The following is a 230,686-nucleotide window of genomic DNA, read 5'->3' as shown; positions in this document are numbered from 1 at the left end:
AGTGGGTGGCCAGGTGCTGCTGGCCCCTGGCGCGCACAAACTGTCGGCGGGAACCGAATTGGTACTGGAGGCCGGAGCCGCAGTGCCGGTGGTAGCCGGTGCGCCCGCGAACGGCGCCGAATGGCTGGAGCCGGGCGGCGGCTTCGGCGGCACTCATCCGACGTACCAGGTCTATTCGTTGATCATCGCGACCTTCCTGGGCACCATGGGCTTGCCGCACGTGCTGGTGCGCTTCTATACCAATCCGGACGGACGGGCCGCGCGAGCGACCGCGCTGGCGGTGATCGGGCTCGTCGGCCTGTTCTATCTATTCCCCGTGCTGCTAGGGGTTTTCGCGCGGCTGTACGTGCCACAGCTGCTGATCACCGGCACCTCCGACGCCGCCGTCGTGCTGCTGCCCGGCTCGGTGGTCGCCGGGCTACCAGGACAATTGCTGGCCGCACTGGTCGCGGCGGGTGCGATCGCGGCGTTCCTGTCCACCTCGTCGGGCTTGCTGGTGAGCATCGCGGGCGTGCTGAGCACCGACATGCTGCGCGGGCGAATCCGCGACTTCCGGGCCGCCGCGGTGGTCGCAGGCGCTGTGCCGCTTGCCCTTTCGCTCACGGTGGCCTCGCTGGACCTGTCGCGCACGGTCGGTCTCGCGTTCGCGGTGGCCGCCTCGACGCTGTGCCCGCTGCTGGTGCTCGGCATCTGGTGGCGCGGCCTCACCGCGGCGGGTGCGGCGGCCGGGCTGATCGCCGGCGGACTGGCCGCCGGTGGGGCGACGGTGGTTTCGGTGACCGGCGGGCTGTCCGACGAGGTAGCGGGCGGCTGGCCTGCCGCACTGCTCGGCTATCCCGCGGCGATCAGTGTCCCGCTGGCGTTTGCGGCGATGATGCTGGTCAGCAAGGTGACTCGGGGGCCGGGCCCGCGCCGGGTCGGCCACATCTTCGTGCGCATGCACGCCCCCGAGCGGCTCGGCATGGGCGCCGACCGCGAGCGCAGCCTGCGCTCGAACTGAGCCGGCGCGCCTGCCCGACCGTTCGTCGCATCGGAGCAACCGTTCACCGCACAATCGGCCGCCTTCCCGGAGTGACCCAGGCCACATCATTCTTTCCTCATGAAGGCCTGGCTACGGTGCTGAACAAGTAAGCCATGTCACAAGCTAGGACGACCATGACAAGTACAGAACTCGACGGCAGCGCCCCCCGGCGCACGCCGAGTGCAGACGAATTCGTCGAAGTACAAGCCAGCCCGGACTTTCAAGAGTTACGAAACCGACTGCGCCGCTTCGTATTTCCGATGACCGCCCTGTTCCTGGTGTGGTACCTCAGCTACGTGCTGCTCGGCGCGTATGCGCACGACTTCATGGCGACGAAGGTCTTCGGCAACATCAACGTCGGATTGCTGCTCGGCCTCGGGCAATTCGTCTCCACCTTCGCCATCACCGCGCTCTACGTCCGGTTCGCCAACCGGGAACTGGATCCGCGCGCGGCGGCCATCCGCAACCAGCTCGAGGGGGGCCACGCGTGAGTCACGTCAGCACCTACGCCGCCGCTGCCACCATCGGCAACCCGGTCGCCAACATCGCGATCTTCGGCGTCTTCGTCGCGATCACCATGGTCGTCGTCATCCGGGCCAGCCGCAGCAATGCCACCGCCGCCGACTTCTTCACCGGCGGCCGCGGCTTCTCCGGACCGCAGAACGGTATTGCCATCGCGGGCGACTACCTTTCCGCCGCAAGCTTTCTCGGTATCGCGGGCGCCATCGCGGTGTACGGCTACGACGGATTCCTGTACTCGATCGGGTTCCTCGTCGCCTGGCTCGTCGCCCTGCTGCTGGTCGCCGAGATGCTCAGGAACACCGGCAAATTCACCATGGCCGACGTGCTGAGCTTCCGGCTCAAGCAGGGCCCGGTGCGTACCGCCGCGGCGTTGACCACCCTGGCGGTGTCGCTGTTCTATCTGCTCGCGCAGATGGCCGGCGCCGGTGGCCTGGTGGCGCTGCTGCTCGACATCTCCGACAAGACCGGCCAGGCCGTCGTCATCGCCGTGGTCGGCGTGCTGATGATCGTGTACGTGCTGGTCGGTGGCATGAAGGGCACCACCTGGGTGCAGATCATCAAGGCCGTACTGCTGATCGCCGGCGCCGGGCTGATGACGGTCATGGTGTTCGCCAAGTTCGGCTTCAACCTGTCCGACATTCTCGGTTCGGCGCAGCAGCACGTGTCCGAGTCGACGAACAAGGGTGTGGCCGCCCGTGACGTGCTCGCGCCCGGCGCGCAGTACGGCGGCAGCGCCACCTCGAAGATCAACTTCCTGTCTCTCGGTCTGGCGCTGGTGCTCGGCACCGCGGGTCTCCCGCACGTGCTGATGCGCTTCTACACCGTGCCGACCGCGAAGGAGGCGCGCCGGTCAGTTGTGTGGGCAATCGGTCTGATCGGCGCGTTCTACCTGTTCACCCTGGTGCTCGGCTACGGCGCCGCCGCGATCGTCGGCCCGGACCGGATCCTGGCCGCGGCGGGCGGGCAGAACTCCGCGGCGCCGCTGCTGGCGTTCGAACTCGGCGGCGTGATCCTGCTCGGCATCATCTCCGCGGTCGCGTTCGCCACCATCCTCGCGGTGGTCGCGGGCCTCACCATCACCGCGGCGACCTCGTTCGCGCACGACATCTACGCCGGAGTCATCAAGCACGGCAAGATCGATGACGACAAGCAGGTGCGGGTCTCCCGGATCACGGCCGTGGTCATCGGCGTGCTCGCGATCGGCCTCGGCATCCTCGCCAACGGCCAGAACATCGCGTTCCTGGTGGCGCTGGCGTTCGCGGTGGCCGCGGCGGCGAACCTGCCGACCATCCTGTACTCGCTGTTCTGGAAGCGGTTCAACACCACCGGCGCACTGTTCAGCATGTACGGCGGCTTGATCTCCACCATCGTGCTGATCGTGTTCTCCCCCGCGGTGTCGGGCACGAAGACCTCGATGCTGTCCAACTTCGATTTCGACTACTTCCCGCTGTCCAATCCCGGAATCGTCTCCATCCCCTTGGCTTTCGTGCTCGGCGTCATCGGGACCTTCCTCGGCAAGGCCGACGAGAACCCCGCCAAGGCGGCCGAGATGGAGGTCCGCTCGCTCACCGGCGTCGGCGCCGAAAGGGCGGTGGTGCACTGACCCCTGTCGAATAGTCGTTGTCCCCCTTGTGCTCTCGTTAGGAGATATCGCGTGACCAGCGCAACCACCGATGCCCGCGACACCACACCGGTGTCCTACCCGCCCAGCGAAACTTTCGTTGCGACGGCCAACGCCGATGCGGGCCGCTACGACCGCGCGGCAGCGGATCGGCTGGAATTCTGGGCCGAGCAGGCGCACAGGCTGTACTGGGAACAGCCGTGGACGCAGGTTCTGGACTGGAGTGGCGCGCCGGTCGCGCAGTGGTTTGTCGGCGGCAAGCTCAACGTCGCTTACAACTGCGTCGACCGGCACGTGCTGGACGGGCACGGTGACCAGGTCGCCATTCACTGGGAAGGCGAGCCCGGCGACTCACGCGATATCACCTACGGCGAACTCCGCGACGAGGTGTCCAGGGCGGCAAACTATTTGACAGAGTTGGGGCTGCGCGCGGGCGATCGGGTCGCCATCTACATGCCTATGGTCCCCGAGGCCATCGTGTCGATGCTGGCCTGCGCCCGGCTCGGTCTCACCCATTCGGTGGTGTTCGCCGGCTTCTCCCCCACCGCGCTACGCCAGCGGGTGGACGACGCCGGGGCACGGCTGGTGATCACCACCGATGGGCAATGGCGGCGCGGCACGGCGGCGCCACTCAAGGCGGCCGTCGACGAGGCGCTCGGCGGTGCGCCGTCGACCGTCGAGCACGTTCTCGTGGTGCGCCGCACCAACATCGAGGTGCCGTGGACCGAAGGTCGCGACCTGTGGTGGCACGACACCGTCACCGATGCCTCGCCCGAGCACGAGGCGCAGGCCTTCGATGCCGAGCACCCGCTGTTCATCCTCTACACCTCCGGCACCACCGGAAAGCCGAAGGGCATCCTGCACACCTCCGGCGGCTATCTGACCCAGGCGTCCTACACCCACCACAACGTCTTCGATCACAAAGCGGGACAAGACGTCTACTGGTGCACCGCCGACATCGGCTGGGTCACCGGACACAGCTACATCGTCTACGGACCACTGTCCAACCGCGCCACCCAGGTGATCTACGAGGGCACGCCCAACTCGCCCGACGAGCACCGGCACTTCCAGATCATCGAAAAGTACGGCGTCAGCATCTATTACACGGCGCCCACCCTGGTGCGCACCTTCATGAAGTGGGGTCGTCAGATCCCCGACGCGCACGATCTGTCCTCGCTGCGCCTGCTCGGCAGTGTCGGTGAGCCGATCAACCCCGAAGCCTGGCGCTGGTACCGAGAAGTCATCGGCGGCAACCGGACTCCGATCGTGGACACCTGGTGGCAGACCGAGACCGGCGCCATCATGATCTCGCCGCTGCCCGGCGTCACCGCGACCAAGCCCGGCGCGGCGATGGCGCCGCTGCCCGGCATCTCGGCGAAGGTGGTCGACGACGACGGCACCGAACTCGGCCGAGGCGCCGCCGGACTGCTGGTGCTCGATCAGCCGTGGCCGTCGATGCTGCGCGGCATCTGGGGCGACATGGAGCGCTTCCGGACGACCTACTGGGACCGATTCGCCGGTGACGGTTGGTATTTCGCCGGCGACGGGGCCAAGCTCGACGCCGACGGCGACCTGTGGGTGCTCGGGCGGGTGGACGACGTGATGAACGTGTCCGGCCACCGGATCTCCACCGCCGAAATCGAATCCGCGCTCGTGGGACACCCTGCCGTCGCCGAGGCCGCGGTCGTCGGGGCCACCGACGAGACCACCGGTCAGGCCATCGTCGCCTTTGTCATCCTGACCGCCGAGGGCAAAGACACCGGCGACGCGCTCGTCACCGAGCTGAAACGCGCGGTGTCGCAGGAGATCAGCCCCATTGCCCGGCCGCGTGAGATCCATCTCGTCCCTGAGCTGCCCAAAACGCGCAGCGGCAAGATCATGCGCAGGCTGCTGCGCGACATCGCCGAGGGGCGTGAGCTGGGCGATACCTCGACCTTGGTCGATCCCAAGGTTTTCGAGGCCATCGCCCGCGGGTAGCACCCGCTCCCGCGACGGACCCGGCCACCCGAAATGGCGATGAGGGGACGGGTCCGTCGCCAAGGGAATCAGGGTCATGCCTGATCAGGCGGCCAGCGGTTAGGCTTCCGGTGTGCGAGTCACCGAGCTTCGCCTCTCCGCCGTCCTCCTGTTGATCGCCGCCTGTCTGCTGGTCGGCGCGCCAGGGGCGCAAGCGCAGATCGATCGGCGCTGCTTCACCAACGACGCGGGAACCCGCTGCTACTACCTGCACGTGCCGCCCGGTGCGACCGCGGGCAAGCCGCTGATGGTGTATCTGCACGGGTGCGACGATCCGCTCGCCCACCCCAGGCCGTCCGGCTTCTCGCTCACCCGGGTGGCCGACGAGATGGGTTTCGTGCTCGCGTACCCGTTGCAGGATCAGGCAGCGAACCGGCAGCAGTGCTGGAACTGGGACAAGGCCGAGAACCAGCAGCGCGGTCAGGGCGAGCCGTCCATCATCGCCGGTATCACCACCGCGTTGATCCAGGAGTTCCAGCTCGATCGCGCCCGCGTCTACCTCGGCGGCTACTCCGCGGGCGGCGCAACGGTCACCAACCTCGGCGCCACCTACCCCGACCTGTACGCGGCCATCGCCCCCATGGCGGGCGCGCCGTACCGAGCCAGGCTCGAGGGACAGGCGATCATCGACGCGATGGGCCCCCGCGCCCGCCCGATGCCCGCCTTCTTCCTGCAGACCCTCTTCGACCAGATCAGCAATATCGTCATCGGGCGCACGAACCTCGCCCAGTGGCTCGCGGCCGACAACCTCGCCGATCCCGGTTCCGCACCCGCACTGCCGACCAGCACCCAAGTTCTCGTCATCGGCCCCGGCCTGCCGATCCCCCTCACCGTCGAGCACTACGCCAGCCCCCGCGGCTGCGAACTGGCCCAATTCACCACACCCCTGCTCGCCGAGCACGCCCTCGGCGCAGGCCTGCTCCAGCAGGACCACGGCATCGAAATCCAACGCAACCTGATGCGTTTCCTCCTGGCCCACCGCATGCCCCCACCAGCCCAAACCTGCTAGCAAGGTCGAAACCCCCAGCGCCCCACAAGATCCCCCGATCGATCCGAGGTTTCCGATGCGTTCGGCATGGGGTAACCCACCTAACGGCGGACCCGACCACCACTGCGTTGAGGGGGGCCGGGTCCGCCGCCGACCCCGCTACGTCAGATCGTCCGTAGCCCAACGCTTCTTGTGACTCCCGCCGAGGCCGGTCGGGTCAGGACCGAGACGAACCAATTCCTGAACTATCTCCGACGCGGGAATCCACTGTCGTCGCCGAGGCAAGGGAATGATCTTCGCTACCGGACGGTGGTCCCTCCAGATTTCGAACTCTTCACCCGCTTCAACGCGGCGCAGGACCTCTGCGGTGTGATCGCGGAGGTCCTGGGCTGACAGTGCTGTCACGCTACGACTGTAGCGCTCGCGACGGCCGTAGCGGTGGCGCATATCTGCGGACGCCACCACAGAGTTGTTCCGGCTGTTCGGCTGTTCCCTAGCGCACGAAAGGGGTTGTGGTGCGGGCGGTGCGGAGGGCGGTGGCCCACCAGAGGAGCTGGTCTAGGAGGGTGTTGACGGCGGCGTCCAGTTCGGGGTCGCGGCGGGGCCAGGTGCCGTCGGCGGCGAAGCGTTGCCAGGTTTTGGTGATGGTGATGGTGCGGCGGATGGGGACGGCGTTGAGTTCGCCGAAGATCTGGCGGAGCTGGGTGGCGGCGTGGCCGCCGTCGGTGTCGCTGCCGTAGCCGACGACGGTGACGGGTTTGGCGGCCCATTCGGTGTCGAACCAGTCGATGGCGTTCTTCACCGCCGCCGGGAAGCTGCGGTTGTATTCGGGGGTGACCACGATGAAGGCGTCGGCGGCGGCGAGCCGGTCGCCGAGTTCGCGCACGGCGGCGGGGGCCGGTTCGTCGTGGCCGGTCAGTTGGTCGGGCAGGCCGGCGTCGGCCAGATCGATGCGGTCCAGGTCGAGGTCGCGGCGGCGGAGCCGACCGGCGAACCAGTCGGCCACCGTCGGCCCGAACCGCCCGGCGCGGGTGCTGCCGACGATCAGCGCCACCCGCAGCCGGCCGGTCATCGGGTCGCCTTGACGGGGGCGTCGAGGAAGGCCGGGATCATCGGCAGCAGCAGTTCCGGCCGGTGCACCAGGGTGATGTGCGAGGTGCCGGGCAGGATGGCCAGCTGCGAGTCGGGCAGTCCGGCCGGGCTGTCGCCCATGACGCCGCCGCCGAACAAACGGAACATCTCGACCGCGTGCTCGGGCCGGATGATGTCGGAGTCACCGATCACCGTCAGCGTGGGGGCTTTGCTCTGGCGCACCGCCTCTGCCGCGAATACCGGGCTGGCGTTCTGATCGTGTTCGGTCACCCTGGCAACCAGGCGCGGAAAGTCTTCGGGGCGCGGCGCGTTCTTCACATAGTCGTCGTGGAACGGCGAGCCGTGCAGCTGTTCAGGCTTCAGCTCGGCGAGCCCCTCCAGCAGTCCCGGGTGCATCGCACCGGCGTCGAGACCGCCGGCTGCCAGGATCTGCTTACGCACCAATTCCGGGTGGATGAGCGAAATCTGCAGGGCGACACCGGCACCCATGCTGTAGCCGAGGATATCGGCGCGCTGGACGCCGAGTGTGCGCAACAGTGCCACGGTGTCCTCGGCCATCTGCGGCGTGCGTAGCGGGCGGTCGATGTCGGCGGTGCGGCCGTGCGCCTGCTGTTCGACAGCGATCACCTGGCGGGTCTTGGACAGCTCCGGGATAAGCTGGCCGAAGTCGGTGCCGATGCCGGACAGCGCGCCGTGCAGCAGCACCAGCGGCGGCTGCTCGGTCGGCGTGCCGTGCACCTCGTAGTACATGTGCAGACCGTTCACGTCGGCGTAGGCGCCGGGCTTGGCGGCCTCGGCCGGGGCGTCGGCGGTGCCGCAGCCGGTCAGCAGGGCGGTCGCGGCGATGGCGGCGGCGAAGACGGTGGAGAGTTTCATGTCGGGCTCTTTTCGGTGTGTTGTTTCCGTGTTGTCAGCAACTCTGCCGGGGCCACCTTCCGGTTTGTTTACGGTGTGATTCCGCTGGACAACACCGTCGCTAAGCTGCCTCGTATGCGTTTCGGTGTGCTCGGTCCGTTGGCGGTCTGGACGGATTCCGGCACACCCGTGCCCATCCCCGGCACCAAGGTGCGCGCCCTGCTGGCGGACCTCCTGGTCAATGCCGGACAACCGGTGTCCGGTGATCGGCTCATCGACGACATCTGGGCCGACGAACCGCCTGGCAATCCGGCGGGCACCCTGGCCGCCAAGGCCTCCCAGCTGCGCCGGGCACTGGAGGACGCCGAGCCGGGCGCCCGCCACCTGGTGGTCTCGCCGCCGCCGGGCTACCGGCTCGCCTGCACCGAGCTCGACGCATTGCGCTTCCGCACGCTGGTGGCGACCGCCCGCGAGACGTCCGAACCGAGTGCCAGAGCCGAGGCACTGAGCGAGGCGCTCGGGCTGTGGCGCGGACCGGCGTTCGCGGACTTCCGCGACGCCGCCTTCGCGCAACCCGCCATCGCGCAACTGGAGGAGCAGCGGCTCGTCGCGGTGGAAGAACTGGCCGAGACGCGCCTGTCACTCGGCGAATACCGCGACGTCGCTAGCGAACTCGCCACCATAGTCACCGAACATCCACTGCGCGAACGACTTCGCGGCGCTCAGCTCCGGGCGCTGTACGGTGCGGGACGACAGGCCGAGGCACTCGACAGCTACGAGGACCTGCGCAGGCAACTGGCCGACGAACTCGGTCTCGACCCGAGCCCGGAATTGGTTGCGCTGCAACGCTCGATCCTCGGCCAGGACCTCGAGCTCGCCGCGCCACGGCCGGAAACGGTGCTGCGGCGGCGCAGTTCCAACATCCCCGCCCAGCGCACGGAGCTCATCGGCCGTGCAACAGACCTCGCCGAGCTGCGGCGCGTCGTCGCCGATACCCGGCTCGTCACGCTGACCGGTCCCGGCGGGGTCGGCAAAACCCGGCTCGCGCTGGCCGCGGCGACCGCGCTCACCGACCGATTCCCGCACGGCACTTGGCTGGTCGAGTTGGCGCCGCTACAGCCGGCCGCGGCCGACGGCGCCACCTTCCTCGTCGACGCGGTATCCCAGGTGCTCGGCATCCGCGCAAGCGACGGCGCCGACCCGGTCGAGCTGCTGTGCGAGGTGCTCGCCGAGCAGGAACTACTGCTGGTGCTGGACAACTGCGAACACGTGGTGGAGCACGCCGCCGATCTCGCCGAACTGCTGCTCGGCGCGGCGCCGAACCTGCACATCCTGGCCACCAGCCAAGAGCAACTGCGCCTGCCCGGCGAGGACGTCGTCGCGGTCGAGCCACTCGCGGTACCCGCATCGCACGCCGACGTCGCCGACCTCGAACAAACCAGCGCGGTACAGCTTTTCGTCGCCCGGGCCCGGGCGAGCGCCCGTGATTTCGTTCTCGACGCCGACACCGCCGAACCGATCGCGACGCTGTGCCGCAGGCTCGACGGCATCCCGCTGGCCCTGGAACTTGCGGCGACCCGGGTGCGTGCGCTCGGTGTCCACGAGATGGTCGCCCGCCTCGATGACAGGTTCCGCCTGCTCGCTACCGGGCACCGTGGTGCGCCGCCGCGACAGCAGACGCTCACGGCGATGATCGACTGGAGTTGGGAGCTGCTCGACGCGACCGAGCAGGCGGTGTTGCGGCGGTTGGCGGTGCATGCGGGTGGGTGCACGCTCGATGCTGCCGAAATTGTTTGCGCCACAGGTTGGTTCGAGGAGGCCAACCAGGCAGTCCTGCCCGCCGGGCAGCGCTCCGGCACGAGTCCGCACGCTCAGCCCACGCCCGACCATGCGCCGCTCGATGAATCCACCATCGCCGATGTCGTTGCCCGGCTGGTGGACCGGTCACTCGTGCAGGCCACGGGCCGGCGTTATCGACTGCTGGAGTCGGTCGCGGCGTTCAGCCTCGATCGGCTGGCCGAGGCCGGCGAGTTCGATGCGGTGCATCGGGCGCACCATCGGTACTACCTGACACTGGCCGAGCAGGCGGCACCCGAGCTGCACGGCGCAGATCAGCAACGATGGTTACGTCGATTGGACGCCGAGGCCGCGAATCTGCGTGCGGCATTAGCCGGATTCGTTCGGGCAGGCGCCGCCGACGAGGCCTTGCGGCTGGTCAGCGCACTCGCCTGGCATTGGCTGCTACGCGGGCGGTTGACCGAAGCCCGGCGCTGGTTCGACAGCGCGCTGGCGCTGGGCGGTTCGGCACGACAACGCGCGTCCGCACTCGCCTGGCGGGTCGGGTTCACCTTCCAGCAGGGTGAATTCGCCGACGGCGCGGCCAGGCGGCGCGAAATCGCGGCCATGTACGACACCGTCGATGATCCGGCGGGCCGGACGCGCGCCGACCTGTTCCTCGCCTTCTCCGCTCTCGAATCCGGCGACATCCCCGAGCTGGAAGCCCTGGTGCACCAGGCACTTCCGGTCTGCGAGCAGCTCGGTGACCGCTGGGCCGTCGCGTTCGGCCAGGTCTGCCTGGCGAAAGCCGCACACAGCCGCGCCGACCTGACCGCGCTCGAACAGCACGCCCGCGCCGCCGCCCGGCTGTTCGCCGAGATCGATGACCGCTGGGGCAGGCTGCAAGCCGCCGAGTGGCTCGGCGGCCTCGCCGAACTGACCGGTGACCTGCCCGGCGCAACAGACATCCACACCGAGGCCCTGGGTTTGGCACAGGAGCTGGAGCTGTGGGGTCAGGTCTGCACCCATCTCTGCTGGCTCGGCTGGATCGCCATGCAGCACACCGAGTTCGATCGCGCTGAAGTCCTCGCCGAGCAGGCCGTGCGGATCGCCACCGAACACGGTTACGCGCCCGGTCGTCTCTTCGCCTCCGTCGTCCTCGCTTATACCGCCCGCCGCAACGGCAAACCCGATGTCGCCGAACACATTCTGCGCGAAATCCTCGCCACCGCCCCGGCCGACGGCGAGGAGACACCGCTGTTCGTGCCCATGCTCCAGGTCGAGCTGGGCTACCTCCTCGAACACCACGGTGACCCATCCGCCGCCCTCGCCATGCACCTGATGGCCCTCGACGGCGCCCAGCGCATCGAGGCCCCGCGCGACACCACGTTCGCACTGGCCGCACTCGGATCAGCCGCGGCGGCCCTCGGTGAATTCGACACCGCCGCCCAGCTTCTCGGTGCCGCCCACACCGTGCGTGCGGACAACGGCATCCCCGTTCTCCCCGCTGAACGCCCGGACATCGACCGCCCCACCGCGATCACTCGTGCCGCCCTAGGCGAAACCGCCTTCGAGGCAGCCTTCACCGCGGGCTCGGCCCTGACCGTCCAGGCTGCCCGCAACCTGGCCGCGAAAGCCAACGTGGCACCGGCCCGTGGCTAGCTGGAGCGACTGAACGTCGCGGTCCACCGCGAGCAGAGTGGATCACCGGCGCGAGGGCCGCTGGCCGCCGCGCGATGTCCGACTTCGCCGCGATCCCCCGTTGTGGCCGACCCGACGCGTTCATCCCGAACGCCACAGGCCAGCCGCGCATGCCCGGTTGAACCGTTGGGTCCCCCATCCCGTGGATAAGGCGAGGAGCGGCACAGCCCACAGTTGCGGAATCGCTCCCCGGCCGTCCGACGACGGCAGCACATCGAGGAGATCGACCATGTCCACCGACGAATCGGCTTTCACCCGACGCGGCGTAGTCACCGCAGGCGCGGTGGTCGCAGCGGCGGCGCTGACCGCATGCACCACCTCCGGCAGGGAAAACGCCACTCCCGCACCGAAAGAAACACCGGCGGGCCCGGGTCAATCCGCCGGCAACACGCTCGCCAAGACCGCCGACATCCCCGTTGGCGGGGGCGTGATCGTCGGCGACACCGTGGTGACCCAGCCGAGCGCAGGCAGCTTCGTCGGCCTGTCCTCGGTCTGCACACATGCCGGCTGCAAGGTCGCCTCGGTGTCCGGCGGCACCATCAACTGCACCTGCCACGGCAGCAAGTACCGTTTGGACGGCTCGGTCTCCAACGGACCCGCTGTCAAGCCGCTGGCCGCGAAACCTGTTCGGGTAGTCGGTGATTCAGTAATTTCGGGCTAGCCGAACAACTCCCGCATCCGCCGATCCATCTCCTCGGGTGCGACGTCTTCGATGTGCGTGGCCACGGTCCAGCGGTGGCCCCACGGATCCTCGAAGGCGCCGCTGCGGTCGCCGTAGAACTGGTCGGCCATCGGGCTGAGTTCCCTGGCGCCCGCGGCGATCGCGGCGCCGAAGGCGGCATCGGCGTCCTCGACGTAGACATGCAGATTGACGGGCGTGCCGCCGACCTGCTTCGGGTCCCGGAAATCCATCTCCTCGGACGGGTCGCCGATCATGACGAGCGAATTACCGAACATCAGCTCGCAATGCGCGACCTTGCCGTCCGGCCCCGGCATGCGCATCCGCTCCGATGCGCCGAAAACGTGCTTGTAGAAATCGATCGCGGCCGCGGCGCCGTCGATCGCGAGGCCCGGCGACAACACTGGGTAGCCGTCGGGCACTGGCTTGACATCAGACATGAGAAACCTCCGTCGAGGCGGTGTGTCGGACCTGTCGAGCCTAGCTCCGCGACACCCTGCCTCACGGCGAATCCGCCCTGATCAAGGCCCCGAAACACCCTGTAGCCTGCGCACCTGCGCGGCGGTGAGATCGCTGAGCACCCCCGGCTCGACAGGTTCCGGCGCGGTCACCGCAACCTGTGCCAAGGTGCTGCCGACCTGCACGATCGCGACCGCCGAATGCAGCGTCAACCCATCGCTGCTGGTACGCACCTGAAAGGCAGTGACCGCGTCACCGCCCTGCGGTGGCGGAAAACCACCGATCCGGTAATCCACCGCTATATCCGTGGCATCCGCACCGGAATAGTGGGCGCACCGGCGCAACAACGCCTGCACGTCCGAAAACGCGGGCGCTAGAGCTGCATTCGGAAAACTCGCCGCGTCGATATCGATGCTGGAGAAATTCGGGCCTGCATATTGAATAGACGCCTGAGCGAGCGCGCCCGGCCGCTGCGCACCCAGTGGTGTGAGCACCTTCGCGCATTCCGCCGGATCGGTCGGCGAGCCCTGCACCCCGGCGGGCGCCTCGGCCCTGGTGGGCAGCGCGGTGAAGTTCGGCGGCAGATTCTTGCTGGTCAGCAGCTGATCACGCAGCCGATCGGCATCCGCGATCGGCGCACCGGTCACCGGCGCGGCGGCCGTGACCGGACCCAGCGGCGGCAAGTCCGGCGTCTGCGGCGCGGCCGACTTCGACGATCCGCACGCCGCGACGAGCGCGGCGGTCGCGGCGACGAGCAGCAGGCCGCAGCCGCGGGTCACTCGGTCCACGACACCTGCGTATCGATCGTCTGCTGCAACACACTCTCGGTGCGCGGGTCGCGATAGCCCTGATGACCGCCGACGGTGATCGTGCCCGCGACCGGCAGTGGCAGTCCGAGATCGACGGTGATCGTGCCGGTGCCCTGCATGACGTAGTCCTGGATATCGAGCTTGCCCGCGTTGTTGGGCAGGTTCCACACCGCCGACTTCGGCTGCTGGATGACATCGAGCTCGATGGTCAGCCGGTCACCGTCGCGCTTGGTCAGCGTCGCCGTGGTGACCTGGTCGAGGGTGACCCCGCCGCTGATCTCCTGCCGCACCGTCCAGACCGCGCCCTCGCCGACCGGCTGATCGGGAAACGCGATCGAGCGGTAGACCGCCTGATAGAAGGCTTGTTCCAGCGCGGCTCGCGCCGGGTTGGAGGTGTCGGGCGACGGTTCGAGCCGCAGCGCGGTGATGGCGCCGAGGTCGCTGAGGTCGAATCCGGCGTGCGAACCGCCGGTCTTGGTGAGCGCCTTGGCCAGCGCCGGATCGGGCGTGGTGACGGTGCCCAGGGTGAGATCGATGCCCTCGGCGTCGGTCTGCGCCGTCATCGGGATCGACAGGGCGGGCGCGGAGAAGTCGCGCGCGGGTTGATCGTTGATCTGCTGCGCGATCCGGTGCGAGGTATGCAGCGTCACCCGCTGCACGGTGCCCGCCGGGTAGTCACGGCGCAGCAACGAGCGCGGCTCGGCCCCCGGTGCCACGACATTGGTGATCGCGGCCGGGATCGGCACGGACACTTCTTTGCCGATGCCGAGGGGCTCGGTGCTCTCCGGCTCCGAGCGCGACTCAGCGCCACCGCTGCAACCGGTTCCGAACGCGGTCAGGCCGACCGCCAGCACTATCAGCAACACACCCGACCGCGCGAAGCGCGGGATATGGGGGGAAGACAACACCGTCACGAGCATCAGGGTACGACCGGTTCCTGAGTGTCAGCTGGGTCTTGCGGGTGACCACTGCACAAGGTGTCGGATAGCTCGAGCGATGATGGTGCGTGTGAGTGACGACCCGCCGCCCGAGGAGAACCCAGCGAACACCGCCGAGGAGGCGAATCCAGCGACTCCGCCCCAGCGGCTGCGGACCTTACTCGTCATCGCGGTCATCCTGCTCGGCCTGGATCTGCTGACCAAATGCCTCGTGGTGGCGAACCTGAAGCCGGGCGAGCCGGTCTCGCTCATCGGTGACTGGGCAAGGCTGAGCCTGGTGCGCAACCCCGGAGCAGCCTTCTCGATGGCGACCGGCATGACCTGGCTGCTGACCTTGGTCGCCACGGCCGTGGTGATCGGCGTCGTGCGCATCGGGCGCACGCTGCGGTCGCTGTGGTGGGCGATCGGCCTCGGCATGGTGCTCGGCGGCGCGCTCGGCAATCTGGTCGATCGGCTGTTCCGGGCGCCGGGGCCGTTGCAGGGGCATGTGGTCGATTTTCTCGCGATCGGCTGGTGGCCGGTGTTCAACGTGGCGGACTCGTCGATCGTCTGCGGCGCGATCCTGCTGGTGGTGTTGACCGTGTTCGGTTTCGAGCCGAACGGGACGCGCACCGGGCGCGACGAGCCCGACACCGCCACCGCCACCGCCGACACCACCGCGAACAAGACCAGCGAAGGAAACACGGCATGAGGGAAACACGGACCATGCCCGTTCCCGACGGGCTCGACGGCATGCGGGTCGACGCGGGCCTGTCCCGGCTGCTCGGCCTGTCCCGTACCGCCGTCGCGGCGCTGGCCGAGGAAGGCTCCGTGCAGCTCGACGGCGTCGCCGCGGGCAAATCCGACCGGCTCGCCGCGGGCGCCTGGCTCGAGGTGATCTTCCCGGAACCCAAGCGGGAGCTCTCGATCGAGGTCGCGCCGGTGGAGGGGATGCGGATCCTCTACGCCGACGACGACATCGTCGCGGTGGACAAGCCGGTCGGCGTCGCGGCGCACACCGGCGTCGGCTGGAGCGGGCCGACCGTGATCGGCGGGCTGGCCGCGGCCGGCTACCGCATCTCCACCTCCGGCGCGCACGAACGGCAGGGCATCGTGCACCGGCTCGACGTCGGCACCTCCGGCGTGATGGTGGTCGCGCAGTCCGAGCACGCGTACACGGTGCTCAAGCGCGCGTTCAAGCAGCGCACCGTGGCCAAGCGGTATCACGCTCTGGTGCAGGGACATCCGGACCCGAGCAGTGGCACCATCGACGCCCCGATCGGGCGGGCCCGCGGCAACGACTGGAAGTTCGCGGTCACCGCGGACGGGCGCCCGAGCATCACGCACTACGACACCGTCGAGGCCTTCCAGGCGGCGAGCCTGCTCGACATCCACCTGGAAACCGGCCGCACCCACCAGATCCGGGTGCATTTCTCCGCGATCCGGCACCCATGCTGCGGTGACCTCACCTACGGCGCGGACCCGCGCCTCGCCGAGCGCCTCGGCCTGGAAAGGCAATGGCTGCATGCCCGTTCGCTCGGCTTCAATCATCCGGCCGACGGGCGCTGGCTGGAGATCACCAGCGAGTACCCGGACGATCTGAAGCACGCCTTGGACGTCCTGCGCAATGCCTGACCGGCGGACGCTGCCGCTGGGCCGACTCGCCCTCGCGGCGGCGGCCGTCGCGCTCGTCTTGTTCATCGTGCTGCTCGGTGTGCTGAACCCGCCCCGCAAGGATGGCGTATCCACCGATCGGCTCGGCCCCGAGCAAGGCGAGCAGGTCACGGATTACCTTGCCCGCGCACAGGCTTCGCTGGAGGGCACGGACATCGCCGACCACTGGGCCTTGGTCTCGTTCACCGAACCACTGGTGCCGGAACAGATTCCGCGGCACAGCGGCGGCATGCGGATATCGCAAGTGCTGTACCAGGTTTCGATCCCTCGCGTGCAAACCCCGCTGGTCGCCGTCCCAGTCCCGCAGGGGGACGAGGCGGCTGTCAGCTCCGCCGAGTCGGCGGCCTGGCTGCTCCCCCGCACCGTCGCCGACCAGCGCGCCGCCAGCATCAACGCCCTCGCCGCCGCTCGCCTGCGCTCCGGTTGCGCCTGCACCGTCGGCCTTGTGCTGCGCGGACCACTCGATGGTCTCCGAAACCTCGCCGCGCAAAACGGAATCCGCGCGGTACAAGCCCTGCCGTCCGACGCGGTAGCCGACCGATTCGGCGTAGTGCCGCTGCTGCCCGATCAAGTGGATGTCGTCCAGCCCGGCCCTGACGACGGCCCGGTGCCCGACCAGTAACCACGCGCGGACCGTCGACAACGTGGACCGCACCGAGCGGCCATTGACCTCACGCATCAGTTCGGCCCGCCGCGCGTGCGATTTGCTGCATGATTCGTGCGCGAGTCGGGTAATGATGCGCGGCGCCGAGCCTGGGCTGTCGTTTCGTCAGTGCTGCGCGAGCCAATCGGCGATGTCGGTGATGACGTGCGGGTCTACGTGTTGCGGCGGCGCGTAGTCGGCGGGAGTCGATGGACCGGTACCGGGGAAGAACATGTGGTTGTCCGCGGGATATACGCGGAACATTGTGTCGGCGCGGGATTCGAGGCCCGCTTGCCAGCGGGCAAGATCGTCGGCCACGGTTACCTGATAGTCGCGCTCGCCCTGCAGGACGAGCATGGGCTGCGGCAGCGCCGCGGCGGCAGCGACCTGGTCGTAGCCGCGCATGTCCAGCCAGTAGGCACCACCCATGCCGAAAGGCAGGTCGGCGGAGGGGGTTTCGCGAGACAGGTCCGGGCTGTCCACCACAGCTGCCGCTCGGGTGAAGGTAGCTACCAAAGCATCGGTCTCCGCGCTCGGCGCCACCGATGCCATATAGGTCAGCACACGAACGGACGCGCGGTGCATCGGTTCGGCGTCGGCCGCCAGCAGCACCAGCCCAGCGACGGACGGTTCGGCAGCCGCGACGCGCGGTGCCACCTTGCCGCCCATGCTGTGGCCGACGACGAAAACCCTTGCCGGATCGACATTCCGCGTCCGTTGCAGCAGCCCGATCGCGGCGACGGCGTGCGGCACATATTCGTCGGTCATGGTGAAGTCGGGCTCCTTCGTCACCTCGGGACGAACGTAGGTGATCTTGTCGAAACGCAGCACCGCGACACCGCGACTTGCCAGGCCCCACGCGAGATCACGCAGCGGCTTGTTCGGCCCGAACGTGCAGTCCCGATCGAACGGCCCACCACCGCTGAGCAACACAACGCCGACTCGGGCTCCGTCGCCGTGCGGCATGGTCACCGTGCCTGGCACCGCACGGTCGCCTGCACCAAGGGTGATGTCGTACTCGTCGAACCTGCTGGAGTCGGCGTAGTCCGGGGCGGACCAGGTGGGTTCGGCATGATCCATCTCTTCCGTTCTCATGTTTGAGAACGTTATCAGATATGAGAACATAAGCCCATGGACTCCGTGGAACTGCTCGCCCATCCGGTGCGCTTGCGACTGGTGCACGCACTGCGCGGTGACCGGACACTGACCACCGCGCAGCTGTGCGAACGGCTGCCCGATGTCTCCAAGGCCACCGTGTACCGGCACGTCGAACTACTCGCCGCCGGCGGCATCATGGAAGTAGCTGAGGAACAACGGATTCGGGGCGTGCACGAGCGGCACTACCGGTTGCGCGGCGACCGCGCGGTGATCGACACCGACACCGCCGAATCGCTCACGCTGGAGGATCACCGCCGGGTCTTCGCCATCGCGATGGCCACCCTGCTCGCCGAGTTCAACGCCTACCTGGAACGTCCCGAGGCCGACCCGACCCGCCACGCCGTCGGCTACCGTCAGCACGCGATCTGGCTCAGCGACGACGAGGTGCTCGACCTGATCGCGGGCATGCGCGCGGCGATCCTCCCGAAAATCGCCAACGAGCAGACCCCCGATCGCGCCCAGTACCTACTGAGCCCCATCCTCTTCCCCCTCGAAGGATCTTGAGGCGCGTGTTCGTGGAACGGAACCGACCTCCGCCGGGATGACTCATCCCCGCTCCATCCCGGCGGAGGCCGGACATCACCGCGCCGCGCAGTGTTTCGTGTGCGCCGCGGTGACGAAGCGCGACTCGGCCACGGCGCGACCACATTTCGGTGGCGCCGGGTCGGGATATGAGACCCGGTGGCAGACCGGGCGAGTCGCGGGGTTCGGGTCAGTCCGGTAGCTGCACAACGCCGTCCAGGTAGCGGCGGCACCGGCCGACGAGCAGTACCCGGTCGCCGACGAGCTCGCAGCGCAGGCTGCCGCCGCGCCGGGAGAGCTGGCGGGCGGTGAGTTCGGTGCGGCCGAGTTCCCGGGCCCACAGCGGAACCAGTTGGGCGTGCGCCGATCCGGTGACCGGATCCTCCGGCACGCCGACGCCGGGGGCGAAGAAGCGTGAGACGAAGTCGGCGGTCTCGCCGCGCGCGGTGACGATCGCGCCGCGCGGCAACGGCGGGAAGGCGGTGAAAATCGGTGCGGCGTCGCGGACTTCCTGTTCGCTGGCCACCATGATGACCACGTCGGTGCCGGTGTAGGCGCGTACCGCCTGGACGCCGAGCGCGGCGACCAGCACCACATCGGGGGTCACCTCGGTGGCGGGCACCGCGGGCAGGTCGAGCACGAATTCGTCGTCGTCGGTGCGGTCCACGTGCAGCCAGCCGCTGCGGGTGAAGAAGCTCACCCGGTCCGCGCCGGGGTGCATGTCCTCCAAAATCTGTGCGGCACTGGCCACGGTGGCGTGCCCGCACATGTCGACCTCCACCGCCGGGGTGAACCAGCGCAGGTGGAACGCGGGCCAATCCCCGGGCGGCGCACCGGCCTCCGGCGGTAATTCCGCGGTGTAGAAGGCGGTTTCGGCGAGGTTGTTCTCCTCGGCCAGGTGTTGCAGCAACGAATCCGGGAGCCACGATGAGAGCGGCATCACCGCGGCTGGGTTGCCCGAGAACGGTGCGTCCGCGAACGCGTCGATCTGGTGCAGCAGTACCTCCATATTCGGAGAAGGTACTCCAACACTGAATGATCGCCCCGCACAAGGGTTCTCGCGGCGCGCCGGGTCAGATGTCCAGTTTGCCGGGAACCGCCGTATTCGGGGTCGGGAAGAGTTCGGCCTTCTCCCCCAGCAGGGTCGCGCTCACCCACCACGCGACCTCGACGAGCACGATACCCACAGCGCCACAAATGAATGCGGCGGTGGTGAGCCCGACATTGGACGGATCCAGTTTGAAGAACTCCCGGGTGAACGGGACGCTGAACAGGAAAATGTACGCGCCGACCGACACCGAGATCAGCACCACCTTCCACCACACGTACGGCCGGGCGACGATGGCGAGCACCCATACCGCGATCATGATCAGCGTGATCAGCGCGGTGGTGCCCGCCTGCTCCTTCTGCTGCGCGGACGCCTCCGGACCGGCGTAGGCGATCAGGTAGGCGACGAAGGTGGCCACGCCGATCACCACGCCGGACGGAATCGCCAATCGCATGACGCGACGGACGAATCCGCTGCGGGCGCGCTCGTTGTTGGGCGCGAGCGAGAGGACGAACGCCGGGATGCCGATGGTGAACCAGGCGGCGATCGTGACGTGCCGCGGCAGGAACGGATAACCGATCGGGTCGTAGCCGAAGATCTGCGAGCCGACGCCGGCGATGCCGATCAGGAAGGCGAGCAGCACCGAGTAGACGGTCTTGGTGAGGAACAGATTCGAGACCCGCTCGATATTGCCGATCACCCGGCGACCCTCCCCCACCACGTACGGCAGGGTCGCGAACTTGTTGTCCAGCAAGACGATCTGCGCCACCGCGCGGGTGGCCGGGCTGCCCGCGCCCATCGCGACGCCGATGTCGGCGTCCTTGAGCGCCAGCACGTCGTTCACGCCGTCGCCGGTCATCGCGACGGTGTGGCCGCGCGACTGGAGTGCGGCCACCATGGCGCGCTTCTGGTCCGGGCGGACCCGGCCGAAGGTGGTCTCGTGGTCGAGCACGTCGGCGAGTTGCTCGCGGCCCTCGGGCAATTGGCGCGCGTCGACCGCGTGGTCGCCGCCGGTGAGGTCGAGCGAGGCGGCCACCGCGCCCACCGAGACGGCATTGTCGCCGGAGATCACCTTGATCGAAACATTCTGGCTGGCAAAGTATTCGAGCGTTTCCTTGGCGTCGGGCCGGACCCGCTGCTCCAGCACCACCAGCGCCGCGGGCCGCACGGTACCCGGCGCGTCCGCGGCGTCGACCGGGCGGTCGCTGCGGGCCAGCAGCAGGATGCGCAGCCCCGAGGAGCCGAGTTCCTCTGCCACCCTGGCATCTTCGGACTTCGCGTCGAGCAGCACGTCGGGCGCGCCGAGCAGCCAGTCGCCGTGCTCGCCGTAGGAGCAGCCGCTCCACTTCTTGGCCGAGGAGAACGGTGCGACCGCGGTCCGCGTCCAGCCCGGTCCGTCCGGCAGCGCCTCGGCGATCGCCTGCACGCTCGCGTTCGGGCGCGGATCGTCGGCCGCCAACGCGGCCAGAGCTTGTCGAATGTCGTTGTCGTCGAAGGAATCCAGCGTCTTGATCTCGGACAGGCGCATGCCGTTCTCGGTGAGCGTGCCGGTCTTGTCCGCGCACACCACGTCGACTCGGGCCAGGCCCTCGATGGCGGGCAGCTCCTGCACCAGGCACTGGCGCCTGCCGAGCCGGACCACGCCGACCGCGAAGGCCACCGAGGTCATCAGCACCAGGCCTTCCGGAACCATCGGCACCAGCGCCGCGACCATGCCGGTCACCGCGGGCCGCCACGACTCCTTGCTGGAGACCAGCTGGTTGTAGATGCTCAGCGCACCCGCCGGGATCAGCAGGTAGGTGATCACCTTCAGGATGGTGTCGATACCGCTGCGCAGCTCCGACTTGACCAGGGTGAACTTACTCGCCTCCTCGGCCAGCTTCGCCGCGTACGCGTCCTTGCCGACCTTGGTGGCGCGATAGCAGCCGCTACCGGACACCACGTAGCTGCCCGACATCACCTCAGCGCCGATCTGCTTGTCGATCGGGTCGGCCTCACCGGTGAGCAACGATTCGTCGATCTCCAGCAGCGAGGCCTCCGCGACCTCGCCGTCCACCACGATCTGGTCGCCGGGTCCGAGCTCGATCAGGTCGTCGAGCACCACCTCGCGCGGCGCCAGCTCGACGGACTTGCCGTCGCGGCGCACTGTCGGCTTGGCCTGGCTGACGATGGCCAGCTTGTCCAGGGTGCGCTTGGCGCGGACCTCCTGGATGATGCCGACCGCGCTGTTGGCGACGATCAGCAGTCCGAACATGCCATCGATGATCGATCCGGTGGCCAGCACCAGGATGAACAGCACGCCGAGGATGGCGTTGATCCGGGTGAAGACGTTGGCCCTGACGATGTCGCGGACCGAACGGCTGGCCCGGTCCGGCACATCGTTGGTGAGCCCGTCGCGGCGCCGTTGCTCGACCTCCGCCGCGGTCAATCCGGTGGCAGGCGCGGCCTGCACGCTAGTCGACATGACCGCAAGGCTACGTGAGAAGTAGCGTCGGAAGCGTGCAGCGAAGCAGGACTATCCCGGGTGTTGCGTTCGGTACGAGCGCGTTCTTCCTCTGGGGTTTGTTCCCCGCTTTCTTCGGGTTGCTGGCGTTCGCCGGTGCGGCCGAGGTGGTTGCGCAGCGGATTCTGTGGACGTTGGTGTTGGTGCTCGCGATGCTGCTGGTGAGCGGACGCTTGCGCGAGCTACGCGGCATCGGCGCGCGGATCTGGCGGTTGGCCGCGGTGGCGTCGGCCGCGATCGCGATCAACTGGGGTGTGTATGTGTTCGGCGTCACGTCAGGGCACGTCGTGGAGTGTGCACTCGGGTACTTCATCAACCCGTTGGTGACGGTCGCGTTCGGGGTGCTGATCTTTCGCGAGCGGCTGGCGAAGGCGCAGTGGGCCGCGCTCGGGCTCGGTGCCGCGGCGGTGGCGGTGCTCACCGTCGACTACGGCAGGCCGCCGGTCATCGCGCTGGTGCTGGCCTGCTCCTTCGCGACGTATGGCCTGGTGAAAAAGGTGATCCCGCTGGACGCTGTGCGTGGCATCGCCGCCGAGGGTGTGGTGGCCGCGCCGTTCGCCCTCGCCTTCGTGGTCGTGCTCGCCCTGACGGGGCGCAGCGAATTCGGTTCCAGCACAGGGCATGCCGCGCTGATGGTGGCCACCGGTCCGGTCACGCTCATCCCGCTGCTGCTGTTCGCCGTTGCCGCCCAACGTGTTCCGCTGTCCACCATGGGGCTGCTGCAATACCTCACCCCGGCCCTCCAGATGGCCTGGGGCGTCGCCGTCGCGCACGAACCGATGCCCGCCTCCCGCTGGGCCGGCTTCGCCCTCATCTGGACGGCCCTGGCCCTCTTCACCGCCCACGCCCTGCTGCGCGCCCGCCGCACCCACCGCGAGGCCCGCACCAGCACCATTGCTGCCGAATCGCAGCCCAAATCGGCGGATGCATAAATCTGCACGGCGGAGTACAGTGATCTGCATGCGGACGACTTTGGATCTGGACGATGCGCTGCTGCGCGCCGCCAAACAACAGGCCGCTCGCGACGGACGAACCCTGACCAGCCTGATCGAGGAGGCGTTACGCATGCTGCTCGAAGACCTCAGCGCACGAGACACCGCACGGATGGACATCGTCCTACCGACGGGCGGCGGCGACGGGGTCCAGGTCGGCATCAACCTCGCTCAGTGGAACACGGTCCGCGACGCCGGTTACGAGGACGACGACGCACGCCTGCGATCGACGTTGTCCGATGCTGCTTCCTGACGTCAACGTCCTGGTCTACGCGTTCCGGGTCGAATCACCCGACCATGCCGCCGCGCACGACTGGCTGACCACGCTGGTGAACGGACCCGCCACCTTCGCATTGAGCGAGTTGGTGCTCAGCGGGTTCGTTCGCGTCGTCACCAATCCGCGCATCTTCCGGACGCCGACCCCACCGGACCAAGCCCTCCAATTCACCGAGATCCTGATCGGCGCACCGAACTCCCGTCCCGTGCGCCCCGGACTTCGCCACTACGAGATCTTCGCGCACCTGTGCCGCACCATCGACGCCCGAGGCAACGACGTCGCCGACGCCTACCACGCCGCCCTGGCCATCGAGTCCGGCAGCGAACTGATCACCTGCGACCGCGGGTTCGCCCGCTTCCCCGGCCTACGCTGGCAGCACCCGTTCGCGGTGCAGTCGAAAGGCTGACGCACCAAAGGGTTTGATGGCCCTTCGCAGGTAGCGCCGGGAGCCAGCACCGGCCGCAGACCTTTTCGGCGCGCACACACCCGCTATACGGGATGTGCGCCTCGCACAAAGGGTGCACGGCCCGCAGTCCGGCCTACCAGGCGGTGTTGATGTGGCCGGGGGTCCAGGTGCCCCAGCGCTGGGTTTCGTCGATGGTCACCTTGGCGGGCTGGGCGTTGGGGTCGAGGGGTAGGTACTGCTCGATCGAGCCCCAGTCGCGGTCCCAGTCCTGGTCCAGATAGGTGGGCAGCGCGCGAGCGGTGAAGAGCAGCTGGGTCCAGCCGAGTGGACCGCCACCGTTGTGGTCCTGCCACAGGTTGGTGATGGTCGCGCCGTTGCGGTCCGGCAGGATTCGGTAGGTCGGCAAGTCTGCGACGCCCGCGTGAGTGGGCACCAGGTTCTGGCAGGGGAAGTTCAGCACGACCTCCCAGTCCAGCAGCACCGGTGTCCGCGAACCCACCACGGCCGTCAGGGTTTTCGTCTGCGGCACCCGCGGCGGCGTCGCCGCGAGCCACTGGTCCTTGCCGAGATCCTTGTCGCTCGCGACGATCCGGACGACGTCCGCGTCACCGGGCAGCTGGTCCAGCGGGACACGCATGTTGCGCCACGACGGGGACGGCCCGATGTCGATCGGGTCCACACTGCCGAGCGCGAGCGCCGTGCCGTCGGATCCGGCGCGGCCGTACTCTAGGCGCAGGTCCTGGCCGGGGTGGACGATGCCGTCGCTGTCGACGTGCCGGATCCGCCCGGCGACCGCGATCGAGATGATGTCGCCGCGACTTCCGTTGGTGGCGTTGGGAAGCCGGTACCACCCGGTGGTCAGCTCCGCCGGCACCTGGGCGCCGTCGCGGTAGCTACCGAGCACCGGCGTGGTCGCCGGGTCGAGTCCGAAGGGCAGCGGGACGCTGCTGCCGTTGATACCCGCACCCGACGTACCGGTCTCGGACCCCGGCGATTTCGATCCGGCCTTCGGATCGGCCGCATCGTCGGAGCCGGCGCTAGCGACGGAATTCGCCTTGCCCGTGGTGGATTCGATCTCATCGGAGGTGAGATCGGCGGCTACCCCGTTCGGTGTGAAGCCGGTCGACTCGGCACCGGCGAGCGCGGTCGCGGCATCACCGGCCAGCGGTGGCAGCACCGACGCGTTCGGATCGGTCTCGATCAACACCTTGTCGGCGAGGCCGCAGCCACCGGAAAACGCGGCGGACAGGTTCGATTGCGCCATCGAATACGACGGATACTGCGCCACAGCCGCTTTCGCGAACGACAGCACCTCGAACGCCACCATGGCGGCCGCGACGACGGCAAGCACTGGAACGCGGGCGATTCGCCCCGGCACCGAGCCTGCGCGGGGCTGTGTCTCCGGCCGAATGTGGAACCAGGCCGCGACCGCGAGCGCCAGCACCGACAGCCCGGCGGCGAAGGTCGACAGCCCGAAGCCTGCGAAGGTCGGCGGCTTGTCCCACCACGGAATTCCCCACGCCGAGACGTACCAGTAGCCGTTGGCGCCGACAAAGGTCAGCGCGAGCGCGAAGAAGACAGCGGTGGCGAACAGCGCCCGGTTACGCAGCGGCCGCATGACGGCGGGGCTGATCGAGACGGCGGTGAGCGCCGCGACACAGGCGGCCAACCCGGCGAACACGCCGAACTGGTGGGTCCACTTCGTCGGGGAGAACATCATCAGCACCATTGCGGCGACGGTGATGCCGACCAGTCTGCGTCCCGGTCCGAGGGCGGTCCCCGGAATGCGGCCGCCCCGGCGCAGCATGGTGGCCACGCAGACTGCGAGGCCGAGCAGCAGCATGAACATACCGAACCGCCGGGTGAGCCAGCCGTCGGCGTTGATCTGCAGCAGGTACTGATAACGCAGGAACTCGAAGAACCAGGACTCCCCGGGGCCGATTCGCCCGTGCACATAGAACATTTCGAGCGCGCCGGCCAGGGTCCGATCCGCGAAGACCACGGTCAGCACGGCCAGTCCGGCGGCGAGCAACGGCAGCAGCAAGGAGAGGTACCCGGCGCTCTTCGCCCGCTGCACGATCACGGCGGTGACTGTGCGTGCTCCGGCCGCGAGCGCGCCGACGCAGATCAGGCCCGACGGTGCGACGGTCAGGGTCAGCGCCGCGACGATGATCGCGAACGCGTAAGGCAGCAGACGGCGGGTGGCGATGGCGCGTTCGACCGAGGCCCAGGTGAGGATTACACCAAGCGCCACAAAGGGTTCCGCGCGCAGGCCGTTGTTGTACGGCATCCAGAACGCGAGGAAGACCAGTGCGCTGGTCCACACCACGATCTTGTCGAAGCGCAGGGCGATACCGAGCCGGGGCAGGATCTCGCGACTGATCACCCACCAGGTGAAGACACCGACGAGCAAGGTGGGCAACCGAACCCACGGACTCACCGACGACACATGGGTCAGCAGCGAGATCATGTCGGTGTACGGGGTGTAGAACGGTCCCTCGTCGACGCTGAACCAGCGGTAGTAATTCGACATGAACCCGGAGCTCTGCGAGGCGCGAGCCATGCCCAGGATATAGCCGTCATCGGAGGTATTGGCCCCGATGAAGTGCCACACCAGCAGCGTCGCGAACACCACGTAGTCGGCAGGCTGCAACCGCCACCAACGGGTGGGCAGGAACCGCCGCGACTTTCGGCCGTCAGCACTGTCCAGGTGGTACAGCGCGACCAACGCGACCAGCGTCGCCAACACGGCCAGCACGATCGCGGCCAGCTTCCACGGCGTCGGTGAGGCCGAAAAACGGGAATCCACTTGCACATTCACCTGCAAGCCCGCCGGCGCCGCACCGGTCAGGTCACTGAAGACACCGACAACCTGCGGACGGATGTCGGTGGTGAACTCCTTGCCCGAATCCGCGACACCCGTTGCGGTGACCGTGCTCCGCTGCGTATCCATCTCGACGTGGACCGCGCAGGATCCATTGCGGACCGCGCTCAGCGGCGCCGACCACAGCAGCGTGTTGCGCGACACCACGTCGACCCGGCCCGCGCGATCCGCGGCATCGGGCACGACTTTGACGACGAACCCGTAGCGCTCCAGGTCGGGCGACTGCCGCGGAATGGTCGACACCACAACGCCACCCGAGTCGGCGAGCGCGTCGAAGGCGGCGCACGGAATCTCGGCGGAGAGATCCATCGGCGCGTAGGTCAGCAGCGGCGCCGTCACCGAGGTGACCGCCGCCGTTTGCGGCCACGCCACACTGGATTGATCCTGCTCGACCGGCAGGAACGGAATCGACGCGGCGGCGAGGATCGCCAGCAGCCCGCTGACGATTGCCAGCAACCTGATTCGGCGAGCGACGCCGCGGTGCGCTCCGGAATCCTGCGGCTCCTGGTGTGCCGGCGGTTGGGCGGATTCACGCACAGCGTCACTGACAGTCACGACGCTGGATGCTAGCGCGTAATCATCGGATGACACAGAGTCCCAGCTATCGGCGCCCGAATCACGTACTCAGCCTGCATATTCGGTCACCGTCTCGAACGAAGACCGTTGTCGCGGCCGGCTCGCTGGGAGCCGGCCGCGACGGCACGAACTAGCTGCAGGCCGTGGAGGTCTGGCCCAGGTTGGTCAGCATGGCGCAGGCCCAGGACTTCTGGATCTTCCACTTGCCGTTGTCGGCGACGAAGGGCACGTCGACGAGGTTCTCCTGGCCGTTGACCACGAACTTGGCCTTGGCGTTGACGCTGTCGCCGAACTCGGTCACATCGGTGACCTCGATCTTCACGTCGGCGCCCTTGGCGGCCTGCGAGAGGCGATCCGGCAGGGTCGGGTCGGCCTCGGCACCCTGGACACCGTCCAGCTTCTCCGACGCCGGAACCGCCGGGTCCAGCGCGCGGGCCAGTGCGGCGTTCAGCTCCGCGACTGTCGGGACCGGCGGCAGGTTCGCAGCGGCCGACGCCGACGCCTTGGCGCTGGTCGACGTCTTGGCGGCCGGCTTGCTGTCCTTGTCGTCGCCGCACGCGGTCATACCCAGCGCGGCAACGATGGCCAGGCCGGCGATCGCGATGCGTCCAGTCTTACGAAGCTTCAACTGCTCGTCCTTTGCGTTCGAGTAGGTCCGTGTCATGTCCACCAATGGCAGCCTCCACCCGACCGGCGGCGCTGCACGAGCTCCCAGGCTACCGGCACAGAGGACCACCGCGTGGACCCACACGGGACTGACTGATGTCGTCGGCAGCGAACGTACGCGGTGGGCTCGGCGATGTCGAGCGCTGCGCCGACCCGGTCACCGCAGACTGTGCAGCGGATCGGCTCTGCTCAGGCCCGGGTCGTCGGCGGCGAAGGTGCGGGCCGGGCCAGGACCGGTCGAGCGAGTCTCGAATCGCACGGTGACGACGCCGTATCCACCCCCTTGGACCCAGCCGTGGCCGTACTCGGAGTGTTCGACGTCCATGCCGGGATGCCAGAGCGGGACCGACAACGCGGTCGCGAGCGGTAAGGTCGCCGGTGCCTCCGCCGCCGGTTCGGCCGGCGCGGCGGCCTGTTCCCAGACACCGTCCTCGGCGACCGGCGCCTGATCCAATTCCGGAAACAACGACTCCTGCCGCACCGTGGACAATCCGCCGTAGCCGACCCCGACCAGCCGGATCGGGCCGAGCTCGGTCGGGTCGATCGCGGAACGCTGCGCGGCGGTGGACAGCGTGGTGAGATCCTCGGTCGCGTACGGCAGCGTGAACGAGCGCGTCACGATGCTCATATCCGACTTCTTCAGCTTGAGCACCACGGTGCGGGCGGCGCGCCCGTCGGCGATCAGGCGACGATGCGCCGACGCGGCCATCGCCTCGATCGCCGGGCGCAGCTGCGCGAGCGTCACGATGTCGGTCTCGAAGGTGGTCTCGGCGCTGATCTGCTTGGCCTCGGCCCGCTCGGCGACCGGTCGATCATCGATACCGCGTGCGAGGCGATGCAGCGCGGCGCCGACCGCACCGCCCAAGATCGATATCGCCTCCGATTCCGGTAGCGCGGCGAACGCACCGACCGTCTCGATGCCGAGCGAGCGCAGTTTGTGCTCGGCCACCGGGCCGATCCCCCACAGCTTCCGGACCGGCAGCGCGGCCAGCATCTGTGCTTGTTCGACCGCCGAAACCACCCGGATACCATCGGGTTTGGCGAGTCCCGAGGCGATCTTGGCGAGCTGCTTACCGGTGCCCGCGCCGACGGACGCGGTCAGGCCGGTGCGTTCGCGCACCGCGGCGCGCAGGTCGGCACAGAACTCCTGTACCTCGGCCACCGTGGCCCCGGCCAGTTCGGCGGGTTCGCCGAACGCCTCGTCGAACGAGAGCGTCTCCAGCACCGGGATTCGGCTGCGCAGTGTGTCGAACACCTGCCCGCTCAGCACGCCGTACACCGCACCGCGCGGCGGCACCACCACCGCGGTGACGCCGACCAGCCTGCGCGCCTGATGCATCGGCATCGCCGAACGCGCGCCGTACACCCGCGCCTCGTAACTGGCGCCCGCGACGACACCGCGCCCGCCGATGCCGCCGACGAGAACCGGGCGCCCGCGCAACGTGGGACGCGTCAACTGTTCTACGGACGCGAAAAACGCATCCATATCGATGTGCAGCACCCAGCGCCGGGCAGTGCTCTGTGCGTCGGCGCGCGTCAGTGGATGCTGTGCACTCACCGTGGTTTCGCCGAAGATTTCCTGGACGTTGGTACGCGCACCGGCAGCACGTCGGCGGTGCGCCACACGAACTCCCCCAGCCAGGACGAATTCGCCAGACGCTCCGCGGGCACCCGGTCGGCGACAACCGCCTTGTCCGTACTCACATTCGGAAATCTACGCCCGCCCACCGACAGCATCGGGCAGGCACCGACGCTGTGTGGTGACTGCGCACTAGCTGTCGGTTTCCTGTAGCGATCCGAAGCGACGCAATTTCTATCTTGAACGGACAACCAGCCCACGACCTGGGCAGATATCACCCGCCCGGCCGCACTACACGGTTTCGGTAAACAGTTGACGAAGCGCGGGGACCGCCCTTGCCGCACAGCTTCATGTGTGATGATCGGACCTATGAAGATCCGCAAGGCCGTGATCCCGGCCGCCGGTATCGGTTCCCGGCTCCTCCCGCTGACCAAGGCCATCCCGAAGGAGATGCTGCCGGTCGGCGACAAGCCGGTCATCGAACATACGGTCCGCGAGCTGGTCGCGTCGGGCATCACCGACATCACCATCGTGGTCAGCAGCGGAAAATCGTTGATCCAGGACCATTTCCGCCCCAACCCCGCGCTGGTGGCCCAGCTACGCGCGGACGGCAAGACCGCCTACGCCGACGCGGTCCAAGAGGTGGGTGAACTGTCCAGGCTCGGCCACATCACCTACCTCGACCAGCACGGCCCCTACGGTAACGGCACCCCGGTCCTGAACGCGGCCCGCAATCTGGGCGACGAGCCGATGCTGGTGTTGTGGCCCGACGACGTGTTCGTCGCCGAGGTGCCGCGCGCCCAGCAGCTGATCGACGCCTACGAGGCCACCGGCGCCCCGGTGCTCGCGCTGATGCCGATGGACCCGGCCGAGTCGCAGCGCTACGGCGTCCCGGTCGTCGCCGACGACCAGGGGCACGGCCTGTTGCGCATCACCGGCCTGCGGGAGAAGCCCAAGCCGGAGGACGCGCCGTCGGACTTCGCCGCGATCGGCGGCTATGTCGTCACTCCCGGCATCATCGACGAACTGCGCGCGCAGACCAAGGCCTGGTACGAGCACCGCTCCGGCGAGGTCTACCTGACCGACGCGATCAACGTGCACGCCGCCGAGAACCCCGTCTACGGCCAGGTGATCCGGGGCCGCTGGTACGACACCGGCAACCCCGCCGACTACCTGGTCGCCCAGTTCGCCTCGGCGCTGGCCAACCCGCAGTACGCCCCACTGCTGCGCAGCCTGGTCGACGAGAAAGACTGAGCCGCACACATCCTGATGTCCCGCGGATCGAATCGCCTGCGATTTCCACTGCGGGACATCAGCGGATGTGCGGCTAGAAACGGCGAATGGCGTAGATGTCGAACTGCTTGAGCGGGCTGAGGCCGACGGGTACGCCCCAGTCGTAGGCGTTGAAGATCTGGCCGAAGCCGGCGTAGATGCCGACGTGCGAGCCGTCGGTGTTCAGCACCACCACGTCACCGGGCGAGAGCGCGTAGTACGGGACGGGTGCGCCCGCTCTGGCCTGCTCCCAGGTCGTGCGCGGAATGCGGACGCCGACCTGCCGGAACGCCCATTGGACCAGGCCGGAGCAGTCCCAGGTGAACGGGCCGGTGCCGCCCCACTCGTAGGGCTTTCCGGTCTGGGAGACGGCCGCCGCCAGCGCACCCACCCCGTTCGAGCTCGGCAGCGGGATCGCGGCCGAGCCGGAGGCGGACAGGGATTGGGCGCTGCCGGTAGCGCTACCGGTGTCCGACCAGCCCGGACCCGCCAGGATCAGTGTCGCGGCTGTCGCTAGGAGGAATCCGAAAGCGATGCGACGCAAGGGTTTTCTGTTCACGTGCTCGTCCCTTCCGGCGGCCCGGCGCGCGGGCCACCATCCGGCGGTCCCGGCTGACGCCTGGGTCGAGCAGCGCCACAGGGGCCGCAGCCGCCGTGTCCGGCGAACAAACACCTGGCACAGCGCGTTCAGGTAGGACAACTCACGAACTCACTACTGCCCCAGAAGTCGATCTCCGCAACAGCAGCACCATCTTCGATTCTGCCGTGCCGCTTGAACGAGCAACCCCGGTTCAGCAAATTTCTGGCATGTGATCTACATCACATATGATTCGAGCGCAGGTAAGCCACAAGTTAGTCGGCGCCCGCTTCGGCAATGGCGGCGCGCACCAAAGAGCGGGCCGCCCAGCTCATCGTCTCGGTGGCCGCGGCGACGTCGAGCCCACAGGTGTCGCGGGTGGATACCAGGGCTTCGACCCCGAAGACCAGCGTCACCGCGTTCACCAAGCGCTCCATCCGCTCGGCCGACAACGTGTCCCGCAACGGCGCCAAGGCGACCCGCGCCATCTCCAGCCGGGTCACACCGCGCACCGGAACCCGTTCCGCCTCAGCGACATCGATCTGACCGAACCAGCGATCGAGGGTTGCCCGCAGTACGCCACGCCACACCACTTCGTCCGCGAACTGGAAGGCGCAAACCTCGCGCACCACTCGGTCGATGCGCTGCTCCGGATCATCGGGCAGGTCGTCGAGGAAGTCGGGAAAGCCGCCGGTGGTCCCCGCCTGCCGGGTGGCCATGTCCGACCACAGCGACTGCGGGTTCGGGAAGTACCGGTATGCGGTGGCGGTGGAGACCTTCGCGGCCTCGGCGACCTCGGCGATCGAGGGCGAGTGACCGTGGCGAGCGAGTTCCAACGCGGCCGCGAGCAGGGCTTCCCTGGTGCGCATCTTTTGATTCGCCGCTCGGCCGCTATTGAGAATCTCATCTCGCCGTGAGAAAGTCATCTCACCACGATAGCAGATTCTCACTTTCAGGAGGGCGTGGCCGATGACACGTGAAGAGATGGACGAGCTGTTCGAACGGCACTGCGCGGCGGAGGCTGCCAACGATGTCGACGCGATCATGGACACCCTGGCCGAGGACGTCGAGCACGATGCCGTCGGCGATCCCCAGGGCACCCTGCGCGACCCGGCCGCGATCGCCCAGCGCTACCGCGACCTGTTCGACGCGATCAGCGAGGACAAGATGGAAACCGTCCACCGGTACTACGGCGAGGACTTCTTCGTCGACGAATCCCATTGGTACGGCCGGGCTACCGGCACGTTCCTGGGCATCCCCGGCGGCAACCGCCCCATCGATTTCCGGATACTGCACGTCTGCGAGATCCGCGACGACAAGATCAGCCGGGAGAATGTCTGGCTGGACACCGCCGCGATCATGCAGCAGTTGACGGCGCCGGCCTGATGGGCGCCTACAAGGCCGCCGAACGCGGGATCGCGGTGCAGCAGTCGGACCAGCCAGGGCGGGACCATCTGGTCCCGCCCTGGCTACTCGACGTGTCAGGCCTTGGTGACCTGCGCCCGCACTCCCCCGACCAGATCGGCAGCGTCAGCCCCCGCATCGCCGAAGGTGAGGGTGGTGGCGAGGATCTCGCCCGCGATCAGCGCGCGGTGCGTCTCGGCCCACCCGGCCCGGTCGGCCGGTACCTCGAGCAGCACCGAGATGCGATCGGAAACGTCGAGGCCCAAGGACTTTCGGGTCTCCTGCAGATCACGGATGAGGTCGCGGGCCCAGCCCTCGGCCTCCAGTTCCTCGGTGACCACCGAGTTCAGCACCACCAGGCCGGCATTGCCGGGCAGGGCGGCGGTGGACTCGGGTTCGGCGGCCACCAGGCGCTGGGTGTATTCCTCGGGGAGTAGGGCGATTCCGGCGGCGGTGACGACACCGTCGGCATCGGCGGACCATTCGCCTGCCTTGACCGCTTTGATCACCGTCTGCACGTCCTTGCCGAGGCGCGGGCCTGCGGCACGGGCGTTGACGACCAGTTCGAACCGGCCGTGCACGGCGACGTCGGTGGTCAGGTCGACCTTCTTGACGTTCACCTCGTCGGCGATGATGTCGGCGTAGGGCGCGAGCCGCTCGGCGTCGGCCGCGGCGATGGTGACCTCGGCCAGCGGCAGCCGCACCCGCAGGTTCTGCGCCTTGCGCAGGCTCAGCACCGTCGAGCAGACCACCCTGGCCTCGTCCATCGCGGCCACCAGCTCCGGATCGGCGGGCAGCTCACCGTCTTTGGGCCAATCGGTCAGGTGCACCGACTCGCCACCGGTGAGCCCACGCCAGATCACCTCGGTGATCAGCGGCAGCAGCGGCGCGGCCAGCCGGGTGACCACCTCGAGCACCGTGTGCAGCGTGTCCACCGCATCCGGCTCCTCGCTCCAGAAGCGCGAACGCGACCGGCGCACATACCAATTGGTGAGCGCGTCGGCGAATCCGCGCAGCTGCTCGCAGGCCCCGGCGATGTCGTAGGCCTCCAGCGCCTCGGTCATCGCGTCGCGGGTTTGCGCGAGCTTGGCCAAGATGTAGCGGTCCAGCACGTTCGGCGAATCCGTGCGCCAGGTACCCGGTTTCGAGGCGTACAGGTTCAGGAACGTCCACGCGTTCCACAGCGGCCGCAGCGCATGGCTGACGCCCTCGCGGATGCCGCGCTCGGTGACGATGAGGTTGCCGCCGCGCAGGATCGGCGAGCTCATCAGGAACCAGCGCATCGCGTCGGAGCCGTCCCGGTCGAACACCTCGTTGACGTTCGGGTAGTTGCCCTTGGACTTGCTCATCTTCAGGCCGTCGTCGCCGAGCACGATGCCGTGTGCGGCAACGGTTTTGAAGGCGTGGCTGTCGAAGAGCGCGGTCGAGAGCACGTGCAGCGTGTAGAACCAGCCGCGGGTCTGCCCGTTGTACTCGACGATGAAGTCACCGGGGAAGTGGCTGTCGAACCACTCCTTGTTCTCGAACGGGTAGTGCACCTGGGCGAACGGCATCGAGCCCGACTCGAACCAGCAGTCGAGTACCTCGGGCACCCGGCGCATGGTCGACTGCCCCGTCGGGTCGTCCGGGTTCGGCCGGGTCAGCTCGTCGATCATCGGGCGGTGCAGGTCGTCCGGGCGCACGCCGAAGTCGCGTTCCAGCTCGTCGAGCGAGCCGTACACGTCCATCCGCGGGTAGGCCGGGTCGTCGGAGACCCACACCGGGATCGGGCTGCCCCAGTAGCGGTTCCGGCTGATGTTCCAGTCCCGCGCGCCCTCGAGCCACTTGCCGAACTGGCCGTCGCGGATGTGCTCGGGCACCCAGCTGATCCGCTGGTTCAGCTCGACCATCCGGTCGCGGAACTTGGTCACCGCGACGAACCAGGACGGCACCGCCATGTAGATCAGCGGCTGGCCGGAGCGCCAGCTGTGCGGGTAGGAGTGCTCGATCGTCTCGTGCCGCAACAGCTTTCCGGCGGCCTTGAGGTCCTTGATGATGACCGGGTTGGCGTCGAACACCATCAGGCCCTCGTACGGCGGCACCATCGAGGTGAACTTGCCGCCCGGGTCCAGCGGCTGCACGATCTCGATGCCGTTGGCCGTGGCGACGTCCATGTCCTCCTCACCGAATGCCGGTGCGAGGTGCACGATTCCGGTACCGGAGTCGGTGGTCACGTAGTCGGCGTTCAGCACGCGGTGCGCGCGCGGGTGGCCGGCGAAGAAGTCGAACGGGGGCTCGTAGGACAGGTCGGTGAGCGCGGCGCCGTCGTACTCACCGAGAGTCTCGGGCTCGTCACCGAATTCGCGGGCGTAGTGCGACACGCGTTCGGCCGCCAGCAGATAGCGCTTGCCGTCGGCGGCGCGCAGGTGCACGTAGCGGATGTCGGGGTGCACGGCGATCGCGAGGTTCGACGGCAACGTCCACGGGGTGGTGGTCCAGATCAGCGCGTTGGCGCCGTCCAAGGCGTGCAGCGGATGCTCGGCGGGGACACGCAGCACCATGTCGACGGTGACCGCCGGGTCCTGGCGCATCTTGTACGCATCGTCGAGGCGGGTTTCCTGATTCGACAGCGGCGTCTGCTCATACCAGCTGTAGGGCAGCACCCGGAAGCCTTGATAGATCAACCCCTTCTCGTGCAACGACTTGAACGCCCACATCACCGACTCCATGAAGTCGAGATCGAGTGTCTTGTAGTCGTTGTCGAAGTCGACCCAGCGCGCCTGACGTGTCACATAATCGCGCCATTCACCGGTGTAACGGAGCACGGAAGATTTACAGGCCGCGTTGAATTCGGCGAGGCCCATCTCGTCGATCTGTGATTTGTCCGTGATACCGAGCTGTTTCTCCGCTTCGATTTCCGCGGGCAATCCGTGACAGTCCCAGCCGAATCGCCGGTCGACCCGCTTGCCGCGCATCGTCTGGAAACGCGGTACCAGGTCTTTGACGTATCCGGTGAGCAAATGCCCGTAATGTGGCAGACCGTTGGCAAACGGCGGTCCGTCGTAGAAGACGAACTCCGCTGCCCCGGAACGGTTTTCGATGCTCGCGCGGAAGGTGTCGGCGGCCGCCCAGGCGTCTAGCACGCGGCGCTCCATCGCGGGGAACGCCGAGCCCGTGCCGACACCGAGGTCCACGCGCGGGTATCCGCTGTTGCTGGAAGTTTGGTCCGCCATCGCGGGTGCGTCTCCTCGTGCCGTTTACGTTGGCACGGGGACGATGCCGACGCCGGTGCGTCGATACCGCGGTACCACCCCGCTTGTCCGGCCAGAGCGGCCGAACCTCTCGTTGTGAGCTGTGACGGGCTCACCCGTTCGGTTCTACTGGGCACCGCCGCCGAGCAGGCCGCGGGTGCTGTTCTTCCGAAGGCTCCCCGGTGATGGCCGGATCAACACCATGTTCATGTTTGATTCTAGCCAGTGCGGTCAAACCTGATTACGGTGCCGCCTACCTAGCGCTTGGCGTGACGCCCCGGCGGTGGCGCGGCGTCCTCGTCCGGCCGACGCATAGACAGCGCACTGACCAGTAACAGCACGGCGCCGAGCACGCAGACCAGGATGCAACCCCACGCCCAGATCACCGATCCGGTGGTGAGCGCGGCTACCAGCAGGGCGAAGCCGACGGCGGCAAGTACGAGCGTCAAGACGAGCATGGTGACCCCAGGCGGCTCGACAGTTTCTTCAATTGTACGAACTGTGGTGCGCTCGAGGCGAGCGGGTTACTTGCCACCCTTGGCGAACGAGGCGGGCTGCAGGTTGTTGGCCGTGTTGGCGTCCGCGAAGGCCTCGCCACCGTCGACCGGGACCGCAGAGCCGCGGTTCTCCAGCTCTTCGAGCTGCGATTCCAAGTAGGACTTCAGCCGCACCCGGTACTCGCGCTCGAAGGTCTTGAGCTGCTCGATCCGGCTCTCCAGCACGCTGCGCTGCTGGGTGATGGTCGCCATGATCTCGGTGTGCTTGCGCTCGGCATCGGCCTGCAGGGCGTCGGCTTTTTCCTTCGCCTGGCGCAGCTGGTTGTCCGAACGGGACTGCGCGTCCGACAGCATCGCGTCGGCCTTCTGGCGCGCGTCGGCGATCATCGCCTCGGAGCGGGTCCTGGCATCGCCGACGAGACGCTCGGAGTTTGCCCGCGCGTTCGACAGCAGGTTTTCCGCTTCCACCTTCGCGTCGCTGGTGAGCCGATCCGCCATCTCCTGGGCGAGGCTGAGCACCTTCGCGGCCTGCAGGTTGGCGTCCGCGCTCGGGGCTTCCTTCGGCGGAGCCGGGGCGGGCATCGGCGCGGGCGGGGCCTGCTGGACCGGGGGCTTGATCGGCTCCGGCTGCGGCGGCGGGGCCTGCTGGACAGGCGCTTTCACGTTGTTCGGGCCGACCGGGCCGCGATTCTTCTTGGCATCAGCAAGTTCTGCGTCGAGTTCGGCGACCCGCTGACGCAGGTCGGCGTTTTCCTCGATCAGACGCGAGAGTTCCTGCTCGACGAGATCCAGGAAGGCGTCGACTTCATCCTCGTTGTAGCCGCGCTTCCCGATCGGCGGTTTGCTGAACGCGACGTTGTGCACATCGGCTGGAGTCAGCGGCATGGAAGGATCCCTTCACGCGTCTTTTGGAGATCTAGCAGATCTAGCAAGCTACTTCATGGCCCATTCTGTCACACCGGGGTTGCCGACTGCCCAAGGCTGCCCACGATCGACATCAAGATGAAGACGATGAAAAGCAGGACCATAATCGACAGATCCAGGCGAATTCCTCCCAGGGACACCGGTGGTATCAAGCGCCTCAGGAGTTTCACCGGCGGATCGGTGATCGTGAAGATCACCTCGAGGATGACGACAACGACACCGGTCGGGCGCCAGTCGCGCGCGAAGCTTCGGATGAACTCGACGATCACCCGGCTGATCAGCAACAGCCAGAAGATGAACAGTACGAAGTACAGCACCGCGAACAAGGCCACGAGTTCACTCTGCCGCAAAATCCGCTTTGCGCAAAATGACCGCGCCGCCCCACCTGCGACCGGTCTGCAACGCCCCCCAGATCACGACCTTATTTCTGGTTGTAGAAGCCGGTTTCGGCGATGCGTCGGCGTTCTTCGGCTGATACGTCGACATCGGCCGGTGAGAGGAGGAACACCTTGGTGGCCACCTTGTCGAACGAGCCACGCAGCGCGAACGCGAGCCCGGCGGCGAAGTCGACCAGGCGCTTGGCGTCGGCGTTGCTCAGCTCGACCAGGTCCATGATGACCGGGTTGCCCTCGCGGAACCGCTCGCCGATGATCCTGGCCTCGCTGTAGTCGCGCGGGCGCAGTGTCGTGATCTTGGACAAGGGGCCTCCGTCCTCGAAGATCCCCGGCCTGCGCGCGGGTGCCGGCTCGGGGCGCACGCGCTCCTCCAGCCGTCGCTCCTCGGCGTCGGGATCGACCGCGAGCGCACCACGGGTGGTGCCCCGCAGCGGCGGCGGCGCGGTGCCGCCCGCGCGGAACCGGCCGGACGAGGGCGCGGCGTCGATGCGGGTGGGCCTGCGGGCCGGCTCGTAGCGGTCCTCGCCGTAGGGCTCGTCGGCGTACTCGTCACGCCGGGATACCGGGTAACCGCCCTTGTAGGGCGACTTGTAGGCGGGTTCCGGGTAGTCGGCGTCCTCGCGGTCGAAGCCGTCGGCGCCGTAAGGGTCCGCGCCGTAACGATCTTCGACATAGCGGTCGGAGTAGTCACGGGGCCGAGGGCGACGGACACCACGCTCGTCGCTACCCCGCGGGGCACGATCGTCGACGTAGTCGTCCTCGTAGTCCTCGAGCGGAACCATGCCAAAGTACGCCTTGAACTTGTGCAGCGTGCTCATTACTGCACCTCGCTGACGCTCGGCGCAGTCATGACCACGATCGTGGCTGCGTCGAGAACTCGCTCGCTCCGCTCGCTCATGTTGGTCGACCTTCCTTCGGCCCCGGTGGCGGCCGGGTGTTGAAGTCTTGCTCAGCCCTCGTCTGTCTCAAGCATATGTGTCGAATGTGACTGATGAGGTTTCTTTGCTACGCCGAGGTTATCGGTCGAGCGCCCATCAAGGCGGTACCGACACGCACACACGTGGCGCCGTGTTGGATGGCAGATTCCAGATCGCCCGACATTCCTGCGGAAAGTTCTGTCGCACCGGGATGCTCGGCGAGCAGCAGGGTGTGCAAAGTCGCAAGTCGTGCAAATGCGGCATCAGACTCAACCCCCAATGGCGGAATAGCCATCAGACCGGACAGTCGTAATCCCGCGGACGCCGCAATATGTTCCGCGAGCCGGGCCAGCTCGTCGGGTGCGACACCGCCGCGAGAAGGGTCTTCATCCAGGCTCACCTGCAGCAGGACGCGTACCGGCTCGCTGCGCTGGCCCGCGTCCAACGCGGTGCGCGCACCGGCGTCAAGTGCCGTTGCCAGGCGTTCGCTGTCGACCGAATGCACGGTGTGTGCCCAGCGCGCGACCACACGTGCCTTGTTGCGCTGCAGGCGTCCGATCATGTGCCACTGGACATCCGGGAGTCCTTCGTCACTGTCGGCCGCCTGACGGACCAAAGATGGCAGTGCTGCCACCTTTGCGGTGGCCTCCTGCTCGCGCGATTCGCCGAACTCGCGGCGGCCCAAGCGATACAGGATCGCCACATCCTCGGCCGGGAAAAACTTCGTCACGGGGAGTAGACGCACCGAGTCCGGCGCGCGCCCCGCCGCGAGGCATGCCGCGTCCACCCGCTGCAGCAGCGCCGAGAGATTGGTGGCCAGCTCCGCGGTGCGCGCGTCGACTTGCGCCGCAACCTCATTCACTACCGCGCCTCCGACCAGATGACACTGCCGAGCCGGCCGGTCGGCGCGCCGCGGCGATGACTGAACAGCGTGTGGTCCTCGATCGTGCAGCGCGGGTCGATCGCAACCCCGTTGACCCCTGCCTCGAGCAGCTGCCTGCTGATACCGGCCCGCAGGTCCAGCGACGGAGTCTTGCGCACCGTGGTGGCGGCGCTGCCCGGCAGATGCTTCTCCACATCGGCGCGCATCGCGGCGGGCACCTCGTACTGCCGCCCGGACGCGGCGGGTCCGAGGAACGCGCCGATCCGATCCAGCCGAGCGCCGACCGACACCATCGCCTCGAGCACCCGAGGCACGATCCCGATCCGCGCCCCGATCCGACCGGCATGCACGGCGGCGATGACCCCCGCCTCGTCGTCGGACAACAGCACCGGCACACAGTCGGCGGTCAACACCACCAGCGCCAGCCCCGGCACCCTGGTCACGATCGCATCGGTGGCGGGCACCGGCTCATCGCGCGGCCCGTCGATGATCTCGACATTGCGCCCATGAATCTGTTCCATCCACACCAGCCGGTCGGGCGTCAACCCGATCCCCTCGGCCAGCCGATCCCGATTGCGGCGCACCGCCGCCGGATCGTCGCCCACATGATCACCGAGATTGAACGACTCGTACGGCGGGGCCGAGAACCCACCCGCCCTGGTCGTCGTCACCCGTCGAACGGTCAGCGTAGGAGCAGAAGTCATGCCCCCGAGCGTAGTCAACCGTCCCGGCCGGCCGATCGCACAGAGCTCCCGTTCCCCGCACCGGGCCCGCCGGTTCTATGACCTGACGGAACGCGCTGTGAGATCAACAACTTTCGCTCGCCGCGACCACGACGGACCGCGTCGGGTACGACGAAGGCCCTGCACCCGTCGGGGTCAGGGCCTTCAACAGTGCAAGCTGCCCGGTGTCAGCGCCGCATGAACGACGGCACGTCGACATCGTCGTCATCGTCGTCGGGCGGTTCGATGTGGGTGCGCGCGTTGCTCGCCACGGTCGGCTCCGCTAAACGGGCGCGCTCGGTGTCGCGGTAGCTCGGTACCGCGCCGCGGGTCGAGCTGGTCGAGCTCGCGGTGGCGGACGCGACGTCGGTGCTGCGTGCCGCGACCTCGGCGGTACGGCTCTGGCCGACCTCGCCTGCGCGGGCCGATCCGATGGTGCCCCGGCTGGCGGTGTCGAAGGTACGCCGGGCGGGTCCTCCACCGTCAAAACCCGCTGCGATCACGGTGACTCGTACTTCGTCGCCGAGCGAGTCGTCGATCACCGTGCCGAAGATGATGTTGGCCTCGATGTGCGCGGCCTCCTGAACCAACGAGGCAGCCTCGTTGATCTCGAATAGGCCGAGGTCGGAGCCGCCCGCGATGGACAGCAGCACGCCGTGCGCGCCGTCCATGGACGCTTCGAGCAGTGGTGAGTTGATCGCCGACTCGGCCGCCTTCACCGAGCGGCCCTCGCCGCGCGCGGAGCCGATGCCCATCAGCGCGCTGCCCGCGCCGGACATCACGCTCTTGACGTCGGCGAAGTCGACGTTGATCAGACCCGGGGTGGTGATCAGGTCGGTGATGCCCTGGACACCGTTGAGCAGCACCTCGTCCGCCGAGCGGAACGCGTCCATCAGGCTGACCGCCGCGTCGCCGAGCTGGAGCAGCCGGTCGTTGGGGATCACGATGAGCGTGTCGCAGGACTCGCGCAGCTGGGTGATGCCGGTTTCGGCCTGGCCGCCGCGCCGCTTGCCCTCGAAGGAGAACGGCCGGGTGACGACGCCGATGGTCAACGCGCCGAGCTTGCGCGCGATCTGCGCGACGACCGGGGCGCCACCGGTGCCGGTGCCACCACCCTCGCCCGCGGTCACGAAGACCATGTCGGCGCCCTTGAGCACCTCTTCGATCTCGTCCTTGTGGTCCTCGGCGGCGCGGCGGCCGACCTCCGGATCAGCGCCTGCGCCGAGACCACGGGTGAGTTCGCGGCCGACGTCGAGCTTGACGTCGGCATCGCTCATCAGCAGGGCCTGCGCGTCGGTGTTGACCGCGATGAACTCGACACCTTTGAGGCCCTGTTCGATCATCCGGTTGACGGCATTCACACCGCCGCCGCCGATACCGACGACCTTGATCACGGCAAGGTAGTTGTGCGGGGGCGTCATGGGCTCTCGCCTTCCTTCGATCTAAAGCCTGTCGTTTTCGGATTCGAGACACTTCGCCCGTTCTGCCGGGCCGAAGTTCGCCTGAGCGGCTTCACTCAGCGAACCGCCGCCCGGGCAAACCCTAAACCTCAACCATAGGGTTAGCGTTATGTCAAGTATCCGACTGCTGCGGAACGCTATTCGCCGCCGCCGCAATACACGCGCAGGCGCGCCGAAACGAGAGACAGAATCTTGTGTGATCCCTCTCGTCTCGCAGCCCCGCACGACGTATGGTGAACGGTTGCCCCCCGGCGCTTGCCGCGCGGCGCGAGGGCCGGCGGCGTGAGCGTCAGGCCCGGAGGCGACGGTCCGCGCGACTCCGGAGAGTCGGCGAACGCCGCCCATCGAATTCTGCAATTCGATGCGGGCGCAATGGGTATCGCTCACTTTACCGTGACCAGATTAGGACTCGAAACATCGAACACCGTTCCAGGGCGGGTCAGCAGCGGAAGCACGACCGCCGACTTGCGTTCGGCATCGTTCATCCCGCCCCAGAGTACCGTGCGCCCATCCTTCAGATTCAGCGAAACATCCGAAATGGACCGCGCCACAACCTCGTCCACCTGGATGCCCAGCGCGGGCGGCAGCGCGGCGAGCACCGCGACCGCGGCCCTGGTCGCGGGGGCATCGCTCGCCGGGTGATCGGTGACCAACTTGGGCACCCCGATCGGCACGTCCTCGATCGCGAACTCCACGCTTTCCACGTCGAGCAGATGTGCGCCCTGCGGACTCTCGAAGTACAGCACCGGAACCCGCTCGACCACCGTCACCTGCACCGTCGACGGAAAAACCCGCTGCACCCGAGCCGAGCGCACCTTCGGAATACTCGCCACTCGCCGGGCGACGGCGTCGGTGTCGATGCGCAGCATCGAGCGCCCCGAAGGGATTTCGAGCAGCTCGCGCACCTGCTGTTCGGGTACCGCGACCGCGCCGTCGATCTCGACGGTACGCACCGAGAGCACCGGCGTGAACAGCGCGACGCCGCCGACTATTGCAAGGACGCACACGCCCAGCAATCCCCACAGCCGGACCCGGCGCCAGCCGTCCGGGCCGAGCCACGCGCCGGCCGAGCGCACCGAACCGAGACCCGCCCTGCGCACCGAACCGTCGCCACGCTCCCTGCGAGTCACGGCCTCACCGCCCGTACTGGGGGCGCGCCCGTAAGCTGTCGAGGATCTGGCTGCCGAGCATGGTCACATCGCCCGCGCCCATCGTGATCACCACGTCGCCGGGCAGCGCGAGCCGGGCGACCTGACGGCCGACCCGCGACATATCCGGTTGGTAATGCACGGGTTTGGTGACCGATTGGGCCACCAGCGCGCCGTTCACGCCGGGCAGCGGCTTCTCCCGGGCGCCGTACACGTCGAGCACGACCACCTCGTCGGCCAGGCTGAGCGCGGCGCCGAAGTCTTTCGCGAAAGTCGCGGTGCGGCTGTACAGATGCGGCTGGAACACCACGATCACCCGGCCTTGCCGCGACCGCGCCCCGTCCCTGGCCTCCTGCTGCACCAGTTCCGCCGCGGCGCCGAGCACGGCACGCACCTCGGTCGGATGGTGGGCGTAATCGTCGAAGACGCGCACCCCGTTCTCCCGGCCGGCGAACTGGAACCGCCGGTGCACGCCACCGAAACCCTCCAGACCCTGGATGATTTCGTCCACGTCTGCCCCGGCCGCACGGGCGGCGAGCAACGCGGCCAGCGCGTTCAACGCCATGTGCCTGCCGGGCACCGACAACCGCAGGGTGCGCGGCGCGGCCTCGTCGTCGAGCTGGAACTGGGCGATACCGCCGACATCGCGCGGCTCCCAGCTGTGCAGCCGCACACCGACCGGCACCGGCGCGTCGGCGAGTTCGCCGGAGCCGTAGCCGAGGACGCGAATGTTCTTCTCGGCCAGCCTGGCGCCGACCCGTTCGGCCAGCGCCCGGGAACCGGGATCGTCCAGGCAGACCACCAGCAGGCCACCCTCGGCGAGCCGGTCGGCGAAATCGTCGAAGACCTGGACATAGGCCTCGTCGGTGCCGAAGTAGTCCAGGTGGTCGGACTCGATGTTGGTGACCACCGCGACGTCCGGGTCGTACTGCAGCAGCGACCCGTCGCTCTCGTCGGCCTCGGCCACGAAGATCTTGCCGGTGCCGTGGTGGGCGTTGGTGCCCGCCTCGTTCAGCTCGCCGCCGACCGCGAAGGACGGGTCGAATCCGCAGTGCTGCAACGACACGATGAGCATCGAGGTGGTGGAGGTCTTGCCGTGCGTGCCCGACACGAGCAGGGTGCGGTGCCCCTGCATGAGCGATGCGAGCACGGCCGGGCGCAGCAGCACCGGGATGTCGCGCCGATTCGCCTCCATCAGTTCGGGATTGGTCTTCGGGATGGCCGCGTAGGTGGTGACCACCACGGTCGGGCCGCCGGGCAGCAGGTCGAGCGCACTGGCGTCGTGGCCGATGCGCACCTGCGCGCCGCGTGCCCGCAACGCGAGCACACCGCGGCTCTCCTTGGCGTCGGAGCCGGACACGGCGCCGCCCCGGGAGAGCAGAATCCGAGCGATGCCCGACATTCCGGCACCACCGATACCGACCATGTGCACCCGCGCCAACGACGGCGGCAGGGCGGAAAGGTCCTCGTTCACGACTGCGCCTCGCTAGCGCTCGGCTCCGTCGCGCCCGAGAGTCGGCTGTGTCTGTGGTTCGATCGCTGACGCTCTCGCACGGCGGCCACCTCCAACACGATCCGCGCCACCGTATCGGCGGCGTCGCGATGCCCGGCACCGGCGGCGGCACGGCCCATCTCGGTCAGCCGTGCGGGGTCCATGAGCAGCGGAATCACCTCATCGATCACGTATTTCGGGGTCAACTCCGAATCGGGCACGATTCTGCCACCGCCCTGCCGGACCACCGGTCTGGCGTTGAGTTCCTGCTCACCGTTGCCGTGCGGAAGCGGCACATAGAAGGCGGGCAGTCCGACTGCAGACACCTCGGCGACGGTCATCGCGCCGGACCGGCAGACCACCGCGTCGGCGGCGGCGTAGGCGAGATCCATCCGCGAAAGATACGGCACCGCCACATACGGTGCGCGCGCGCCACTCTCGACCTCTGCTGCGGCAACCTGGAGGGTGTTCTTCGGGCCGTGCGCGTGCAGCACCGAGATGCCCGCCGCGGCGAGTTGCGGCGCGGCACCCGAGACCGCCTCGTTCAGGCTCCGCGCGCCTTGCGATCCGCCGAACACCAGCAGCACCGGTCCCTCGGCGGGGAGTCCGAAGTGCGCCCGCGCCTCGGCGCGCAGCGCGGCCCGATCCAGCGTGGTGATCGCGGCGCGCACCGGAATGCCGACGACCTGCGCACCGGCCAGCCCCGAATCCGGTACCGCGGCAAGCACCCGGGTGGCGCGGCGCGCCCCGACCTTGTTCGCGATCCCGGCCTTGGCGTTCGCCTCGTGCACCACCACCGGCACCCTGCGCCGGCGCCGCAGCAACCCCGGCCCGGCGGCCAGATAGGCAGGCAGCGCCACGTAACCGCCGAAGCCGACGATCACATCGGCCTCGACCGCGTCGATCACCGCCCTGGTCCGGGCCACCGAGGCCCGCACCCGGCCGGGCAGCCGCAGCAGATCGGCGGTCGGCTTGCGCGGCAACGGAACCGGCGGGATCAGCTCGAGCGGATAGCCACGCTCGGGGACCAGTCTGGTCTCCAGGCCGCGCTCGGTGCCGAGCGCCGTCACTCTGATCGAATCGTCGAGCCGCCGCAGCGCGTCCGCCACCGCCAGCGCGGGCTCGATATGGCCCGCCGTGCCGCCGCCTGCGACGATTACCGAGATCACCTAGATTTTCCTCGTTCTCTTGTGTGGTTGACCGGATAGCTGGGTTCCCACGCTCTGGTGGCGCGCAGCGAGCTGGTGCCGCGGCTCTCCGGCGAGCGGCGCCGCGGCTCGGGCTGCGGGCGCCGCGCCGGTGGCAGCGCCGACTGTCTGCCCGGCCGTGGTGCTTTGGCCCGCTGCGCGGACCTGGCCCGTGCGGCGCTCGCCCTGGCCGGCGAGTACACCTCCGGCTTGGGCAGCCGCAGCAACTTGCTGAACCTACCGTCTTGCCCGGCGTGCAGCGCGGAGACCGCCTCGGGTTCGTGCCTGGCCGCATTGGCGATGATGCCGAACATGAACAGGGTGATCGCCAGCGACGAGCCGCCCGCGGAGACCAGCGGCAGCTGCAGGCCGGTGACCGGCAGCAGCCCGACCACGTAGCCGATGTTGATCAGCGCCTGGCCGGTGATCCAGGTGGTCGCGGTGGCGGTGAGCAGCCGCAGGAACGGATCGACCGAGCGGCTGGCGATGCGCAGCCCGGTGTAGACGAACAGCGCGAACAGTCCGAGCACCAGCGCACAGCCCAGGAAGCCGAGCTCCTCGCCGATGATGGCGAAGATGAAGTCGTTGTGCGAGTTGGGCAGGTAGCTCCACTTGGCCCGGCTCTGCCCGAGGCCGCGACCCCAGATGCCGCCGTCGGCGAGCGAATAGAGCGCTTGGCGTGCTTGGTAACCGATGCCCTGCGGGTCGTCGCCGGGGTTGAAGAACGCGCGCATGCGATCGGAACGATAACCCGCCGACAAGGCGAGTATGAAGGCGGCGATCAGACCGGACACCGAGATCGTCACGAACAACCGCAGCGGCAGGCCGCCGAACCAGAGCAGCGCGGCGAGGACGATGCCGAGCGCGATCGTCGTCGACAGGTTCGGTTCCATGACGACGAGCAGGCACACCAGCAGGCCCGCCGGGACCAGCGGCATCAGAATGTCTTTCAGCCCGGCATGTTCCGAGCGGCGCGACGCGAGCAGATGCGCACCCCACACCACCAGGGTGACCTTGACGATCTCCGACGGCTGCACGCTGAACAGCCCCAGGTCGATCCACCGCCGCGCGCCCTGCACCTTGGAGCCGATGCCGGGGATCAGCACCAGCACCAGACCGATCACCGAGAGCACGAACAACGGAAACGACCACTGCCGCAACCGGCGCAACGGGATACGCAGGGCGAGATAGAACAGGACGGCACCGATCGCGGCGAACAGCGCCTGCTGGATGAACAGCGAATACGCCGATCCCCCATCGGCATACGCCTCGACGCTCGACGCGGAGAGCACCATCACCAGGCCGAGCACGGTGAGCAGCGTGGCGATGGTGACGACCAGGTGAAACGACGCGAGCGGCCGCGCCAGCCAGGCGACGAACCTGGCTCCGGCTCCGGCTTGTTCCTTACGCCGCGTCGTTTCGCTCATAGCTGCCGCCCGACGTCACCGTCTTCCAGTGCGTGCACCGCCGCCGCGAAACTGCGGCCCCGGTGCGTGTAGTCGGCGAACATGTCCAACGAGGCCGCCGCGGGCGCGAGCAGCACGGTGTCGCCGCGGGTGGCGAATCCGGCCGCGGCCTGTACGGCGCGCGCCATCACGGCGTCGGCCTTATCTCTCGACGCGTCACCCATCCCTGCATCGTCTCCCGCGATCAGCTCGATGACCGGGACCTCGGGTGCGTGTCGCGCCAACGCGACCGCGAACACCGGCGCGTCGGCCCCGATCAGCACCACGGCGACCAGCCGGTCGGCGACCTCCTCGACCAGGTCCTCGATCTGCGCGCCCTTGAGCTGACCACCGGCCACCCAGACCACCTGCGGGTGCGCCAGGATCGCGGTGCGCGCGGCGTGCGGATTGGTGGCCTTGGAGTCGTCGATGAAGTCGACCCCGGCGACCTCGCGCACGAACGCCGACCGGTGCGGGCCGACCTTGTGCTCGATCAGCCCCTCCCTGATGAACTGCGGCGCCACATCGATGGCCCTGGTCAGCGCGGACGCGGCGAGCGCGTCGGCGACACCGGCCGGGCCGGGCGGGCTGATATCGCCGACCTCGGCAAGGATCGCGGCCTTGGTGAACGCGCGGTCGAGCAGTTTGCCGTCGACCACGCCGAGCTCACCGTCGGCGGGCACGCCGATCCGGAAGCCGACGGTGCGCCGGGCTTTCGAGCGACGGGCCAGCGAGGCCGCCACCGGATCGTCGAGACCGACCACGCCGACCCGGCCGACCAGCGCGCGTGCCTTCGCGGCGGCGTAGGCGTCGAGCCCGCCGTGCCAATCCAGATGATCCTCGGCCACATTGAGCACCACGCCCGCCTCCGGACGCACCGACGGCGCCCAGTGCAGCTGGAACGAGGACAGCTCGACGGCGAGCACCTGCGGTCCGGGGTTGCGCCGCAACGCATCCAGGATGGGCAGGCCGATATTGCCGCACGCGACACTCGGGATGCCCGCGGCGCGCAGGATGGCGTGCGTCATCTGCGTGGTGGTGGTCTTGCCGTTGGTTCCGGTCACCACCAGCCACTTGCGGACCGGGCCGTAGATCCTGGCTTGATCGACCCACCAGGCGAATTCGACGTCGCCCCACACCGGGATGCCCTCGGCGACCGCCGCGGCGAGCACCGGCGAGTCCGGCCGCCAGCCCGGGCTGGTGATCACCAGCGCGAACCGGCTCCAGTCCGTGGTTTCCAGTTCCACGCAGGTGGCGATGTCCAGGCCGAGGCCGGCCGCCTCGGCGAGCGCCGCGGCGCCGCCGTCGGTGACCACCGGGCGCGCGCCGATATCGCGCAACGGCTCGACCAGCGAGCGCCCCGATATGCCCCAGCCCGCGACGAGAACGTCACGGCCACGCAGGAATTCGAGCATGGGCCCCGGTGTTCGCAGGGCCCGAGGAGAATGTTCGACCATCGCTAGTTCACCCGACCGCAGAGAGATATTCGCTGTAGAACAAGCCGAGGCCGATGGCCGAAGCCATCGCGGCCAATAGCCAGAACCTGATGATCACCGTAGTCTCGGCCCACTTGCTGAGTTCGAAGTGATGATGGAACGGCGCCATCTTGAACAGCCGGTTGCGCGTGGTGCGGTACACCGCCACCTGCAGCACCACCGACAGAGTTTCGGCCACGAACAGCGCGCCGATGACGATCATCAGCAGCTCGGTCCGTGTGGTGATGGACAGTCCGGCCAGCATGCCGCCCAGCGCCAGCGAGCCGGTGTCGCCCATGAAGATCTTGGCGGGCGCGGCATTCCACCACAGGAACCCGACGCACGCGGCGGCGCCCGCGGCACAGACCAACGCAAGGTCGAGCGGGTCGCGCACGTTGTAGCAGCCGACCTCGGCCTTGATCTCGCAGGCGTGGTAGTACTGCCAGAACGTGATGACCACGTAGCCGCCGAGCACCAGGCTCATCGATCCGGCGGCGAGCCCGTCCAGTCCGTCGGTCAAATTCACCGCGTTGGACCAGGCGACGACGACGAGGCAGACGAAGACCAGGAACACGACGACACCCATCGTCACCGTGCTGATGTCGCGGACATAGGACAGCTGCCTGCTGGCCGGTGTCAGCCCGCTCGCGCCGCGGAACTGCAGTGCGAGCACACCGAAGACGACGGCGGCGGTCAGCTGGCCGAGATACTTGCCCGCGGCGGTGAGGCCGAGGTTGCGCTGCTTGCGGATCTTGATGAAGTCGTCCACGAAGCCGACACCGCCCAGCGCGGTGGCCAGGCCGAGCACCAGCAGGCCGGACGCCGACGGGCCGTCCGCGCGGTAGCCGATGCCGATCAGATGCGAGCCGAGGTAGCCGGCCCACATGCCGATGATGATGGCCACGCCGCCCATGGTCGGGGTGCCGCGCTTGGCTTGGTGACTGGCCGGGCCGTCGACCCGGATCTCCTGACCGAAGCCCTGCTTGGCGAACATTTTGATCAGCAGCGGGGTCAGCAGAATCGATACGGCGAGCGCTATCGCAGCCGCGAATAGGATTTGTCTCACGACCAAGCCTCGCTAGCGCTCAGCTTCGCCGTTCGACAAGCGGTCGCTGTACTACTGGTTCGCTCGCTTCGCTCACTCACGACCAAGCCTCGCTAGCGCTCGGCTCAACCGTTCGACAAGCGGTCGCTGTATTGATGACTCGCTCGCTCAATCCCTTGCCTCCGTGCTTCCCGTACGTCCGCTGGATGGCTCCGCATTGATCAAGTGTTCGGCGACCTCCCAGAGGCCCACCGACTTCGACGCCTTGACCAGCACCACATCACCCGCCTCGACTTCGTCGTCGAGCAACGCGATGGCCGCGCCGATGTCGGGCACGAGGATCGCCTCCTCGCCCCATGAGCCTTCCATCACCGCTCCCTGATGCATCGCCCGGGACGGCCTTCCGGTGCCGACCACGATCAGCCGGTGCACGTCCAGCCGCACCGCGAGCCGGCCGATCAGATCGTGTTCGATGACGGATTCTTCGCCCAGCTCGCCCATCTCGCCGAGCACGGCCCAGCTGCGGCGCGGGGTCTCGCCCGCGCGCGCCATTGTGACCAGCGCTTTCAGGGCGGCGCGGACGGAATCGGGGTTGGCGTTGTAGGAGTCGTTGACGACGGTCACGCCGCCCGCGGTGGTCCGCACATCCATCCGGCGGGCCGAGGCGGCGTGCGCACCGGACAGCGACCGGGCGATGGTCTCGAGGTCCGCACCGCATTCCAGCGCGACCGCCGCCGCGGACAGCGCGTTGCCGACCTGATGTTCGCCGTGCACGGCCAACTGGATCGGGATGCTGCCCGCCGGGGTGTGCAGGGTGAAACCGGCGCGTGCCTCGTGGTCCAGGCGGATGTCGGTGGCCCGCACGTCGGCGCTGTCGGACTGGCCAACCATCACCACGCGGGCGGTCGTCCGCGACGTCATCGCGGCGACCTGTGGGTCGTCGGCGTTGAGCACGGCCAGACCGGTCGGCGGAAGCGCCTGCACCAGTTCGCCTTTGGTCTTGGCGATGGCCTCGCGGCTGCCGAACTCACCGAGGTGCGCGGTGCCGACGTTGAGCACGACGCCGATGCTCGGCGGCGCGACCTCGGCGAGCGCGGCGATATGCCCCGGCCCGCGCGCGGACATCTCCAGCACCAGGAAGCGGGTATCGGCGTTGGCGCGCAACGCGGTCCACGGATGGCCGAGCTCGTTGTTGAACGAACCCGGCGGCGCGACCACGGTGCCCAGCGGCGCGAGCACGGCGGCGAGCAGGTCCTTGGTGGAGGTCTTGCCCGAGGATCCGGTCACCCCGACGACGGTGAGAGTGCCTGCCGCGGTGAGGCGTTGCACGCTGGCGCGGGCCAGGTCGCCGAGCGCGGCGAGCACCGCGGCCCCGGACCCGTCCGAATCGGCCGCCAGCGCAACCGAACTCGACGGCACCGAGCCGGGACTCGGCGTGACGACGATGGCGGGCACGCCCACCGGGCGGGCCGCGAGCACCGCGACCGCACCGGCCGCGACCGCCGCGGCGGCGTAGTCGTGGCCGTCGGACCGCTCCCCCGGCAGGGCCAGGAACAGATCGCCGGAACCGATTCGGCGCGAATCGAACTCCACCGAACCGGTGACCCGCGCCGCCGGGTCGGGGACGTCGTGCAGCGTGCCGCCGACGACGTCCGCGATCTCCCGCAGTGTCATCTCGATCATGAAACCGTCAAGTCCTCCGCGTCCGCGTTGTGCGGACTTCGCTTGTCCAGTGCCGCCGCGAGCACGTCGCGGTCGTCGAAGGGGTGCTTCACGCCCCGGATCTCCTGTCCGGCCTCGTGCCCCTTACCCGCAACCAGTACCACGTCGCCGGGCTGAGCCCAATTCACCGCCGCCGCAATGGCTTCGGCGCGATCGCCGATCTCGCGCACGACACCGCGCGCGTCCTCGGCCACCGCCAGCGCACCGGACCGCAGCGCGGCCCTGATCCGCGCCGGATCCTCGCTGCGCGGATTGTCGTCGGTGATGATCAGCAGATCGGCGCCGCGGGCCGCCACCTCGCCCATCAGCGGACGCTTACCCGCGTCGCGGTCACCGCCGGCACCGACCACCACGGCGAGGCGTCCCGGCGACTCCGGCGCGTCGGCCGCGAGATGGCCACGCAGCGTGGCGATCACCGATTCCAGCGCGGCGGGCTTGTGCGCGTAGTCGACGATCGCGAGGAAGTCCTGGCCGCGCTCCACCCGCTGCATCCGGCCCGGCACATCGACGGTGGCCAGGGCGGGCGCGGCGACCGAGGCGTCGACCCCGGCGGCGGCGCACACGGCGACCGCGAGTAGGCCATTGGCGACGTTGTAGCGCCCCGGAAGACGTAGTCGCACAGCGACATTGCCGGTGGGCCCGGCCGCGCTGAATTCCTGTTCGCCACCGTGCGCCGCGATCGCGCCGTCCAGCCGCCAATCACCGGTTCCGGTGGTGGACACCGTGATCGGACCGTCGAGCCCCTCGGCGAGGCGCACGCCCCACTCGTCGTCGACACAGATCACCGCGGTCCGGGCGGCCACCGGCGAGGTGGGCTCGAACAGCCTGCGCTTGGCGGCGAAGTAGTCCTCGAAGTCGGCGTGGAAGTCCAGGTGATCCTGCGACAGGTTGGTGAACGCGCCGACCGCGAAGCGGACCCCGTCCACCCGGCCCAGCGCCAGCGCGTGGCTGGACACCTCCATCACCACCGCGTCCACGCCCTGCTCGACCATCAGCGCGAACATCGCGTGCAGCTGCGGCGCCTCGGGGGTGGTCAGCGCGCTCGGCACTCGACGGCCGCCGATCCTGGTCTCGATGGTGCCGATCAGCGCGGTCGACAGGCCCGCGGCCGCCAGCCCGGCCTCCACCAGATAAGAGGTGGTCGTCTTGCCGGAGGTGCCGGTGATGCCGACGATGCGCAGCTGTTCAGAGGGATTGCCGTAGATCGCCGCGGACAGCTCGCCGAGCACCGCGCGCGGATCCTCGCGCGCCAGCACCGGCACCGGCAGTTCCCCCGCGAGCTCCGCACCCGCCGCATCGGTGAATACCGCGACCGCGCCACGCTCGACCGCGTCGGCGGCGAAACGGGCACCGTGCGCCTGCGCGCCGGGCAGGGCGGTGAAGAGGTCACCGGGCCGCACCGCCTGTGACCGCTGCTCGACTCCGGTGACCTGGATCTCGTCGAACGCGGGTCCGGTCGCCGCGGCGCCGGTCAGCGCCTGCACGGCGGTCAGCGCGGTCGACGGTGGGCGAGCGGGCCGGAGCGCGTGCTGGCTGGACTGCGCAGGCACATTGCTCCTCTCTGATACGGGCGGGGACTGGGACGACGAGTCAGGTTACCGACGGCCGGTCACGGGTCAGCAACGCGCCCAGGTGTTGCCGTGCCGCCGACGGACAATGCCGTCGCCCGCGCGGCGCGCCGCACCCGCGGCCGGGCAGACGGGTGCCGCGAACGCGGCACACCGTCTGCTCGGCTGGTCGGGCACCGCACCGATTCAGTCGGCCTGCAGCACGAATCGCTTGGACGGCTCCGGCGACGGCGGGATGCGGTCGCGCTGCATCGCCCAGGAGGCGATGTTGTGGAACAGCGGTGCCGCGGACTGGCCGCCGCTGCCGTCGGAGCTGCGCACCGGATTGTCGAGCATGAGGCCGATCACGTAGCGCGGGTTGTCGGCCGGGGCGATGCCCGCGAAGGTGATGTAGAACGACGAGGTCGAGTAGCAGCCACAGCTGGGGTCGACCTTCTGCGCGGTGCCGGTCTTGCCCGCGATCTGGTAGCCCTCGATCGCGGCGGGCCCGCCGGTGCCGTTCTCGTTGGCGTCCATCGGATCACGCTGGACCACCGACTGGAACATGGTGCGCAGCGTCGCGGCCGTCTGCGGGCTCACCACGCGCACGCCGTCGGGCTGCGTCTCGTCGGTGCGGGTGCCGTCCGGGGCGACCTTGGCTTTGATGATGCGCGGCGGGATGCGGACACCGTCGTTGGCGATGGCCTGGTACATGGCCGTCATTTGCAGCGTCGTCATCGAAAGGCCCTGGCCGATGGGGAGGTTGGCGAAGGTGCCGCCCGACCACTGATCCCTGGCCGGGACCACGCCCGCGCTCTCGCCGGGTAGGCCGACCCCGGTGCGCTGGCCGAGCCCGAACCGGTGCAGCATGTCGGCGAAGCGGTCCTCGCCGACCCGCTGGGCGAGCATCAGCGTGCCCACGTTGGAGGACTTACCGAAGATGCCGGTGGTGGTGTACGGCGCGACGTCGTGCTGCCAGGCGTCGTTGACGGTCACCCCCGCCATCCGGATGTTGCCCGGAACCTGGTGTACCTCATCCGGATTGGTCAGCCCGTACTCGATGGCCGCGGCCGCCGTGACGATCTTGTTCACCGATCCCGGCTCGAAGACCTCGGTCACCGAGGGGTTGTCCATGTCGGCGGAGGCCCAATTCTGCGGCGACAGTTTGGGATTGAAGGTGTTGTCGTTGGCCATCGAGAGCACCTGCCCGGTCTTGGCGTCCAGCACGACCGCCGACGCCGAGTTCGCGCCGGACAGGTCGCGGGCCTGCTGCACCTGCTGTTGGACGTAGTACTGCAGATCCGAGTCCAGGGTCAGCTCGACACCGTTGCCGTTCACGGCGTCCTGCTTGTCGCGCCAGCTGCCGGGAATGACGGTGCCGTCGGAGCCGCGGTCGTAGGTGCGCGAACCGTCGGTGCCCGCGAGCACCGAGTCGAGCGAGGACTCCAGACCGATCTGGCCGTGACTGTCCCAGCCGGTGGCGCCGATGACGTTGGCCGCCAGCGAACCGCCCGGGTACTCCCTCGGATACTGCGCATCCGCGCCGACCTCGGGGAACTGCGTGCGGATATCCGCGGCGATCCGCGGGTCGACGCCGCGCGCCAGGTACACGAACGTCTCGTCGCTGCGCAGCTTCGCGAGCAGCTCCGCTTCGGTGGGCCCCGCCTTACCGAGCTTGTCGTGCACGGTCTTGGCGATGGCCTTGAGCCGCTCGTCCGGGTCGGGCGCCTTGGGGTTCTTGGCTTTCGCGTCGGCCAGCTGCTTGCGGACCGGAACCGGCTGGAAATGCAGCTGTTTCGCGGCGATGGTGTAGGCGAGCGATTTGCCGTTGCGGTCGGTGATCGGGCCGCGGATGGCGTAATCGGGCTCGTGCGTGGTGCGCTGGTCCGCGGCCTGCGCGGAAAGACTCGGCGCGTTGATGGTTTGGATCCACAGCAGTTGCAGCGCGACGACACCCAGGGCGATCAGCATGATGATCCGGCCCGCGCCAAGCCGCCTGCGCAGCGGCTGATTCTTCTTGGGTGCGGCGGTGCGTGGTCTGGCGGCCTTGCTCGGACCAGGCTCGCGGCGCCTGCGCGGCGCGGGCCTGGTCTGGGTCACCGCTGCCCTCCGTCTGGAAGTACCTGTGGCTGAGTGGATTCCGCCTGTCCCAGCGCGGCATCGGCAGCGGGCGGCGCAGCTTCGGCCTGTTGCGGTGCGGCCTCGGCGGGCGCCTGCGGGACCGGACTGACCGGAACCGGACTCGCCGGAGCCGCGTTCACCTGCGCGTTGTTCGCCGCAGCACTACCGGGAGCTGGCGGCAGCGCCGGTGGCGGTGGCGTGGTGGTCACCGGAACCACGCGCTCACCGCGGGCCTGCACATTGCCCGCCTGCGGGCCGATCGGGGCGGTGGGCGAGACGTTCAGCGGCGGCACCGGCGGACCCTGGGCGGGCGTCGGCTTGCCGATCACCGTCACGGTGCCGTCCGGTCCGAGTACCAGCCGGGCCGGGTCCTTGGCCGGGATCATGCCGAGTTCCCTTGCGCGGGCGGCGAGTTCGGGGGCGGAATCGGCCGCCTCGACCTCACGCTGCAGCGCGGCCCGCTCGTCGGCCAGCCGCTTGTTGGTCGCCTTGATGTCACCGAGCTGGTAACTGTCCTCCGCGGCGCGGGTGGTCAGCAGCAGGGTGAGCGCGAGACCACAACCGAGCAACGCGATGATCGCCGCGACGAACGGAATGCGCGCGGCCATCACCGAACCCTGGCGCTTCGGCAGCACCGGTGTGTCCGAACGGGTTTCGGCGCGGGTCCGGCGGCGGGCGTAAGCCCGTTGCGCGGCACCCGATTTCACCCGCTCGGAGTCATGGACCCGGCGGGCGATCCGCCCGGGTGCGTCGACGGTCCGCGTCCGAATACTCATACTGTCCCCTCGTGAGTCTGTGCGGGACTACCGGCCTCCCTTGTCCAGGCCCCACACCCGGCCGGCCGGACAAGCACATGTCTCATCCGACCTCCTGAATTCGCTCCGCGGCGCGCATCCTGACGGGTGCGGCACGCGGATTTTCCGCTATCTCCTCCTCGGTCGCCTTCTCCGCGCCACGGGTCAACATCCGGAATTCCGGTCCCATGCCGGGCAATTCGACCGGTAGGTCGACGGGGGTCCTGGAGGCCGCGCGCGGCGCGAACTCCTGCTTGACCACCTTGTCCTCGAGTGACTGATACGACATGACAACTATGCGACCGCCGATCCGCAAGGCGTCCAGGGCCGCAGGCAACGCGGCGCGCAACGAATCGAGCTCGCGGTTGACCTCCACCCGCAACGCCTGGAAGGTGCGCTTGGCCGGATGCCCGCCGGTCCGGCGGGTCGCCGCCGGGATCGCCGCGTAGAGCAGCTCGACCAGTTCGGCGCTGGTGGTGAACGGCTTCTGCTGGCGGCGGCGCAGCACCTCCGAAGCGATGCGGCCCGCGAAGCGTTCCTCCCCATAGGTTTTCAGCACCCGGGCCAGATCGCCGTGACTGTAGGTATTGAGCACGTCGGCGGCGGTGGGCCCGGTGGTGGGGTCCATCCGCATGTCCAGCGGCGCGTCGACGGAGTAGGCGAAGCCACGGTCGGCCTCGTCGAGCTGCATCGAGGACACACCGAGGTCCATCAAGATGCCGGAGACCGATCCGGTGGCGCGCAGACCCGCTTGGTCGAGCGCCTCGGCGATCCCGTCGTATCGGGTGTGCACCAGCGTGATTCGGTCCGCGTACGGCGCGAGCCGCTCGGCGGCCAGTTTCAGCGCGGCGGTATCCCGGTCGAGACCGACCAGACGGAGACCGGGGTAGGTGCGCAGGAAGTGTTCGGCGTGTCCGCCGAGACCGAGGGTCGCGTCGAGGTAGACCGCACCGGGTTCGGTGAGCGCGGGCCCGAGCAGCGCGTCGGCCCGACCGAGCAGAACAGGAACATGGCGGGGGCCGTCCTGCTCACGGTTCACCTCGACCTCCCGGGATCTGCCTCGCTTCGTCGCGCACCGCGCACGGGTCGCCTTGTCTAAAGAAACCGTTGCCGGAGACGAATGCCTCGTGGTCTCTGACCGAACCTCGGCACCTGGCGTCGGGGAAGTACGTCAGGGTCCGCGTCCGGGCAGAGGCCGCGCGGCACTCGTTCGCTCGGGGCTAGAAGATTCCGCCCAGCGACTCGTCTCTCGCTTGCGAGAAATCCTCCTCGTGCTCGGCGAGGTAGGTGTCCCACGCCTGCTTGTCCCATATTTCGAGGAAATCGACCGAGCCGGTTACCACGCAATCCCGTTGCAGGTTTGCGTAGCGCCGATGTTCGGCCGACAACACGATCCGACCCTGGGCGTCGGGACGTTGTTCATCCGTTCCGGCCGCTAGTGCCCGGACGAATGCGCGCGCCTGCGGATTACTTCGAGATGCCGCCGCGGCCCGGCGAGCGAGCGCGGTGAACTCTTCCTTGGGGTACACGGCAAGGCTGTGGTCCTGACCCTTCGTGACCATCAACCCTCCCGCCAGATCGTCTCGAAATTTCGCAGGCAACGTGAGTCGCCCCTTGTCGTCCAGCCGAGGTGTGTAGGTACCGAGAAACAACTCGATACCTCCCTAGTCGATCACCTCGATGGTCGGCCTTTCCTGTAGTGCGCGCTCCACATTACCCCACTTTCCCCCACTTTCAATCGAAACTGCCGGTGATCTGGCTCCCGACCCAGACGATTTCGCAGGTCATCCCAGCTATCACTGTGGTGGAGAACTTTTTGCGTGTTCTGCCGACACGCACAGTCCGCATGGACAAAGGCCCGGAAACACCCAGCAAACGCCCAGGCGCCCCCTGACTCAGCCGAGCGAGGGGGCGAAGTGGGGGAACTTGTGGGGAGATGTGGAGCAAGCGCGGCAAACCCGCGCGGCTCGCCTCGGCGGCGCGCACGAAGGCGCACGCGAGACGGCGACGCCGCACCGAATCGGTGCGGCGTCGCCGTGGTCTGGAGTTGTCAGGCTACGGGCGAGCTAATCCTGCTCGAACCGTCGCCGGAATCGGTCCTCCATGCGCTCGGAGAAACCGCCGGACTTGCGTTGGCGGCCACGCTGTCCGGTCGTTCCACCGCCTGGACTACCGGGCGCGGCGTCTCCGCCGGCCCGATCACCCTTCGCGATGCCCTTGGAACTGCCGACCAGCAGCAGCACGCCTGCGGCGAACATGACGATGAATCCGACCAAACTGATGATCGGGAAGCCGCCGGGCTTCACTGGAGCAGCGATGCCGGCGACGAGTAGAAACAGACCAAGGACGAACAAGGCCGCGGCCTGGAGTCTGCGACGACTCGAGGTCGAGCGAAGGCGCCCGCCGCGGACGGACGACGCGAACTTCGGATCCTCAGCATAGAGCGCGCTCTCGATCTGTTCGAGCATGCGCTGCTCGTGCTCGGAGAGTGGCACGGTACCTCCCCCGGCACTAGGCGTGGCTGTCGCCTCCGGGTAGGCGACTGATAGCCGACCTTGGCGGCTATCTGTCACCAATGATACGAGTTCGATCAGGGCCGTACCACCTAGTCGCTCATAACTATGTGGGCGTGCCGCCTGTCACTATCCGGTCATGCCGTTTGTCCACCCCGGCGCGGGGCGCAATCGAGCCGATGCGGTAAGGAGATCTTCGACGTCGTGCAGGAATGCTCCTACCCGCGAATAGAACTCGTCGGCCTCGTCGTCGTCGATGTCGCGATCGAGCCCCGCCTCCAGCGCGGCCCTGGTCTCCGACCGCGCGCTGAAGTAATCGGCCCACATCACGAACTCGGGCGCGGCGGATTGCATCAGCACCCACGCGTTGCGCGATCGAGCCCGCGGCGCGTTGTCGGCGCCGGTGAGCGCGATCACCGCGCCCGCCCCGCGTAATGCCGCGAGATAGGCCGTGCGGAACCGCTCACGCGGGTCCCGCTCCCCCGCCGCCTGCATGAGCAGGCCGTCGGCGCGTTGCAGCAGCTTGCCCGCTCGACCGGGCTGTCCCGGATGTTCGACCCGATTAGACATCTCGGAGTCCCTCCGCCCTCGCGTACCCGTGCCCAACACCGCCTTGGTGTGACCGAACAGGTATTCGAACGTTTGAATTGAGATTGAATATAGAGACGCCCACCGACAAACTTCCGCGCCCGCTGTGGACCCGACGAGAGCCATGACCGCCGTCAAGCCCAATCACACCCCCGCACCTGTCGTCGTCGACCTGTCCGTCACGGCACTGCGCTCCCGGCTGCACGATGCGCTGGCGGTGTATGTCGCGGCGATGGACTATCCGCGCGGCACCGAACACCATCGCGCGCCGATGTGGACCGAGCACACCACCCGCCCCGGCTGGCAGGCGGTGGCCGCGGTGGTCCCCGATGATTCCGGGCATGTCGACCTACGGTCCGCACCGATCGTGGCGATCGCCTACGGCTACCACGGCGCCCCGCACCAGTGGTGGCACCAGCAGGTGCACAGCGGGATGCGGCGCTCCGGCTGGCCGGAACACTCGACGCGCGAACTGCTTTCGGACTATTTCGAGCTGACCGAGCTGCACGTGCACCCGGCGGCGCAGGGGCTCGGCATCGGTTCCACCCTGCTGCAACGGTTGCTGCGGGATCGGCCCGAGCAGGCGGTGCTGCTGTCCACCCCGGAGGTGGACCAGGAGGACAACCGGGCCTGGCGGCTGTACCGGCGGCAGGAATTCACCGACGTAGTACGGAATTTCGTGTTCGCGGGCGACAATCGGCCGTTCGCCATTCTGGGACGGCGGCTGCCGCTGTGACGCTCCGGTGCCATCGGAATCCGAGTGGCCCGCGAGGTACCGCAGTGAGGGTCACGTGACGGTCGCGGTGGTCGGTTCGGGCCACAACGCGCTGGTCGCCGCGTGCTATCTGGCGCGCGCCGGGCACGCGGTGGAGGTGCTCGAACGCGACGAGGTACTCGGCGGCGCGGTGTCGACCGTGGCGCGGTTTCCCGGACACCTGGTCGATCGCGGCTCGTCCGCGCACATCATGGTGCGGCACACCGGGATCATCGAGGAGCTGGATCTCGCCCGCTTCGGCCTGCGGTACATCGACTGCGACCCTTGGGGTTTCACGCCTGCCAGCGGCGATCACCCGCCGCTGGTGTTCCATCGCGACCTGGATGCCACCTGCGCGTCGATCGCCGCCGCCTGTGGCGAGCGGGACGCGGCGGCGTATCGGCGGTTCGTCGAAGTATGGGGTCCGCGCAGTACCAGGGTGATGCGCGCGTTCGGCGGTGGGCCCACGCCGGGCCGGTTGCTGCGCTCGTTCTGGGGTTTGGACGCCAAGGACGGCGGGAGCGCGCTGTCGCGAGAGTTCCTGCAGTCCGGGGACGCGTTGCTGGACAGCACCTTTCAGGACGAGCGGCTCAAGGCGTCGCTGGCCTGGTTCGGCGCGCAGTCCGGCCCGCCGATGTCGGAGCCGGGCACCGCGCCGATGGTCGGCTTCGCCGCGCTCATGCACACCCTGCCGCCGGGGCGCGCGGTCGGCGGCAGTGGCGCGCTGTCCGCGGCGCTGGTTGCCCGGCTGCGGTCCGACGGTGGTGTGGTGACCGCGGGCGACGCGGTGACCGCGCTGGGGCGCGACGGCGCGGGCTGGCGGGTCCGCACGGCCGCGGGACGAAACCTGCACGCGGACACCGTGATCGCGGGCTCGCACGTGCTGACCACGCTGGATCTGTTGCGCGAGGGCGGATTCGACGCCGGTGTGCTCGACGACTGGCGGCGGCGCATCCGGGTCGGCCCCGGGATCGGGATGGTGGTGCGGGCCGCCACCAGCTCGCTGCCGCACTATCCCGGCAGCTCGGTCGACGAATCCGCCCGTGGACTCCAGTTTCTCGTGTCCGACCGACGCCAGCTCCGGCTGGCCCACGGGGCCGCGTCGGCCGGGGACCTGCCGCCGCGTCCGGTGGTGCTGGCGATGAGTTTCAGCGCGCTGGATCCGAGCATCGCCCCGCCCGGTGAGCATCAGCTCTCGCTGTGGGCACAGTGGCACCCGTACCGGCTGGCCGACGGTAGCGAGTGGGCGGCGCACGCCGAGCGGGAGGGCGACCGGATCATTGCCGAAGTCGACTCCTACGCACCGGGTTTCGCCGATTCCGTGCTGCGCAGGTTGGTGCAGACGCCGGTCGATCTGGAGCGGGAGATGGGGCTGCTCGGCGGCAATGTGATGCATGTGGAGATGTCGCTGGATCAGATGATGATGTGGCGGCCGCTGCCGGAACTGTCGGGGCAGCGCGTACCCGGGGCGCCGGGGCTGTATCTGACCGGCGCGTCTACCCACCCGGGCGGCGGGGTGTCCGGCGCCAGCGGGCGCAACGCCGCTCACCTCGCGCTGCGCGATCTGCGCCGCAACCGATTCCCCTTGCTGCGCACACGATGACGAACCACACCCAGCCCAGAGCAGAACCACCGGTTGTCGGCACACCTGTGACGGTGCGCGGGCTCGTGCCCGCGGTGCTCGCGGGGGTGCTGATCCTGGTGCAGATCGCCTATCCGCTGACGTCCGGCGACGGACGGGATCGGGTGACGGTCGTGGTCGTGCTGCTGTCGGCGGGCACGGCATTGGCGCACGCGACGGCGACGCGCGGAATTCGGTATGCGGCAGGGTTTCTGGTGATCGTCTCCGGGCTCGGGCTGGCCGCCGAGATCATCGGTACCGCAACAGGTTTGCCGTTCGGGTGTTACGAGTACGCGGTGGATCGACTTGGGCCCGCGCTCGGTGGCGTGCCGCTGGTGGTGCCGCTGGCCTGGACCGGTGGGCTGTACCCGATCTGGGTGGTCGCCGGGCTGCTCTCGCGCGGCGCGGTGGCCCGGGTCGGCCTGCTGGCGGTGGGGGCGGTCGGCTGGGATCTGTTCCTCGACCCGCAGATGGTCGCCGACGGGCAGTGGACGTGGTGTGACCAGAGCTCCGGACTGCCCGGTATCGCCGAAATTCCGTATACCAACTACCTGGGCTGGTTCACGGTGGCGCTCCTCATGGGTGGGTTGCTGACCGTGTGGGAGCGCGCGGCGCCGGGGCCGGTAGGTATGTCGGAGCCGGCGGCGGGGCTGGACACCGTTGCCCGGTTCGCGGTGCCGGTGGCCGTATTCCTGTGGACGTGGCTCGGGTCCGTCCTCGCGCACGCGGTGTTCCTCGGGCTGCCGTTCTCGGCCGGTTACGGCGGGATCGGACTGGCCGCTCTCGGCCTGCCACTGCTGCGTCACCTCGGCTTTTTCTGCCCGCGGCCCGATCCGCCGGACTAGCCGAAGCACATCGCGGCGCCCGTTCCGCCCGTCGCGTGGGCATCTGGACGGATGGCCTGGCACGATGTCTGCGTGCAGCCGAGTCCCGTCACCACGATCCCCGATGCCCCGGTACTACCGTCGCCGCGGACGCCCCGCCCTGGAGCGCGTGTCGCCGCGGCCGTTCTGCTCGCGGCGTTGCTGGTCCCCGTGCTCGCGGGTTGCCTGCGGGTGCAGGTGTCGATGGGTGTTTCGTCCAACGACCGGGTGTCCGGGCGGATCGTCGCCGCGGTCGTGCCCGTCGAACCCAATGACAAGGGCCCGCAGCTGAAGGCGCCCGACTCGCTCGCCGCGAAGGTGCGGGTCGAGCCCTACACCCAGGACGGGTACGTCGGCAGCCAGGTGTTCTTCGAAGACATGTCGTTCGGCGAGGTCGGCCAGCTCGGTCAGCTGTCCGAGCAGACCCAGGGCATGTTCCAACTGCAGTTCCAGCGCAACGGCGACCTGGTCAGCCTCACCGGCCGGGTCGACCTGAAATCCGTGCCGCCGCACGGCTCCGACGTCCAGTTCACCGTCGCGTTCCCGGCCCGTGTCGCCAAGACCAACGGCAACCGCGAGGGCGACAACATCGTCTCCTGGAAACTGCCCGCCGGCGACGTCTCCCCGTTGCGCGCCGAGGTCAGCTACGCCGACCCCAACACCCGCTCGTTCGCGGGCTGGGCTGGCATCGTCGGCGGCATCACCCTGGCCGTCGCCGCCGTCATCGCCGCCATGGCCTACATGGATCGCAACCCGCCCGCGCCGGGCGCCCCCACTGGCCTCTCCTGGAGTCGCTGGTGGAAAACGGTCAAGCAGGGCCGCTGAGCGAGGGCCGACTCGCGTTGCGCAGGAGCCCGATCAGCGGATGGTCCGGGCTGACCTGGGCCGGCGCCGGGATTTCGGTGGTCGGCGCTGGAATCGCGCTGTACAACCGGATTACGGTGCGGCAATTGGTCGCGAGCCCGATCGAGGTGGTCGAGCCGGTGACCGTGTGCGTGCCCGCTCGGAACGAGGCGGCGCGACTGCCGGGATTGATCGCCGATCTGCGGGCGCAGCGCGGGGTGACCCGCATGAGTGTGGTGATTCTCGATGACGCGTCGGATGACGACACCTTTGCGGTGGCGGTCGACGCGGCGGCCGGAGATCCGCGAATCACGGTGCTGCGAAACGAGACCGCGCCCGCGCCCGGCTGGACCGGTAAGGCTGCCGCGTGTGTGCGACTGGCCGATTCGGTGGTGACTCCGGTGCTGGTTTTCGTGGACGCGGATGTGCGGATGGCACCCGGCGCGATCGCGGCGGCGGTCGGCGAGTTGCGCAGGCGGCGGGTCGCATTGGTTTCACCGTGGCCGAGGCAACGGGCGCAATCGCCGGTCGAGGCACTGGTGCAGCCGCTGCTGTGCTGGTCGTGGGCCGCGACACTGCCGATCGCGGTGGCCGATCGGAGCCTGCGACCGTCCACTTCGGTTGCCTGCGGGCAGTTCCTGGCGTTCGATACCGCCGCCTACCGCGCCATCGGCGGGCATGCCTCGGTCGCCGCCAGCGCGACCGAGGATCTCGACATCGCCCGAACACTGCGCCGCGCAGGGCAACCCACTGTGCTCGTCGCCGCAGGACGCCTGGCGAGCACCCGGATGTACGAGGGCGCAGCCGAACTCGACGCGGGCTACACCCGCTGGCTGTGGTCGGCATACGGCGGCACCGTCGCGGGTGGCGCGACCGTGGGGACCCTTGCCGCCCTGGCCTATTGGCTGCCGCCGTTGGCCGCACTCGGTGGCCATGGCGCTCTCCGCCGGGTCGGTCTCTTCGGCTATGTGGCCGCGGTCACCGGTAGGCTGCTGGCTCGCTCCACCGAGACCGGCGGTCCACTCGCCCGCACCGATGTCCTTGCGGCCCTTGCTCACCCGTTCTCGGTGGGCGCATACCTCGTGCTGTGGGCACGCTCCCATCGCGCTCGACGACGGGGCACGTTGCGCTGGAAAGGTCGCGCGGTCTAGGGGACCTCGGTGATCCCCACCGTCGGCAGGAAGAAGCACGATTTGCCGCCGTTTTCGACCGTGCCGAAGACCGCAGCCAGCACGGTGCCTTGACCGGTGTCGACCGGTACCGCGCGGACTCCGCCCATCGGCAAGGCGGCGAAGAAGAAGTCCTGGATGGCGCGTTCGGCCATCGGACGCAGGGCGGCCGGGACTTCGGCGGGGATCATCGCGCGGAACACCGTGGACAACGGGCCCATCGATGCCATGCCGCCGCGACCGCTGGTCAGGTTCAGCCAGGCGACCTGCATGCCGGTGGTGTCCGGCCCGTCCTGGCCGAGGCCGTAGGGCACGAAGGTGAACATCGTCTGGCCCGCCTTGACGGCGGCCAGGTCCAGGCCGGGGATGGCGATCGTGGTCTTGGGCCACGGGCCGGGCACGGCGGCGGCCACCGCCGGGGCGAGGCCGAGGGAGGTGCCGTTGAGGCAGTACGCGGACGCGGTCGGGTAGAGGAACGGCTGCATGCCTGCGGCGCGCAAGCCGTCGACCGCGGTGTTGTAGACGCCGAACAGCTCGCTGAGCGTGCTGGTGCCGGTCTGGGCGGGACGGTCGGCCGCGGCAGGCGGCGCCGGAGCGGCACCTGCCGTCGGTGCGGCGAGCGCCAGCGCGACCGAGCAGCTCGCGACGGCGGACAGTATGGTCGAACGGCGCGGTACAGCCACGGAGACCTCCCTCATCATCGACGCAATCGAAGGCTGACGGTACTCCGCAAACGCTGTGAACAGGCGATATAGGCGACGGCAAGCCATCGGCGTGTCCCTGCGCCCACACCGCGGCGGCACCCCCGATATCCGGCCCGCGGCGAGGTTTACGCTCACGGTGATTAGTTCCCTTGTCCCAGGGTTCGCCTGCTGGGCATGATAATTCGGCCCGACCCTGACATCAGCCGGTGTCCGGATCGGCGACAACCATCCAGAGCGACCGAGAGACCTGGCTCGTCGACGTCGCAGCAACCCCCCGGTTCACCGGGTGCGGGTGCTTCCGCCGGGACCGATGGAGGAACCGAAGTGACCATTTCCGCTGCCCCGGGCACCCGCTGGGGCCGTCGCCACATCGATCAGTGCAAGGTGACCTCCGCGAGCTGTCGGGGCTGACCCGCAGCCAGTCTGTGCACCCGTCGCTGGCCGGGTGATGTGACCGCGGCCCGATGTGGTGCGGTCTCGTTCGTTCTTCCGAAGGACCTCGACATGAGTGCGTCCGCCACCGCCGTGCCCGGCGACACCGACGCCGGCGACGATCCGGTTGCCACTACGACTCACCTGCCCGATACCGAGGATGCCGCACCCACCGTGGCCAAGACACGGCACCCGTGGCGGTGGGTGGTCAGTGCGATCGCGCTCATCCTGCTCGCACAGTTCATCCACGGCTTGGTCACCAATCCCGGCTGGGATTGGCCGACCTTCGCGCAGTACATCACGGCGAAGTCGGTGCTCGCCGCACTGAAGGTGACCTTGGAACTCACCGCGTGGGGTACCGCTCTCGGCTTCCTGCTCGGCACCGCGCTGGCCATCGCGCGACTGTCCAGCAACCCGGTGCTGCGGGTGATCTCCTGGTGCTACATCTGGGCGTTCCGCTCGATTCCACTCATCGTGCAACTGCTGTTCTGGTTCAACATCGCCTACCTGTACAACACGTTGTCGGTCGGCATCCCGTTCGGACCCGCGTTCTTCACCTTCGAGGTGAACGGCGTGATCAGCGGATTCACCGCGGCGGTGATCGGACTCGCGCTGCATCAGGCGGCGTATTCGGCCGAGATCATCCGGGCGGGCATCATCTCCGTCGATGCCGGACAGCTGGAAGCCGCTGCCGCGCTGGGCATTCCACGGGTGCGCCAGTTCCGCACCATCGTGGTTCCGCAGGCCATGCGGTCGATCCTGCCCAATGCCACCAATGAGGTGATCAGCCTGTTCAAAGGCACCTCGATCGTGTCGGTGATGGCGATCGCGGAGCTGTTCTACCAGGTCCAGGTCATCTACGGACGCAACGGGCGGGTGGTGCCGCTGCTGCTGGTGGCTACCGCCTGGTACATCGTCCTCACCACCATTCTCTCGGTGGCGCAGTACTACATCGAACGGCACTACGCCAAGGGCACTCAGCGCACGCCACCGCCGTCACCGGTCCACCGGGCCTGGCAGAAGCTGCGCGAGGTCGCCGAATCCGGCGCCACCGCACCGCGCGGAGCGACCCGATGACCGCCGCGCCCGCCGTCGAGGTCCGCGGCGTCCGCAAATCCTATGGCGCGCAGGAGGTCCTGCGCGGGGTCGATCTGACGGTGCGCTCCGGCGAAGTGGTGACGGTGATCGGCCCGTCCGGCTCCGGCAAGTCCACCTTGCTGCGCGTGCTCAACCACCTGGAGGCCCTGGACGCGGGCACCGTGCGCATCGACGGTGAGCTGATCGGATATCGGCTGCGCCGCAACACCTTGCGCGCGCTGCCCGACCGCGAGGTGCGCAAGCAGCGCTCCCGCATCGGGTTCGTGTTCCAGAACTTCAATCTCTTCCCGCATCTGACGGTGCTCGACAATGTCACGCTCGCACCGCTTTCCGCGCAACGCCGCGACCGCAAGGAGGTCGAGGCCGAGGCGCGGGTGTTGCTGGAACGAGTGGGCATCGGCGAGCTGGCCGACGCCTACCCGCGCAGGCTGTCCGGTGGGCAGCAGCAGCGGGTGGCGATCGCGCGGGCACTTGCCTTGCGCCCCAGGGTGATCCTGTTCGACGAACCGACCTCCGCGCTGGACCCCGAACTGGTGGGCGAGGTACTCGACGTGATCCGCGATCTCGCGCACGGCGGCACCGCACTGGTGATCGTCACCCACGAGATCGGCTTCGCCCGGGAGATCGCCGACACCGTCGTGTTTCTCGACGCAGGCGCGATCGTCGAGCAGGGGACGCCCGATGCGGTCCTCGACAATCCGCGCCACCCGCGCACCCGCGCCTTCCTTTCCCGAGTCCGCTGATGAACAGGTTTCCGATGAAGCTCTCCGCCCTGGCCACCGCCGCCGCGACCGCGGTCGTACTGCTGGCCACCGGCTGCACCGATCCCGACGCGGAATCCGCGCCCACTGGTGCAATCACTTTCGACCTCTCCGCCGCGCAGGCCGGCCGTGTCCGCGCCGCGAAGGTGGACAGCATCGCCGCCGAAGTGCCGCAAGCCATTCGCGACCGCGGCACCCTGGTGGTGACCGGCTCGTCCGGTACCGCGCCGCCGCTGCGTTTCTACGCCGACGACGACAAGACCGTAGTCGGCTCGGAGGTCGACTTCGCGTCGCTGGTGGCCGACATTCTCGGCCTGAAACTGGATGTGCGGGTGGCGGATTGGGCGCAGAACTTCGTGCGCATCGACTCCGGTGAGGTCGACGCCTTCATCTCCAACGTGACGGTGACCGAGGAGCGCAAGGAGAAGTACGACTTCGCCACCTACCGCAACGACACCGTCGCGCTGGAGGTGCCGAAACAGAGCACCCTCGAGTTCAAGGACCGTACGAGCCTGGCGGGCAAGCGAATCGGCGTCGGCAGCGGCACCAATCAGGAACAGCTGCTGGTGAAGTGGAACGAGCAGAACCGCGCGCAGGGTCTGGCGCCCATCGACATCGCCTACTTCCAGCAGACCAGCGACTACTACCTGGCGCTCGCCTCGCAGCGGCTGGACGGCTTCATCGGCCCCAACCCGACCGCGATCTACCACACGGCCACCGCGAAGCAGACCAAGATCCTCGGCACCTTCTCCGGCGCGGGCGACGCGCTGCAGGGCGAGATCGCGGTGCTCACCAAGAAGAACAGCGGGCTGGTCACCGCCGTCCAGAAAGCACTGAACCACGCCATCGAGCACGGCACCTACCAGCAGGTGATCGATCGGTGGGGTCTGCAGAGCGAGCAGGTCACCGAGTCGCGGATCAACCCGCCCGGCCTACCGAAGCAGCGGTGACCCGGTGACGCAACAGCTTTCGGCACAGGACCTGCGGGTGCACCGGGTCGCCCAGGACGACCCGCTGGCCGCGCCGCTGCTCGCCGAGCTCGCCGTCGAGTACAGCAGCCGCTACGGCCGCAGCCCCGGTGAGATGCACGCGTCGCTGCGCGACTATCCGGCCACCGAGTTCGCGCCGCCGCACGGCGCGTTGCTGGTCGTCACCCGCGACAGCGAGCCGGTGGCGGGCGGGGCCTTCCAGCGCTACGACGCGGAAACCGCTGAGCTCAAACGGATCTGGACGGCTCGCGAACACCGCAGGCAGGGGCTCGGGTTGTTCGTGCTCGCTCAGCTCGAGGCCGAGATCGAGCGGCGCGGCTACCGGCGTATCTATCTGACCACCGGTCCGCGGCAACCGGAGGCCGTCGGCCTCTATCTGGCCGCCGGATACACCGCGCTCTACGACCCGGCCGTGCCCGCCGAGGAGCTCGGCAAGCACCCGTTCGAGAAGCGACTGCCCGCGGTCACCGACGCACTGGGAGCATCCGCATGAAGTTTCTCCTGTTCACCTTGGTCACCCGGGTGCCCGACCCCACGACCGGTCGGCTGCCTGGCACCAGGGAGCGCCTGCGCGACGTCGTCGCACAGGCCAGGCTGGCCGAGGATCTCGGCTACGACGGCTTCGCCGTCGGCGAGCGGCACGAGGATCCGTTCCTGTCCTCGGCTCCCCCGGTGATCCTCAGCCACATCGCCGCGGTCACCTCCCGCATCACGCTGTTCACCGCCGTCACCACGCTCAGCCTGCTGGATCCGGTGCGGGCCTTCGAGGACTACTCGACGCTGGACAATCTGTCCGGCGGCCGCCTCGAGTTGATCATCGGCAAGGGCAACGGGACCGCGCAGGCCGAGCTGTTCCACGTCACCACCGACGATCAGTGGGACCGTAATCACGAAGGCTACGACCTGTTTCGGGCGCTGTGGCGCAGCGAGAGCGTCACCTGGTCCGGCCGGTTCCGGCCTGCGCTGACGAACGCCAAGGCGCTGCCGCGGCCGTGGCAGCCCGAGATCCGGATCTGGCACGGCAGCGCGACCAGCCGCGACTCGGTGGAACTGGCCGCGCGCCACGGTGATCCGCTGTTCTCGGCGAACGTCACCAACCCGATCGAGCCGTATGCCGAACTGGTCCGCCACTATCGGGAGCGCTGGGAGTTCCACGGGCACCACCCGGCCGACGCGTTGGTCGGCGCGGGTACGGCGGGATTCCATGTCGCCCGCACGTCCCAGCAGGCCCTCGACACCTATCGGCCGATCTTCGAGGCGCGCCTGGCGTTGGCGCGCACCCTCGGGCTGCCGGTCGTGTTCGAGACGCTCGACGACTTCGTCACCCGCAGCTCGGCTTTGGTCGGCAGCCCGGAGCAGGTGATCGACAAGGTCGGCAGGCAGCACGAGCACTTCGGGCACGAGGTGATCCACCTGTCCGCCGAGCGGGACGGTCGCCCGGAGATCGACTACCTGGACAGTCTCGCGCTGTTCCAAACAGAGGTGGCGCCGGAGCTGCGCCGCCGAATCCCGAGCCGCCCGTTGGCCGCCGGCGCCGAGCTGGTCCACACCGAAACTTCTGGAGTCGCCTCGTGATCCGTTCCCGTCACCGAATTGCCGCGCTGGCAGGCGCATTGGCCGCGGCCACCACGGTTGCTGCCTGCGGCACCGATTCGGCCGCGCCAGGCGGTGACGCGGGACCGCCGAAGCCGGGCGGCACCCTGCGCTATGGCTTGTCGCAGGCCCCCACCTGCTCGGATCCCGCGCAGTCTGGCACCAACCAAACCCTGTACGTGACACGTCAGATCGTCGACTCGCTGACCGATCAGGATCCGAAGACCGGTGAGCTGAAGCCGTGGCTGGCGCAGCGCTGGGAGGTCACGCCCGATGCGAAGGTGTTCACCTTCTACCTCACCGACGGCGTCACCTTCAGCGATGGCACACCGCTCACAGCGGAGTCGGTGGGTAAGACCTTCGACTCGATCATCAAACTCGGGTCGGCCAAATCCCCGCTGGCATCGAGCTACCTCACCAACTATGTCGGCACCACCGCGGTGGATCGGCTGACCGCGCGGGTGGAGTTCAGCAAGCCCAACGCGCAGTTCCTGCAGGCGTCCTCGACCACCCAGCTCGGCATTCTGGCCGAGGCCACCACCGCCAAGCCCGCCGAGCAGCGCTGCCTCGGCGACAATATCGCCAGCGGGCCGTTCACCTACGCGGGCTACCGCCAGGACGCCTCGGTCACGTTGGCCAAACGCGCCGGGTATCAGTGGGGTTCGGCGGTGTTCGCGCACCGCGGCGAGGCCTACCTGGACAAGATCGAGTTCACCGTGGTGCCCGAATCCGGCGTGCGCACCGGCAGTCTCGCCTCGGCGCAACTCGACGCGATCAGCGATGCGCTGCCGCAGGACGCAGCACAGATCGAGGCGGCAGGCGGGCGGGTGCTCAGCACCGCGAATCCCGGGGTGCCGTTCGGCTTCCAGACCAATGTGACCCGCGGCCCGCTGCGCGATCCCGCCGTGCGCCAGGCGCTGCTGCCCGCGATCGACCGTAAACAGTTGGTGGATACCGTGCTCGGGCCGCAGTTCAAGCCCGCGACCAGCCCACTGGCCAGCAGCACACCCGGCTACCAGGACCTTTCGGACCGGCTGGCCTACGACCCAGGCAAGGCCCGCGGCATTCTCGACCAGGCGGGCTGGGTGCCCGGCGGTGACGGCATCCGGGTGAAAAACGGCGAGCGGCTGTCGTTCTCGGTGCTGTTCAGTCAGGTGTTCGCGGGCAACCAGGCGATCATCGAGCTGGTACAGCAACAGCTGCGGCAGGTCGGGGTCGAGCTGAAGCTGGATCTGGTGTCGGGCGCCGAGGCGACGGCACGGCAGAACGCCAAGGACTTCGACAGCAGCTACGGCAACACCACCCGCGCCGACGGGGACATCCTGCGCACCTCGTTCGGTCTGGACGGCCGCAATCTCAATGTGCGAGGGCCGATTCCGGCGCTCGACGACGCACTCAACGGCCAGTTGAGCACAGTCGACACCACCGTCCGTAACGGCCTCATCCACACGGCCCAGCAACAGGTGCTCGACGCCGGGCTGTTGATCCCGACGGTGGAGCTGTCCCAGGCGATCGGCGCGGGCAGCACCGCCCAGGATCTGAAGTTCGAGGCCTCGGCGCGACTACAGTTCTTCGACGCCTGGCTGAGCGGGCGGTAACGATGGCGCGCTATCTGGCTCTGCGGGTCCTGCAGGCGGTCTGGGTGCTGTGGGCGGCGTTCACCATCTCCTTCGTGGTGCTCTATCTGCTGCCCGCCGACCCGATCTCGATCGCGGCCGACGGCGGCGGCGCGGGGACGCCGGTGGACAAGGCCGCCATCGCCGAGTTGCAGGCGCGCTACGGGCTGGATCGGCCGCTGTGGGAACAGTATTGGACCGCGCTGGGGCACGCGGTGCGCGGTGATCTCGGGCATTCGATCGGCACCGGCCAGCCGGTGACCGGCGCCATCGGTGACGCGCTGCCCGCGACGCTCGGATTGGCCGGGCTGGCACTGCTTTTCGCGACCGTCGGTGGAGTAGCGCTGGCGTTCGCCGCGACGTACACACGGCGGCCGTGGCTGCGCACCGTGCTCCAAGCCCTGCCTTCGCTGGGGGTCTCGGTGCCGACCTTCTGGACCGGTTTGCTGCTGCTGCAACTGTTCTCGTTCCAGTGGCGCCTCGCTCCGGCCTTCGGCGGGCACGGCTTCGCGGGCACCGTCCTGCCCGCCCTGACCCTGGCCCTGCCGATCGGCGCGGTGATCGCCCAGGTGCTGGCCGCGGGTCTCGAATCGACCTGGCGGCAGCCGTTCGTCGACGTCGCGTTGGCGAAGGGCGGCTCGCGCTGGTGGGTGCAGCGCAAGCATGTGCTGCGCCCCGCCAGCGTGCCCACCTTCACCATCGCCGGCGTGCTGATCGGCAACATGCTCGCCGGATCGGTCGTGGTGGAGACGGTCTTCGCCAGGCAGGGCGTCGGCCGCCTCACCCAGACCGCGGTACTGGCCCAGGACATTCCCGTGGTGCAGGGCATCGTGCTGCTCACCTCGGCCGTGTTCGTCACGGTGAATCTCGCGGTGGACCTGCTCTATCCGTTGCTCGACCCGCGCATCGCCGCGCGTGCCCGGCGCGCGGTCGCGCCCGAGAAGACAGACGACAAGGTCGGCGGCACCGCCGAAGGGGTGGCAATTCATGGTTGACGTCATCGATGAGCGGCGGCGTGTCGCCTTCCCGCGGGTGCGCAAGCCCGTGCTGCGCTGGAAGTGGTTGCGCGGCAACGTTGCCCTGCTCCTGTCCGGTCTTGTCGCGGCGCTCGCCGTCGGCTGGGCGCTGTTCCCTTCGCTGTTCGCCAGTGGCGATCCGCTGACCGGCGTGCCCGCGCACAAGTTTCGCGGGCCGAGCGCGGAGCACTGGTTCGGGACCGACAATCTCGGGCGCGACCTGTACACGCGCATGGTGCACGGCGCGGGGCTCTCGCTCACCGCGACGCTCGCGGCGGTGGGTATCGCGCTGATCGCCGGGTCCGTCCTCGGACTGCTGTCGGGTGCGGCGGGCGGCATCGTCGATACCGTTGTCATGCGCGTCGTGGATGTGCTGCTGTCGATTCCGGCGCTGCTGTTGTCGCTGGCGCTGGTCACCGCCCTTGGCTTCGGCACCCGCAATGTGGCGATCGCGGTGGGGGTTTCGCTGGTCGCCAACTTCGCCAGGGTGATGCGGTCGGAAGTGCTGCGGGTGCGGCACGCGGCGTATGTCGAGGCCGCGCACGCGTCGGGGGTCCGCTGGTACACGGTGCTACTGCGGCACGTACTGCCCAACTCGTATCAGCCGGTGCTGGCGCTGGCCGCCGTCGAGTTCGGCATGGCCGTGCTGTCGGTGTCGGCCCTGAGTTTCCTCGGCTACGGCGCGAAACCGCCTACGCCCGAATGGGGTTCGCTCATCTCCGAGGGCCGCAACTACCTCGCCACCGCGTGGTGGATGACCACTCTGCCCGGCCTGGTCATCATCGCGGTGGTCGTGGCCGCCCAGCGTCTCGGGCGCGCCGTTGGAAGGAACGAACAGCTATGACCAGCACTACTTCGCCGCAAGCGGCACCGACCGAAGACCAGCTGCCCGCGCCTGCCGCGGGACAGTACGCCGGTCCGCTGTTGCGGATCGACAATCTGCGCGTCCGCTACCGGTCCGACTCCGGTGACGTGACCGCGTTGGCCGGAGTCTCGCTCAGTGTGTCCCGTGGCGAAGTGGTGGCCCTGGTCGGCGAATCCGGTTCCGGCAAGTCCACTCTCGCACAGTCGGTGATCGGCTTGCTCGGGGCCAATGCCGAGATCACCGGTGGGACTATCGCGTTCGACGGCAAGGTCGTCGACACCGGCTCCGAGCGCGCTCTGCAACGGCTACGCGGCGCGCGCATCGGGTTCGTGCCGCAGGATCCCGGGTTGTCGCTGAACCCGGTACGGCGCGTGGGCGAACAGGTGGCCGAGGCGCTGCTGGTGCACCGGCTGGCCGACCGGCATTCGGCGCGTGAGCGCGCGGTCCAACTGCTCGCCGACGCGGGCCTGGACCGTCCCGAACTGCGGGAAGTGCAGTACCCGCACGAACTCTCGGGCGGGCAACGGCAGCGGGTGCTCATCGCATCCGCGCTGGCCTGCCTGCCGGAGCTGGTGATCGCGGACGAGCCGACCAGCGCGCTGGACGCCACGGTGGCGCGGCGGGTGCTCGATCAGCTCGCCGCGCAGATCGCGGCCAAGGGCACCGCGGTGCTGCTGATCACCCACGATCTCGCGGTGGCGGCCGAGCGCGCCGATCGGATCGTGGTGCTCAACGGCGGCGAAATTGTGGAGAGCGGACCCACCGCTACGGTGCTCGCGGCACCGCGCCATCCGTACACGAAGCGGCTGCTCGCCGCCTCGCCAAGCCTGGCGCCCGCCGTCGCCTATCGGACACCCAAGCCGCGCGAGGGTGCACCGCTGCTGGCGTTGCGCGAGGTGCGCAAGCGTTTTCGCGCACAGGCGGGTGGCTCGGTGACGGCGGTCGCCGGGGTCGGCTTCGAGCTCGGCCGCGGCGAAACGCTCTCACTGGTAGGCGAATCCGGCTCGGGCAAGTCGACCACCGCCCGAATCGCGCTGCGGCTCACCGAACCCGACAGCGGCCGGGTCACCTTCGACGGGCACGAGTTGACCAAGGTCCGCGGCGCCCGGTTGCGGGCGCTGCGCCGGCGGTTCCAGGTGGTGTACCAGAACCCGTACTCGTCGCTGGATCCGCGCTGGCGGGTCGGCACGATCATCGAGGAACCGTTGCGCGCGTACGGGGTCGGCGACCGCGCGGCCAGGCAGGCCCGGGTCGCCGAACTGCTCAGGCAGGTGGCGTTGCCGGAACACTTCGCGCAGCGCCGTCCCGCGGAACTGTCCGGTGGGCAGCGTCAGCGCGTCGCCATCGCCCGCGCCCTCGCCCTGCACCCGGACCTGCTGGTGCTGGACGAACCCGTCTCCGCGCTCGACGCCTCCGTCCAAGCGCAGATCCTCGAGCTGCTCGACCGGCTACAGGCCGAGCTGGCGCTGAGCTATCTGTTCATCTCGCACGACCTCGCGGTGGTCCGCCGGATCAGTGACCACGTCGCGGTCATGCGGCACGGCCGCATCGTCGAATCCGGGCCGACCGCAGCGATTTTCGACAACCCACAGCACGAGTACACCCGCGAGCTGTTGTCCGCCATACCCACGCCCGCCGCCGCGAAAGGACCATCCTGATGCCGGAATCGACCTACCGTCACAGCCGGATACTCGTCCGCACCGACCGGCCCGCGTGCTGCCGGAGCAGGCCGCAACGCCCGGGATCGCTGCCCACGCGGGCGAAGCGCTGGTGGCGCACGCATGTGCCCGAGCGCACCGCGGCCACCGACCTGTGGCAGCACGCGTTCTTCTTCGCTCCCGACGCGGCGGGTGTGCATCCCGCGGCACGGCAGTGCTTGAACTGGAAGGAAACCTACTGATGGCCGATTCCGACTTATTCCTAGCGGTCGAGCTGGCGGGGACGGGGATTCACCCGGCGTCGTGGCGCCGGGACGACTCGCGAGCCGAGGATCTGTTCACCGGCGCGTACTGGGTCGACGCCGTCACCGCGGCCGAAAAGGCCGGGGTGGACGCGGTATTCGTGCCCGACTCGTTCGGCTTGCAGCCGGGTGGGCCCGGCGCGACGCGGGGCAGGCTCGACGCGGTGGCGATCGCCGCCAGGGTCGCGGCGGCCACTCGGCACATCGGCCTGCTTCCGCAGGGCGCTGTGACGCACACCGAGCCGTTCCATCTGGCCAAGGCCATCCAGAGTCTCGATTTCGCCTCGTTCGGGCGCGCCGGGTGGGAGGTGACCGTATCCGAAGGTGTGGAGCAGGCACGGGCATTCGGCCGTAAGGACGCGCAGGACGCGGCGTCGCTGTGGCACGAGGCCGACGAAGCGATCGAGGTGGTCACCCGGCTGTGGGACAGCTGGGAGGACGACGCGGAGATCCGCGATGTGCCCACCGGGCGCTTCATCGACCGCGACAAGCTGCACTACATCGACTTCGCCGGGGACAACTTCTCGGTGAAGGGGCCGTCGATCACCCCGCGCTCGCCGCAGGGTCAGTCGATCGTGGCGGTGCGCGCGCAGAACGACGTGAGCACGGGTGTCGCGGTCCAGCGGGCCGACCTGATCCGCATCGCCGCAGACGATCTCGACGCCGCGCGGGTCTTGCGGACCGCACTGCGGACGGCGGTGCGTGCCGCGGACCGCGATCCCGATGCCGTGCGAGTGCTGCTGGATGTCGAACTCCACCTGGCTGATTCACCGGATTCCGCGCATGCGGAGGTGGCCCAGCTGGATAGGTGGGCCGACCCCGGCATCTCGACCAGCCTGCGCCACCTCGGCACTCCAGCGACACTGCACGAATTGCTGGGGACCATCAGCGCTTCCGGTGCCGCCGATGGTGTCGTACTCCGCCCGCTCGCCGTACCGGCGACAGTCGACCGGCTCACCGCGTCGGCCCGGACACCTCGCTCCGCCACCACACTGCGCGAGCGCCTCGGTCTCCCCCGCCCGGCCAGCCGGTATGCCGACAGCACCACGATCCAGGAAGGTACGCCGTCGTGACCGGCAAACCACGCAAGCAGATCCACCTCGCCGCCCATTTCCCCGGCGTCAACAACACCACCGTCTGGGCCGACCCCGCCTCGGCGAGTCAGGTGGAGTTCGAGTCGTTCGTGCACCTGGCGCAGACCGCCGAACGCGGCCTGTTCGACTTCTTCTTCCTGGCCGAGGGGCTCCGGCTGCGCGAACACCGCGGGCGCATCCACGATCTCGACGTGGTGGGCAGGCCGGATACCTTCACGGTGCTCAACGCGCTGGCCGGGGTGACCGACAAGCTGGGCCTCGCGGGCACCATCAACAGCACCTACAACGAACCGTTCGAGCTGGCCAAGCAGTTCGCCTCGCTGGACCATCTGTCCGGCGGCCGCGCCGCCTGGAACGTCGTCACCTCCTCCGACGCGTTCACCGGCGAAAACTTCCGCCGCGGCGGCTATCTCGAACACAGCCAGCGCTACCAGCGCGCCGCCGAGGTGGTCGAGGTGACCCGCAAGTTGTGGGACAGCTGGGCCGCCGACACCCTGGTGATCGATCGGGCCGCAGGGGTGTTCGCCCGCGAGGTCCCCGAAACCCGGCACCGCGGTGCACAATTCGACATCGCCGGACGGTTCGTGCTGCCGCCGAGCCCGCAGGGGCACCCGGTGTTGTTGCAGGCGGGCGATTCCGACGACGGCCGTGAGTTCGGCGCGTCCGCCGCCGATGCGATCTTCACCGGGCACGGCACGCTCGAAGCGGGACAACGCTTCTACGCCGACGTCAAAGGCCGACTGGCGAAATACGGCCGGACCCCGGACGAACTGAAGATCCTGCCCGCGGCCACCTTCGTGCTCGGCGACAGCGCGCAGGACGCCGAGGAGCGGGCCCACCATATCCGCCGCCAACAGGTCGGCCCGCAGACCGCCATCGCCTTCCTCGAACAGGTCTGGGGCCGTGAGCTTTCCGGCTACGACCCGGATGGACCGCTGCCGGACGTCGAGCCGACCGACAACGTCGACATCACCCGCGGCCGGGTGCGCCACGCCAAGGACCCACGCGCGGTCGCCGCAGACTGGCGCGCCAAGGCCGAGGCCGAGAACCTCAGCATCCGTGAGCTGATCATCGAGGTCACCGCGCGCCAGCAGTTCGTCGGCACGCCCGCCGCGGTCGCCGAGCAGATCGACACCTACGTCCAGGCCGACGCCAGCGACGGATTCATCCTCGTCCCGCACCTCACGCCGGGCGGGCTCGACGAATTCGTCGACCGGGTCGTCCCGGAACTACAGGAGCGCGGCAGTTTCCGCACCGAATACACCGGCACGACCCTGCGCGAGCATCTCGGGCTGCGCCATCCGCACCGCCACAGCACCGTCCACGAAGGAGCACGAGCGTCATGACGACCAGCATCAGCACCGATTTCGCCACCGAGTGGGCCGACTGGCAGCACACCAGGGTGGCGCAGCTGCGCGACCCGCTCGGCTTCCTCAGTCTGACCGCATTGCATTGGCTCACCGACCAACCCGAGCGGCTGCCGGACGTGCCGGGCACCTGGTGGGTCACCGACAACAAGGTGTTCATCACCGCGCAGCCCGCCGACCGCCTGGAGGTCGACGGTGTCGGCATCGCGGGCGTGCGGATCATCAAGCCAGAAGAGGGCGCGCCGGGTCTCCGTGTGCGGCACGAGCGCCGGGTGCTCGAGGTGATCCGCCGCAGCGGTCTGTATGCCGTCCGGGTGCACGACCCGGCGGCGCCGACCTTGGCGAGTTTCGACGGAATCCCCAGTTACGCACCGGATCCGCGCTGGGTGGTGACCGGGCGGTTCACGCCGTTCGGCGAGCAGCGCACGGTGACCACCGGCGCCGTGGTCGACGGCCTGGAGCACCACCATGCCGCCGTGGGCACCATCGAGTTCACCATCGGCGAGGCCACCGAGCGGGTCGTCGCGTTCGGCGACCCGACCGACCTCCGGCTGCTGTTCACCGACGCGACCAGCGGCATCACCACCTATCCCGCGGCCCGCTCGCTCGCGATCGGCGCACCGGAGGCGGACGGCACAGTGCGCCTCGATTTCAACCGGGCGGCAAACTTGCCCTGCGCCTTCACCGATTTCGCGACCTGCCCGGTCGCGCCCGCCGAGAACCGGCTGCGCGTCGCGATCGAGGCGGGCGAGCAGGATCCACGGTTGGGGCGGAATTCATGAGTGTCCCGCTATCGATCCTCGACCTGTCCCCGATCAGCGCCGGATCGACCGCGCAGCAGGCGCTGCGCAACACCGTCGATCTCGCACAGCACGCGGAACAGTGGGGCTACCACCGGTATTGGCTGGCCGAACACCACTTCGTGTCGGTGGCCAGTTCCGCTTCGATCACCCTGATCGGACTCGTCGCCGCGGCCACCTCGCGAATTCGGGTGGGGTCGGCGGCCGTTCAGGTCGGTCACCACACCTCGGCATCGATCGTGGAAGCGTTCGGCACCATCGACGCGCTGTACCCCGGCCGACTCGACCTCGGGCTCGGGCGGTCCGGTCACCGGCGCAGCCAGTACGGCGCGGAACCGGCGCACCCGAAGGGCGGACATCCCAAGGTGGACACCGCGACCGGACGGACCCAGATCCGAGACGGCGTGGTGGTTCCGCCGCCCTTCGATCCCGGCCGGGTCGCCGACCGGACGAAATTCCTCGCCTCGGCCGCCGCGTTGCAGCAGGAAGGTGCGCAGGCACTCGACTTCGCCGAACAGGTCGACGAGGTGCGGGCACTGCTCGGCGGCCACTTCGTCAGCAAGAACGGCGTTGCGCTGCATGCCGTTCCGGGTGAGGGCGCGCAGGTCGAGCTGTGGTTGTTCGGCAGTTCGGGCGGCGAGAGCGCGGAGCTCGCCGGACAGCTCGGGTTGCCGTTCGCGGCGGCGTACCACGTGTCGCCGGGCACCGCCCTGGACGGGGTCGACGTCTACCGGGCCGCCTTCCGGCCGTCCGCACTGCTGGCCGAGCCGTACGTGGTGGTCTCGGCGGATGTCGTCGTCGCCGAGGACGACGCCACCGCGCGACACCACGCCGCCACCTACGGCCACTGGGTCCACAGCATCCGCAGCGGCGCAGGCGCGGCCGACTACCTCGACCCGGCCACCGCCACCCCGCTGACCCCCGAGCAGCACCGCTTGGTCGCCGACCGCCTCGCTACCCAATTCGTCGGCGCGCCCGGCACTGTCGTGGAACGGCTGGACGCACTCCAGCGCGTCACCGGGGCCGACGAACTCCTCGTCACCAGCATCACCCACCGCCACGAAGATCGATTGGCGTCGCACCGGCTGCTCGCCGACGCCTGGGGAATCCGCGCGGCCCGCGCCGCCTGATCCCGTCCCGCGAACCTCTTCGCCCCGTGTTCACGAATCTTCGTGTGCACGGGGCGAAGAGACGAATTGGTAGCGCCGACAGCCGATCCGCTATGCCGACTTGAGATCAATCGGGAGCCAGGGCTTCAGGGCGGTGCCGAACCTACCCAGCTTTTCGGCCCAGAAGTCGAGCCTGTTGTCCTTCGCCTCCTCGCTGTTCCCCACGTACTCGGGTCGGATCCGAACGGTCGTGCCATAGCTCGAGACGATCTTTTCGGCGGTGGCGATGTAGTCCGCGTACTTCTTGTCGTCGGCGACAACCTCGCAGAGGCCACGGCGCACCTTGTCGGTGTATGTGCTGTCCCCGAACACGGCTTTCCAAATCCTGCCCACGACATCGTCCGGCTTCGCCGGGTCGCCGAACTCGACGTAGAAGGTCTTGAGCGCACGGTTCAGATCGTCGAGAACCCCCGCCCCCACATCGTCGTTGGTACACGAGGCCTCACCGACGTAATACATCTGGTTCGGGCTGATCAAGCTCTTGGCCTCTGGAAATTTCACTCCAGGAATCTGGACAAGGATGGACTGGTACCTGAGGCCCTTGTCCTTCGTCGACCCGGTGGCCTCCGCCCCCGCCACCGGTAGGAACACTGTCGGCAACACGATCGCCGAGATCATCATTACGACACGAAAAGCGGTTCTCCGCACTACGGGATCACCCTCTCTGGCCTTCCGGACAGTCGGACTTCGACCGATATTCGTTGCCGCCTGCCCGACTGGATGGGTCTGGCAGGCGCTAGGCGGCGCCTTCGGCAGATTGCCCAGGTTGCGGCGGGGTTCTTCGTCATCTCGACATACTTCCCCCAATCCGGAAGAAACATACAGGCGTGCATGTATTCTTCTGCCGGATCAGGAGAGGGAGATATCAATGAGGATTGCTCCAGCCCGCCGATGGACCAGGGTGTGCGTCGGCCTGCTTGCGCTGCTTGCGGTTTCGCAGGTACTGGTGGCGCCCGGCGCTCCCGCCGCGCCCGAGGGTGCTGCGGCGTGGGCGGCGGTGCACGACGGTCCGCAGCAATATCCTGCGATGCATATCGACTGGGATGTGCCGATCACCATGAGCGACGGCACCGTACTGAAGGGGAATGTGTATCGCCCGGCGGATGCGAACGGTCCGATCACGACGCCGCTGCCGACGATCGTCAATCTGACGCCCTACACCAAGTTGTTGTCGATGATCGCGCAGACGGCGCTGTCCGTGCCGATGCTCTCCGACGCCGTGGTCGGGTTCCTGCGGGACTTCGAGCTGCCGGGGACACCGTTGGAGGCGCTGACGGATGCGACGCGGGTGGCCGGCGGCGGGTTCGGGCGGGCGTTCGCGGTGGACCCCAACCTGATTCGCAGTGGCTACACCCAGGTCGTCGTGGATGTCCGCGGAACCGGCTTCTCCCAGGGGATCTGGGAGCCGTGGGGGCCGAAGGACCAGCAGGACACCCCGGAGGTGATCGCGTGGGCCGCGGCGCAGTCCTGGTCGGATGGCAACATCGGGATGACCGGTGCCTCGTACTCCGGGATCAACCAGGTGCAGGCCGCCGAAAAGCAGCCGCCCGCACTGAAAGCCATCGTCCCGGTGGTGCCGGGCAATGATCTGGTGCGCGACATGATCGCGCCGGGCGGCGCGGCCATCGGCATCCTGCTGCCCTACCTGCTCGCGGTGAACGTGGCCAAGTTCCTGCCCGACCTGATGTCGCTGCTGCAGGGCAAGTTCGACATGCAATGGCTGACCGACCGGCTGGCCAGCCCGACGTCGTTCATGGACGTCGGAATCCAGACGATGAGCACCGATTCGTTCGACGCGGTACCGCCACAGCTGCAGCGAGTCCTCGACCCGGACAGCCCGATCCGTCAGGCGTGGCTCGGACATCCCGAACGCATCAGCGTGCCGACGATGGTGATCGGCGGCTGGCACGACAACTTCGCCAACGGGGAACCCCGGATCTACCAGGATATTCCGCTGCCGCCGGGGCAGAAGCAGCTGATCATGGGCAACAGCTACCACGTGAACACCGGCTTCGATATGCGCGGCCGCCACGGCGAACCGCCACGGATCGATGTGTTGCAGCGCGCCTGGTTCGACAAGTGGCTCAAGGGAATCGACAACGGCATCGACGGATACGGCCCGGTGACGCTGTGGCAACAGGGCGCGGGCTGGACCAGCACCGAGCAGTTCCCGCGCGCCGAGGCCGAGCACCGGCGGCTGTATCTGTCCGCGGCACCGAGCGGCACCTCGGCCATCAGCGCGCACGACGGAACGCTGACGGCGGCGCCGACTTCGGAGACCACTCGCCTCACCGTCGCGCCCGGTCTGGCCAGTCTGTGCTCGACCGACGCGGTGCAGGGCACCGCGGGCATCCTCGTCTTCTCCGGCTGCGGCAAAGACGCCAGGGTGCAGGAGATCAGCGGGCTCACCTTCACCAGCCCGCCGGTGGCCGAGCCGACCACGATCTCCGGGCCGATCGCGGTACACCTCAACACGGTGCACGACGCCACCGACGGCTACTGGACCGCGACGCTGAACGATGTTGCCCCCGACGGCCGTTCGGTCACGCTGACGACCGGGCAGCTGCTGTCCTCGATGCGCGCCATCGACGACGGCAAGAGCCGCCGCTCCCCCGACGGGGCCTACACCGACCCGTTCCCGGTGCTGTCGCTGGCCGCCCGGCAGCCCATGGTCCCGGGCCAGCCCACCCAACTCGACCTCGGGCTCGCCCCCACCGACGCGATCCTGCAACCGGGACACCGGCTTCGGATCGACATCTTCGCGGGCAACTACCCGAAGGGCCTGCCCATCCGCCCCATGCTGGACGCCACCGAGCTCAAACCCCAACACCTGCAACTGGATCCGTCGGCGCCCAGCTACGTCAACGTCCCCCTCGCTGGCAACCCCGGCTGGTAAACCACACCTGCCGATTTCCCGCATACCGGATCGCATGCGATTTCCGGTGCGGGTAATCAGAAGATGTGCGGCGGTCAGGCGCTGATAGGGGCGGCGGTGACGCCGTAACCGAGGTTGGTGAGCACCTCGGTGGTCGCCTTGGCGAAGTTCAGGGTGATGAAGTGCAGGCAGGGCGCACCCTCGTCGATGAGCCGCTGCGCCATCTCGGTGGCGATCTCGATGCCGACCTCGCGCACCGCGGCCTGGTTGTCGTCGGGTGCGTCGCCCGCGGCCTTGTTCAGCCGGTCGAGGACCGCGGCGGGCAGTGCACGGCCGCAGAGTTCTTCGGCCCGCGCCACCGTGCGCAGCGAGGTGATCGGCATCAGCTCGGGGATGATCGGCTTGGCGCCCTCGATCGGGTCGAACTTCGCGATCCGGTCGCGCAGTCGCAGATAGTGCTCGACGTCGAAGAACATCTGGGTGATCGAATACTCCGCGCCCGCACGCAGTTTCGCGGCCAGGAAAGCAGTATCGGAGTCCAGGTCCGGCGAACGATGGTGGCCCTGCGGGAACGAGGCGACACCGACGTGGAAGTCGCCGAGATCACGCACGATGCGCACCAGCTCCTCGGCGTAGGCGACACCCTCGGGGTGCTGCTGCCATTCGCCGAGCGGGTCGCCGGGCGGGTCGCCGCGCAGCACCAGGATGTTGCGGATGCCCGAATCGGCGTAGGAGCCGACCAGCGAGCGCAGCTCGCCGAGGCTGTGCTCGACGGCGGTCAGGTGCGCCACCGGCAGCAGCGTGGTCTCCTGGGCCAGCTCACCGGTGACCCGCACGGTGCGGTCGCGGGTGGACCCGCCCGCGCCGTAGGTCATCGAGACGAACGCGGGATGCATCCGCTCGAACTGGCGTACCGCACGCCACAGCCGAGCCTCCGCAGCGGCATCGCGAGGCGGATTGAACTCGACCGAGAACGGCACCGCCGCACCGGCGTGGGCCCGCAGACTCTGTACAACCGACGGTGTTCCAGAGACGTTCGGGTGCGTCCGGGGCGGACGGCCTGGGGTCGAGCGTCCCCGCGCATTGTCGAAAGTCACTGATTCAGTGTAGTGGTGACCGCCGGTGGCCCTCACGGGTCGTACCGACGAGTACGCGTATTCTTCGGACCAGACCGCACCGGGACGCGACAGGCAGTGCCCGGGCACCACGCGTCCACGACCGCACGACCTTGGAGGCTCCCCTGTCCGCCGGATCCGGTACTCAGACGCCTCACCGCACCTCCGCGGCGGAGCTCGTCGCGCCCCAGCCGGGTACGCCGGCCTTCGTCGCCGCCGTGGAAGACGCGCTGACCAGGTTCTTCGCCACCCGGCGCGACCTGGTCGAGCAGCTGGGCCCGGTCTTCGTGGAGGCTGCGGACGCCCTGGAGCTGTTCGTGCTGCGCGGCGGCAAGCGCACCAGGCCCGCGTTTGCCTGGACCGGCTGGCTCGGCGCGGGCGGCGACGCAGGCGGACCGGACGCGGACGCAGTGCTGACCGCGTGCTCGGCACTGGAACTCGTCCAGGCCTGCGCGCTGATCCACGACGACATCATCGACTCCTCGCGGACCCGCCGCCGCTTCCCGACGGTGCACGTCGACTTCGAGCAGCGCCACCGCGACCGCGCCTGGGCAGGCGACTCCGCGCACTTCGGCGCCAGCGTCGCGATCCTGGTCGGTGACCTGGCGCTGGCCTGGGCCGACGACATGGTGCACGCCTCCGGGCTCGACCCTGCGGCGATCGCCCGGTTCGCGCCGGTGTGGGCGGGCATGCGCACCGAGGTGCTCGGTGGCCAGCTCCTCGACATCCACGGTGAGGCGGGCGCCGACGAATCGGTCGAGGCCGCGCTGCGGATCAACCGGTACAAGACCGCCGCCTACACCGTCGAACGCCCGCTGCACCTCGGCGCGGCCATCGCCGACGCGGACCAGGGCCTGGTCGAGGCCTACCGCACCTTCGGCACCGACATCGGCATCGCCTTCCAGCTGCGCGACGACCTGCTCGGGGTGTTCGGCGATCCCGCCGTCACCGGCAAACCGTCCGGCGACGACCTGCGCGAGGGCAAACGCACCGTGCTGCTCGCCGAGGCGCTGGCCAGGGCCGACGAGGCCGACCCGGCCGCGGCGAAGCTGCTGCGCACCAGCATCGGCACCGATCTGGCACCCGAGGAGGTGGCGCGGCTGCGCGCCGTCATCACCGACCTCGGTGCCGTGGACGAGGTGGAGCGCCGGATCACCGAGCTCACCGACGCCGGACTGGCCGCCATCGAAACCAGCACGGCGACACCGGCCGCGAAGGAGCGGCTGCGCGCCATGGCTTTGGCGGCGACCAAACGCACCGCCTGAAAGTGGTTGCGCGACCGGCCGACTGGGTAACCCGGCTCGGTGCCGGCGTCGACCCGCTGCGTGCGTGAAGAGGAGAACTTTATGAAAGACGGTGGCGCTCATGGTTCTCGCGAGCCGGGAAGGCCCGAGACCGCACAAAGAGCTCGCGCGACCCGACGACGCGAGGCCGATCTTCCCCTGCTCGTCCGGGGCATGCCGATCGTCACACCCGATCGTGACCGGCAGCGCACCACCCATTCGGTGAAAACCGTTGCTGGGCCCACGGATCGCGTTGTCGTGGTCGGCGCCGGGCTGGCCGGACTCTCCGCCGCGCTGTATCTCACCGGCGCGGGACGCACGGTCACGCTGCTGGAGCGGGCCGACCATCCGGGCGGACGGGTCGGGCGCTACCGGGGTCCGGACTACGAGATCGATTCCGGCGCAACCGTGTTGACGCTGCCCGAGCTGATCACCGACGCGCTGGCCGCGGTCGGGCGGACGCCGCAGACCTGCAAGCCAGCGCTGCGCATCCATCAGCTGGCGCCGAGCTATCACGCCAAGTTCGCCGACGGCGCGACGCTGCGGGTGTTCGCCGACCCCGACGCCATGGCCGAGGAGGTCGCGCTGGCGTGCGGCCCTGCGGAGGCGCGGCGCTACCGGCGACTACGCGACTGGTTGGCGCGGATCTACGCGGCCGAGTTCGCCGCGTTCATGGACACCAACTTCGATTCACCGCTGGACATGCTGCGGGTGCCCGAAAAGCGCAGGGCGCTGGCGGCTTTGGTGCGCCTCGGCGGGTTCGGCAGGCTCGGGCCCAAGGTGAGCCGGTTCCTGGTCGACCCGCGTCTGGCGCGACTGTTCACCTTCCAGGCGCTCTACGCCGGACTGCCGCCCGCGCAGGCGCTCGCGGTGTACGGCGCGATCCCGCACATGGACACCTCGCTCGGTGTCTACTACCCCGAGGGCGGGATGCGGGCCATCGCGGTGGCAATGGCCGAGGCGTTCACCGCGGCGGGCGGCACGCTGGAACTGGGCACCGAGGTGACCACGGTGGACTACGCCGGTCGGCGGGCCGAGCGGGTGCGCACCGCGGACGGCCGCGCCTTCGACTGCGATGCCCTGGTGCTGACCGTCGACCTCGGCTCCATCGACCGCTACGGCGTGCGCCGCCGCCGCGGGTTACGCGCGGCACCCTCCGCGGTCGTCGCGCACGGCACGGTACCCGCCGAGATCGCACGCACCTGGCCGGTCCAGGCCCACCACACCATCGAGTTCGGGGCGGCGTGGGACCAGACCTTCGCCGAGATCGCGGGGCGGCGGGGCCGGCTGATGAGCGACCCGTCGTTGCTGCTGACCCGCCCCGCGCTCACCGACCCCGGCCTCTACATCAGCCGGGCCGACGGACAACACGAACCGTTCTCGTTGCTGGCGCCCTGCCCGAACCTGGATGCCGCGCCCTTGGACTGGCCTCGAATCGGCCCGGCGTACCTGCGTGAGCTGCTCGACGAACTGGAAAGACGGGGTTACGACGGTATTGCCACACAATTCACCGTCGACCATCTCGACACCCCACAGACCTGGCGTGACCAGGGCATGTTGGCCGGTACTCCGTTCTCCGCGGCGCACCTGTTCCGGCAGACCGGGCCATTTCGCTCGCGCAATTTTCCGCGCACCAGCGACAACGTAGTTATCGCTGGTTGCGGCACCACGCCGGGCGTCGGGGTGCCGACTGCGGTGCTGTCCGGAAAACTGGCGGCAACCCGTATTACCGGCGATACGCGTCCTGCTCGAGATGAAACCGCGCGTACCAGCGAGATAGTGTTCCCGGCGACGCCGTAAACTAGGCGCCGACCTATTCACTCGCGGTTGCGACCGCTGACCATTCGGGGGACCGACACCAGATGGCATCCCCCGAAACGCGCGCCGCAGAGGCCACATTGACACAAATCACCGGCCGAGCACCCAGCACCGCAGCGAAGCGCGAATCGGCCACCGCCGAGCCACCAGGTGTGCGGTCGTGGATGCGCACGGTCGCCGTCTTCCTGCGCAGCCCCGAGGGGCACGCCGCGATGCTCGGCTTCTACGGCGCGATCATGATCACCTTCGGTGGCTTCGGCGCGGGCAGCACGCGCAAGCGCGACCCGATTCTCGAGGCGCTGCACCTGTCCTGGCTACGGTTCGGCCACGGGTACGCGCTGTCGACCATCGTGATCTGGATCGGTGTGCTGCTGATGATCACCGCGTGGGTGCGGCTCGGCCGCACCACGATCGGCAAAGGCGACCGGCTTGATGCGGGTGTGACGCTCAACGAGTTACGCGCGATCGTGGGCATCTGGATCACCCCGCTGCTGTTCGCGGTGCCCATGTTCAGCCAGGACGTCTACTCGTATCTGGCGCAGGGCGCGCTGCTGCGCGACGGTTACGACCCCTACGTCGACGCACCGGTGAAGAACCCCGGCGTGCTGCTCGACAACGTCAGCCCGGTGTGGAAACTCACCACCGCGCCGTACGGCCCGATCTTCCTGCTGCTCGGCCGCGGCATCACCACGATCACCGGTGACAACGTGGTCGCGGGCACCATCGCGATGCGGCTGGTGATGCTGCCCGGCCTCGCGCTGATGATGTGGGCGGTGCCCTATCTGACCAAGCACCTCGGCGGCAAGCCGACGGTCGCACTGTGGCTCGCCGTGCTCAACCCGCTGGTGCTGATCCACCTGTTCGGCGGTGTGCACAACGAGATGCTGATGGTCGGGCTGATGTGCGCGGGCATCGCGCTGGTGCTCGAACGCCACCATGTGGCGGGCATCGTGGTGGTCGCCATCGGGGTGGCGATCAAGGCGACGGCAGGCATCGCGCTGCCGTTCCTGGTGTGGATCTGGATGCTGCACGAACGCGAGAAGCGGGCCGCGCAGCGCGCCGGGCGCGACCCGGAGCACCTGCCGGAGAGCGAGAAACCGCACGACGCGGCGAAACCCACCGAGGACATGCCCCACCCCGCGCTGATGTTCGCCAAGATCGCCGGGCTCGGGCTCACCGTGTTCGCCCTGGTCTTCGCGGCCGCCTCGGCCATCGCGGGCGTCGGCATCGGCTGGCTCACCGCGCTGTCCGGGTCGAAGAAGATCATCAACTGGCTGTCGCTGCCGACGATCATGATGCACGCGGTCGGCTGGGTGACCTCGTTCGACTCGGGGAAGGTCCTCGTGGTGACCAGGGGCATCTGCGCGGTCGCCCTGGTCGCCGTGCTCGTCTGGGCCTGGTGGCGGTTCCGGCACAGCGAGCGCGAGGCCGTGTTCGGCATCCTGATCGCGTTCGTCGGAATCGTCATCCTCTCCCCCGCCGCGCTGCCCTGGTACTACTCGTGGCCGCTGGCGCTCGCCGCCGGATTCGCGCTCTCCACCACGACATTGATGGTGCTGGTCGGCTTGTGTACCTGGCTGATGCTGGTGTTCCAACCGGACGGCTCGATCGGGTTGTACAGCTTCATGCACGTCGCCCTGGCGACCTTCGCCGCCGTGGTGGCCGCGATGTCGCTGCGCAAGGTCGACCCGCTGCGGTTGCGGGCCACACCGCCGAGCATCGACCCGGCCACGCACGCACGGTCATGATTCGCGGCGGGCCGCACGCAGCGGGCCGACACACCACCGAGCTCGCGCACGCGTATCGGGAGTGCAAGCGGATCGCGGCTGAGCACGGGCGGACCTACTTTCTGGCAACACGGTTACTGTCGGCCGAACGTCGGCCGGCGGTGCATGCGCTGTATGCGTTCGCCAGGATGGTGGACGACATCGTCGACCATGCGGAAACCGATGTCGCACAGCGTTATCCGGGGGATGTTCGGGAGCCCGAACTACCCGAGCACGGTCCGGCCGGTGAGCTCGATCTGATCGAGAAGCAGCTGCGGATCGCGTTGGAAGCCGGTGTGCCCGATCACGGAGCTGCTGGGCCGCTAGATCTGCCGCGAAGCACGGCGCAAAACGATACCGCTGGGCCGCAAGAGATTTGGCAGAGTTCGGCACCGACAACCAAGGATCGACGCCCGCGCTCCACGATCCTGCTCGCCGTCGCCGACACCATCCACCGCTACGACATAGGCGCACAGCACTTCTGGACGTTCCTGGACTCCATGCGGATGGACGTCCCCGGCACCGCACACTTCCGCGACCGCTACGCCACCATGACCGACCTGCACGAATACATGACCGGCTCAGCAGCCGCCATCGGCCTCCAGGTGCTACCCGTCCTCGGTACCGTGTGCCCGATCGCCGAAGCCGAACCGCCCGCCGCCGCCCTCGGCGAAGCGTTCCAGCTCACCAACTTCCTGCGCGACGTAGCCGAAGACCTCGACCGCGGCCGGGTCTACCTCCCCGCCGACGAGCTCGCCGCCTTCGGCGTGGACCACGAGCTACTCGTGCACTGCCGCCACACCCGACGCACCGACCCCCGAGTCCGCCGGGCCCTGGCCCACCTCATCGCGGTCAACCGCGACATCTACCGCAACGCCGAACCCGGCATAGATCTACTCGAACCCCGCGTCCGCCCGGCCATCCGCACCGCCGCCGTCCTCTACGCAAACATCCTCGACCGCATCGAAGCCGCCGACTACGCCATCTTCAGCCACCGCGCCGTAGTCCCCCGCCACCACCGCCTCCGCGTGGCCGCACGGCACTTCGCGGCTGCTACCCGGAGGGGGCGCGTAAACCACCAGAGTCATATGGTCGCTGGTCTGGATCGTTCAGCGACCATATGACTCTGTTTTCTGTGCGCGGCTTACTCAGAACGGGTCGGCGGCGGCGCGGCGGATGACCTCACGCGCCAGCGGCCCGTGCAACGCGTCGACCGGCGTACCGGGAAGACTGTCGTCCTCGGTGAAGATCCATTCCAGAATCTCCTCGTCGGTGTATTTGGCGTCCTTCATCACGGTGATCAGGCCGGGCAGGAACCTGACCACCCCTTCGTCGTCGAAGAATCGTTCGGGGACGCTGACGACGCCGTCGCGGCGGACGGCGAGTAGTTGGTGGTCGCGCAGCATCTGATGGACGCGGGTCACCACGAGCCCGAGTCTGTCGGCCACCTCGGGCAGCGGCAGCAGTGCCACGGACTCCGGAAGGACATCATCACTGCAGGGAAATGCACTCACGCGGATAACGGTAGACGGTCGCTCGCAGCAAGTCGTGAGACACCCGGGTGCGTTTGGTCGATACCATCGTGAGGGCCGCACGGGGCGGTCGATCGCTTGTGGGACGAACCGCGAGGGGTGAGAACTTTGTGAAAGCCGGAGGACATCAATTGATCGGCCAGATGCTGGAAGGGCGCTATCGGATCGATGCGCCGATCGCCCGCGGCGGCATGTCGATGGTCTTCCGGGGCGTCGACACCCGCCTGGACCGGCCGGTGGCCATCAAGGTGATGGACCCGAAGTTCGCCGGTGACCCGCAGTTCCTGTCGCGTTTCGAGTTCGAGGCCCGCGCGGTCGCCAAGCTGAAGCATTCGTCGCTGGTCGCGGTATACGACCAGGGTGTCGACGGCGAGTATCCGTTCCTGATCATGGAGTTGGTCGAGGGCGGCACGCTGCGCGAGTTGCTGCGCGAGCGCGGCCCGATGCCGCCGCATGCGGTGCGCGCGGTGGCGGAGCCGGTGCTCGCCGCGATCGGTGTTGCGCATTCGGCGGGGCTGGTGCACCGGGACGTGAAGCCGGAGAACGTGCTGATCTCCGATGCGGGTGAGGTGAAGATCGCCGATTTCGGCCTGGTTCGCGCGGTCGCGGCGGCCAATACGACATCGGCCAGCGTGATTCTCGGCACTGCGGCGTACCTGTCCCCCGAACAGGTGACCACCGGCACGGCCGACGCGCGCAGTGACGTGTACTCGTTCGGCGTGCTGATCTTCGAGCTGCTCACCGGGAAGGTGCCGTTCACCGGCGATACCTCGCTGTCGGTGGCGTATCAGCGGATCGAGAACGACGTGCCCAGCCCGAGCCGGTTCATCTCGGGTGTGCCACCGGAGTTCGACGAGCTGGTCGCGAAGGCCACCGCGCGCGAGCCCGCGCACCGGTTCGCCGACGCGAACGAGATGGCGGCCGCGCTGCGGCACATCGGCGCGAAGCTGAACCTGCCGCCGTATCGGGTGCCCGCGCCGCAGGAGTCGGCCGAGCATTTGAGCGCGAGCTACAAGGTGGCCACGCCGCCCCCGCAGCAGGCCGCGGCGATGCCCGCGCCGGAGCCCTACACGCCGCCGACGGTGCAGCACACGAAGGTGGTCACCGCGCCGCGGCCGCGAGTGGATTACGGTCCGCCCGACGGCTACGACGAGCAGCCGGTGCGTCAGCAGCACGCAGCCTCGCCGTATCAGGCCTATGCGCCCGATCGCAGCAGGTCGCGCCGCACGACGTACGCATGGGTGGCCATTGTGGCGATTCTCACGCTGGTCGTCGGTGTCGGCGGCTGGTGGCTCGGCGTCGGCCGATACTCCCCTGTTCCGGCGATCGCCGGAATGGATTCCGACCGGGCGATCGCGGCGCTGCGGGATGCCGGGTTCGAGACCGAGCTTCGGCAGAAGGCGTCCGATGTGGTGCCGGTCGGCGGCGTGGTCGGCAGCGACCCGTCGGCGGGATCACGGGTCACCAAGGGTTCGACCGTCGCGGTCCTGATCTCCAACGGCAAGCCGAAAGTGCCCGACGTACAGCCGGGTGATCCGATCACGAAGGTGAATCAGCTGATTCGCGATGCGGGGTTGCAGCCGGTCGACTCCGGTGAGGTCGGCAATACCGCGCCGAAGGGAACGCTCGCCAAGACCGATCCCGGTCCCGGCGTTGTCCTGCCGATGGGCGCGCAGGTAAAGGTGTACCGCAGCAAGGGCTCCCAGCCGGTGAAGGTGCCCGACGTGCGCGGCAAGTCGGCCGACGAGGCCACGAAGATCCTCACCGCTGCCGGTATCGCGGTGCGCGAGACCAGGTCTCAGTTCGATCGGAGCATCGAGGCGGACAAGGCCATCGGCACCGACCCGGTCGCGGGCACGACCATCCAATCCGGTGACGGCGTCGCCCTGCTGGTCTCCAACGCGCTGAAGATGCCCGATGTGCGCGGCTGGACCGTCGCCAACGCCCGAGCCAAGCTGCAATCCCTCGGTGTCCAGGTAGAGGTGAAACAGCTTGTGGCGAGCGACAGTTCACTCATCGTCTCGCAAACCCCGGGCGTCGGCGCGAACATCGAGTCGGGCAACACCGTCTCGCTGGTTGCCCTGCCTTGAGCGGGGCACACTGACTGACGCGATGTGATCCCGGAATCACTTCCGGGACAACCGTTGAACGGCTCAGCCGATCCGAAACCCCTTGCTCAGCGCAGCATTTCGGCGACGAGGAAGGCGAGTTCCAGCGACTGCTGGGTGTTCAAGCGAGGGTCGCAGGCGGTTTCGTAGCGACCGGACAGATCCAGGTCGGAGATGTCCTGCGCGCCACCGAGACACTCGGTGACGTCCTCACCGGTGAGCTCGATGTGCAGCCCACCGGGGTGGGTGCCGAGCGCGTGGTGCACCTCGAAGAACCCCTGCACCTCGTCGACGATGCGGTCGAAGTGACGGGTCTTGAAGCCGGTGGACGCCTCGTGGGTGTTGCCGTGCATGGGGTCGCACTGCCAGATCACCTGGTGGCCGGTGGCCTGCACCTTCTCGATGATGGGCGGCAGCACGTCGCGGACCTTGCCGTTGCCCATGCGCGAGACGATGGTGAGCCGGCCGGGCTCGTTGTTCGGGTCCAGCCGCTCGACGTACTCCACCGCCATCTCGGGCGTGGTCGTCGGGCCGATCTTCAGGCCGATCGGGTTGGCGATCAGTTCGGCGAGCGCGATGTGCGCGCCGTCGAGCTGCCTGGTCCGTTCACCGATCCACAGGAAGTGTGCGGACAGGTCGTAGAGCACCGGCTCGCCCGCGGCGTTCTCGCTCAGGCGCAGCATGGCGCGCTCGTAGTCGAGCACGAGGGCCTCGTGGCTGGCGTAGATGCGGGCCTGCTTCAGGCTCGGGTCGTTCACCCGGCAGGCGGTCATGAACGCGAGACCGCGGTCGATCTCCTCGGCCAGCGCCTCGTACCGGGCACCGGCGGGCGACTTGGCGACGAAGTCACGGTTCCAGTCGTGCACCTTGTGCAGGTCGGCCATGCCTGCGCCGGTCAGCGCGCGCACCAGGTTCATCGCGGCGCTGGCGTTGGCGTAGGCGCGCACCAGCCGGGACGGGTCGTGCTCGCGCAGCGCGGCGTCGGCGACCAGCGCGTTGACCATGTCACCGCGGTAGGACTTGAGGCCGAGCGAATCGGTGTCGGAGGAACGCGGTTTCGCGTACTGGCCGGCGATGCGGGCCACCTTGACCACCGGCAGGCTCGCGCCGTAGGTGAGCACGACCGCCATCTGCAACAGGGTGCGGATGTTGCCGCGGATGTGCGGCTCGGTGTTGTCGGCGAACGTCTCGGCGCAGTCGCCGCCCTGCATCAGGAACGCCTCGCCGCGGGCCACCTCGGCCAGCTGCTCGCGCAGCTCCTCGACCTCGGCGGGCACGCAGATCGGCGGCACGCTCTCCAGCACGGTGCGCATCTGCGCCGCCTGCCCCGGATCCCACGACGGCTGCTGGAGCGCGGGGCGTTCCAGCGCCTCGTCCAACCGCCTGCGTAACTCGGTGGGCAGCGGCGGCAGTTCCGGCAGGCGATCGATCGGTACGTCGACGGTCCAGTTCACCCGTTCAGAATACGGACCACTCGGACGCCGCCGGTACCCACCATAGGGGTGGTACTGACCACCACCCCCGGTGATCGATCCGCGGATCCGAGCCCGGCTGCCGATCCGGCCCCTATTCCACATAGGGTGATTGTTCGGAAGTACGCCCGACAGATCCGGCGCCATACCGAATTGCTGAGGAGTAGACCGATCTCGCTTCGATATTTTTACGACTGCGAATTCATCGAGGACGGGGTCGTCATCGACCTGGTCTCCATCGGTGTGGTGTGCGAGGACGGGCGCGAATACTACGCGGTGTCCACCGAATTCGACCCCGAGCGGGCCGGCCCGTGGGTGCGCAGGCATGTGCTGCCGCAGCTGCCTTCACCGTCCTCTCCGCTGTGGCGCAGCAGGAAGCAGATCCGCGACGACCTGTACAAGTTCCTGGTGCCACGGTCCTCCGTGGTGCCCGAGCTGTGGGCCTGGGTCGGCGCATACGACCACGTGGCGCTGTGCCAACTCTGGGGCTCCATGGTCGACCTCCCCACTGCCTTCCCCCGCTACACCAACGAACTGCGCCAGCACTGGGAGGCACACGGCCGCCCCGAACTTCCTCCCGTCCCCCCGGACGCACACGACGCCCTGGCCGACGCCCGCCACAACCTGGCCAAGTTCGAGGCCATCGAAGCGTCCCGCCGCAGCACACCCCGGTTGTAGAGCCAAAGCAAAGACCCCGAGCCGTAACCGACTCGGGGCCTTCGTTGTTCAGCTGTCAGTGGCTGTGCTTGCCACCGAGTTCCTTCTCCTGACGCGCCTGCAGCACCTTGAGCTGCTTGTGCTCTTCGGCGTGCTCGGTCTCGAAGTGCTGCTCGCTTTCCTGCCACGGGTCGGGGCGCAGGAAGCTGCCGGTGCCGGGCTTGCCCGCGGAACCGAGCTTGTTCATCTTCTTCGGGACGGTCGCGCCCTGGTACTCCAGCGGGATCGGGTGGCCGTGGTCGTCGACCGGGCCGAGCGGCTGGTGCACCTCGATGTACTCACCGTGCGGCAGTCGCTTGACCACACCGGTCTCGATGCCGTGCTCGAGCACCTGACGGTCGGCGCGCTGCAGGCCGATGCAGAACCGGTACGCCACGAAGTACGCGAGCGGCGGCACGACCAGGATGCCGATGCGGCCCATCCAGGTGGTCGCGTTCAGCGAGATGTCGAACTTCAGCGCCACGATGTCGTTGACACACGACAGGGTCAGCACCACGTAGAAGCCGATCGACATGGCGCCGATCGCGGTACGGACCGGCACGTCGCGCGGACGCTGCAGCAGGTTGTGCCCGGCGGTGTCGCCGGTCAGCCGCTTCTCGATCCACGGGTACATGATCAGCACCGTGAACACCAGGCCCATGATCAACGCCACCCAGAACACCGCGGGCACCGTGTAGCGACCCAGGTACAGCTCCCACGGCGGCATGAGCCGGGCCAGGCCGTCGGTCCACATCATGTAGAAGTCGGGCTGCGAACCCGCCGAGACCTGAGATGGGTTGTACGGGCCGAGGTTCCAGATCGGGTTGATCTGGAACAGACCGCCCATGATGCCGACGATACCGAGGGTGAAGGCGAAGAACGCGCCCTGGTCGGCGGCGAACACCGGGATGATGCGGGCGCCGACCACGTTGTTCTCGGTGCGGCCGGGTCCGGGGAACTGGGTGTGCTTCTGGTACCAGACCAGCGCCACGTGCGCGGCGATCAACGCGAGGATGATGCCGGGCAGCAGCAGCACGTGCGCGATGTAGAGGCGCGGGATGATGATCGTGCCGGGGAAGTCCCCGCCGAAGATCAGCCAGTGCATCCAGGTGCCCGCGATCGGGATACTCATCGTGATACCGCCGAACGCGGCCCGCAGGCCGGTGCCGGACAGCAGGTCGTCGGGCAGCGAGTAACCGAAGAAGCCCTCGAACATGGCCAGGATCAGCAGCAGCGAGCCGATCACCCAGTTCGCCTCACGCGGCTTGCGGAACGCGCCGGTGAAGAAGATGCGGAACAGGTGCACGATGATCGACGCCGCGAACAGCAGCGCGGCCCAGTGGTGCACCTGGCGGACGAACAGACCGCCACGCACCTCGAAGGTGATGTCGAGCGAGGTCTCGTAGGCCCGCGACATGGTGACGCCGCGCAACGGCTGGTAGGAGCCGTTGTAGACGACCTCGGTCATCGACGGATCGAAGAACAGCGTCAGGTAGACACCCGACAGCAGCAGGATGATGAACGCGTACAGCGCGATCTCACCGAGCAGGAACGACCAGTGGGTCGGGAAGACCTTGTTGATCGACCGCTTCATGAACGCGGCGGCTTGATACCGCTCGTCCATCTCGTTGGCTTGGGTTGCGATACTCATGAACGACGCTCCCAGTAGGCCGGGCCGAGCGGCTCGATGAAGTCGCCGTTGGCGACCAGGTAGCCCTCGGAGTTGACGGTGATCGGCAGCTGCGGCAGTGCGCGAGCGGCGGGACCGAAGACCGGCTTACCCCATTCGGTCGCCAGGAACTGCGACTGATGGCAGGGGCAGAGGATCTTGTTGGTCTGCGACTCGAACAGCGACGTCGGGCAACCGAGGTGGGTGCAGATCTTCGAGTAGGCGAAGTAGTCGCCGTAGTTGAAGCTCTCCTGGCCCTTACGCTTGATCGCCTTCTGCGCGTCTTCGGTGCGCAGGCGGATCAGCATGACCGAGTTGCGGATACCGCGCAGGGACTGCAAGGTGGCGTGCTCGTCGCCGCGCCACTTCTCCTTCCACGGGAACACCGTCTCCATGCCGCCCGCGTCCATGTCCTCGGGGCGGACCAGCACGATGTCCTCCGGGCGACCGGTGTCGCGGCGGATGTAGATGGTCTCGCCCGGGAAGTCCGGGGTCCAGCCCGAGACCCACAGCGGCGACTTGTCGCCCTTGGCCCACGGGTTCTTCACCATGCCGCCGACGAACACCAGCAGCGCGCCGATACCGAGCACGCCGACGCCTGCGCCCGCGGTGCGGGTGATCATCTTGCGGCGGGCCAGCGTGGAGGTTTCCAGCGCGTCCTGCAGCTCGGCGACCAGCGTGCGGCGCTCGACCTCGGGCGACGGGCCGTCGTGGCGGTCCTGGATGGACAGCTCGGCGGGGATGAACAGTTTGCGGATCAGCACCACCGCGACACCGATGACCAGCACCGAGACGCCGAAGGTGACACCGACCAGCGGGGTGAACAGCGAGTAGGCGGTGTGCCCCTCGTCGTCGGACGGCTTGAACTGCCATGGCCAGAACAGGTACACCCCGACCAGCGCCGCCGCGGCGATGCCGGAGACGGCGAACCAGAACGCGACCGCGCGCTCGGCACGCTTCTCGGCGCGGGTGCCCGGAACGGGGAACCGCTCGCGCCGGTAGGCGACGTCGACGCCGTCGCGCTCGGTGCCGAGCTTGACCAGCTCGTCGCGCGACATCGCGTCGAGCTCGGCCTCGGTGTAGTCCTTCTTCAGCGCGTGGCTGTCGGACTCCGCCACGGCGTGGCCGTCGGAGCCGGCGACCACCTCGTGGGAACCGTGGCCCGTGGATACGTTCGACGGCTCGCCGCCGTCGTGGCCCTCATCCGGCCGACCCATGTCGTTTGGCTCCTTCTTATCCGTCATGACTGCGTCCTTTGGGTCATGAGCCCGAGCCCTGCGTGGTTACGCTGCGCTGCCGCCTCCGGGCTTGACGTGCTCACGACCGCGAACCGATCCAAATCGCGGCACCGACGACCGTCGTGATACCGATCACCCACATGACCAGACCTTCGGTCGCGGGTCCGAAGCCGCCGAGGTCCCAGCCGCCGGGGGCGTTCTCCTCTTTGGCGTTCATGACGTAGGCGATGATGTCGCGCTTCTCTTCCGGCGACAGCTGCCGGTCGGAGAACTTCGGCATGTTCTGCGGGCCGGTGAGCATCGCGTCGTAGACCTGCTGCTCGTTCGCGGGCTCCAGCGGAGGCGCGAACTTACCGGAGGACAGCGCGCCGCCGCGACCGGTGAAGTTGTGGCAGGAGGCGCAGTTCATCCGGAACAGCTCCGAACCGCGGGCGATGTCCGGTCCGCGCAGCGACTCCTGGGCGATCTCGCCGTTCGCGTCGCGCACCACGCTCGGGCCGCCACCGTTGGCCGCCACGTACGCCATCAGCGCGTCGGTCTGGTGCTCGTCGAACTTCGGCGGCTTGCGCATCGCCTGGGCCTCGTTGCGGGCCATCGGCATGCGGCCGGAGGACACCTGGAAGTAGACGGCGGCCTCACCGACACCGATGAGGCTGGGGCCGCGGTCCTGGACACCCTGCAGGTTCGCGCCGTGGCAGGTGATGCAGGAGGTGTCGTAGAGCTGCTGGCCCTCGCGGATCAGCGCCGAGGAATCCTGGTTCGCGGTCGCGACCTGCGGGTCCGGCGTCAGAGCCGCTGCCAGGAAGCCTGCTCCGACGAGGCCCACCAACAGCGCGAGCCCGCCCGCGATGCGACGGCGAACGCGGCGCTGCCTGCGTGTCTTGCTGGCCTCGCCGTTCCCGTTGCTTGCGGGCTCTGGCGCTGACGGGGGAGATGAACTCATCTGTGTCCCTTTGGAGTAGACGGAACCGACGTGTGCAAAAGACTGAGGTATGCCCGACTCAGCGGACGAAGTAGATCGTGGCGAACAACCCGATCCACACGATGTCGACGAAGTGCCAGTAGTACGAGACGACGATCGCGGCGGTCGCCTGCGCGGGGGTGAACTTACTGACCTTGGTGCGGATCAGCAGGAACACGAACGCGATCAGACCGCCGATGACGTGCAAACCGTGGAAACCGGTGGTGATGTAGAACACCGAGCCGTAGGCGCTGCTCGAGACCGAGGTGCCCTCGTGAACCAGGTTCATGTACTCGTAGCCCTGACCGAGCACGAAGATCGCGCCCATGATCAGGGTGACCACGTACCAGCGGCGCAGGCCGAACACGTCGCCCCGCTCCGCGGCGAACACGCCCATCTGGCAGGTGAACGACGACGCGACCAGCACGGTAGTGACCGGCACGGCGAGCTTGAGATTCAACTCGGTCGGTTCCGGCGGCCAGACACCATGCGCCTGGGCGCGCGCGACGAAATACATCGCGAAGAGGCCGGCGAAGAACATCAACTCGCTGGACAGCCAGATGATGGTACCGACGCTGACCATGTTGGGCCGATTCAGCGAGTGCACACGCTGGGTAATGGCCGATCCGGGGGTCCCTACTGCGGTCGTCACGGGGGTAAGTATGACTCGTCGTAGTACGACACAAGTACCCGGGTGCGAAACTTGTGCCTCCGTGTCGGAAAACCCACGGACAGACAGCCTCTCGACCAGGGCTCGGCGTGTTGAAGCGGGCCCGCTCGTGGTGTGGCGGCGTCGGTCGGGACGTGTTTACCGGTCGGGGTCCGCGTGCCGACAGGTAGCCGGAGCACAGCATGACAGGTGTGCGTAAGTAAAAGCTGAGATGGAGGCGATGTGGCAGCGCGTGGATGGCGTCGATGGTTCGGGCGCGGCGGTGCGGCGCCGCTGGATCCGAGCCGGGCGGATCTGGTGGTGGTCGCGGCGAGTTTCGATGACGCCGAGGCTTGTTCGGCGGCCCTGGCGCGGGCGAGCGAGCTGACGCCGGATGCGGAGGCGGTGCTGCGCCATCATCTGCGGATACCGCCCGCGCAGGTCGAGGCGGTGTGCGCGATCGCGGCGCAGGACGGGTACGCGCCGGCGCCGCGGGTCGGCGGGCCGGGGACCGATGCGCTGGAGACGGTGATTCTGCAGCGGGTGCAGGTGCTCGACGCGTTGCACTGTTCGCAGGAGCGGTCACGAATGGCGGGGTTGGCGCAACGGCACGACGGGACGGCCGACGGGTGGGACGCGCTGCAACCGCGGGCGACGAGCGAACAACTTTAAGGACGGGCTCCGCCCCGACGGCGCGCAGTAAGCTGCTTCGCGACAAACTGGTGTGAAACCAGTGTGACGGGAGAAGCAAGACATGAACGTGCGCAGCTGGGCCCAGGTGCTCGGAACCCTCGCCGACGGTGGCGACCTGGCCGCGGACGACACGGCTTGGGCGATGGACGAGATCATGTCGGACAACGCCACCTCCGCTCAGATCGCGGCGTTCGGGGTCGCCATGAAGATCAAGGGCCCGACACCGGCCGAACTGACCGGCCTCGCCACCGGCATGCTCGACCACGCCAGGCTGGTGCGGATCGACGGCGACGCGGTGGACATCGTCGGCACCGGCGGTGACCGATCCGGTTCGGTGAACATCTCCACCATGTCCTCGATCGTGGTGGCCGCGGCCGGGGTGCCGGTGGTCAAGCACGGCAACCGGGCCGCCTCGTCCAAGAGCGGCGGCGCCGACGTGCTGGAGGCGCTCGGGGTGCGATTGGCGCTTGGACCGGAGGCGGTGGCGCGCTGTGTGCGCGAGGTCGGCATCGGCTTCTGTTTCGCACCGGTGTTCCATCCCGCGCTGCGGTTCGCGGGTGCGGCGCGCAAGGAGATCGGCATTCCCACCGTCTTCAATGTGCTCGGGCCGCTGACGAATCCGGCGCAGCCGCGCGCCGGGCTGGTCGGGTGCGCATTCGCAGATCTGCTTCCGGTGATCGCGGGTGTGTTCGCTGGACGCGGCGCGAGTGCGCTGGTGGTGCGGGGCAACGACGGGCTCGATGAGATCACCACCTCCGACACCACCGCGGTGTGGGTGGTGTCCGGCGGGCAGATGCGAGAAGCCACCATCGATCCGACGCGCCTCGGCATCGCCCGCGTCGGGCTGGAGGCGCTGCGCGGCGGTGACTCCGCGGTCAACGCCGGGGTGGCGCGCAGCGTGTTCGCCGGAACCGCCGGTGCGGTGCGGGACGCGGTCCTGGTGAACTCGGCGGCGGCCATCGTGGCCTACGACCTGTCCCAAGGGACCGTCGACTACACGGCCGACGTGCACGACGCGCTGGCCGGGGGCATCGAGCGGGCCGCCGAGGCCATCGACTCGGGTAAGGCGGCTGCACTGCTCGACAATTGGGCGAAGTTGACCGTCACGCTCGGCAATCGCTGACCGCACGTCGGCTGCGTTCACGTTTCACAGCCGATCGGATCGGGACGCAAATGCTCGGAGCTCAGCGATAGCCAGAGGGCATAAGATGAGGGTGAAGCGTTAACTGAAGCGGCATTCCCACGGCCGACTCGGCGCGAGCCCCGCGTCGACCGGCTTCGACCGACGAGGAGCGCAGCATGAAACACAGAGTGCGTGTCGCACTCGGGGTGCTTTCGGTGGTGGCGGTGTGCGTTGCCGCCCCTACCGCAGGTGCGGCGGAGGGTGAGTTGCTCGTCGACGGCACCGACTACGGCGGGCAGTCCGGCTGCATCGACCTCGGCCCCAATGCCCCACGCAAATTCACGAACAACAGCGACCGTGTGGTCACCATTTATATGAACGCCCAGTGCATGGGCGCCGCCTCCGGGATCCTCGCGGGCCGATCGACCGGCACCTTCACCGGCAAGTCGATGATCCGCTGATCCCGGCGACGTCGTCGGTTCACTCCCCCAGCGAGAACCCGGCTTCCACGTCGGCGCTGGAGTAGGACTTGAACGCGATGTGGGTGATGGTCCTGGCGACACCGTCGACCTTGTCGATCCGGCCCGTCACCACGTCGGCGATCTGTTCGTGGTCGCGCACCCGCACGATCGCGATCAGATCCACATCGCCTGCGCAGGAATACACCTCGGCGACACCTTCGGTGTCCGCCACGGCCTGCGCGGTCTCGGGAATGCGGCCGTTGTCGGCGTCAATGAGCACGATCGCGGTAATCATGCGCTCAGCCTAAGCGGTCCACGTACTCCTCCTCAGCGGGTTGGGTCCGCGCCGCCGCATCCGCCACCTCCGCCCACCCCAACCACCGCCCCGCCCCGAATCTCGGCTCCCGATACCCCTCACTCGTCCGCACGATCCGCACGCCCGCCCGCGCGAGCCACCGCGCCACCAGCGCCGCCTCCTCCGGCGAGGCCCCCCGCAACGGCGGCACATTCACCGGCACCCAATCCCCTGGCACGATGGGCGGCGAGGCGTCGAGCCCCGGCTCGGCAGGCGGCATTGCGACACGCTCCGATTCGGCAGGCGGCAGGACGGCACGCTCCGGCTCGTCGGGCGGCATTGCGACACGCTCCGATTCGGCAGGCGGCATTGCGACACGCTCCGATTCGGCACGCGGCACGACCGCACGCTCCGATTCGGCAAGCGGCAGGGCGGCACGCTCCGATTCGGCACGCGGCACGACCGCACGCTCCAACGCGGCGGACGGCGGGACGGCAGGCTCCGATTCGACAGGCGACGATGTGGCGGTGTGGGGTGCGGACGCTCCGACGCTGGCGGCGGAGCTCACCTCCGTCGGGAGATCGGCGATCCGCTCCTGAATGCCGACCCCCACGCCGCCTTCTGGGATGACGGTTTCGGCGGAGGCGACGATCTGTTCCACGACGACCATCGGCGGCACTCCGCGGGGTGCGGTCCCCGCGCCCGCGAGGCGGCCGTAGCGGATGACCGCGAACTCCCATCCGCCCGCGCCGTCCGGGTGGGCGGCGATCAGCTCCGCGATGCGGGCGACGGCGGCGAGGCGCTGGGTGCGGTGCAGGGCGCGGATGACGGCAACGACGCGATCGCGCAGACGGGCGGCGGCCTCGAAATGCTCGGCGCGGGAGTAGCTTTCGATGCGGTCGAGCATCGAGCGAATGGGGGCGTCGGAGTAACCCGCGAACAGCGCGCGGACGCGGGCCGGGATGGGTGCGTATTCCTCTGTATTAATAGGAGTTCCGGCGACGGCAGCCGGGCAGCCACCGACGACCGCCGGCGGGCAGGCGTGCACGCCACTTCGGGGCAGCCGCATGGCGCAGGTGCGCAAGCCGGTGTACTCGGCGATGATCAGCGCCAGCTCGGCCGCGTCGGCGCGAGAGTTGAACGGCCCCAGCGCATCCCGGTTCGGCGTGCGGACGACCGAGAATCGCGGGAAGGGCTCGTCGGTGAGCGTGATCCACCAGGCTCGCTTGGGAAACTTGGAGCGGCGGTTGTAGGGCGGTGTGTGCGCGACGAGCAGTCGCAGCTCGCGCACACCGGCTTCCAGCGCGTGCGCGCAGACCACATGGTCGACCCGGGTGGCCAGGGCGACCATCTCTTTCATCCGGCCGCGCGTCTCCGAACCGGTGAAGTAGTTGCGCACGCGGCGCCGCAGATTCACCGCGGTACCTATATAGAGGACTTCGTCGGTCGGTCCGCGGAACAGGTACACGCCGGGGCTCGCGGGCAGGTCGGCGGCGAGGAACCGTTTCGCGCGCTGGCGCGGGGTGACATCGGGCAGGTAGTCGACCAACTCGGTGAGACTGTGCACGCCCTGATTGCCGACCCGGGCGATCAACGCGTGCAACACATCGACGGTCGCCCGCGCGTCGTCCAGCGCCCGGTGCGTCGGCTGGGTGCTCGCGCCGAGCAGCCGGGCCAGCGCACTCAACCGGACCGACGGCGCCTCGTCCCGGCCGAGCACCCGCCGGGCCAGCTTCACGGTGCACAACACCGTCGCGGTGGGCCACGCGGTGTCGCAGGCGGCCGCGGCGGCGCGCAGGAACGCCATGTCGAACCGCGCGTTGTGCGCGACGAGCACCGCACCGGAGGCGAATTCGAGGAAACCGGGCAGCACCGACGCGATGGTGGGTGCCGCGTACACCATGGCAGTCGTGATCCCGGTGACCTGCACGATCGCCGGCGGCACCGCCCGTCCGGGGTTGACCAGGGTGGCGAACTCGCCGAGCACCTCGCCGCCGCGCACCTTGACCGCGCCGATCTCGGTGATCGCGTCGGCGCCCGGACTGGTCCCCGTGGTCTCCAGGTCGACGACGACGAAGGTGGTGTCGAACAGCGGCGTGTCGAGGTCGTCGAAGACCAACTGCTGAGCGGCGGCTTTGCGTGGCGCGGGGTCGGACACGGGCTGGAGCGTAGGCGGAGGGTCCGACAAGGATGGGGCTCGCGCGGACAGGCTTCGGCATACACGAAAACCTCAGCAAATGTCCGAATTACACCGTGCGTATTTACGTCGAGGTACCCACGAAATGATCTAGAACGCCGAAAAGTGACGTAGCTCACATCGTCGCATAAACCGTATCAATCGCTCGGGCGTGTCGAGCAGTCCGGACGGGCCGCTTCCCGCTCGCTGCGACCGATCACAGCGGGTTGGCCGACCGGCCGGTCCCCGACCCGCACATGTCGCGGAGATGAACGCGGCGACCTGGGTAAATGTCCAATCGGTTCCCATCGGACCACCGATCAGCCATGGCATCGCTGACCGAGATAGCGACCGGGACGCTCGTCCATAAAAGCGCTTCGTTATCTTTTCGTGATTGCTGGGACATATCTCACACTGATTAAGCATGAATTCACGGGCGCCCACGCATTTCGCCGGAGCCGGGCTTTACAAACCCCCGTGATGTGTTCGTAACCTTTTCGAGACCTCACGGAGTCCGACGCACCAACTCGGTGCGAACGACACGAAGTCCGCGGCACCAGTCAGGGTGCGGCGTCGTGGGGCAGATTGGGAGTACCGCATCATGACGACCAAATCCGTCAAGCGTTCGGCGCAGCGTGCCGTCGCCGCCGGGGCCGTCGGCGCTGCCACCATCGGCGCGTTCCTGCTTCCGGCCGCCCCCGCATCGGCGCAGCCGGTGACCATCCCCGGTATCGGCACCTTCGAGGTGCCGAACGAGATCCAGATCCCGCAGGGCATCCCCGGTGTCGAGCTGCCCGGCCAGGCGCCGCTGCCGTTCGTCGCCCCGAAGCGCACGGTCGGCGAGGAAGCCCTCGACGCCGCCATGAGCAAGCTCGGCGCACCGTACGTGTACGGCGCCGCGGGCCCGAACGCCTTCGACTGCTCCGGCCTGGTGAAGTGGTCCTACGAGCAGGCCGGCCTGGAGCTGCCGCGCACCAGCGGCGCCCAGCTGTCCGCGGGTAGCCCCGTGTCGATCGACGACCTGCAGCCGGGCGACCTGGTGTCGTTCTACGGCGGCGGCCACTCCGGCCTGTACGCCGGCGACGGCAACGTGGTGCACGCGGCCACCTCCGGCACGCCGGTGCAGGTGGCACCCATCTCCTCGATGCCGGTCACCGGAGCCCGTCGCTTCTGACGAACCGCTGGTCGGGCCGTACGTTGCGGCCCGACCACCGGACGGCCGCTGTGACCATTTCGTTCTCTACTGGACACAGACCCAGACCGTTCCGTAACCTAATCGAGACCTTCTCGAATTACCCGAGGCACGCAGTTCGCAAACCTCGTTTCGCGAGGAAGGCGCTCGTCGGTCAGATCGTCGGTTCCAGAGAGATCGTTTCACCAGAGAGCGGGGCACAGCAGGCTGTGGCAGCACACCGGAGACATGGCACACGACGTCTCATGGGCGGCGTCCTGGCGGCCGGAGTGCTGGCCACCACCGCCCTCTACGGTGGCGGTCCGGCCGGCGCCGATCCGGTCGCGCTGCCGAACACAGCCAGCGAGGCCGTGCAGCGGATGATCGACCTCTCGCGCCAGTCCGAGCAGCTCAACGAGCAGGCCCTCGTCGCGCAGACCGACCTCGACGCCAAGCTCGCGATCCAGCAGGACGCCGACACCAAGCTGGCCGCCAGCACCGAGCTGGTGAACCGGGCCCGCGACGAGGTGCGCAAGTACCAGCCGATCATCGACCGGACCGCGATCGCCGCCTACCAGGGCGCGCGCACCAACCGGCTGTTCGCCGTGCTGGTCAGCGATTCCCCGCAGCAACTGCTCGACCAGATGTCCACCCTGGACGTGCTCGCCGCGCAGACCTCCGCGCAGCTGGACCAGTACAAGGTCGCCACCGACGCCGCCGACGCGGCCGAGACCGTCGCGCGCCGAGCCGCCGACGAGGCCCACGCGGCCGCGCAGAAGGCCGACACGGTGCGCGCCGACTTGGAACGCAAACGCAGCGACCTCGGCGGCGCCATCGCGCAGGTGGTGCAGGCATGGGGCTCGTTGTCCACCAAGGACAAGTCCGCGCTCGCCGGTTCACCCTTCCCACCCGGCTTCGACCGCGACACCCTGCTGCAAGGTCTGGTCCCCGGCAGCGGCACCAGCGCCCTGGCCGCAGGCCTCACCCGCATCGGCGACCCGTACGTCTGGGGCGCGACCGGCCCGAACCAGTTCGACTGCTCCGGGCTCGTGCAGTGGGCGTTCAAACAGGTCGGCAAGAACGTGCCGCGGACCAGTTCGGCGCAGGCGTCCTACGGCACGCCCGTCGCCAAGGACGATCTGCAACCCGGCGACGTCGTGTTCTTCTACCCCGACATCTCCCATGTCGGCATTTACGCGGGCAACGGACTCATGTTGCACGCCTCCACCTTCGGGGTCCCGGTCGCCGTGGCACCCATGAGCAGCACGCCGTACAACTCCGCTCGGCGATACTGAACACCTATGCATGGACATGACCTGTCCAATCCTTCCCCCGCCGAGGTGATCTCGGCTGCGGGCTCACGTCACGAGGTGGAGTCATGAGTGGGGTGCGGCGCCTACGCGAGTGGTGGTCGGCGCGGCGGCGATTCGAGTTCTGCCTCACCGTCGCGATGGTGGTCACGCTCACCGGTCTCTGTGGCGCTCTGGTCATGCTGCCGAACTCGGCACTTCCGAAACCGCATGCGGCAGAGGCGACCGACGCGGTCGGCCAAGCTCCGGCCACCGACCCGCGACTCGCCGAGGTGCGCCGCAGCATCGAACCGTTCGGCCCGATCGTCGCCCGCCAGGTGATCACCGGCGACGGGCAACAATCCTTGGTCGTCGGCCATCCCGCACAGCGCATCGAGATCGACGTCCTGGAGCGTGAACTCGCCGCCGCCACCACGGCGGTCACCGAGGTGTGGGGCACGGACTGGGCGCAGGCCAGCACGGTCGTCGTCGCCTCCTCCCCGTCGGAGTTCGCCGGCCTGGTGCACGCGGGTGCCGCCATGTCCACCGAGGTCGCCGCGGCATCCGTCGCCGACCCCTTCGCGCCGGGCACCCGCCCGACCGGGCAGCGCATCGTGTTCAGCCCCGACGCGGGCCGCCGCCTGGACCCCGACGGTCTGCGCACGCTGCTGCGCCACGAACTCACCCACATCGCCACCCGCGCCGACACCCGCGACGGCGCACCCCTGTGGATGCTCGAGGGTTTCGCCGACTACACCGCCCACCGCGGCCAGGGCCGCCCCTTCGCCGACATCGCCCCGAGCCTCACCGCGCGGGCCCGGCTGCACGCCCTCCCCGGCGACCTGCCCGCCGACGCCGACTTCACCGGCCCCGACGCCGCCGCCATCTACGAACAAGCCTGGTCCGTCTGCGCCTACATCGCCGACACATACGACGAACCCCGCTTGGTCGAGCTCTATCGCCGGATCGCCGCCGCCCGCCAGACCCCGGCCGCCGAAGATCAGATCCTGCACACCGTGCTCGGCCGCAGCCGCACCGACTTCATCGCCGACTGGCGTAATTGGCTGTCCGCGCAGACGATCTGAGCCGCACCGCGAGTCACCCGGCGGCCACGAACACGCCGCGGCGGCGCGGCAAATCGCACACAGTAGGTTGTCACCATGGCCCGAACTCTGCTGGTGACCAATGATTTCCCGCCGCGGCCGGGTGGTATTCAGTCCTATCTGCAGGCCTTGGCCGGGCAGCTGCCGCCGGATGATCTCGTCGTCTACGCCCCCCGCTGGCGCGGCGACAGCCATCTGAAGTTCGATGCCAAGCAGAAATTCCAGGTGGTCCGCCATCCCACCACGCTGATGCTGCCGACCCCGCTGGTCATGCGCCGCGCCGCGCGCCTGCTGCGCAGCGAGAAGTGCGACACCGTGTGGTTCGGCGCCGCCGCGCCGCTCGCCCTCATGTCGCCGGTGCTGCGGCGCGCGGGTGCCGAGCGCATCCTGGCCAGCACGCACGGCCACGAGGTCGGCTGGTCCATGCTGCCCGGCGGCAGGCAGGCGCTGCGTCAGATCGGTGAGCACACCGACGTGGTCACCTACGTCAGCAAGTACACCCGGGGCCGGTTCGCGTCGGCGTTCGGGCGCAATGCGGCGCTGGAGTATCTGCCGCCCGGTGTGGACACCGACGAGTTCCGGCCCGACCCGGCCGCGCGCGCGGAACTGCGCGACCGCTACGGACTCGATGACCGGCCGACCATCCTGTGCCTGTCCCGCCTGGTCCCCCGCAAAGGCCAGGACGCGCTGATCGTCGCCATGCTCGAGATTCGCAACCGCGTTCCGGGTGCCGTACTGGTGATCGCCGGCGGCGGACCTTACGAGGAGAAGCTGCGCCAACTCGCCGTCGCCCTCGGGGTCGAGGACGACGTCATCTTCACCGGGCGGGTACCCTCCGGTGAGCTGGCCGCCCACCACACGCTGGCCGATGTGTTCGCCATGCCGTGCCGGACCCGTGGTGCGGGCTTGGACGTCGAAGGGCTCGGCATCGTCTATCTCGAAGCGTCTGCCTCCGGCGTGCCCGTGGTCGCGGGCCGTTCCGGTGGCGCCCCGGAAACCGTCATCGAAGGGGAAACCGGGCGGGTCGTCGACGGCCGCTCCGCACAGCAGATCACCGACGCGCTGGTCGAAATACTCTCCGATCGCGATGCGGCCGCCCGGATGGGTGCCGCTGGGCGGGCCTTCGTGGAGGAACACTGGCGCTGGGATTCCCACGGTGCCCGGCTCCGCCACCTGCTGCGGTGAACCGGCGAGGGCATCGCCGGGACAGGTCATCCATTAGGCTCACCGCTGTGAGGCAGCGAAGCATGGACGCAGCGCCGCTGGACGCGGTTGCGTCGAGCGCCAGCGAGGTGGAGTCGTGAGTACTATCCAGGTCGCCGACCAGACGTTCGTCGCCGCGCCGGGAACCGCCGTCGCCGATATCCTCGCGGCCCAGAACAATTGGCGCCGCTGGTGGCCGGACCTGACCTTGGTCGTCCGGGAAGACCGCGGCGACAAGGGAATCCGCTGGACCGTGTCCGGCGCGCTGGACGGCACCATGGAGGTCTGGCTGCAGCCCGCACTCGACGGCGTCATCGTGCACTACTTCCTGCACGCCGAACCGCAGCCCGCGCTGCCGGTCAGCCGCGCGGCCGCCGCCAACCGCGCGCGCCGGGTCGCGGGCCGCGCCATGTCGTTCGAACTGAAAGCCCGGCTGGAGGCAGGTCGCCCGGCCGGTGTCGCACCTGCCCACGCCTCCTGACGCTCACCCCGCCGGCTCCGCCGGCTGCCGTCCCCAAGACCGACGCCGAAAGGAACAGCTGTCCGCTATGGCCGACAGGACCCAGAGGTCGATCATCATCGAGGCCCCGTCGCAGCAGGTGATGTCCGTCATCGCCGACCTGGAGTCCTACCCGGAGTGGGTCGCGGCGGCGAAATCGGTAGAAGTACAGGACAAAGACCCCGACGGCCGGGCGCGCACCGCGCGCTTCGTGCTGGACGCGGGCGTGGTGAAGGACAGCTATGTCCTCTCCTATACCTGGCGCCCGGACAACAAGGCGGTCAGCTGGACGCTGGTCAGCGGTGAGCTGCAGAAAGCGCAGAACGGCACCTACGAACTCATCGACCAGCCCAACGGTCACACCGAGGTCGTCTACACGCTGACCGTCGACTTGAACATCCCGATGATCGGCATGTTCAAACGCAAAGCCGAGAAGGTGATCACCGATACCGCGCTGAAAGAACTGAAGAAACGGGTCGAAGGCTGACGACGCACACGACCCGTGTCGAACTGTTCATCGGCAAAGGCGGGGTAGGCAAGACGACGCTGGCGTGTGCCACCGCCATGTCCTATGCCAGAGCGGGCAGCCGCGTGCTGGTGGCCTCGCTCGACCAGGCGCATTCGCTCGGCGACGCGCTCGGCTTCCGGTTCCCGCACGATCCGGGCACCGTCACCGGAATCGCCACCGTGCTGCCCGGTCTCGACGTGATCGAGGTGGATTCCCTTGCGCTGCTGGAGGATCGGTTCCGTGACGTGGTCCGCGTGCTGTCGCCGGGCACCGGTCACGACCACGGCATCGACCTCGCCGCACTGGACCCGGCCGAACTGACCGGCCTGCCCGGCGTGCAGGAACTGCTGATGCTCGTCGAGATCACCCAGTTCGCCAACGAGGACGACTGGGACGTGATCGTCATCGACTGCCCGCCCTCGGCCGACATGCTGCGCATCATCACCGCGCCGGACACCCTGCTCGGTTATCTCGAGCGGATCTGGCCGCCGCACGCCAGGGCGATGAGCACGGTCGGCACCGACCTGCGCCGCGCGGTGCTGGCCGCGACCGTCGAACGGATCGTCAAGGCGGTCACCGAGGTCCGCGATCTGCTCGCCGACCATCGGCGCACCGGCGCGCGCCTGATCACCGTCGCCGAGCGGGTGACGCTCGCCGAATCCGAACGGGTCCGCTCCGCCGCAACGCTGCTCGGGTTGCGGCTGGACGCGGTGGTGGTCAACAAGGTGCTGCCACCGACCACGCCCCTCGATCCCGCCGCCCCGCTCGACAGCGCGCACCCCGCGGTGCACTGGTATCTGAACCGGCGCGGCGAACAGCTGGCCGCGATCGCCGAATTAGAACGCGCGATGCCGGGTATCCCCGTCCTGATCGCACAGCACACCGGACCGGAACCGATCGGACTGACCTCGCTCGCGGCCCTGTCGTACGCGGTGGACGCGGACAGGAACACCGGCGACCCAGCCTTTATGCTGAGCGACAGTCCGACGGAGGTTGACGCGAGTTCCGGCGAACCGATGGTTCGATGGGAATCAGGCAGCGGTCTGCACGCGATATACACACTGCGGATGCCCCTGCCCGTTGTCGATGCGGCGACACTGCGACTTGGCCGAGTGGAGGACGATTTGATCGTGGGAGCGGACGGTGTCCGGCGGCGAGTTCGTCTTGCGCCGGTATTGCGGCGGTGCACGGTCGACGGCGCCGAACTCGACGGTGGTCAGCTCGTGGTGCGATTCCGGCCCGACCCGGACTTATGGCCGGAAGGTAGCGGCGATGAGTGATCGCAGCGGTGGCTTCTTCCGGCGGGGTGGCCGGGACGGGAGTGGTGAGTCTGCCGAGAGTCAGGGCACGCGGGGTTCCGACGCCGGAGGCCGGGATGTCAGCGGTGATTCGACTGCCTCTGGTTCCGATCAGGACGTCGACGGACTGAGCGCTGCCGAGGATCGGGCCGCCGGCGATTCAGGTCATGGCGCCGAGGACGCAGCCCATGCCGGGCCGCAGTCGAAACCCGGTGGCCGGTCGAAAGGCGCTGCCGCAGAAGACGATCCGATAGACGGCCTCGCCGAATTCGCCGCAGAGCTGAAGCTGCTCGCCGAATCCGTGCTCGAGCGCGTGGAACCGGTGTTGCGCCAAGCGGCCGACGGGCAGGTGGAGTGGTCGAGCTGCAACTGGTGTCCCGTCTGCGCGGCGGCCGCGTTGCTGCGCGGGCAACACCATGAGGTGCTCCAGTCCGTGGCCGATCACGGCACCGCGATCGTGACGGTGCTGCGTGAGGCGTTGGCCGGGGTGCCGGTCGAGCCGGTCATGCCCGAGTCCGATCCGACCCGCCACCAGCACAATCATGGCGTGCCAGCGGATTCGACGCCGACCGGCACGGAACCCGCTGCCGGACACCACACATCGCGGCCGGGCACCCGCTCCCGCTATGTCAGCATTCCCGTGACGATCAAGGCATGACGCACCGCATAGCAGGTGCGCGACCGCTGACCGTCGGAATCGACGTCGGCGGCACCAACATTCGCGCCTCCGTGATCGACACCAGCGGTGAGGTACTCGACACCGTCCAAGCGCCGACCCCGCACTCCGCCAAGGCGCTCGAGGACGCGCTCGCCCGCTCCGTCCGCGAGCTGTGCGAACGGCACCCGATCGGCGCGGTCGGTCTGGCCGTCGCCGGGTTCATCAACGGTGACCGCTCCACCGTCCGTTTCGCACCACACCTGCCCTGGCAGGACACGCCGGTCGCGCAGCGACTCACCGAACGCCTCGAGCTTCCCGTCCTCCTCGAGCACGACGCGAACGCCGCCATGTGGGCCGAATACCGATTCGGCGCGGCAGCGGGCGGCCACAACGTGGTGCTCGTCGCGATCGGCACCGGCATCGGCGCCGCGCTGCTCATCGACGGTCAGCTGTATCGCGGAACGCACGGCGTCGCACCGGAACTCGGGCACCTGCAGGTCGTGCCGCAGGGCCGCGCCTGCCCGTGCGGTAAACGCGGCTGCTGGGAAAGGTATTGCAGCGGAACGGCACTCGCCGACACGGCGATCGAAATGCTGGCGACCGACCCGGTCCGCTCGGTCCTGGCCAGGGACGTCTTCCGTGACCCCGGCTCGCTCACCGGCCGCCGCGTCGCCAACGCCGCGCAAGACGGCGATCCGCTCGCCGTCCGCGTCATGGCGGATTTCGCCCGCTGGCTCGGGCTCGGCTTGGCCTTCGTCAGCGACATCTTCGACCCCGACCTGGTCGTCATCGCCGGCGGCGTCAGCAGCTCCGCGCCGCTCTTCCTGGATGAAGCACGCGAGGAATACGCCCGCTCGGTTACCGGCGCGGGTCACCGTCCGCTGGCCCGCATCCGCACCACCCAACTCGGCGAAGCCGCGGGCATGATCGGCGCCGCCGACCTCGCCCGCGCCGCACTCATCGAAAGCGAACGCAAGTCCTCCCGAGTAGCCCGCAGCCACTGACCTTTCCGATAGTGGACGTTTCATCGCCTGCGGCAGTGGTATTCGGTGGTCGAAGACTTTGCTTCGGTCGCCGATGACCTCCTGATCCGGCCGCCGAGGAATCAGCTGCCGGTCACCGATTACGGCGCATCCGCCTGCTCATGGCAGAGTGTGGTGAGATTCGCCGCTGCGGTTGGATGTGATCTGGCACCAGCGGTAAAGTCGGCAACTACGCAGGTGCCCGCCTCTATCCCGGTCCGGGGGAAGGACGTCATGTTCTACTGGCTGCTGAAGTACGCGCTGCTGGGGCCGTTCATGCATCTCTACAACAGGCCGACGGTCGAGGGCGTAGAGAACATTCCGGCGGACGGACCGGCGATCATGGCGGGTAACCATCTCTCCTTCGCGGACTGGCTGTTCGCTCCGCTGATGAGTCCCCGCCGCATCAACTATCTGGCCAAGGCCGAGTATTTCAACACCCCCGGCATCAAGGGTGCCTTCCAGAAGTGGTTCTTCACCACCACCGGACAGTTCCCGATCGACCGCACCGGCGCCGACGCGGCCGAGGACGCGCTGAACGCCGCCCGCAAGCTGCTCGACCAGGGTCGCCTCGTCGGCCTGTACCCGGAGGGCACCCGCTCCCCCGACGGCCGCCTGTACAAGGGCAAGACCGGTCTGGCCCGCCTCGCGCTGGAGACCGGCGTCCCGGTCATCCCGGTCGCCGTCATCGGCACCGACCAGGTGAGCCCGCCCGGACCCTTCCGCTGGCGTCGCCGCAAGGTCACCGTCAAGTTCGGCACCCCCATCGACTTCTCCCGCTACGAAGGCATGGGCGGCAACCGCTTCGTCGAGCGCGCCGTCACCGACGAGGTCATGTACGAGCTCATGCAACTCGGCGGCCAGGAATACGTGGACGTCTACGCCGCCAGCCTCAAGAAGAACGTTCCCAGTGGCAGCCCCCGCGAGGAAGCAACCCGCATCCCGCACACCGCCGCCAGCTGAGCTTCATCACCCAGCCGTAACCCGCCGACCAGCAGAACGCTGGTCGGCGGAGCTGTCTGTGCGCACTCCACCGCCCGTCGAGCAGAACGGCTCGCTGAGGGTCTCTCGGAAACCAGCGCCGTCGCCGTCCGGACCTACGGCTTGGCGAGTACTGCGGTCGTGAGATGGGGGGCGTAGTCGACTATTTCGGCGCGGGTGGCGGAGATTCGACCGGTGAGCCAGTCGATGGAAGAGGGAGACGAGGGCGCCGGACGAGCACATCCACCGTCATCGATCCCTGCGACGTACTAAGCCGCCAATGCCCGCGACCGTCATCCCAACTGGCTTCGTGTCATAGCGAATATGCCGCAGCACACCGAATTTCACTGCCCCGTGCGCAGATAGTCGAGAATCTCCGGCTGCGTGCCAGGAGTCCCTGATTACATCAGAATCAGATCATTCCCTAGGGTCTCGATAAGTCAAGGATCAAATCGGAGCAGCGACGCTCCGGCCCACTTGACGGTCCCGATAGGGGGCCGGTTCTGTCGCGTTGCGGACGTGCGACGGAGCGATTCATTCACTCAGAACCAGCCCGAGTTGGCGATGTCACGACAATGACCGCCACGAGAAGTTCGGTCGATCCGTTGGTGCAGAATTCAACGACGCACACAGCAGCCGTGCCTCGCGTCGAACCGGACCTCCTGGCGACCCAGTTTTCGCCGGTGGCGCAATACATTTTCCCGGCAGGCGCGAAGTTCACAACACCTACGCCCCCTGGCAATACGCGTGCACGACAAGCTTCCCCGGCAAGCACCGCACGTGTCGCCCATCATGTGGGGAGCATTGCCAATCAGCCACCGGCACAACGCTCCCCGACCGTATCTACTCGGCATTACTCGGCTCCCGAGTAGGGGTACGACCAAAGAAAACTCGAATAGTCTTCTGCGCCAACTAAAACCGACCCGCCCCACCCATTAAACTCGCGATCGGAACCGCCAACCGATCCACGACCTCGCCACGCAGCGGGTCGACGAACTGCAGGGGGAAGCTGTGACCGCGACAGCCAAGTTCGGTGCCATCTCGCTCGACAGTAAGGATCCGCGCGGACTGGGGCTGTTCTACCGGCAGCTGCTCGGTCTCGAGCTCGAGTACGAATCCGATGAACTGGTTGTGCTCCAGGGCGATGGCGTCACACTGACGATCGAGCGAGTAGACGACCACATCCCGCCGGACTGGCCCGGCAACCGAGTCCCCAAACAGATGCACCTCGACCTCTTCGTCACCGCACTCGACAGCGCCGAACAGGCCGCAATCGCGCTCGGTGCATCAAAACCGGACCCGCAACCCGAACCCGACCGCTGGCGAGTCCTGCTCGATCCGTCCGGCCACCCCTTCTGCCTGACCGTCCCGGCCATACCCATCGGGTAGCTCCCCGAACATCCGGTATGGCAGGGCAACACGGCTGCGGCATGGTCTACAGCTGCGGCGTGACCATGGCTGCGACTCCGACTGAAAGCGTGAGCGGTACATGACAGCGACGAGATTCCCTCAACGGTGTGTCACCCACCGACAGGTGTGCGGGACACCCGTCCTGCCCGGACACTTTCCCCACCCAACCGCGGAAATTCCCGCTGACCGGCCCGAAACTGTCCGCGCAGGCCGCCCAGTTACCCCACCGGACCGGACCCGTTCACATTGCGTTGAGATAGCTGGTCCAGGGTGATCCCCATGAATGGTTCGACCCAAGGCTTCTCCCGCCGCACCCTGCTGCGCACCTCCGCACTCGGCCTCGTGGCCGCCCCCGCGCTGGCCGCGTGCTCGTCGAACGACGGACCCGGCCTGGTCCGGCATCGCCCGGTGCTGACGCACGGTGTCGCGGTGGGTGACCCGCGCAGCGACGGCGCGCTGATCTGGGCCCGTTCCGACCGGCCCGCGAAGCTGATCGTGGAGACCGCCTCGACCGAATCGTTCGCCAACGCCAAGCGATTCACCGGACCGTTGCTCACCCCGGATTCCGATGGCACCGGCCGGGTGCGGGTCAACGGCCTCCCCGCAGGCGAGCAAGTGCACTACCGGGTCACCCTGGAGGGCGACGACGGCGGCACCTCCGAACCGATTACCGGCGTGTTCCGCACCGTCCCCACCGGCGCGGCCGACATCAAGCTGCAGTGGTCCGGAGACGTCGTCGGCCAGGGGTTCGGCATCAACCCCGACCTCGGCGGCATGAAGATCTTCGCCACCATGGCCGCCCGCGACCCGCACCTGTTCATCCACTCGGGCGATTGCATCTACGCGGACAATCCCATCAAGGAATCCGTGACACTCCCCGACGGGCGAATCTGGCGCAACATCGTGACCGAGGCGAAAAGCGCTCCCGCACAGACTCTTCAGCAGTTCCGCGGCAACTACGCCTACAACCTGACCGACCAGAACTACCTGCGCTTCAACTCCGCTGTCGCACAGGTGGTGCAGTGGGACGACCACGAGACGGTCAACAACTGGTACCCGGGCGGCCTCGTCCCGGCGGCCAAGGACTACACCGAGCGCAGCATGGATACCCTGGCCACCCGCGGCTGGCAGGCGTTCCACGAGTGGATGCCGGTGGAGCCCAGGGAAGCGGTGGACGGCCGCCTGTACCGCAAGATCTCCTACGGCCCGCTGCTGGACGTCTTCGTGCTGGACATGCGCACCTACAAGGACGCCAACGACGCGAACAACGGTGCCGAGGGCCGCATCTTCGGTCCGGAACAAACGAAGTGGCTGATCGAGGGCCTGCGCGATTCGCAGGCGACCTGGAAGATCGTCGCCAATGACCTACCGCTCGGTCTGGTCGTCAAGGACGGTGAACAGAAGGACACGGTCGCGTTCGAGGGTCCGGCCAACGGCGATCCCGGCGCGCCGTCCGGCCGGGAAACCGAGATCGCCCAGGTGCTCTCGGCGATCAAGGCGAACAGGGTGACCGACGTGGTCTGGTTGACCGCCGACGTGCACTACACCGCGGCACACCACTACTCCCCCGAGCGCGCGGCGTTCACCGACTTCGACGAGTTCTGGGAGTTCGTCTCCGGACCGCTCAATGCAGGTGCGTTCGGCCCGAATCCGCTGGATGCGACGTTCGGCCCGGAGGCGGTGTTCGTGCACGCCCCACCCGTGCAGAACAGTTCTCCGCTCGATGCCTTCCAGCATTTCGGTGAGGTGCGGATCGACGGCAAGTCAAGGGAACTGACGGTCGATCTGTGCGACGCGAGCGGATCCGTGCTGTTCAGCCAGCGACTGGAACCGACCGCCCGGTAGCACAGGAGATCGGGCGAGCGGCGCGGGCCGCGCTGTAGTAGCTTTCGTGCCATGAGCACGCCGCAGTTTGTCTCCGCCGAGGAATACCTACCCCGCGATACGGCGGATGTCGTTCGCACGGTTCGGGATTCACGCGGACGCGCGCAACGGCTCACCGTGCGCGGCGGCGAGCAACTCGACGACGGCCTGACGCTGCCCGCCCAGCCGACGGTGGTGTCGCTGCGCCGGATGAATCAGGTGCTCGACATCAACCTGGGGCGGCGGACGGTGCGCGTGCAGGCCGGCGCCAAGCTGTCCGACATCGACCGGCGGCTCGGCGCGCACGGGCTCGGCCTGCCGATCGTCGGCGACCATCGCGATATCACCGCGGGCGGATTCGCGTCCGTGGGCGGGGTGAGCGCGGCCTCGCACAAGTACGGCATGTTCATCGATCAGGTCGTCGATCTGGAGTACGTCGACAACGACGGACGCATCGGCACCTGCGGGCGCACCCACCACGCCGAGCGTTTCCACCGCATTCTCGGCGCGGGCGGCCGCGCGGGCATCATCACCGCGCTCACCCTCGACGTGATCGACATCGACAAGGACCGCACCTGGCTCACCACCAACGCGGACCGCTTCCTCGACTTCGACTCGTTCGTCGAACACGCCTACGCCGAGATCATGCGGCCGGGCAACGCGGCGCTGCAAGTAGGCCGGTGGGTCGACACCGCGCCGTTGAAGGTCGCGCGCCCCGGCGGTGTCGGGCATGTGCAGCTGGGCACGGTGCGTTTCGGCCAGTGGTCGACCCTGCACCCCACCGCGCCTACCCGTTCGGTGCGGGCGCGCCGTGAGGTCGGGTCGCGTGCGAGAAAGTCGCTGGGCGTCATCGCGTCCGCCGCGAGCGGTCCCGCAGGCATGCCGTTGCGCAACGCCGCCGCGGGCGCGGTGCTCTTCGCGCCGAAGGTGCAAACCCTGCGCGACGCCGAATACCTCGCCGACACCGCCCTCAGCTCCTCCGAACGCGGACCCGCCTACCGCGTCGGCATTTTCGCGCCCCTTTCGAGCTACACGTCCGTCTTCTATCGCCTGCACGACCTGTTCGCCGGCCACCGCGAACGCACCGGCTGCTTCACCGTCATCTCCGCCATGACCTACGGCGTCCGCTCCCGCTACCTGCGCGCCGAATCCGCCGCCCGCGGCCTCTCCCCCGAAGACCACGGCCTCATCACCTTCACCAGCCGCCTCCGCCCCGCCGCCCTCCCCTCAGACCTGTTGCGCGACATCGTGTCCGGGATCGACGAGATCTGCCGGTCGGAGAACGCGCTGCGGTACGAGTCGGAGGAGTAGAGGTCAGCGCACTGGGACTCGCGCGCAACGAACGCGAGTCCCAGGCTCGCGCCACCGGCACGGTTGCGTCCAGCACGCGACGTCCTCATGTCCCGCTCGGCGAGCTACCAACCGCCCACCGGGACATGGCTGCGTCAAACCGCCGGACGCGACTCCCTCATGTCCCTCGGCGAGCTACCAACCGCCCACCGGGACATGGCTGCGTCAAACCGCCGGACGCGACTCCCTCATGTCCCCCTCGATGAGCTACCAACCACCCAGCGGGACATGACAGCGGCAAACCGCCGGGCGCGACGTCCTCATGTCCCGTTCGGCGACGAGAGCTGGGCTGGTGGGTAGCTGGGGCGAGGGGCACAGCGGTGTTCGTTTGGCGGTGGGCAAGCGGAGGCGAGGTGGGCTGGGCATCCGCGCGAACGGCTCCATCAACCGGGTGGCAAACCCTATACTGTGACCGGCCGCACGTGGTCGCCGGAAGGTTGCGGCGGCAGGCGGCTTCGGCACTGTCGGCGGGGTGCCGTGCGTGTGTTCAGCCCGATCGCGTGTGAAGGTTGCTGTGCCGATGCCCGAATTTCGTGCTGCCCCGGTGGGATTCACCGATCGCAAACGCCACCGTCCGCCGGAGCGCTCGCTCGCAGGCCGGCGCGTCCTGATCACCGACGCCTGTTCGGATGTCGGCCTTGCCACTGCCCACACGCTCGCCGCCCAAGGTGCGCAACTGCTGTTGGTCGCGCGTGGCAGCGATCAGCTCATCGCGGCCTGCGACCAGATCCGCGCGAACGATGGTGACGCGCACTGGTATCGCTGCGACATTTCGGCGCTCGGCGATGTCGACGAGCTGGTCACCTGGGTGCTCAGCGAGTTCGGCGCCGTCGATGTGCTGATCAACACCGCCGGTCGCCCGGTGCGTAGACCGGTGACTCAGTCGCTACACAAGTTCCGCGACTACCAGCGCATGATGGCCGCCAACTACTTCGGTCCGCTACGCCTGACTCTCGGCCTGCTACCCGCCATGCTCCGCTCCGGCTCCGGCCACGTGATCAACGTGGGCCCGTGGAACGTGCACACCGGCGCCGCACCGAACTTCGCCTCCTACGCCAGCGCCCAAGCCGCCTGGACCACCTTCGGCCAATGCGCCGACGCCGAACTATCCCCACACGGCATCCAGGTCACCGCCGTCCACTACCCCGCCTTCCGAGCAGACCTCGACTCCACCGACGACCGCAACGAAGCCGACCGAACCGCCCACCGCATCGAATCCGCCATCCACACCAGCACCCCCCGCCCCGAACCCCGCTTCACCCGCACCCTCTACGCCCTGGCCGGCGTCGCTCCCCGCTCCACCGCCCGCCTGATGCACGCCTTCGGCATCTAGCCGTGCGTACCAGAACATTCGCCCACCCCTGCGATATCGCACAACCAAACGCCTTCGCCTCCGCTTGACGCAAGCTGCACCCACCTGCCGCCTGCCGCAACACACGTCCAGAACCCACGGGCCTACGTCAAGTCGCCCATGAAACGCCGAAAGCCCCCTCCGCAACCAGCGGAGAGGGCTTTCGTCAGATAACTCAGTGCTTTTCGGGCCCGAGGTAGTACTCGAACACGAGCCCTGCGGCGGCGATCAGCACGCAGATCACGCCGAGGCCGATCAACCAGAACTGGAAGAAGGCCAGGCCGAGGGCGGTGATGGAGCCTGCGGCGGCCAGGGTGATGGGCCAGAAGCTGCCGGGCGAGAAGAAGCCCAGGTCACCTGCGCCGTCGACGATCTCGGCGTCTTCGTAGTCTTCGGGGCGCAGGTCGAGGCGACGTGCGACGAAGCGGAAGTAGGTGCCGATGATCAGCGACAGGCCGGCGGTGAGGACGGTCGCGGTGGTACCCGCCCATTCCACGCCGGTGCGGGAGACGCCGGTGAAGTAGCCGTAGACAATCGCGACGATGATGAAGAACACCGTCAGCAGTTCGAATATCCGCGCTTCGATCTTCATATCAGTCCCTTACTTCGCCTCGGCCGCGGTCTTGGTCGTGCGCTCGGTGTTGAACGGCCGAGTCGAGGTGGCGACCGGCGATTCACCGATGGAGTCGAGCGCTTCGGCGTTGGTCTTGCCCGCTTGGCGCGCGTCCAGGTACCTGGTGAACTTCTCCGGCGACACCGCGCGGACCTCGAAGTTCATCATCGAGTGGAAGGTGCCGCACATCTCGGCGCAGCGGCCGACGAACGCGCCTTCCTTTTCGATCTTGGAGATCTGGAAGACGTTGTCCGAGTGGTTTTCCTTCGGGTTCGGCATCACGTCGCGCTTGAACAGGAACTCGGGCACCCAGAAGGCGTGCACCACGTCGGCGGCGGCGAGCTGGAACTCGATGACCTTGTTGGTCGGCAGCACCAGGACCGGCACCTCGGTGCTGGAACCGTAGGTCTCGACCTTGTCGTAGTGCAGGTAGGACAGGATGTCGTTCTCCGGCTTGCCGTGCACCGGGCCCGGCTGCGGATGACCGTCCTTGGTCCGTTCCTTGTACTCCTCGAGCTGCTCCTGGTTCGACGACTCACGCGTGGTGTCGATGCCCTCGAAGCGGTAGCCGTCCTTGAAGTTCACGTCGCGGTAGCCGAACTTCCAGTTCCACTGGAAGGCGGTCACGTCGACGGTGACGTCGGGGTCGGCCACCTTCTCGTGCACGTAGTTCTGCACGACGACGGTGAAGTAGAACAGCACCGCGATGATGACGAACGGCACCGCCGTGTAGGTCAGCTCCAGCGGCACGTTGTACCCGGTCTGCCGCGGGAACTCCGGGGAGTCCGGCTTCTTGCGGTGGAAGGCGACGGTCCAGAAGGTCAGACCCCACACCAGCACGCCCATCGCCAGGGCGGCGACGATCGACCAGGTCCACAGCTCCCGCATCCGGGTGGCCTGCGGCGTGACACCCGAGGGCCAGCCGAACCGCAGCCAAACATTGTCGATGGAGCAGCCCGAGACGAGCACCGCGGTGATCCCGAGGGACACCGCCAGCCCGGCCCGCCGAAGGATGCGGCTCTGCAGACCCTTGGCGGGTCGTGCCCCGATCTCTTCGCTCGCCTTGTGCGCCACGCTCACGCCTTCCTGGTCGCCACACATTCCGACATTTGCACCGCCTGGGCTGCGACCGCCCGGCGATACGTTCTAAGCACATGTCAGGCCGGTCTCCGGTCGAGCGCAAGCGCCGCCTGAGAATGGCCTGAGTACTACGCAGCGTAGACCAAACGGGTGCCCTCTTTGTCGTCGGGTCGCATTCGACACTCCGCCAATGGCGTGCGGGTGCGGGTGCCGATGGCGTGCGGACCCTGATCACCCTGGGATCGGTACGCAAAAGCCCTGGACAGGGTGCGCGATGCGCGCGGAGTGGGCGTGTGCGGCATACTCGGACACAACATTTCGGCCGCTGTGCTCACCGCGAGAGCAGGCCCCGGCACGTACCGGAACAACCGCTCGCGGCAGACGCTGCGCACCGCCCCCGCAAGACATCCGGACGCCGCACTTTCGGCGGCGTCCCGACCGGAGAAACGAGGTTGCCGACGCCGTGTGTGGACTGCTCGGGTTTCTGACATCTGACGAGGCAGCACCTGGCGTGGTGGAGCAGGTGTACGACGCGCTGCACTGCGTCCGGCACCGCGGCCCCGACGAACGCGGCACCTGGCACGACGATCACATGATCTTCGGCTTCAACCGGCTGTCGATCATCGATATCGAGCACTCGCACCAGCCGCTGCGCTGGGGCCCGCCGGAGAACCGGGAGCGCTACGCGCTGACCTTCAACGGCGAGATCTACAACTACATCGAGCTGCGCAAGGAACTGGCCGACGCGCACGGCGCGGAGTTCGGCGAGGACGGCATCTTCCTGACCGAGGGTGACGGCGAGGCCGTGGTCGCGGCGTTCCACTACTGGGGCCCCGAGGCGGTGCGCAAGCTGCGCGGCATGTTCGCCTTCGCGATCTGGGACACCGAGACCAAGGAACTGTTCCTGGCGCGGGACCCGTTCGGCATCAAGCCGCTGTTCCTGGCCACCGGCCCCGGCGGGACCGCGTTCGGCAGCGAGAAGAAGAGCCTGCTGGAACTGCTGCCCGCGCTCGAGCTGACCGACGCGCTGGATCCGCGCGCGCTGGAGCACTACACCGTGCTGCAGTACGTGCCGGAGGCAGAGACGCTGCACAAGGACGTCCGGCGGCTGGAATCCGGCAGCTACGCGACGGTGCGACCGGGCGCGGCGCCGAAGGCCACCCGGTACTTCCATCCCCAGTTCACGGTGCGCCCGTTCGCGCCGGGCTCGGCGGCCGCGCGTTACCGCGAAATCGCCGAGGCGATGGAGGATTCGGTCGCCAAGCATATGCGCGCGGACGTCACCGTCGGCTCGTTCCTGTCCGGCGGTATCGACTCCACCGCGGTCGCCGCGCTGGCCATGCGGCACAACCCGAAGCTGATCACCTTCACCAGTTGCTTCGAGCGCGAAGGCTATTCGGAGGCCGACGTCGCCGCCGAGACCGCCGCCGCGATCGGCGCCAAGCACGTGATCAAGACCGTCTCCCCCGCCGAGTTCGCCGCCGCGATTCCCGAAATCGTCTGGTACCTCGACGATCCCGTGGCCGACCCGGCGCTGGTGCCGCTGTACTTCGTGGCGAAAGAAGCGCGCAAGCACGTCAAGGTGGTGCTGTCCGGCGAGGGCGCCGACGAGCTGTTCGGCGGGTACACGATCTACCGGGAGCCGTTGTCGCTCAAGCCCTTCGAGTACCTGCCCGGCGGGCTGCGCAAGCTGGCGGGCAAGCTCTCCGAGCGCATTCCGGACGGCACCCGCGGCAAGAGCCTGCTGCACCGCGGCTCACTCAGCCTGGAAGAGCGTTACTACGGCAACGCGCGCAGCTTCAGCGACGCCCAATTGCGTTCCGTGCTACGCGAATTCCGGCCCGAATGGACCCATCAGGACGTGACGGCGCCGATCTACGCGCAGTCGCGCGGCTGGGATCCGGTGGCCCGCATGCAGCACCTGGACCTGTTCACCTGGCTGCGCGGTGACATCCTGGTCAAGGCCGACAAGATGACCATGGCCAACTCGCTCGAATTGCGGGTTCCCTTCCTGGATTCCGAGGTACTGAAGGTCGCCGAGGGGCTGCCGTTCGAGCAGAAGATCACCAAGGAAACCACGAAATACGCACTGCGCCAGGCCCTCGAAGGCATCGTGCCGCCGCATGTGCTGCACCGCGCCAAGCTCGGCTTCCCGGTCCCGCTGCGGCACTGGTTGCGCGGCACCGAACTCTACGACTGGGCCCAGCAGCAGATCCTCGAATCGCAGACCGACCACCTGCTGAACAAGGCCGCGATCAGCGACATGCTCGTCGCGCACCGGGCGGGCGGCGTCGACCACAGCCGCCGTCTGTGGACGCTGCTGGTGTTCATGGTGTGGCACGGGATCTTCGTCGAGGACCGCATCAAGCCGGAGATCCAGGAGCCGGTCTACCCGGTCTCGCTGTAGTAGGCGCGAAACGCGACTGTGCCCCTCGATCGAAAGGTCGAGGGGCACAGTGCTGTTCGAGGTCGACACCACGGCTCGATCCACTCGTTGGCGCTGCGATGTCCCGTTCGTGGGCGACACCGTGCTCGCACCGTCAGCGCAAGCACGGCAGGTAGCGGAGCGTGCCGACTTCGGTTACCTGCGCAGCCTCGGCTGAGCGGTGGAACGCGATGAGCGGCGAGCAGCCTCAGAGCAGCGGCTTGATCTCCGCGGCCGCAGCGGCACCGTAGGCGTCGGCCAGACGCTCCAGGGCCGTCTCCTTGTTGAGCGTCCACTCCTGGGTGCCCATGGTCTCCAGGACCAGGACGGCGATGAGCGAACCCAGCTGGGCCGAGCGCTCCAGGCTGAGGCCCGCGGTGTGACCGGTGAGGAAGCCCGCGCGGAACGCGTCGCCGACGCCGGTCGGCTCGACCTTCGTGGTCTCCGGGACGACACCGACGGTGAGCTCGGTGCCGTCGCGGTCGACGATGTGCACACCGTTCTCGCTCAACGTGGTCACCCGGATGCCGACACGCTGCGCGACCTCTTCCTCGCTCAGGCCGGTCTTCTGCAGCAGCAGCGCCCACTCGTACTTGTTCGTGAAAAGGTATGCGGCGCCGTCGATCAGCTGCACGGCCTGCTCGCCGTCGAGGCGGGCCAGCTGCTGGGACGGGTCGGCGGCGAACGGGATGCCGAGTTCGCGGCACTGGGCGGTGTGCAGCAGCATCGCCTCGGGGTCGTTGGCGCCGACGAGCACCAGATCCAGCGTGTGCGCCTTGGCCAGGTCGCCGATGGAGATGTCGCGGGCCTCGCTCATCGCGCCCGGGTAGAACGACGCGATCTGCGCCATGTCGTCGTCGGTGGTGCAGACGAAACGGGCGGTGTGCGCCTTCTCCGAGATCAGCACCCCGGAGCAGTCGACGCCGTGCTTCTCCAGCCACTGGCGGTACTCGGCGAAGTCGGCGCCGACCGCGCCGACGAGCAGGGGTGTGCGGTTCAAAAGCCCCATGGCGTAGGCGATGTTGCCTGCGACGCCGCCGCGGCGGATCTGCAGGTCGTCGACGAGGAAGCTGAGCGAGACGTGGTCGAGCTGATCGGCCAGCAGTGCGTCGCGGAACCGTCCGGAAAAACGCATGAGGTGGTCGGTGGCAATGGACGCGGAAACGGCGATGGACACGAGGCTGGCCCTTCAACGGTAGGCGGCAGGCGGTGCAGACCGGGAACGAAGTCCCAGCATTACCGTACCAATGTTGGTCGGCGCCTCCGAGACCTCGATGCGGTGGGCGACGCGCCGAGAATGGCGGCGGCGCGGGATCGTTGGGGCGCGGCGGCGTTCTCGTCGGCTCGGCGAGTCGCGCGAATCCTTACGGATTCCGTCGCTTCGGGTGCTGGTACAGCCGTCGGGACAGAGTTGACTGGGCTACGGCGGCGGGCCCTGGGGGTCGCGACACCGCCGGCTCGGATCGAGTCGGCTGTCGTCCTGCGGCCACGGCACCGCGGCAGACATGGCCACCGTGGGTACCGCTGTGGATCCGGGCCACCTCCGGCAGGCACCACCATCCGGGGCGCTGAGGGCGAAAACGCGCAACCCCACGTGAGCAATGCTCACGTGGGGTGGGCTGTTTACGCGGTGAACCCGCTTGCGACGAGGCGGACGGGTTCGATCAGTTGAAGGAATCGCCGCAGGCGCAGGAGCCGGTGGCGTTCGGGTTGTCGATCGTGAAGCCCTGCTTCTCGATGGTGTCGACGAAGTCGATGGAGGCACCCTGGATGTACGGGGCGCTCATCCGGTCGACGGCCAGCTTGACGCCGCTGAATTCGACAACGATGTCGCCGTCGAGCGAGCGATCGTCGAAGAAGAGCTGGTACCGCAGGCCGGCACAACCACCCGGCTGGACTGCGATGCGCAGCGCCAGATCGTCGCGACCTTCCTGGTCCAGCAGCGCTTTCGCCTTGCTGGCGGCAGCATCGGTCAGCACAGCACCGTGGGTTTCGGTGGCGGTCTCGTTCTGCACAGTCATGAACTCTCCTCGAGGAACCTGTCGTCGACCCGTGAACAGCGCACGGGTCGTGTCGGTCAACACCACTCGGCGGGCTGCTATTCCCCATCTTGCCACCACCGCGCCCCGGGGAACACGTCACCTCCGTGACCCGCGACACCTGCGCGAATCGGACCGCATTTCCCGCCGGGTATTCCATCGAATAGCCTGGTCGATGTGAAATTGTTCCGTCGCGGCGAGTCCAGCACCACCGACGCGGCCGCCGATCAGACGGCGGTCGTGGACGGCGGCTCGGCCGCGGGCTCCACTCGCACGGCGGTCACCGCCACCGCGGGCAAGGGCCGTCCCACCCCGAAACGCCGTGACGCCCAAGGCAAGCGCCGTGGCCCGGTCGCTCCAGCACCGCTCACCGCGAAGGAGGCCCGCGCCCGGCGCAAGGCCACTCGCGGCAGCAAGGAGGAGCGCAAAGCGGCCGCGGCCGAGCGCAAAGCGGCCGTCCAGGATCGGCGCTCGCGCATGCTCGCCGGCGAGGACAAGTACCTGTTGCCGCGCGACCAGGGGCCGGTCCGGGCGTTCGTGCGCGACATCGTCGATGGTCGGCGCAACCTGGTCGGCTTGTTCATGCCGATGGCGCTCGTGCTGATCCTGTCGATGTTCGTCGCGCCCGCACTGCAAACGATCGTCACGCTGGCCATGCTGGTGATGATGGTCTTCATGATCGCCGAGGGATTCCTGCTCGGGCGGATCGTGAACGGGCGGGTCAGGGAGCGTTTCCCGGACAGTGACGACACCGGGTACAAGCTCGGCTGGTACGCGTTCGTGCGTGCTTCGCAGATCCGCAAGATGCGGGCGCCGAAGCCGCGGGTCAGTCCTGGTGACGCTATCTAGCTCGCCTGTGGTGAAGCGGGGGTGCGCTGCGGTGCGGCCCCGCTCGCTCATGTTCGCGGTGCGAGCTGCCTAGGGTGCTTGACAGCCCGCATGATGAACGCGCGCATCGACGTCTGCATGGTCTGCGTCCGCTTTCAGGGCAGCACCTCCGTTTGTGGCCACTTCGGCCCAGCACGGTCTACCAACCAACATGATTGCGGCCCGGCTCGTGGAATACGAGCCGGGCCGCGGTCGGTTGCGGAGACATGCGGTCAGATGTTGCTGGTTCGGCCGTGCATCGCCGACAGCTCGGCCTGCATCCGCTGCCGGTCACGATCGGTGATGTTCGTCGAACCGGCGGGAGCGGAGTAGTGGCTCACCAGGGTGGCGAAAGCGACGATGACTGCGAGGGCGATCAGGAAAGTAATCATGGCAGTAATTTTGCGCCCGTTGAGTTACCGCCGAAAGTGGCTGAACTGACAGTCTTCGTAAAGATCCAGCCATTAGACTAGCGGCATGCTGTCGAAGGTTGCCGTCGTCCTGTCCGAGCGCATGGCCATGTTCGAATTCGGGGTCCTGTGCGAGGTTTTCGGAATGGATCGAAGTGCCGACGGACTCCCCTCCTTCGACTTCAAGGTCTGCGGCGCCGAACCCGGGAAACCGCTGCACTCCACCACCCCGGGCATCACGGTGACCCCCGAGTACGGCCTCGCGGAGCTCGCGAAAGCGGACCTCGTCGCCATCCCGGCCGCCTCCACGAAGGACGGGTTCGATCCGCGCGTCGTCGGCGCTGTCCGCGACGCCGCGGCGGCCGGTGCGACCGTGCTGACCGTCTGCTCCGGCGCCTTCCTCGCCGGCGCGGCCGGCCTGCTCGACGGGCGCAAATGCACCACGCACTGGAGCTACGTCGACCTGCTCGCCGAGCGGCATCCCGAAGCGACCGTCGACCCCGACGTGCTGTACGTCGACGCGGGCAACCTGATCACCAGCGCGGGCACCGCCGCGGGCATCGACGCCTGCCTGCACCTGGTACGCCGGGAACTCGGCAGCTCGGTGGCCAACGCGATCGCGCGCCGGATGGTCGTGCCACCGCAGCGCGACGGCGGTCAGCGTCAGTTCATCGAGCGCCCCGTCGCCACCTGCACCTCCGACAGCCTCATTCCCACCCTGGAGTGGATGAACGAGAACCTCGACCTCCCGCACACCATCGAGGACCTGGCCGCCCGCTCCACCATGTCCACCCGCACCTTCGCCCGCCGCTTCGCCGCCGAAACCGGCACCACCCCCGTGAAGTGGCTCACCAATCAGCGCGTCCTGCTGACCAAACACCTGCTCGAGGAGACCGACCTCGGACTCGAACAGATCGCCACCCGAGCCGGTTTCGGCTCCGGCGCACTCCTGCGCCACCACTTCCAGCGCCTGGTCGGCATCGCCCCCACCGAATACCGCCGCCGCTTCGGTGCCACGCCGGAGGTAGTCGAGACCCCCGCCTGACTCCGGCAGGCGGAACAACGCGCGCCCGGGTCGCACCGGCGCGGGCGCGGCATCGGTCATTGATACCGTGCTGACGTGTCGCACAGTCTCTCGTCCGCCGAGCCGCGCCGGACCCTCGTCCTGGGCGGCGCGCGATCCGGGAAGTCCACCTTTGCCGAGGAGTTGGCCGCGGCGGCCGGTCCGGTCCGCTACCTCGCGACCGCCATCCCCGACCCCGCCGACCTCGACTTCGCCGCCCGCATCGCCACCCATCGCGACCGCAGGCCCGCCGACTGGACCGTGCTCGAAAGTGCCGACCCGGCAGCCGTTCTCAGCGCGGCGACCGAAGGCACAACGCTGATCGACGACATCGGCACCTGGCTCACCGCCTGCATCGACGCCCGCGACGCCTGGGAATCCCCGCGCGGCACCGTCTCCCCCGACGCCGACGCCCTGGTCGCCGCGGTAGGTGCCTACCCGAATCGCCTGGTCATCGTGAGCCCCGAGGTCGGCATGGGCGTCATCCCCGCCACCCGCTCCGGCCGCCTGTTCCGCGACGAGATCGGCACGCTGAACCAGCGGCTCGCCAAAGCCTGTGACGAGGCATACCTCGTCGTAGCCGGACTTCCCCTGCGCCTCAAGTGAATCGGACAGCCGAGCGCCGCCTCCGTACAACGTCGAGCGCTCTTACTCCGCACCCTCGCACAAGCCCACCCAAGGCATCGCGCTGGTCTGCCCTAGCGCAGGCCGGTACGAAACAGCCGAGCGTGTTATCGCCCGCGCGCCACGCCGTGGTCGCGGCCGAGCACAGCCGCTCCGTCGGCGCGGCCTTGCGCAAAAGGTGCCGCACCACGAGCGCCACGCCGGGCTCCTCGAGCAGGTTCGGTGTGTAAGGCCACGGAGCGTGTCATCTCTGAGCGTCACGCCGGTCCCGCAGCCGAGCACGTCCGCTTCGTCAGCGCGGCCTTGCGGAGCCGGATACCGCCGAATCCACTGGATCGTCGCGCGCTGCGGAACCGGATATCGTCGAAACCCGCCGCGCCCTGGCTGCTACGCGACGCACAACCGTCGAACGGGTGCGCCGACGCCGAGCGGTCCGGGCGGCTGATGTGTGCGGCAATGTCTGCGGCGGGCAAGATTGAGCGACGTATGGGTGTATTGACCGTCCTGACCGGAAAGGCTCGACAGTGACACACGGATTTGGACCGGTGACGCCTCCTGACGCAGAGGTTCGGGCGGCGGCCGAGCGGCGGCAGGCGCAGTTGACCAAACCCGGTGGGTCGCTCGGGCGGCTGGAGGAGCTCGGCAACTGGGTGGCGGCGTGTCAGGGTGTGTGCCCGCCGAAGCAGTTCGAGCGGGCCAGAGTGGTGGTGTTCGCCGGGGATCATGGCGTTGCGCGGCACGGGGTTTCGGCGTACCCGAGCGAGGTCACCGCGCAGATGGTTGCGAATTTCCTCGGCGGAGGGGCGGCGGTGAACGCGCTCGCCGTCGTCGCCGGCGCCACCGTTCGCGTGGCGGACATCTCGGTCGACGCCGAGACCGATTCGCTCGTCGCCAGGCACAAGGTGCGCCGCTCCAGCGGGGCCATCGACCGTGCGGACGCGCTCACGCCCGCCGAGGTGGCGTCCGCGCTCGCCGCAGGTAAAGCGATCGCCGACGAGGAGATCGACGCGGGCGCCGACGTACTCATCGCAGGCGACATGGGCATCGGCAACACCACCCCCGCCACCGCCCTCATCGCGACGCTGACCGACACCGAACCCGTCGCCGCCGTCGGCCGCGGCACCGGAATCGACGACGCGGGCTGGGCGCGCAAGGTCGCCGCGATCCGTGACGCCATGCGCCGAGCCCGGCCGGTCGCCAAAGATCCGGTCGAGCTGCTGCGGGTCGCCGCGGGCGCCGATTTCGCCGCGATGGCCGCATTCCTGGCTCAGGCGGCTACCCGGCGCACGCCCGTCATCCTCGACGGCGTGGTCGTCACCGCCGCCGCCCTGGTCGCCGAAGATCTGGCCGCGGGCGCTTCGGCCTGGTGGCTGGCCGGCCACCGCTCCACCGAACCCGCGCACAACCTGGCCCTGCAGCGCCTCCGCCTGGAACCCTTGCTGGACATGAACATGCGCCTCGGCGAAGCGTCCGGCGCCCTCACCGCCCTCCCCCTCCTGCGCGCCGCCGTCGCCACCCTCGCCGAGATGTCCACCTTCGCCGAAGCGGGCGTCAGCACCGCCGACACCGACACCGCCGACAACACCGACCTCACCATCCCCGCCGACACCGCCGACGCCCCCGGACTCACCGCGCCCACCGACACCGCCGATCTCACTGCGGCCCCCGACACTCCCTCCGCCACACCGGATTTGCGGAAATGAGTGCCCGGCTGTCGCTGACCGAAGCGCCCGTCGGGTTCGGCGAACCCAGCGGCAGCCACGGTGCCCTTGTCGCACAACAACTTCCAGTCACGGACCGGGTGGCGTTCACCGGTCTCGACCCATCCATCAGCACCGATCGCGTCGGTGCGGCACAGCGTCCAGCGACCGCCGGCTGGGTGACCTCCGCTGAGTTCGTCAAGTCCGGCGGCAGTGCTGGCGCCCCTGTCGCGCAGCGCCTGCCAACCGCGGACTGGGCGACGTCGAATGGACGCGGCAGTTCGCGCCTCGCAGGTCCGCGGGCATGAACGGGCTACGACTGGCGGTGTCATGGCTCACCGTTGTGCCGGTGCGTGGACCGGAGACTGTCGATCGGGGAGCGGCTGGGCGGGCAATTGCGTTGGCGCCGTTGGTGGGTGGGCTGCTCGGGGCGGGGGCTGCAGGGCTGCTGTGGGTGCTGGTCTGGGTGGGGGCCAGTCCGGTGCTTGCCGGGCTGCTGGTGGTCGGGGCGTTGGCGTTGATCACCCGGGGCATGCACCTGGATGGACTTGCCGACACGATGGATGGGCTCGGCAGCTATGGCCCACCCGAGCGGGCCAGGCAGATCATGAAGAGTGGCGGCGCGGGGCCATTCGGGGTCGCCGCCCTCGTGTTCTCGATCGGCGTCCAAGCGGTTTCGTTCGCCGCGCTGGCCGAGGCGGACCGCTGGTTCGCCGTCGCCCTTGCGGTCACCGTCGGCCGCATCGCGGTAGTCCTCGCCTGTCGCAAGGGCATCGAGGCCGCGCCGGACACCAGCTTCGGCGCCCTCGTCGCCGGTACCCAGCACCCGTTGACCGCCGCTCTGTGGTTTGCCGCCGCTCTCACCGCCGCACTCTTCGCCACACCCGACCACTGGCAAGGCCCCCTCGCCATCCTCATCGCCCTCACCGCCGCGACCATCCTCGTCCGCCACTGCGTCCGCCGCTTCGCCGGCCTCTCCGGCGACACCCTCGGCGCCACCATCGAACTCACCGTCTCCCTCACCGCCGCGACCATGTCCCTTTGACGGACACCCCATGATCACCGGGACACGAATGCCACGACCAGCAAGGCGTGCCGGAGCCCCGCCGCACACATCGCTGCAGTCCGTCCCATTTACGATGGTCTGCCAAGACATTTCGCCGACAGTCAGGTCGCACTACCCAGTCGACACTCGAGCGTCAGCCTCGCCCGGCGCTTCCGGCGACATGTTTGCGGCCTCATCCGAGTGGCGTGCACCACACTCTCTCCTAATATTGATCAAGCCCAACTGAGCGTTCGTCCAGTCGTTCTGAGGGATCCGTGTTCGGCACAGCAAACAATTTGCGCCTGCGGCGCGCGGATCGTCTGGGTCGGGCAATAAGGTGGGCGGTATGTCTTCTGAGCGCCTGTATTTTCGCCAGCTGTTGTCGGGGAGGGACTACGCCGTCGGCGATCCGATTGCGACGCAGATGAGAAATTTCGCGTATCTGATCGGTGATCAGGAGACCGGCGAATGTCTGGTGGTCGATCCGGCCTACGCGGCGGCGGATCTGGTCGATATCGCCGAGGGTGACGGGCTACGGCTGACCGGGGTGCTCGCGACCCATCACCACCCCGACCACGTGGGCGGAACGATGCTCGGATTCACTCTGGGCGGTGTCCGCGAATTACTCGAAAAGACAAGCGTCCCAGTGCATATCAACGCACAGGAGCTTTCCTGGGTAGCCAACGTCACGGGTATCGCACCGAGCGAACTCACCGGACACGAGCACGGCGACAAAGTCAGCGTCGGCACCTTCGACATCGAACTTCTGCACACCCCCGGACACACTCCGGGCAGCCAATGCTTCCTGTTCGACGACCGCCTCATCGCGGGCGACACCCTGTTCGTCGACGGCTGCGGCCGCACCGACTTCCCCGGCGGCGACTCCGACGAAATGTTCCGCAGCCTGCGCTATTTGGCCGAATTGTCCGGCGACCCGGTCGTCTACCCCGGGCACTGGTATTCGCAGGAGCCGCACGCTCCGCTCTCCACTGTCCGGGACAAAAACTACGTCTTACGCCCGAAGACTTTGGACGAGTGGCACATGTTCATGCCCAGCTGATTCCCCAGGCGCACGGGCGGGAAATCACCCGCCCCCCACAGGTACGGCATTCGCCACGCCGGCCACGATCCGTCGCAATCTCCGCACCGGACCGAGTTGAGTGGCACACCATTGCGGCAAATCGCGAGAGACCCGCACCATGGTGTGCCACTCACCGACTACATCGTGCGCATCCACCCATGGATGTCGGCGAAAGTTCCCCGCTGGATACCGGTGAGCGTGTCGCGCAGCGCCATGGTGACCTCACCGGGCTCGCCCCCACCGATGGTGAACTCACCGTCCGCGGACTGAACCCAGCCGACAGGAGTGATCACCGCGGCGGTGCCACACGCGAAAACCTCGGTGATCGCACCGGATTCAGCGCCCTTGCGCCATTCCTCGACCGACACCTTGCGCTCTTCGACCGGGAACCCGGAGTCCGCGGCCAGGGTGAGCAGCGAGTCGCGCGTGATGCCGGGCAGCAGCGCACCGGACAGCTCCGGGGTGACCAGGCGGGCTTCCGAACCGGACCCGAACACGAAGAACAGGTTGTTGGTACCCATCTCCTCGACGTAGCGACGCTCGCACGCATCCAGCCAGACCACCTGATCGCAACCCTGCGCCGTAGCCTCGGCCTGCGCGAGCAGCGAGGCGGCGTAGTTGCCGGCCACCTTGGCCTCGCCCGTGCCGCCGGGCGCCGCGCGCACGTATTCGGTCGACAACCACACCCGCACCGGCTTGACCCCGCGCGGGAAGTAGGCACCGGCCGGGGAGGCCATGAGCAGGTACTTGTAGCCCGCGGCGGGCTTCACGCCGAGCCCGGCCTCGGTGGCGAACATGAAGGGGCGCAGGTACAGCGAGTCCTCGCCGCCCGCGGCGGGCACCCAGTCGCGGTCCACCTCGAGCAGCTGACGCACGGACTCGATGAACAGTTCCTCCGGCAGTTCGGCCATCGCCATCCGACGGGCGGAGCGGCGGAACCGCGCGGCGTTCGCGTCGATGCGGAAGCAGGCCACGCTGCCGTCGCCGTGCCGGTACGCCTTCAATCCCTCGAAGATGGCCTGTCCGTAGTGGAAGACCATGGTCGCGGGGTCGAGGGGCAGCGGGCCGTACGGCTCGACGCGGGCGTTGGTCCACTCGTCGCCGGTGTAGTCGATCGAGACCATGTGGTCGGTGAAGAACCGCCCGAACCCGGGCGCCGCCAGTACCTCTTGTCGCCGCTGCGCCGGAGCGGGCGCGGGATGCGGGACACGGGCAAACTGTGCAGCAACGGTCATGTGCCTGATCCTAGCCAAGCCCCGTTCAAGCTTTGCGCCCGATCGGCCACCTCACCGCAGAACTTCCCGCGACGCCACGAGGCGCGCACCAAAATGCACCGTGCGCCCCCATTCGCCCCAGGAAACCACACCGCTCAGTACGCAATCTGCGCACCCACCAACCCGCCACGCCGCGACTTTCGCGCGACACGCCGTCTTCCGCAGTGCCCCGAGCCAGCAGTGCTTGCCGCGCGCCAGCTCCCCGCGCGGCAAGCAACCCACACCTACTTCGTATTCGTCTCCACGAACGGTGGCCGGATGACCGCACACCGAAGCCGCCGTCCGCGAACATCCACCTCGACCTCGGTACCGGGCTCGATGCCCGCCTCGGTGTCGAGCAGCGCAAGCGCGATGCCGATCTTGAGGGTCGGCGAGAACGTGCCGGAAGTGGTTTCGCCGACCGGCTCCCCGTCACGCAGCACCGTCTGCCCTTGGCGCAGCACGCCGCGGTCGAGCGCTTTGAGCCCCAACAGGGTTCGGCGCGGCCCGGCCGACTTCTCCTGCTCCAGTGCGGCTTTGCCCCAGAACTCGGGCTTCTTCCACCCGACAGCCCAACCGGTGCGAGCCTGCACCGGGGAAATCTCCAGGGACAGTTCATGTCCGTGCAGCGGGTAACCCATCTCGGTGCGCAACGTGTCACGGGCACCGAGGCCCGCGGCCTGGCCGTCGGCGGCACGCACCTGCTCGACGAGGGCACGGAACAGCGGCTCGGCGTCGGCCCAGCGGGGCAGCAGTTCGTAGCCGTGCTCGCCGGTGTACCCGGTGCGGCACACGCGGACCGGGCGTCCATCCCATTCGGCGTCGGCGTAGGCCATGTACTCCATGTCGGTGGGCAGGCCGAGCGCGGTGAGGACCTCGGTCGAGCGCGGACCCTGCACCGCGAACACCCCGTACTCGCGGTGCTCATCGGTCACCGTGATGCCCTCGGGCGCCACCTTCTGAAGTTCCGCGACCACCGCCGCGGTGTTGGCCGCATTGGGGACGAGGAAGATCTCGTCGTCGCTCACGTAGTAGGCGATCAGGTCGTCGATCACGCCACCGTCGGGCGCGCAGCACAGCGTGTACTGCGCCTTGCCCGGCCGGATCCGGCCGAGGTCGTTGGTGAGCGCCGAGTTCACGAAGGCCGCCGCGCCCGCACCGCGCACCGTCGCCTTGCCCAGGTGGCTCACGTCGAACAGTCCGACCGTGGTGCGGACCGACTGATGTTCGGCCACCGTCCCCTCGTAGGAGACGGGCATTTCCCACCCGCCGAACGGCGCGAAAGTCGCCCCCAGCTCGACGTGTACACCATGGATAGGGCCTTGCAGCAGGTTCGAGTCGGTCACCCGGCGAGCTTATCCGCCACCCGCAACCGCCGTCCCCACTCCCGCCCCGACTCCGTCTGAGCCCTCAGACGGAGCCTGTCGAGCGGGACATGAGAGCGGCTCGCCGCCGTCATGTCCCGCTCGAACTCATCCGCGGAACCACATGGGACGGATGGTGGGTCCGTTCTCGGGGAGGTCGTGCGTGGTGCCGGTGGCAGCGAACCCATTGCGGGTGTACAGCCGGGCGGATCGCTCGGTGCTCGCCTCGAGGTAGGCGGGCAGTCCCGCCGAGGAGGCCGCCTTGGTCCGATCGGCGAGGATCGCGCCACCCGCGCCTTTCCCGCGATGCTGCGGCACCGTGACGATCACCTGCAGATACCAGTGCGGGAACTCCCGGGGATGCGAGCTCGCGAGCAGGTCGGTCAGCACGGCGACCCGCTGCAGCGGACGCACATCGGGCGCACTCGCGGCCATAGCGCGCGCCTCGACGGCCTCTGCCTCGAACCGCGCCACCGACTCCACCCGCTGCCAGATCGACACCGCCCAGATCTCCGATCCGGTACCCGCGAGCCATATCTGGTCATCACTCAGCGCGCGGTCGATGAGACCGGGCACGTACTGCGGGCTGAACTCCTCGACGGGATACCCGTCGAGCACCCATTCCGTCACCACCTCGTCCGGGCTGGCGATGCTGTACGCCTCGATCACCGCACCGCGATCCCGCGCCCCTGCCTGCCGAACCGTGATTTCCATCCGCTGACCCTTTCGTCGTGAACACCGTGTTCTTCTGCCAAGGTAGGCAGGCCATCGCGGCATCGCTAGAATTTCGTCACACCTGTTCGTGTGTCGAAATGGAGGCCGATGTGGCCTGCGGAATCTGCAAGAACGCCCTCACCCAACCGGCCCGCGGCCGCAAACGCCGGTACTGCTCACGCGCGTGCCAGGCCCGCGCCTATCGAGCTCGCCGCACCGAAGTGACGCCCACTCCACGCACCGCGCGCCCCGCCAAACTGACCACGATCGGCATCCTGCGCGCCGCCGTCGACCTGGCCGACCGCGAGGGCATCGACGGACTGTCCATGCGCAGATTGGCCAGCGAACTCGGCGCGGCAACCGCGGGCCTGTACCGCCACTTCGCCGACCGCGAGGCACTCCTGGCAGGCATGGCCGAACTGGTACTCGCCGAAATCCATCAGCCCGACACCGAATCCGGCGACTGGCGAGCCCGCCTGATCCACGAGGCGCACGAGGAATGGCAGCTGTATCAACGCCACCCCTGGATGCTGCCGATCCTCGCGCGCATGCGCCCGCCGATCGGCCCCGCGCTCCTGGACATTCTCGAACGTTCCTTCGCCGCCCTCGACCAGCGCGGCCTGACCCGTGACGCGATGCTGGCGATGTATCTCGCGTTCTCCGGTTTGGTTCAGGGGCTCGCGTTGCTGACCAGTTCCGAACGCGCCGAACGGCAGCGCACGGGCGGGCCGAGGGAGTTGCCGGCCGATCACGCCGAGTTGCTCGACCCGGCGGTGCGCCCCGTGCTGTATCGGCTTTTCGCCGACGGCCCGCCCGGCCCGGACCTGGACTTGGACGCCATCCTCGACACCGGCCTCGGACTGCTCCTCGACGGCATCGCGATCAGACTGCCCAGTAGCCTGTCGCCATGACCGCTGTTGCAGATCGTTCACTAGGACCGGAACTCGCACGTACCCAGATCATCGGTGCGGACACCGACGTCCTCGTTCTCGGTATCACCTCGTCGGAGAACGGTCCCGCCATCGTGCCCGAGGACCTGTTCAGCGACGTGCTCACCGCCGATGTCCGTGCGGAACTGCTGGATCAGCTCGGTGCGGTCGGCGCGAAGGGCAAGGCCGAGGAACTGACGCGAGTTCCCGCCCCGGCCGCGCTGGCGGAGGTGACGAGCGTGCTCGCCGTCGGCCTCGGCGCCGCCGACAAGATCGACGCCGAACAGATCCGCCGCTCGGCCGGTGTCGCCGCACGCGCGCTGTCGGGCACCGAGCTCGTGGCGACCACCCTGTCGGGTCTCGACATCGGCGCCGCAGCGGAGGGTTTCTACCTCGGCGCCTACACGTTCACGCCGTTCAAGTCGGGCAAGTCCGCGCCGAAGCCGGACGAGCGGCCGGTGGCCAGGGTCGAATTCTTGGTGCCGGAGCCGGAATTCGGCGAGGCCGAGCTGTTCCGTGCCCAGCTGATCGCCGAAGCGGTCGCCACCGCACGGGATTTCGTGAACACCCCGCCCAGCCACCTGTACCCCGCCGAATTCGCCGCCCGCGCGGAGGAATTGGCGAAGGCGGCCGGGCTCGACGTCGAGGTGCTCGACGAGAATGCGTTGGACGCAAGCGGTTACGGCGGCGTGCTCGGCGTGGGCAAGGGTTCGTCGCGGCCGCCGCGGCTGGTCCGGATCACCTACGCGGGCGGGCCGAAGAAGATCGCACTGGTCGGCAAGGGCATCACCTTCGACACCGGCGGCATCTCCATCAAGCCCGCGCAGAACATGGAGAACATGACCTCGGACATGGCGGGCGCCGCCGCGGTGGTCGCCACCACGCTGCTCGCCGCGCGGCTGAGCCTGCCGGTGACGGTCACCGCGACCGTGCCGATGGCCGAGAACATGCCGTCGGCCACCGCGCAACGCCCCGGTGACGTGCTCACCCAGTACGGCGGCACCACCGTCGAGGTGCTCAACACCGACGCCGAGGGCCGCCTCATCCTGGCCGACGCGATCGTGCGGGCCGGCGAGGACGAGCCCGACTACCTGATCGACGTCGCCACCCTCACCGGCGCGCAGATGGTCGCGCTCGGCACCCGCACCCCCGGCGTGATGGGCACCGACGACTTCCGCGACCGCGTCGCCGAGATCTCCCGGCGGACCGGCGAGAACGGCTGGGCCATGCCGCTGCCCACCGAGCTGCGCGCGGACCTCAACTCCAAGATCGCCGACCTGGCCAATGTCGCCCCGCACCGCTGGGGCGGCATGCTCTCGGCCGGACTGTTCCTGAAGGAGTTCGTCCCGGAGGGCGTGCAGTGGGCCCACTTGGACGTCGCAGGCCCGGCCTACAACACCGGCGGACCGTTCGGCTACATCGGCAAGGGTGGCACCGGCGTGCCGGTCCGCACCCTCATCGCCGTCATCGAGGACATCGCCGCGGAGTGAGCACGGTGCGCCGTCCGGAGCTCTCGGACGGCGCACCTCCGCCCAGCGATCCGCCGAATCTGCGTTCAGTGGCACACGGCTGCGGCAAACCACGAGAAGACCTCACCATGGTGTGCCACTCACGGCTGCTGACCCACACTTTCGGCGCACGCCACTCGAGGTCTTCGCCGCACGCCGAATCGACCGCTATACGGCGTCGCTCGCCGGTAGCCAGGAGCTATAGATCCCGCAGTTCCGCTTCGAACGCACGCTGCCGCTCGATGCGTTTGCGGGCGTCATAGTCGCGCATCCGTTGTGGATATCCAGTCTTGCCGACCTCGTAAACCGGAATCCGCAAATCTTTGGCAAGCCGCTGTGCCCCGCGCTCTCCGACGATCCGCCGCGTCCATTCGCCGTCCGCGGCGATCAGCACGACAGTGACATCGGTCACGGTTGTTTTCGGCTCCAAATAGCCTTCGACACCGACATGGGTACGCACCCACTCGGCGAGATAGCGGGCGTCCTCGCCGCCCCCCGAACCCGCACGTATTGCGCTACCACCCCGGGTCGCGCCGCCTCGGAAACGATCTAGCAAACCCAACGACGCGCACCTCCTTTCCAACCCCGGCACAGAGTGCGCGCCGGTCTCCTCATCTTGCCAGCTCGACGAAGTTCACTGCCCTTGTGCTACACGCCGGGCGGTCGAGTGCAAGGATGGATCGCGGTACAAGAACCACACAGATCTCCGGTGCCACGCACAATGATCGGTGGCTTTCGGACTCGCGCCGCAACCCGCGACGGGGGTCCGCCGAGAGATCAACTGTTGTAGAAACCCGTCGAGCAGTCAGAGGAGTCAGAGGACATGGCCTTCTCCGTCCAGATGCCAGCTCTTGGTGAGAGCGTCACCGAGGGAACGGTCACCCGGTGGCTGAAGCAGGAAGGAGACACGGTCGAGGTCGACGAGCCGCTGCTCGAGGTCTCCACCGACAAGGTCGACACGGAGATCCCGTCCCCCCAGGCGGGCGTGCTGTCGAAGATCGTCGCCCAAGAAGATGATGTGGTCGAGGTCGGTGGTGAGCTCGGCGTGATCAGCGAAGCCGGCGAGGCGTCCGAGTCGAGCTCGGCTCCCGCCCCCGAAGCCGCTGCCGCGCCCGCGCAGGAAGCTCCCGCCGAGGAGGCTCCGGCCGCCGAGCCCGAGCCCGAGGCTCAGGAAGAACCGGCCCAGGCGCCCGCCGCCGAGGCCGCGCCCGCGTCGTCGGGCGATGGCACCGCGGTCAAGATGCCCGAGCTGGGCGAGTCGGTCACCGAGGGCACCGTCACCCGGTGGCTCAAGGCGGTCGGTGACGATGTCGCCGTCGACGAGCCGTTGCTCGAGGTCTCCACCGACAAGGTCGACACCGAAATCCCTTCGCCGGTGGCGGGCAAGTTGCTCGAGATCACCGCGCAGGAAGACGATGTCGTCGCTGTGGGTGGACAGCTCGGCGTGATCGGCAGCGGTTCCCCCGCGAAGGCCGAGCAGCCCGCGCCGAAGCCTGAGCCGAAGCCCGAACCCAAGCCCGAGCCGAAGCCGGAACCCAAGCCGGAACCGAAGCAGGCCGCCGCGCCCGCCCCGGCTCCGAAGGCCCCGGCCCCCCAGGCCCCCGCGCCGAAGGCGCCCGCCGCGACCGCTACGGCGACCGCGTCGGACTCCACCGGCAACGGTTCCACCCCGTACGTCACCCCGCTCGTCCGCAAGCTGGCCGACGAGAACGGCGTGGATCTGTCCTCGCTCACCGGTTCCGGTGTCGGCGGCCGCATCCGCAAGCAGGACGTGCTCGCCGCCGCGGAGGCCAAGAAGGCCCCGGCTCCGGCCGCCGCCGCTCCGGCCGCCCCCGCCGCCAAGGCGAAGGCCGCCCCCGCGGCCGCCAGCCCGCAGCTGGCGCATCTGCGCGGCACCGTGCAGAAGGCGAACCGCATCCGGCAGATCACCGCGACCAAGACCCTGGAATCGCTGCGCACCACCGCGCAGCTGACCCAGGTGCACGAGGCCGACGTCACCAAGATCGCGACGCTGCGGGCCCAGGCCAAGGCGTCGTTCAAGGAGCGCGAGGGCGTCAACCTGACGTTCCTGCCGTTCTTCGCCAAGGCCGTCGTCGAGGCGCTCGGCGTGCACCCGAACGTCAACGCCAGCTACGACGACTCCTCCAAGGAAGTCACCTACCACGCCGCGGTGCACCTCGGCATCGCCGTCGACACCGAGCAGGGCCTGCTCTCCCCGGTGATCCACAACGCGAGCGACCTGTCGCTGGCCGGCCTGGCACGCGCCATCGCCGACATCGCCAACCGCGCCCGCAACGGTGGGCTCAAGCCGGACGAGCTGTCCGGTGGCACGTTCACCATCACCAACATCGGCAGCCAGGGCGCGCTGTTCGACACCCCGATCCTGGTTCCGCCGCAGGCGGCCATGCTCGGCACGGGTGCGATCGTCAAGCGCCCGGTGGTGGTGAAGGACGACACCGGCAGCGAGTCCATCGGCGTCCGCTCGATGTGCTACCTGCCGCTCACCTACGACCACCGCCTGATCGACGGTGCGGACGCGGGTCGCTTCCTCACCACGATCCGGCACCGGCTCGAGGAAGCGGCGTTCGAGGCCGACCTCGGTATCTAGCCGTCATGTTCACATGAAGGTCGTGATCGCCGGCTCGTCCGGGCTGATCGGGACAGCGCTCGTCGCGGCACTGCGCCGCGACGGGCACGAGGTCGCCCGCCTGGTACGCAGGCGGGCGGCGGGCCCGGACGAATTCGCCTGGGATCCGGTCCGTGCCGAACTGGACGAGCGGGCATTGCGCGGCGCCGACGCGGTGGTCAACCTGTGCGGCGCGAGCACCGGGCGCCGCCGCTGGAACGGCAGCTTCAAACAGGAGCTGCGCGACAGCCGGATCACCCCGACCGACGTGCTGGCCGCCGCGGTCGTCAAAGCGGGCGTGCCGACGTTGCTCAACGCCAGCGGCGTGCACTTCTACGGCGGCGACACCGGCGACCGGGTGGTCGACGAAACCTCGCCCGCCGGTTCGGGTTTCCTCGCCACGCTGTGCCGTGATTGGGAAGCCGCGACACGGCCGGCCGCCGACGCGGGGGTGCGCACGGTGCTGTTGCGCAGCGCCATCGTGTTGTCCAGGCACGGTGGTCTGCTCAGCATGTTGCACCCGCTGTACTTCCTCGGTCTCGGCGGGCGGCTCGGCAGCGGCCGTCAGTACACGCCGTGGATCTCGATGGCCGACGAGATCGGTGCGATCGTTTTCGCGCTGCGCTCGCAGACCCTCGCCGGACCACTCAATGTCGTCGGCCCCGCGCCGGTGACCAACGCGGAGTTCAGCCGCGCGCTCGGCCGGTCCCTGAACCGGCCCACCCCGCTGGTGGTGCCCGCGTTCGCGCTGCGCGCGCTCGTCGGCGAGCTCGCGCAGGAGGCGATCCTGCGCGGACCGCGTGCAATACCCACGGCCCTCGAGGAGGCGGGCTACGAGTTCCAGCACCCCACCATCGGCGCCGCACTGGCCGCGACGGTGGGACAACCCGGAGACGACCGATGACCGACCAGCTCGACACCCGCCCCGCCACCCGCATCCGCGACGCGCACCGCGACGACCTGCCCGCGATCCTGGAGATCCACAACGCGAATATCGCGACCTCCACGGCGATCTGGGATCTGGAGCAGGTCGGCCTCGACGACCGCGTCGCCTGGTTCGAGGACCGCACCGCCGCGGGCCTGCCGATCCTCGTCGCGGAGATCGACGGTGTGGTCGCGGGGTACGCGAGCTACGGTCCGTGGCGGCCCAAAGCGGGTTACCGCTTCACCGTGGAGAACTCGGTGTACGTCGACGAACGCTTCCAGCGCCGCGGCATCGCGACCGCCCTGCTCACCGAGCTGATCGAGCGGGCACGGCAGACGGGTCACGTGCACGCGATCATCGCGGGCATCGAATCGGGCAACACCGGATCGATCCAGTTGCACGAACGCTTCGGCTTCCGCGTGATCGGCGAGTTCCCCGAAGTCGGCCACAAGTTCGGCCGCTGGATGGACCTCACCCTCATGCAGCTGACGCTGCCGGTCCACGCGCGCTGACCCACCCCCTGTGGCACGGTCCACAGGACACAGCTGGAATAGCACAACCCGCCCGGCGTACCGTCGAGCTCGTGAACGACACGCGCACCACGTGGTCCGCCCGATTCGATACGACCCCGATCGTGGTCGAGGATCTCGGACTCATCGATTACCACAGCGCCTGGGAGCTGCAGCGCACCATCGCCGCGGAACGGGCCGACGGCATCGGATCCGATCGCCTGCTGCTGCTGGAGCACCCCTCGGTCTACACCGCGGGCCGCCGCACCGAGACCGAGGATCTGCCCATCGACGGCAGCCCGGTGGTGGAGGTGGACCGCGGCGGCAAGATCACCTGGCACGGGCCGGGCCAGCTGGTCGGCTACCCCATCGTGCGGCTCGCCGAACCGGTGGACGTCGTCCAGTACGTGCGCCGTCTCGAGGAAGCACTCATCACCGTCTGCACCGACCTCGGCCTGACCTGCGGCCGGATCGAGGGTCGCTCCGGTGTCTGGCTGCCCGCCACCGACGTGTTCGCCGAACGCAAGATCGCCGCGATCGGCGTGCGCGTGCAGCGCGGCGTTGCCCTGCACGGCATCTCGCTCAACTGCAACTCCGCCATGGACGGCTTCCAGGCGATCATTCCCTGCGGCATCCGCGACGCCGGCGTCACCACGCTGTCGCGCGAGCTGAACCGCGAGGTGACGGTCGCCGAGGCGAAGCCGCTCGTCGCCGACGCCATCGCCCGCGCCCTCAACGGCGAACTGCCGGTAACCGCGCACGATATTGCGCGCGTCACACCGGCAGGTGGGGCCGCGAGCGCCTGATCCGGTAGGCGTAATGTCGATCTGGTGACCTCAGCTTCAGCACCGGCAGGACGCAAACTGCTACGCATCGAGGCGCGCAACGCGGAGACCCCGATCGAGCGCAAACCTCAATGGATCCGGACGAAGGCCAAGATGGGCCCGGAGTATTCCGAGCTCAAAGGCCTCGTGAAACGCGAGGGCTTGCACACGGTGTGTGAGGAGGCGGGCTGTCCCAACATCTTCGAATGCTGGGAAGACCGTGAGGCCACCTTCCTGATCGGCGGCGAGCAGTGCACGCGGCGCTGCGACTTCTGCCAGATCGACACCGGCAAACCGGCCGCACTCGATCGGGACGAGCCGCGCAGGGTCGCCGAGAGCGTGCAGGCGATGGGCCTGCGCTACTCGACCATCACCGGCGTCGCCCGCGACGACCTGGACGACGGCGGCGCCTGGCTCTACGCCGAAACCGTGCGCGCCATCAAGCAGCTCAACCCGAACACCGGCGTCGAACTGCTCATCCCCGACTTCAACGCCGACCCCGACCAACTGGCCGAGGTCTTCTCCTCGCGCCCGGAGGTGTTGGCGCACAACCTGGAGACGGTGCCGCGCATCTTCAAGCGCATCCGCCCCGCCTTCCGCTACGAGCGCTCCCTCTCGGTCCTGACCGCGGCGCGCGAGGCGGGCCTGGTCACCAAGTCCAACCTGATCCTCGGCATGGGCGAAACCCCCGAAGAGGTCACCCAGGCGATGCGCGACCTGCACGAGGCGGGCTGCGACATCCTCACCATCACCCAGTACCTGCGCCCCTCCCCCCGGCACCACCCGGTCGACCGCTGGGTCAAGCCGGAGGAGTTCGTGGAGCACTCCAAGATGGCCGAGGAGATCGGCTTCGCCGGCGTGATGGCCGGGCCGCTGGTCCGCTCGTCTTACCGCGCGGGTCGCCTCTACACCCAGGCCATGGCGCACCACGGTCGCGAGATCGCGCCGGAGATGGCGCATCTCGCCAAGGAAGGCACCGCCTCGCAGGAAGCGTCGGCCGTCCTGGCGCGCTTCGGCAGCTGACCGCGACGTTCGCCTACAGCACCGGCCCATACCCGCCTGCCGGGTACGGGCCGGTCCTCGGGTGCGGCGAGCCGGGGCACGACACTATGCGGACTGGCCCGGCGCGCGACGCTACGCAGCCTTGGCGCCGGGCCGGGACACCACGCAGCCGCGCCCCTGCTCCGCGAACACCTGCGGCCGGCCCGGGTAGCGGACACCACGCAGGCCGGCCCGGGGCATACAGCGCCGAACTTACCGGCGGCCTGACGTCGCACACGCCTGCTAGCTTCGCTGGCAGACACATTCGCACCTACCGGGGGACTCCGAATATGCTTGCTCGCAAGGCATTCGCTCGGCTCACGCGCGCCGGGACCGCTGCTCTAGCTGTGGCGGTGGTCGCCACCGCACTGGTCGGCTGCGAGTCCTCCGACGAATGCGGACCCGGCGACAGCTGCCCCCAGGCCTTTTCGACGGACGCAGCCGGCAAAATCGACGAAACTGTCCGGAAGAGCATGGACGCTGGCTTGATCCCCGGCGCGCTGGTCGCCGTGCACGACCCCGTGCGCGGCACGTACACCAAAGCGTACGGCGTCGCCGACCTCGCCACCGGACGACCGATGACGGTCGATGATCACGTCCGAATCGGCAGTGTCACCAAAACTTTCACCGCCACCGCGGTGCTCCGCGCGGCCGACGAGGGCAAACTCTCGCTCGACGACGCACTGAGCAGATACGTTCCCGGCGTACCCAACGGCGACGCCATCACCCTCCGCGACCTACTCGGCATGCGGGGCGGCGTCTGGGATCTGGTCGGCGACAACGATTTCGGCAGCCAGCTCGTCGCGAAAACACCCGGCCCGTGGCACGACGGCGATCGACTGCGCGCGATCATCGACCACCCGGAGTCGGCGAAACCGCCGCGCAGCAACACCGAGTACTCCAACTCCGAGTTCTTCCTGCTCGGCCTGGTGCTGGAGAAGGTCACCGGCAAGCCGGTGCGCGAGGTCCTGGACGAGGTCGCGACCGCGCATGGACTGCACGACACCACCTATCCCGCCGACGCCACCATCCCCGATCCCGCAGGCCGCGGCTACGCCTACTTCGACGACACCGCCACCGACGTCACCGCACGCAACACCCCCGAGATCTTCGGCGCGGCAGGCTCGATGGTGTCGACCATCGGCGACCTGACCCGCTACGCGCCGCTGCTGGCCCGTGGCGATCTGCTGAAGCCCGAAACATTGCAGGCCCGACTGCAATTCACCAGCGGCACCGCAGGCGGCGCACCCTTCGACTACGGCCTCGGCATGCAACGCTTCGGCCCGTGGCTGGGCCACACGGGCGGCGTGCTCGGCTACACCACCCACCTCGGCTACCTGCCCGACCGCGGCATCACCGTCGCGGTCGCCGTCAACCAGTACACCGTTCCGCCCACCCTGCTGCGGATCACCGCCTCCGCCATCTGGAGCGCACTCGTCGATCAGCTCTACCCCGAGTCGCTCCCCGGCAACACCCCGGCCCCCACCACCGCCGCCCCGCCCCAGCCCGCCCCCGCCGATCTGAGCGCGCAACTCCAACAGGCCTTCGACCCCGAAGTCCCTGCCGCTCAGAAGACCTTGCGCGCATCCGACGAGGACAAGGACCCCGAGCTACTCACCCGCCTGGCCACCGGTTACGCCGAGTACCCCATGACCTTCCAGGTGGACAAGCTCACCCAATTCGACAACCACACCCTCCTCGCCACCACCATGACCACCTTCGCCGGCGCCAAACGCCCCATGGTCGTCCCCTTCACCGCCCGCGACAACACCTGGCGCCTGTCCACCGACTGGATCTGCGAAAGCCTCATCGCCGTCTCGCAATCCTCCCCTGCCTGCACCTGACCGTTTCGCACACCTGACTCGCAGACCCAACGGGTCGGCCGAAGTTCGGTTGCCTGACGGTCGAGGGTGCACCGCCGGTGCGGACTACCGCGATCCCTCCAGTGCGCGGGCGCCAGTGCGTTTCCACAGCACCAGCACACCCACCGCCGAGCCGATCATGGCCACGCCGACCACCCACAACCCGGCACGCTGGCTTCCGGTCCAATCGCGCAGTGCGCCAGTGATATACGGTGCGGCAAAGCCGCTGAAGTTGCCGATCGAGTTGATCAATGCGATACCGCCTGCTGCGGCGGCGCCGGTGAGGAAGGCGCTGGGCAGTGCCCAGAAGGTGGGCAGGGCGGCGAGTACGCCGACCGCGCACACGGTCACTGCGACCATGGCCGCCAACGGATTTCCGAGATACAGCGCGACGGGAATGGCGAGGCCGCCGAGCAGTGCGGGCAGCGCGACGTGCCACGGGCGTTCCCCGGTCCGGTCGCCGTGCCTGCTCCACCACACCATGACAACGGCGCCGATGACGTAGGGCACCGCGTTGATCAGACCACGCTCGACCACCGAATAGCTGGTGCCGTACTGCTGTTCGAAACCCTTGATGATCGTCGGCAGGAAGAACCCGAGCGCGTAGAGCCCGTACACGATCCCGCCGTAGACGAGAGCGAGGCCGAGCACCCGGGAATCAGTGAGCGCCTTACGCACCGTCCATTGCTCCGCCTTCTCCACCTCGGCTTGTTCGGCGGCGAGTTCGGTACTGAGCCACTGCCGTTCGGCTTTGGTCAGCCAACCGGCCTGCGCGGGACTGTCGGTGAGGAAGAACCAGGTCGCCACCGCGAGGACGAGCGCGGGCAACCCTTCGACGAGGAACATGAACCGCCAGCCGCTGAGCCCGAACACGCCGTCGCCGTGTTCGATGATCAGACTGGACACGGTCGCTCCGAGCGCGGTGGACACCGGCACGGCGACCATGAACAGGGCGACGATCTTCGCGCGCTGGTTCTGTGGAAACCAGTAGGTGAGATAGAGCAGGATGCCCGGGAAGAATCCCGCTTCCGCCACGCCGAGCACGAAACGCAGGATGTACAGCACGGTTTCGTTGGGCACGAACGCCATCGCCGTCGCGACGACACCCCAGCTGGCCAGGATTCGGGCGATCCAGCGCCGCGCACCGAACTTGTGCAGCGCCAGATTGCTCGGCACCTCCAGCACCAGATAGCCGATGAAGAAGATCCCGGAGGCCAGCCCGAACGCGGTCTCGGTGAGCCCGAGATCGGCCTTCATCCCGCTGGGCCCGGCGAACCCGATATTGACCCGATCCAGATAGTTGACGAAATACAGCAGCCCGAGAAACGGCACCAGGCGGAGGGTGACCTTGCGCAGCGTCGCGCGGGGCACGTCGGGTGTCACAACCATCCGCGCACTGTCACCCCGGAGACACCCGCGGGTCAAGCCCCCAACCGGGGGTGCTCGCCTGCACCGGCACGAGTTCGAGCGTGTCCCCGGAGCACGTAAGTCATAGCCTGGCTACATGATTCGAGCCGTTGCGCCGGTCTAAGCTGTGCTGGTGGCGAAGATCAACGAACGGTTCTCCGACATCCCCGGCGTCGCTCCCGGCTTCGGCTACGCGCACGCGGTGACCACGTCGAACGGGCTCGCGTTCGTGTCCGGGCAGATCGCGGTCGACGCCGATGGCAACCTGGTCGGCCCGAACGACCTGGCCGCCCAGACCAGGCAGGCGCTGACCAACCTGCAGCACGTGCTGCACGCACTCGGCGCCGACTGGACCGACCTGGTCAAACTCACCTGGTTCGTCACCGACACCGGCGGGCTGCAAGACCTCCGCGACGTCCGGGACGAGTTCCTCCGGCCCGCGCTCGGCAACCAGCCCAACCCCGCCAGCTCACTGGTCCAGGTGGCCGGACTGTTCCGCCCGGAGTTCCTCGTCGAGGTCGAGGCCGTGGTGGCCGTCGGCGAATCAGGGCGCTGAACGCTCGACAACGCACCGCAGGTAGCAGTCGACCGGGCCGTCGTCCTCGCTGGTATGGCTGTACTCGAACCCGGCGCGCCGGGCCACCGACGCCGACGCGTGATTCTCCGGGTCGACCCGGATGACCGCTTGGTCGGCGAGCCCGGACCCCGCGAGAAACCGGCACGCGAGTTCGACAGCCCGCGTCGCGTACCCACGTTTGCGCCAGTCCGGATAGATCCCGTAGGCAAGATTTGCTTGCCGTTCGATCAGATACGGCTGCCGGGTATGCACATCCACCGTCCCGACCAGCGTTCCGCTCGCCACATCCAGCACCGCGAACGTCCGGCCCGCCGCGTTGTCCTGCCACCGCCACACGCACCGATCGAAATGCCGCACAACGGTTTCCAGCGTGCCCCGCCCACCGTTGAGCCAACGCGCCAGCTCATCGTCCTCCCCCGCCAGATGCGCCTCGGCATCGGCGACCGTGATCGGCCGTAGTGCGATCACACCGTCGGAAATCAGCACGTAGCCATCGTGCGCAGGAGGAGCGGGGCGCGGCAAGTAGTTTGCCGTCGGCGAGATCGCAGCGACCTGCCGACCCGGATCCAGTCGCGCGCGATCCAAGTACGGACCGGGCAGTCCGTCGCACCGGATCTCCCGATCCGTGGACGCGCGACGACCGCCGGTGGGAAGCTCGAAGGACCGCAGGTGTCGGGGCGCCAGGAAGCGAGACGCACAGTGGACAAGGCGAGTGGAGCCGCAGGGGGCAACGGCAGAGTAGTTACGGCCGAGCGGCCGGATCAGATTCGAAATGTGGTGCTGGCCGGGCACAGCGGGTCCGGGAAGACCACATTGGTCGAGGCGATGGCCTTGACCACGGGGATGGTGAATCGGGCGGGGCGGGTCGAGGACGGCACCTCCCTGTCGGACTACGACGAGATCGAACATCGGCAGCACCGATCGGTGCAATTGTCGGTGGTGCCGCTGGCCTGGTCCGGCATGAAGATCAACCTGATCGACACACCCGGATACGCGGATTTCGTCGGCGAATTGCGAGCGGGCCTGCGCGCCGCCGACGCAGCATTGTTCGTCATCTCGGCTGCCGAGGGCGCGGAAGGCGTCAGCGGTGCGACCCGCGCGCTGTGGGAAGAATGCGCGGCGGTCGGCATGCCGCGCGCGATCGTGCTCTCCCACCTGGACACCGCGCGGGCCGACTTCGACGAGATGACCGAGACCTGCCGCACCGTGCTCGGCGGCGGCGCTTCGGAAAACATTCTGCCCCTGCATCTTCCGGTGTACGGCCCGCGGAGCGCGGACGGCCACCGCCCGGTCACCGGGCTGATCGAGCTGCTGCCGAACTGCGTGGTCGACTACTCCTCCGGCGAGCGGGTGGAGACCGAGCCGACAGCGGAGCAGTTGCCGATGCTGGCGGAGGCGCGCAACCGGCTCATCGAGGGCATCATCGCCGAGAGCGAAGACGAAACCCTGATGGAGCGGTATCTGAGCGGCGAGGAGATCGACCTCGCGACGCTCGTCACCGACCTCGAGCGGGCGGTGGCCCGGGGCAGCTTCCATCCCGTCCTGTTCGGCGCTCCCGCCCCGGAGGGCGCCAAGCAGGGGCTCGGCACCGTCGAACTGCTCGACCTGATCACCGGCGGCTTCCCGACCCCGTCGGAACACATCGTCTCCGCCGTCACCGCCCTCGGCGGCAACACCCGGCGCCAACTCGACTGCGATCCGGACGGTGCGCTCGCGGCCGAGGTGATCCGCACCGCCTCCGACCCGTACGTCGGGCGGGTATCGCTGGTCCGCGTGTTCTCCGGAACGCTGCGCGCCGATGACACGGTGCACGTCTGCGGCCACGGCCAGGAGGAACGCGGCCACGAGAGCCACGACGTCGACGAGCGAGTCGGCGCGATCTCCGCACCGTTCGGCAAGGGGCAGCGCCCGCTCGGCCAGGCCATCGCCGGCGACATCGCCTACGTCACCAAACTCAGTCGCGCGGAGACCGGCGACACGCTGTCGGGCACCGACAAACCGCTGCTGATCGAGCCGTGGCAGATGCCGGACCCCCTGCTGCCCATAGCAATTACCGCGCACAGTAAGGCCGACGAGGACAAACTCTCGCAAAGTTTGGCCCGGCTGGCCGCCGAGGACCCAGCCGTGCGGCTCGAACACAACGCGAACACTCATCAACTGGTGCTGTGGTGCCTCGGTGAGGCGCATCGCGATGTCGCGCTGGAGCGATTACGAACCAGGTTCGGGGTGCAGGTCGATGTGGTCGAGCATCGGGTGGCGTTGCGAGAAACGTTCGCGGGCAAGGCAACCGGGCGCGGCAGGCACGTGAAGCAGTCCGGCGGGCACGGGCAGTACGCGGTGTGCGAGATCGAGGTCGAGCCGCTGCCGGGTGGTTCCGGGATCGAGTTCGTGGATCGGGTGGTCGGCGGAGTTGTTCCGCGACAGTTCATTCCGTCGGTGGAGAAGGGCGTGCGTGCGCAGGCGGCGCGTGGCGTGGCCGCCGGATACCCGCTGGTCGATGTGCGGGTCACGCTTTTCGACGGCAAGGCGCATTCGGTCGACTCCTCCGATGCCGCGTTCCAGACCGCGGGTGCGCTCGCGTTGCGCGAGGCCGCCACCAGCGCGGGTGTCGCGCTGCTCGAGCCGATCGCCGACGTCTGGGTGCTGGTCGCCGACGACTATGTCGGCCCGGTGCTGAGCGATCTCTCCGGTCGCCGCGGCCGCGTCCTCGGTACCGAACCGCACGGCACCGGGCGTACCCGAATCCATGCCGAGGTACCGGAACTCGAACTCAGTCGATACGCCATCGACCTGCGCTCGCTCTCCCACGGCACCGGCGACTTCACCCGGTCCTACACACGCCACGAAACGATGCCGAGCCAACTCGCCGCCGCGATGCGTGAGCAGGCGAAGAAGTAGCCGCCTGCGGCAACAACATTCGGGCCCATCCACGGATAGTGGCTGGGCCCGAACGTCTTTCGTCGACTAGGTGACCAGATTCCTACGCAGTTTCAAGATGGTGCCGCCGTCCAGGCCGAGCCCCTGGGTCAGGTACTTGCCGAGGTCGCCGTAGTCCTGCCGCATCTTCTCGACCGCGGCATTCAGGTACGCGTCCCGGACTTCCTGCAGCGGGATCAGCAGATCGGGGTTCTGCATCAGGCCTGCCTGCTTCACCTGCTGGCGCAGGGCGGCGTCCGCGGCGGCGCGGTACTGGTTGGACAGCAGATAGTCCTGCCGCGCAGTGCCTTCCGGCACGCCGACCGCGCGAAGCAGCACGTACGTCAGCCAGCCGGTGCGGTCTTTGCCCGCCGTGCAGTGGTACAGCGTGGCCTTGTCGGTGTTGGCCAGGTCCTTGAGCGTCTGCCCGAACGCGGCACGGGATTCCTGGCGGCTGATGAACGTGGTGTACATGTTCAGCATGATCTGCTCGGCCTTGCCGTTGCCGAGCGCTTCCTCCTGCTTCTGCGGGTCGCGGGTCTGGATCACCGCCAGCATCTGCTGGAACAGCCCGGTGTCGTCGATCGGCCGCGCCACCTGCCGAGCGCCGGGAATCGGCTTGTCCGCACCGGCGAAATGCACCTCGCCCGGCGTGCGCAGATCGATCACGGTCTGCACCTGCAGGCCCGCCAGCTTCTGCACATCCGCGGCGGTGAGTTTCTCCAGCGAGTCGCCCCGAATAGCCTTGCCCGGCTTCACCTTCTCCCCGTCATAGGTCCGGTATCCGCCGATATCACGAACATTCACCGCGCCCTGCAGATCGATCCGGGCCGCGGCGACCGCCGACTCCGCCTCGGGCTGCGCGGTGGCCAGCGGTGGAGCGGTCGTCATCGTCACGGCAAAGGTCGCCAGAGCGGCGGTAATCAAAGAAATAAATGAAACCTTCATGGCGCGGGACACTAGAACGTGTTTCACTCGCGTATCGGCGTTCGCCCGCATCCCGCCGCATCTGCCCCGCTCACCGGGATCCACCTGGCAGTCAACGAGATTCGCGCTGGATTTCGCGCGAAATGCGCCTACCATCCGCACGCGTTTGCGCTGGTTCGGTGATCAATACGAGGTGGGAGTGCTCGATTACCTCGGGTTGAAAGGGGCCATGGAGGTGGGGCTCGAACCCACGACCGACCATTCGCAATGGGCGTTCTACCAACTGAACTACTCCATGACCCCCATGCAGGTTATGCCGAATCGAATTGCGCGACAATTTGTTTTCGTTCGATGCTCGGTCGGGAAACTCCCGGCAAGCTCGCGCACTCCAGGGGCGGGGCGATCTCCAGTCCGCGACACACCCGCACCAGGGCATTGGTCCGGACGGTTGCGGGTCGATAGCGTCGAGGCATGGCCGAAGACACCCTGCCTGCCGTCTATCGCGGCACCGTGCTGCACTTTCTGCGGGATCCTGGCGCCGACGACGATCCCGATACTTGGGAGTTGTTCGAGGACGGCGCGCTTGCGGTCGGCGCCGACGGCAGGGTGCGTTGGGCGGGTGAGTGGTCGGCATTGCCGGAGCAGCATCGCGGCGATGTCGTAGATCATCGAGGCAAGCTGATCGTGCCGGGTTTCGTGGATACCCACATCCACTACAGCCAGTACGCCATGATCGCGAGTTTCGGTGCGCAACTTCAGGATTGGCTGCAGGAGTATGTCTTTCCGACCGAGCGCAAGTTCGCGGATCCCGGTTACGCCGACCGGATAGCGGGCCTCTTCCTCGACACGCTGCTGGCCTGTGGGACCACCACCGCCAGTGTGTATCCCACCGTGCATCCGACCTCGGTGGACGCGTTCTTTGCCAAGGCGCATCGGCGCGGCATGCGGATGACGTGCGGCAAAGTCCTCATGGACAAGCAACCGGACGCGCCGGACTTCCTCTCCGATGCCGGTGTGCCGCAGGCCGAGGAACTGACCCGGCAGTTGATCGCCCGCTGGCACCGCAAAGACCGGCTGACCTACGCGATCACCCCGCGATTCGCGCCCTCGTCCTCGGACGAACAGCTGGCCATGGCCGGTCGGCTGCTGCACGAGTTCCCGAACGTGGCGTTGCAAACCCATGCCGCGGAGAGTCGCCCGGAGACCGCGAGCGTGCTGGCTCGTTTCACCGATGCCCGCTCGTACCTGGATGTCTACGACCAGGCGGGCATGCTCGGCCCCCGATCCATCTTCGCCCACTGCGTGCACATCGACGATCAGGACCGCTCACGGCTGGCCACCACCGGCGCCGCCATCGCCTTCTGCCCCACCTCGAACTTGTTCCTCGGCAGCGGCCTCTTCGACTTCGCCGCCGCGCGCGACGCGGGCATCAGAGTGGGACTCGGCACCGATTGCGGTGCCGGAACCAGCTATTCGATGCTGCGCACCCTCAACGAGGCCTACAAGGTGATCATGCTGAAGGAATCAACCAAACCACCCCACCGACGCACCACCCTGTCCGCCCTGCGCGGTTTCTACCTCGCCACCCTCGGCGGCGCCGAAGCCCTGCACCTCGACAACCACATCGGCAACTTCCGCCCAGGCAAGGAAGCCGACTTCATCGTCCTCGACTGGACCGCCACCCCCACCCTCGCCCACCGCACCGCCCTCGCCCGCACCTTCCAAGAGCGCCTGTTCGCCCAAATGATCCTCGGCGACGACCGCTCCGTAGCAGCCACCTACCTCATGGGCCGCCGCGTCCCGTAGTCCTGCCTAGTTCGACTGACCGAGCGCACTAGCGAACAGATCCCTGGCACGTTGCCGTTCCGCTTCGGGAAGCGGTCCATTGCGCCGTTCATGATCCGCGATGTATTCGTCGAGCAACGTTCCGGGAAGCTCGCGCTCGACCACCCGTCGGCGGATGGTCTGGGCAGTGCCTTCCGACAGCGACTCGCCCACCTGCATGGCGGGATCTTCGCCGATCCGATGCTCAGCCGCATTACTCACTGCTCGAGACTATCAATTGAATCCAATTCTCAACCGCTCCAGCGGAACTCGGCGATCAAAGCTGTCGGCACCACTGCGTAAGGTCTGCGGTGTGGAGAACCTCGATATCCCAGCGCTGGTGGCCGTGCTTCCCGGCGAGGGAGAAACCGTTCATATTCCGGGCTTCGGCGCCACGTACAAGCTCTACGGACACCACACCAATGGGGTGATGTCGATTGTGGAGCATCCGTTCGATGTCGGCACGATCACTCCGCCGCACATGCACAGCAGGGAGGACGAGTACTCGATTGTGCTGGAGGGGCGGATCGGGTTCCGCTCCGACGACACCGAGGTCGTCCTCGACGCCGGCGGGTACATCATCAAACCGCGTGGCGAGATGCACGCCATGTGGAACGCGAGCGATGTGCCGGGTCGCATCATCGAGATCATCATTCCCGGCGGTTTCGAAACGTACTTCCGCGACCTCGCCGCGCTCATCTCCGACGCCACCGCCACGGACGAGTCCTTCACCGCCCTGGCCACCCGGTACGGATTGACCTACGGACACCCCGACTGGCTCGACGATGTCATCGAGCGCTACCACCTCAACCCGCTCGTCCCCCGCGGCTCCGGCTAGCCGCGATGCCGTCACCGGAGCGCACTGGGTTCTGCGGATCCCGCATCGGCGCCGGGCCACTCCGTCGAACCTGCGACGCCAGTCACCGTGGCGCGCACTCTGTTGCGCATGACCATGCCGAAAACGGGCAACGGCCCACCCGCGGATCGCGGATGGGCCGTTGCCGAACGACTCGAAGTACGAACGACTTACACGTCGTAGTACAGCTCGAACTCGTAGGGGTGCGGGCGCAGGTTCACCGGGGCGATTTCCTGTTCACGCTTGATGCTGATCCAGGTCTCGATCAGGTCATCGGTGAAGACGTTGCCTTCGGTCAGGTAGTCGTGATCCTGCTCGAGGCGGTCGATGACCGTGGCGAGGCTGGTGGGGGCCTGCGGGATGTTCTTGGCCTCCTCCGGCGGGAGCTCGTAGAGGTCCTTGTCGACCGGGGCCAGCGGCTCGATCTTGTTCTTGATGCCGTCCAGGCCTGCCATCATCATGGCGGCGAAGGCCAGGTACGGGTTGCCCGAGGAGTCCGGCGCGCGGAACTCGATGCGCTTGGCCTTCGGGTTGTTGCCGGTGACCGGGATACGCACGGCGGCGGACCGGTTGCGCTGCGAGTACACCAGGTTGATCGGCGCCTCGTAGCCCGGAACCAGGCGGTGGTAGGAGTTCACGGTCGGGTTGGTGAACGCCAGCAGCGACGGCGCGTGGTGCAGGATGCCGCCGATGTAGTGACGCGCCAGATCCGAGAGGCCGCCGTAGCCCGCCTCGTCGTGGAACAGCGGCTTGCCGTCCTTCCACAGCGACTGGTGCACGTGCATGCCCGAGCCGTTGTCACCGAAGAGCGGCTTCGGCATGAACGTGACGGACTTGCCCTCCTGCCACGCGGTGTTCTTCACGATGTACTTGAACAGCTGCAGGTCGTCGGCCGCGCCGAGCAGCGTGCCGAACTTGTAGTTGATCTCGGCCTGACCGGCGGTGCCGACCTCGTGGTGGCCGCGCTCGAGCTCGAAGCCCGCGTTCTGCAGGTTGGTCGAGATCTTGTCGCGCAGGTCGACGTAGTGGTCGTACGGCGCGACCGGGAAGTAACCACCCTTGTTGCGAACCTTGTAGCCGAGGTTCGGGGAGCCGTCCAGGTTCGTCTTCACGCCGGTGTTCCAGGAACCGGAGATCGAGTCGATCTCGTAGAACGAGCTGTTCATCTGCGAGCCGTAGCGGATCGAGTCGAAGATGTAGAACTCGGCCTCGGCACCGAAGTACGCGGTGTCGGCGATACCGGTCGAGCGCAGGTACTCCTCGGCCTTACGCGCGATGTTGCGCGGGTCGCGGCTGTAGGCCTCGCGGGTGAACGGGTCGTGCACGAAGAAGTTGAGGTTCAGCGTCTTGGCGGCGCGGAACGGGTCCAGGCGCGCGGTGCTGAAGTCGGGCAGCAGCAGCATGTCCGACTCGTCGATCGACTGGAAGCCACGGACGGAGGAGCCGTCGAACGCTAGCCCTTCCTCTGCGAGGTCGGTCGTGAAGGCCTTCGCCGGGATCGAGAAGTGCTGCTGCACACCGGGAAGATCGCTGAACCGGATGTCGACGTATTCGACTTCTTCGTCAGCGAGATATTTGATGACCTCGTCGGCCGTGCTGAACGTCACTTGTTCTCCTTACGGATCGGTTCCCAGCGAGTGTCGATTGCGTGGGTTCGTCGCGTCCAGACGGTATGGACGCGGTGTTTCCCGGCGGTCAAGTTCGTGTTTCGCCAGTGTTACACGTACGGCTGGCCGGGTGACTAGGCCCACCCGGGCTCGAACAGCATGCTAATCCTGCCATCCGCGCCGAGACGCGCTGACGTGAACTCCCCTTATGCGGTGCCGAGCGGCCGGTCGGTCCCGCATATTGTGGGGGCATGGCACGCATGACGGGATCGTGGCTCTCCGGCCCTTCGGAGGGCTCCGGCGATCAGGCAAACCCCGAGTTCCCCGGCGAACACCTCGGGCTGCCGAAGTCCGGTGCGGGTTCGCTGTCCGGGATGGCTCGTCGGATCGCGGCACTGTTCGTGGACTGGTTGATCGCGCTCGGCATCGCGGCGCTGATTGTGCGCGGCAGTTCGGCGTCGAGCCTGACGCTGCTGATCTGGTTCGTCATCGGGGTCGCCGCGGTGACGATGTTCGGGTTCACACCCGGCCAGTACTTTCTGCGGTTGCGGACCGTGCGGATCGACGCGCCGGTGACCGTGGGGTTTGTTCGCGCGCTGGCCAGGCAGACGTTGCTCGTGTTCGTGGTGCCCGCGCTGTTCACCGATGCCGATGGTCGCGGTATGCACGATCGTGCGACCGGTACTGCGCTCGTCCACTCGCGCTGAGATCGCGCCCGGTTTGTATCTGCGACCGGACCCGCTCTACCGGCCGACACCCTGCGGAACATTCGACGCTAACACGCTCTGCCCCCCGTCGACACCTAGCGGCGAGTGAACGTGTAGCCGGCACCACCCTGCCGCCACCAGCGCAGGGTTCGAACCTGCGACCGGACCCGCACTGTTGCCGACACCAGCGCAGAGTTCGGATCTGCGACTCGGCACGCACCCGGTGCCGACACCCAGCGCAGGTATTGAGCCTGCCACCGGCACATCAACCCAGCGCATGGTTTCGAACCGCCCGCCTGCGTCCGCGCCGGTTACGCTCCGGCGGTGTCACTCAATCCGGCGATGCTCGCGATCCGGTTTCTGCTCGAGCTCGTCGCCATCTCTTCCTTCGGTATCTACGGTTGGCGAGCCTTCGATTCGCCGTGGAAGTTTCTGCTGGTAGCACTGTTACCGCTGGCCGCGGCGGCCCTATGGGGCACCTTCGCGGTGCCGGGCGACCCGAGCCGCAGCGGCGAAGCGCCCGTGTCGGTGCCAGGAGCGGTGCGCCTGGCGATCGAACTCGCGGTCTTCTTCGGCGGCGCCGCAGCACTGTGGGCGGCCGGTCTGCCCAGGTGGGCGCTCATCGTCGGAGGCGTACTTGTCCTCTACCAGGTCCTCGCCTACGACCGCGTCGTCTGGCTCGTCAAGGCTTGACCAAGATCAAGGGGAATTGATGCTGGCATCCGCCGAGTAGCGAACAACACCAGTTCCTCCTGATCATGAAACGAACGGCTCCACCGGCGTCCGGGCGTGCAAAAGGCCCGCATCCGGTCGGGATGCGGGCCTTTTGCGTATGAGCTCAGCGCCTGCGAATGGTGCGCTGGACGCCGCGCATCTTGGCGCCGGCGGGCATCGGGCCCTTCGGCAGCGCCGGGCCGGTGCGCGAACTGAGGGCGGTCAGCCTGCCCTCGATGAGGTCCATGCGCTTGGTGTCGATGTTGCGGGGCAGCTTGGTGAGGTAGCGCTGCAGTTCCTTCAGCGGCACCTGGCCCTCGTCGTTGCCGATGACGATGTCGTAGATCGGGGTGTCGCCGATCAGCCGGGCGGTGCGCTTCTTCTCCTGCGCGAGCAGCGATTTCACCCGCTGCGGGGAGCCCTCGGCGACCAGCACCACGCCGGGCAGACCGATCACCCGGTGCACCGCGTCGAGCTGGGTGGTCGCGGCGATGCCGTTGGACACCCGCCACTTGCCCTGCAGGTTGTCCAGCACCCAGGCTGCGGCACCGGCCTGGCCCTCGGCCTTGCCGTAGACGCTCTTCTGCACCCGTCGGCCGAAGATGATGAACGCGGCCAGCGCGCCGAGCACCACGCCGAGCGGGACGAGGAACCAGGTCAGCCCGAAAATCAGGCCGATGACCAGGAAGACAGCGGTGATGCCGAGCAGCGCGCCGATCATCAACGGCAGCAGCAGCTTGTCATCCTTGCGCTGCATCTGGAACGCCTGCCAGAGCTGCTGCCTGCGCTCTTTCGACTGCTGCTTGCGGGCCGCTTTCGCCGCGGCCTTCGCTTCTTTGGTGGGCTTACCTGCTGCCATGCCACTCAGGATAGTGCCCACGTCGTGCGGGTTCTGCCACGCCCGCCTCGGCGGCGTCCGTTACCGTCGCGCCGGCGTCAATTCCAACCGCGCCTGGCCATCGATCCGAGCGCGGTGAGATCCAGATCACCGGAGGCCTCGGTCCACCCCATCGCCCGTAATTCGACCGGCGTCGCCACGCCGAGCGCGTGACGGAAGCCGATGGCGACCGAGCGGGCGAACTCGACCAGGCTGCGCGGGGAGATCGGCCAGAACATGGTCCTGGTCCAGTTGTCGACCTCGCGGCGCAGCATCGGTTCGTTCCAGCCCAGCTCGCGTAGTTCCTGTGCGGCGGCGTCCGGAATGGGCTGTGTCAGATAATGATCACCCGCCAACTCGGCCGACAATTTGATGTCGTACTGCATGAATTGGACGTACCGATTTCCGGGTGCCGCGATGATCAACGTTGCCCGCGAAGGTAGCTCAGACAGACATAGCGCCAGTGCTTGCACGAACTGCTCCCAGTCCGCGGTCACCGGCTCGTTCATTCTTCCCCGGGCGCTCGCACTGGCCCGATCATACGCCGCCCCGCCTGAGACACCACGTGAATCATGTTGTACCCCCTGATACTTCGCGACCTTCATAGCTGAAGCGAATGGCCCGTTGTTCGCTGGTACGAGCCCTTCCGATGCGGCGGCTTCGGTTCATGCGCCGCCGTTTCGGCTTCGGTCTCCGCTGTCGGCGGCGGTGCTCCGCGAGCCCGAGCCTCGTCGGTCGTAGCGGAAACACCTGCACGCCAAGCTTGCGGCTGGACGGTTGCGAGTGAGCCCGCCACGGTGTCCCGCTCGACGCACAGCGGGGCCGAGCTGCTCATCGAGCGGGACTTGGTGGTGGCCCGAACTCGGGTGAGCTCGCCGTGATGTCCCACTCGGCGGGGTGCTGATCCGTCGGGTTGCGGCGGTTTGCTGTTCAGCTGGTGGCTACCGGATGGTGTTAGTTTGCGGTGCGTGTGTGCGCGGTTGGTGGTGAGCGTTCATGACGTCGCGCCTGCTAGTGCGGCGGAGACGGCGCGGTGGTGTGCCGATGCCGATGGGTTCGAGATTCCGGTGTCGCTGTTGGTTATTCCCGGTCCGTGGCGGGGTGCGGCGTTGGCCGAGCGGCCGGATTACGCGAGTTTTCTGCGGGAACGGCGGGCCGGTGGGGACGAGATCATGGTGCACGGTTGGTCGCATCGGGCCGGGCCGGAGGGTGGTTGGCCGCGGCGGGCGCTGGGCCGTGCGGTGGCGCGCGGTGCGGCTGAATTCGCCGCGCTCTCCACTGCCGAGGCGGCCGCCAAGCTCCAGGAAGCCAACGCGGTGATGGCTGAATCCGGCCTGTCGACAACGGGTTTCACTCCGCCCGGCTGGCTCGCCTCCCCCGCGGCGGAACAAGCACTACGCGAGGCAGGCTTCTCGCACACCACGAACCACTTCGGCGCAAAGGACCTGCGAACCGGTCGCCGTCACCGCGGTTTCGCCCTCTCGCACCGCCCCGGCGGCGGCTGGTCCGAACGCTTCGCCGCCACCATGCTGGTCAGCCTGGCCCGCCGCAACGCGGCACGCGGCGGATTGGTGCGCCTCGCCCTGCACCCGGACGACCTGCACCGCCCCGGCCTCCGCGACGCCACCTTGCGCGCCATCGACGCCGCCCTGCACGCGGGCGCTCGCGCAACCACCTACGCCGACTTGGTCAGAGCGGCGGTCGACTAGTGCAAACCGTCAATTCCCACACCGCACAATTCCGTCCGGCGAGCTGCCCCCGCACTGGCCGGAGCCGCACCTCGCCAGGCCTCCCCGACCTGCTCCGATCGGCGGACAGCTGATGCGCATCGTGCAGATCGCCAACTTCTACACACCCGCCTCCGGGGGACTGCGGACCTGCCTCGATGAGATCGGTCGGGGGTATCTGGCTGCGGGGAATGATCGGGTGCTTGTGGTTCCCGGGCCGGCGGACGGGGACGAGTCGACGGCGTCGGGGCGGCGGATCACCGTGCACAGTCCCAAGTTCGGGGCGGGTGGGTATCACGTGCTGACCGCTCGGCGGACGAGGGCGATCCTCGATGGGTTGCGGCCGGATGTGCTGGAGTGCAGCGACAAGCTGAGTGTGCGCTGGCTTGCCCCGTGGGCGCGCGGTGCCGGTGTGCCGCTGGTGCTGTTCTCGCACGAACGTATCGACGCCATCTTGCGCACGCGCGTGCCACCTGGTTTCCCGTTGACCGCCGCCGCCGACCTGGCCAATCGGCGCCTCTGCGTGCGGGCCGAAAAGGTGGTGGTCACCTCGAGTTTCGCGACGGCGGAGTTCGCTCGGATCGGGGCGACCAATGTGCGTCGCGTCCCGCTGGGTGTCGACCTGACCACCTTCCGACCCACCGAAACACCCTGGGCCGCAGTCGATCCGGTACGCCTGGTGCTGGTGAGCAGGCTGTCCAAGGAGAAGCGGGCCGAACGTGCGATCGCGGCGGTGCGGGTACTGGTCGAGTCCGGTATGCGCTGCGAACTCGCGGTCATCGGCGACGGCCCGCTGCGGCCTCGGCTCGAGCGCCTGGCTATCGGACTCCCGGTGGTCTTCCACGGTCACCTCACCGATCGCGCCACCATGGCAACCCTGGTGGCCAACGCCGATATCGCGATTTTCCCCTCCCCCGCTGAGACTTTCGGCCTCGCGGTCCTGGAATCGCTCGCCTGCGGCACCCCCGTCGTAGTCCCCGACGCGGGCGCCGCACGCGAACTCGTCGACGCTCCCGGTTCCGGCGTCGTCTCCGACGGCACTCCGCCGGGCTTGGCCGCCGGCGTCCGCCAGCTCCTGACGGTCCCCGCCCCGCAGCGCCGCCACGCCGCCCGCCTGGCGGCCGAACGTTTCCCGTGGTCAGCCACGGTCTCGAGCATGCTCGCCCTCTACGCCGACTACGAATCCCCCGCCCGCTCAGCCTGATCGCCAACCGAGTCGACCGGGACATGACGGCGGCGAAGGTCCGAGCGCGCCCTCATGCACCGCTCGGTGAAGAATCAAGCCCAGCCGAGCGCCGCATGGGACATCGCGGCGGCAAGGCGAGACTAGGCACGCCCCCATGCCCCACTCGGCGAAACATCAAGGCCGTTCGGGGCGAGTGGGACAACATGGCGGCGAAGTCCGAGTAGACCCGCCAACATGTCCCGCACGTGCGGTTTCGGGGGCTCGTCCCGTTCGAATCGGCGGCAGGGTTGTGCGTCAGATCTCGGTGCTGGCCTTGGACGGCCACACCGAAACTTCAACTATGGGACCCGTTCGCACACCGGCTGATTCGATGATGACTGGTCCAGTTCGTCATGCAACGTAGGTGAGTTCGCAAGCAACGCGATCCCGGTGATCACCAGCCCAGCCGCGAGAATCAGTAGCACCGGACGCGGATGAACAGTCACCGCGAACAGGGTCAAACCCGCCGCGTAACTGAGCACCGGATCGGTGATCGTCATCGCGGTGAGCGCGGTGGGCAGCGAACCTCGGGCGTACGCCTCCTGCGTGAGCAGTCCGCCAAGGACGGTCGACACGGGAATCCCCAGCAGCGCCCAACTCAGATCAGGGAGCACCGTCGTCGCGATGACCACCAGCACCGCCGTGGTCGAGAAGCAGCAACCCGCCGCCACCGCGACCAACGCCGACCGCAACTGCGTCGAGTTCGTCAGGCGCGACACGGCGACCAACACGATGATCCCCACGAACACACCCACCCCGACTCCGGGCAGCAACTCGGGCCGCACCGCCGCATGCCCCGGCGCACTCTGTCCGACCAGCAGAATCAACCCCGCACACACGAACGCGGTGCCCGCCCAATCCCGCCCGAGCAACGCCCGCCTGCGCCGCGCCGCCGCGAACGGCAACGCGAACAGCAGCTGCACCACCAGCAGCGCCTGCACCACCGCGATCGCCCCGACCCGCAGCGCCACCGCGTGCACCACGAACCCCGCCACATTCGCACCCTGCCCCGCCAACCACCGCCGATCGGTGACCAACCGGCGAGCAATCCCCACGATCACCAGAAACCGACCGTGCCCGGCTTCGGTAGCAGCCTGCCGCGCCGCTCCCTGCTGCAATGCCGCCGACACCGCGAACAACAACGCCGCGAACAGCGCGAGAGAAATTGTCCCCACCGCGACCACATCGACGGGGCCGCTGTCCTGCACGCTCACGGCCTCCGACATACGGCCCATGCTGGCGGCCCGGAGTGAACACGGCATGGCGCCCGCCCGGCGGATTGGCAACACCTACCGACAGACCACCCCGGTTCCGGGGGCTGGACGGTCGTCCGGGCACACTCGATAGTCCTATGGTGAGTGAACGAACGGTCCTGGTGCGCGCCCTGTGCGGGCTGTTGCTGCTGTTGGCTGTGACCACGCCGGTGACGGCGGGGGCCGAGCCGCTGTCGGAGCCGTTCCAGTGGCGGCAGGCGTTTCTGGATGCGCCGGACGGGACTCGGCTGCACGCGGACATTCTGCGTCCGGCGGGTATCGCCGACGACGTACGCACGCCGGTTGTCCTCACGGTCAGTCCCTACCGTGCCCACCTGGCGTATCTGAGTGAGCCTCGGCTGCGCGGCGGCCCGTCCACCGACAATTTGCAGGCGGACATGTTCCTGCGCGCCGGCTACACCTATGTGGTCGTCGATCTGCGTGGTTTCGGCGGCTCGACCGGCTGCCCGGATTTCGGCGGCCCCGGCGAGCGATCCGACGTCGCTACCGCGGTGGAGTGGGCCGCGAACCAACCGTGGTCCACGGGCAAGGTAGGCATGTTCGGCGTCTCCTACGAGGCGTGGACCGGCTTGATGGGCCTGGCGACGAAGCCGAAGGGCTTGGCTGCGGTCGCGTCGTTCGAGCCGGTGGTGGACCCGTACTCGTACCTGTACATGCAGGGCATCTCATGGAAGTTCTCGGGCAAGCCGATCACCGAGAACGGCGTACGCCCAGCCGATCTCGCCGGACTGGAGCACCTGCTGATCGCGTCGACCCCGGCCCGCCCGGACGATCTACCCGAATATCAAGCCGCTGCGGCCCAACTGCCGATGCAGTGCTACCAGCAGTACCTGGCCGACATGACCAACCACGACGGCAACTCCCCCTTCTGGCGCGACCGCGATCTGGTGGGCCCGTTGCGCGGCAACACGATTCCCCTGTTCCTCGGTCAGGGCTTCGTCGACTACAACACCCGCGCCTACCGCGTGTTCGACCTGTGGAACGGCCTCGGGCCCGGCGACCACAAGGCGTGGTTCGGCCAGTGGGGCCACCGCACCTGCCACGACAAGTGCGGCACACCACATTTCGACACCGAGCTGCTCGCCTTCTTCGACAAGCACGTCGCAGGCCGCGACGTGCAGGTGCCCGGCCCCCGGATCACCGTCGGCCAGTTCGACGGCGACTGGCGCGCCGAAACCGCATGGCCGCCCGCGGATGCCGCCCGCATACCGGTCGAGCTGCGCCCCGGCGGCTACACCGACCGCGGCCTGCTGCCCGGCCCGGATCGCGAATTCTGGTCGGTCTCCGAACCTTTGGCCCAGGCCCAGCACCTGTCCGGCATGCCGTCGGCGTCGCTGCGGGTGAACGGTCCGGCCAATGCCACTGTCGCGGTGGAGCTCTACGACATCGCCCCCGACAACCAGGCCACCGTCATCACCCGCGGCATCGCACCCGTCGGCGGCGAGACCGCCGAAGTCCGCCTGCTGGCCCAGGATTGGCCGATTCCGGCGGGCCACCGGATCGGCGTGCGGGTCACCGATGTCGTCGACGACGTCTGGTCACACACGCCCGCCTTCGCCCAGGTCACCGTCGCCGAGGCACGGATCGAACTCCCTCTGCTGACCGGGACCCGCACGCCGGACCTCGTCGGCGGAGTGACCGAGGGCATCGTGAAGTGGCGAAACGAGAAGACCATCCCGCTCGCCCCAGCCATGCTGAACAATGCGACGGTGTCCATGAATTTGCCGAACCGCACCGGTGCCCGATGACGGACCCCGTCGACCTCCGCACCGCAGAGCGCCTCGCCGCCGCATTACGGTGCGTCACCGTGTCCACCGACGATCCGAACCACGTCGACGATGCGGCCTTCGCGCAACTCTCCGCACACCTCGAGCAATCGTTTCCGCGGGTACACGCCGAGCTCGAACTGGAGCGATTCGGTCACAGCAGGCTCTACCGCTGGCCCGGCGTCGAGCCCGAGCGCGTCTGCGCGATCCTGCTCGCCCACCAGGACGTGGTGCCGGTGGACGACCCCCAGCGCTGGACCCATCCGCCGTTCGCGGGCGTGATCGATGACGAATTCATCTGGGGCCGTGGCGCGATCGACGACAAGAGCAGGCTGCTGGCGATCCTGGAGGCGGTCGAGGCGGCGCTGGCGGCGGGAGTTCGCCCGCGGCACACCATCTTCCTGGCCTTCGGCCACGACGAGGAGGTGTTCGGCGACACCGGCGCGATGCACATGGCGCAGCGGCTTCGTCGCGACGGCGTACAGGCCGACCTGCTGCTCGATGAGGGCGGCATGATCACCGAGGGCGTCGCCGAGGGGGTCGAGCAACCGGTCGCCAGCATCATGCTCGGCGAGAAGGGTTATGCGACAGTGCAACTTTCGGTCAGCGAGGTCGGCGGGCATTCGTCCATGCCGGGCAAGCAGACCGCGGTCGGCCGGATCGCGCGCGCGGTGAGCCGCATCCAGGATCATCCGATGCCGTTGCGGATGACGCCGGTGACCGCCGACATGCTGGCCAGGCTGCGGCAGGCGATGCCCGCGTCGCGCAGCAGGCTGCTCGGCCTGGCCGGTATCGCCGCACCGCTGATCACCCGGGTGATGGCGATGCGGCCGCAGACCGAGGCGATGGTGCGCACCACCACCGCCCCCACGGTGATCCGGGGCGGCGTGAAGGCGAATGTGCTGCCCCAGCATGCCGAGGCCTTCGTCAATTTCCGCATCCTGCCCGGCGATTCGGTCCAATCGGTGCTTGCGCATTGCCGGAAGGTGGTGCGCGACAAGGGTGTTCGGATCGAAGCGGAGGGCATGGCGTCCGAGCCGACGGTGCACGCCGCTCCGGGCCCGGCGTTCGACATGATCGCCGACATCGCGCGGGCCATCGTCCCCGGCGTCGTCGTCACCACCGGCATCGTGCCCGGCGCCACCGACTCACGGCACTACCATGACCTCGCCGGCACCCGCTGTAACTTCGCCCCGATCGTGCTCGGCGCACGCGATATCGCATCGATCCACGGAACCGACGAGCGCCTCTCCCTGGTCAACTACGCTCGACTCATCGAGTTCAACCGGCGGCTGATCGCGCAGTTCGCGCAGCCGTCGGCCCCCGCGCCGCCGACCTCAGGAGCCGATGCATGACGACCGAGCCGAAGGCCAGTGGCGATGGCGAACCGCAGATCCACACCCTTACCGGCCGATTCGACGGCACCGGCAGCGGCATCGCCTGGCGCGCCTGGCTCCCCGACACCCCCGCGCGCGGCGTGATCGTCCTCGTGCACGGCGTCGCCGAACACTCCGGCCGCTACACCCACGTCGGCCAGCGCCTAGCCGGCGCCGAATTCGCGGTCTACGCGCTCGACCACATCGGCCATGGCAAGTCCGCGGGCAGCAAGGCCAATATCGGCTCGCTGGACGGCGCCGCCGACAACGTGGCCGCCATGCTCGACATCGCGACCCGCGAACACCCCGGCGTCCCCCGCTTTTTGGTCGGCCACTCGATGGGCAGCCTCATCGTGCTGCATTTGGCCACCCGCAGGCCGATCGATGTCGCGGGCATCGTGGTTTCCGCACCGCCGCTCGACATCTCGGCGGGTAACCCCGCCCAACGCGCGCTCGCCCCGGTATTGACCCGATTGACCCCGAATCTAGGTGTGCTCAAACTGGATTCGTCGCAGATCAGCCGCGACCCCGAGGTGATCCGCGCCTACGACAACGACCCGCTGGTGTATCGGGGCAAACTGCCCGCCCGCACCGCCGCCGAAATCCTGAACACCACGTTCCTCGTCAAAGAGCGGCTGCCGAAGCTCACCGTGCCGGTCCTGGCGCTGCACGGCACCGCGGACGCGCTGGCCGCCCCGTCCAGCGCCGATCTCATCGAGCACGGCGCGGGCTCGAAGGATCTCACCGTGATCCGCTACGACGGCCTCTACCACGAGATCTTCAACGAACCCGAGAAGGACAAGGTACTCGGCGACGTGGTGGACTGGCTGGAAGCGCACGTCACCGGTAAGTAGGGTTCGGAGAAAGGGAGCCGCGCCCGCCCGCGCGCGGTGGCGACCACCCTCGCCGCGCTGCGGTCGCTGCCGGGTGTAGCGCCTACTTGTAGCGCGACAAGCAGGCCTTTTCACCCTCCAACACGCCGGTGCGGAACGCCTCCACCCGTTGATAACCGCTCGGTACCACCTTGCCGTTCACGTCGCCGGCGGTGCGCCCCTCGCTGAGCAGCTCGGAGACGGCCTCATCGAGGTCGCCGGCCGACAGCCGCGGGTCGCTGCCCGGCTCGCTCAGCGCGGTGGTCACCACACCGGACAGGCAGGCGGTGCGCAGCCCAGCGGTCTCCGCGCCGGTCAAGCCGAGCTTGCGATCGTGTTGCACCGCAAGGACATACCGCGACACGAAGATGACGAAGGCGTTGTAGTCGCCGTTCACCGCCGCCGAGAGCGGATCCAAACCGTCCTTGGTCGGCGCACCGCGGCCGGCCAGGGCGGGCACCGCGGTGCCGATCGTGTTCGTGCTGGGACAGTACGAAACCGGTTCGGTAGGAGTGGCATTCGAGCAGTCACGCACCACCCCCGAGTAGTCGAACCGGGGTGGCGTGCTGAGCGGGAAGATCCTGGCCAGGACCTGGCTCACGCTTTGCAGCGAGGGCACGGTCACCGGAAGTTGCGGCAGGAACTGCTCACCCGGCTCGAACGTGACGGGCAACTTGCCGCGGCGCTGCGCGATCTGCTGCGTGGTGAGCGTCTTACAGCCCTGCGCGCCATCGGAATAACCGATCTGCACGGCCGTCACCCGCTCGAACGCCGACCCGTGCGCATTGCTGGGATCGCTCGGATCCTGGTCCCGGATGGCCACCGTCGCACCGAGGACGGCGTTGAGTCCGTCGGTGGTGTTCAAGGTGAAGTGCGCGGAATCCCCCTCGGCCACATGACGTAAGAACACTCCGGCGAGGCAGTCGGCCTGCTGCTCCAGCACCAGCGTCGGTGTCCGCAGGCCGGCGAGCCTGGCTTGCCGCTGAATGGCGTGGCCGTATTCGTGCGCGAGCACCATCACCACCGCCATCTCGCCGAACTTCTCCGCCACCGCGGGCATCAGCACGCCGCGGTCCCAGCCGATGGTGTGGTCGGCGCTGCAATAGGCGGCGTTCACCACGTGATAGGTGCTCTCGCCGCAGAACTCGATCGCCTGCTGCCGGGGCGCCTTCGCATCCCAGGAGTAGAACTCCGAGACCGGGGTGAAAGTGCCGGGAAAATTCTCCGGATACGCCGCCGTCCAGAACTCCTGCAGGTCGGCGAGGGAGTTGAGCGCGAGCTTGTCGTAGGTGCCGCCGTCACCGTTGATCGCGGTGAGCGGCGCGTCCGGCACGCCCTTGCGTGGGCCGTTCGGACCGGTGGCCGTCATCGAACCGGCTACTTCCCAGTCGGTTTCGGTGGACGGTGCCTCGGTGCGCGGGGTGGGCGGGGGCTGCACGCCCTGCCCGCAGCCGGCGAGTACCGCGCCGAACAGCGCGAGCACGGCGACCGCCCCGAACCGCAGTCGTTGTGTACTCATCATCCACGGGCCTCCCCGAGTACCGTGCACGCCCGACGCGTGCGAGGGCCCGGAGCAGTACAGCTGTCGATACACCGAGCATTCTCACGATAATCGCCGAGTACCCCACGCGCGTAGCAACGAACGGCCGATCGTTACCCGATCGGCAGTGCCCTTGCCCGCGAGCTCAATTCAACCGAGCGCGCACGAGCAAGGCGCGATGATCGGAGCCGGGGACGCTGAACGTCCGCACTTCCCGTGCCGTGGCGTCGGCGAGCAGAACGTGATCGATGCCGATGATCGGGCCCCACCGCCGGTCGTCCGGGAACGTCAGCAGCAGTCCGGCACCCGCCTGATCGGCCGCGGCGGCGAAGCGGCCGTGCAGCAGTTCGCGATACGCCGCGTGATCGCGGGTCGCGTTGAAGTCCGCGCCGACGATCGCGGGTCCCTGTTGCGCGTCGAGGATCTCGCGGATCCGGCGCATCTCCACGAGCCAGTCCGAGAAGTTCAACGGCGGCGGAATCGGATGAAAAGCGAATACCGCGATCGGTCCGCGATCGGGATGATCCATCGTCGCGGACACCTGATTCAGGATGAAGCCGTCGTATTTCTTGGTGTCGCGCAATGGGTATCGGCTGTAGATGCCGGTGCCGCCACCACCGTCGGCCGTCGGCTGCAGATACGAATACGGCAGCAGCGCACCGAGTTCCGCCGCGGCCAGCCGGTCTACGGCGGCGTTGGTCAGCTCGTTCACGGTCAGCACGTCGACGCCGTTGTCGCGCACCGCCCGCACCACCGCGTCGACGTCCGCCTTCCCGAACAGCAAATTGGACTGCAACACCGTGACCTCGGGCCCGCTCGCCGCCCGCCCCGCAGGCAGGAACGCGGGCGCCAACGTCCACACCACCACCCCCACCAGCAACCCGGCTATCCCGGCACTACGCCAGCCCCTGGCGATCAGGAAGAACACCAGCGCGACGAGCGCCCCCACCATCAGGTAGGACGCCCCCGACGCAACCAAGACCAGTAACTTTTGCTGCCAGGCCCCGAAATGCAGCACAACCCCGACGACTCCCGCCGTCAGCGCGCACCAACCCACCCCGAGCACCACCCGCTCCAACCATTTCGGCATGCCCCGACCCTATGCGGGCGGTGTGGAGATGCTGTGTGCCGACCGTGCGGTTCTCGCGCGGTTCATGATCGACCGCATAAACTGGGCGCGAACCCCGGAGGGTCCCATGTACGTCGAAGAATTTCGCATCGCAGGCCCACTCACGGCCGAGAGCGCCGAAGAGCTTCTCGCCGGGATGATCGGCTACACCTCGCGCATCATCGTCAGCTCCAATGGGCGCAGCGTGCATGCACCCTTACTGCCATCGTGCTGGGACGTGCTGCGACTGCGAGCGGGCAGCACGGTGACGGTGACCGCTGAGCACGGCCACCGTCCCGAGCTCGACGAAGACCGCCAAGCGATCCGCGTCTTCGTCGACCGGTTCCAGGAACTCACCAGCGCGTAACCTGCTCTCTGCTCGAGCGTTTTGGCTGCTGATCGTGCCGCCGGGACCACTCGCGCATTTCCCAGACCATACGGTCGCTGCTCGAGATCAGAGGACGGCCCACCAGAGTGCGGGCCAGCAGTCAGTGCGGAGTCATCAGCTCGACCAAGGTGGCGGTATCCGTGGTGCGCGAGCCGCCGGCGAATGCCAACGTCGCGTAGGCTCTTTCGGCCGCCGCCGGATGCCCGGCCCCGCACGCGTCGGTGACCATGATCGGCAGATACCCGAGGTCCAGACTGTGCCGGACCGTGGGTTCGATCCCGACCTCCATGGCGATGCCCGCGATGGCGTAGCTGTCGATCCCGCAGTCGCGCAACGCGATATCGAGCGGTGTCGCTGCGAACGCGGACATGGTGATCTTGTCGAAGACCATCTCGTCGGCGTCGGGTGTCAGCTCCGGGACGAGCTGGTATTGCGGCGAGCCCTGCGGGAAGCTGGAGCGCAGCTCGTTCGGGTCGTCCACCCGCTGCCATTGCATGGCGGTCCGCAGTTGCGCGACGCCGGACGCGGCGATCGGCAGCGACATGTGCCGGGTGTAGAAGACTCGAAAACCACCGGCGCGGGCGGCATCTCGGAGTTGCCCACACGCGCGCACGATCTTGTCACCGTCGGGGATCTGCCCGACGATGCCCACCTGCATGTCGTAGATCACTACCGCCATCCGCCTGGGATCGCAGGCATCGGCGACGGTTTGCGGAATGCTGAGGCCGAAGGCATTGCGCACGGCTGTGTCCTTACCTGGTCCGGTCGTAGGGCTCGGCGACGTCGACTTTCGGATCCATCAGCGCCTCCAGCGGCAGCGGCGCCTGCACCGGAACGTAAGTCCACTCCAGGTAACCCGCCTTGGTGAGCGGGAAGTCGGCGACATACTCTTGCGCCGCTTCGACGTTGTCCACCTCGAACACGATCACCACGCCGGGTTCGTCGGCGCGCGCGTAGTTCTCCCGCACGATGCCGGCCTTCCACAGCCGCCACACATTGGCGACCTCCTCGGGCAGGTACGGGTTGATCGTCTCGAGGGTCACGCCTGGCTTGAAACGGTCGAAAACGATGACCTTCATAGGAATTCGGGCTCCATGTCTGCGGTAGCGAGTGCGTACGCGTCCATGGAATCGCGATGATTACAGTGTTACAAGAACGCACTTTTTGGTGAGTACCCGGAGGCGAGCAGATGCCGGACAAGCGCTACCACTGCGCGGTGGAGGTGACCGTCGACCTCATCGGCGGCAAATGGAAGCCGGTAATCCTCGCCCACCTCAAGGAAGGCGTGCGCCGGTACGGAGAGCTGCGCCGCGCGATGCCGACGACGAGCGAGAAGATGCTCGTGCAGCAACTGCGGGAACTGGAAGCCGACGGCCTGGTCCGCCGCACCGTCTTCGACACGGTGCCCCCGCAGGTCGAATACGACCTCACCGACGAAGGGTGGAGCCTCGTCCCCGCTTTGACCGCCCTCTACGAGTGGGGCGAAAAACGTGCCGAGCGAACAGGTTTGCGCATCGAGCCCGCGCCTTCGGTAGCGAACTAGCTCGCTGAATCCGGACGTCTTCGGGCCCTAGAGCAGGTGCGTACCCCTGAGCGGGTGCGGAGTCGCGGACTACTTGCCGGTGCGCGGACCGGCACACCGCATTCCGAAGGTCGACGCCCCCCGGCCCACTACCGCCGAACTCCGCGCCGTCACTCCCCGAAGACGCGTTCCACCACCGCTTTCGCTCGCCGCGTCACCCGCATGTAGTGATCGAGGAACTCGCTACCATCGTCGTTCGGCCAACCCGCCACCCGCGCGACCGCGGACAGCAGCCGCCCCGGACCGGGCAGCTGATCCGCGGGCTTGCCGCGCACCAGCACCAAAGCGTTGCGCGCCTTGGTCGCGGTGAGCCAGGCGTCGCGCAGCAGCGCGACATCGGCGGCGTCGAGCAGTTCGGTCTGCTCGATGACGTTGAGCGACTCCAGCGTCGAGGTGTTGTGCAGTCCGATGACCTCGTGGGCGTGGCGCAGCTGCATCAGCTGGACCGTCCACTCGATGTCGGCGAGACCACCGCGGCCGAGCTTGGTGTGGGTGGCCGGGTTGGCGTTGCGGGGTAGTCGTTCGGCGTCGATCCGGGCCTTGATCCGGCGGATCTCGCGCACCGCCTCGGTCGACACCCCGCCCTTGGGGTACCGCACCTTGTCGATGACGTGCAGGAAGCGCAGACCCAGTTGCTGATCGCCGGCGACCTGATGGGCCCGCAGCAGCGCCTGCACCTCCCACGACTGCGCCCACTGCTGGTAGTAGGCGGCATAGGCGGCCAGCGTGCGGACCAGCGGACCGTTGCGCCCCTCGGGCCGCAGCCCGGCGTCCACCTGCAACGGCGGGTCGGTGCTCGGCGCACCGAGCAGCTGCTGCACCTTGTCGGCGACGTTGATCGCCCACTTCACGGCCTTGGCCTCGTCCTCGCCCGGCCGGGGGTCGCAGACGAACAGGACGTCGGCGTCGGACCCGTAACCGAGCTCCATACCGCCGAGACGGCCCATGCCGATCACCGCGATATCGGCGGGCGCGGGGCCGCCTCGCTCGGCCTCGCTAGCCCGAATCACCGCTTTGAGTGAGGCTTCCAGCACCGCCACCCACACCGAGGACAGCGCACGGCACACCTGTTTGACGTCGAGCATCCCGAGCAGATCCGCCGAGGCCACCCGGGCCAGCTCGTGCCTGCGCAGCGAACGTGCCGCGGCGACAGCACGTTTCGGATCGTCGTAACGGGCCGCGGCCGTCATGATGCCGCGCGCGACGTCTTCGGCCTGCGGGCTGAGCAGCAGCGGACCGCCGGGCCCATCGGCATACATGCGGATGGTGTCCGGCGCGTTGATCAACAGATCGGGCAGGTACTCCGAGGAGCCGAGCACGATCATCAACCGCTGCGCGATGGCGCCCTCGTCGCGCAGTTCGCGCAGGAACCAGATCTGGTCGTCGAGGCCCTCGGACACCCGCCGGTAGGCGAGCAGGCCGGCGTCGGGATTCGGTGTGTCGCCGAGCCATTCGAGCAGGGTCGGCAGCAGCAACGCCTGGATCCGGCCCTTGCGCGAGACCCCGCCGGTGAGTGCCTTGAGGTGGCCGAGGGCGTGCTCGGGCGCCTGGTAACCCAGCGCGGCCAACTGCCGGATCGCCGCGTCGGGACTCAGCCGCAGCGCGTCGGGCTCCAGCTTGACCACCGATTCGAGCAGCGGCCGGTAGAAGAGCTTGGCGTGTAATCTCCGCACCCGCACGGAGTTTCGCCGAATCTCGCTGGCGAGCACACCGACCGCGTCCTGCCTGCCGTCCGGCCGGATGTGCGCGGCGCGGGCCAGCCAGCGCATGCCTTCTTCGTCGTCCGCGGCGGGCAATGTATGCGTGCGCCGCAACCGTTGCAGTTGCAGGCGATGTTCGAGCAGCCGCAAGAACTCATAGGAGGCAGTGAGATTCGCGGCATCGTCGCGGCCGACGTAGCCGCCCGCGGCCAGCGCGGTGAGCGCCTCGACGGTCCCCTGCACGTGCAGCGACTCGTCCACCCGGCCGTGCACCAATTGCAGGAGCTGGACGGCGAATTCGACGTCGCGCAGGCTGCCGTGGCCCAATTTCAGTTCACGCTCGCGCATGTCGGCGGGCACCAGGTCTTCCACCCGGCGGCGCATCGCCTGCACGTCGGCGACGAAGTCGGGTCGCTCGGAAGCAGCCCACACCATCGGCATCAGCGCGGCCCGATACTGCTCGCCGAGCTCGAGGTCGCCGGTCATCGGCCGGTTCTTCAGCAGCGCCTGGAATTCCCAGGTCCGGGCCCACCGCTTGTAGTAGGCGACGTGCGACTCCAGCGTGCGCACCAGCGCGCCCGCCTTGCCCTCGGGCCGCAGCGCCGCGTCCACCTCGAAAAAGGCGGCGCTGGCGACGCTCATCATCTCGGCCGCCAACCGGGTCGCGGTGGCGTCGGCGGGTTCCGCGACGAACACCACGTCGACGTCGCTGACATAGTTCAGCTCGCACGCGCCGCTCTTACCCATGGCGATCACCGCGAGCCGCACCGGCACCGGGCCGTCCTTGCACACCCTCGCCACCGCCACCGCCAGTGCCGCCGTGAGCGCGGCGTCGGCCAGCGCGGTGAGATGACGGCCGACCACCTGGTACGGCAGTACCGGTTCGTTCTCGACGGTCGCCGCCAGATCGAGCGCCGCGAGCAACATCAGCTGATCGCGATACCGCTTACGCAGCAGCGCGACCACCTCGGGCCCGGACTCGCCGGCCCGGAACAGCATCGCCTCGCTCCCCGAGCTGGCTTCCGGCCCCTGCTCCGGCACCGCATGCACCGCGTCGAGCAGATCAGCGATCAACTCATCGCGCGTCGGTAGCCCCTTGCGCAGCAAGACGTGCCAGGCCGCGGGGTCCACCACCAAGTGATCGGCGAACGCACTGGACGAGCCGAGCAGCGCGAACAGCCTGCCGCGCAACGCCGTGTCCGCGCGGATCGCCGAATCCAGTTCGTTCCAGTCGGTTTCGAGCCGCTCGCGCAGCTTGATCAGGGTATTCAGCGCGAGGTCGGCGTCGGGCGCCCGCGACAACGCCCAGAGCACGGGAATAGCTTCGACGTTGTCCCAGCCCAATTCGCGCAGCGAGGCAGCGGCGGTGGGCTCGAGTAATCCGAGCCGACCGACGCCGGGGACAGCGGAGCGGGCAGTCGGGGGCCGGACCATAGCTCTCAAATTACATGGTCAGGACCGACGACTCGCCCGCCGCCGGGCATACATTCGGTTGCGGAAACGCGGCCCTAGCTACAGACCGAGGTATTCCTTGAGTTCGTACGGCGTCACCTGGCTGCGGTAGTCCGCCCACTCCCGGCGCTTGTTGCGCAGGAAGAAGTCGAACACGTGCTCGCCGAGCGTCTCGGCGACCAGCTCGGAGCGCTCCATCGCCTGCAACGCCTCGTCCAGCGTGCCGGGCAGCTCACGGAAGCCCATCGCGCGCCGCTCGGCGACGGTGAGCGACCAGACGTCGTCCTCGGCCTCCGGGGGCAGCGTGTAGCCCTTCTCGATGCCCCGCAGACCGGCCGCGAGCAGCACGGCGAAGGTCAGGTAGGGGTTGCAGGCCGAGTCAGGGCTGCGGATCTCGACCCGGCGCGAGGAGGACTTGTTCGGCGTGTACATCGGCACCCGCACCAGCGCGGACCGGTTCGACCGGCCCCACGAGGCCGCGGTCGGCGCTTCGCCGCCGTGGATGAGCCGCTTGTAGGAGTTCACCCACTGGTTGGTGATCGCGCTGATCTCCGGCGCGTGCTCCAGGATGCCCGCGATGAAGGCGCGCGCGGTGCTCGACAGGTTGATCGGGTCGTCCGGATCGTGGAAGGCGTTCGCCTCGCCCTCGAACAGGCTCATGTGCGTGTGCATAGCCGAGCCCGGGTACTGGGCGAACGGCTTGGGCATGAACGTCGCGCGCACGCCCTCGTCGATGCCGACTTCCTTGATCAGGTAGCGGAAGGTCATCACGTTGTCGGCCATGGACAGCGCGTCGGCGTAGCGCAGGTCGATCTCCTGCTGGCCCGGCGCGCCCTCGTGGTGGCTGAACTCCACCGAGATGCCCATCGACTCCAGCGCGTCGATCGCGTGGCGGCGGAAGTTCGGCGCCGAGTCGTGCACGGCCTGGTCGAAGAAGCCACCGGAGTCGGCCGGGATCGGCTGCGAGCCGTCCACCGGGCCGTTCTCCAGCAGGAAGAACTCGATCTCCGGGTGCACGTAGCAGCTGAATCCGACATCGGCGGCTTTGTTGAGCTGACGGCGCAGCACGTGGCGCGGGTCGGCCCAGGACGGCGAGCCGTCGGGCATGGTGATGTCGCAGAACATGCGCGCGGAGTGCTGGTGACCCTTGCTCGTTGCCCACGGCAGCACCTGGAAGGTGGACGGATCGGGCCGGGCGACCATGTCGGCCTCCGACACCCTGGCGAAGCCCTCGATGGCCGAGCCGTCGAAGCCGATGCCCTCCTCGAACGCGCCCTCCAGCTCGGCGGGAGCAATCGCGACGGACTTCAGGTAACCCAAGACGTCGGTGAACCAGAGACGTACGAAGCGGATATCCCGCTCTTCGAGCGTCCGCAGCACGAATTCCTTCTGGCGATCCATGTCCGCGAGAGTAGGCACCCGGCGTTAAATCCGTGTTACATACACGCTGAGTGTGCTGTGCTTGTTGCGGGAAAAAGACTTACCCGCCGCTCGATCAGCAGGTGAGGCCCGCCTCCGGCTCGGTGAGGTCGATCAGGTAGTCGATCACCGCGTCGTCCACGCAGGACGAGCCACCCGAGAGCGCGATGGTGTGCCTGCTGCCCTTGTAGGTCACCAGGGCCGCACCCAGCTGGTCCGCGAGGTCGACGCCCGCCTGGTACGGCGTCGCCGGGTCGTCGGTGGTCGACACGACCACCGTCTTCGGCAGCCCGGCCACCGAGATCCGATGCGGCTCACTGGTGTTCGGCACCGGCCAGGCCGTGCACTGGTCCAGCGGGGCCGCGCCGGTGCCGTGCCCGTCATCCAGGAACGGTGCCGCCTTGCGGTATTCGGTGTCCTGCTTGCCGGTGATCTCCCGGTCGCTGATGCGCGGATCGTCCACGCAGCGAATCGCGGTGAACGCGTCGGTGGTGTTGCTGTAGCTGCCGTCGTCGCGGCGGCCGTCGTAGAGGTCGGCCAGTTGCAGCAGGGTGTCGCCGCGGCCGTCGCGCAGTTCGGACAGGCCGAGGGTGAGCACCGGCCACAGCTCGTTGGTGTAGAGGGCCTGACGCACGCCGGTGAGCGCGTCACCATAGTTGAGCCCACGCGGGTCGGTGGTCGATACGGGCTTGTCCCACAACGGATTCACCAGCGCACGGAACCGGTCCACCGCCTGCGCCTTGTCGGTGCCGAGCGGACAGTCCGCCTTGCCGGCGCAGTTCGCGGCGTAGGCGTCGAAGACCTTCTGGAAGCCCGCCGCCTGCCGCAGCGACTCCTGCACCGGGTCCTGCGAGGAGTCGATGGCGCCGTCCAAGACCAGGGCGCGCACGTGGTCCGGGAACTTCTCGGCGTACGCCGAACCGATCTTGGTGCCGTACGAGTAACCGAGGTAACTGAGCTTCGCGTCACCCAGCGCCGCGCGCAGCACGTCGAGGTCCTGCACCACCTCGCGGGTGCCGACGTGCGCGAGGAACTCCTTGCCGGTGCGTTCGGTGCAGCGGTCCGCGTACTCGCGGTTCTCGTTCTCCGCCGCGGCGATGCCCTCGGGCGTGTTGTCCTTCGGCGGCTCGGCGCGCTCGGCGTCCTGCTCCTGCGCGGTCTCGCAGACGATGGCGGGCGTCGACGAACCGACCCCGCGCGGATCGAAGCCGACCCGGTCGAAACGCTCGGCCAGCGGGGTCTTGTTGCCCAGTGCCGACATCGTCAGGCCCGACTCCCCCGGTCCGCCGGGGTTCATCAGCAGCGAACCGATGCGTTTGCCGGTCGCCTTGATCCGCGAGACGGCGATCTGCGCGGTCGGCCCGTCCGGGGCGGCGTAATCGATCGGCACACTGATCCGCGCGCACTGCGTATTGGGCGCGAAACGATCATCCGGCGACCCGAACCCGGCGCAGCCACCCCACTCCACGTGCTGGGTGTAGAACTTCGCCAACGCGGCAGGCGGCGTCGGCATCGGCCCTGTCGGATGGCCGTCGATCGTGCACCCCGCCGCCAACGCCAGCACCGCAACCATCAGCGTCCCGCGCGCACTGCGAACCAAACCCATCCACTGATAGTGGCAGCCCGAGCGCTCGGCGCGCGCAACGCACCGGTCAGAAGTGTGAAGCGCCACTGGCGGGCGCAAGCGAGGTTCATTCGATCCGCGGGGCCGACGGCGACGAATAGCAGCGGAGGCGGATTCGCCGCTACCGGAAGGTGTGCTCAATGCTCGGACGTCGGATATCGGGTAACAACGTTCGCCACGCGGTGAGTGCCGTCCTCGTACTGAGCGTGCTCGCGCCCATCGCGGCGGCGGCGCCTGCTGCAGCGGATCGGTCCGGCAGCAAGCCCGCGATTGCGCCGGAACGGGTCAGCGCCGGGACGTTCGTCGAGGTCTATGAGGTGCCGACCGGTTTGCTGGCACAGTGGTACATCAACGATCACACGTTCGTCTACCGCGACGGCACCTGGCACCTGTTCGGCATCACCCACCCCAAGCCTGCCGCTGCGGAGGACGAGGTTCTCTTCGCGCACGCGACCGCACCGACCCTGCACGGCCCATGGGTGAAACAGCCGTCGGCACTGCGCGCCGACCCCGGGCACGACCAGCACCTGTGGGCGCCCCACATCGTCTTCGACAACGGCACGTACTACATGTTCTTCGCGACCGGCGGCACGGACCGCACCCGAACGGCCATCAATCTCGCTACGTCCCAGGACCTCTACCACTGGCAGCGGGCGGACGAACCGCTGTTCACCGACGGCTACGAAGCGCGCGACCCGATGGTGACCCGAGTCGGCGATCAGTGGGTGATGTACTACACGGCGACCAGCGAACCGGCGGGCGGAAACCACGTGGTCGCCTACCGCACCGGCAGCAGCCTGGACAAGTGGAGCCAGACGCGTAGCGGCGTCGCCTACACGGATCCGACCACGGGCACCGGCGCGGGCAATACCGAATCACCGTTCGTCGTGCGGCGCGGCGAGCTCTGGTATCTGTTCATCGGCCCCCGCCCCGCTCCGCAATACACGAGTACCGAAGTATTCTTCAGCCCCGATCCGTTCGACTTCGCGCCGAGCGATAAGGCGGGGCGCATTGCCGCGCACGCGGCCGAGATCATTCAGGACGGCGCCGATTACTGGGCCAGCTCGGCGGGCACCGACCGGAACGGCGTTTCGATCGCGCCGCTGACCTGGAGCTCCGATCAGCACGCAGCGGGCAACTGACCGGGCCGCCTGTCCCCTGTGACCAATTGCACCGGTCAAGAACCTTAATGCGGCCGCGTGACAGCTGGCACACTGGATTTCGTCAGACAACCCGGGGACCCGGATGGGCCCCGAGGCGACACAGACGAAAGGGACGAAGATGTCCGTATCCGATTCGGAAACCCCTGCCTACGGTGCGGCACCCACCGAGCCCAAGAAGGCTATGCGCAAGACCCGGGTGCACCACTTGCAGCAGATGAAGGCCAACGGCGAGCGCTGGTCCATGCTCACCGCGTACGACTACTCGACCGCCAGGCTGTTCGAAGAAGCGGGCATCCCCGTGCTCTTGGTCGGCGACTCCGCGGCCAACGTGGTCTACGGCTACGACACGACGGTCCCGATCACCGTGGACGAGTTGCTCCCGCTGGTCCGCGGCGTGGTGCGCGGCGCGCCGCACGCCCTCGTGGTGGCCGACCTGCCCTTCGGCACCTACGAGTCCTCCCCGCAGCAGGCGCTGGCCACCGCGACCCGGTTCATGAAGGAGGGCCAGGCGCAGGCGGTGAAGTTCGAGGGCGGTGAGCGCGTCGCCGAACAGATCGCGCTGATCACCTCGGCGGGCATTCCCGTGATGGCGCACATCGGGTTCACCCCGCAGAGCGTGAACACCCTCGGCGGGTTCCGCGTGCAGGGTCGCGGCGACGGTGCCGAGCAGCTCATCGCCGACGCCATCGCGGTGCAGGAGGCGGGTGCGTTCGCCGTGGTCATGGAGATGGTCCCGGCCGAGCTGGCCGCCCAGGCCAGCCGCAAGCTGACCATCCCCACCGTCGGCATCGGCGCCGGCGTGGAGACCGATGCGCAGGTGCTGGTCTGGCAGGACATGGCAGGCTACACCAGCGGCAAGACCGCCAAGTTCGTCAAGCGCTTCGGCAATATCGGCGACGAGCTGCGTGCCGCGGCGACGGCCTACGCTGAGGAGGTACGCCTGGGCACCTACCCGGGTCCCGAGCACAGTTTTTAGTTCTATGGAGTGACGATGACCGGCCGAGCAGTGCACGCGCCAGCCGCGCTGCTCGGTCAACCGGCCGACGCGCTGATCGATTGGGCCGTCGGCGTTCTGAAAGCCCGGGATATCGAGATCACCGGCGCCCCAACGGAAACCCGACGGCGCGCCTGGTCGCTGATCGTCCGCATTCCCACCGCGGCAGGCCCCATGTGGGCGAAAGCCAATGCACGCGCCTTCGCTCACGAGGGCCCACTGCTCCAACTCCTCGCCCGTCTGCGTCCCGGCAGCGTGCTGGAACCCCTTGCAGTGCAACTCGATCACGGCTGGTTGCTCAGCCCGCACGGCGGCGACACCGCCCCCGACACCGACGCGGAATGGTCCGGGCTGATCGGCTCCTACGTCGAGCTCCAGCGCTCCCTCGCCCCGCACGTCGACGACCTGCTCGCCACCGGCACTCCTTACCTGCCACCCAGCAGGCTCGGCACCATCTACCGGCACTTCGAGCCACGCATCCCGGGCCTCGGGCACCGCATCGAGGAGGCCGCCGCCGAACTGGCCGGATACGGCAGGCTCAGCCTCGAACACAACGACGTCCACCCCGACAACGTCTTCGCAGGCGCAACCCCCGGCTCCGGCCGGTTCTTCGACTGGGGCGACGCCGTGATCACCCACCCGTTCCTCGCCCATCGCATCCTGCACAGCCCGCACCGCGCCGAGTACTTCGCGCACTGGCGCCGGTTCGAGCCGATCACCGAGGCGGAGATCACCCTGGCCGAGCAGCTCGCGCCGTTGATCGCCCTCAATCCCTGGCGCACGATCGACACCTCCACACCCCGCTTTGCCCGCTTCGTCGAAGCACTGCTCGACGAGCTGCGCACGAACTTCCGGTAGCCGCAGCGGGCGGCCGTGCCGCTGTCTCCCGCGTGCGGCCGCGACAACACGGCCGGGCCGTAGCGGCGAAACAATGGCAGACTCGATGCGGACATTCGCGATGAGAAGCAGAGGAACCGATGCCGCACAGCCGTTGGATTTCACGCAGCACCCTGCTGCTGGCGGGAGTTTTCGCCGCCGCAGCACTGACCGCATGCGGGACCGAGTCGAACCCGGCGCCGACCGGGAGCTCGGGCTCGACGACGGCATCGGCGACAACCACGCCGAGCGGCACCGCGGGCACGAACAAGCCGGGCACCCCGGAGATCTCCGACGCCGCGGCCGCGCAACTCTGCGACATGATCAGGCCCGAGCTGTCGAACTGGCGGGTGCAGGGCCCGACGCTGGGCACGTTCGGCCTCAACGCGATGGTGCACGAGTGGGCGCTGCGCAACGGCGGCATCAACGGCGCGATACTCGCCGACAAGCCGGTCATCGACCGGCTGACCATCAAGAGCTGCCCCGACGTGCGCACGCAGGCGATCGAGGCGCTGGGCGTCCCCGACCTGGCGACGGCCCTCAAGTTCTGATGAGCGGCGCACAGTTGCGGAGTTTGTACCCCGAGATCGACTGCCACGACTCGGGCAAGCTCGACGTCGGCGACGGGCAGTCGATGTACTGGGAGGTCAGCGGCAACCCCGACGGCAAGCCGGTGGTCCTGCTGCACGGCGGACCCGGCGGCGGTGTCTCGCCGGTGCACCGGCAGTTCTTCGATCCGGCCGCGTACCGGATCGTGCTGCTCGATCAGCGTGGCTGCGGACGCTCCACCCCGCACGTCGCCGATGGAGCGAGCTTGGAGACCAACACCACTCAGCACCTGATCACCGATATCGAGGCGCTGCGTACCCATCTCGGCATCGACCGCTGGCAGGTGTTCGGCGGCTCGTGGGGTTCGACCCTCGCGCTCGCCTACGCCGAGACGCACCCGGACCGGGTGACCGAGCTGGTGCTGCGCGGCATCTTCCTGTTGCGCCGCAAGGAGATCGACTGGTACTACAACGGCGCCGCGGGCTACGTGTACCCGGCCGAGTGGGAGAAGTTCCTCGCGCCGGTGCCCGAGTCCGAGCGCGACCAAGACCTGGTCGAGGTCTACCACCGGCTGCTGCACTCCCCCGACGAGGAGGTCGCGCTGGCCGCGGCCGTCGCGTGGTCCACCTGGGAGGGCGCGACGAGTTCGCTGCTGCCGCAACCCGATCGGGTCGCCGAGACCGCCGAACCGCGGTTCGCGCTGGCCTTCGCGCGGATCGAGAACCACTACTTCCGCAATCACGCGTTCCTCGACGAGGGGCAGCTGCTGCGCGATATCGACCGCATCACCCACATCCCCACGGTCATCGTGCAGGGCCGCCACGACATCGTCTGCCCCGCGGTGAGCGCCTGGGATCTGCACAAGGCGATGCCCGGCTCGGAGCTGCACATCGTCGAGGACGCCGGACACGCCTCCTACGAGCCCGGCATCACGCATCATTTGATCGAAGCCACCGACAGATTCGCGAAGGCGGGATAACCATGACGGCCACAGCAGGCGAGGCCATCGTCGCGGCACTCAGCGACAATGTGGATCGGCTGCTGGCCGCCGAGCCCGAGGTGCGCGCCGACGCACCGGACTCGATCCACCAGATGCGGGTGGCGACCCGGCGACTGCGCAGCGTGCTGCGGTCCTATCGCGGGTTGTTCGAACGGACGCCGGCCAGGGCGATGGGCGAGGAGCTCAAGTGGCTGGCCGGTGTCCTCGGGGTCGCCCGCGACGCCGAGGTGCGCGCCGAACGGTTCGAGACGCTGCTCACCAAACATGGCCAGCAGTCCGATCATTCGGCCGCCGACGTCGAGTTGGTGACCGCGCGGCTGGTCACCGCGGAGAACAACAGGTACGCCGCGGCCCACGCCGACGTGCTGCTGGCGCTGGACAGCGAGCGCTACCACGACCTGCGCGACGAGCTCACCAAGTGGCGCACCGAACCACCGCTGCGTTCCGCGCGGGGCAAGGTGCCCGCCGCGGAGTTCTTCGGCGTTGTCCTGGAACGCGATCGGGAACGGGTCCAGGGCCTGATCCAGCAGGAAACCACCGTCACCCCGGCCGATCGCGTCGAGCTGTTGCACGATATCCGCAAGAGCGCCAAGCGTTTACGGTACTCGTGCGAGGCCGCCGAACCCGTCATCGGCGCCGACGCGAGCGACCTCGGCAGCCGCGCCAAACGGCTCCAGACGGTGCTCGGTGACCACCGGGACGCCGTCGAGTCGCAACACGCGATCTACGGTATTTCGGCCGACGCCGGTGCCGCGGGCGAAGATACGGCGCTCTACCGAGTCCTGGCCGGCGCCGAGGACACCGCGGCCCGCCAAGCCCTCAGCCGCTACCCCGAGGCTGCGGCGGCGCTGTCGGGCGAGTAGCCGTCTCATCCGCGCCCTTGGCCGGGTAGGCGAAGGTGATCTTGCGGGCGACAGGGTCGGCTGAGACCAGGCGGACGCGGACAGTGGCGCCTTCCGGGGGTTCGCCCGCGCACGGTCCGAGCACGGGTGGGTCGGCGATGAAGATCTCCGCGGCTCGGTTGCCGTTGGCTTCGCGCACCACCACCGCGTCGAATTCGGTGCCTGCGCGTTCGGCCAGCAGGGTGGACTCGGCGAGGTCGATGCAGGCGCGTTCGACCTTGCCTGCGATCGCGTCACTGCGCCGCATGCTGTCGGCGGTGTCCGCCAGTCCGTCCCGAACCCATTGCGGCACTTCGGTGCCCGCGCACCGGGCCAGGCAGATCTCGGTGCTGAAGCGGTCGGTCAGCCTGCGCAGCGGCGCGGTGACGTGTGCGTACGGTGCGCGGATCGCGCTGTGCTCCAAGCTTTCCGGGGTGGCGGCGACGGTGTCCTCGGTCACCACGGTGTAGGAGGCCCCGCGCAGCAGGCTGGTCGCCTCGGACATCAGCACCAGTGCGGCAGGCGTATTCGGATCCAGCCGGGCCAGCATCTGCCCGACCGAGAGTTCCTCGGGCCACTCGACACCCAACGCGGCCGCAGTGCGATGCATCGACGCTATCGCCGACTCGGCGGGCGGCGGCATGGTGCGCAGCAGCGCGGGCGCACCCGCATCGAGCATGATGCGCGCCGCGCACATCCCGGTGAGCAAGGAAACCTGCTCGTTCCAGTCGTCGGCGGCGGTGCGTGGTTCGACGATCAATCGCCAATGCCCGTCGGACCGGTCATCCCGAACGATGCTCTGCGCGGGCAGTCGCAGCCCGATCGCGCCGCGCCGCAGTCCGGCCTCGATGCGCCGCTTGCCGAACTCCGGCAGGGCCGCGATCGAGGGGTGCAGCCTGCCCGCGTCGGCGTCGGCCTGGACCCCGGCGTAGTCCAGCCTGGCGCGCGAACGCACCAGTGCTCGCTCTACCGAGAATCGTTGCGGTTCACCGTTTTCGTCGAGTTCGATAGTCCACAGCGCGGCGGGCCTGCGCTGCTCCGGCAGCAGGCTCGCGGTGCCTTCCGACAGCACCGGCGGGTGCAGCGGGACGGTGCCGTCGGGTAGGTAGTAGGTCTGCCCCCGCGCGCCGGACTCTTTGGCCAGCGCGCCATGCGGATCGATCACGGCGCCGACGTCGGCGATGGCGTAATGCAGGAGAAAGCCGGTGCCGGTGCGCTCGAGATGCAGGGCCTGGTCCAGATCCATGGCCCCGGGTGGGTCGATCGTCACGAACGGGATGTCGGTGCGATCGGCCCGGTCGCCCGCGAACGCGTCGGACGCGTCGCGGGCTTCCGTGCTGGCCTCGGCGGGGTACGCCGAGGCCAGGCCGAATTCGGAACGGATGGCGCCGAAATCTACCGGCGCCGAGACGATCCGCTGATGCAATTCCACGCTGTCGGTGCCAGACCTACTGCAGCGCCAACATGGTGCCGTTCAACGAATCGAGCGGCCCGTACACGGTGAAGGTGACATGTCCGCCCGGGACCGACGCCGACACTGCGGCCGCCGCGTCCAGCGCCTGGCCGAACGAAGGGGCCGAAGGATGAGGCAGACCCGCCAGGGTCTGTCCGAAACGGTTCTGGGCGACCCAGACCGTGTCAGCCGGGCTGAGGTCGACCTGCACCCCACCCGGCAGCGGCGTCACCGCTACGGCACCGGCGGACCCGGCACCCATCATGGCGAAAACCGAAGCAGCCCCGGCGATCAACGCGCCGGCGACCAGTGAGCGAACGATCCGCATAAAGTTGAGACCTGCTTTCCCGCATTCGAAGTGTGAAGGGCTCGTTGCGGCCACGCAACGGGCCGTGCCAACGCGCACTACTTTATGACGTCGATCACGGTCCGGCTAGTTAGCGGCGGGTACGCGCGGCGAGTTCGCCTGCCGGGCAGCCCCGCGACGTGGCTGCTAACGTGGGCCGCCGTAGCGGGTCTCACACTTTGCCCGCACATTCCGAAATGTCCCGTACGTCGACAATTGGGAGTTCCACAGCTATGTCATCGATTCTGTTCGACTACCTGGTCCCGCTCATCGGGTCGGACCAGGCAGCGTATTGGGCCCAGGTCTTCGTCATCGCACCGGTCTGACCACAAGTCTTCTGCCACAACCTGTCGCCTCCCGTTCACCGGACGGGAGGCGACTTTGGTTCCGGACCGCTAGCATCCCGCTCCGTGATCAGAACTACCGCCGCTCTCGCGGCCAGCGCCACCCTCTGTGCCCTACTGCTCACCGGCTGTGGGGACGACAAAGCCAGCAGTGCCACCCCCGCTGCCACTTCCGCCGCGCAGTCCAGCGGCGATGCCCAGGTCGTCGACAACGTCAAGGCAGGCGCGTTCGTCGTCAGCTTCCGCGGCGCGTTCCCGAAACTGGCCGACGGCAAGGACGACACGAAGATCGCCAATATCCTCAGCGACACCTGCAAGGAGATCAAGGCGAGCAAGCCCGAAGACGAGGTCGTCAAGAGCATCACCAAGCGCGCCTCCGGCAAGGTCGAGGCGACCACCGAGGAGGCGAAGGCCATCTACCAGATGGCCAGGATGATGTGCTGAGCTACCGCTGCTTCAGCCACGGCAGATAGCCGGGCAGGTATTTCAGCACGTAGCCGATCGTGATCATGCTGATGATGGCGATGACGGGAATGAGCACGGACATCGGTCCGGTCCTTACGTTGTGCTACCGGTGCGGGTCGTACGGCGCCGCCGCAAACGGCGTCGGCGGTACCCGTATCGGTATACGCCGGTCGGGTTACTCGCGTGGGCTGTTTGCGTGCGCCGTCGATGATTCCTCCGGCGGATCCAGTTGCTTCGGTTGCTCGCTCGCGGCCAGCGCGGCGCGCTCGTCGTCCGATTCGGCCACTGCCGCCTGCTGATCGGTTGCCGACGGAGCGGGCGCGCCGGCCGGTGCCGTGCTGCGTTCCAGGAAGCGCAGCAACTCCACCGGGAACGGCAGCACCAGGGTCGAATTCTTCTCCGCCGCAACCTGAACGACGGTTTCCAGCAACCGCAGTTGCAGCGCCGCGGGCGACTCCGACATCTGCGCGCCCGCCTGCGCCAGCATCTTCGAGGCCTGCAATTCGCCCTCGGCGGAGATCACCCTGGCACGGCGTTCGCGTTCCGCCTCGGCCTGGCGCGACATCGAGCGTTTCAGCGAATCCGGCAGTGCCACATCCTTGATCTCCACCCGGTCGATGTGCACGCCCCAGCCGAGCGCCGGGCTGTCGATCATGATCTCCAGACCCTTGTTCAGCTCCTCCCGATTGGACAACAGGCTGTCCAGATCGCTCTTGCCGATGATCGAGCGCAGCGACGTCTGCGCCACCTGTCCGACGGCGAACAGATAGTTCTGCACCTCCACCACCGCGAGCACCGGGTCGAACACCCGGAAGTACACGACGGCGTCGACCCGCACCGTCACGTTGTCGCGCGTGATGCCCTCCTGCGCGGGCACCGGCAGGGTGACGATCTGCATCGAGACCTTGCGCATCCGGTCGATGAACGGAATCAACCAGCGCAGCCCGGGATCTCGCGTCGCGATCACCCGCCCGAATCGAAAGATCAGCCCCCGTTCGTATTGCGCGACCACTCGCACGCTCGCGGCGGTGAGCACACCGATCCCGCCCGCCCCTAGCAGACTGCCGAGAACAACCAGAGTTTCCATGCCTGGCCCCGAATCACGCCCTGGTGCAGCAGGAGCGGGCGCCTGGGCGCTCCGGCCCCGCGGCTATCTCCATGATGGCACCGCGGAGCCGGTCCCGGACTACCTACTTGACGATCAGTCGCTTGATGGCAGTGCCACCTTCGAGGCTCTGCTCGTTGTCGCCGGCGATCAAGGTGCCGATGACCCGCACCTGCTGGCCCGCGGCGGGGGTGAACGGTTCGGACTCGGGGATTTTCGTGGCGGTGAGGGTCGCGGTCTGGCGTTGGTCGTCGCACGTCGCCTTGGTCTTGGCGCCCACCGTCTGTTCCGCGCCTTCCGCGGTGCCGCGCACGAATACCTGCAGCGTCACCGCCTTGCTCTGCGGCTCACAGGTGTAGGTCACCGAGATATCCACATCGCTGCCGTTGACGGTGGCGGCGGTGATGTCGATATTGCTCGGCGGCGGCGGTGGTGGCGTGGGAGCGGTGCTCGTTGGATCCGCGCCTGCGAGACCCGCGCAGGCCACCGTGGCCAGAGCTGTTGCGTAGGCGAGGGTTCCCGCACGGCGCAGCATGGTGTGAACGTTGATGACGATCTCCTTGCAGTCGATCCTGCGGCGGCCCCGATTCGGACATGCCGCACAAAACCTCGACCGACAATGTACTGGTATCGCGCGCATCCGGGGCGAGCCAATCCTTCGGCTACAGCATGGATCTCAGCCGTTCACGTAGCGTTCGCCCGGCGACCACCGGCGTCGCGGGATCCGGCAGGGCGGACGAGTTGGCCTGTAAGCCGGATCCTGTCCCCGGTTCACACCGGGGGGCGACCATCCATCTGGACACACCGTCGCCGGGTGCCTCGAGCGGTCCACCCGCAGGCTCGGGCGAGCAGCCCTCGAACACCTGCGCAGCCGCACCGCGAACGATGCGACCTTTGACCTTGCTCCGGGCGGGGTTTACCAAGCCGCCCCGGTCACCCGGGGCGCTGGTGCGCTCTTACCGCACCGTTTCACCCTCACCACACGGCCCGGAGGCCGTGGGCGGTCTGTTTTCTGTGGCACTGTCCCGCGGGTTGCCCCGGGTTGCCGTTAGCAACCGCCCTGCTCTGTGGAGTCCGGACTTTCCTCGGCTCCGGGCGGCGGCACAACCGTGCCCGTTCCCGATGCCGCGGTCGCCCGGCCAACTCGTCCGCCGTACCAGAGTACTGGTCGCCGCGCACACCCCCAGGGTGCGGGCCCCGCCGACGCAGTACGGTTGGGTGCCATGGAACGTGTCGAGGTCGGCTTCCCCTCCGGAAGCGAGCAGTGCGCCGCCTGGCTTTACCGTCCGGATGGTGCGCCGAAGCCCCGCCCGCTCGTCATCATGGGACACGGCCTGGGGGCGAACAGAGAGATGGGACTCGACCGGTACGCGCGGCGCTTCGCCGCCGCGGGCATGGCGGTCCTGGTATTCGACTACCGGCATTTCGGTGCCAGCCAAGGCGAGCCACGCCAGGTGATCCGGATCGGGCGCCAGCGTGAAGACTGGCGTTCGGCGATCGCCTACGCGCGCACCATCCGCGGGGTCGACGCGACCCGGATCGCGTTGTGGGGCACCTCGTTCAGCGGTGGGCACGTGCTCGCGGTCGCGCCGGACGACGACTACCTGGCCGCGGTGGTCGCGCAGGTGCCGTTCACCAGCGGGCTGGCGTGCGCGTTGGCGAAGGGGCCGATCAGCATGACCAAGGTGACCGCCATCGCCGCCACCGATCTGCTGGTCGGGCCGATCCGGCGCAAGCACGTCGGCATCCGGTTGGCCGGGCGGCAGCGGACGGCGGCCTTGATGAGCGCCGCCGACGTGCCCGAGGGCAACGGCAGGCTGGCCGAGGAGAGCGAGCACTACAAGCCGAAGGTCGCTGCCCGCGTGGCATTTTCGGCGCTGTTCGACTCGCCGGGCAAGCGGGCCAAATCGTTGAAGATGCCGGTGCTGTATGCGTTGTGCGACAACGACTCGATCACTCCGATCAAATCGGCGTTGCGTGCGGCGGAACGCACCAAGCACGCAGTGGTGAAGCGTTATCCGGTGGGGCACTTCGATATCTACTTCGACGACGTGTTCGAGAAGGCCGTGTACGACCAGACGGAGTTCCTGGTCTCGATCCTGCGGCCGTAGGTGGTGGTCGGCGGCGGCCACGTCGCCGACAATCGCTCGCTATCCGGCGGTGCGACGGTGCCGTATCGTGAGAAGCAGCTCACGTCTCTTGTCGCCGACGATGGTCCCGGTGCGCCGCGAAGCATCGCTTCTATGAAAACTGTTGTGTCCCACGGGAAGGCCCTTCCCGTCCGCCGGTGACGGCCGCGCGGGTCAAGTCCCGCCCCGACCTGCGCCGCGAACGCAGGCAACGCGCGCACGGCTGCTGGAATCATCTGATCATCGCGCCGCTGTGGCCCAAGCACGGCGTCAACCTCGGCACCATGCTGCGCACCTGCGACGCCGTCGGCGCGTGCATGGCGGTACCCCGGCTGCCGTGGGTTCCCGAGGCTCTCGCCCAAGGCAACACCCTCCGGAAACCCCAATGCGTGCACTGGATCAACGGCCGCGTCGACCGGTGGCTGGCGCGCCAGCGCAGCGGCGGATCCGCCATCGTCGGTGTCGAACTCACCGACGAATCCATCCGGCTGGCCGACCTGCCCGTTGCCCGGCGCCGGACCGTCATCGTGCTCGGGCACGAATCGACCGGCATCCCGGCCGAGGGATTGGAACTGCTCGACGTCGCCGTGGAGATTCCCATGGTCGGCACCGGGCACAGCCTCAACGTCGCCGTCGCGGGGTCGCTGGTGTTGTACAAACTGGCGGGGTTGTGTTGACGGAAGCGCTTTGCGTTCAGCGTGATTCGCCGAGGAGTTCGCGAGTTACCACACCGGCCCACCACTTCTCGACCCGCTCCGGTGACCAGCCGCGTTCGATGGTGAGTTCGGTGTAGACGTCGATGTTGCAGATCGCGGCGTAGACGTCGAGGGCGGTGGGGAGGTCCAGGCGCAAGGTCCCCGACGGCCAAGCGGACAGCACCTGGCGGTGCGCGTCGTCGGCGCGGGCGCGGGCGTCGCGGTAGGCCTGTGCCAGTTCGGGCTCCGTGCGCCCCGCCTCGCGCAGCAGCACGATCACCTCGCCCGCGCGCTCGAACAGCCTGCGGTCGTAGGCGGTCATCGCGGCGAGTTGCCGGGGTGGTTCGGGGGCGGCCTCCAGGTCGGCGAGCAAGCGGGAGATGTCGGCGGACAGGTCGGCGGCGTCGGCCAGCGCCCAGGTCAGGCCGTTCTTGTTGCCGTAGGCCGCGTAGACGGTCGGCACCGAGACGCCCGCTTCGCGCGCCACGTCACGCACCGTGGTGGCGGCCCAGCCCTTCGCGACGAACAAAGCTCTTGCGGCGCGGGCGATTTCGGCGCTGGTCTGCTGCGCCTGCGCGGTGCGGCGCAGCGAGTCGTAGCGGCGTCGAGCCGGTTCTTCGGTCACAGGGGGTTCCTCTTTCGTTTTTCGCTGCTTATATTCAATATATGACAGATAAGACAGAGAACGTAGCCGCCTGGCCGTTCTCCCGGATCGGCGGCCTCGCCGGCCTCGGCTTCGCACTGATCATCGTCGGCGCGAACCTGATCCTGGAACCGGCAGGCATGCCCCCGGTCGGCGCCGACATCAGCGACGTCAGCACCTTCTTCACCACGAAAGCCGGCTTCGCCCAGCTCTCTTCGGCCCTGACACCGGCCGCCTGGGTGTGTGCCACCGTGTTCGGCGCCGCCGCCGTCGCCACCCTCTGGCCCCGCGAACGCGCCGCCGGCTCCGCCTGGTCACTGGTCGGCTTCGCGGGCCTGCTCCTGCAGAACGCCACCTTCCTCTGTGTAGTAGCCATCCGGCTGGCACTCAGCGCCACCCCCGACCACACCGCCACCGCCGGTCTGTGGGCATTCCACAACGCCCTATTCGTCCTCAACGGCACCTTCCTCGCCACCGCCCTGCTCGGCCTCTCCCTCGGCGGCCTACGCACCACCCTCATCCCCCGCTGGCACGCAATCCTCGGATTGACCGCAGCCACCGGCCTATTCACCTCCGCCACCCTCACCCCCTTGTCCATCGACCACCCAAGCCCCCTCGCCCTACTCAGCCTCGTCAGCTGGCTCCTCTGGGTGATCTGGATCGTGGTCTACGGCATCACCCTCCTCCGCCTACCCCCTACCCCTCACGCCACCGCCTGAACCGGAGGCCGCACACCGTTTTTGGCAGCCGCACACCCGGTGTACTGGGTGTGCGGCTGCCAAAAACGGTGTGCGCCGAGGTCACTATGGAGGAGGTCGCGGTCGGACGAACGATGGCTGGTGTCGGTGGCCGGGGCTACGGTGCGCGGTTATGGACGCTGCTACTGCTGTCATCGCCGAGATCGTGGCGGGGATCGAGCCGTTCGATGCGCTCGAGCAGCAGCACATCGATGAAACGCTGGCGTGGTTGGCGTCGACCGATGACGTGTTCCGCCGCGTCAAACCGGCGACGCCGCCGCGGCATCTGGTCTCCTACGTGGTGCTGGTCGATCCGGTGGCGCGGGCGGTGCTGCTGGGCCGTCATCGCCTCGCCGGTTTGTGGTTGCCGACGGGCGGGCATGTCGACCCAGGTGAGCATCCGCTCGAGACGGCGCGGCGCGAAGCGTTCGAGGAGATCGGCCTGCGCGCCGATTTCACGGTCGGCGGCACCGATCCCCTGTTCCTGACACTCACCGCCACCGTCGGCATGGACAGCCACGACGACGTCAGCCTGTGGTACGTCGTCCGCGGCACCCACTCCCAGCACTACCCCCTCGACCGCCGCGAGTTCAGCACCGAACGCTGGTGGGACATCGACACATTCGCCCTGCCCGACACCGACCCGCACTTCGGCCGCTTCCTCGCCAAACTGGACTCCGCGCTCACCTGACGCCGGTACCCGCGCTCCGCCTCGTCCTCTGCCCAGGCCGCTCGTGCCTATCTGTGCGGAGCTCCCAGCCACAGGGCACCCCGCGTTACCGACGAGCGACCCAGCGGGCGCGCTCAGTCCACCGCCTCCTCAGCGGCGGCGCAGCACCCGCCAGAGGACGAAGGCGGCCAGCGCGGCCAGCCCGGCGGCGATTGGCCGGCGGCGGGCTGCGTCGGCGAGGGAAGTGCGCTGTTGCGCAACAGGCTCGGGCGCTGACGGGCTGACCTTGTCGGTGGCGACGCGGGCACGTTCTGTTGCTTCCCCGGTGCGCTGGGCGGCCTGACGGATCGCCTCGGCAGCCTTTTCCTTTGCCGCAGCGGCCTTTTCCGCGGCTTCCCGCTCCGCTGCCGCGGTGGCGGCTTCGGTGTCGCCGGCAGTTCGGGCGGCTTGTTCTTGGGCCCGGCGTGCTACTTCCGCGGCCTTCTGTTCGGCGATCCGGCGAACTTCTGCGGCTTTCTCGGCGGCGAGGCGTTCGGCTTCGGTGGCTTTTTCGCGGGCCGCGTCGGCTACCTCGTGGAACTTGTCGGTCTCGTGGTCCGGATGGTCGGGCTGGGTCATGATTTCCTCCTGTCAGCGGCGGAGTCGTCGGCTGACGTGGCTGCTGCCCCGGATGTGTCGGCGGCGTCGCGCTCGTCGTCGGACATGGCGCGGGTGTCACGTGGCGGCAGGAAAGGCTCCTGGTCGGGCGGTAGGCCCTGTTCGATGCGACGGCCGCGGGCCAGTTCGGCATCGAATTCCGCGCCGAGCAACACCGCGACGTTGGACAGCCACAACCACACCAGGAAGACGGCGACGCCGCCGAGCGAGCCGTAAACCTTGTTGTAGGAACCGAAATTGGCTACGTAGACGGCGAATCCGGCGGAAGCGGCGATCCACAGCAGCACGGCGAGCACACTGCCGGGGCTCAGCCAGCGGAAGCCGGGTTGCTGCGCGTTGGGTGCGGCCCAGTACAGCAACGCGAACGCCAGACTGATCAGCACCGCGAGCACCGGCCATTTCGCGATGTCCCACACCAGCACACCGGCCGATCCGACACCGAGCCATTGCCCGATACGGTCGGCGATGCCGCCGGTCGCCACCACGCCGATCAGGCACAACGCGAGCAACACCACCATCGCGGCGGTCAGCCCGACACGCACCGGAATTGTCTTCCAGAACGGCCTGCCTTCTTCGACGTCGTAGATCGCGTTGGAGGCGCGCATGAAGGCCGCGATGTACCCCGACGCCGTCCACAGCGCGGTCCCGAGCCCGATGAGGGCCAACGGCCCCACCAATTGTCGTGACCCTTGCAGCTGTTTGATCGCGTCGACCAGCAGGGCGGTGCCGCTGCTCGGTCCGAGCTCTTGAATGGTGTCGATCAGCGATTGCGTGGCAGACGGACTGAGTGCCCCGAGTAACGCGGTGAGCACGATGAGCCCGGGGAAGATCGACAGCACGCTGTAATAGGTCAGTGCCGCAGCCCAATCCGTGACATTGTCGTCCAGGAATTCGGTCACGGTCCGCCGCAGGACCCCCCACCACGACCGCCAGTTCAGCACCGACGGCCCCTTCGACCAATCCACCAGACGGTGTGCGCGCCGCGCCACGCCCTGCTTCGCCATGCCCGTCACCTCTCGATCGGGGAGCGGATACCCGGAGGTCGAGCAGGCAAACTCGGCGCGCTAAAGCTTGTGCACCATCTCGTATTCCAGCGTCGGCTCACCCGGCCGGACGAAGTCACTGACCCCGGTTCGCACGAATCCGTTACGCAGATACAGCCGTTCGGCCGCCACGTTCCCGTCGGCGAACTCCAGTCGGACCTCGCTGTGCCCGCCCGCGGCGGCCCAGTCGAGGACGGCGCGCACGAGCAGATCCGCCACCCCGGTGCCGCGCGCCTCTGGCGCCACCCACATCGAAATCAGGTGTACGCCACCGCGTTCGGGGTCGGGCATACCGCCGACGGTGCCGAGCTCGACACCGTCAGCACTGGCGACGAACTGCGCCCGATCCGACAGCGCAGCTCGCCAGTCCGCCTCGGTGCGCTCCTGCGCCTCCGCCAGCGTCGACCCGAAGAACTGCGGAGTGTCGGCGAGCGCCCGCAGCCGAACCCGCCGGAACACCTCCCACTCATCGGCCCTCAACAGCCGGAGGTCGATCGTCGACAGGTTCATTCTCGAATGGATACCCGCCCCACAACCGGTGGCGCAAACCCTTTTGCCCCCGCCGGGACATCCTGTTCTGACCGGCGCGGCGCGTACCCACTCAATCCGCGCTCGGCCCACCCAGCCGCCTGATCCGGGTGTTCTGGAATGTCGTGAACAACCACTCCCCCGCGCCCCGGACCGCCACTCTGGTCTGCACGGATAAATCTTCGGGTCGGCAACCAGCCATACCGGGCCGCAGCACACAGACCCCACTGGTCACCATGACCGCGACGTCCGGCGTCGGAAACCGAATCGTGGTGGTTTCCGGGTCGCAGAGTCGCGTCCCCTTCATGAATCCATCGAAACCTTCCTGCATCACCGCGGCGAGTTCCGTTCTGCCACGGATGAATTCGCCGATCACCGAGACGAAGTCGGCGTCGGGCGTGAAGGTGGCCGCAAAAGCCGCACCGTCACCGGCGGCCCAGGCGGCGGACTGGGCGGCCAGGAGGCGCGCCAGCTCCGCCTCGTCGGCGGCGCGCGGATCGGGGTTCGGAGTAAGCACGGTGCAATCCCTTCAGTAACCGGCCCGGCGTACGCCGATGAACTCGACCGCGGCGAAGACCGCGACCACCGTCGCGCCGACGAACAGGAATGCGATACCGAGGCCGGTGAGGTCGATCAGGCCGGACAGCGCGAGGACCACCATCCCGATCGCGGATGCCGCGTTCACCGCGACGACGGCGCAGGCCTGGTGAAACGGGATCTCGAGCGATCCCGCGATGAGCAGTAACGCGAGCGCACCGCCGAGCATGGCGACCCCGAACGGAATCGACCAGGCGGTGGGCAGGCCGAGCGGATCGCGCAGCACCGCCGCACCGGCGAGCATGACCGCCCCGAAGGCGCCGGTACTCCAGCCGTCCACGCGCAGTGCGGTGCGCAAGTAATCGATGCTCGGCTGGGTGGTCAGGTAGCCCGTGCTCATGTCCTGCTCCTGTGGGTCGAGACTAGGGGCCGATCGGCTCCCTAGTCCTCACCTTGCCGACGTGAGGTGAGCGTCTCAATCACCTCAGAGGTCATGGCCGCGCGACGTGCGCGGTGATTAGCCTGCTCAGGTGGCACAACCTCAATGGGAAACCCGACCGAGGGTCGGCGTGCTGCTGCGCGAGTGGCGGCAGCGGCGCAGGCTCAGCCAGCTCGACCTGGCGCTGGCGGCGGACACCTCGGCGCGGCATCTGTCGTATGTGGAGACCGGGCGCGCCAAACCGAGCCGGGCGATGGTGCTGCGCCTGAGCGAGGCGCTGGAGGTGCCGCTGCGCGAACGCAACACCCTGCTGCTGGCCGCCGACTACGCGCCGGCCTACCGGGAGAGCAACCTCGACGACGCGAGCTTGACCTCGGTGCGGGCCGCGCTGACCACGATGCTCACCGCGCACGAACCGTATCCGGCGGTGGTCGTCGACCGGCTGTGGAATGTAGTCACCGGCAATGCGGCGATGGGCGTTCTGCTGCAAGGTATTCCGGAGCAGTTGCTGTTGCCGCGGCCGAATGTGTATCGCCTGGTGCTACATCCGGAGGGGCTGTCCGCGCGGCTGGCCAACCTGAGCCAGGTCCGGGAGTTGTTCCTGGAGCGCCTGGCCAGACAGGTCGGCGCGAGTGGCGACCCGCAACTGACGGCGCTGTACGACGAGGTGCGCCGCTATCGGCGACTACCCGATCCGCCGGACGAGGCGAGAGTCGATGCGGCACAGCCGAGCCCGTTCGAGGTGCCGATCCGAATCCGCACGCCGCTTGGCGAGCTGTCGATGTTCAGCACGATGGCCACCTTCGGCGCACCGGCCGATGTGACCCTCTCCGAGCTGGCGATCGAATTGTTCTACCCGCTGGACGAATTCACCGCGGCCGCACTGCGTGAGCTGGCGGCCGCGGCGAATTCCGAACGACCTGAACTAGATCGGCTGGAAGCCGGCCCCGACGCCACCTTGGGCGTTGATGGCGGCGAGGATCACCACGATCGGCTGGAAGAACGCGGGTGAGTGCAGCGGGTTGGCGGCCGTGGTGCACGGCACGTCGAAGCCGACCGGACCGATGCCGGTGAGCCGTCCCTGGTTCATGCCGACGAGCCGATCGCCGACTACCACCGGGCCGCCGGAATCGCCCGGCTTGGAGCAGTATTGGTTGATCGTGGTGCCGTCCAGCTCGCCCCACACGACGCCGCAGTCCGAGCCGCTGGAGCGGCCGCTGGAGCACACCGTGGCACCGGGACCCGGCGCGTCACCGAGGCCCGCGATGGTGGTCGGGCCGACGCTGCGCACCGGGGTGACCCGCTCCGGGTTGAGTTCCAGGACCGCGTAATCCAGTCCCTTGCCGTCATCGGAGAACGCGACCTTACCGACAACTCCGGCATCCGGCGTGTGCTCGGCGATCAGCCGGGCACCGGTGGGCGCGCAGTGGCCCGCGGTGATGCCGACGAGCCTGCCCGCGTTGTCATGCCCGATCGCGGTCAGCGAACATACGGAGTTGTTCTCGAACGCGATGCCCGAGCTGCCGCCGAGCACGGCGGTGGGCGCCGCCGACGCGGTGCCCGCGGCACCGGCGATCACCGATGCGACGGCGGCCGTCGCGGCTGCCAGCGATCTGAGTTTCGTTGTCACTTCTCTCCTTTTCGAAAAAGCGAGCACGCGACGATCGCCGTGCTCGCCCGGACCGGGGAGGGAACCGCCCCCGACACAATCTGCGGTCGCCATGTCAGCAAGCGGGAATGCCTGCGCAGCGGAGTCAGATCGACGCTGGTTACCTGCTGGTCGACTCAGCATCGACACGGGTAGGCCGGTCCGCAACACACCTGTGCGCCGCGCCACAGTGCGGGCGCGATTGAGACCCGCGCCACATAGTTTTGCGGCGGCTCTGAAAAGTGTTCGCCCGAACTGACTTTCACCCTCACCCACACCCAGCTGCGGCCGAATTTCCCGACCGACGAGACTCAACTGTTATACGCCGCCAACCGCCGCACCGCGAATCCGAACGGAACTATCCCGACGCGCGATATCCGACATGCTGCGGCAGATGATGGCAGCACAGAATGACCGTCGCCGAGCTTCCGGCGACGGACGGATGAACAGTTGCTACAGGTACGAGGTGTCGTTCACCAGCCGCACGGACGACCCGCCGTCCGGATAGAACTCCGCGATCGACAGCGACGCCAGATCCAGATGCAACCGGTACAGCAGTGACGGCCCGACCCCGAGCGCCAGCTGGAGCAGCGTCTTGATCGGCGTCACATGACTGACCACGACCAGGTTCGCCCCCGGATACAACCCCACCAGATCACGCCGAACTGCGTCGACCCGCTCGCGGACCTGGTCGAAACTCTCCCCACCGGGCGCGGGCAGCGACGCGTCGCCGAGCCAGCGGGCGTGCAGTTCCGGGTCGCGTTCGGCCGCCTCCAGGAAGGTCAGGCCCTCCCACTCGCCGAAGTCGGTCTCGATGAGGCCGTCCAGGATGGTGAGCGGTGCGTCCAGCGCGGTGGCTGCGGCCTCGGCGGTCTCCTGAGCCCGGCTCAGCGGCGAGGACAGCACGGCGGAGATACCGCCTTTGGCCGCAAGCATTTTCGCGGCACGCGCGGCCTGCTCCCGGCCGAGCTCGGTGAGCGGCGGATTGCCGCGACCCGAATAGCGCCGTTGCACAGACAGTTCGGTCTGGCCGTGGCGCAACAGCAGCAGGCGCGTCGGGCGACCGGTGGCACCGGTCCAGCCGGGCGCAGGCTGCGCCGCAGCCGCCGAAACCACCGGATCTTCGGCAACCGGTGCGGCCGTGGGCTTTTCCGCCTCGCGGGCGGTGCGCACCTCGTCCACCAGGGTGGCGTCGTCCATCGCCTCGTTGGCGAGCCGGTCGGCGTGCGAGTTCTCGGCGCGCGGAATCCAGGTGAAGCTCACCCGCTCGAAACCCGCGACCAGCCTGCGGGCCCGGTCGGCGAGCGGAATCATGGCCGCGTGCTTGATCTTCCAGCGGCCCGACATCTGCTCGACGACCAGTTTGGAATCCATCCGCACCGCGACGACGCTGGCGCCGAGTTCGGCCGCCGCCTCCAAACCCGCGACCAGGCCACGGTATTCGGCGACATTGTTGGTCGCGATGCCGATGAACTCGCGGCGTTCGGCGAGCACCCGCACATGATCGGCGGCGAAGACGACCGCACCGTAGCCCGCCGGTCCAGGATTGCCCCGGGAGCCGCCGTCGGCCTCGACGATCACCTCGCGCTCGGTCACCGCGCTGCCCGCGCCGGTCGAGCGGTCACAGCCCCGATTCCTTGGTGCGCACCAGGATCGCGCCGCACTCCGGGCACCGCACCACCAGATCGGGGGCGGTCTTCGCGATCCGGGCGATCTCGCCGCGATCCAGTTCGATCCGGCACGCGCCGCAGCGGCGGGCCTGCAGCAGCGCCGCGCCGACACCGTGCTGGCCACGCTGCCGGTCGTAGATCGCCAGCAGGTCGGCCGGGAACAGCGAGATCAGCTTGGACCGGTCGGCGTCGCAACGCCCCTGTGCCACCTCGAGATCGGCGAGGGCCTCGTCGCGCTGGGTTTGCGCGTCGGCCAGTTCCTGCTCGGTCTTGTCCAGCCGGGCGCCCGCGTGCTGGTAGTCGTCGGCCGAAGCCTCCCGCTTCTCCATCACCTCGAGCAGCTCGTCCTCGAGCACCGAGCGCCTGCGCTCCAGGCTGCCGAGTTCGTGCTGGATCTCCGAAAGCTGTTTGGCGTTCACCGTTCCGGCGCTCAGCATGCCCTTGTCGCGCTCCTCGCGCTTACGGACGGCGTCGACCTCGCCTTCCAGCTTGCGGATGTCGCGGTCGAGGTCGTCGAGCATGATCTGCACGGCGACGGCGGCGTCCTTGTGCGCGTTGCGCTCGGCCTCCAGCCGGGCCACCTCCTGCTGTTCGGGCAGCACGGTGCGGCGGTGCGCGATCCGCGTCAGCTCGGCGTCGACAGCGGCGAGCTGTAGCAGCTTGGCCTGGATGGGTGGTTCGACATTCAACGCGGACAAACTCCTGGACGCTGTGGATGGGTCGGTGTTCAACCGTACCCCGCCGGACTGTTCCCGCTGACCGACGCCGCACCAATTGGCGCCGCCGCCCCGGCTTGCCCGGCGTCAGGCCGGGGCGCGGGTCTTGATGGCGTCCCTGGACACGAAGACGTCGTACTCACCGGGGACCGCGATCACCGCGTTGCCGTAGGCCGAGCGCACGAACGGCTCGGTCCACCAGCGCCCCTTGCGCATGTCATCGAAGAAGTCCCGGTCGCCGCCGTTGAGGAAGATCTGGTTCTGCGAGGTCGCGACACCGTCCAGGCGCTGGCCGTACAGCCTGCTGATCTTGTATCCGGAGTGGAAACCGAGCGCGTTCACCCACGGTTCCAGCTCGACGATGCCCGCTTGCAGCACCCACGTGTCGCCCTCCACCTGGTACTTCAGCCGCTGCTCGTCGTGCTGATCGTCACCGTAGAGGGTGAGTTCGATATCGAGCAGGTGTTCTTGCCCGTCCACCTCCTTGGCCACCACGTGCGCCGCCTTGATCTCTCCGGTCAACCCGAGATAGGTCTGCATCAGCGTCGCCAGCCAGAGCAGCACCACCGCGACCACCAGCAGCACCAGCCCGCTGCCGCCGCGCGCGATCAGCGCGCGGAAGCCGGCCCGGCGGGCCCGCAGCAGCCCGGAGATGAGCAGTGCGATCGCGATCAGGATGATCAAGATCAACCCGATCTGCACGAAGCCGAAGTTCACCGGGAAATTCATGCGGTAGTTGTACCCCTGAATCACCGGTCGACTCGCGGAAACAACCGACCGCACAGACCAATCCAGTAGACACGCGCCGACACGCCGAAGCGGCGGTAAGGTCGATGGGGTCAAGTTCACTACTTCGGGGGTTTTCCATGGTGATCTTCGGTTGGCGTCAGTACGCGCAGCGGCTCGCCGTGCTCACCCTGGTGTGCGGCAGCTGCGGCAACCCCGCAGCCCACATGCTGCGGAAACTGGTCACCAAATTCACGCTGTTCTTCGTGCCACTGATCCCGTTGAGCACCAAGCACTCCCTGCAATGCACCTGGTGTGGTGCCGAGTCGAAGCTCACCAAGCAGCAGGCCACGGAGCTGGCCGGGCGGGCGCAGACGGAGAATGTGCACGGTGGACAGCCTGCGGATCCGTCCTGGCACGGACAGCCGCCGCGTGGCTACTGATCGGTTCAGCTGCGCGCGCTGACCGTCCACGGGTCGGTCCGCAGCGTCGACACGCGCGTCTCCAGATCGGGCAGGCCGGCCTGCACGACCTGTTCCGCTTGGGCGCACCAAGGGAATTCGGTCGCCCAGTGGGCGGCGTCGACGAGGGCGGGACCACCCTTGCGCAGGTGTTCGTCGACGGGGTGATGGCGCAGGTCCGCGGTGACGTACGCGTCGACGCCGCGGCGAGTCACCGCGTTCAGGTAGGAATCGCCCGCGCCGCCGCAGACGGCGACCGTGTAGATGGAGCGGTCCGGATCGCCTGCCGCGCGCACGCCCCACGCGGTCGGCGGCAGTGCCGCGGCGACTCGATCGGTGAAGGCGCGCAACGACTCCGGTTCCGGCAAGGTGCCGACGCGGCCGATGCCGACCGTCGACGCCAGCGTGGCGCGTTCGGTGATGTGGTAGGCCGGGTCCTCGTACGGGTGGGCGGCGCGCAGGGCGGACAGGATGGCGGCGCGGGCGGCGGGCGGCGCGATCAGCTCGAGGCGCTCCTCGTCGACCCGCTGGAGTTCACCGAGCACGCCGACCGCCGGGGTCGCCTCCGCCATCGGCCGGAACTGGCCGACCGCGGGCACCCGGAGTGCGCAGTCGCGATAGTCGCCGCTGCTGCCTGCGCCCGCCATGAACAAGGCGGACAGCACTGCGTCGGCATGGGACGGGGGCACCTGCACGACCCAGTTGTCGATGGGGGCTTCGGGTTTGGCATCGATCGGGCCGGTGACGGTGAGGCCGATCGCGGCCGCCAGCGCGTCGGAGACGCCGGGGTCGGCGGAGTCCGCGTTGGTGTGCGCGGTGAACAACGCGCAGCCGGAACGGATGAGCCGGTGCAGCAGTGCGCCTTTCGGAGTATCGGCCGCGACCGTGTCGACGCCGCGCAGCAGCAGCGGGTGATGCACCACCAAAGCCTGTGCCCGCCAGTCGATCGCCTCCTCGACGACGCCCGCGGTGGCGTCGACCGCGAACAGCACCCGGGTGACCTCGTCGGCCGAATCACCGGCGACCAGCCCGACCGAATCCCACGACTCCGCCAGCTTCGGTGGGTATGCCGCGTCGAGCACTTCGATGAGATCCGCCAGTGTCGTCATCGTTCACCCTCCTGTGGTCCGTCCATGAACTGTCGCATTCCGTCCCGGGCCGACCTCCGCCAGCGGACAACCCGGCCGCCGCACAACTTTTGAGGTGGCACATACGGAATTGCCTGCGATTCCGTATGCGCCACATCGGAAAATGTGCGGCTGTGCTCCTGTGGTCGAGGGTGGGCCTCGGTCGAAGCGCTCACCAGAGGTCCGCCGTTCGCACGGCGGTGACGAGCTGGTCCACCTCGGTGGTGCCGCGCACCGCGACGCGGAGATGGTTCGGCCCGAGACCGGGAAAAGTATCCGCGCGACGGACGGCAATGCCGTTGTCCGCCAGGTACTTCCGGAGCAGTTCACCATCGGGAACGCGGAGCAACAGGAACGGCGCCGCCGCCGGCGTGTGCACATGCACGCCCAGTTCGGTGAGCCGCTCGATCATCGCGTCACGTTCGACGGCGATCGTCTGGGCGCGCTGCTGTTCCGCGGCGACCGCGTGCGGCTCGGCGGTGGCGGTGATCGCCTCCAGTTGCAGGGTGCCGAGCGGCCAGTGGGCACGGCCGTGATTCAGGCGCGCCAGGAGTTCAGGAGCACCGAGGAAGTAACCGCAGCGGAGTCCGGCGAGCGCCCAGGTTTTGGTGAGACTGCGCAGGACGAGCACATCGGTTGCGGAGTACCCGGCGAGCGATTCGGGCTCCCCCGCCACCGCGTCGGTGAACGCTTCGTCGACCACGATGGTCCGGCCCGGCCTGCGCAACGCGCGGATGGTTTCGGCCGGGTGCAGCACCGAGGTGGGGTTGGTCGGATTGCCGAGCACCACGAGGTCGGCGTCGGCCGGGACGAGGGTCGGGTCGAGGGTGTACGGCGGCTCGAGCAGCACCCTGGTCACCGCGACACCGGCCGCGCGCAGCGCAAGCTCCGGCTCGGTGAACGACGGGTGGAGCACGGCGGCCAGTCGAGGTGCGAGCCGCGGCAGCATGGCGAAGCCCTCGGCCGCACCCGCCAGCAACAGCACCTCGTCCGGGCGGCGCCCATGCCTGGCCGCGACGGCACACCTAGCCGTGTGATCTTCCTCCGCGCTCGGGTAGCGCCCGAGCGTGTCCAGCCGGGCCGCGAGCCGCTGCCGCAGCCAGTCCGGCGGCGCGCTGCCCTGCACGTTCACCGCGAAGTCGAGCATGCCGGGGCGCGCGTCCACGTCGCCGTGGTGGCGCAGTTCGGCGTGATCGACGCTGTCCTCGGACACGAGATCACACCCTACGTGGCGGGCCCGTAGGTCGACCGGCCAGAATGGCTGTCGTGGGTGAGCTGCACGTGTCGTTCGTCTGTACCGGCAACATTTGCCGTTCTCCGATGGCGGAGAAGATCTTCGCCATGCATCTGTCCCGCGCGGGACTGGCCGATCGGGTGCGGGTGAGCAGCGCGGGCACCGGCGCCTGGCACGTCGGCGACGACGCGGACACCCGCACCACCGCGACCTTGCGCAAATACGGCTACGCGACCGGGCACATCGCCGCGGCCCTCGGCGCCGACCACCGCGACGCCGACCTGCTGATCGCGCTCGACACCTCGCACGAACGCGAACTGGCCCGCCTCGGTGTGCCGTCGGATCGGCGCAGGCTGCTGCGCAGTTTCGACCCCGCCGCCGATGGGCCCGACGTGCCCGACCCCTACTACGGTGACACGGCCGATTTCGAACTCGTCCGTGACCAGATCGAGGCGGCGATGCCCGGCCTGCTCGACTGGGTGCGCGCCGCGCTCGGCCTGCCCGCCCAGCCGCCCGACCCGCTGCTCGATCGGCGAATCTGATGCGCAGGCTGACCTTTCTGCTCCGCCCGAGCTGGGTGATCCTCGCGGCGGTGGTCGCGGTGTTCGCATACCTGTGCTTCACGGTGCTCGCGCCGTGGCAGCTCGGCAAGAACACCAGCACCTCGCACCGCAACCAACTCATCGCCGACTCGGTACGCGCCGACCCGATCGACATCACCACCGTCCTGGACGGCTCCAGCGCGGACGACGCGCACACCGAATGGCGCAAGGTCACCGCTTCCGGCGCCTTCCAGCCGGACTCGACGGTGCTGGTCCGGCTGCGGCACCTCGACGGCGCCCCCGGCTACTCCGTGCTCGCCACCTTCCGGCTGGACGACGGTCGCCTGCTGCTCATCGACCGCGGACTGGTCGCCGCGGTGGACGGTTCCCGCCCGCCGCCGATCCCCGACCCGCCCGCCGGACCGCAACGCCTCGAAGCCAGGGTCCGGATGTCGGAAGGCATCACCCCCGGCAAGGACCCGTCCATCCAAGACGGCTACCGCCAGGTGTACTCGATCGACACCACCCAGGAAGCCGCCGTCCTGCAGCAACCGCTGACCCCGATCCCCACCGGCGAACGCGGCGGCTACCTGCAACTCGACGACAACCAGCCCGGTGCCTTCAAACCCACCCCCCTCCCCCAACTCGACGCAGGCCCCTACCTGTCCTACGGGCTGCAATGGCTGGCCTTCGGCATCATGGCGCCCCTGGGCCTCGGCTACTTCGTCTACGCCGAGATCCGCGAACGCCGCAGGGAAAAAGCAAGCACCGCAACCGAACCGGTCGCCGCGAGCCCCCCACCCGACCCCACGTCACCCGAAACTCCTACGGTCACACCCACTTCGGCACCCACGAAACCGACAACCGAAGCGCGCCTGGCGGACCGCTACGGTCGCGGCCGCGATTGACCCGGACGCCCGCGCGCTGACACCGCCGCAGGCCCGCGAGACTGCGCCTAGTGCGGGCCAGCGGCAGCGATCACGACCGACGTTCGCTGCACAACGTCGGCCAGATGCGCGGCACGACAACGCCTTCGACGACGCGTGGCTTTGCGGCACCTAGCGCCTGGCGAGAGCCCAAAGAGCCGCGACCGCGACGGACGCCCACTGCACGGCCTCTGACATGTGCACGGCGCGGTGGAGGTCCGCGACGGTCGGGGCGGGGCCGTCACCGAGAGTAGGGCGGAGTTCGGTGCCGTGGCGGTACTGGGTGCGGCCGCCGAGTTGAACGCCGAGCGCGCCTGCCATCGAGGCCTCGACCACACCCGCGTTGGGGCTCGGATGTTTTGCGGCATCGCGGCGCCAGGCGCGGCGGGCGGCGGCGGAATGGCCTTGTACGAGCGGGGCGAGCGCGACGGTGAGCAGTCCGGTGAGGCGCGCGGGGAGCAGGTTGGCCAGGTCGTCGGTGCGGGCGGCGGCCCAGCCGAAGTTGCGGTAGCGGTCGTTGCGGTAGCCGATCATGGCGTCGAGGGTGTTGATCGCGCGGTAGCCGAGCAGGCCGGGCACACCGGCGAGCGCACCCCAGACCAGCGGGGCCACGGTCGCGTCGGAGGTGTTCTCCGCGATGGATTCCAGTGCGGCGCGGGCCAATCCGTCGGCGTCGAGCACCTCGGGGTCGCGGCCGCACAGCGAGGGCAGCAGCGCGCGAGCACCGTCCAGATCCCCTGCCTCCAGCCGGTCGGCCATCTCGCTGCCCGCTTTGGCGAGGCTCCGCCCGCCCAGCACCGTCCAGGTGGCCAGCGCGGTCGCGGGCAGTCCGAGACCACGAACCCCCACACCGACCCCTACCACCGCACCCACCAGCACCACCTCGTGCAGCACCCCCGCACTACGCCGATCGGCATACGTCACCGATTCGAGCGCGCTTGCCGCCGAACCGAATCCAGCCACCGGATGCCACCGCCGCGGATCCCCCAGCACCCGATCGAGCACAAACCCCAACAGCAACCCAGCGGCGGTAGCGGTCCCCTTCTGCACCCGCCGAGCCTATCCGCTGCCTCCACAGCCCATGTTCAACGGGACACAGCGGCGCACCTCTCTCGGCGGATGCCGCCCCATGTCCCGTCGATCACGAGTTACCCGGCCGAACGGGACACCACGACGCATCCACTCGACGTTCGCCGCCACCACGTCCCGCCGACTTCAGCTACCCACCCAACGGGACACCACAGCGCGCCCACCCGACGTCTGCCGCCACCATGCCCCGTCGATCATGCATATCCCCGCCCAACGGGTCACCACGACGCGCCCACTCGGCATTCGCCGCCACCATGTTCCGTCGGCCAACAGCTACCCCGCTGAGCGGGACACCACGGCGCGCCCACCCGACATCTGCCGCTACCCCGTCCCGTCGATCATGCGCAACCCCGCCCAACGGGACGTCACGGCGCGCGCCCACTCGACGTTTGCCGCCAACATGTCCCGCTCGGCAGCCACGCTGCGCTATTCGGCGACGGTGGCGCCTGGGTGAGCCAGCACGAGGGCTGCTGGGTGCACCGGCTCGATCATGCGGAGCTCGGCGAGTCAGTGATGCGGACCTCGCCGGTGGCGGGCATACCCTGTCGGTGATCTACGGCGTGTCACACTCTGATCCGCTGCGTCGTCAACCTGGTGACGCACCCATGAACTCGCGCCCGGCGGGGCGGAACGACCGAACGGCGACAGCAGTGACCTCCGAACAGCCTTCTACTCCCGAACCCCTCGACCAGGCCGAGCTGGCCCGGCGGTTCGAGGAGCATCGGCCGTACCTGCGCAGGCTCGCCTACAGCACGCTCGGCAGTCTCACCGACGCCGACGATGTGGTGCAGGAGGCGTGGTTGCGGCTGCAACGCCAGCACGAGGCGGGCACGGCGGGGCAGATCGAGAATCTGCGCGCCTGGCTCAGCACGGTGACCGGTCGCCTCGCGCTGGATCAGCTCGGGTCGGCCCGGGTCCGGCGCGAGCAGTATGTCGGCGAGTGGCTGCCGGAGCCCGAGGTGACCAGCTGGGACGATCCGGCGGATCGGATCACCCAGGACGAGCGGGTCACCACCGCACTGCTGGTTGTCCTCGAGTCGCTGTCGCCCGCCGAGCGCACCGCGTTCGTCCTGCAGGACGTGTTCGGAATGACCGGCCCCGAGGTCGCCGAGGTGGTCGGCCGCACCCCGGCTGCGGTGCGACAGCTCGCCTCCCGCGCCCGCAAGCACGTCGAGAACGGCACGCCGCGCTTCCCCGCCTCGCCGGACGAACAGGAGAAGGTCGTCTCCGCCTTCGCGGTCGCCTGGCGCTCCGGTGATCTCAGCGCGTTGCTCGGCGTGCTCGACGCGAACGTCAGCCTGACCGCCGACGGCGGCGGCAAGGTTCCCGCGATCCGCCAGCCCGTGCACGGCGCCGAACTCATCGCGAAGATGCTGCTCGGCTGGTACCACGCACCGTCCGCCGCGGGCGGGTGGGGCCGCGCGGTGCTGGTCAACGGCGCACCCGGCCTGGTCGTGTTCGACGGCAACCACATCGGCGTGTTCGACTTCGTCATCGATGCCGGCCGCATCGTCGCCATCAATGTCATCCGCAACCCCGACAAGCTGCACGACCTGCCCACCGAGGGCGAGCCCGACTGGTACCTCGGCGCGAACCGCACCGACGACGAGTAGCCGCCCCCGGTCGGTGCCGTAAACACCGAGCTGGTTTGTCGTTGTGCTACGACAAACCAGCGTCGGTGGCGGCGGCGGGCATCGGTGTCGGTGGCGGCTGGCATCGGCATCGGTGGCGGAGGCTTCGGTGGCGGCGGCGGCGAACACCGCGAGGTACCGCCGCACCAGCTACTGCCGGTCCTCTTCTCCGTCGCCCCTCGCGCGCTCGTATCCGCCGAGGGCGGTCAGCCCGCCAGACCCACCGGCTGCGGCGTCGTATACCCATGCGCCGCAGCGACTTCCACCGACAACAGCCGACCAGCGTCCGCAGTCACACCGTGCGCAAGGTCGTGGTGGACGGCGCACGCCTCTTTCCAACCGAGCTCGGCGATGGCACGAACGTAGGGATAGGTGGCGTTGGTGAGCGCGACGGTAGCCGTGGGCGGCACCGCGCCCGGCATATTCGCGACACAGTAGAACAACGAATTGTGCACGCGGAACGTAGGATTCGCGTGGGTGGTCGGGTGCGACCCGGCAAAGCAGCCACCTTGATCGATCGCGATATCGACCAGCACCGAACCGGGCCGCATCTGCGCGACCAGCTCGTCGGACACGAGTTTCGGCGCACGAGCCCCCGGCACCAACACCGAACCGATGACGAGATCGGCGGCGGAAACGGCCCGCTGAATCTCGGCGGCATTCGACGAGACCGTGGCGATCCGCCCATCGAATCGCGCATCCAACTCACGCAACCGAGGCAAGTTGGTGTCCAGCACGGTAACTCGCGCACCCATACCGGCGGCGACCGCAGCCGCGTTGGACCCGGCGACCCCACCGCCGAGCACCACCACGTCGGCGGGCGGCACCCCTGGCACGCCGCCGAGCAGCATGCCCGCCCCACCCAGGGGCGCCATCAGGTGATACGCCCCGACCTGAGCCCCGAGCTTGCCCGCAACCTCGCTCATCGGCGCGAGCAACGGCAGCGACCCGTCGGCCGCCCGCACGGTCTCGTAGGCGATCGCGGTGATCCCGGAACGCAGGATGGCGTCGGTGCATTCCCGGGACGCGGCCAGGTGCAAGTAGGTGAACAGCACCTGTCCGCGGCGCATCCGCGGATACTCCTCGGCGATCGGCTCCTTCACCTTCAACACCAGCTCCGCCGACCGCCAGACCTGGTCGGCGGACGGCACCAGCCGCGCCCCCGCAGCCGCATAGTCGGCGTCGGCGAACCGCGACCCGACCCCCGCCCCGGCCTGGATCAGCACCTCGTGTCCCTGCGCGGCCAACTCCCCGGCACCAGCCGGCGTCAGCGCCACCCGGAACTCCTGCTCCTTGACCTCCCGTGGAACTCCGATCCTCATACCGCCATCGTGGACCCCGCAACGGGCACGCGCCACGAACGACGCGCGGGCGGCACACGATGATCACGAGACCGCCCGCCGACGAGCGGTTTCTGCGCAAGTTGATCAGACGGCGATCTCCACGCCGAGCGGCGGAATCAGCAACTGCTTGTCCCGCCCGGCGTACTCGAACAACCGCCGCAGCCGATCCAGCGTCTCGCTGAAATGCACCCATCCTTCGCCGTGTACCGGCACGATCACCGCGTCGCCGAGCACCTCGGACGCTTGCACGGCGGTGCGTGCGTTCAGCGTGAGATCGGTATCGCCGAAGTGCCCGACATTGGCCGCGCCGACGAACAGCACCGCCACATCGATCCGGCCGATCCGCTCGACGATCTGCGCGACCCGATCGACCGACGCGTTGTCACCCGAGACGTACACGGTCGGCTGACCGTCGGCCTGCAGCACGAACCCGGTGACGACTCCGGTCAACGGCTCGCAGCCCTCGGGCCCGTGCAGCGCGGGCACCCCGGTGATCCGGATGCCGGAGATCGTCACGGTCTCCCAATTCTCCAGCCCCCGAACACCATTGATCCGCTCGGCGGCACCGGGCGTGGAGAGCACGGTCTGCGCGGACTTCAGGAATTCGCGCCCGGAGTTGTCCAGGTTGTCGGCGTGCTCGTCGTGCGAGAGCAACACGACGTCCACCGGACCGACCTGGTCGGCGGGCACCGCAGGACCGGTGAGCTTGTGCAACGTGACCGGGCCCGGGTAGTCGCCGGGCGCATCGAAGGTGGGGTCGGTCAGGAAGGTGCGGCCCGCGTAACGGAGGCGGACGGTGGGCCCACCTATGTGCAGAACGTCGAGTTGGTTGCTGGTCATGGCATCGAGCTTGTCAACCCGCAAGCACACCCAACAGTGGCCCGAGAGCCGCCTATCGCTAAAATCGGGCCATGCACACCGTAGCCGTCCTCGCCTATGACGGCATGAGTCCCTTTCACCTGTCCGTACCGAGCCTGGTGTTCGGCCGCGTCGGCGTCCACGGACCGGCGCTGTATCAGGTAGACGTCTGCGCCGAGCAGCCCGGAAGTCTGCACACCCCAGCAGGTTTCGACATCGAGGTGCGACACGGACTCGATCGGCTGGTCCGGGCGGACACGGTGGTGATCCCGGCCTGGGAATGCGACCTGCCCGTCTCCGACGACCTGCGCACCGCCCTCCACCAGGCACACGCGGCGGGCGCCAGGATCGTCGGCCTCTGCCTCGGCTCCTGGGCGGTGGCGGCCAGCGGGCTGGCCGACGGCCGCGAGGTGACCACCCACTGGGCGGCCGCCGCCCAGCTGGCCCGCGCCTTCCCCGCGGTCCGGGTGCGCGCCGACACCCTGTGGTCGGACCTGGGCGACGTGGTCACCTCCGCGGGAGTAGCCGCCGCCCTCGACTGCTGCCTGCACCTGGTACGCACCGACCTCGGCAGCCGCGTGGCCACCGAACTGGCCAGGGACCTGGTCACCGCGCCGCACCGCAGCGGCTCGCAGGCCCAGTACATCCCGATCGCGGTCCCCGACGCCGCCGACGACGACCCCATCGAACGCGCAATGGTCTGGGCGCGAACACATCTCGGCGAATCGATCGACCTCGACGGCTGGGCCAGGGTCGCCCTGATGTCGCGGCGCACCTTCACCCGCCGCTTCCGCGACCGCACCGGCAACAGTCCGCAGCAGTGGCTGCTGCACCAACGCACCGACCGCGCCAGGCTGCTGCTGGAAACCACCGACGACACCATGGACCGCATCGCCACCGACACCGGCTTCGGCACCGCCGTCAGCCTGCGCCACCACTTCCACCGCATCCTCGGCACCAGCCCGGCCGCCCACCGCGCCTTGTTCCAGGGGGCACGGCTAGGTTCGTCGGCATGAGGATTCAGATCGGTGAGTTCGCCCCGGAGATCGACGAGGCGGCGTGGGTCGCGCCCAACGCGACGGTGATCGGCCGGGTACGGCTCGCGGCCGAGGTCAGCGTTTGGTACAGCGCCGTGCTGCGCGGGGACCTCGAAGAGATCAGCGTCGGCGAGCGGACCAACATCCAGGACGGCTGCGTACTGCACGCCGATCCCGGCTTCCCGCTCACCGTCGGCAGCGGGGTGTCGGTCGGGCACAACGCGATCCTGCACGGCTGCACGGTCGACGACGACGTGCTCGTCGGCATGGGCGCCACCGTGCTCAACGGCGCGGTGATCGGCGCGGGCAGTTTGATCGCGGCCAATGCGCTGATCCCGGAGGGCGCGCAGATTCCGCCCGGGTCGCTCGTCGCCGGAGTGCCGGGCAAGGTCCGCCGTGAGCTCAGCGAGGCCGAGCAGGACGGCATTCGGCTGAATGGGGCTGTGTACCTACACAACACGGCGAATCACCGTGCCGCAAAAGAGGTGTGAGACAGCACACACTGATCAAGCGTCCAGTAGGAATCGCTGATAACATTCGGCCAGCGTGCCCGGTGACCCGGGGTCTCCTGCCGACACGGTTGTCGTGCGGCTTGTAGCGCAGTGGTCAACCCACCTGGGTCGGTGGGTGCAGAAGCGTGCAGGCAGGAGGTTTCACGATGATGGCGTACATGCAGTCGAGTATGCACCGGTCCACGGGGCGGATCAGCGTGGCCGACATTGCCGCCCAACCGGGCGGCATCGAGGCATTACAGCGACGAGTCCACGAGTTGCGTTCCAGCGGTGTCGATTTCGCCGCCAACGCGATCGAGCAGGAGATGGCGGCGCTGGACTTACCGCGCCAGTGATCGCCACCCCACGGTCACCGTGTGTCATACGGCGGTGACCGTGGCCAGCCCGGCCGTGGTGTGCTGATCCAGCGCCATCAGCGCCGCCCGCACGTGCACCGACTGCCAGCCACCGTCGACCCGGCGCAGCCGTACCGTGCCCTCCGTGCGATGGCGCGCCAACTCCCGCGACATGGCCTGCGCGGCCGCCAGATCGTCCGGATGGATCTGCGGCGCGGGCTGACCGGGTAGATCCGCCCAGGCGATATCCGGCATGGGCGGCCCGATCCATCGAATCAGTTGCAGCGAACGCAGATTCATGATGGCGCGGTACTCCCCCGGCGCCGTGGACGCCTCCAGCAGTTGATACTCCAGAATCATCGGCGGCGGCGCCGAGGGCACCGCGGTCGCGGCGCCGATGTCCTGGGTCACGCCGCGGAACAAGACCTCCTCGCGCCCGTCGGCATCGGGCTCGATAATGATCCGGCAGGCGAAATGCCCTGCGCGCAAGGCATCGTCGTCGCGGCGGACGGTCCACACCGCCTGATGCTCGGTACCCGGCGCGGAGTTCACGATCTTCGCCAGCGCCTCGCTCTCGTCCCGATTGGTGACCAACCGGGTGAACGCCCCCGCGATGGCCACCTCCGCCGCCCGGTCCTCGGGCGCGACACCGTACAGATCGAGTAGATCCACGCTGCGCACCGAGCGATTGGTGGTGAGGTTGAAGTACCACGCCCCCACCGGTTCTCGCGGCGGCAACGGCTCCCGCACCGGCCCCACCCACAGCCGGACGGCATGCGCCCGCTCGGGCGTGATGAGCAGCGGCTCGGCCCGCACCGTGCGCCTGCCGTCCGCCGACACGCACGCGACCGGTTCGCGGGTCCGGCAGGCCTGCGCGAGAGCGGCTTCCGCGTCCGCGAGCGACAGCGGGTTGCGCACGATATTGCGCAGCGGCACGAAGGACTTCGGCGTGACACCGAAGGCGATCACCTTGCCCGGCACGCCCGAAAAGCATTCGACCAGGATCCATTTCGCCATCAATCGTGTCCGATCGATCGCGCCCGATTGGACTCGATGACGAGAAGCGTTCGACCAGTTGCCATTTCACCATCATCCGTTCCCGACCGCGCGGGTGCGCACGGTCAGGAACGGAATACCATGTCCAGCACCCGTTCGTGATACGAGCCGGCGAACCTTGTGACCAGGTCCACAAGAAGGGCGTCCAGTCCGACGAGCACCTTCGCCTCACCGCGCGCGGCGCCGCGCAGAATCGTCCTGGCCGCCGCATCCGGGCTGGTGCGCGCGACGTGCCCCTCGAACCGGCGCGCGACCGCCGCCGCGTCGATGCCGGGCGCGACGCTCGCCGACCGCGCGATGGAGGTGAGCACGCCGCCGGGATAAACCCCGGTCACCCGGACCTTGCCACCCGCAGCCCGCATGTCCTGACGCAACGAATCGGTGAACCCGCGCACCGCGAACTTCGCCGCGTTGTACGGCGCGTGCTGCGCCATACCCACCAACCCGAACGCCGAGGACATGTTGACCACGTGCGCCCGCTCGGCGGCCAGCAGATACGGCAGAAAAGCCTTGGTGCCGTTGACGACTCCCCAGAAGTCCACGTCCATCACGTGCTCGAAATCGCTGAACGGCGAGTCCGCCACACTGCCGACATGCAGGATTCCGGCGTTGTTGAACAGTGCCTCGACCCGTCCGAACCGCGAGTTCGTCGCCGCGGCATGGGCGAGCACCGCCGCCCGGTCGGTGACGTCGAGCGTGCTCACCGCCGGCTCATGCCCCACCTCGGCGCAGCGTGTGCCGGTCTCGGCGACGGCGTCGGCCGACTTGTCCGACAGCGCCAGCAGGGCGCCGTCGGCGGCCAAGGCCAGGGCCAGTTCGCGGCCGATGCCGGAGCCCGCCCCCGTGATCGCCACCACCCGGTTCGCGAAATAAGCCACGGCTCAACCCTTTCCAGCCCTCCGACATCCACATCGGATATCCAAAGAGGCTAACCAGACAAAGCTGGACGCGCGACCTGGACGCCAATCCGGCGATCCTCGGACGAGCCGCCGGACGCCGGTGAAATAATGAAGGTCCATCACCCGCACCGTCGCGACGCCATCCCGCACGCCCGGCCCTCGCACGAATCGACTGGAGACCAGATGCCAAGTGTCCCGCCCATGCTGCAGCGCATCCTGGACAAGCCCGTCGCCGACGGCGAGAAGCTCCTGGAGAGCGCGCTGTCGGCCTTCCTGGACTTCGGCATCAAGCGGACCAGCATGGGTGAGATCGCCCGCCGCGCCGGCATCAGCCCCGCCACCCTGTATCGCCGCTTCGAATCGAAGAACGAGCTGGTAGAAGCGGTGAGCGTGCGCGAAGCGCAGCGCTTCGTCACGATGATCGACAAGCAGGTACGGGCCGTCAACGGCTCCGAGGACCAGCTGGTGGAGATCTTCGTCGCCTTCATCACCGCCATCGCCAACAACGAGCTGCTGCGCCGCCTGCTGCGCACCGAGCCGGACCTGATCCTGCCCCGGCTCACCACCGACGCAGGCCCGATCCTCGCCGTCGGCCGCGGCTACCTGGCCGAAAAGCTTCGCGAACTCCGCGACACCGAGAACACACACGATTTCGACGCCGACCTGGTCGCCGAGATCATGGCCCGGCTCGCCCTCTCCCTGGCCCTCACCCCCGACGGGCTCATCCCGGTCGCAGACCGCGATGCCGCCCGCGAGTTCGCCCGCCGCACCCTGCTGCCCATGGTGGGCGTGCACGTCACCGCATAGCGCTCAGATCGCCGGCAGCGACACCCCGAACGCCGCCGCCACCCGCTCGTCCAGCTCGGCCCGCGCCGCCGCATCCGGCAGCCTGCCGTCGACGAACTCGCGCGACAGCCCGATGATGGCCGCCGCGGACGTCGAACCCGGATTCGGCAGGGGTAACCGGGCCACGTACTGCGTGATCCACCGGCGCCTACCCGAGTACAGCCGGTTCCCGCACACCGCGTCGTAGAACCGCAAGCCCAGCGCCGAATTCGCCACGCCCATCAGCAAATACGCGAGCAGATCCGCGTCGGACGGCGCCCCGGCCAGATCGGGTAGCGAGATCCAATAGCAGTCGCCGTTCACCACCGCACCCGACCGATCGAGCGCGAACCGCGGCCGATCACTGATATCCGGAAACACCAGCTTCGGCTCACACCACAACTGCGGACGCTGCGGCACCCAGATCTCGAACCATTCGCGCCCGCTCGCGCCGAGGTAGTGGCGCGCCGACAGCGTGTCCTTATGGGTGCGTAGATATTCAGCAGCACAGGGGAATTCATTCAGATCGATCGGAGTTCGACGCGACTGACCGCAGTCGTAGGGATACAGCACGCGGGTGTCGCTCGCTCGGACGATCCGCCACGGTTCGAGATCGTGATGCGTGATCAACTCGAGCAATAGCTCCGGTTCAGGAGGCGGCTCGACCTCGGCCCACTGATCCGAGATGAACACCCGATCCGCAGTTGTCTTGATACCCACCCGAATCCGGCCCACCTCCCCGAACGTCTTCCAGGTTGCCGCAGCGATGGCGTCGAGCCAGGAATCGACCTCGGTATTGGACATGCGCCAGGCGGTCTCAGGTTCCGCTGTGCGCCGGGCGATTGCGCGGAGCGGGGCCGCCGGCGATGCGGATGATGGGGCTGGGATGAACGGCGATATCGCCGGCGGCAGCGCAACCGACTGTGCTGCGGCTGATGCGAGTGGGGTGGGCGGCGTTGCAGCAGAAGGTGTTACGTCCGCCTGCGACGCGGCCAGCATCGGTGGGGCGGACGGCAGCCCAGCTGACGACGGCGCAGCTGACGACGGCGCGGCAGACAGCAGCTCCGCTGATGGCGGCGAGGTGGCGGACAGCACTTCGGCCGACGGCGGTGAGGCCGACGGCGAGGCAGCCGAAGGAAGTTCAGGTTTTTGCATGGTCCGCGCGTGTGACGTTCCGGGTTTGAGCACACGCTCGGGCCTGACGGCTTCGCTCTGCCCAGCAAGGCGCGCCCCGACACCGGCGGCAGAAAGATCCTGCGCCCCTGCCTTTTCCGGCGGAGTCGGCTGGCCCGTCACCAATGTGCCGACCTCCACCGCGAAGGTTCGCCCATTGTGCGTGACGAGGCAGCAGCGCTCGCCCGTCAATGCACCGAAAAGGTCTATCTTCGAGGCATTTTCGTTGACTTCAGTTTCATATGCCGAGGCGTAACGGCATTCCCCGCCGTACGCAGCACGCGTAGCGATGGTGATCGCCGGCAGTACAGCCGCCTCGAAGAGCTTGGTGTCCCCCAGGTCGTACAACTCGACCGGCGCCAGTTCGGCGAGCAGCAACCGCCGAATGTTGGCGCCCGCCTTGGTGGTCAGGAATCTGTTGGCGCACAACAACCCCAGCGCACCACCGGGGCACAGCAGCCGCGGCAGCGTCGCGACGAACGGATGGGTCAGATCGATGCGCCCGCGCAACCCGAACTGCTTACTGAGCACCTGCGCGGTGGCCCCACCCAACTGCTGGGTCCGCACATACGGCGGGTTCGTGATCACGGCGTCGAACGATTCCGCCGCGAGCTCGTGGGACGCGGTGAGGAAGTCCCCGACATGCCAGTCCACGCCCGATCCCGCGTCCCGCACCCGCGCCACCGCGAGCGCCGCCGCGTCCAGGTCATACCCGGTCGACTCCACCCGAACCCCGGGCAGCCGGATCGCCGCCTCGTCCCGCAGAGCGAACAACAACGCCCCGTCACCGCACGCCGGATCAAGCACCCGCAAGACCCCGGATTCCGGCCGCGGCACGTGCGTGAGCAGCCGCTGCGCCAGAAACCGCGCGAGCACCGGCGGCGTGTAATGCCGACCGTGCCGCTTGCGATCCCGCGCGGCGGGGGCTCCGAAAGCCATGCGCTGGATTCTGCCTTGTCAGCGGCCGCATGACCCGGCAATGCCAGCACTCCATCCGACCGCCCAGTTCGACGGCGCCCCCAGGCTGCACCACCGCACCCCCGGCCACCGGGCCAGCGCCCGCGGCACCATTCCGCCCCAAGCCTTTCGATGCTAGCGTTCAGTCTCAAAATAGAACCAAAACCGAGGAGCGGGATGACGACAGCGGATGTGGACACTGAGCAGTACACGGCCTTGGCCAGGCTGCTCGACGAACGCTGGACCTGCCGGCAGTTCCGCGCCGATCCGGTGCCGCATGAGGTCATCGAGAAGCTGCTGCGGGTGGCACAGCGCACCGCGTCGTGGTGCAATACTCAGCCGTGGCAGGTCGTGGTGACCGAGGGCGCAGGCACCGACCGCTTCCGCGCGGAATTGCTCGCACACATCCAAACCGCAACGCCGGAGCCGGATTTCGCGTTCCCCGCGCAATACACAGGCGTGTTCCGGGACCGCAGGCGCGAGTGCGGCCTGCGACTGTACGACAGTGTCGGCATCGGCAAGGGCGACCGCGAGCAGACGATGCGCCAGGCGCTACGCAACTTCGAACTGTTCGACGCACCGCATGTGGCGATCGTGACCACCGAGGCCGATCTCGGCGTCTACGGCGCCGTCGACTGCGGCCTGTACATCGGCAACTTCCTGCTCGGCGCGCAGAGCCTCGGCCTCGGCGCGGCACCCCAGGCGGCGCTGGCGTCGTACGCGCCGTTCATCCGCAGCTATTTCGGCATACCGGACAACCGCCGGGTGGTCGTCGGCATCTCGTTCGGCTACCCGGACACCGAGCATCCGATCAACAGCTTCCGCACCTCACGCGAGGACGTGGATCAGGTAGCAACCTGGTTCACCGACTGACCCGATTCGAGGAGTCCCGGCCCAGGCTCCGGAACCACATCCCGCGCCGTCAGCTCCTTACCGCACACATCGCATTCGAGCCCCGCGTGCGCCTCACCCGTGCAGCCCTGATGGGTGTAGCGCACCGGCGCACCATCGGGCGCCATGTATGTATCGCCCCAGTCCCGGATAGCCATCAGGATCGGGTAGATGTCATGCCCCTTCTGGGTGAGCCGGTACTCCTCGTACGCCCCCACCGCTGCCTTCTGCTTCACCAGAATCTCGTGCTCGATCAACCGATCCAACCGGTCCTGCAACCGGCTACGCGAGATCCCGAGCGCACTCTGAAACCCGTTGAACCGCCGAATCCCCGAGAACGCGAACTTCAGAATCAACAACGTCCACCGATCGCCGAAGATCACGAGCGGCCGCGTGATGGAACACGGCACGTCGGCAAGCTCTTCGTAGCGCACCTTTCGATGCTACCGACGACCCAACCTCGCCGGTCGTCGACGATCCGCACTACCTCCCGGGATATGCACCACTACTGGCATCCGCGGGGAGGGCGGATCCCGAGAACGAGGGCAACTGTTGCTCGCAAAACCCGGGGAGTCGTGCCGATTCTGCTGGCGTTCGCGGTATGGGAGAAGTGTTGCGGGACAACGACAGTGGGCCCCGGGTATACCCAGGGCCCACTGTCGCGCTTCACATCAAAGCGGAATGTTCTTCAGGTGGCTGGCTCGCGACGGAGCGGCAGCCAGCGCGGCGGCGATAGTACTGCGCGTCTTGGCCGGATCGATCACCTCGTCGACCACACCGATCGCAACCGCCCGCTCGACACCACCCGCAATGCGCTCGTGCTCAGCCGTGAGGCGCTCGTGCAACGCTTCCCGCTCGTCATCGGGCGCGGCAGCCAGCGCCTTCTTGTGCAGGATGCCGACCGCAGCCTTGGCCCCCATCACCGCGACCTCGGACCCGGGCCACGCATACACCGCCGTCGCACCCAGCGCACGGGCGTTCATCGCGATGTAGGCACCACCGTAGATCTTCCTGGTGACCAGCGTGACCCGGGGCACGCGCGCCTCAGCGAACGCATGCAGCAACTTCGCACCGCGGCGCACCACCCCTTCCCACTCCATGCTGACGCCGGGCAGATACCCGGGAACGTCGGTGAGCACGACGAGCGGGATACCGAAGGAGTTGCACAGCCGCACGAAACGCGCTGCCTTCTCGGCACTTTCGGAGTTGAGGCAACCACCGAGCCGGATCGGGTTGTTGGCGAGCACGCCGACGGTGCGCCCGGCCAGCCGGCCGAGACCGGTGACGATACTGCGCGCGTAACCGCCCTGCAGTTCCTCGAACGAGCTTTCGCCGTCGACGTTGTCGAGCAGCTCGTGGATGATCGGCTTCACGTCGTAGGCGCGCTTGGCCGATTCCGGCAGCATCGCCTTGAGGTCGACGTCGCCGTGCTCGGCCGCGACCAGATCGAACTCGCCCTGTTCGGCGAACATCGACACCAGACGACGCGCGCGGTGCACCGCGTCGGCCTCGTCATCGGCGACGATGTGGGTGACGCCGGACTTCTTGCCGTGCGTCGCCGGGCCGCCGAGGGTGGCCATGTCGACCTGCTCGCCGGTCACGCTGCGCACGACGTCGGGGCCGGTCACGAAGATGCGGCCCTCGGGGGCCATGATCACGATGTCGGTGAGCGCGGGACCATAGGCGGCGCCACCGGCGGCGAAGCCGACGACCACCGAGATCTGCGGTACCAGGCCGGACGCGCGGACCATGGCCTCGAAGACCAGGCCGACGGCGTGCAGGGCCTCGACACCCTCGGCCAGGCGGGCGCCGCCGGAGTGCCAGATGCCGACGATCGGCAGGCTGGAGTCGATGGCGGTGTCGATCGCGTCGACGATGTGCTTGCACCCGTCGACGCCCATCGCGCCACCCATCACGGTGGCGTCGGAGCAGTAGGCCACGGTGCGGACACCGTCTACCTCGCCGATGGCGGCGAGCACACCCGACTTGTCGCGCGGGTGGAGCGGAAGAAGGGTTCCGGGATCGAAGAAGCGCTGCAATCGACCGAGCGGATCTCGCGGATCAGACGCTGTGTCTTGTTGAAACGCGGGAGCAATGATGGTCATCGCGTTTTCTCCTCACCTGAATGAGTGCGCCGCAACCGCGGCTGCAGAATGTCGAACCCGGCGGGACCAGGCCTGATGGGCCGATCCCGCCGGGGTCGCTGTGCAGTCGACCGGGCTGTGCGGTCGGGCGCCAACGGTGACAGCGTGCGTCACCGGGTAGCGCCCAGCGCAGACCGATTTCGATTCAGGCGGCTATGCCCGACCGAAGGCGAGCGCGACATTGTGCCCACCGAAACCGAAGGAGTTGTTGATCGCGTACTCGATCTCCTGGCGGCGCGCCTCGCCGTGCACCACATCCAGATCGATGGCCGGATCCTGGTTCTCCAGGTTCAGCGTCGGCGGGACGATGCCGTCCCGGATGCTGAGCACAGTGAGCACGGACTCGAGCGCGCCGACGGCGCCGATCGAGTGTCCCAGTGCGGATTTCGGGGCGTACACCGAAGCGTGCTTGCCAATCGCCAGGTTGATCGCGTTCGCTTCGGCGGTGTCGCCGATCGGGGTCGCGGTCGCGTGAGCGTTGACGTGGGTGATGTCCTTCGCGGTCAGACCAGCGGTCTGGATCGCCCGGGTCATCGCCCGTGCCGCGCCGACGCCATCGGGGGCAGGCGCGACGAGGTGGAAGCCATCGGAGGTGATGCCCGCACCCAGCAGGCGAGCGTGGATGGTGGCGCCACGGGCCTTGGCGTGCTCTTCGGTCTCGACGACCATCAGGGCACCCGCCTCACCGAAGACGAAACCGTCGCGATCCTTGTCGAACGGACGCGAGGCACCCTTCGGATCGTCGTTGCGGGTGCTCATGGCACGCATCATGCTGAACGCCGCGATCGGCACCGCGTCGATGTAACCCTCGACGCCACCGGTGACGACCATGTCCGCATCGCCCATGACGATCATCCGCCATGCGTTGGCGATGGCCTCGGAGCCGGATGAGCATGCCGAGACCGGAGTGACCACTCCTGCCCTGGCCTTCAATTCGAGGCCGACAACGGCCGAAGGACCGTTCGGCATGACCATCTGCACAGCCAACGGCGAAATCTTGCGATAGCCACCGCTCTTCAGCTTGTCCACCGAGTCGATGAGGGCGTCGCCGCCACCCAACCCGGTGCCGATGGCCACACCCAGCCGTTCCGGGTCGACCTCCGGGCTGCCTGCGTTACGCCAGACTTCGCGACCGAGAACGGTCGCGAGCTGCTCGACGTACGCCATGCGCCGGCACTCGACTCGGGTCAGCAGGGTCTCGGGCCGAACCTTCAGGTGGCCGCCGATGCGGACCGGAAGGTCGTATTCCTCGACGAAGGAATCCTCGAGAACGTCGATACCGCTCTCGCCGTTGAGGAGTCCCTTCCACGTCGCATCGACATCACCAGCGATCGACGTGGTCGCCGCCAGGCTAGTGACGACGACGTTGGGGAAATTCCCGTTCAAAGTGGAAGGAGTGGTCACAGTGTCGGCCCTACTCGGCGTCGAACTTGGCCTTGAGCTCCGCGGCCGCGTCAGCGTTCTCGGCCTCGAGCTTCTGGATGTAGCCGACAGCGTCGCCGACCGTCTTCAGGCTGGCCAGATCCTCGTCCGGGATCTTCACGCCGTACTTGTCCTCGGTCTGCACCGCGATCTCGACCATGGACAGCGAGTCGATGTCCAGGTCATCGACGAAGGACTTCTCGATCGTCACCTCGGAGGGTTCGATACCCGTCACCTCTTCGATGATCTTGCCGAGTTCCTCGACGATTTGTTCCTGGGTCAGAGCGGCCACTTCGTGGCTCCCTTCTTGGTTCTTTGTAGGGCTCGTACTGTTTTCGGAACGAGACGGACGATGGTTACGTCCGCTCGGTCACAGCCGTGCATATCGATGCATGGCCGCGCAGGAAAGCTAGCCGGAGATGCTGACTCCGGCCAACGCGGGGAGGTCTTCCGGGGTCTTCAGGGCCAATGTGCGCGTGCCCTTCAGTTCCCGTTTCGCAATGCCGACCAGGGTGCCCGCCGGCGGCAACTCCGCCACCATGGAAACCTCTGCCTGCCTTACGGTTTGGGTGCACAGGTCCCAGCGAACGGGCCGGGTGACCTGAGCAGCAAGCTTGGCGACCGCGTCGCGTCCCGAGGTAACCGGCTTGCCGTCGAAGTTCGACAGCAAAGTCCTGGTCGGGTCGTTCGGCACGATCTGCGCTATGGCATCGGTCACAGCCTCCTGGGCCGGTGCCATGAACGCGGTGTGGAAGGCACCCGCGACGGGCAACGCGCGAACCCGTGCCTTTTCCGGCGGGTTCGCGGCGAGTTCCGCCAGCGCGTCCAACCGGCCTGCGGCCACGATCTGGCCCGCCGCGTTGCGGTTGGCCGGAATGAGATCGAGTTCCGCGAGCCGAGCGAGCACGGTGGCCTCATCGCCACCGAGCACCGCGGACATGCCGGTCGGTTCCAACGCGCACGCCTTGGCCATCTCCGCTCCGCGGATGGCGGCCAACTTCACCGCGTCATCCGGGGAGATGACCCCGGCGACGGCGGCAGCGGCGAGTTCACCGACCGAGTGCCCGGCGACGATGGTAGCGGCCGGAAGTGAATCCGTGGGGATTTCCGCGTAGGCGAGCAACGCGGCGGCCACGACGAGCGGCTGGGTCACGGCGGTATCGGTAATCTCCTCCGCCGTCGCGGTGGTGCCGAGGCGAACGAGGTCCAGGCCGGAGGCCATGGACCAGAGGATAAGCCGGTCAGTCGCGCCAGGGAGATCGAGCCAAGGCGCGAGCATGCCGGGAGTCTGGGACCCCTGTCCAGGGGCGAACAACGCGATCACACCCCTAAGAGAACACTGTGAGGCGCCTCGCAGGAGATGTCGACGCGAATGAAGCTTGCCCTCGGCTTTTGTGGGAGTCCCACAAAAGGCCACGTGAGTCGTCCGGATCGAACAAGCCACGGATTCCGTTACAGGCCCTCGCCACCCGATGCGAAATGAGTGGCCTCTGGGGTTGGTGTTGACGTTTCGTTACGGGTTCGTGTCAAACGACCCACTGTTGCGGCGATCCGGAGCACATACGCGTCCCGCGGGTTCATCGGATCACGACCCGTGATTTCGGCAATCCGTTTGAGGCGGTAGCGAACGGTATTTGGATGGACGTACAACTGGCGCGCACACGTCTCGACAGCTCCACCGCAATCCAGATAGGCCTCGAGGGTGTCCGCCAGTGACGATCCCGCCGAGGCCAACGGAAGGACAAGATACTCGTTCAACGCGTCGATCGCAGCTCGATCGCCGAGCAACGCGCGTTCGGGCAGCAATTCGGTCGCATGCACCGGGCGTGGCGCGCCCCGCCAGCCCACCACGGCCTCCATCCCGGCCAATGCCTCGACCGCGCTGGCGTGCGCGGCGCCCAGCGTGCGAGTGGTCGGGCCGATCACCACGGGACCGTCGGAGAAGACCTCGGCCAGCAGGTCCGCGAGAAACGGCGATATATAAGAGGACTCCCCGAGGTGACCGCTCACCACCATCACCAGCCGGGTGCCCTGTACTACCGCGAGCGCGGCCCGGCCGTGCCGTGCCGCGATGGCATGCACCGAACCCACCGACGACACACCCTGTTCGCCGGGCGGCGTGCCGACCAGCACGGTGGCCGGCGCGGTGGCGTCCCAGTTCAAGGTGGCGGCCCGCGACAGCATGTCCGGCCCGGTGTCGCCGCGCACCACGGCGTCTACGACGAGCGCCTCCAGCCGGGTGTCCCACGCGCCGCGCGATTCGGCGGCGCTCGCGTACACCGAGGCGGCGGCGAAGCCGAGCTCACGCCCGTACCGCAACACCGCCTCGGTGAGCGCGACCAGCTGCCGATCGTTGCGCGCCAGCGCGGGCAGCCACTGTTCGAAGAACTCCATGGCCACCCGGACCATGTCCACGGTCTGGCGCAGCGTCAGCCGCCGCGCCAGATCCTGCGGAATCACCTGGAACGCATCGAGACTGAACCGGATATCGCTGTCCGGGTCCTGCAGCCATTCCAGGAAGTTCACCACCGCGGTCTGCACCAGCATCTGGACACCGGCGCGTTGCGCGGCATCCAGATCGGCGAAGAACGGCAACCGATCCTGCATCGACCCGACCGCCTCCGTCGAGAGGCGTCCGGAGAACTGCTTCACGCGTTTGAGCAGCGTGTCCGGGAGTGGGTCGCGGGTTTGCCGGTTCGGGGAGAGCGCGCCCGTCGGCAGATACACCTCGTGCTCGGAAGAGCCCTCGGAGATCCGTCGCGGCCGCGGCGGTTTACGGTCCACCATTCAATCGTCCGCTACTCGCCGTCTCCATCGGAACTCGACGCGTTCTTCGGCGCGGCGTCGACGTCGTCGATGCGGTACTTCGACGCCGCCTCGATCACCTTGGCACCGTCGATCTTTCCGGCCTTGGCGAGGCCCGAAAGGGCTGCCACCACGATCGATTGCGCATCGACATTGAACACGCGGCGAGCGGCGGCCCTGGTGTCGGAGAAGCCGAAGCCGTCCGTGCCCAGTGTGATGAAGTCGCCGGGCACCCACTTGCGCACCTGGTCCGGCACCGCACGCATCCAGTCCGTCGCGGCGACGTACGGGCCCTCGACGCCGGACAGCGCCTCGGTGACGTACGGGACGCCGTGATCCTCGTCGGGGTAACGCAGTGCGGCGATCTCGCGGCTCAGCGCCTCCTTGCGGAGCTCGCCCCACGAGGTCACCGACCAGACATCGGCCTGCACACCCCAATCCTCGGCGAGCAGCGCCTGTGCGCGCAGGCCGTCCGGCACGGTGACGCCGGAGACCATGATCTGGGCGCGCACGTCACCCTCTCCCCCGCGCTTGTACAGGTAGAGACCCTTGAGCAGGCCGGCGATGTCGAGGTCTTCCGGCTCCGCGGGCTGCTGGTACGGCTCGTTGTAGAGGGTGATGTAGTAGAAAATGTCCTCGCCGCCGAAGCCGCCGTCCGCCTTGCGGGTGTCGGTGCCCGGCAGCGCGTACGGACCCGGTTCCGGGGTGCCGCCGCCGTACATCCGGCGCAGGCCGTCCCGGATGATGTGCGCGATCTCGAAGGAGAACGCCGGATCGTAGGTCACCACAGCCGGATTGGTGGAGGCGAGCAGCAGCGAATGGCCGTCGTTGTGCTGCAGCCCTTCACCGGTGAGCGTGGTTCGCCCCGCGGTTGCGCCGAGCACGAAGCCGCGCGCCAGCTGGTCCGCGGCGGCCCACAGACCGTCGCCGGTGCGCTGGAAACCGAACATCGAGTAGAAGATGTACAGCGGAATCATCGGCTCGCCGTGCGTCGAGTACGAGGTACCCACCGCGGTGAACGACGCGGTCGAGCCTGCCTCGTTGATGCCCTCGTGCAGGATCTGCCCGACGGCGCTCTCTTTGTAGGCAAGCATCAACTCGGCGTCGACCGATGTGTACAACTGGCCGTTGCGGTTGTAGATCTTCAACGAAGGGAACCACGAGTCCATACCGAACGTGCGGGCCTCGTCGGGGATGATCGGGACGATTCGCTTGCCGATCTCCTTGTCCCGCAGCAGCTCCTTCATCAGCCGCACCAGCGCCATGGTGGTGGCCACGCTCTGCTTGCCCGACCCCTTGCGCACGGACTTGTACGCCTCGTCGCCTGGCAGTTGCAGCGGCTTTGCCGTTGTGCGCCGTTCGGGCAGGAACCCGCCCAGCGCCTTGCGGCGATCGAGCATGTACTGGATCTCGCGTGACTCCATGCCCGGGTGGTAGTACGGGGGCAGGTACGGATCCTTCTCCAGCTCGGCGTCGCTGATCGGAATCCGCTGCAGGTCACGGAAGTCCTTGAGATCCTGCAGGGTCAGCTTCTTCATCTGGTGCGTGGCGTTGCGGCCCTCGAAGTGCTTGCCGAGGGTGTAGCCCTTGATCGTCTTGGCCAGGATCACCGTCGGCTGACCCTTGTGCGCCATCGCGGCCGCGTAGGCGGCGTACACCTTGCGGTAGTCGTGCCCGCCGCGCTTGAGGTTCCAGATGTCCTGATCGGACAGGTCCTGCACGAGCGCCTTGGTGCGCGGGTCGCGGCCGAAGAAGTGGTCGCGGACGTAGGCGCCGTCGTTGGCCTTGTAGGTCTGGTAGTCGCCGTCGGCGGTGGTGTTCATCAGATTCACCAGCGCGCCATCGCGGTCCGCGCCGAGCAGCGCGTCCCACTCACGACCCCAGATCACCTTGATGACGTTCCAGCCCGCGCCACGGAAGAACGACTCCAGCTCCTGGATGATCTTGCCGTTGCCACGCACCGGGCCGTCGAGCCGCTGCAGGTTGCAGTTGACCACGAAGGTCAGGTTGTCCAGGCCCTCCAGCGCCGCGACGTGCGCGAGACCGCGCGACTCCGGCTCGTCCATCTCACCGTCGCCGAGGAACGCCCACACGTGCTGATCGGAGGTGTCCTTGATGCCGCGGTCGTGCAGGTAGTGGTTGAACCGCGCCTGGTAGATAGCGTTCATCGGGCCGAGACCCATGGACACCGTCGGGAACTCCCAGAAGTCCGACATCAACCGCGGGTGCGGGTACGAAGGCACGCCGTGGCCGGGGCCGCCGTGGCTGTACTCCTGCCGGAAGCCGTCGAGCCGGTCGGTACCGAGCCTGCCCTCGAGGAAGGCGCGCGCGTAGATACCCGGCGAGGCGTGACCCTGGATGAAGATCGAATCGCCGCCGCCGGAGTGATCCTTGCCGCGGAAGAAGTGGTTGAAGCCGACCTCGTACAGCGCCGCCGAGGACGCGTAGGTCGAAATGTGGCCGCCCACACCGATGCCGGGGCGCTGGGCGCGATGCACCATGATCGCGGCGTTCCAGCGGATCCAGGCGCGGAAGCGCCGCTCCACCTCCTCGTCGCCGGGGAACCACGGCTCGTTCTCGGTGGGGATGGTGTTGACGTAGTCGGTAGACGTCAACGCGGGGATGGCGACACGGCGTTCACCGGCCCGCTCCAGCAAACGGAGCATGAGGTAACGCGCTCGGCCGGGGCCCTCACGATCGAGCATTTCATCGAACGACTCGAGCCATTCGCTGGTTTCCTCCGGGTCGATGTCCGGTAGGTAGGACGCCACCCCTTCGCGGATAACCCGAACACGCTCGGTCGGCTGGGCGATCGATCCGTTCGGATCGCGCCCGGCCGGAGCGGCGGAGTCGGATCCAGCGGGTTGCGCTGGAGCGGAAGAGTGGATCAGGTCGGTCAAATCTGCTCCTCGTACAGGGGTGGACATGCGGATAGCGTCGGTATCCCCGAGTGGATTCGCGTGGGTTTGCGTACCACTCGTTTACGTAAGGTCGGGGCGCACCCTCCATCCTTGCCGATGGTGTGCCCCAGGTCATCATGTCAGCAGGAAATCCAGTACCGTGCGCTGGGCAACATGAGCCCAGGCCGCTGTAGTTTTCGAGCGCCGGCGAGGCGCACGTCATACGGGAGGACGATGAAGACGCTGGACCCGCGCGGGTTCGGATTGGTGTGCGCGACCGGAGCGGTCGTCGTCGGCTTGGTCGTGGCCGGCTGCGCGAACCGGGTCGAGGGCACAGCCAATCCCAACACCGCAGATCTAGCGGCCTACAAGACCGAGGCAGCGGCCTCGTCGGCCGCGGCAACCTCGTCCAAGCGTGCTGCGGCGCAGACGAAGGCGATCACCGACAACTGCAGCCAGTTCCCGACCACCACCGGTGTCGGGGTCTCCAAGTACAACGAATTCGTCGACGCACACGACGCCAACGCGCCCGACTACGCCGCCAAGCGAGAGCTGGCCGCGTCAACCCTGGATGACGCCGCGAACAAGGTGGAGACCGGAGTCAACACCGCCAAGGACTCGCTGCCCGGCGAGTTGGCCACAAAATTTACCGATTACGTCACAGCGGCTCGGGCGCTCTCCGGGGAGACCCGCCGGATGACCTACACCGCGCCCGTCGGGCCGCTCAACGAGGCAAGTAGGCGGGTCAACGACGCGCGCAACGCCGTCCGCGACGCCTGCCCGAAGCGCTGAAACGGTCCGTGACACAACATTGTCACGCGACATTCCGGGCCATTTTCTTCGGATCGGCTTGCGCTGGCGGCCATAACCATGTTCGCTTGCAACTACCTATTGTCGGGAGTTGAGGAGGACACCACCGTGGTCGCCGCGGCGGACGCGCAGAACTACGCTCAGAAGCTTGGCATTACACACGGCTTGGTTGTCCAGGAATTGGGCTGGGACGAGGACGTCGACGACGACTTGCGAGCCGACGTCGAGGAATCCATCGGCAGCGAACTTGTCGACGAGGATTCCGATGAAGTAGTCGACGTCGTGCTGCTCTGGTGGCGTGACGGGGACGGTGATCTGGTCGACGCACTCATGGATGCGATCGGTCCGCTCGCCGACGAAGGCTTCGTCTGGGTACTCACGCCCAAGACCGGACATCCAGGCCATGTCGAACCGAGCGAAATCGCTGAATCCGCACCCACCGCCGGTCTGACTCAGACCTCGGCGATCAGCCTGGGTACCTGGGCGGGCAGCCGCCTGGTCCAACCGAAGGCGCCCTCGAAGCAGCGCTGACCTACCTTTCGCTATGGTGTCGCCGGGCGGTGATCGTGCCGCCCGGCGGAAACCCGACACGATGGAGGATTTGCGATGCCGCTCGAAGTTGGCACGGTCGCGCCGGATTTCACGCTCAAGGACCAGAACAACCAGGAAGTCAGCCTGTCGGACTACCACGGCAAGAAGAACGTCCTGATCGTCTTCTATCCGCTCGCCTTCACCGGCATCTGCCAAGGTGAACTGTGCAAGGTGCGCGACGAACTCCCCAAGTTCCAGAACGACAACGCGGAGATCCTCGCCATCTCCGTCGGCCCGCCGCCCACCCACAAGATCTGGGCCGCCGAACAGGGATACACCTTCCCCCTGTTGTCCGACTTCTGGCCACACGGTGCCGTAGCCCAGGCCTACGGTGTCTTCAACGAAAAATCCGGCTACCCCAACCGCGGAACGTTCGTCGTCGACCGCACCGGATACATCCGCTTCGCCGAGATGAACGGCCCCGGAGAGCCCCGTGACCAGGCGGCTTGGGAGAAAGCGCTCACCGCGCTAGATTCATAACCCGGTCGGTAACGACAAGGGCGTATAGCTCAGCGGTAGAGCTCTGGTTTTACACACCAGCGGTCGGGGGTTCGAACCCCTCTGCGCCCACAAGTAAACATCGAGCTGGAGCCCATTTCCGTGGGGCAAGCCCAACTGTACGAGCGCGCTCCGTGGGACAGACGTGGGGCAGCGCCACCTTGCCCATCCCCGGACAGGTGCCATGGTCGGCCGATTTCACAACCGCCCGCGCTGCCACAAGGCCACGCCGCGTTGTGCGTGCCTGCTTTGCCGCTGTGTAAGCCCACAGTCGGCACCTCGGCAACTGAACCGTTCCGACACGCACCAGAGCGCGCTCGACCAGAATCGAGCAATGTTTGGGTGGGTGAGCGCTGTTGGCGTACAGGCACGTACGAAGTCATCCGCGCTGGCGGCGGGGATGAGCAAGCCCGGTCGAGCTGCGCTCGTCCGCCGCGCAGAACGGATTCCCCTGTGATCCGTCACGGGTTGGGGGCCGCTTCTTCCTAGTGGAAGATGGTTCCCATCATGTCGAAGCGTTATCCGCCCGAGGTTCGTGAGAAGGCCGTTCGTCTGGTCCTTGAGCGCCTCGATGAGTTCGAGTCCCCATATGCCGCCGCCAAGGCAATCGGCCCGTTGGTGCACGTGCATTACGAGACGCTGCGGGTATGGGTGAAAAAGGCCCTCGCCCAGGGCTCCCGACCGGTCTGCAAGGGATCGGCGGAGTTGTCGACAGTCGAGCGTGACGAGCTGACGAAGCTGCGGAAGGAAGTTCGAGACCTCAAGCAGGCCAACGAGATTCTGAAGTTGGCGTCGGCTTTCTTCGCGCGGGAACTCGACCCGCGACACCCCTGATCGTCGGATTCATCGACCAATACCGCCAGGTCTATGGCGTCGAGTCGATCTGCCGTGCGCTGGCCGCGCACGGAATCCAGATCGCGCCGCGGACCTATCGCAAGGCTCGTCGCCGACCGCCCTCGGCTCGCGATATCGCAGATGCGCACGTGAAGAACGCATTACGCGATCTGGCAGGGCAGCCTGAACAAATGTACGGGCGTCGGAAAATGACACGTTATCTGCGCCGCAAAGGCCACGAGGTGGCCTTCTGCACCGTGGATCGGATCATGCGCGAACTCGGTATGAACGGCATCGTTCGAGGCCGCAAGCTGCGCACCACGATCCCCGCCAAGGACGGGGTCCGCGCCGGCGACAAGCTCAACCGCGACTTCACCGCTACCGCGCCCAACCGTGTGTGGGTCGCCGATTTCACCTACGTCTCGACCTGGACCGGGTGGGCGTATGCGGCGTTCGTCTTCGACGCCTACTCCCGCGCCATCGCCGGCTGGACCACCGCCGCCTCGAAAACGACCACGCTGGTATCCAAGGCACTCAACATGGCCGTGTGGCGGCGTGATCATTACGGGCACCCGATCGAGCCCGGACTGATTCATCACAGCGACGCCGGGTCGCAATACAAATCGGTGAAGTTCACTGAATCCCTTGCTCTACAAGGACTCTCAGCGTCGATAGGTTCGGTCGGGGATGCCTATGACAACGCTCTGGCGGAATCGATCATCGGCTTGTTCAAGACCGAGGTCATCAACCGGCACGGCCCGTTCAAGACACTCACCGAGGTCGAATTCGCGCTCATGGAATGGGCAGACTGGTACAACAACGCCCGGCTTCATTCCCGGCTGGACTACCTGACCCCGACCGAATACGAAGCCGCGTACTACTCTCAACAATCGCCACGCCGACCGGCGCTGGTCTGAGACCGAAGCCGGTCCCTTACGCGTGACGGTTCATTTCGCGATGTCTCGTTCGCTGATCCCGAGCGCGGCGACAAGCTCACCCATGGTCGGCGGCGGGTTCGCCGCCCATGCGTGAATCAGCTGTTCGTCAGCTGCCGCGTCCCAGTACGCGATCCCTCCAGGGCAACCCTCAACACCGCACACTTCCGTCTGAGCTCCCGTGCGGCCGCCCGGATCCGAATCTCCTTGCCCAGCACCAACTCGCGCACAGGGTCGCGGTCAGCCGATGTCAGCTCGGACGAAGGACCGCGGTAGTCAGGGTTACATAAGCGGGCGTCTGCTGCGGGTTCTCGGAAATCACCTTCGCCTCCCGGTCCATTGAATCGAGGTAGTCCAATAGGGTGACGCTCTCGGTGTTCCAGCCCCGCGTGGCGAACCATTTCGCTGCATCGCTGCGCTGCTCGTTGTAGGTCAGTCCCAACCATTCCTTTCGGAATCGGATGACGGAATCGGGCTCGTCGGCCGGTTCGGTGAGAGATTGGTCGGGCAGCTGATCGATCTCTTCGATCGCGACGCGGCTGCCGGGGGCGCTGGCCAGCTCGATGTCTTCGAACAGCCGGTCCACCGCGGCGACCGGCAGATAGACCAACAGCCCCTCCACCAGCCATGCGGTCGGTTTGCTCGGATCGAAACCGTGCTCGCGCAATGTCTTCGGCCAATCCTCGCGCAGGTCGACCGGCACCTCGCGGCGATCGGCGCGCGGCTTGTCACCGTTGGCGGCCAGTGTCCGTCGCTTGAACTCCAGCACCGGGAGGCGGTCGAGTTCGTAGACGGTCGTGCCGTCGGGCCAGGGCAGCCGGTGGGCGCGTGCGTCCAGACCGGCGGCCAGAATGACGATTTGACGTACTCCGGCAGCCATGGCCTTGGCGCAGTAATCATCGAAATATCTGGTCCGCGCCGCATGGTAGAGCTGGCACGCGCTGCCGAAGCTGGGATCGAGCAGCGCATGCTCGGTCACCTTGCCGTCGAGCAGATCCGCCCATTCCGGGCTTGCGGCACGCGCGAAGATCTCCGCATACGGGTCGACGACCAACGGCTCGGGTCCGCGACCGGCCATGGCGCGGATCGCGGCGACGAGAGCCGCCGTAGACCCGACGCCGTTGCATATGTCCCAGGTATCTCCCTCGGTACGCATGACCGTCACCGTATCCGTCGGCCCGTAGCCGGAGTCGCAGGCGGCGCGGTGTGTTGCCAGTTCGTTGCTCAGCCCGTTGGACCACAACGAGCCCAATCGGTACACGCGCAGCATCAGGGCGGAGCCGGATTTATCGACACGGCATCGACCCCTTAGTGTATGGCTCTGGTCAGGGATTGTCGGTGTGTTGCATGCCGACTGGACGGCCGGACGAAACTTCCTTCTCGAAAAGGTCGGCACGTCTGATCCGTACCCGCTGCCGCGATTTCGAACACCGGATTGACAGTTGGATCTGCTTGCAGGACTTGGGATTCCGATACCTGGAGTCCGCTCCTCCCCTGGACACACGGATAGCAGGAGAAGATCAGAATGCGTTTCGCACGACTGACGGCGGCAGCGACGATCATTGTGGCCGGACTCCTGGGCACGACTCGGGCCGCGGGAGTCCCGCCGCAACCCGCTGTTTCGTGCCGGGACCTTTCTTTCCCTGTCACGTTGGGGGCGGGCCATCCGCTCTACCTGATGGGCGGGCGGTTGTGCGTTCCGGAGGGGGCCACGGTCTTGGAGGTGCTGGTTTCGGGTTTCACCTACAGCGGCGACTACTGGGATTTTCCCTACGAGC

General features: G+C 68.2%; 217 protein-coding genes, 2 tRNA genes, 1 other RNA gene, 1 riboswitch and 1 other annotated feature (2 of these 222 only partly in view). Of the genes, 116 read left to right on the top strand and 104 right to left on the bottom strand.

All coding sequences use genetic code 11. From position 1 onward, the window contains the following. From DMB37_RS32370 to DMB37_RS32350, 5 genes are all read left to right on the top strand, one after another. Window positions 1–1,000, top strand: the 3' portion of a protein-coding gene (locus DMB37_RS32370) for a cation acetate symporter (protein WP_206055388.1). Its footprint begins 725 nt before the window's first position; only the last 1,000 of its 1,725 coding nucleotides appear in the window; the start codon falls outside the window, past its left edge; its stop codon occupies window positions 998–1,000. A 155-nt stretch (window positions 1,001–1,155) separates the two neighbouring features. After that, window positions 1,156–1,512 (top strand): DUF485 domain-containing protein, encoded by a 357-nt coding sequence (locus DMB37_RS32365; protein WP_135235909.1) that lies wholly within the window; start codon window positions 1,156–1,158, stop codon window positions 1,510–1,512. Further along, window positions 1,509–3,146 (top strand): cation acetate symporter, encoded by a 1,638-nt coding sequence (locus DMB37_RS32360; RefSeq protein ID WP_135235908.1) that lies wholly within the window; start codon window positions 1,509–1,511, stop codon window positions 3,144–3,146. Before DMB37_RS32365 ends, DMB37_RS32360 begins: the two co-directional genes overlap by 4 nt. A 51-nt stretch (window positions 3,147–3,197) precedes the next feature. Continuing rightward, window positions 3,198–5,141 carry an acetate--CoA ligase gene (gene acs / locus DMB37_RS32355; RefSeq protein ID WP_135235907.1) on the top strand — a complete coding sequence of 648 codons (1,944 nt, stop codon included), beginning with the start codon at window positions 3,198–3,200 and terminating at the stop codon, window positions 5,139–5,141. Between the two features lie 112 nt (window positions 5,142–5,253). Further along, the gene (locus DMB37_RS32350) at window positions 5,254–6,189 is read left to right on the top strand and encodes a PHB depolymerase family esterase (RefSeq protein WP_135235906.1); all 936 of its coding nucleotides are present in this window, start codon (window positions 5,254–5,256) and stop codon (window positions 6,187–6,189) included. A 138-nt stretch (window positions 6,190–6,327) separates the two neighbouring features. Here the strand turns inward: DMB37_RS32350 and DMB37_RS32345 are convergent, their stop codons facing one another. From DMB37_RS32345 to DMB37_RS32335, 3 genes are read right to left on the bottom strand one after another with little or no spacing between them, the layout of a single operon-like run. After that, window positions 6,328–6,615, bottom strand: a complete 288-nt coding sequence (locus tag DMB37_RS32345) for a type II toxin-antitoxin system Phd/YefM family antitoxin (protein WP_135237952.1) — start codon at window positions 6,613–6,615, stop codon at window positions 6,328–6,330. Between the two features lie 46 nt (window positions 6,616–6,661). After that, window positions 6,662–7,240, bottom strand: coding sequence for an NADPH-dependent FMN reductase (locus DMB37_RS32340; RefSeq protein ID WP_135235905.1), 579 nt, complete (start codon window positions 7,238–7,240; stop codon window positions 6,662–6,664). Further along, entirely contained in the window at window positions 7,237–8,136 is a 900-nt protein-coding gene (locus DMB37_RS32335; protein WP_135235904.1) for an alpha/beta fold hydrolase, read from the bottom strand. The genes DMB37_RS32340 and DMB37_RS32335 overlap by 4 nt, the downstream gene beginning before the upstream one ends. A gap of 114 nt (window positions 8,137–8,250) precedes the next feature. Between DMB37_RS32335 and DMB37_RS32330 the strand changes: the two genes are divergently transcribed. Together DMB37_RS32330 and DMB37_RS32325 are read left to right on the top strand one after the other, a co-directional pair. Beyond that, a complete protein-coding gene (locus DMB37_RS32330; protein WP_135235903.1) occupies window positions 8,251–11,553 on the top strand; it encodes a BTAD domain-containing putative transcriptional regulator in 3,303 nt (1,100 codons plus the stop codon). Between the two features lie 268 nt (window positions 11,554–11,821). Continuing rightward, entirely contained in the window at window positions 11,822–12,253 is a 432-nt protein-coding gene (locus DMB37_RS32325) for a Rieske (2Fe-2S) protein (RefSeq protein ID WP_135235902.1), read from the top strand. Here the strand turns inward: DMB37_RS32325 and DMB37_RS32320 are convergent. From DMB37_RS32320 to DMB37_RS32310, 3 genes are all read right to left on the bottom strand, one after another. Next, the gene (locus tag DMB37_RS32320; protein WP_135235901.1) at window positions 12,250–12,711 is read right to left on the bottom strand and encodes a VOC family protein; all 462 of its coding nucleotides are present in this window, start codon (window positions 12,709–12,711) and stop codon (window positions 12,250–12,252) included. The two genes, DMB37_RS32325 and DMB37_RS32320, sit on opposite strands and share 4 nt — an antisense overlap. An 81-nt stretch (window positions 12,712–12,792) precedes the next feature. Next, window positions 12,793–13,518, bottom strand: a complete 726-nt coding sequence (locus DMB37_RS32315) for a hypothetical protein (RefSeq protein WP_240771753.1) — start codon at window positions 13,516–13,518, stop codon at window positions 12,793–12,795. Then, complete coding sequence (locus DMB37_RS32310) at window positions 13,506–14,459, bottom strand: hypothetical protein (RefSeq protein ID WP_107655182.1); 954 nt, start codon at window positions 14,457–14,459, stop codon at window positions 13,506–13,508. Before DMB37_RS32310 ends, DMB37_RS32315 begins: the two co-directional genes overlap by 13 nt. A gap of 76 nt (window positions 14,460–14,535) precedes the next feature. On the opposite strand from DMB37_RS32310, the gene lspA reads away from it, so the two are divergent. The 3 genes from lspA to DMB37_RS32295 are packed head-to-tail and all read left to right on the top strand — an operon-like array spanning window position 14,536 to window position 16,752. After that, window positions 14,536–15,168 carry a signal peptidase II gene (gene lspA / locus DMB37_RS32305; RefSeq protein WP_135235900.1) on the top strand — a complete coding sequence of 211 codons (633 nt, stop codon included), beginning with the start codon at window positions 14,536–14,538 and terminating at the stop codon, window positions 15,166–15,168. Further along, the gene (locus DMB37_RS32300; RefSeq protein ID WP_107655180.1) at window positions 15,165–16,091 is read left to right on the top strand and encodes an RluA family pseudouridine synthase; all 927 of its coding nucleotides are present in this window, start codon (window positions 15,165–15,167) and stop codon (window positions 16,089–16,091) included. Before lspA ends, DMB37_RS32300 begins: the two co-directional genes overlap by 4 nt. After that, window positions 16,084–16,752, top strand: coding sequence for a hypothetical protein (locus DMB37_RS32295; RefSeq protein WP_135235899.1), 669 nt, complete (start codon window positions 16,084–16,086; stop codon window positions 16,750–16,752). The genes DMB37_RS32300 and DMB37_RS32295 overlap by 8 nt, the downstream gene beginning before the upstream one ends. A gap of 147 nt (window positions 16,753–16,899) precedes the next feature. On the opposite strand, the gene DMB37_RS32290 is transcribed toward DMB37_RS32295, so the two are convergent. Continuing rightward, entirely contained in the window at window positions 16,900–17,868 is a 969-nt protein-coding gene (locus DMB37_RS32290; protein WP_206055051.1) for a S9 family peptidase, read from the bottom strand. 36 nt (window positions 17,869–17,904) lie between these two features. Between DMB37_RS32290 and DMB37_RS32285 the strand changes: the two genes are divergently transcribed. After that, entirely contained in the window at window positions 17,905–18,435 is a 531-nt protein-coding gene (locus tag DMB37_RS32285; protein WP_135235897.1) for a helix-turn-helix domain-containing protein, read from the top strand. 208 nt (window positions 18,436–18,643) lie between these two features. Here the strand turns inward: DMB37_RS32285 and DMB37_RS32280 are convergent, their stop codons facing one another. Both DMB37_RS32280 and DMB37_RS32275 read right to left on the bottom strand, forming a co-directional pair. Beyond that, window positions 18,644–19,462: a PhzF family phenazine biosynthesis protein gene (locus tag DMB37_RS32280; RefSeq protein WP_135235896.1), complete on the bottom strand. Its 819-nt coding sequence runs from the start codon at window positions 19,460–19,462 to the stop codon at window positions 18,644–18,646. Between the two features lie 64 nt (window positions 19,463–19,526). Then, window positions 19,527–21,965 (bottom strand): HAD-IC family P-type ATPase, encoded by a 2,439-nt coding sequence (locus DMB37_RS32275; protein WP_135235895.1) that lies wholly within the window; start codon window positions 21,963–21,965, stop codon window positions 19,527–19,529. A 35-nt stretch (window positions 21,966–22,000) separates the two neighbouring features. Here DMB37_RS32275 and rarD point away from each other — a divergent pair, with 35 nt between their 5' ends. The 3 genes from rarD to DMB37_RS32260 are packed head-to-tail and all read left to right on the top strand — an operon-like array spanning window position 22,001 to window position 23,679. Next, on the top strand, window positions 22,001–22,936 hold the full coding sequence (gene rarD, locus DMB37_RS32270) for an EamA family transporter RarD (RefSeq protein WP_135235894.1): 936 nt from the start codon (window positions 22,001–22,003) through the stop codon (window positions 22,934–22,936). Between the two features lie 28 nt (window positions 22,937–22,964). Then, a complete protein-coding gene (locus DMB37_RS32265) occupies window positions 22,965–23,249 on the top strand; it encodes a type II toxin-antitoxin system VapB family antitoxin (RefSeq protein ID WP_135235893.1) in 285 nt (94 codons plus the stop codon). After that, complete coding sequence (locus tag DMB37_RS32260; protein WP_135235892.1) at window positions 23,236–23,679, top strand: type II toxin-antitoxin system VapC family toxin; 444 nt, start codon at window positions 23,236–23,238, stop codon at window positions 23,677–23,679. Before DMB37_RS32265 ends, DMB37_RS32260 begins: the two co-directional genes overlap by 14 nt. Before the next feature lie 133 nt (window positions 23,680–23,812). Here the strand turns inward: DMB37_RS32260 and DMB37_RS32255 are convergent, their stop codons facing one another. The 4 genes from DMB37_RS32255 to DMB37_RS40775 form a co-directional block, all read right to left on the bottom strand. Next, entirely contained in the window at window positions 23,813–27,118 is a 3,306-nt protein-coding gene (locus DMB37_RS32255) for an arabinosyltransferase domain-containing protein (protein ID WP_240771752.1), read from the bottom strand. A gap of 151 nt (window positions 27,119–27,269) precedes the next feature. Then, entirely contained in the window at window positions 27,270–27,803 is a 534-nt protein-coding gene (locus tag DMB37_RS32250; RefSeq protein WP_107655174.1) for a hypothetical protein, read from the bottom strand. A 159-nt stretch (window positions 27,804–27,962) separates the two neighbouring features. Further along, window positions 27,963–29,291 (bottom strand): DNA polymerase IV, encoded by a 1,329-nt coding sequence (locus DMB37_RS32245; RefSeq protein WP_240772604.1) that lies wholly within the window; start codon window positions 29,289–29,291, stop codon window positions 27,963–27,965. Window positions 29,292–29,359: 68 nt separating this feature from the next. Then, entirely contained in the window at window positions 29,360–29,509 is a 150-nt protein-coding gene (locus tag DMB37_RS40775) for a hypothetical protein (protein WP_167769006.1), read from the bottom strand. A gap of 244 nt (window positions 29,510–29,753) precedes the next feature. Between DMB37_RS40775 and DMB37_RS32240 the strand changes: the two genes are divergently transcribed. Then, window positions 29,754–30,638, top strand: coding sequence for a UTP--glucose-1-phosphate uridylyltransferase (locus DMB37_RS32240; RefSeq protein WP_135235890.1), 885 nt, complete (start codon window positions 29,754–29,756; stop codon window positions 30,636–30,638). 73 nt (window positions 30,639–30,711) lie between these two features. Here DMB37_RS32240 and DMB37_RS32235 read toward each other — a convergent pair whose 3' ends face one another. After that, window positions 30,712–31,215 carry an NlpC/P60 family protein gene (locus DMB37_RS32235; RefSeq protein WP_135235889.1) on the bottom strand — a complete coding sequence of 168 codons (504 nt, stop codon included), beginning with the start codon at window positions 31,213–31,215 and terminating at the stop codon, window positions 30,712–30,714. A gap of 293 nt (window positions 31,216–31,508) precedes the next feature. After that, window positions 31,509–32,159 carry a TetR family transcriptional regulator gene (locus tag DMB37_RS32230; RefSeq protein ID WP_135235888.1) on the bottom strand — a complete coding sequence of 217 codons (651 nt, stop codon included), beginning with the start codon at window positions 32,157–32,159 and terminating at the stop codon, window positions 31,509–31,511. Window positions 32,160–32,202: 43 nt separating this feature from the next. Between DMB37_RS32230 and DMB37_RS32225 the strand changes: the two genes are divergently transcribed. Further along, complete coding sequence (locus DMB37_RS32225; protein WP_135235887.1) at window positions 32,203–32,619, top strand: ester cyclase; 417 nt, start codon at window positions 32,203–32,205, stop codon at window positions 32,617–32,619. 95 nt (window positions 32,620–32,714) lie between these two features. Here the strand turns inward: DMB37_RS32225 and ileS are convergent, their stop codons facing one another. The 22 genes from ileS to DMB37_RS32115 all read right to left on the bottom strand — a co-directional run bounded on the left by ileS (window position 32,715) and on the right by DMB37_RS32115 (window position 58,724). After that, window positions 32,715–35,849 (bottom strand): isoleucine--tRNA ligase, encoded by a 3,135-nt coding sequence (gene ileS / locus DMB37_RS32220; protein WP_135235886.1) that lies wholly within the window; start codon window positions 35,847–35,849, stop codon window positions 32,715–32,717. A gap of 275 nt (window positions 35,850–36,124) precedes the next feature. Further along, window positions 36,125–36,325 (bottom strand): hypothetical protein, encoded by a 201-nt coding sequence (locus DMB37_RS32215; RefSeq protein WP_107655168.1) that lies wholly within the window; start codon window positions 36,323–36,325, stop codon window positions 36,125–36,127. Between the two features lie 66 nt (window positions 36,326–36,391). Then, window positions 36,392–37,249: a DivIVA domain-containing protein gene (locus DMB37_RS32210; protein ID WP_107655167.1), complete on the bottom strand. Its 858-nt coding sequence runs from the start codon at window positions 37,247–37,249 to the stop codon at window positions 36,392–36,394. Between the two features lie 68 nt (window positions 37,250–37,317). After that, on the bottom strand, window positions 37,318–37,620 hold the full coding sequence (locus DMB37_RS32205) for a YggT family protein (RefSeq protein ID WP_107655166.1): 303 nt from the start codon (window positions 37,618–37,620) through the stop codon (window positions 37,318–37,320). 89 nt (window positions 37,621–37,709) lie between these two features. Next, window positions 37,710–38,501 (bottom strand): cell division protein SepF, encoded by a 792-nt coding sequence (locus DMB37_RS32200; RefSeq protein ID WP_135235885.1) that lies wholly within the window; start codon window positions 38,499–38,501, stop codon window positions 37,710–37,712. 187 nt (window positions 38,502–38,688) lie between these two features. Continuing rightward, a complete protein-coding gene (locus tag DMB37_RS32195) occupies window positions 38,689–39,462 on the bottom strand; it encodes a YggS family pyridoxal phosphate-dependent enzyme (RefSeq protein ID WP_135235884.1) in 774 nt (257 codons plus the stop codon). After that, a complete protein-coding gene (gene pgeF / locus DMB37_RS32190; protein ID WP_135235883.1) occupies window positions 39,462–40,187 on the bottom strand; it encodes a peptidoglycan editing factor PgeF in 726 nt (241 codons plus the stop codon). Before pgeF ends, DMB37_RS32195 begins: the two co-directional genes overlap by 1 nt. 206 nt (window positions 40,188–40,393) lie before the next feature. After that, window positions 40,394–41,626, bottom strand: coding sequence for a cell division protein FtsZ (ftsZ, locus tag DMB37_RS32185; protein ID WP_135235882.1), 1,233 nt, complete (start codon window positions 41,624–41,626; stop codon window positions 40,394–40,396). A 422-nt stretch (window positions 41,627–42,048) separates the two neighbouring features. Next, complete coding sequence (locus DMB37_RS32180; protein WP_240771751.1) at window positions 42,049–42,795, bottom strand: cell division protein FtsQ/DivIB; 747 nt, start codon at window positions 42,793–42,795, stop codon at window positions 42,049–42,051. Window positions 42,796–42,799: 4 nt separating this feature from the next. Continuing rightward, window positions 42,800–44,239, bottom strand: a complete 1,440-nt coding sequence (gene murC / locus DMB37_RS32175; protein WP_240772603.1) for a UDP-N-acetylmuramate--L-alanine ligase — start codon at window positions 44,237–44,239, stop codon at window positions 42,800–42,802. A 44-nt stretch (window positions 44,240–44,283) separates the two neighbouring features. Further along, window positions 44,284–45,474, bottom strand: coding sequence for an undecaprenyldiphospho-muramoylpentapeptide beta-N-acetylglucosaminyltransferase (gene murG, locus DMB37_RS32170; RefSeq protein WP_135235880.1), 1,191 nt, complete (start codon window positions 45,472–45,474; stop codon window positions 44,284–44,286). Next, window positions 45,471–46,919, bottom strand: a complete 1,449-nt coding sequence (gene ftsW / locus DMB37_RS32165; protein ID WP_135235879.1) for a putative lipid II flippase FtsW — start codon at window positions 46,917–46,919, stop codon at window positions 45,471–45,473. The genes murG and ftsW overlap by 4 nt, the downstream gene beginning before the upstream one ends. Then, the gene (gene murD / locus DMB37_RS32160) at window positions 46,916–48,352 is read right to left on the bottom strand and encodes a UDP-N-acetylmuramoyl-L-alanine--D-glutamate ligase (protein WP_135235878.1); all 1,437 of its coding nucleotides are present in this window, start codon (window positions 48,350–48,352) and stop codon (window positions 46,916–46,918) included. Before murD ends, ftsW begins: the two co-directional genes overlap by 4 nt. A gap of 49 nt (window positions 48,353–48,401) precedes the next feature. Continuing rightward, window positions 48,402–49,478: a phospho-N-acetylmuramoyl-pentapeptide-transferase gene (gene mraY, locus DMB37_RS32155; RefSeq protein ID WP_107660203.1), complete on the bottom strand. Its 1,077-nt coding sequence runs from the start codon at window positions 49,476–49,478 to the stop codon at window positions 48,402–48,404. A gap of 147 nt (window positions 49,479–49,625) precedes the next feature. Next, window positions 49,626–51,140: a UDP-N-acetylmuramoyl-tripeptide--D-alanyl-D-alanine ligase gene (murF, locus tag DMB37_RS32150; protein ID WP_135235877.1), complete on the bottom strand. Its 1,515-nt coding sequence runs from the start codon at window positions 51,138–51,140 to the stop codon at window positions 49,626–49,628. After that, on the bottom strand, window positions 51,137–52,729 hold the full coding sequence (locus DMB37_RS32145; RefSeq protein ID WP_135235876.1) for a UDP-N-acetylmuramoyl-L-alanyl-D-glutamate--2,6-diaminopimelate ligase: 1,593 nt from the start codon (window positions 52,727–52,729) through the stop codon (window positions 51,137–51,139). Before DMB37_RS32145 ends, murF begins: the two co-directional genes overlap by 4 nt. A 204-nt stretch (window positions 52,730–52,933) precedes the next feature. Continuing rightward, on the bottom strand, window positions 52,934–54,826 hold the full coding sequence (locus tag DMB37_RS32140; protein WP_370465241.1) for a peptidoglycan D,D-transpeptidase FtsI family protein: 1,893 nt from the start codon (window positions 54,824–54,826) through the stop codon (window positions 52,934–52,936). Next, window positions 54,823–55,623 (bottom strand): hypothetical protein, encoded by an 801-nt coding sequence (locus DMB37_RS32135; protein ID WP_206055050.1) that lies wholly within the window; start codon window positions 55,621–55,623, stop codon window positions 54,823–54,825. The genes DMB37_RS32140 and DMB37_RS32135 overlap by 4 nt, the downstream gene beginning before the upstream one ends. An 82-nt stretch (window positions 55,624–55,705) precedes the next feature. Next, a complete protein-coding gene (gene rsmH / locus DMB37_RS32130; protein WP_135235875.1) occupies window positions 55,706–56,680 on the bottom strand; it encodes a 16S rRNA (cytosine(1402)-N(4))-methyltransferase RsmH in 975 nt (324 codons plus the stop codon). Window positions 56,681–56,861: 181 nt separating this feature from the next. Then, window positions 56,862–57,293, bottom strand: coding sequence for a division/cell wall cluster transcriptional repressor MraZ (gene mraZ / locus DMB37_RS32125; protein WP_107655153.1), 432 nt, complete (start codon window positions 57,291–57,293; stop codon window positions 56,862–56,864). A gap of 414 nt (window positions 57,294–57,707) precedes the next feature. After that, window positions 57,708–58,136 carry a DUF3040 domain-containing protein gene (locus DMB37_RS32120; protein WP_135235874.1) on the bottom strand — a complete coding sequence of 143 codons (429 nt, stop codon included), beginning with the start codon at window positions 58,134–58,136 and terminating at the stop codon, window positions 57,708–57,710. Between the two features lie 147 nt (window positions 58,137–58,283). Continuing rightward, complete coding sequence (locus DMB37_RS32115) at window positions 58,284–58,724, bottom strand: SAV_6107 family HEPN domain-containing protein (RefSeq protein WP_167769005.1); 441 nt, start codon at window positions 58,722–58,724, stop codon at window positions 58,284–58,286. A gap of 142 nt (window positions 58,725–58,866) precedes the next feature. Here DMB37_RS32115 and DMB37_RS32110 point away from each other — a divergent pair, with 142 nt between their 5' ends. The 5 genes from DMB37_RS32110 to DMB37_RS32090 all read left to right on the top strand — a co-directional run bounded on the left by DMB37_RS32110 (window position 58,867) and on the right by DMB37_RS32090 (window position 63,974). Then, window positions 58,867–59,478, top strand: a complete 612-nt coding sequence (locus tag DMB37_RS32110) for an N-acetyltransferase (RefSeq protein ID WP_107655151.1) — start codon at window positions 58,867–58,869, stop codon at window positions 59,476–59,478. A gap of 55 nt (window positions 59,479–59,533) precedes the next feature. Then, complete coding sequence (locus DMB37_RS32105; protein ID WP_135235873.1) at window positions 59,534–61,099, top strand: NAD(P)/FAD-dependent oxidoreductase; 1,566 nt, start codon at window positions 59,534–59,536, stop codon at window positions 61,097–61,099. After that, window positions 61,096–61,962, top strand: coding sequence for a carotenoid biosynthesis protein (locus DMB37_RS32100; protein WP_135235872.1), 867 nt, complete (start codon window positions 61,096–61,098; stop codon window positions 61,960–61,962). Before DMB37_RS32105 ends, DMB37_RS32100 begins: the two co-directional genes overlap by 4 nt. A gap of 72 nt (window positions 61,963–62,034) precedes the next feature. Beyond that, the gene (locus tag DMB37_RS32095; RefSeq protein WP_135235871.1) at window positions 62,035–62,805 is read left to right on the top strand and encodes a DUF3153 domain-containing protein; all 771 of its coding nucleotides are present in this window, start codon (window positions 62,035–62,037) and stop codon (window positions 62,803–62,805) included. A 32-nt stretch (window positions 62,806–62,837) separates the two neighbouring features. Beyond that, window positions 62,838–63,974, top strand: a complete 1,137-nt coding sequence (locus DMB37_RS32090; RefSeq protein ID WP_240772601.1) for a glycosyltransferase family 2 protein — start codon at window positions 62,838–62,840, stop codon at window positions 63,972–63,974. On the opposite strand, the gene DMB37_RS32085 is transcribed toward DMB37_RS32090, so the two are convergent. Beyond that, window positions 63,971–64,675: a hypothetical protein gene (locus DMB37_RS32085; RefSeq protein ID WP_240771750.1), complete on the bottom strand. Its 705-nt coding sequence runs from the start codon at window positions 64,673–64,675 to the stop codon at window positions 63,971–63,973. The genes DMB37_RS32090 and DMB37_RS32085 overlap by 4 nt on opposite strands. A gap of 243 nt (window positions 64,676–64,918) precedes the next feature. After that, a riboswitch (SAM riboswitch) is annotated at window positions 64,919–65,013 on the top strand. 187 nt (window positions 65,014–65,200) lie between these two features. Between DMB37_RS32085 and DMB37_RS32080 the strand changes: the two genes are divergently transcribed. From DMB37_RS32080 to DMB37_RS32015, 14 genes are read left to right on the top strand one after another with little or no spacing between them, the layout of a single operon-like run. Then, window positions 65,201–66,205: an amino acid ABC transporter permease gene (locus DMB37_RS32080; RefSeq protein WP_135235870.1), complete on the top strand. Its 1,005-nt coding sequence runs from the start codon at window positions 65,201–65,203 to the stop codon at window positions 66,203–66,205. After that, window positions 66,202–66,969 (top strand): amino acid ABC transporter ATP-binding protein, encoded by a 768-nt coding sequence (locus DMB37_RS32075; RefSeq protein WP_135235869.1) that lies wholly within the window; start codon window positions 66,202–66,204, stop codon window positions 66,967–66,969. Before DMB37_RS32080 ends, DMB37_RS32075 begins: the two co-directional genes overlap by 4 nt. After that, window positions 66,969–67,937 carry an ABC transporter substrate-binding protein gene (locus DMB37_RS32070; RefSeq protein ID WP_135235868.1) on the top strand — a complete coding sequence of 323 codons (969 nt, stop codon included), beginning with the start codon at window positions 66,969–66,971 and terminating at the stop codon, window positions 67,935–67,937. Before DMB37_RS32075 ends, DMB37_RS32070 begins: the two co-directional genes overlap by 1 nt. A 4-nt stretch (window positions 67,938–67,941) precedes the next feature. Continuing rightward, window positions 67,942–68,469 (top strand): GNAT family N-acetyltransferase, encoded by a 528-nt coding sequence (locus DMB37_RS32065; RefSeq protein WP_135235867.1) that lies wholly within the window; start codon window positions 67,942–67,944, stop codon window positions 68,467–68,469. Further along, a complete protein-coding gene (locus tag DMB37_RS32060) occupies window positions 68,466–69,551 on the top strand; it encodes an LLM class flavin-dependent oxidoreductase (protein WP_135235866.1) in 1,086 nt (361 codons plus the stop codon). The genes DMB37_RS32065 and DMB37_RS32060 overlap by 4 nt, the downstream gene beginning before the upstream one ends. After that, a complete protein-coding gene (locus DMB37_RS32055; protein WP_135235865.1) occupies window positions 69,548–71,167 on the top strand; it encodes an ABC transporter substrate-binding protein in 1,620 nt (539 codons plus the stop codon). The genes DMB37_RS32060 and DMB37_RS32055 overlap by 4 nt, the downstream gene beginning before the upstream one ends. Before the next feature lie 2 nt (window positions 71,168–71,169). Then, window positions 71,170–72,180 (top strand): ABC transporter permease, encoded by a 1,011-nt coding sequence (locus DMB37_RS32050; RefSeq protein WP_135235864.1) that lies wholly within the window; start codon window positions 71,170–71,172, stop codon window positions 72,178–72,180. Continuing rightward, entirely contained in the window at window positions 72,173–73,045 is an 873-nt protein-coding gene (locus tag DMB37_RS32045) for an ABC transporter permease (RefSeq protein WP_135235863.1), read from the top strand. The genes DMB37_RS32050 and DMB37_RS32045 overlap by 8 nt, the downstream gene beginning before the upstream one ends. Further along, window positions 73,042–74,724 carry an ABC transporter ATP-binding protein gene (locus DMB37_RS32040; protein WP_135235862.1) on the top strand — a complete coding sequence of 561 codons (1,683 nt, stop codon included), beginning with the start codon at window positions 73,042–73,044 and terminating at the stop codon, window positions 74,722–74,724. The genes DMB37_RS32045 and DMB37_RS32040 overlap by 4 nt, the downstream gene beginning before the upstream one ends. Next, the gene (locus tag DMB37_RS32035) at window positions 74,724–74,966 is read left to right on the top strand and encodes a hypothetical protein (RefSeq protein ID WP_135235861.1); all 243 of its coding nucleotides are present in this window, start codon (window positions 74,724–74,726) and stop codon (window positions 74,964–74,966) included. The genes DMB37_RS32040 and DMB37_RS32035 overlap by 1 nt, the downstream gene beginning before the upstream one ends. Continuing rightward, window positions 74,966–76,099, top strand: a complete 1,134-nt coding sequence (locus DMB37_RS32030; RefSeq protein WP_135235860.1) for an LLM class flavin-dependent oxidoreductase — start codon at window positions 74,966–74,968, stop codon at window positions 76,097–76,099. Before DMB37_RS32035 ends, DMB37_RS32030 begins: the two co-directional genes overlap by 1 nt. Further along, window positions 76,096–77,466, top strand: coding sequence for an NtaA/DmoA family FMN-dependent monooxygenase (locus DMB37_RS32025; protein ID WP_135235859.1), 1,371 nt, complete (start codon window positions 76,096–76,098; stop codon window positions 77,464–77,466). The genes DMB37_RS32030 and DMB37_RS32025 overlap by 4 nt, the downstream gene beginning before the upstream one ends. Next, complete coding sequence (locus DMB37_RS32020) at window positions 77,463–78,269, top strand: DUF1684 domain-containing protein (RefSeq protein WP_135235858.1); 807 nt, start codon at window positions 77,463–77,465, stop codon at window positions 78,267–78,269. Before DMB37_RS32025 ends, DMB37_RS32020 begins: the two co-directional genes overlap by 4 nt. Then, window positions 78,266–79,417 (top strand): LLM class flavin-dependent oxidoreductase, encoded by a 1,152-nt coding sequence (locus DMB37_RS32015; protein WP_135235857.1) that lies wholly within the window; start codon window positions 78,266–78,268, stop codon window positions 79,415–79,417. Before DMB37_RS32020 ends, DMB37_RS32015 begins: the two co-directional genes overlap by 4 nt. Window positions 79,418–79,507: 90 nt before the next feature. Here the strand turns inward: DMB37_RS32015 and DMB37_RS32010 are convergent, their stop codons facing one another. Then, entirely contained in the window at window positions 79,508–80,077 is a 570-nt protein-coding gene (locus DMB37_RS32010; protein ID WP_135235856.1) for a hypothetical protein, read from the bottom strand. A 247-nt stretch (window positions 80,078–80,324) separates the two neighbouring features. Between DMB37_RS32010 and DMB37_RS32005 the strand changes: the two genes are divergently transcribed. Beyond that, the gene (locus DMB37_RS32005; RefSeq protein WP_135235855.1) at window positions 80,325–82,352 is read left to right on the top strand and encodes a CocE/NonD family hydrolase; all 2,028 of its coding nucleotides are present in this window, start codon (window positions 80,325–80,327) and stop codon (window positions 82,350–82,352) included. Window positions 82,353–82,426: 74 nt separating this feature from the next. Here DMB37_RS32005 and DMB37_RS32000 read toward each other — a convergent pair whose 3' ends face one another. Beyond that, entirely contained in the window at window positions 82,427–83,428 is a 1,002-nt protein-coding gene (locus DMB37_RS32000; RefSeq protein ID WP_135235854.1) for a methylenetetrahydrofolate reductase, read from the bottom strand. 131 nt (window positions 83,429–83,559) lie between these two features. Here DMB37_RS32000 and DMB37_RS31995 point away from each other — a divergent pair, with 131 nt between their 5' ends. The 4 genes from DMB37_RS31995 to DMB37_RS31980 all read left to right on the top strand — a co-directional run bounded on the left by DMB37_RS31995 (window position 83,560) and on the right by DMB37_RS31980 (window position 89,437). Next, a complete protein-coding gene (locus DMB37_RS31995; RefSeq protein WP_135235853.1) occupies window positions 83,560–84,711 on the top strand; it encodes a polyprenyl synthetase family protein in 1,152 nt (383 codons plus the stop codon). 192 nt (window positions 84,712–84,903) lie between these two features. Beyond that, a complete protein-coding gene (gene crtI / locus DMB37_RS31990; RefSeq protein WP_135235852.1) occupies window positions 84,904–86,529 on the top strand; it encodes a phytoene desaturase family protein in 1,626 nt (541 codons plus the stop codon). Window positions 86,530–86,591: 62 nt separating this feature from the next. Beyond that, window positions 86,592–88,295 carry an alpha-(1->6)-mannopyranosyltransferase A gene (locus tag DMB37_RS31985; RefSeq protein WP_135235851.1) on the top strand — a complete coding sequence of 568 codons (1,704 nt, stop codon included), beginning with the start codon at window positions 86,592–86,594 and terminating at the stop codon, window positions 88,293–88,295. After that, window positions 88,292–89,437 (top strand): phytoene/squalene synthase family protein, encoded by a 1,146-nt coding sequence (locus tag DMB37_RS31980; RefSeq protein ID WP_135235850.1) that lies wholly within the window; start codon window positions 88,292–88,294, stop codon window positions 89,435–89,437. Before DMB37_RS31985 ends, DMB37_RS31980 begins: the two co-directional genes overlap by 4 nt. 24 nt (window positions 89,438–89,461) lie before the next feature. Here DMB37_RS31980 and DMB37_RS31975 read toward each other — a convergent pair whose 3' ends face one another. Beyond that, window positions 89,462–89,827, bottom strand: a complete 366-nt coding sequence (locus tag DMB37_RS31975) for an Rv2175c family DNA-binding protein (protein WP_107655130.1) — start codon at window positions 89,825–89,827, stop codon at window positions 89,462–89,464. Window positions 89,828–89,988: 161 nt separating this feature from the next. On the opposite strand from DMB37_RS31975, the gene pknB reads away from it, so the two are divergent. Beyond that, on the top strand, window positions 89,989–91,935 hold the full coding sequence (gene pknB / locus DMB37_RS31970; RefSeq protein WP_135237943.1) for a Stk1 family PASTA domain-containing Ser/Thr kinase: 1,947 nt from the start codon (window positions 89,989–89,991) through the stop codon (window positions 91,933–91,935). Window positions 91,936–92,021: 86 nt separating this feature from the next. Here the strand turns inward: pknB and DMB37_RS31965 are convergent, their stop codons facing one another. Beyond that, window positions 92,022–93,407 (bottom strand): class II 3-deoxy-7-phosphoheptulonate synthase, encoded by a 1,386-nt coding sequence (locus DMB37_RS31965; RefSeq protein ID WP_135235849.1) that lies wholly within the window; start codon window positions 93,405–93,407, stop codon window positions 92,022–92,024. Between the two features lie 174 nt (window positions 93,408–93,581). Between DMB37_RS31965 and DMB37_RS31960 the strand changes: the two genes are divergently transcribed. Continuing rightward, window positions 93,582–94,103 carry a polyadenylate-specific 3'-exoribonuclease AS gene (locus DMB37_RS31960; protein WP_228541518.1) on the top strand — a complete coding sequence of 174 codons (522 nt, stop codon included), beginning with the start codon at window positions 93,582–93,584 and terminating at the stop codon, window positions 94,101–94,103. Between the two features lie 55 nt (window positions 94,104–94,158). Here DMB37_RS31960 and DMB37_RS31955 read toward each other — a convergent pair whose 3' ends face one another. From DMB37_RS31955 to DMB37_RS31940, 4 genes are all read right to left on the bottom strand, one after another. Further along, on the bottom strand, window positions 94,159–95,772 hold the full coding sequence (locus DMB37_RS31955) for a ubiquinol-cytochrome c reductase cytochrome b subunit (RefSeq protein WP_135235848.1): 1,614 nt from the start codon (window positions 95,770–95,772) through the stop codon (window positions 94,159–94,161). Beyond that, the gene (locus tag DMB37_RS31950) at window positions 95,769–97,007 is read right to left on the bottom strand and encodes a ubiquinol-cytochrome c reductase iron-sulfur subunit (protein WP_370465431.1); all 1,239 of its coding nucleotides are present in this window, start codon (window positions 97,005–97,007) and stop codon (window positions 95,769–95,771) included. Before DMB37_RS31950 ends, DMB37_RS31955 begins: the two co-directional genes overlap by 4 nt. Window positions 97,008–97,107: 100 nt before the next feature. Next, complete coding sequence (locus tag DMB37_RS31945) at window positions 97,108–97,971, bottom strand: c-type cytochrome (RefSeq protein WP_167769004.1); 864 nt, start codon at window positions 97,969–97,971, stop codon at window positions 97,108–97,110. Window positions 97,972–98,029: 58 nt separating this feature from the next. Beyond that, window positions 98,030–98,641: a heme-copper oxidase subunit III gene (locus DMB37_RS31940; RefSeq protein WP_135235847.1), complete on the bottom strand. Its 612-nt coding sequence runs from the start codon at window positions 98,639–98,641 to the stop codon at window positions 98,030–98,032. A 240-nt stretch (window positions 98,642–98,881) separates the two neighbouring features. Between DMB37_RS31940 and DMB37_RS31935 the strand changes: the two genes are divergently transcribed. The 3 genes from DMB37_RS31935 to DMB37_RS31925 all read left to right on the top strand — a co-directional run bounded on the left by DMB37_RS31935 (window position 98,882) and on the right by DMB37_RS31925 (window position 100,915). Beyond that, window positions 98,882–99,310: a hypothetical protein gene (locus DMB37_RS31935; RefSeq protein WP_135235846.1), complete on the top strand. Its 429-nt coding sequence runs from the start codon at window positions 98,882–98,884 to the stop codon at window positions 99,308–99,310. An 82-nt stretch (window positions 99,311–99,392) separates the two neighbouring features. Then, entirely contained in the window at window positions 99,393–100,454 is a 1,062-nt protein-coding gene (trpD, locus tag DMB37_RS31930; protein WP_135235845.1) for an anthranilate phosphoribosyltransferase, read from the top strand. 176 nt (window positions 100,455–100,630) lie between these two features. Further along, window positions 100,631–100,915, top strand: coding sequence for a hypothetical protein (locus DMB37_RS31925; protein WP_135235844.1), 285 nt, complete (start codon window positions 100,631–100,633; stop codon window positions 100,913–100,915). A gap of 19 nt (window positions 100,916–100,934) precedes the next feature. On the opposite strand, the gene DMB37_RS31920 is transcribed toward DMB37_RS31925, so the two are convergent. Both DMB37_RS31920 and DMB37_RS31915 read right to left on the bottom strand, forming a co-directional pair. Beyond that, on the bottom strand, window positions 100,935–101,210 hold the full coding sequence (locus tag DMB37_RS31920) for an Lrp/AsnC family transcriptional regulator (RefSeq protein WP_107655123.1): 276 nt from the start codon (window positions 101,208–101,210) through the stop codon (window positions 100,935–100,937). Window positions 101,211–101,214: 4 nt separating this feature from the next. After that, window positions 101,215–103,368, bottom strand: a complete 2,154-nt coding sequence (locus DMB37_RS31915) for a DEDD exonuclease domain-containing protein (protein ID WP_135235843.1) — start codon at window positions 103,366–103,368, stop codon at window positions 101,215–101,217. A gap of 619 nt (window positions 103,369–103,987) precedes the next feature. Between DMB37_RS31915 and DMB37_RS31910 the strand changes: the two genes are divergently transcribed. The 14 genes from DMB37_RS31910 (at window position 103,988) to DMB37_RS31845 (ending at window position 119,074) form a co-directional block, all read left to right on the top strand. Continuing rightward, the gene (locus DMB37_RS31910; RefSeq protein WP_135235842.1) at window positions 103,988–104,560 is read left to right on the top strand and encodes a C40 family peptidase; all 573 of its coding nucleotides are present in this window, start codon (window positions 103,988–103,990) and stop codon (window positions 104,558–104,560) included. Between the two features lie 263 nt (window positions 104,561–104,823). Then, the gene (locus DMB37_RS31905; RefSeq protein WP_135235841.1) at window positions 104,824–105,852 is read left to right on the top strand and encodes an NlpC/P60 family protein; all 1,029 of its coding nucleotides are present in this window, start codon (window positions 104,824–104,826) and stop codon (window positions 105,850–105,852) included. An 83-nt stretch (window positions 105,853–105,935) separates the two neighbouring features. Further along, window positions 105,936–106,931, top strand: a complete 996-nt coding sequence (locus DMB37_RS31900; protein ID WP_135235840.1) for a hypothetical protein — start codon at window positions 105,936–105,938, stop codon at window positions 106,929–106,931. A gap of 75 nt (window positions 106,932–107,006) precedes the next feature. After that, window positions 107,007–108,134 carry a glycosyltransferase family 4 protein gene (locus DMB37_RS31895; protein WP_135235839.1) on the top strand — a complete coding sequence of 376 codons (1,128 nt, stop codon included), beginning with the start codon at window positions 107,007–107,009 and terminating at the stop codon, window positions 108,132–108,134. Window positions 108,135–108,249: 115 nt separating this feature from the next. Next, a complete protein-coding gene (locus DMB37_RS31890) occupies window positions 108,250–108,633 on the top strand; it encodes a polyketide cyclase / dehydrase and lipid transport (protein ID WP_135235838.1) in 384 nt (127 codons plus the stop codon). Between the two features lie 67 nt (window positions 108,634–108,700). After that, on the top strand, window positions 108,701–109,138 hold the full coding sequence (locus DMB37_RS31885) for an SRPBCC family protein (protein ID WP_107655116.1): 438 nt from the start codon (window positions 108,701–108,703) through the stop codon (window positions 109,136–109,138). Next, entirely contained in the window at window positions 109,135–110,439 is a 1,305-nt protein-coding gene (locus DMB37_RS31880) for an ArsA family ATPase (RefSeq protein WP_240772599.1), read from the top strand. Before DMB37_RS31885 ends, DMB37_RS31880 begins: the two co-directional genes overlap by 4 nt. Then, the gene (locus DMB37_RS41510) at window positions 110,432–111,115 is read left to right on the top strand and encodes a hypothetical protein (RefSeq protein WP_240771746.1); all 684 of its coding nucleotides are present in this window, start codon (window positions 110,432–110,434) and stop codon (window positions 111,113–111,115) included. The genes DMB37_RS31880 and DMB37_RS41510 overlap by 8 nt, the downstream gene beginning before the upstream one ends. Beyond that, entirely contained in the window at window positions 111,112–112,119 is a 1,008-nt protein-coding gene (locus DMB37_RS31870) for an ROK family glucokinase (protein ID WP_135235836.1), read from the top strand. The genes DMB37_RS41510 and DMB37_RS31870 overlap by 4 nt, the downstream gene beginning before the upstream one ends. A 252-nt stretch (window positions 112,120–112,371) precedes the next feature. After that, entirely contained in the window at window positions 112,372–113,100 is a 729-nt protein-coding gene (locus DMB37_RS31865; protein WP_135237938.1) for a 1-acyl-sn-glycerol-3-phosphate acyltransferase, read from the top strand. Between the two features lie 1,029 nt (window positions 113,101–114,129). After that, the gene (locus DMB37_RS31860) at window positions 114,130–114,507 is read left to right on the top strand and encodes a VOC family protein (protein ID WP_107655108.1); all 378 of its coding nucleotides are present in this window, start codon (window positions 114,130–114,132) and stop codon (window positions 114,505–114,507) included. 300 nt (window positions 114,508–114,807) lie between these two features. After that, a complete protein-coding gene (locus tag DMB37_RS31855) occupies window positions 114,808–116,373 on the top strand; it encodes an alkaline phosphatase (protein WP_135235835.1) in 1,566 nt (521 codons plus the stop codon). Between the two features lie 51 nt (window positions 116,374–116,424). After that, window positions 116,425–117,702: an FAD-binding oxidoreductase gene (locus DMB37_RS31850; protein WP_135235834.1), complete on the top strand. Its 1,278-nt coding sequence runs from the start codon at window positions 116,425–116,427 to the stop codon at window positions 117,700–117,702. A gap of 559 nt (window positions 117,703–118,261) precedes the next feature. After that, window positions 118,262–119,074: an SDR family NAD(P)-dependent oxidoreductase gene (locus DMB37_RS31845; RefSeq protein ID WP_135235833.1), complete on the top strand. Its 813-nt coding sequence runs from the start codon at window positions 118,262–118,264 to the stop codon at window positions 119,072–119,074. Window positions 119,075–119,267: 193 nt separating this feature from the next. On the opposite strand, the gene DMB37_RS31840 is transcribed toward DMB37_RS31845, so the two are convergent. Continuing rightward, entirely contained in the window at window positions 119,268–119,684 is a 417-nt protein-coding gene (locus DMB37_RS31840; protein WP_107655104.1) for a cytochrome c oxidase subunit 4, read from the bottom strand. A 9-nt stretch (window positions 119,685–119,693) separates the two neighbouring features. Further along, window positions 119,694–120,779, bottom strand: coding sequence for a cytochrome c oxidase subunit II (locus tag DMB37_RS31835; protein ID WP_107660189.1), 1,086 nt, complete (start codon window positions 120,777–120,779; stop codon window positions 119,694–119,696). 469 nt (window positions 120,780–121,248) lie between these two features. Here DMB37_RS31835 and asnB point away from each other — a divergent pair, with 469 nt between their 5' ends. After that, window positions 121,249–123,192, top strand: a complete 1,944-nt coding sequence (gene asnB / locus DMB37_RS31830; RefSeq protein ID WP_135235832.1) for an asparagine synthase (glutamine-hydrolyzing) — start codon at window positions 121,249–121,251, stop codon at window positions 123,190–123,192. Between the two features lie 49 nt (window positions 123,193–123,241). Continuing rightward, window positions 123,242–123,388: a hypothetical protein gene (locus DMB37_RS40770; RefSeq protein WP_167769002.1), complete on the top strand. Its 147-nt coding sequence runs from the start codon at window positions 123,242–123,244 to the stop codon at window positions 123,386–123,388. A gap of 30 nt (window positions 123,389–123,418) precedes the next feature. Here DMB37_RS40770 and DMB37_RS31825 read toward each other — a convergent pair whose 3' ends face one another. Beyond that, window positions 123,419–124,387, bottom strand: coding sequence for a carbohydrate kinase family protein (locus DMB37_RS31825; RefSeq protein WP_135235831.1), 969 nt, complete (start codon window positions 124,385–124,387; stop codon window positions 123,419–123,421). A 487-nt stretch (window positions 124,388–124,874) separates the two neighbouring features. Then, window positions 124,875–125,231, bottom strand: coding sequence for an iron-sulfur cluster assembly accessory protein (locus DMB37_RS31820; RefSeq protein ID WP_069165132.1), 357 nt, complete (start codon window positions 125,229–125,231; stop codon window positions 124,875–124,877). A 258-nt stretch (window positions 125,232–125,489) separates the two neighbouring features. On the opposite strand from DMB37_RS31820, the gene DMB37_RS31815 reads away from it, so the two are divergent. After that, entirely contained in the window at window positions 125,490–126,098 is a 609-nt protein-coding gene (locus tag DMB37_RS31815; protein ID WP_240772598.1) for a DUF3043 domain-containing protein, read from the top strand. Window positions 126,099–126,349: 251 nt separating this feature from the next. Here DMB37_RS31815 and DMB37_RS40765 read toward each other — a convergent pair whose 3' ends face one another. Then, a complete protein-coding gene (locus tag DMB37_RS40765) occupies window positions 126,350–126,508 on the bottom strand; it encodes a hypothetical protein (RefSeq protein ID WP_159080223.1) in 159 nt (52 codons plus the stop codon). Window positions 126,509–126,593: 85 nt separating this feature from the next. On the opposite strand from DMB37_RS40765, the gene DMB37_RS31805 reads away from it, so the two are divergent. The 5 genes from DMB37_RS31805 (at window position 126,594) to DMB37_RS31785 (ending at window position 132,018) form a co-directional block, all read left to right on the top strand. Continuing rightward, window positions 126,594–127,571 (top strand): helix-turn-helix domain-containing protein, encoded by a 978-nt coding sequence (locus DMB37_RS31805; RefSeq protein ID WP_135235829.1) that lies wholly within the window; start codon window positions 126,594–126,596, stop codon window positions 127,569–127,571. A gap of 75 nt (window positions 127,572–127,646) precedes the next feature. Further along, window positions 127,647–128,195 (top strand): bifunctional adenosylcobinamide kinase/adenosylcobinamide-phosphate guanylyltransferase, encoded by a 549-nt coding sequence (cobU, locus tag DMB37_RS31800; RefSeq protein ID WP_135235828.1) that lies wholly within the window; start codon window positions 127,647–127,649, stop codon window positions 128,193–128,195. A gap of 542 nt (window positions 128,196–128,737) precedes the next feature. Next, window positions 128,738–129,916, top strand: a complete 1,179-nt coding sequence (gene cobT, locus DMB37_RS31795; protein WP_135235827.1) for a nicotinate-nucleotide--dimethylbenzimidazole phosphoribosyltransferase — start codon at window positions 128,738–128,740, stop codon at window positions 129,914–129,916. A gap of 301 nt (window positions 129,917–130,217) precedes the next feature. Beyond that, the gene (locus tag DMB37_RS31790) at window positions 130,218–130,958 is read left to right on the top strand and encodes an adenosylcobinamide-GDP ribazoletransferase (protein ID WP_135235826.1); all 741 of its coding nucleotides are present in this window, start codon (window positions 130,218–130,220) and stop codon (window positions 130,956–130,958) included. 346 nt (window positions 130,959–131,304) lie between these two features. Further along, window positions 131,305–132,018, top strand: coding sequence for an MBL fold metallo-hydrolase (locus DMB37_RS31785; protein WP_135235825.1), 714 nt, complete (start codon window positions 131,305–131,307; stop codon window positions 132,016–132,018). Window positions 132,019–132,176: 158 nt separating this feature from the next. Here the strand turns inward: DMB37_RS31785 and DMB37_RS31780 are convergent, their stop codons facing one another. From DMB37_RS31780 to DMB37_RS31770, 3 genes are all read right to left on the bottom strand, one after another. Then, complete coding sequence (locus DMB37_RS31780; protein ID WP_135235824.1) at window positions 132,177–133,274, bottom strand: branched-chain amino acid aminotransferase; 1,098 nt, start codon at window positions 133,272–133,274, stop codon at window positions 132,177–132,179. A gap of 263 nt (window positions 133,275–133,537) precedes the next feature. Beyond that, complete coding sequence (gcvT, locus tag DMB37_RS31775) at window positions 133,538–134,638, bottom strand: glycine cleavage system aminomethyltransferase GcvT (protein ID WP_135235823.1); 1,101 nt, start codon at window positions 134,636–134,638, stop codon at window positions 133,538–133,540. Between the two features lie 126 nt (window positions 134,639–134,764). After that, a complete protein-coding gene (locus DMB37_RS31770; protein ID WP_135235822.1) occupies window positions 134,765–135,370 on the bottom strand; it encodes a GNAT family N-acetyltransferase in 606 nt (201 codons plus the stop codon). 98 nt (window positions 135,371–135,468) lie between these two features. Between DMB37_RS31770 and DMB37_RS31765 the strand changes: the two genes are divergently transcribed. Both DMB37_RS31765 and DMB37_RS31760 read left to right on the top strand, forming a co-directional pair. Continuing rightward, window positions 135,469–136,281 carry a TetR/AcrR family transcriptional regulator gene (locus tag DMB37_RS31765; protein WP_240771745.1) on the top strand — a complete coding sequence of 271 codons (813 nt, stop codon included), beginning with the start codon at window positions 135,469–135,471 and terminating at the stop codon, window positions 136,279–136,281. Next, window positions 136,278–137,789, top strand: coding sequence for a leucyl aminopeptidase (locus DMB37_RS31760; protein WP_135235821.1), 1,512 nt, complete (start codon window positions 136,278–136,280; stop codon window positions 137,787–137,789). The genes DMB37_RS31765 and DMB37_RS31760 overlap by 4 nt, the downstream gene beginning before the upstream one ends. Before the next feature lie 217 nt (window positions 137,790–138,006). Here the strand turns inward: DMB37_RS31760 and DMB37_RS31755 are convergent, their stop codons facing one another. Next, window positions 138,007–138,369, bottom strand: a complete 363-nt coding sequence (locus DMB37_RS31755) for an oxidoreductase (RefSeq protein ID WP_135235820.1) — start codon at window positions 138,367–138,369, stop codon at window positions 138,007–138,009. 261 nt (window positions 138,370–138,630) lie between these two features. Between DMB37_RS31755 and sucB the strand changes: the two genes are divergently transcribed. The 6 genes from sucB to DMB37_RS31725 all read left to right on the top strand — a co-directional run bounded on the left by sucB (window position 138,631) and on the right by DMB37_RS31725 (window position 145,576). Next, window positions 138,631–140,415 carry a 2-oxoglutarate dehydrogenase, E2 component, dihydrolipoamide succinyltransferase gene (gene sucB / locus DMB37_RS31750; protein WP_135235819.1) on the top strand — a complete coding sequence of 595 codons (1,785 nt, stop codon included), beginning with the start codon at window positions 138,631–138,633 and terminating at the stop codon, window positions 140,413–140,415. A gap of 13 nt (window positions 140,416–140,428) precedes the next feature. Continuing rightward, window positions 140,429–141,337: a TIGR01777 family oxidoreductase gene (locus tag DMB37_RS31745; RefSeq protein WP_135235818.1), complete on the top strand. Its 909-nt coding sequence runs from the start codon at window positions 140,429–140,431 to the stop codon at window positions 141,335–141,337. Continuing rightward, window positions 141,334–141,870 carry a GNAT family N-acetyltransferase gene (locus DMB37_RS31740; RefSeq protein WP_107655088.1) on the top strand — a complete coding sequence of 179 codons (537 nt, stop codon included), beginning with the start codon at window positions 141,334–141,336 and terminating at the stop codon, window positions 141,868–141,870. The genes DMB37_RS31745 and DMB37_RS31740 overlap by 4 nt, the downstream gene beginning before the upstream one ends. Window positions 141,871–141,941: 71 nt before the next feature. After that, the gene (gene lipB, locus DMB37_RS31735) at window positions 141,942–142,673 is read left to right on the top strand and encodes a lipoyl(octanoyl) transferase LipB (protein WP_135235817.1); all 732 of its coding nucleotides are present in this window, start codon (window positions 141,942–141,944) and stop codon (window positions 142,671–142,673) included. Between the two features lie 24 nt (window positions 142,674–142,697). Further along, window positions 142,698–143,714: a lipoyl synthase gene (gene lipA / locus DMB37_RS31730; RefSeq protein ID WP_107655086.1), complete on the top strand. Its 1,017-nt coding sequence runs from the start codon at window positions 142,698–142,700 to the stop codon at window positions 143,712–143,714. Window positions 143,715–143,800: 86 nt separating this feature from the next. Beyond that, window positions 143,801–145,576 (top strand): serine hydrolase, encoded by a 1,776-nt coding sequence (locus tag DMB37_RS31725; protein ID WP_135235816.1) that lies wholly within the window; start codon window positions 143,801–143,803, stop codon window positions 145,574–145,576. Between the two features lie 84 nt (window positions 145,577–145,660). Here DMB37_RS31725 and DMB37_RS31720 read toward each other — a convergent pair whose 3' ends face one another. Beyond that, window positions 145,661–146,983: an MFS transporter gene (locus DMB37_RS31720; RefSeq protein WP_135235815.1), complete on the bottom strand. Its 1,323-nt coding sequence runs from the start codon at window positions 146,981–146,983 to the stop codon at window positions 145,661–145,663. 151 nt (window positions 146,984–147,134) lie between these two features. On the opposite strand from DMB37_RS31720, the gene DMB37_RS31715 reads away from it, so the two are divergent. Continuing rightward, window positions 147,135–147,557, top strand: a complete 423-nt coding sequence (locus tag DMB37_RS31715; RefSeq protein ID WP_240771744.1) for a RidA family protein — start codon at window positions 147,135–147,137, stop codon at window positions 147,555–147,557. Here the strand turns inward: DMB37_RS31715 and DMB37_RS31710 are convergent. Further along, window positions 147,546–148,064, bottom strand: a complete 519-nt coding sequence (locus tag DMB37_RS31710) for a GNAT family N-acetyltransferase (protein WP_135235814.1) — start codon at window positions 148,062–148,064, stop codon at window positions 147,546–147,548. The two genes, DMB37_RS31715 and DMB37_RS31710, sit on opposite strands and share 12 nt — an antisense overlap. A gap of 213 nt (window positions 148,065–148,277) precedes the next feature. Here DMB37_RS31710 and DMB37_RS31705 point away from each other — a divergent pair, with 213 nt between their 5' ends. After that, the gene (locus DMB37_RS31705) at window positions 148,278–150,476 is read left to right on the top strand and encodes an elongation factor G-like protein EF-G2 (protein WP_135235813.1); all 2,199 of its coding nucleotides are present in this window, start codon (window positions 148,278–148,280) and stop codon (window positions 150,474–150,476) included. A gap of 66 nt (window positions 150,477–150,542) precedes the next feature. Here the strand turns inward: DMB37_RS31705 and DMB37_RS31700 are convergent, their stop codons facing one another. Together DMB37_RS31700 and DMB37_RS31695 are read right to left on the bottom strand one after the other, a co-directional pair. Further along, window positions 150,543–151,385, bottom strand: a complete 843-nt coding sequence (locus DMB37_RS31700) for a tyrosine-protein phosphatase (protein WP_206055048.1) — start codon at window positions 151,383–151,385, stop codon at window positions 150,543–150,545. 263 nt (window positions 151,386–151,648) lie between these two features. Beyond that, a tRNA-Arg gene (locus DMB37_RS31695) sits at window positions 151,649–151,719 on the bottom strand. A 173-nt stretch (window positions 151,720–151,892) separates the two neighbouring features. Between DMB37_RS31695 and guaD the strand changes: the two genes are divergently transcribed. Then, window positions 151,893–153,227 carry a guanine deaminase gene (guaD, locus tag DMB37_RS31690; protein WP_135235811.1) on the top strand — a complete coding sequence of 445 codons (1,335 nt, stop codon included), beginning with the start codon at window positions 151,893–151,895 and terminating at the stop codon, window positions 153,225–153,227. Window positions 153,228–153,233: 6 nt separating this feature from the next. Here guaD and DMB37_RS31685 read toward each other — a convergent pair whose 3' ends face one another. Continuing rightward, window positions 153,234–153,467: a hypothetical protein gene (locus DMB37_RS31685; RefSeq protein WP_240771743.1), complete on the bottom strand. Its 234-nt coding sequence runs from the start codon at window positions 153,465–153,467 to the stop codon at window positions 153,234–153,236. A gap of 91 nt (window positions 153,468–153,558) precedes the next feature. On the opposite strand from DMB37_RS31685, the gene DMB37_RS31680 reads away from it, so the two are divergent. Continuing rightward, window positions 153,559–154,083, top strand: a complete 525-nt coding sequence (locus DMB37_RS31680; RefSeq protein WP_240771742.1) for a cupin domain-containing protein — start codon at window positions 153,559–153,561, stop codon at window positions 154,081–154,083. Window positions 154,084–154,271: 188 nt separating this feature from the next. On the opposite strand, the gene glnA is transcribed toward DMB37_RS31680, so the two are convergent. Beyond that, a complete protein-coding gene (glnA, locus tag DMB37_RS31675) occupies window positions 154,272–155,708 on the bottom strand; it encodes a type I glutamate--ammonia ligase (RefSeq protein WP_107655077.1) in 1,437 nt (478 codons plus the stop codon). Between the two features lie 251 nt (window positions 155,709–155,959). On the opposite strand from glnA, the gene DMB37_RS31670 reads away from it, so the two are divergent. Together DMB37_RS31670 and DMB37_RS31665 are read left to right on the top strand one after the other, a co-directional pair. Further along, the gene (locus DMB37_RS31670) at window positions 155,960–156,415 is read left to right on the top strand and encodes an RDD family protein (RefSeq protein ID WP_135235808.1); all 456 of its coding nucleotides are present in this window, start codon (window positions 155,960–155,962) and stop codon (window positions 156,413–156,415) included. Window positions 156,416–156,739: 324 nt separating this feature from the next. Then, window positions 156,740–157,108 carry a YrdB family protein gene (locus DMB37_RS31665; protein ID WP_240771741.1) on the top strand — a complete coding sequence of 123 codons (369 nt, stop codon included), beginning with the start codon at window positions 156,740–156,742 and terminating at the stop codon, window positions 157,106–157,108. A 145-nt stretch (window positions 157,109–157,253) separates the two neighbouring features. On the opposite strand, the gene DMB37_RS31660 is transcribed toward DMB37_RS31665, so the two are convergent. Next, the gene (locus tag DMB37_RS31660; RefSeq protein WP_135235807.1) at window positions 157,254–157,988 is read right to left on the bottom strand and encodes a DUF4191 domain-containing protein; all 735 of its coding nucleotides are present in this window, start codon (window positions 157,986–157,988) and stop codon (window positions 157,254–157,256) included. Between the two features lie 77 nt (window positions 157,989–158,065). Then, window positions 158,066–158,515 carry a hypothetical protein gene (locus DMB37_RS31655; protein ID WP_135235806.1) on the bottom strand — a complete coding sequence of 150 codons (450 nt, stop codon included), beginning with the start codon at window positions 158,513–158,515 and terminating at the stop codon, window positions 158,066–158,068. A gap of 477 nt (window positions 158,516–158,992) precedes the next feature. Here DMB37_RS31655 and DMB37_RS31650 point away from each other — a divergent pair, with 477 nt between their 5' ends. Then, window positions 158,993–159,715 (top strand): DUF2334 domain-containing protein, encoded by a 723-nt coding sequence (locus DMB37_RS31650; protein ID WP_240771740.1) that lies wholly within the window; start codon window positions 158,993–158,995, stop codon window positions 159,713–159,715. 112 nt (window positions 159,716–159,827) lie between these two features. Beyond that, a complete protein-coding gene (locus tag DMB37_RS31645; RefSeq protein WP_135235804.1) occupies window positions 159,828–160,937 on the top strand; it encodes a glycosyltransferase in 1,110 nt (369 codons plus the stop codon). A gap of 320 nt (window positions 160,938–161,257) precedes the next feature. On the opposite strand, the gene DMB37_RS31640 is transcribed toward DMB37_RS31645, so the two are convergent. Next, the gene (locus DMB37_RS31640; protein WP_135235803.1) at window positions 161,258–162,184 is read right to left on the bottom strand and encodes a DMT family transporter; all 927 of its coding nucleotides are present in this window, start codon (window positions 162,182–162,184) and stop codon (window positions 161,258–161,260) included. A 125-nt stretch (window positions 162,185–162,309) separates the two neighbouring features. Between DMB37_RS31640 and DMB37_RS31635 the strand changes: the two genes are divergently transcribed. From DMB37_RS31635 to DMB37_RS31625, 3 genes are read left to right on the top strand one after another with little or no spacing between them, the layout of a single operon-like run. Beyond that, window positions 162,310–163,980 carry a CocE/NonD family hydrolase gene (locus DMB37_RS31635; RefSeq protein WP_135235802.1) on the top strand — a complete coding sequence of 557 codons (1,671 nt, stop codon included), beginning with the start codon at window positions 162,310–162,312 and terminating at the stop codon, window positions 163,978–163,980. Continuing rightward, window positions 163,977–165,353, top strand: coding sequence for a M20/M25/M40 family metallo-hydrolase (locus tag DMB37_RS31630; RefSeq protein ID WP_135235801.1), 1,377 nt, complete (start codon window positions 163,977–163,979; stop codon window positions 165,351–165,353). The genes DMB37_RS31635 and DMB37_RS31630 overlap by 4 nt, the downstream gene beginning before the upstream one ends. Beyond that, window positions 165,350–166,228: an alpha/beta hydrolase gene (locus DMB37_RS31625; RefSeq protein ID WP_135235800.1), complete on the top strand. Its 879-nt coding sequence runs from the start codon at window positions 165,350–165,352 to the stop codon at window positions 166,226–166,228. Before DMB37_RS31630 ends, DMB37_RS31625 begins: the two co-directional genes overlap by 4 nt. 82 nt (window positions 166,229–166,310) lie before the next feature. Here the strand turns inward: DMB37_RS31625 and DMB37_RS31620 are convergent, their stop codons facing one another. Then, window positions 166,311–167,768 carry a metallopeptidase gene (locus tag DMB37_RS31620; protein ID WP_135235799.1) on the bottom strand — a complete coding sequence of 486 codons (1,458 nt, stop codon included), beginning with the start codon at window positions 167,766–167,768 and terminating at the stop codon, window positions 166,311–166,313. A 163-nt stretch (window positions 167,769–167,931) separates the two neighbouring features. Next, window positions 167,932–168,876, bottom strand: coding sequence for an endonuclease/exonuclease/phosphatase family protein (locus DMB37_RS31615; protein WP_135235798.1), 945 nt, complete (start codon window positions 168,874–168,876; stop codon window positions 167,932–167,934). Here DMB37_RS31615 and DMB37_RS31610 point away from each other — a divergent pair. Beyond that, the gene (locus DMB37_RS31610; protein ID WP_135235797.1) at window positions 168,875–169,261 is read left to right on the top strand and encodes a hypothetical protein; all 387 of its coding nucleotides are present in this window, start codon (window positions 168,875–168,877) and stop codon (window positions 169,259–169,261) included. The genes DMB37_RS31615 and DMB37_RS31610 overlap by 2 nt on opposite strands. 121 nt (window positions 169,262–169,382) lie before the next feature. Here the strand turns inward: DMB37_RS31610 and DMB37_RS31605 are convergent, their stop codons facing one another. Further along, a complete protein-coding gene (locus tag DMB37_RS31605) occupies window positions 169,383–170,024 on the bottom strand; it encodes a cysteine hydrolase (RefSeq protein WP_135235796.1) in 642 nt (213 codons plus the stop codon). 10 nt (window positions 170,025–170,034) lie between these two features. After that, window positions 170,035–170,361, bottom strand: a complete 327-nt coding sequence (locus tag DMB37_RS31600; RefSeq protein ID WP_135235795.1) for a hypothetical protein — start codon at window positions 170,359–170,361, stop codon at window positions 170,035–170,037. Window positions 170,362–170,471: 110 nt separating this feature from the next. Here DMB37_RS31600 and DMB37_RS31595 point away from each other — a divergent pair, with 110 nt between their 5' ends. Beyond that, entirely contained in the window at window positions 170,472–170,825 is a 354-nt protein-coding gene (locus tag DMB37_RS31595) for a helix-turn-helix domain-containing protein (RefSeq protein WP_107655060.1), read from the top strand. 149 nt (window positions 170,826–170,974) lie between these two features. Here DMB37_RS31595 and DMB37_RS31590 read toward each other — a convergent pair whose 3' ends face one another. From DMB37_RS31590 to DMB37_RS31580, 3 genes are all read right to left on the bottom strand, one after another. Next, a complete protein-coding gene (locus DMB37_RS31590) occupies window positions 170,975–173,998 on the bottom strand; it encodes a bifunctional [glutamine synthetase] adenylyltransferase/[glutamine synthetase]-adenylyl-L-tyrosine phosphorylase (protein ID WP_135235794.1) in 3,024 nt (1,007 codons plus the stop codon). A 78-nt stretch (window positions 173,999–174,076) separates the two neighbouring features. Beyond that, window positions 174,077–175,417 carry a glutamine synthetase family protein gene (locus DMB37_RS31585; protein WP_107655058.1) on the bottom strand — a complete coding sequence of 447 codons (1,341 nt, stop codon included), beginning with the start codon at window positions 175,415–175,417 and terminating at the stop codon, window positions 174,077–174,079. A 94-nt stretch (window positions 175,418–175,511) separates the two neighbouring features. Beyond that, window positions 175,512–177,041 carry an alpha/beta hydrolase gene (locus DMB37_RS31580; protein ID WP_135235793.1) on the bottom strand — a complete coding sequence of 510 codons (1,530 nt, stop codon included), beginning with the start codon at window positions 177,039–177,041 and terminating at the stop codon, window positions 175,512–175,514. Between the two features lie 158 nt (window positions 177,042–177,199). On the opposite strand from DMB37_RS31580, the gene DMB37_RS31575 reads away from it, so the two are divergent. From DMB37_RS31575 to DMB37_RS31550, 6 genes are all read left to right on the top strand, one after another. Continuing rightward, window positions 177,200–178,201, top strand: coding sequence for a family 43 glycosylhydrolase (locus DMB37_RS31575; protein WP_135235792.1), 1,002 nt, complete (start codon window positions 177,200–177,202; stop codon window positions 178,199–178,201). A gap of 139 nt (window positions 178,202–178,340) precedes the next feature. Beyond that, window positions 178,341–179,198, top strand: a complete 858-nt coding sequence (panB, locus tag DMB37_RS31570; protein ID WP_107655056.1) for a 3-methyl-2-oxobutanoate hydroxymethyltransferase — start codon at window positions 178,341–178,343, stop codon at window positions 179,196–179,198. Window positions 179,199–179,213: 15 nt separating this feature from the next. Continuing rightward, the gene (locus DMB37_RS31565) at window positions 179,214–180,074 is read left to right on the top strand and encodes a phosphotransferase (protein WP_135235791.1); all 861 of its coding nucleotides are present in this window, start codon (window positions 179,214–179,216) and stop codon (window positions 180,072–180,074) included. A 119-nt stretch (window positions 180,075–180,193) separates the two neighbouring features. Further along, entirely contained in the window at window positions 180,194–180,643 is a 450-nt protein-coding gene (locus DMB37_RS31560; RefSeq protein ID WP_135235790.1) for a hypothetical protein, read from the top strand. Next, window positions 180,643–181,620, top strand: a complete 978-nt coding sequence (pip, locus tag DMB37_RS31555) for a prolyl aminopeptidase (protein WP_135235789.1) — start codon at window positions 180,643–180,645, stop codon at window positions 181,618–181,620. Before DMB37_RS31560 ends, pip begins: the two co-directional genes overlap by 1 nt. A gap of 2 nt (window positions 181,621–181,622) precedes the next feature. Continuing rightward, window positions 181,623–182,504 (top strand): CHAD domain-containing protein, encoded by an 882-nt coding sequence (locus DMB37_RS31550; RefSeq protein ID WP_135235788.1) that lies wholly within the window; start codon window positions 181,623–181,625, stop codon window positions 182,502–182,504. Here the strand turns inward: DMB37_RS31550 and DMB37_RS31545 are convergent. Both DMB37_RS31545 and DMB37_RS31540 read right to left on the bottom strand, forming a co-directional pair. Then, window positions 182,461–183,954: an RNB domain-containing ribonuclease gene (locus tag DMB37_RS31545; RefSeq protein ID WP_135235787.1), complete on the bottom strand. Its 1,494-nt coding sequence runs from the start codon at window positions 183,952–183,954 to the stop codon at window positions 182,461–182,463. The genes DMB37_RS31550 and DMB37_RS31545 overlap by 44 nt on opposite strands. Before the next feature lie 16 nt (window positions 183,955–183,970). Further along, the gene (locus DMB37_RS31540) at window positions 183,971–184,303 is read right to left on the bottom strand and encodes a hypothetical protein (protein WP_107655050.1); all 333 of its coding nucleotides are present in this window, start codon (window positions 184,301–184,303) and stop codon (window positions 183,971–183,973) included. A 428-nt stretch (window positions 184,304–184,731) separates the two neighbouring features. Between DMB37_RS31540 and DMB37_RS31535 the strand changes: the two genes are divergently transcribed. Continuing rightward, complete coding sequence (locus DMB37_RS31535; protein ID WP_135235786.1) at window positions 184,732–185,109, top strand: hypothetical protein; 378 nt, start codon at window positions 184,732–184,734, stop codon at window positions 185,107–185,109. A gap of 196 nt (window positions 185,110–185,305) precedes the next feature. Here DMB37_RS31535 and DMB37_RS31530 read toward each other — a convergent pair whose 3' ends face one another. The 3 genes from DMB37_RS31530 to rnpB all read right to left on the bottom strand — a co-directional run bounded on the left by DMB37_RS31530 (window position 185,306) and on the right by rnpB (window position 187,382). Next, window positions 185,306–186,217 (bottom strand): slipin family protein, encoded by a 912-nt coding sequence (locus DMB37_RS31530; RefSeq protein WP_135235785.1) that lies wholly within the window; start codon window positions 186,215–186,217, stop codon window positions 185,306–185,308. A 103-nt stretch (window positions 186,218–186,320) separates the two neighbouring features. After that, window positions 186,321–186,770, bottom strand: coding sequence for a hypothetical protein (locus tag DMB37_RS31525; protein ID WP_135235784.1), 450 nt, complete (start codon window positions 186,768–186,770; stop codon window positions 186,321–186,323). A 198-nt stretch (window positions 186,771–186,968) separates the two neighbouring features. Next, window positions 186,969–187,382: RNase P RNA component class A (gene rnpB / locus DMB37_RS31520), an RNA gene on the bottom strand. Between the two features lie 76 nt (window positions 187,383–187,458). Here rnpB and DMB37_RS31515 point away from each other — a divergent pair. Together DMB37_RS31515 and DMB37_RS31510 are read left to right on the top strand one after the other, a co-directional pair. Next, entirely contained in the window at window positions 187,459–188,346 is an 888-nt protein-coding gene (locus tag DMB37_RS31515; RefSeq protein WP_107655046.1) for an alpha/beta hydrolase, read from the top strand. Window positions 188,347–188,522: 176 nt separating this feature from the next. Beyond that, window positions 188,523–189,041, top strand: a complete 519-nt coding sequence (locus tag DMB37_RS31510; protein WP_135235783.1) for a TrmH family RNA methyltransferase — start codon at window positions 188,523–188,525, stop codon at window positions 189,039–189,041. Window positions 189,042–189,057: 16 nt separating this feature from the next. On the opposite strand, the gene DMB37_RS31505 is transcribed toward DMB37_RS31510, so the two are convergent. After that, entirely contained in the window at window positions 189,058–189,684 is a 627-nt protein-coding gene (locus DMB37_RS31505) for a TetR/AcrR family transcriptional regulator (protein ID WP_135235782.1), read from the bottom strand. A 41-nt stretch (window positions 189,685–189,725) separates the two neighbouring features. Between DMB37_RS31505 and DMB37_RS31500 the strand changes: the two genes are divergently transcribed. Next, a complete protein-coding gene (locus DMB37_RS31500; RefSeq protein WP_135235781.1) occupies window positions 189,726–190,421 on the top strand; it encodes a hypothetical protein in 696 nt (231 codons plus the stop codon). A 151-nt stretch (window positions 190,422–190,572) separates the two neighbouring features. Further along, window positions 190,573–191,130, top strand: a complete 558-nt coding sequence (locus DMB37_RS31495) for an NUDIX hydrolase (protein WP_135235780.1) — start codon at window positions 190,573–190,575, stop codon at window positions 191,128–191,130. 129 nt (window positions 191,131–191,259) lie between these two features. Here the strand turns inward: DMB37_RS31495 and DMB37_RS31490 are convergent, their stop codons facing one another. The 5 genes from DMB37_RS31490 to DMB37_RS31470 all read right to left on the bottom strand — a co-directional run bounded on the left by DMB37_RS31490 (window position 191,260) and on the right by DMB37_RS31470 (window position 194,274). Further along, complete coding sequence (locus tag DMB37_RS31490) at window positions 191,260–191,727, bottom strand: hypothetical protein (RefSeq protein ID WP_135235779.1); 468 nt, start codon at window positions 191,725–191,727, stop codon at window positions 191,260–191,262. Next, a complete protein-coding gene (locus DMB37_RS31485) occupies window positions 191,724–192,770 on the bottom strand; it encodes a YihY/virulence factor BrkB family protein (protein ID WP_135235778.1) in 1,047 nt (348 codons plus the stop codon). Before DMB37_RS31485 ends, DMB37_RS31490 begins: the two co-directional genes overlap by 4 nt. Window positions 192,771–192,830: 60 nt before the next feature. Then, window positions 192,831–193,319, bottom strand: coding sequence for a GNAT family N-acetyltransferase (locus DMB37_RS31480; protein ID WP_135235777.1), 489 nt, complete (start codon window positions 193,317–193,319; stop codon window positions 192,831–192,833). A gap of 91 nt (window positions 193,320–193,410) precedes the next feature. Then, window positions 193,411–193,854, bottom strand: a complete 444-nt coding sequence (locus DMB37_RS31475) for an SgcJ/EcaC family oxidoreductase (RefSeq protein WP_240771739.1) — start codon at window positions 193,852–193,854, stop codon at window positions 193,411–193,413. Window positions 193,855–193,866: 12 nt separating this feature from the next. Beyond that, on the bottom strand, window positions 193,867–194,274 hold the full coding sequence (locus tag DMB37_RS31470; protein WP_135235776.1) for a hypothetical protein: 408 nt from the start codon (window positions 194,272–194,274) through the stop codon (window positions 193,867–193,869). Between the two features lie 130 nt (window positions 194,275–194,404). On the opposite strand from DMB37_RS31470, the gene DMB37_RS31465 reads away from it, so the two are divergent. Further along, window positions 194,405–195,325: a helix-turn-helix domain-containing protein gene (locus DMB37_RS31465; RefSeq protein WP_135235775.1), complete on the top strand. Its 921-nt coding sequence runs from the start codon at window positions 194,405–194,407 to the stop codon at window positions 195,323–195,325. On the opposite strand, the gene DMB37_RS31460 is transcribed toward DMB37_RS31465, so the two are convergent. From DMB37_RS31460 to DMB37_RS31445, 4 genes are all read right to left on the bottom strand, one after another. Next, window positions 195,239–195,943 carry a S1 family peptidase gene (locus DMB37_RS31460; RefSeq protein WP_135235774.1) on the bottom strand — a complete coding sequence of 235 codons (705 nt, stop codon included), beginning with the start codon at window positions 195,941–195,943 and terminating at the stop codon, window positions 195,239–195,241. The two genes, DMB37_RS31465 and DMB37_RS31460, sit on opposite strands and share 87 nt — an antisense overlap. 471 nt (window positions 195,944–196,414) lie before the next feature. Further along, window positions 196,415–197,557 (bottom strand): bifunctional RNase H/acid phosphatase, encoded by a 1,143-nt coding sequence (locus tag DMB37_RS31455; RefSeq protein ID WP_135235773.1) that lies wholly within the window; start codon window positions 197,555–197,557, stop codon window positions 196,415–196,417. A gap of 25 nt (window positions 197,558–197,582) precedes the next feature. After that, window positions 197,583–198,320 (bottom strand): zinc ribbon domain-containing protein, encoded by a 738-nt coding sequence (locus tag DMB37_RS31450; RefSeq protein ID WP_135235772.1) that lies wholly within the window; start codon window positions 198,318–198,320, stop codon window positions 197,583–197,585. A gap of 114 nt (window positions 198,321–198,434) precedes the next feature. Next, window positions 198,435–199,076, bottom strand: coding sequence for a hypothetical protein (locus DMB37_RS31445; RefSeq protein WP_135235771.1), 642 nt, complete (start codon window positions 199,074–199,076; stop codon window positions 198,435–198,437). Window positions 199,077–199,213: 137 nt separating this feature from the next. On the opposite strand from DMB37_RS31445, the gene DMB37_RS31440 reads away from it, so the two are divergent. Beyond that, on the top strand, window positions 199,214–199,516 hold the full coding sequence (locus tag DMB37_RS31440; protein WP_135235770.1) for a zinc-ribbon domain-containing protein: 303 nt from the start codon (window positions 199,214–199,216) through the stop codon (window positions 199,514–199,516). Between the two features lie 5 nt (window positions 199,517–199,521). Here the strand turns inward: DMB37_RS31440 and DMB37_RS31435 are convergent, their stop codons facing one another. Further along, entirely contained in the window at window positions 199,522–200,643 is a 1,122-nt protein-coding gene (locus DMB37_RS31435; RefSeq protein WP_135235769.1) for a Nif3-like dinuclear metal center hexameric protein, read from the bottom strand. A gap of 190 nt (window positions 200,644–200,833) precedes the next feature. Then, window positions 200,834–201,874 (bottom strand): Rv2231c family pyridoxal phosphate-dependent protein CobC, encoded by a 1,041-nt coding sequence (gene cobC / locus DMB37_RS31430; RefSeq protein ID WP_135235768.1) that lies wholly within the window; start codon window positions 201,872–201,874, stop codon window positions 200,834–200,836. A 44-nt stretch (window positions 201,875–201,918) separates the two neighbouring features. Here cobC and DMB37_RS31425 point away from each other — a divergent pair, with 44 nt between their 5' ends. Both DMB37_RS31425 and DMB37_RS31420 read left to right on the top strand, forming a co-directional pair. Beyond that, complete coding sequence (locus DMB37_RS31425) at window positions 201,919–202,437, top strand: low molecular weight protein-tyrosine-phosphatase (protein WP_135235767.1); 519 nt, start codon at window positions 201,919–201,921, stop codon at window positions 202,435–202,437. Next, the gene (locus DMB37_RS31420; RefSeq protein ID WP_135235766.1) at window positions 202,437–203,345 is read left to right on the top strand and encodes an SURF1 family protein; all 909 of its coding nucleotides are present in this window, start codon (window positions 202,437–202,439) and stop codon (window positions 203,343–203,345) included. The genes DMB37_RS31425 and DMB37_RS31420 overlap by 1 nt, the downstream gene beginning before the upstream one ends. Before the next feature lie 150 nt (window positions 203,346–203,495). On the opposite strand, the gene DMB37_RS31415 is transcribed toward DMB37_RS31420, so the two are convergent. Beyond that, on the bottom strand, window positions 203,496–204,413 hold the full coding sequence (locus DMB37_RS31415; RefSeq protein WP_135235765.1) for a cobalamin biosynthesis protein: 918 nt from the start codon (window positions 204,411–204,413) through the stop codon (window positions 203,496–203,498). A gap of 79 nt (window positions 204,414–204,492) precedes the next feature. On the opposite strand from DMB37_RS31415, the gene DMB37_RS40760 reads away from it, so the two are divergent. Together DMB37_RS40760 and sigJ are read left to right on the top strand one after the other, a co-directional pair. After that, window positions 204,493–204,906: a hypothetical protein gene (locus tag DMB37_RS40760; protein ID WP_167768999.1), complete on the top strand. Its 414-nt coding sequence runs from the start codon at window positions 204,493–204,495 to the stop codon at window positions 204,904–204,906. Window positions 204,907–205,102: 196 nt separating this feature from the next. Then, window positions 205,103–206,065 (top strand): RNA polymerase sigma factor SigJ, encoded by a 963-nt coding sequence (gene sigJ / locus DMB37_RS31405; protein WP_135235763.1) that lies wholly within the window; start codon window positions 205,103–205,105, stop codon window positions 206,063–206,065. 224 nt (window positions 206,066–206,289) lie between these two features. On the opposite strand, the gene ald is transcribed toward sigJ, so the two are convergent. Beyond that, window positions 206,290–207,405, bottom strand: coding sequence for an alanine dehydrogenase (gene ald / locus DMB37_RS31400; RefSeq protein WP_135235762.1), 1,116 nt, complete (start codon window positions 207,403–207,405; stop codon window positions 206,290–206,292). Window positions 207,406–207,510: 105 nt separating this feature from the next. After that, on the bottom strand, window positions 207,511–208,266 hold the full coding sequence (locus DMB37_RS31395; protein ID WP_135235761.1) for an MBL fold metallo-hydrolase: 756 nt from the start codon (window positions 208,264–208,266) through the stop codon (window positions 207,511–207,513). A gap of 71 nt (window positions 208,267–208,337) precedes the next feature. On the opposite strand from DMB37_RS31395, the gene DMB37_RS31390 reads away from it, so the two are divergent. The 3 genes from DMB37_RS31390 to DMB37_RS31380 all read left to right on the top strand — a co-directional run bounded on the left by DMB37_RS31390 (window position 208,338) and on the right by DMB37_RS31380 (window position 210,168). Next, on the top strand, window positions 208,338–209,300 hold the full coding sequence (locus tag DMB37_RS31390) for a GlxA family transcriptional regulator (RefSeq protein ID WP_135235760.1): 963 nt from the start codon (window positions 208,338–208,340) through the stop codon (window positions 209,298–209,300). Then, entirely contained in the window at window positions 209,297–209,812 is a 516-nt protein-coding gene (locus DMB37_RS31385; RefSeq protein ID WP_135235759.1) for a gamma carbonic anhydrase family protein, read from the top strand. The genes DMB37_RS31390 and DMB37_RS31385 overlap by 4 nt, the downstream gene beginning before the upstream one ends. 167 nt (window positions 209,813–209,979) lie before the next feature. Continuing rightward, window positions 209,980–210,168, top strand: coding sequence for a hypothetical protein (locus DMB37_RS31380; protein WP_228541426.1), 189 nt, complete (start codon window positions 209,980–209,982; stop codon window positions 210,166–210,168). 24 nt (window positions 210,169–210,192) lie between these two features. On the opposite strand, the gene DMB37_RS31375 is transcribed toward DMB37_RS31380, so the two are convergent. Both DMB37_RS31375 and DMB37_RS31370 read right to left on the bottom strand, forming a co-directional pair. Next, on the bottom strand, window positions 210,193–211,185 hold the full coding sequence (locus tag DMB37_RS31375; protein WP_135235758.1) for a GAF domain-containing protein: 993 nt from the start codon (window positions 211,183–211,185) through the stop codon (window positions 210,193–210,195). A gap of 104 nt (window positions 211,186–211,289) precedes the next feature. Then, window positions 211,290–212,102: an SDR family oxidoreductase gene (locus DMB37_RS31370; protein WP_135235757.1), complete on the bottom strand. Its 813-nt coding sequence runs from the start codon at window positions 212,100–212,102 to the stop codon at window positions 211,290–211,292. A 204-nt stretch (window positions 212,103–212,306) separates the two neighbouring features. Here DMB37_RS31370 and DMB37_RS31365 point away from each other — a divergent pair, with 204 nt between their 5' ends. Then, complete coding sequence (locus DMB37_RS31365) at window positions 212,307–212,930, top strand: TetR/AcrR family transcriptional regulator (RefSeq protein WP_135235756.1); 624 nt, start codon at window positions 212,307–212,309, stop codon at window positions 212,928–212,930. A 3-nt stretch (window positions 212,931–212,933) separates the two neighbouring features. Here the strand turns inward: DMB37_RS31365 and DMB37_RS41505 are convergent, their stop codons facing one another. Then, on the bottom strand, window positions 212,934–215,060 hold the full coding sequence (locus DMB37_RS41505) for an N-6 DNA methylase (RefSeq protein ID WP_240771738.1): 2,127 nt from the start codon (window positions 215,058–215,060) through the stop codon (window positions 212,934–212,936). A gap of 195 nt (window positions 215,061–215,255) precedes the next feature. Between DMB37_RS41505 and DMB37_RS31350 the strand changes: the two genes are divergently transcribed. Then, complete coding sequence (locus tag DMB37_RS31350) at window positions 215,256–215,951, top strand: nitroreductase (RefSeq protein ID WP_135235755.1); 696 nt, start codon at window positions 215,256–215,258, stop codon at window positions 215,949–215,951. Here DMB37_RS31350 and DMB37_RS31345 read toward each other — a convergent pair. The 7 genes from DMB37_RS31345 to aceE form a co-directional block, all read right to left on the bottom strand. Next, window positions 215,924–216,403: a helix-turn-helix domain-containing protein gene (locus tag DMB37_RS31345; RefSeq protein WP_135235754.1), complete on the bottom strand. Its 480-nt coding sequence runs from the start codon at window positions 216,401–216,403 to the stop codon at window positions 215,924–215,926. The two genes, DMB37_RS31350 and DMB37_RS31345, sit on opposite strands and share 28 nt — an antisense overlap. A gap of 237 nt (window positions 216,404–216,640) precedes the next feature. Further along, window positions 216,641–218,074 carry an acyl-CoA carboxylase subunit beta gene (locus tag DMB37_RS31340; RefSeq protein WP_135235753.1) on the bottom strand — a complete coding sequence of 478 codons (1,434 nt, stop codon included), beginning with the start codon at window positions 218,072–218,074 and terminating at the stop codon, window positions 216,641–216,643. Between the two features lie 192 nt (window positions 218,075–218,266). Continuing rightward, window positions 218,267–219,517, bottom strand: coding sequence for a KasA/KasB family beta-ketoacyl-ACP synthase (locus DMB37_RS31335; protein ID WP_135235752.1), 1,251 nt, complete (start codon window positions 219,515–219,517; stop codon window positions 218,267–218,269). 10 nt (window positions 219,518–219,527) lie between these two features. Further along, window positions 219,528–219,827 carry a meromycolate extension acyl carrier protein AcpM gene (gene acpM / locus DMB37_RS31330; RefSeq protein ID WP_107655016.1) on the bottom strand — a complete coding sequence of 100 codons (300 nt, stop codon included), beginning with the start codon at window positions 219,825–219,827 and terminating at the stop codon, window positions 219,528–219,530. 117 nt (window positions 219,828–219,944) lie between these two features. Beyond that, entirely contained in the window at window positions 219,945–220,859 is a 915-nt protein-coding gene (locus tag DMB37_RS31325; RefSeq protein ID WP_135235751.1) for an ACP S-malonyltransferase, read from the bottom strand. Between the two features lie 128 nt (window positions 220,860–220,987). Then, window positions 220,988–222,322 carry a CdaR family transcriptional regulator gene (locus DMB37_RS31320; protein WP_199856586.1) on the bottom strand — a complete coding sequence of 445 codons (1,335 nt, stop codon included), beginning with the start codon at window positions 222,320–222,322 and terminating at the stop codon, window positions 220,988–220,990. Window positions 222,323–222,333: 11 nt separating this feature from the next. After that, window positions 222,334–225,240, bottom strand: a complete 2,907-nt coding sequence (gene aceE / locus DMB37_RS31315; RefSeq protein ID WP_370465238.1) for a pyruvate dehydrogenase (acetyl-transferring), homodimeric type — start codon at window positions 225,238–225,240, stop codon at window positions 222,334–222,336. 234 nt (window positions 225,241–225,474) lie between these two features. Here aceE and DMB37_RS31310 point away from each other — a divergent pair, with 234 nt between their 5' ends. From DMB37_RS31310 to DMB37_RS31290, 5 genes are all read left to right on the top strand, one after another. After that, window positions 225,475–226,032, top strand: a complete 558-nt coding sequence (locus DMB37_RS31310; protein WP_107655014.1) for a hypothetical protein — start codon at window positions 225,475–225,477, stop codon at window positions 226,030–226,032. 126 nt (window positions 226,033–226,158) lie between these two features. After that, entirely contained in the window at window positions 226,159–226,581 is a 423-nt protein-coding gene (locus DMB37_RS31305) for a DUF3052 domain-containing protein (protein ID WP_135235750.1), read from the top strand. Window positions 226,582–226,656: 75 nt separating this feature from the next. Beyond that, window positions 226,657–227,121 carry a peroxiredoxin gene (locus DMB37_RS31300; protein WP_135235749.1) on the top strand — a complete coding sequence of 155 codons (465 nt, stop codon included), beginning with the start codon at window positions 226,657–226,659 and terminating at the stop codon, window positions 227,119–227,121. An 18-nt stretch (window positions 227,122–227,139) separates the two neighbouring features. Continuing rightward, window positions 227,140–227,211, top strand: a tRNA-Val gene (locus DMB37_RS31295). Window positions 227,212–227,646: 435 nt separating this feature from the next. After that, window positions 227,647–228,890, top strand: a protein-coding gene (locus DMB37_RS31290; protein ID WP_135235748.1) for an IS3 family transposase whose coding sequence is annotated in 2 segments (ribosomal slippage) — window positions 227,647–227,935 and window positions 227,935–228,890 — 1,245 coding nt in all. Because the reading frame shifts where the segments join, the coding sequence is not laid out codon by codon here. Continuing rightward, window positions 227,934–228,062 (top strand) — a sequence feature (AL1L pseudoknot). (Overlaps the previous gene by 129 nt.) Window positions 228,891–229,158: 268 nt before the next feature. Here the strand turns inward: DMB37_RS31290 and DMB37_RS31285 are convergent. Continuing rightward, window positions 229,159–230,064, bottom strand: coding sequence for a class I SAM-dependent methyltransferase (locus DMB37_RS31285; protein ID WP_135235747.1), 906 nt, complete (start codon window positions 230,062–230,064; stop codon window positions 229,159–229,161). A 369-nt stretch (window positions 230,065–230,433) separates the two neighbouring features. On the opposite strand from DMB37_RS31285, the gene DMB37_RS31280 reads away from it, so the two are divergent. After that, window positions 230,434–230,686: the 5' portion of an alpha/beta hydrolase gene (locus DMB37_RS31280; protein WP_135235746.1), read on the top strand. The gene runs 785 nt beyond the window's last position; 253 of the gene's 1,038 nt are visible here — the first part of the coding sequence; it begins with the start codon at window positions 230,434–230,436; its stop codon lies beyond the right edge, outside the window.

This window comes from Nocardia sp. CS682, from assembly GCF_004634405.1.
Lineage (GTDB): Bacteria > Actinomycetota > Actinomycetes > Mycobacteriales > Mycobacteriaceae > Nocardia > Nocardia ninae.
Note: the sequence above shows the minus strand (reverse complement) of the source record. Positions and strands in the feature narration are given on the sequence as shown.

Coding starts and splice junctions, on each gene's coding strand:
- DMB37_RS31390 (WP_135235760.1), top strand. CDS start 208,338: ATGCACACCGTAGCCGTCCTCGCCTATGACGGCATGAGTCCCTTTCAC.
- DMB37_RS31340 (WP_135235753.1), bottom strand. CDS start 218,074: ATGACCATCATTGCTCCCGCGTTTCAACAAGACACAGCGTCTGATCCG.
- DMB37_RS31575 (WP_135235792.1), top strand. CDS start 177,200: ATGCTCGGACGTCGGATATCGGGTAACAACGTTCGCCACGCGGTGAGT.
- DMB37_RS31310 (WP_107655014.1), top strand. CDS start 225,475: ATGAAGACGCTGGACCCGCGCGGGTTCGGATTGGTGTGCGCGACCGGA.
- DMB37_RS32250 (WP_107655174.1), bottom strand. CDS start 27,803: ATGACACGGACCTACTCGAACGCAAAGGACGAGCAGTTGAAGCTTCGT.
- DMB37_RS32080 (WP_135235870.1), top strand. CDS start 65,201: ATGAGTGCGTCCGCCACCGCCGTGCCCGGCGACACCGACGCCGGCGAC.
- DMB37_RS32110 (WP_107655151.1), top strand. CDS start 58,867: ATGACCGCCGTCAAGCCCAATCACACCCCCGCACCTGTCGTCGTCGAC.
- DMB37_RS32010 (WP_135235856.1), bottom strand. CDS start 80,077: ATGATGATCTCGGCGATCGTGTTGCCGACAGTGTTCCTACCGGTGGCG.
- DMB37_RS31900 (WP_135235840.1), top strand. CDS start 105,936: ATGAGTGGGGTGCGGCGCCTACGCGAGTGGTGGTCGGCGCGGCGGCGA.
- DMB37_RS32005 (WP_135235855.1), top strand. CDS start 80,325: ATGAGGATTGCTCCAGCCCGCCGATGGACCAGGGTGTGCGTCGGCCTG.
- DMB37_RS32280 (WP_135235896.1), bottom strand. CDS start 19,462: ATGGAGGTACTGCTGCACCAGATCGACGCGTTCGCGGACGCACCGTTC.
- DMB37_RS31300 (WP_135235749.1), top strand. CDS start 226,657: ATGCCGCTCGAAGTTGGCACGGTCGCGCCGGATTTCACGCTCAAGGAC.
- DMB37_RS32035 (WP_135235861.1), top strand. CDS start 74,724: ATGCCGGAATCGACCTACCGTCACAGCCGGATACTCGTCCGCACCGAC.
- DMB37_RS31885 (WP_107655116.1), top strand. CDS start 108,701: ATGGCCGACAGGACCCAGAGGTCGATCATCATCGAGGCCCCGTCGCAG.
- DMB37_RS31440 (WP_135235770.1), top strand. CDS start 199,214: ATGGTGATCTTCGGTTGGCGTCAGTACGCGCAGCGGCTCGCCGTGCTC.
- DMB37_RS32030 (WP_135235860.1), top strand. CDS start 74,966: ATGGCCGATTCCGACTTATTCCTAGCGGTCGAGCTGGCGGGGACGGGG.
- ftsW (WP_135235879.1), bottom strand. CDS start 46,919: ATGAGCGAAACGACGCGGCGTAAGGAACAAGCCGGAGCCGGAGCCAGG.
- DMB37_RS32295 (WP_135235899.1), top strand. CDS start 16,084: ATGCCTGACCGGCGGACGCTGCCGCTGGGCCGACTCGCCCTCGCGGCG.
- DMB37_RS32310 (WP_107655182.1), bottom strand. CDS start 14,459: ATGCTCGTGACGGTGTTGTCTTCCCCCCATATCCCGCGCTTCGCGCGG.
- DMB37_RS41510 (WP_240771746.1), top strand. CDS start 110,432: ATGAGTGATCGCAGCGGTGGCTTCTTCCGGCGGGGTGGCCGGGACGGG.
- murD (WP_135235878.1), bottom strand. CDS start 48,352: ATGCTCGAATTCCTGCGTGGCCGTGACGTTCTCGTCGCGGGCTGGGGC.
- panB (WP_107655056.1), top strand. CDS start 178,341: ATGTCCGTATCCGATTCGGAAACCCCTGCCTACGGTGCGGCACCCACC.
- DMB37_RS32115 (WP_167769005.1), bottom strand. CDS start 58,724: ATGTCTAATCGGGTCGAACATCCGGGACAGCCCGGTCGAGCGGGCAAG.
- DMB37_RS32045 (WP_135235863.1), top strand. CDS start 72,173: ATGGTTGACGTCATCGATGAGCGGCGGCGTGTCGCCTTCCCGCGGGTG.
- DMB37_RS31530 (WP_135235785.1), bottom strand. CDS start 186,217: ATGGAAACTCTGGTTGTTCTCGGCAGTCTGCTAGGGGCGGGCGGGATC.
- DMB37_RS31600 (WP_135235795.1), bottom strand. CDS start 170,361: ATGAAGGTCATCGTTTTCGACCGTTTCAAGCCAGGCGTGACCCTCGAG.
- DMB37_RS32135 (WP_206055050.1), bottom strand. CDS start 55,623: ATGAGTATTCGGACGCGGACCGTCGACGCACCCGGGCGGATCGCCCGC.
- DMB37_RS31365 (WP_135235756.1), top strand. CDS start 212,307: ATGCCAAGTGTCCCGCCCATGCTGCAGCGCATCCTGGACAAGCCCGTC.
- DMB37_RS31955 (WP_135235848.1), bottom strand. CDS start 95,772: ATGAGTATCGCAACCCAAGCCAACGAGATGGACGAGCGGTATCAAGCC.
- crtI (WP_135235852.1), top strand. CDS start 84,904: ATGCCGATCGTCACACCCGATCGTGACCGGCAGCGCACCACCCATTCG.
- DMB37_RS31950 (WP_370465431.1), bottom strand. CDS start 97,007: ATGGGTCGGCCGGATGAGGGCCACGACGGCGGCGAGCCGTCGAACGTA.
- DMB37_RS31470 (WP_135235776.1), bottom strand. CDS start 194,274: ATGAGCACGGGCTACCTGACCACCCAGCCGAGCATCGATTACTTGCGC.
- DMB37_RS31805 (WP_135235829.1), top strand. CDS start 126,594: ATGCTGTCGAAGGTTGCCGTCGTCCTGTCCGAGCGCATGGCCATGTTC.
- murF (WP_135235877.1), bottom strand. CDS start 51,140: ATGATCGAGATGACACTGCGGGAGATCGCGGACGTCGTCGGCGGCACG.
- DMB37_RS31765 (WP_240771745.1), top strand. CDS start 135,469: ATGGAGGCCGATGTGGCCTGCGGAATCTGCAAGAACGCCCTCACCCAA.
- DMB37_RS32330 (WP_135235903.1), top strand. CDS start 8,251: ATGCGTTTCGGTGTGCTCGGTCCGTTGGCGGTCTGGACGGATTCCGGC.
- DMB37_RS32275 (WP_135235895.1), bottom strand. CDS start 21,965: ATGTCGACTAGCGTGCAGGCCGCGCCTGCCACCGGATTGACCGCGGCG.
- DMB37_RS31745 (WP_135235818.1), top strand. CDS start 140,429: ATGAAGGTCGTGATCGCCGGCTCGTCCGGGCTGATCGGGACAGCGCTC.
- pknB (WP_135237943.1), top strand. CDS start 89,989: ATGCTGGAAGGGCGCTATCGGATCGATGCGCCGATCGCCCGCGGCGGC.
- DMB37_RS31840 (WP_107655104.1), bottom strand. CDS start 119,684: ATGAAGATCGAAGCGCGGATATTCGAACTGCTGACGGTGTTCTTCATC.
- DMB37_RS32345 (WP_135237952.1), bottom strand. CDS start 6,615: ATGCGCCACCGCTACGGCCGTCGCGAGCGCTACAGTCGTAGCGTGACA.
- pgeF (WP_135235883.1), bottom strand. CDS start 40,187: ATGACTTCTGCTCCTACGCTGACCGTTCGACGGGTGACGACGACCAGG.
- DMB37_RS31660 (WP_135235807.1), bottom strand. CDS start 157,988: ATGGCAGCAGGTAAGCCCACCAAAGAAGCGAAGGCCGCGGCGAAAGCG.
- DMB37_RS31420 (WP_135235766.1), top strand. CDS start 202,437: ATGCGCAGGCTGACCTTTCTGCTCCGCCCGAGCTGGGTGATCCTCGCG.
- DMB37_RS32230 (WP_135235888.1), bottom strand. CDS start 32,159: ATGACTTTCTCACGGCGAGATGAGATTCTCAATAGCGGCCGAGCGGCG.
- DMB37_RS31780 (WP_135235824.1), bottom strand. CDS start 133,274: ATGACCGTTGCTGCACAGTTTGCCCGTGTCCCGCATCCCGCGCCCGCT.
- DMB37_RS32265 (WP_135235893.1), top strand. CDS start 22,965: ATGCGGACGACTTTGGATCTGGACGATGCGCTGCTGCGCGCCGCCAAA.
- DMB37_RS32050 (WP_135235864.1), top strand. CDS start 71,170: ATGGCGCGCTATCTGGCTCTGCGGGTCCTGCAGGCGGTCTGGGTGCTG.
- trpD (WP_135235845.1), top strand. CDS start 99,393: ATGAACGTGCGCAGCTGGGCCCAGGTGCTCGGAACCCTCGCCGACGGT.
- DMB37_RS32325 (WP_135235902.1), top strand. CDS start 11,822: ATGTCCACCGACGAATCGGCTTTCACCCGACGCGGCGTAGTCACCGCA.
- guaD (WP_135235811.1), top strand. CDS start 151,893: ATGGCCGAAGACACCCTGCCTGCCGTCTATCGCGGCACCGTGCTGCAC.
- DMB37_RS31490 (WP_135235779.1), bottom strand. CDS start 191,727: ATGACCCAGCCCGACCATCCGGACCACGAGACCGACAAGTTCCACGAG.
- DMB37_RS31435 (WP_135235769.1), bottom strand. CDS start 200,643: ATGACGACACTGGCGGATCTCATCGAAGTGCTCGACGCGGCATACCCA.
- DMB37_RS32285 (WP_135235897.1), top strand. CDS start 17,905: ATGGACTCCGTGGAACTGCTCGCCCATCCGGTGCGCTTGCGACTGGTG.
- DMB37_RS32040 (WP_135235862.1), top strand. CDS start 73,042: ATGACCAGCACTACTTCGCCGCAAGCGGCACCGACCGAAGACCAGCTG.
- DMB37_RS31560 (WP_135235790.1), top strand. CDS start 180,194: ATGCCGCACAGCCGTTGGATTTCACGCAGCACCCTGCTGCTGGCGGGA.
- DMB37_RS40760 (WP_167768999.1), top strand. CDS start 204,493: ATGTCCCGTCGATCACGAGTTACCCGGCCGAACGGGACACCACGACGC.
- DMB37_RS31925 (WP_135235844.1), top strand. CDS start 100,631: ATGAAACACAGAGTGCGTGTCGCACTCGGGGTGCTTTCGGTGGTGGCG.
- DMB37_RS31920 (WP_107655123.1), bottom strand. CDS start 101,210: ATGATTACCGCGATCGTGCTCATTGACGCCGACAACGGCCGCATTCCC.
- DMB37_RS31700 (WP_206055048.1), bottom strand. CDS start 151,385: ATGACGACCGCTCCACCGCTGGCCACCGCGCAGCCCGAGGCGGAGTCG.
- DMB37_RS31985 (WP_135235851.1), top strand. CDS start 86,592: ATGGCATCCCCCGAAACGCGCGCCGCAGAGGCCACATTGACACAAATC.
- DMB37_RS32015 (WP_135235857.1), top strand. CDS start 78,266: ATGAGTGTCCCGCTATCGATCCTCGACCTGTCCCCGATCAGCGCCGGA.
- DMB37_RS32200 (WP_135235885.1), bottom strand. CDS start 38,501: ATGAGCACGCTGCACAAGTTCAAGGCGTACTTTGGCATGGTTCCGCTC.
- DMB37_RS31595 (WP_107655060.1), top strand. CDS start 170,472: ATGCCGGACAAGCGCTACCACTGCGCGGTGGAGGTGACCGTCGACCTC.
- DMB37_RS32240 (WP_135235890.1), top strand. CDS start 29,754: ATGAAGATCCGCAAGGCCGTGATCCCGGCCGCCGGTATCGGTTCCCGG.
- DMB37_RS31820 (WP_069165132.1), bottom strand. CDS start 125,231: ATGACTGTGCAGAACGAGACCGCCACCGAAACCCACGGTGCTGTGCTG.
- DMB37_RS31620 (WP_135235799.1), bottom strand. CDS start 167,768: ATGATGAGTACACAACGACTGCGGTTCGGGGCGGTCGCCGTGCTCGCG.
- ileS (WP_135235886.1), bottom strand. CDS start 35,849: ATGGCGGACCAAACTTCCAGCAACAGCGGATACCCGCGCGTGGACCTC.
- DMB37_RS31580 (WP_135235793.1), bottom strand. CDS start 177,041: ATGGGTTTGGTTCGCAGTGCGCGCGGGACGCTGATGGTTGCGGTGCTG.
- DMB37_RS31385 (WP_135235759.1), top strand. CDS start 209,297: ATGAGGATTCAGATCGGTGAGTTCGCCCCGGAGATCGACGAGGCGGCG.
- murC (WP_240772603.1), bottom strand. CDS start 44,239: ATGGTCGGTATCGGTGGTGCCGGAATGTCGGGCATCGCTCGGATTCTG.
- DMB37_RS31350 (WP_135235755.1), top strand. CDS start 215,256: ATGACGACAGCGGATGTGGACACTGAGCAGTACACGGCCTTGGCCAGG.
- DMB37_RS31500 (WP_135235781.1), top strand. CDS start 189,726: ATGACAGATAAGACAGAGAACGTAGCCGCCTGGCCGTTCTCCCGGATC.
- DMB37_RS31635 (WP_135235802.1), top strand. CDS start 162,310: ATGGTGAGTGAACGAACGGTCCTGGTGCGCGCCCTGTGCGGGCTGTTG.
- DMB37_RS40765 (WP_159080223.1), bottom strand. CDS start 126,508: ATGATTACTTTCCTGATCGCCCTCGCAGTCATCGTCGCTTTCGCCACC.
- DMB37_RS31655 (WP_135235806.1), bottom strand. CDS start 158,515: ATGAACGAGCCGGTGACCGCGGACTGGGAGCAGTTCGTGCAAGCACTG.
- DMB37_RS31540 (WP_107655050.1), bottom strand. CDS start 184,303: ATGCGGATCGTTCGCTCACTGGTCGCCGGCGCGTTGATCGCCGGGGCT.
- DMB37_RS31640 (WP_135235803.1), bottom strand. CDS start 162,184: ATGTCGGAGGCCGTGAGCGTGCAGGACAGCGGCCCCGTCGATGTGGTC.
- DMB37_RS32340 (WP_135235905.1), bottom strand. CDS start 7,240: ATGACCGGCCGGCTGCGGGTGGCGCTGATCGTCGGCAGCACCCGCGCC.
- DMB37_RS32215 (WP_107655168.1), bottom strand. CDS start 36,325: ATGCTCGTCTTGACGCTCGTACTTGCCGCCGTCGGCTTCGCCCTGCTG.
- DMB37_RS31625 (WP_135235800.1), top strand. CDS start 165,350: ATGACGACCGAGCCGAAGGCCAGTGGCGATGGCGAACCGCAGATCCAC.
- DMB37_RS31550 (WP_135235788.1), top strand. CDS start 181,623: ATGACGGCCACAGCAGGCGAGGCCATCGTCGCGGCACTCAGCGACAAT.
- DMB37_RS32300 (WP_107655180.1), top strand. CDS start 15,165: ATGAGGGAAACACGGACCATGCCCGTTCCCGACGGGCTCGACGGCATG.
- DMB37_RS31285 (WP_135235747.1), bottom strand. CDS start 230,064: ATGCGTACCGAGGGAGATACCTGGGACATATGCAACGGCGTCGGGTCT.
- DMB37_RS31525 (WP_135235784.1), bottom strand. CDS start 186,770: ATGCTGCGCCGTGCGGGAACCCTCGCCTACGCAACAGCTCTGGCCACG.
- DMB37_RS31565 (WP_135235791.1), top strand. CDS start 179,214: ATGACCGGCCGAGCAGTGCACGCGCCAGCCGCGCTGCTCGGTCAACCG.
- DMB37_RS31945 (WP_167769004.1), bottom strand. CDS start 97,971: ATGAGTTCATCTCCCCCGTCAGCGCCAGAGCCCGCAAGCAACGGGAAC.
- DMB37_RS31895 (WP_135235839.1), top strand. CDS start 107,007: ATGGCCCGAACTCTGCTGGTGACCAATGATTTCCCGCCGCGGCCGGGT.
- DMB37_RS41505 (WP_240771738.1), bottom strand. CDS start 215,060: ATGGCTTTCGGAGCCCCCGCCGCGCGGGATCGCAAGCGGCACGGTCGG.
- DMB37_RS31845 (WP_135235833.1), top strand. CDS start 118,262: ATGCCCGAATTTCGTGCTGCCCCGGTGGGATTCACCGATCGCAAACGC.
- DMB37_RS31320 (WP_199856586.1), bottom strand. CDS start 222,322: ATGGTGGACCGTAAACCGCCGCGGCCGCGACGGATCTCCGAGGGCTCT.
- DMB37_RS31980 (WP_135235850.1), top strand. CDS start 88,292: ATGATTCGCGGCGGGCCGCACGCAGCGGGCCGACACACCACCGAGCTC.
- DMB37_RS32225 (WP_135235887.1), top strand. CDS start 32,203: ATGACACGTGAAGAGATGGACGAGCTGTTCGAACGGCACTGCGCGGCG.
- pip (WP_135235789.1), top strand. CDS start 180,643: ATGAGCGGCGCACAGTTGCGGAGTTTGTACCCCGAGATCGACTGCCAC.
- DMB37_RS31910 (WP_135235842.1), top strand. CDS start 103,988: ATGACGACCAAATCCGTCAAGCGTTCGGCGCAGCGTGCCGTCGCCGCC.
- sucB (WP_135235819.1), top strand. CDS start 138,631: ATGGCCTTCTCCGTCCAGATGCCAGCTCTTGGTGAGAGCGTCACCGAG.
- ftsZ (WP_135235882.1), bottom strand. CDS start 41,626: ATGACGCCCCCGCACAACTACCTTGCCGTGATCAAGGTCGTCGGTATC.
- DMB37_RS31850 (WP_135235834.1), top strand. CDS start 116,425: ATGAGCACGCCGCAGTTTGTCTCCGCCGAGGAATACCTACCCCGCGAT.
- DMB37_RS32020 (WP_135235858.1), top strand. CDS start 77,463: ATGACGACCAGCATCAGCACCGATTTCGCCACCGAGTGGGCCGACTGG.
- DMB37_RS31585 (WP_107655058.1), bottom strand. CDS start 175,417: ATGGATCGCCAGAAGGAATTCGTGCTGCGGACGCTCGAAGAGCGGGAT.
- DMB37_RS31670 (WP_135235808.1), top strand. CDS start 155,960: ATGGCACGCATGACGGGATCGTGGCTCTCCGGCCCTTCGGAGGGCTCC.
- DMB37_RS31740 (WP_107655088.1), top strand. CDS start 141,334: ATGACCGACCAGCTCGACACCCGCCCCGCCACCCGCATCCGCGACGCG.
- DMB37_RS31785 (WP_135235825.1), top strand. CDS start 131,305: ATGTCTTCTGAGCGCCTGTATTTTCGCCAGCTGTTGTCGGGGAGGGAC.
- DMB37_RS31865 (WP_135237938.1), top strand. CDS start 112,372: ATGTTCTACTGGCTGCTGAAGTACGCGCTGCTGGGGCCGTTCATGCAT.
- DMB37_RS31630 (WP_135235801.1), top strand. CDS start 163,977: ATGACGGACCCCGTCGACCTCCGCACCGCAGAGCGCCTCGCCGCCGCA.
- DMB37_RS31495 (WP_135235780.1), top strand. CDS start 190,573: ATGGACGCTGCTACTGCTGTCATCGCCGAGATCGTGGCGGGGATCGAG.
- DMB37_RS31380 (WP_228541426.1), top strand. CDS start 209,980: ATGATGGCGTACATGCAGTCGAGTATGCACCGGTCCACGGGGCGGATC.
- DMB37_RS31445 (WP_135235771.1), bottom strand. CDS start 199,076: ATGAATTTCCCGGTGAACTTCGGCTTCGTGCAGATCGGGTTGATCTTG.
- DMB37_RS31760 (WP_135235821.1), top strand. CDS start 136,278: ATGACCGCTGTTGCAGATCGTTCACTAGGACCGGAACTCGCACGTACC.
- DMB37_RS32060 (WP_135235866.1), top strand. CDS start 68,466: ATGAAGTTTCTCCTGTTCACCTTGGTCACCCGGGTGCCCGACCCCACG.
- DMB37_RS31395 (WP_135235761.1), bottom strand. CDS start 208,266: ATGACCAGCAACCAACTCGACGTTCTGCACATAGGTGGGCCCACCGTC.
- DMB37_RS32260 (WP_135235892.1), top strand. CDS start 23,236: ATGCTGCTTCCTGACGTCAACGTCCTGGTCTACGCGTTCCGGGTCGAA.
- DMB37_RS31610 (WP_135235797.1), top strand. CDS start 168,875: ATGCCCCGACCCTATGCGGGCGGTGTGGAGATGCTGTGTGCCGACCGT.
- DMB37_RS31790 (WP_135235826.1), top strand. CDS start 130,218: ATGAACGGGCTACGACTGGCGGTGTCATGGCTCACCGTTGTGCCGGTG.
- DMB37_RS31905 (WP_135235841.1), top strand. CDS start 104,824: ATGGGCGGCGTCCTGGCGGCCGGAGTGCTGGCCACCACCGCCCTCTAC.
- DMB37_RS32100 (WP_135235872.1), top strand. CDS start 61,096: ATGACGAACCACACCCAGCCCAGAGCAGAACCACCGGTTGTCGGCACA.
- DMB37_RS31425 (WP_135235767.1), top strand. CDS start 201,919: ATGGCTGTCGTGGGTGAGCTGCACGTGTCGTTCGTCTGTACCGGCAAC.
- DMB37_RS32245 (WP_240772604.1), bottom strand. CDS start 29,291: ATGGATGCGTTTTTCGCGTCCGTAGAACAGTTGACGCGTCCCACGTTG.
- DMB37_RS31590 (WP_135235794.1), bottom strand. CDS start 173,998: ATGGTCCGGCCCCCGACTGCCCGCTCCGCTGTCCCCGGCGTCGGTCGG.
- DMB37_RS31645 (WP_135235804.1), top strand. CDS start 159,828: ATGCGCATCGTGCAGATCGCCAACTTCTACACACCCGCCTCCGGGGGA.
- DMB37_RS32210 (WP_107655167.1), bottom strand. CDS start 37,249: ATGCCGCTGACTCCAGCCGATGTGCACAACGTCGCGTTCAGCAAACCG.
- DMB37_RS31375 (WP_135235758.1), bottom strand. CDS start 211,185: ATGGCGAAATGGATCCTGGTCGAATGCTTTTCGGGCGTGCCGGGCAAG.
- DMB37_RS31855 (WP_135235835.1), top strand. CDS start 114,808: ATGAATGGTTCGACCCAAGGCTTCTCCCGCCGCACCCTGCTGCGCACC.
- DMB37_RS32075 (WP_135235869.1), top strand. CDS start 66,202: ATGACCGCCGCGCCCGCCGTCGAGGTCCGCGGCGTCCGCAAATCCTAT.
- DMB37_RS32320 (WP_135235901.1), bottom strand. CDS start 12,711: ATGTCTGATGTCAAGCCAGTGCCCGACGGCTACCCAGTGTTGTCGCCG.
- DMB37_RS32335 (WP_135235904.1), bottom strand. CDS start 8,136: ATGAAACTCTCCACCGTCTTCGCCGCCGCCATCGCCGCGACCGCCCTG.
- DMB37_RS31720 (WP_135235815.1), bottom strand. CDS start 146,983: ATGGTTGTGACACCCGACGTGCCCCGCGCGACGCTGCGCAAGGTCACC.
- DMB37_RS31480 (WP_135235777.1), bottom strand. CDS start 193,319: ATGAACCTGTCGACGATCGACCTCCGGCTGTTGAGGGCCGATGAGTGG.
- DMB37_RS31615 (WP_135235798.1), bottom strand. CDS start 168,876: ATGCCGAAATGGTTGGAGCGGGTGGTGCTCGGGGTGGGTTGGTGCGCG.
- ald (WP_135235762.1), bottom strand. CDS start 207,405: ATGAGGATCGGAGTTCCACGGGAGGTCAAGGAGCAGGAGTTCCGGGTG.
- DMB37_RS32365 (WP_135235909.1), top strand. CDS start 1,156: ATGACAAGTACAGAACTCGACGGCAGCGCCCCCCGGCGCACGCCGAGT.
- DMB37_RS31870 (WP_135235836.1), top strand. CDS start 111,112: ATGACGCACCGCATAGCAGGTGCGCGACCGCTGACCGTCGGAATCGAC.
- DMB37_RS31515 (WP_107655046.1), top strand. CDS start 187,459: ATGGAACGTGTCGAGGTCGGCTTCCCCTCCGGAAGCGAGCAGTGCGCC.
- DMB37_RS32290 (WP_206055051.1), bottom strand. CDS start 17,868: ATGAGAACGGAAGAGATGGATCATGCCGAACCCACCTGGTCCGCCCCG.
- DMB37_RS31770 (WP_135235822.1), bottom strand. CDS start 135,370: ATGGAAATCACGGTTCGGCAGGCAGGGGCGCGGGATCGCGGTGCGGTG.
- lspA (WP_135235900.1), top strand. CDS start 14,536: ATGATGGTGCGTGTGAGTGACGACCCGCCGCCCGAGGAGAACCCAGCG.
- DMB37_RS31725 (WP_135235816.1), top strand. CDS start 143,801: ATGCGGACTGGCCCGGCGCGCGACGCTACGCAGCCTTGGCGCCGGGCC.
- DMB37_RS31485 (WP_135235778.1), bottom strand. CDS start 192,770: ATGGCGAAGCAGGGCGTGGCGCGGCGCGCACACCGTCTGGTGGATTGG.
- DMB37_RS32070 (WP_135235868.1), top strand. CDS start 66,969: ATGAACAGGTTTCCGATGAAGCTCTCCGCCCTGGCCACCGCCGCCGCG.